This is a genomic window from Kitasatospora sp. NPDC048298, from assembly GCF_043201465.1.
Taxonomy (GTDB): Bacteria; Actinomycetota; Actinomycetes; order Streptomycetales; family Streptomycetaceae; genus Kitasatospora.
Genome location: NZ_JBICYZ010000006.1, coordinates 56,952 through 258,924, shown reverse-complemented (window position 1 = coordinate 258,924; position 201,973 = coordinate 56,952). Strand labels below are relative to the sequence as shown.

General features: G+C 73.7%; 174 protein-coding genes, 3 tRNA genes, 1 other RNA gene and 2 pseudogenes (1 of these 180 running past the window's edge). 87 read left to right on the top strand and 93 right to left on the bottom strand.

The annotated features are described in order from the left end of the window. Positions 1 to 159: 159 nt before the first annotated feature. Both ACGF0D_RS08085 and ACGF0D_RS08080 read right to left on the bottom strand, forming a co-directional pair. Entirely contained in the window at positions 160 to 1,440 is a 1,281-nt protein-coding gene (locus ACGF0D_RS08085) for a GNAT family N-acetyltransferase (RefSeq protein WP_392914351.1), read from the bottom strand. A gap of 41 nt (positions 1,441 to 1,481) precedes the next feature. After that, positions 1,482 to 2,003 (bottom strand): GNAT family N-acetyltransferase, encoded by a 522-nt coding sequence (locus tag ACGF0D_RS08080; RefSeq protein WP_392914350.1) that lies wholly within the window; start codon positions 2,001 to 2,003, stop codon positions 1,482 to 1,484. Positions 2,004 to 2,129: 126 nt separating this feature from the next. Between ACGF0D_RS08080 and ACGF0D_RS08075 the strand changes: the two genes are divergently transcribed. Further along, positions 2,130 to 2,456 carry a hypothetical protein gene (locus ACGF0D_RS08075; RefSeq protein ID WP_392867953.1) on the top strand — a complete coding sequence of 109 codons (327 nt, stop codon included), beginning with the start codon at positions 2,130 to 2,132 and terminating at the stop codon, positions 2,454 to 2,456. 75 nt (positions 2,457 to 2,531) lie between these two features. Here ACGF0D_RS08075 and ACGF0D_RS08070 read toward each other — a convergent pair whose 3' ends face one another. The 6 genes from ACGF0D_RS08070 to ACGF0D_RS08045 form a co-directional block, all read right to left on the bottom strand. Beyond that, on the bottom strand, positions 2,532 to 3,800 hold the full coding sequence (locus ACGF0D_RS08070; protein WP_392914349.1) for a C40 family peptidase: 1,269 nt from the start codon (positions 3,798 to 3,800) through the stop codon (positions 2,532 to 2,534). A gap of 310 nt (positions 3,801 to 4,110) precedes the next feature. After that, positions 4,111 to 5,193, bottom strand: a complete 1,083-nt coding sequence (locus ACGF0D_RS08065; protein ID WP_392914348.1) for a hypothetical protein — start codon at positions 5,191 to 5,193, stop codon at positions 4,111 to 4,113. A gap of 88 nt (positions 5,194 to 5,281) precedes the next feature. Then, positions 5,282 to 7,021, bottom strand: coding sequence for a threonine/serine exporter family protein (locus ACGF0D_RS08060; RefSeq protein ID WP_392867960.1), 1,740 nt, complete (start codon positions 7,019 to 7,021; stop codon positions 5,282 to 5,284). A gap of 206 nt (positions 7,022 to 7,227) precedes the next feature. Beyond that, positions 7,228 to 7,881 carry a DedA family protein gene (locus ACGF0D_RS08055; RefSeq protein ID WP_392867963.1) on the bottom strand — a complete coding sequence of 218 codons (654 nt, stop codon included), beginning with the start codon at positions 7,879 to 7,881 and terminating at the stop codon, positions 7,228 to 7,230. Positions 7,882 to 8,060: 179 nt separating this feature from the next. Then, positions 8,061 to 10,418, bottom strand: coding sequence for a hypothetical protein (locus ACGF0D_RS08050; protein ID WP_392914347.1), 2,358 nt, complete (start codon positions 10,416 to 10,418; stop codon positions 8,061 to 8,063). Between the two features lie 61 nt (positions 10,419 to 10,479). Then, positions 10,480 to 12,435 carry an ATP-binding protein gene (locus ACGF0D_RS08045; protein WP_392914346.1) on the bottom strand — a complete coding sequence of 652 codons (1,956 nt, stop codon included), beginning with the start codon at positions 12,433 to 12,435 and terminating at the stop codon, positions 10,480 to 10,482. Between the two features lie 255 nt (positions 12,436 to 12,690). On the opposite strand from ACGF0D_RS08045, the gene ACGF0D_RS08040 reads away from it, so the two are divergent. Continuing rightward, positions 12,691 to 13,074, top strand: coding sequence for a hypothetical protein (locus ACGF0D_RS08040; protein ID WP_392914345.1), 384 nt, complete (start codon positions 12,691 to 12,693; stop codon positions 13,072 to 13,074). 19 nt (positions 13,075 to 13,093) lie between these two features. Here ACGF0D_RS08040 and ACGF0D_RS08035 read toward each other — a convergent pair whose 3' ends face one another. Continuing rightward, on the bottom strand, positions 13,094 to 14,299 hold the full coding sequence (locus ACGF0D_RS08035; RefSeq protein WP_392914344.1) for a TetR/AcrR family transcriptional regulator: 1,206 nt from the start codon (positions 14,297 to 14,299) through the stop codon (positions 13,094 to 13,096). Positions 14,300 to 14,501: 202 nt separating this feature from the next. Here ACGF0D_RS08035 and ACGF0D_RS08030 point away from each other — a divergent pair, with 202 nt between their 5' ends. Then, on the top strand, positions 14,502 to 15,659 hold the full coding sequence (locus tag ACGF0D_RS08030) for an acyl-CoA dehydrogenase family protein (protein ID WP_392914343.1): 1,158 nt from the start codon (positions 14,502 to 14,504) through the stop codon (positions 15,657 to 15,659). 99 nt (positions 15,660 to 15,758) lie between these two features. On the opposite strand, the gene ACGF0D_RS08025 is transcribed toward ACGF0D_RS08030, so the two are convergent. After that, the gene (locus tag ACGF0D_RS08025; RefSeq protein ID WP_392867977.1) at positions 15,759 to 16,025 is read right to left on the bottom strand and encodes a hypothetical protein; all 267 of its coding nucleotides are present in this window, start codon (positions 16,023 to 16,025) and stop codon (positions 15,759 to 15,761) included. Positions 16,026 to 16,206: 181 nt separating this feature from the next. Here ACGF0D_RS08025 and ACGF0D_RS08020 point away from each other — a divergent pair, with 181 nt between their 5' ends. Next, a complete protein-coding gene (locus ACGF0D_RS08020; protein WP_392914342.1) occupies positions 16,207 to 16,524 on the top strand; it encodes a cupin in 318 nt (105 codons plus the stop codon). Here the strand turns inward: ACGF0D_RS08020 and ACGF0D_RS08015 are convergent. Then, entirely contained in the window at positions 16,514 to 17,119 is a 606-nt protein-coding gene (locus ACGF0D_RS08015; protein WP_392867982.1) for a TetR/AcrR family transcriptional regulator, read from the bottom strand. The two genes, ACGF0D_RS08020 and ACGF0D_RS08015, sit on opposite strands and share 11 nt — an antisense overlap. Positions 17,120 to 17,202: 83 nt before the next feature. Here ACGF0D_RS08015 and ACGF0D_RS08010 point away from each other — a divergent pair, with 83 nt between their 5' ends. Continuing rightward, entirely contained in the window at positions 17,203 to 18,759 is a 1,557-nt protein-coding gene (locus ACGF0D_RS08010; RefSeq protein ID WP_392914341.1) for an MFS transporter, read from the top strand. Positions 18,760 to 18,838: 79 nt separating this feature from the next. Here the strand turns inward: ACGF0D_RS08010 and ACGF0D_RS08005 are convergent, their stop codons facing one another. Both ACGF0D_RS08005 and ACGF0D_RS08000 read right to left on the bottom strand, forming a co-directional pair. Continuing rightward, a complete protein-coding gene (locus ACGF0D_RS08005) occupies positions 18,839 to 19,117 on the bottom strand; it encodes a type II toxin-antitoxin system RelE/ParE family toxin (protein WP_392914340.1) in 279 nt (92 codons plus the stop codon). 5 nt (positions 19,118 to 19,122) lie between these two features. After that, positions 19,123 to 19,404, bottom strand: coding sequence for a type II toxin-antitoxin system Phd/YefM family antitoxin (locus ACGF0D_RS08000; RefSeq protein ID WP_392914339.1), 282 nt, complete (start codon positions 19,402 to 19,404; stop codon positions 19,123 to 19,125). A gap of 167 nt (positions 19,405 to 19,571) precedes the next feature. Between ACGF0D_RS08000 and ACGF0D_RS07995 the strand changes: the two genes are divergently transcribed. The 4 genes from ACGF0D_RS07995 (at position 19,572) to ACGF0D_RS07980 (ending at position 22,835) form a co-directional block, all read left to right on the top strand. Next, entirely contained in the window at positions 19,572 to 20,141 is a 570-nt protein-coding gene (locus ACGF0D_RS07995) for a methyltransferase family protein (protein WP_392867990.1), read from the top strand. A 220-nt stretch (positions 20,142 to 20,361) separates the two neighbouring features. Then, the gene (gene tatA / locus ACGF0D_RS07990) at positions 20,362 to 20,667 is read left to right on the top strand and encodes a Sec-independent protein translocase subunit TatA (RefSeq protein ID WP_392867992.1); all 306 of its coding nucleotides are present in this window, start codon (positions 20,362 to 20,364) and stop codon (positions 20,665 to 20,667) included. 151 nt (positions 20,668 to 20,818) lie between these two features. Further along, positions 20,819 to 22,228 (top strand): hypothetical protein, encoded by a 1,410-nt coding sequence (locus tag ACGF0D_RS07985; RefSeq protein ID WP_392914338.1) that lies wholly within the window; start codon positions 20,819 to 20,821, stop codon positions 22,226 to 22,228. Between the two features lie 85 nt (positions 22,229 to 22,313). After that, the gene (locus tag ACGF0D_RS07980; protein ID WP_392914337.1) at positions 22,314 to 22,835 is read left to right on the top strand and encodes an ion channel; all 522 of its coding nucleotides are present in this window, start codon (positions 22,314 to 22,316) and stop codon (positions 22,833 to 22,835) included. 136 nt (positions 22,836 to 22,971) lie between these two features. Here ACGF0D_RS07980 and ACGF0D_RS07975 read toward each other — a convergent pair whose 3' ends face one another. From ACGF0D_RS07975 to ACGF0D_RS07960, 4 genes are all read right to left on the bottom strand, one after another. After that, a complete protein-coding gene (locus ACGF0D_RS07975) occupies positions 22,972 to 23,145 on the bottom strand; it encodes a hypothetical protein (protein WP_392867999.1) in 174 nt (57 codons plus the stop codon). 20 nt (positions 23,146 to 23,165) lie between these two features. Beyond that, positions 23,166 to 24,725, bottom strand: a complete 1,560-nt coding sequence (locus tag ACGF0D_RS07970) for a protein kinase (protein ID WP_392868002.1) — start codon at positions 24,723 to 24,725, stop codon at positions 23,166 to 23,168. A gap of 423 nt (positions 24,726 to 25,148) precedes the next feature. Then, positions 25,149 to 26,234, bottom strand: coding sequence for a hypothetical protein (locus ACGF0D_RS07965; RefSeq protein ID WP_392914336.1), 1,086 nt, complete (start codon positions 26,232 to 26,234; stop codon positions 25,149 to 25,151). Further along, positions 26,231 to 27,121 (bottom strand): RNA polymerase sigma factor, encoded by an 891-nt coding sequence (locus ACGF0D_RS07960; protein ID WP_392868008.1) that lies wholly within the window; start codon positions 27,119 to 27,121, stop codon positions 26,231 to 26,233. The genes ACGF0D_RS07965 and ACGF0D_RS07960 overlap by 4 nt, the downstream gene beginning before the upstream one ends. 426 nt (positions 27,122 to 27,547) lie before the next feature. On the opposite strand from ACGF0D_RS07960, the gene ACGF0D_RS07955 reads away from it, so the two are divergent. From ACGF0D_RS07955 to ACGF0D_RS07940, 4 genes are all read left to right on the top strand, one after another. Beyond that, positions 27,548 to 28,258 carry a hypothetical protein gene (locus ACGF0D_RS07955; RefSeq protein ID WP_392914335.1) on the top strand — a complete coding sequence of 237 codons (711 nt, stop codon included), beginning with the start codon at positions 27,548 to 27,550 and terminating at the stop codon, positions 28,256 to 28,258. A gap of 194 nt (positions 28,259 to 28,452) precedes the next feature. After that, the gene (locus ACGF0D_RS07950; protein WP_392914334.1) at positions 28,453 to 29,193 is read left to right on the top strand and encodes a VC0807 family protein; all 741 of its coding nucleotides are present in this window, start codon (positions 28,453 to 28,455) and stop codon (positions 29,191 to 29,193) included. 173 nt (positions 29,194 to 29,366) lie between these two features. After that, positions 29,367 to 30,110, top strand: a complete 744-nt coding sequence (locus ACGF0D_RS07945) for a tyrosine-protein phosphatase (RefSeq protein ID WP_392914333.1) — start codon at positions 29,367 to 29,369, stop codon at positions 30,108 to 30,110. 108 nt (positions 30,111 to 30,218) lie between these two features. Then, positions 30,219 to 30,980 (top strand): Clp protease N-terminal domain-containing protein, encoded by a 762-nt coding sequence (locus tag ACGF0D_RS07940; RefSeq protein ID WP_392914332.1) that lies wholly within the window; start codon positions 30,219 to 30,221, stop codon positions 30,978 to 30,980. Positions 30,981 to 31,092: 112 nt separating this feature from the next. Here ACGF0D_RS07940 and ACGF0D_RS07935 read toward each other — a convergent pair whose 3' ends face one another. Continuing rightward, a complete protein-coding gene (locus ACGF0D_RS07935) occupies positions 31,093 to 31,584 on the bottom strand; it encodes an NUDIX domain-containing protein (protein ID WP_392868022.1) in 492 nt (163 codons plus the stop codon). Between the two features lie 89 nt (positions 31,585 to 31,673). On the opposite strand from ACGF0D_RS07935, the pseudogene ACGF0D_RS07930 reads away from it, so the two are divergent. Continuing rightward, positions 31,674 to 31,853 (top strand): annotated as a pseudogene (locus ACGF0D_RS07930) (hypothetical protein); the annotation flags it as partial. A gap of 102 nt (positions 31,854 to 31,955) precedes the next feature. On the opposite strand, the gene ACGF0D_RS07925 reads toward ACGF0D_RS07930, so the two are convergent. From ACGF0D_RS07925 to ACGF0D_RS07915, 3 genes are all read right to left on the bottom strand, one after another. Continuing rightward, the gene (locus ACGF0D_RS07925; protein ID WP_392914331.1) at positions 31,956 to 32,972 is read right to left on the bottom strand and encodes a sigma-70 family RNA polymerase sigma factor; all 1,017 of its coding nucleotides are present in this window, start codon (positions 32,970 to 32,972) and stop codon (positions 31,956 to 31,958) included. Positions 32,973 to 33,192: 220 nt separating this feature from the next. Continuing rightward, the gene (locus tag ACGF0D_RS07920; RefSeq protein ID WP_392914330.1) at positions 33,193 to 33,465 is read right to left on the bottom strand and encodes a hypothetical protein; all 273 of its coding nucleotides are present in this window, start codon (positions 33,463 to 33,465) and stop codon (positions 33,193 to 33,195) included. Positions 33,466 to 33,626: 161 nt separating this feature from the next. Further along, on the bottom strand, positions 33,627 to 33,893 hold the full coding sequence (locus tag ACGF0D_RS07915) for a UBP-type zinc finger domain-containing protein (protein WP_392868030.1): 267 nt from the start codon (positions 33,891 to 33,893) through the stop codon (positions 33,627 to 33,629). Between the two features lie 364 nt (positions 33,894 to 34,257). Here ACGF0D_RS07915 and ACGF0D_RS07910 point away from each other — a divergent pair, with 364 nt between their 5' ends. Next, complete coding sequence (locus tag ACGF0D_RS07910; protein WP_392914329.1) at positions 34,258 to 37,302, top strand: lysylphosphatidylglycerol synthase domain-containing protein; 3,045 nt, start codon at positions 34,258 to 34,260, stop codon at positions 37,300 to 37,302. A gap of 21 nt (positions 37,303 to 37,323) precedes the next feature. Here ACGF0D_RS07910 and ACGF0D_RS07905 read toward each other — a convergent pair whose 3' ends face one another. Further along, positions 37,324 to 37,524 carry a hypothetical protein gene (locus ACGF0D_RS07905; RefSeq protein WP_392914328.1) on the bottom strand — a complete coding sequence of 67 codons (201 nt, stop codon included), beginning with the start codon at positions 37,522 to 37,524 and terminating at the stop codon, positions 37,324 to 37,326. Positions 37,525 to 37,736: 212 nt separating this feature from the next. Here ACGF0D_RS07905 and ACGF0D_RS07900 point away from each other — a divergent pair, with 212 nt between their 5' ends. From ACGF0D_RS07900 to ACGF0D_RS07890, 3 genes are all read left to right on the top strand, one after another. Next, the gene (locus ACGF0D_RS07900; protein WP_392868037.1) at positions 37,737 to 38,231 is read left to right on the top strand and encodes a carboxymuconolactone decarboxylase family protein; all 495 of its coding nucleotides are present in this window, start codon (positions 37,737 to 37,739) and stop codon (positions 38,229 to 38,231) included. 200 nt (positions 38,232 to 38,431) lie between these two features. Continuing rightward, a complete protein-coding gene (locus ACGF0D_RS07895) occupies positions 38,432 to 39,076 on the top strand; it encodes a class I SAM-dependent methyltransferase (RefSeq protein WP_392868040.1) in 645 nt (214 codons plus the stop codon). Then, positions 39,073 to 39,645 carry a TrmH family RNA methyltransferase gene (locus tag ACGF0D_RS07890; RefSeq protein ID WP_392868042.1) on the top strand — a complete coding sequence of 191 codons (573 nt, stop codon included), beginning with the start codon at positions 39,073 to 39,075 and terminating at the stop codon, positions 39,643 to 39,645. Before ACGF0D_RS07895 ends, ACGF0D_RS07890 begins: the two co-directional genes overlap by 4 nt. 104 nt (positions 39,646 to 39,749) lie before the next feature. Here ACGF0D_RS07890 and ACGF0D_RS07885 read toward each other — a convergent pair whose 3' ends face one another. From ACGF0D_RS07885 to ACGF0D_RS07835, 11 genes are all read right to left on the bottom strand, one after another. Then, positions 39,750 to 41,387, bottom strand: coding sequence for a hypothetical protein (locus ACGF0D_RS07885; protein WP_392914327.1), 1,638 nt, complete (start codon positions 41,385 to 41,387; stop codon positions 39,750 to 39,752). Beyond that, the gene (locus ACGF0D_RS07880) at positions 41,384 to 42,298 is read right to left on the bottom strand and encodes an ATP-binding cassette domain-containing protein (RefSeq protein WP_392914326.1); all 915 of its coding nucleotides are present in this window, start codon (positions 42,296 to 42,298) and stop codon (positions 41,384 to 41,386) included. Before ACGF0D_RS07880 ends, ACGF0D_RS07885 begins: the two co-directional genes overlap by 4 nt. A gap of 44 nt (positions 42,299 to 42,342) precedes the next feature. Further along, the gene (locus tag ACGF0D_RS07875; RefSeq protein WP_392868051.1) at positions 42,343 to 42,723 is read right to left on the bottom strand and encodes a hypothetical protein; all 381 of its coding nucleotides are present in this window, start codon (positions 42,721 to 42,723) and stop codon (positions 42,343 to 42,345) included. A gap of 303 nt (positions 42,724 to 43,026) precedes the next feature. After that, a complete protein-coding gene (locus ACGF0D_RS07870) occupies positions 43,027 to 44,328 on the bottom strand; it encodes an MFS transporter (RefSeq protein ID WP_392914325.1) in 1,302 nt (433 codons plus the stop codon). Continuing rightward, positions 44,325 to 46,238: a hypothetical protein gene (locus tag ACGF0D_RS07865; protein ID WP_392914324.1), complete on the bottom strand. Its 1,914-nt coding sequence runs from the start codon at positions 46,236 to 46,238 to the stop codon at positions 44,325 to 44,327. The genes ACGF0D_RS07870 and ACGF0D_RS07865 overlap by 4 nt, the downstream gene beginning before the upstream one ends. Then, positions 46,235 to 47,458 carry an ATP-grasp domain-containing protein gene (locus ACGF0D_RS07860; protein WP_392868058.1) on the bottom strand — a complete coding sequence of 408 codons (1,224 nt, stop codon included), beginning with the start codon at positions 47,456 to 47,458 and terminating at the stop codon, positions 46,235 to 46,237. Before ACGF0D_RS07860 ends, ACGF0D_RS07865 begins: the two co-directional genes overlap by 4 nt. Before the next feature lie 55 nt (positions 47,459 to 47,513). After that, on the bottom strand, positions 47,514 to 48,530 hold the full coding sequence (gntD, locus tag ACGF0D_RS07855) for a guanitoxin biosynthesis L-enduracididine beta-hydroxylase GntD (protein ID WP_392914323.1): 1,017 nt from the start codon (positions 48,528 to 48,530) through the stop codon (positions 47,514 to 47,516). Positions 48,531 to 48,597: 67 nt separating this feature from the next. Continuing rightward, positions 48,598 to 54,189: an amino acid adenylation domain-containing protein gene (locus tag ACGF0D_RS07850; RefSeq protein WP_392914357.1), complete on the bottom strand. Its 5,592-nt coding sequence runs from the start codon at positions 54,187 to 54,189 to the stop codon at positions 48,598 to 48,600. A gap of 490 nt (positions 54,190 to 54,679) precedes the next feature. Next, the gene (locus ACGF0D_RS07845; protein WP_392868065.1) at positions 54,680 to 55,324 is read right to left on the bottom strand and encodes a LuxR C-terminal-related transcriptional regulator; all 645 of its coding nucleotides are present in this window, start codon (positions 55,322 to 55,324) and stop codon (positions 54,680 to 54,682) included. Next, a complete protein-coding gene (locus ACGF0D_RS07840) occupies positions 55,288 to 56,574 on the bottom strand; it encodes a sensor histidine kinase (protein ID WP_392868068.1) in 1,287 nt (428 codons plus the stop codon). Before ACGF0D_RS07840 ends, ACGF0D_RS07845 begins: the two co-directional genes overlap by 37 nt. A gap of 119 nt (positions 56,575 to 56,693) precedes the next feature. Beyond that, on the bottom strand, positions 56,694 to 57,152 hold the full coding sequence (locus ACGF0D_RS07835) for a MaoC family dehydratase (RefSeq protein ID WP_392914322.1): 459 nt from the start codon (positions 57,150 to 57,152) through the stop codon (positions 56,694 to 56,696). 112 nt (positions 57,153 to 57,264) lie between these two features. Between ACGF0D_RS07835 and ACGF0D_RS07830 the strand changes: the two genes are divergently transcribed. The 9 genes from ACGF0D_RS07830 to ACGF0D_RS07790 all read left to right on the top strand — a co-directional run bounded on the left by ACGF0D_RS07830 (position 57,265) and on the right by ACGF0D_RS07790 (position 67,083). Beyond that, positions 57,265 to 58,197 (top strand): 3-oxoacyl-[acyl-carrier-protein] synthase III C-terminal domain-containing protein, encoded by a 933-nt coding sequence (locus ACGF0D_RS07830; protein WP_392914321.1) that lies wholly within the window; start codon positions 57,265 to 57,267, stop codon positions 58,195 to 58,197. A gap of 138 nt (positions 58,198 to 58,335) precedes the next feature. After that, on the top strand, positions 58,336 to 59,733 hold the full coding sequence (locus ACGF0D_RS07825; RefSeq protein WP_392914320.1) for a hypothetical protein: 1,398 nt from the start codon (positions 58,336 to 58,338) through the stop codon (positions 59,731 to 59,733). Next, on the top strand, positions 59,730 to 61,031 hold the full coding sequence (locus ACGF0D_RS07820; protein ID WP_392914319.1) for a type III PLP-dependent enzyme: 1,302 nt from the start codon (positions 59,730 to 59,732) through the stop codon (positions 61,029 to 61,031). The genes ACGF0D_RS07825 and ACGF0D_RS07820 overlap by 4 nt, the downstream gene beginning before the upstream one ends. Beyond that, entirely contained in the window at positions 61,028 to 61,312 is a 285-nt protein-coding gene (locus ACGF0D_RS07815; protein WP_392868078.1) for an acyl carrier protein, read from the top strand. The genes ACGF0D_RS07820 and ACGF0D_RS07815 overlap by 4 nt, the downstream gene beginning before the upstream one ends. Before the next feature lie 2 nt (positions 61,313 to 61,314). After that, a complete protein-coding gene (locus ACGF0D_RS07810) occupies positions 61,315 to 62,202 on the top strand; it encodes a hypothetical protein (RefSeq protein ID WP_392914318.1) in 888 nt (295 codons plus the stop codon). Beyond that, a complete protein-coding gene (locus ACGF0D_RS07805) occupies positions 62,199 to 62,822 on the top strand; it encodes a hypothetical protein (protein ID WP_392868083.1) in 624 nt (207 codons plus the stop codon). The genes ACGF0D_RS07810 and ACGF0D_RS07805 overlap by 4 nt, the downstream gene beginning before the upstream one ends. Next, positions 62,819 to 63,946 carry an acyl-CoA dehydrogenase family protein gene (locus ACGF0D_RS07800; RefSeq protein WP_392868086.1) on the top strand — a complete coding sequence of 376 codons (1,128 nt, stop codon included), beginning with the start codon at positions 62,819 to 62,821 and terminating at the stop codon, positions 63,944 to 63,946. The genes ACGF0D_RS07805 and ACGF0D_RS07800 overlap by 4 nt, the downstream gene beginning before the upstream one ends. Next, complete coding sequence (locus ACGF0D_RS07795) at positions 63,940 to 64,707, top strand: 4'-phosphopantetheinyl transferase family protein (protein WP_392914317.1); 768 nt, start codon at positions 63,940 to 63,942, stop codon at positions 64,705 to 64,707. The genes ACGF0D_RS07800 and ACGF0D_RS07795 overlap by 7 nt, the downstream gene beginning before the upstream one ends. A gap of 159 nt (positions 64,708 to 64,866) precedes the next feature. Further along, positions 64,867 to 67,083, top strand: coding sequence for an MMPL family transporter (locus tag ACGF0D_RS07790; protein ID WP_392914316.1), 2,217 nt, complete (start codon positions 64,867 to 64,869; stop codon positions 67,081 to 67,083). Between the two features lie 247 nt (positions 67,084 to 67,330). Here ACGF0D_RS07790 and ACGF0D_RS07785 read toward each other — a convergent pair whose 3' ends face one another. Continuing rightward, positions 67,331 to 68,038, bottom strand: a complete 708-nt coding sequence (locus ACGF0D_RS07785) for a BTAD domain-containing putative transcriptional regulator (RefSeq protein WP_392868095.1) — start codon at positions 68,036 to 68,038, stop codon at positions 67,331 to 67,333. 530 nt (positions 68,039 to 68,568) lie between these two features. On the opposite strand from ACGF0D_RS07785, the gene ACGF0D_RS07780 reads away from it, so the two are divergent. The 13 genes from ACGF0D_RS07780 to ACGF0D_RS07720 all read left to right on the top strand — a co-directional run bounded on the left by ACGF0D_RS07780 (position 68,569) and on the right by ACGF0D_RS07720 (position 91,359). After that, positions 68,569 to 69,141, top strand: a complete 573-nt coding sequence (locus tag ACGF0D_RS07780) for an LmbU family transcriptional regulator (RefSeq protein ID WP_392914315.1) — start codon at positions 68,569 to 68,571, stop codon at positions 69,139 to 69,141. Between the two features lie 263 nt (positions 69,142 to 69,404). Further along, entirely contained in the window at positions 69,405 to 70,397 is a 993-nt protein-coding gene (sbnA, locus tag ACGF0D_RS07775; protein ID WP_392914314.1) for a 2,3-diaminopropionate biosynthesis protein SbnA, read from the top strand. Between the two features lie 2 nt (positions 70,398 to 70,399). Beyond that, positions 70,400 to 76,867: an amino acid adenylation domain-containing protein gene (locus tag ACGF0D_RS07770; RefSeq protein WP_392914356.1), complete on the top strand. Its 6,468-nt coding sequence runs from the start codon at positions 70,400 to 70,402 to the stop codon at positions 76,865 to 76,867. Next, on the top strand, positions 76,864 to 84,099 hold the full coding sequence (locus ACGF0D_RS07765) for an amino acid adenylation domain-containing protein (protein WP_392914313.1): 7,236 nt from the start codon (positions 76,864 to 76,866) through the stop codon (positions 84,097 to 84,099). The genes ACGF0D_RS07770 and ACGF0D_RS07765 overlap by 4 nt, the downstream gene beginning before the upstream one ends. Beyond that, a complete protein-coding gene (locus ACGF0D_RS07760; protein ID WP_392868104.1) occupies positions 84,096 to 84,299 on the top strand; it encodes an MbtH family protein in 204 nt (67 codons plus the stop codon). Before ACGF0D_RS07765 ends, ACGF0D_RS07760 begins: the two co-directional genes overlap by 4 nt. Positions 84,300 to 84,302: 3 nt before the next feature. Then, positions 84,303 to 85,286 (top strand): ATP-binding cassette domain-containing protein, encoded by a 984-nt coding sequence (locus ACGF0D_RS07755; RefSeq protein WP_392914312.1) that lies wholly within the window; start codon positions 84,303 to 84,305, stop codon positions 85,284 to 85,286. Next, on the top strand, positions 85,283 to 86,086 hold the full coding sequence (locus tag ACGF0D_RS07750; RefSeq protein WP_392914311.1) for an ABC transporter permease: 804 nt from the start codon (positions 85,283 to 85,285) through the stop codon (positions 86,084 to 86,086). The genes ACGF0D_RS07755 and ACGF0D_RS07750 overlap by 4 nt, the downstream gene beginning before the upstream one ends. Positions 86,087 to 86,183: 97 nt before the next feature. After that, positions 86,184 to 86,435, top strand: a complete 252-nt coding sequence (locus tag ACGF0D_RS07745; RefSeq protein ID WP_392868112.1) for an acyl carrier protein — start codon at positions 86,184 to 86,186, stop codon at positions 86,433 to 86,435. Beyond that, positions 86,429 to 87,694 carry a beta-ketoacyl-[acyl-carrier-protein] synthase family protein gene (locus ACGF0D_RS07740; RefSeq protein WP_392868115.1) on the top strand — a complete coding sequence of 422 codons (1,266 nt, stop codon included), beginning with the start codon at positions 86,429 to 86,431 and terminating at the stop codon, positions 87,692 to 87,694. The genes ACGF0D_RS07745 and ACGF0D_RS07740 overlap by 7 nt, the downstream gene beginning before the upstream one ends. Then, on the top strand, positions 87,694 to 88,812 hold the full coding sequence (locus ACGF0D_RS07735) for a beta-ketoacyl synthase N-terminal-like domain-containing protein (protein WP_392914310.1): 1,119 nt from the start codon (positions 87,694 to 87,696) through the stop codon (positions 88,810 to 88,812). The genes ACGF0D_RS07740 and ACGF0D_RS07735 overlap by 1 nt, the downstream gene beginning before the upstream one ends. Next, positions 88,809 to 89,537 carry a 3-oxoacyl-ACP reductase FabG gene (gene fabG / locus ACGF0D_RS07730; protein ID WP_392914309.1) on the top strand — a complete coding sequence of 243 codons (729 nt, stop codon included), beginning with the start codon at positions 88,809 to 88,811 and terminating at the stop codon, positions 89,535 to 89,537. Before ACGF0D_RS07735 ends, fabG begins: the two co-directional genes overlap by 4 nt. A gap of 32 nt (positions 89,538 to 89,569) precedes the next feature. Beyond that, positions 89,570 to 90,634: a 2,3-diaminopropionate biosynthesis protein SbnB gene (gene sbnB / locus ACGF0D_RS07725; protein WP_392914308.1), complete on the top strand. Its 1,065-nt coding sequence runs from the start codon at positions 89,570 to 89,572 to the stop codon at positions 90,632 to 90,634. Next, a complete protein-coding gene (locus tag ACGF0D_RS07720) occupies positions 90,631 to 91,359 on the top strand; it encodes a DUF4097 family beta strand repeat-containing protein (protein ID WP_392914307.1) in 729 nt (242 codons plus the stop codon). The genes sbnB and ACGF0D_RS07720 overlap by 4 nt, the downstream gene beginning before the upstream one ends. 104 nt (positions 91,360 to 91,463) lie before the next feature. On the opposite strand, the gene ACGF0D_RS07715 is transcribed toward ACGF0D_RS07720, so the two are convergent. The 12 genes from ACGF0D_RS07715 to bldG form a co-directional block, all read right to left on the bottom strand. Continuing rightward, positions 91,464 to 91,540, bottom strand: a tRNA-Thr gene (locus tag ACGF0D_RS07715). Positions 91,541 to 91,621: 81 nt separating this feature from the next. Then, positions 91,622 to 92,272 carry a leucine efflux protein LeuE gene (leuE, locus tag ACGF0D_RS07710; protein WP_392868163.1) on the bottom strand — a complete coding sequence of 217 codons (651 nt, stop codon included), beginning with the start codon at positions 92,270 to 92,272 and terminating at the stop codon, positions 91,622 to 91,624. Positions 92,273 to 92,379: 107 nt separating this feature from the next. Next, positions 92,380 to 94,044 (bottom strand): alpha/beta hydrolase, encoded by a 1,665-nt coding sequence (locus ACGF0D_RS07705; protein WP_392914306.1) that lies wholly within the window; start codon positions 94,042 to 94,044, stop codon positions 92,380 to 92,382. A gap of 120 nt (positions 94,045 to 94,164) precedes the next feature. After that, the gene (locus tag ACGF0D_RS07700) at positions 94,165 to 95,322 is read right to left on the bottom strand and encodes a hypothetical protein (protein ID WP_392914305.1); all 1,158 of its coding nucleotides are present in this window, start codon (positions 95,320 to 95,322) and stop codon (positions 94,165 to 94,167) included. A 233-nt stretch (positions 95,323 to 95,555) separates the two neighbouring features. Continuing rightward, complete coding sequence (locus tag ACGF0D_RS07695; RefSeq protein ID WP_392868770.1) at positions 95,556 to 96,767, bottom strand: DNA polymerase III subunit delta'; 1,212 nt, start codon at positions 96,765 to 96,767, stop codon at positions 95,556 to 95,558. A 247-nt stretch (positions 96,768 to 97,014) separates the two neighbouring features. Beyond that, a complete protein-coding gene (gene tmk, locus ACGF0D_RS07690; protein ID WP_392914304.1) occupies positions 97,015 to 100,599 on the bottom strand; it encodes a dTMP kinase in 3,585 nt (1,194 codons plus the stop codon). A 157-nt stretch (positions 100,600 to 100,756) separates the two neighbouring features. Then, a complete protein-coding gene (gene topA, locus ACGF0D_RS07685; RefSeq protein ID WP_392914303.1) occupies positions 100,757 to 103,657 on the bottom strand; it encodes a type I DNA topoisomerase in 2,901 nt (966 codons plus the stop codon). A 435-nt stretch (positions 103,658 to 104,092) separates the two neighbouring features. Continuing rightward, the gene (locus ACGF0D_RS07680; protein ID WP_392868178.1) at positions 104,093 to 104,551 is read right to left on the bottom strand and encodes a DUF3592 domain-containing protein; all 459 of its coding nucleotides are present in this window, start codon (positions 104,549 to 104,551) and stop codon (positions 104,093 to 104,095) included. A gap of 252 nt (positions 104,552 to 104,803) precedes the next feature. Next, entirely contained in the window at positions 104,804 to 106,336 is a 1,533-nt protein-coding gene (locus ACGF0D_RS07675; protein WP_392868181.1) for a methyltransferase, read from the bottom strand. A gap of 793 nt (positions 106,337 to 107,129) precedes the next feature. Next, positions 107,130 to 107,924, bottom strand: a complete 795-nt coding sequence (locus ACGF0D_RS07670) for a hypothetical protein (RefSeq protein WP_392914302.1) — start codon at positions 107,922 to 107,924, stop codon at positions 107,130 to 107,132. Between the two features lie 343 nt (positions 107,925 to 108,267). Further along, positions 108,268 to 108,687 carry an ATP-binding protein gene (locus ACGF0D_RS07665; RefSeq protein ID WP_392868186.1) on the bottom strand — a complete coding sequence of 140 codons (420 nt, stop codon included), beginning with the start codon at positions 108,685 to 108,687 and terminating at the stop codon, positions 108,268 to 108,270. A 159-nt stretch (positions 108,688 to 108,846) separates the two neighbouring features. Beyond that, positions 108,847 to 109,188: an anti-sigma factor antagonist BldG gene (gene bldG, locus ACGF0D_RS07660; RefSeq protein WP_316522720.1), complete on the bottom strand. Its 342-nt coding sequence runs from the start codon at positions 109,186 to 109,188 to the stop codon at positions 108,847 to 108,849. 222 nt (positions 109,189 to 109,410) lie between these two features. Between bldG and ACGF0D_RS07655 the strand changes: the two genes are divergently transcribed. Continuing rightward, complete coding sequence (locus tag ACGF0D_RS07655) at positions 109,411 to 111,837, top strand: DEAD/DEAH box helicase (RefSeq protein ID WP_392914301.1); 2,427 nt, start codon at positions 109,411 to 109,413, stop codon at positions 111,835 to 111,837. On the opposite strand, the gene ACGF0D_RS07650 is transcribed toward ACGF0D_RS07655, so the two are convergent. The 7 genes from ACGF0D_RS07650 to ACGF0D_RS07620 form a co-directional block, all read right to left on the bottom strand. Beyond that, positions 111,832 to 112,344, bottom strand: coding sequence for an Rv3654c family TadE-like protein (locus ACGF0D_RS07650; RefSeq protein ID WP_392914300.1), 513 nt, complete (start codon positions 112,342 to 112,344; stop codon positions 111,832 to 111,834). The genes ACGF0D_RS07655 and ACGF0D_RS07650 overlap by 6 nt on opposite strands. Further along, positions 112,332 to 112,694 (bottom strand): TadE family type IV pilus minor pilin, encoded by a 363-nt coding sequence (locus tag ACGF0D_RS07645; RefSeq protein WP_392868193.1) that lies wholly within the window; start codon positions 112,692 to 112,694, stop codon positions 112,332 to 112,334. The genes ACGF0D_RS07650 and ACGF0D_RS07645 overlap by 13 nt, the downstream gene beginning before the upstream one ends. Positions 112,695 to 112,920: 226 nt before the next feature. Continuing rightward, positions 112,921 to 113,193, bottom strand: a complete 273-nt coding sequence (locus ACGF0D_RS07640; RefSeq protein ID WP_392914299.1) for a DUF4244 domain-containing protein — start codon at positions 113,191 to 113,193, stop codon at positions 112,921 to 112,923. A gap of 81 nt (positions 113,194 to 113,274) precedes the next feature. Continuing rightward, complete coding sequence (locus ACGF0D_RS07635) at positions 113,275 to 113,871, bottom strand: type II secretion system F family protein (RefSeq protein WP_392914298.1); 597 nt, start codon at positions 113,869 to 113,871, stop codon at positions 113,275 to 113,277. A gap of 176 nt (positions 113,872 to 114,047) precedes the next feature. Next, the gene (locus tag ACGF0D_RS07630) at positions 114,048 to 114,893 is read right to left on the bottom strand and encodes a type II secretion system F family protein (protein WP_392914297.1); all 846 of its coding nucleotides are present in this window, start codon (positions 114,891 to 114,893) and stop codon (positions 114,048 to 114,050) included. A 218-nt stretch (positions 114,894 to 115,111) separates the two neighbouring features. Next, entirely contained in the window at positions 115,112 to 115,255 is a 144-nt protein-coding gene (locus ACGF0D_RS07625) for a hypothetical protein (protein WP_392914296.1), read from the bottom strand. Continuing rightward, positions 115,252 to 116,487 (bottom strand): TadA family conjugal transfer-associated ATPase, encoded by a 1,236-nt coding sequence (locus ACGF0D_RS07620; RefSeq protein ID WP_392868772.1) that lies wholly within the window; start codon positions 116,485 to 116,487, stop codon positions 115,252 to 115,254. The genes ACGF0D_RS07625 and ACGF0D_RS07620 overlap by 4 nt, the downstream gene beginning before the upstream one ends. Positions 116,488 to 116,774: 287 nt before the next feature. Here ACGF0D_RS07620 and ACGF0D_RS07615 point away from each other — a divergent pair, with 287 nt between their 5' ends. The 12 genes from ACGF0D_RS07615 (at position 116,775) to ACGF0D_RS07560 (ending at position 124,934) form a co-directional block, all read left to right on the top strand. Beyond that, positions 116,775 to 118,373 carry a recombinase family protein gene (locus tag ACGF0D_RS07615; RefSeq protein ID WP_392914295.1) on the top strand — a complete coding sequence of 533 codons (1,599 nt, stop codon included), beginning with the start codon at positions 116,775 to 116,777 and terminating at the stop codon, positions 118,371 to 118,373. 359 nt (positions 118,374 to 118,732) lie between these two features. After that, on the top strand, positions 118,733 to 118,969 hold the full coding sequence (locus ACGF0D_RS07610) for a hypothetical protein (RefSeq protein ID WP_392914294.1): 237 nt from the start codon (positions 118,733 to 118,735) through the stop codon (positions 118,967 to 118,969). A 1-nt stretch (position 118,970) separates the two neighbouring features. Continuing rightward, the gene (locus ACGF0D_RS07605; RefSeq protein ID WP_392914293.1) at positions 118,971 to 119,468 is read left to right on the top strand and encodes a hypothetical protein; all 498 of its coding nucleotides are present in this window, start codon (positions 118,971 to 118,973) and stop codon (positions 119,466 to 119,468) included. A 422-nt stretch (positions 119,469 to 119,890) separates the two neighbouring features. Beyond that, entirely contained in the window at positions 119,891 to 120,352 is a 462-nt protein-coding gene (locus ACGF0D_RS07600) for a phage terminase small subunit P27 family (protein ID WP_392914292.1), read from the top strand. 165 nt (positions 120,353 to 120,517) lie between these two features. Further along, on the top strand, positions 120,518 to 121,738 hold the full coding sequence (locus tag ACGF0D_RS07595) for a helix-turn-helix domain-containing protein (RefSeq protein WP_392914291.1): 1,221 nt from the start codon (positions 120,518 to 120,520) through the stop codon (positions 121,736 to 121,738). Between the two features lie 127 nt (positions 121,739 to 121,865). Further along, complete coding sequence (locus tag ACGF0D_RS07590; RefSeq protein WP_392914290.1) at positions 121,866 to 122,156, top strand: hypothetical protein; 291 nt, start codon at positions 121,866 to 121,868, stop codon at positions 122,154 to 122,156. Further along, positions 122,153 to 122,407: a hypothetical protein gene (locus tag ACGF0D_RS07585; protein WP_392914289.1), complete on the top strand. Its 255-nt coding sequence runs from the start codon at positions 122,153 to 122,155 to the stop codon at positions 122,405 to 122,407. The genes ACGF0D_RS07590 and ACGF0D_RS07585 overlap by 4 nt, the downstream gene beginning before the upstream one ends. Further along, positions 122,407 to 122,715 carry a hypothetical protein gene (locus ACGF0D_RS07580; RefSeq protein WP_392914288.1) on the top strand — a complete coding sequence of 103 codons (309 nt, stop codon included), beginning with the start codon at positions 122,407 to 122,409 and terminating at the stop codon, positions 122,713 to 122,715. The genes ACGF0D_RS07585 and ACGF0D_RS07580 overlap by 1 nt, the downstream gene beginning before the upstream one ends. 262 nt (positions 122,716 to 122,977) lie before the next feature. Next, positions 122,978 to 123,325, top strand: a complete 348-nt coding sequence (locus ACGF0D_RS07575; RefSeq protein WP_392914287.1) for a hypothetical protein — start codon at positions 122,978 to 122,980, stop codon at positions 123,323 to 123,325. Between the two features lie 149 nt (positions 123,326 to 123,474). Then, positions 123,475 to 123,732, top strand: coding sequence for a hypothetical protein (locus ACGF0D_RS07570; RefSeq protein WP_392914286.1), 258 nt, complete (start codon positions 123,475 to 123,477; stop codon positions 123,730 to 123,732). A 429-nt stretch (positions 123,733 to 124,161) separates the two neighbouring features. Then, entirely contained in the window at positions 124,162 to 124,674 is a 513-nt protein-coding gene (locus tag ACGF0D_RS07565) for a glycine-rich domain-containing protein (protein WP_392914285.1), read from the top strand. Positions 124,675 to 124,706: 32 nt separating this feature from the next. Next, a complete protein-coding gene (locus ACGF0D_RS07560; RefSeq protein ID WP_392914284.1) occupies positions 124,707 to 124,934 on the top strand; it encodes a hypothetical protein in 228 nt (75 codons plus the stop codon). On the opposite strand, the gene ACGF0D_RS07555 is transcribed toward ACGF0D_RS07560, so the two are convergent. Beyond that, a complete protein-coding gene (locus tag ACGF0D_RS07555; RefSeq protein WP_392914283.1) occupies positions 124,935 to 125,249 on the bottom strand; it encodes a GntR family transcriptional regulator in 315 nt (104 codons plus the stop codon). It abuts the gene before it with no gap. A 132-nt stretch (positions 125,250 to 125,381) separates the two neighbouring features. Here ACGF0D_RS07555 and ACGF0D_RS07550 point away from each other — a divergent pair, with 132 nt between their 5' ends. Continuing rightward, positions 125,382 to 125,864, top strand: a complete 483-nt coding sequence (locus tag ACGF0D_RS07550) for a hypothetical protein (RefSeq protein WP_392914282.1) — start codon at positions 125,382 to 125,384, stop codon at positions 125,862 to 125,864. A gap of 364 nt (positions 125,865 to 126,228) precedes the next feature. On the opposite strand, the pseudogene ssd reads toward ACGF0D_RS07550, so the two are convergent. Next, positions 126,229 to 127,320, bottom strand: a pseudogene (gene ssd, locus ACGF0D_RS07545) (septum site-determining protein Ssd); the annotation flags it as partial. A 721-nt stretch (positions 127,321 to 128,041) separates the two neighbouring features. Here ssd and ACGF0D_RS07540 point away from each other — a divergent pair. Continuing rightward, positions 128,042 to 128,956, top strand: coding sequence for an HAD family hydrolase (locus ACGF0D_RS07540; protein WP_392868206.1), 915 nt, complete (start codon positions 128,042 to 128,044; stop codon positions 128,954 to 128,956). A gap of 444 nt (positions 128,957 to 129,400) precedes the next feature. On the opposite strand, the gene ACGF0D_RS07535 is transcribed toward ACGF0D_RS07540, so the two are convergent. Beyond that, the gene (locus tag ACGF0D_RS07535) at positions 129,401 to 130,291 is read right to left on the bottom strand and encodes an oxidoreductase (RefSeq protein ID WP_392914281.1); all 891 of its coding nucleotides are present in this window, start codon (positions 130,289 to 130,291) and stop codon (positions 129,401 to 129,403) included. A 214-nt stretch (positions 130,292 to 130,505) separates the two neighbouring features. On the opposite strand from ACGF0D_RS07535, the gene ACGF0D_RS07530 reads away from it, so the two are divergent. The 7 genes from ACGF0D_RS07530 (at position 130,506) to ACGF0D_RS07500 (ending at position 140,950) form a co-directional block, all read left to right on the top strand. After that, positions 130,506 to 131,513 (top strand): ATP-binding protein, encoded by a 1,008-nt coding sequence (locus tag ACGF0D_RS07530; protein WP_392914280.1) that lies wholly within the window; start codon positions 130,506 to 130,508, stop codon positions 131,511 to 131,513. A gap of 458 nt (positions 131,514 to 131,971) precedes the next feature. Further along, positions 131,972 to 134,404, top strand: coding sequence for a SulP family inorganic anion transporter (locus ACGF0D_RS07525; protein ID WP_392914279.1), 2,433 nt, complete (start codon positions 131,972 to 131,974; stop codon positions 134,402 to 134,404). 242 nt (positions 134,405 to 134,646) lie between these two features. Beyond that, positions 134,647 to 136,605, top strand: coding sequence for an acetate--CoA ligase (gene acs / locus ACGF0D_RS07520; protein WP_392868217.1), 1,959 nt, complete (start codon positions 134,647 to 134,649; stop codon positions 136,603 to 136,605). Positions 136,606 to 137,007: 402 nt separating this feature from the next. Beyond that, the gene (gene nhaA / locus ACGF0D_RS07515; RefSeq protein WP_392914278.1) at positions 137,008 to 138,519 is read left to right on the top strand and encodes a Na+/H+ antiporter NhaA; all 1,512 of its coding nucleotides are present in this window, start codon (positions 137,008 to 137,010) and stop codon (positions 138,517 to 138,519) included. 211 nt (positions 138,520 to 138,730) lie between these two features. Then, on the top strand, positions 138,731 to 139,207 hold the full coding sequence (locus ACGF0D_RS07510) for a phage holin family protein (RefSeq protein WP_392868223.1): 477 nt from the start codon (positions 138,731 to 138,733) through the stop codon (positions 139,205 to 139,207). A gap of 229 nt (positions 139,208 to 139,436) precedes the next feature. Then, on the top strand, positions 139,437 to 140,555 hold the full coding sequence (locus ACGF0D_RS07505) for an alpha/beta fold hydrolase (RefSeq protein WP_392914277.1): 1,119 nt from the start codon (positions 139,437 to 139,439) through the stop codon (positions 140,553 to 140,555). 185 nt (positions 140,556 to 140,740) lie between these two features. Then, a complete protein-coding gene (locus ACGF0D_RS07500) occupies positions 140,741 to 140,950 on the top strand; it encodes a hypothetical protein (RefSeq protein WP_392868227.1) in 210 nt (69 codons plus the stop codon). Between the two features lie 140 nt (positions 140,951 to 141,090). Here ACGF0D_RS07500 and ACGF0D_RS07495 read toward each other — a convergent pair whose 3' ends face one another. The 4 genes from ACGF0D_RS07495 to nth all read right to left on the bottom strand — a co-directional run bounded on the left by ACGF0D_RS07495 (position 141,091) and on the right by nth (position 144,908). Next, the gene (locus ACGF0D_RS07495; protein ID WP_392868230.1) at positions 141,091 to 141,792 is read right to left on the bottom strand and encodes a metal-dependent hydrolase; all 702 of its coding nucleotides are present in this window, start codon (positions 141,790 to 141,792) and stop codon (positions 141,091 to 141,093) included. Positions 141,793 to 142,025: 233 nt separating this feature from the next. Next, a complete protein-coding gene (locus tag ACGF0D_RS07490) occupies positions 142,026 to 143,213 on the bottom strand; it encodes a MarP family serine protease (RefSeq protein ID WP_392914276.1) in 1,188 nt (395 codons plus the stop codon). A 46-nt stretch (positions 143,214 to 143,259) separates the two neighbouring features. Next, positions 143,260 to 144,033 carry an NUDIX hydrolase gene (locus tag ACGF0D_RS07485; RefSeq protein ID WP_392914275.1) on the bottom strand — a complete coding sequence of 258 codons (774 nt, stop codon included), beginning with the start codon at positions 144,031 to 144,033 and terminating at the stop codon, positions 143,260 to 143,262. After that, a complete protein-coding gene (nth, locus tag ACGF0D_RS07480) occupies positions 144,030 to 144,908 on the bottom strand; it encodes an endonuclease III (protein WP_392868237.1) in 879 nt (292 codons plus the stop codon). Before nth ends, ACGF0D_RS07485 begins: the two co-directional genes overlap by 4 nt. 212 nt (positions 144,909 to 145,120) lie before the next feature. On the opposite strand from nth, the gene ACGF0D_RS07475 reads away from it, so the two are divergent. Continuing rightward, positions 145,121 to 145,261 carry a hypothetical protein gene (locus tag ACGF0D_RS07475; RefSeq protein WP_392914274.1) on the top strand — a complete coding sequence of 47 codons (141 nt, stop codon included), beginning with the start codon at positions 145,121 to 145,123 and terminating at the stop codon, positions 145,259 to 145,261. Between the two features lie 22 nt (positions 145,262 to 145,283). Here ACGF0D_RS07475 and ACGF0D_RS07470 read toward each other — a convergent pair whose 3' ends face one another. Together ACGF0D_RS07470 and ACGF0D_RS07465 are read right to left on the bottom strand one after the other, a co-directional pair. After that, complete coding sequence (locus tag ACGF0D_RS07470; protein WP_392914273.1) at positions 145,284 to 145,784, bottom strand: MarR family winged helix-turn-helix transcriptional regulator; 501 nt, start codon at positions 145,782 to 145,784, stop codon at positions 145,284 to 145,286. Between the two features lie 42 nt (positions 145,785 to 145,826). Continuing rightward, on the bottom strand, positions 145,827 to 147,479 hold the full coding sequence (locus tag ACGF0D_RS07465) for an FUSC family protein (protein WP_392914272.1): 1,653 nt from the start codon (positions 147,477 to 147,479) through the stop codon (positions 145,827 to 145,829). A gap of 157 nt (positions 147,480 to 147,636) precedes the next feature. Here ACGF0D_RS07465 and ACGF0D_RS07460 point away from each other — a divergent pair, with 157 nt between their 5' ends. Continuing rightward, positions 147,637 to 148,425, top strand: coding sequence for an alpha/beta fold hydrolase (locus tag ACGF0D_RS07460; protein ID WP_392914271.1), 789 nt, complete (start codon positions 147,637 to 147,639; stop codon positions 148,423 to 148,425). A 242-nt stretch (positions 148,426 to 148,667) separates the two neighbouring features. After that, entirely contained in the window at positions 148,668 to 149,342 is a 675-nt protein-coding gene (locus ACGF0D_RS07455) for a Crp/Fnr family transcriptional regulator (RefSeq protein ID WP_030288117.1), read from the top strand. A gap of 56 nt (positions 149,343 to 149,398) precedes the next feature. Here ACGF0D_RS07455 and ACGF0D_RS07450 read toward each other — a convergent pair whose 3' ends face one another. The 5 genes from ACGF0D_RS07450 to ACGF0D_RS07430 all read right to left on the bottom strand — a co-directional run bounded on the left by ACGF0D_RS07450 (position 149,399) and on the right by ACGF0D_RS07430 (position 152,142). Then, positions 149,399 to 150,232: an MBL fold metallo-hydrolase gene (locus ACGF0D_RS07450; RefSeq protein WP_392914270.1), complete on the bottom strand. Its 834-nt coding sequence runs from the start codon at positions 150,230 to 150,232 to the stop codon at positions 149,399 to 149,401. Continuing rightward, the gene (locus tag ACGF0D_RS07445; RefSeq protein ID WP_392868249.1) at positions 150,229 to 150,402 is read right to left on the bottom strand and encodes a hypothetical protein; all 174 of its coding nucleotides are present in this window, start codon (positions 150,400 to 150,402) and stop codon (positions 150,229 to 150,231) included. Before ACGF0D_RS07445 ends, ACGF0D_RS07450 begins: the two co-directional genes overlap by 4 nt. 134 nt (positions 150,403 to 150,536) lie before the next feature. After that, the gene (locus ACGF0D_RS07440) at positions 150,537 to 151,403 is read right to left on the bottom strand and encodes an NUDIX hydrolase (RefSeq protein ID WP_392914269.1); all 867 of its coding nucleotides are present in this window, start codon (positions 151,401 to 151,403) and stop codon (positions 150,537 to 150,539) included. 116 nt (positions 151,404 to 151,519) lie between these two features. Beyond that, a complete protein-coding gene (locus ACGF0D_RS07435) occupies positions 151,520 to 151,987 on the bottom strand; it encodes a RidA family protein (RefSeq protein ID WP_392868252.1) in 468 nt (155 codons plus the stop codon). Beyond that, a complete protein-coding gene (locus ACGF0D_RS07430) occupies positions 151,984 to 152,142 on the bottom strand; it encodes a DUF4177 domain-containing protein (RefSeq protein ID WP_094743074.1) in 159 nt (52 codons plus the stop codon). The genes ACGF0D_RS07435 and ACGF0D_RS07430 overlap by 4 nt, the downstream gene beginning before the upstream one ends. 212 nt (positions 152,143 to 152,354) lie before the next feature. Between ACGF0D_RS07430 and ACGF0D_RS07425 the strand changes: the two genes are divergently transcribed. Together ACGF0D_RS07425 and ACGF0D_RS07420 are read left to right on the top strand one after the other, a co-directional pair. Then, positions 152,355 to 153,428, top strand: a complete 1,074-nt coding sequence (locus tag ACGF0D_RS07425) for an ArsA-related P-loop ATPase (RefSeq protein ID WP_392914268.1) — start codon at positions 152,355 to 152,357, stop codon at positions 153,426 to 153,428. Further along, positions 153,425 to 154,597 carry an ArsA family ATPase gene (locus ACGF0D_RS07420; protein ID WP_392868258.1) on the top strand — a complete coding sequence of 391 codons (1,173 nt, stop codon included), beginning with the start codon at positions 153,425 to 153,427 and terminating at the stop codon, positions 154,595 to 154,597. The genes ACGF0D_RS07425 and ACGF0D_RS07420 overlap by 4 nt, the downstream gene beginning before the upstream one ends. 140 nt (positions 154,598 to 154,737) lie before the next feature. Here the strand turns inward: ACGF0D_RS07420 and ACGF0D_RS07415 are convergent, their stop codons facing one another. Beyond that, positions 154,738 to 155,061, bottom strand: a complete 324-nt coding sequence (locus ACGF0D_RS07415) for a WhiB family transcriptional regulator (RefSeq protein ID WP_195911063.1) — start codon at positions 155,059 to 155,061, stop codon at positions 154,738 to 154,740. A gap of 502 nt (positions 155,062 to 155,563) precedes the next feature. Between ACGF0D_RS07415 and ACGF0D_RS07410 the strand changes: the two genes are divergently transcribed. Next, positions 155,564 to 157,843 carry a transglycosylase domain-containing protein gene (locus ACGF0D_RS07410; RefSeq protein WP_392914267.1) on the top strand — a complete coding sequence of 760 codons (2,280 nt, stop codon included), beginning with the start codon at positions 155,564 to 155,566 and terminating at the stop codon, positions 157,841 to 157,843. A gap of 176 nt (positions 157,844 to 158,019) precedes the next feature. Here ACGF0D_RS07410 and ACGF0D_RS07405 read toward each other — a convergent pair whose 3' ends face one another. Continuing rightward, positions 158,020 to 158,481 (bottom strand): GatB/YqeY domain-containing protein, encoded by a 462-nt coding sequence (locus tag ACGF0D_RS07405; protein WP_392914266.1) that lies wholly within the window; start codon positions 158,479 to 158,481, stop codon positions 158,020 to 158,022. A gap of 743 nt (positions 158,482 to 159,224) precedes the next feature. Between ACGF0D_RS07405 and ACGF0D_RS07400 the strand changes: the two genes are divergently transcribed. The 3 genes from ACGF0D_RS07400 (at position 159,225) to ACGF0D_RS07390 (ending at position 161,799) form a co-directional block, all read left to right on the top strand. Beyond that, complete coding sequence (locus ACGF0D_RS07400; RefSeq protein ID WP_392914265.1) at positions 159,225 to 160,511, top strand: helix-turn-helix domain-containing protein; 1,287 nt, start codon at positions 159,225 to 159,227, stop codon at positions 160,509 to 160,511. Between the two features lie 169 nt (positions 160,512 to 160,680). Next, on the top strand, positions 160,681 to 161,625 hold the full coding sequence (locus ACGF0D_RS07395; RefSeq protein ID WP_392914264.1) for a metallophosphoesterase: 945 nt from the start codon (positions 160,681 to 160,683) through the stop codon (positions 161,623 to 161,625). A gap of 100 nt (positions 161,626 to 161,725) precedes the next feature. Next, positions 161,726 to 161,799, top strand: a tRNA-Pro gene (locus ACGF0D_RS07390). A gap of 202 nt (positions 161,800 to 162,001) precedes the next feature. On the opposite strand, the gene ACGF0D_RS07385 is transcribed toward ACGF0D_RS07390, so the two are convergent. Next, positions 162,002 to 162,322, bottom strand: a complete 321-nt coding sequence (locus ACGF0D_RS07385; protein ID WP_392914263.1) for a helix-turn-helix transcriptional regulator — start codon at positions 162,320 to 162,322, stop codon at positions 162,002 to 162,004. A 466-nt stretch (positions 162,323 to 162,788) separates the two neighbouring features. Between ACGF0D_RS07385 and ACGF0D_RS07380 the strand changes: the two genes are divergently transcribed. Together ACGF0D_RS07380 and ACGF0D_RS07375 are read left to right on the top strand one after the other, a co-directional pair. Then, positions 162,789 to 164,657 (top strand): S9 family peptidase, encoded by a 1,869-nt coding sequence (locus tag ACGF0D_RS07380; RefSeq protein ID WP_392914355.1) that lies wholly within the window; start codon positions 162,789 to 162,791, stop codon positions 164,655 to 164,657. After that, positions 164,654 to 165,313 carry a hypothetical protein gene (locus tag ACGF0D_RS07375; protein ID WP_392914262.1) on the top strand — a complete coding sequence of 220 codons (660 nt, stop codon included), beginning with the start codon at positions 164,654 to 164,656 and terminating at the stop codon, positions 165,311 to 165,313. Before ACGF0D_RS07380 ends, ACGF0D_RS07375 begins: the two co-directional genes overlap by 4 nt. A 27-nt stretch (positions 165,314 to 165,340) precedes the next feature. Here the strand turns inward: ACGF0D_RS07375 and ACGF0D_RS07370 are convergent, their stop codons facing one another. From ACGF0D_RS07370 to ffs, 10 genes are all read right to left on the bottom strand, one after another. Beyond that, positions 165,341 to 166,120, bottom strand: coding sequence for an SURF1 family protein (locus ACGF0D_RS07370; protein ID WP_392868341.1), 780 nt, complete (start codon positions 166,118 to 166,120; stop codon positions 165,341 to 165,343). 106 nt (positions 166,121 to 166,226) lie between these two features. Then, positions 166,227 to 167,543 carry a hypothetical protein gene (locus ACGF0D_RS07365; protein ID WP_392914261.1) on the bottom strand — a complete coding sequence of 439 codons (1,317 nt, stop codon included), beginning with the start codon at positions 167,541 to 167,543 and terminating at the stop codon, positions 166,227 to 166,229. Then, positions 167,536 to 168,081 (bottom strand): SigE family RNA polymerase sigma factor, encoded by a 546-nt coding sequence (locus tag ACGF0D_RS07360; protein ID WP_392868345.1) that lies wholly within the window; start codon positions 168,079 to 168,081, stop codon positions 167,536 to 167,538. The genes ACGF0D_RS07365 and ACGF0D_RS07360 overlap by 8 nt, the downstream gene beginning before the upstream one ends. Positions 168,082 to 168,352: 271 nt before the next feature. Continuing rightward, positions 168,353 to 169,420, bottom strand: coding sequence for an aspartate-semialdehyde dehydrogenase (locus tag ACGF0D_RS07355; protein ID WP_392914260.1), 1,068 nt, complete (start codon positions 169,418 to 169,420; stop codon positions 168,353 to 168,355). A gap of 60 nt (positions 169,421 to 169,480) precedes the next feature. Continuing rightward, positions 169,481 to 170,761 (bottom strand): aspartate kinase, encoded by a 1,281-nt coding sequence (locus ACGF0D_RS07350; protein ID WP_316522622.1) that lies wholly within the window; start codon positions 170,759 to 170,761, stop codon positions 169,481 to 169,483. A 362-nt stretch (positions 170,762 to 171,123) separates the two neighbouring features. After that, a complete protein-coding gene (locus tag ACGF0D_RS07345) occupies positions 171,124 to 171,879 on the bottom strand; it encodes a DUF5063 domain-containing protein (RefSeq protein WP_392914259.1) in 756 nt (251 codons plus the stop codon). Further along, positions 171,872 to 172,471: a recombination mediator RecR gene (gene recR, locus ACGF0D_RS07340; RefSeq protein ID WP_350575393.1), complete on the bottom strand. Its 600-nt coding sequence runs from the start codon at positions 172,469 to 172,471 to the stop codon at positions 171,872 to 171,874. The genes ACGF0D_RS07345 and recR overlap by 8 nt, the downstream gene beginning before the upstream one ends. 282 nt (positions 172,472 to 172,753) lie before the next feature. Further along, entirely contained in the window at positions 172,754 to 173,092 is a 339-nt protein-coding gene (locus ACGF0D_RS07335; protein WP_392868351.1) for a YbaB/EbfC family nucleoid-associated protein, read from the bottom strand. Between the two features lie 123 nt (positions 173,093 to 173,215). Beyond that, positions 173,216 to 175,423, bottom strand: a complete 2,208-nt coding sequence (locus ACGF0D_RS07330) for a DNA polymerase III subunit gamma and tau (protein ID WP_392914258.1) — start codon at positions 175,421 to 175,423, stop codon at positions 173,216 to 173,218. A 69-nt stretch (positions 175,424 to 175,492) separates the two neighbouring features. Next, an RNA gene (gene ffs / locus ACGF0D_RS07325) (signal recognition particle sRNA small type) lies at positions 175,493 to 175,583 on the bottom strand. Between the two features lie 111 nt (positions 175,584 to 175,694). Between ffs and ACGF0D_RS07320 the strand changes: the two genes are divergently transcribed. The 5 genes from ACGF0D_RS07320 to ACGF0D_RS07300 all read left to right on the top strand — a co-directional run bounded on the left by ACGF0D_RS07320 (position 175,695) and on the right by ACGF0D_RS07300 (position 179,442). Continuing rightward, positions 175,695 to 175,779, top strand: a tRNA-Ser gene (locus tag ACGF0D_RS07320). Positions 175,780 to 176,149: 370 nt separating this feature from the next. Next, on the top strand, positions 176,150 to 176,410 hold the full coding sequence (locus ACGF0D_RS07315; protein ID WP_392914257.1) for a hypothetical protein: 261 nt from the start codon (positions 176,150 to 176,152) through the stop codon (positions 176,408 to 176,410). Between the two features lie 72 nt (positions 176,411 to 176,482). Next, the gene (locus ACGF0D_RS07310; protein WP_392914256.1) at positions 176,483 to 177,298 is read left to right on the top strand and encodes a hypothetical protein; all 816 of its coding nucleotides are present in this window, start codon (positions 176,483 to 176,485) and stop codon (positions 177,296 to 177,298) included. A gap of 271 nt (positions 177,299 to 177,569) precedes the next feature. After that, positions 177,570 to 178,559 carry a hypothetical protein gene (locus tag ACGF0D_RS07305; protein WP_392914255.1) on the top strand — a complete coding sequence of 330 codons (990 nt, stop codon included), beginning with the start codon at positions 177,570 to 177,572 and terminating at the stop codon, positions 178,557 to 178,559. Between the two features lie 211 nt (positions 178,560 to 178,770). Continuing rightward, complete coding sequence (locus tag ACGF0D_RS07300; RefSeq protein ID WP_392914254.1) at positions 178,771 to 179,442, top strand: DUF6009 family protein; 672 nt, start codon at positions 178,771 to 178,773, stop codon at positions 179,440 to 179,442. 292 nt (positions 179,443 to 179,734) lie between these two features. Here ACGF0D_RS07300 and ACGF0D_RS07295 read toward each other — a convergent pair whose 3' ends face one another. Continuing rightward, the gene (locus tag ACGF0D_RS07295; RefSeq protein WP_392914253.1) at positions 179,735 to 181,087 is read right to left on the bottom strand and encodes a Shedu immune nuclease family protein; all 1,353 of its coding nucleotides are present in this window, start codon (positions 181,085 to 181,087) and stop codon (positions 179,735 to 179,737) included. Between the two features lie 205 nt (positions 181,088 to 181,292). Beyond that, positions 181,293 to 182,132, bottom strand: a complete 840-nt coding sequence (locus ACGF0D_RS07290) for a helix-turn-helix domain-containing protein (protein ID WP_392914252.1) — start codon at positions 182,130 to 182,132, stop codon at positions 181,293 to 181,295. Positions 182,133 to 182,275: 143 nt separating this feature from the next. Between ACGF0D_RS07290 and ACGF0D_RS07285 the strand changes: the two genes are divergently transcribed. The 4 genes from ACGF0D_RS07285 (at position 182,276) to ACGF0D_RS07270 (ending at position 185,236) form a co-directional block, all read left to right on the top strand. Further along, on the top strand, positions 182,276 to 182,680 hold the full coding sequence (locus ACGF0D_RS07285; protein WP_392914251.1) for a VOC family protein: 405 nt from the start codon (positions 182,276 to 182,278) through the stop codon (positions 182,678 to 182,680). 26 nt (positions 182,681 to 182,706) lie between these two features. After that, on the top strand, positions 182,707 to 183,126 hold the full coding sequence (locus tag ACGF0D_RS07280; RefSeq protein ID WP_392914250.1) for an SRPBCC family protein: 420 nt from the start codon (positions 182,707 to 182,709) through the stop codon (positions 183,124 to 183,126). A 303-nt stretch (positions 183,127 to 183,429) separates the two neighbouring features. After that, positions 183,430 to 184,635, top strand: coding sequence for a hypothetical protein (locus ACGF0D_RS07275; protein ID WP_392914249.1), 1,206 nt, complete (start codon positions 183,430 to 183,432; stop codon positions 184,633 to 184,635). A gap of 175 nt (positions 184,636 to 184,810) precedes the next feature. Further along, positions 184,811 to 185,236: a VOC family protein gene (locus tag ACGF0D_RS07270; protein WP_392914248.1), complete on the top strand. Its 426-nt coding sequence runs from the start codon at positions 184,811 to 184,813 to the stop codon at positions 185,234 to 185,236. On the opposite strand, the gene ACGF0D_RS07265 is transcribed toward ACGF0D_RS07270, so the two are convergent. Together ACGF0D_RS07265 and ACGF0D_RS07260 are read right to left on the bottom strand one after the other, a co-directional pair. Next, positions 185,233 to 185,973: a helix-turn-helix domain-containing protein gene (locus tag ACGF0D_RS07265; RefSeq protein WP_392914247.1), complete on the bottom strand. Its 741-nt coding sequence runs from the start codon at positions 185,971 to 185,973 to the stop codon at positions 185,233 to 185,235. The two genes, ACGF0D_RS07270 and ACGF0D_RS07265, sit on opposite strands and share 4 nt — an antisense overlap. Positions 185,974 to 186,068: 95 nt before the next feature. Beyond that, on the bottom strand, positions 186,069 to 187,583 hold the full coding sequence (locus ACGF0D_RS07260; RefSeq protein WP_392914246.1) for an MFS transporter: 1,515 nt from the start codon (positions 187,581 to 187,583) through the stop codon (positions 186,069 to 186,071). Positions 187,584 to 187,886: 303 nt separating this feature from the next. Here ACGF0D_RS07260 and ACGF0D_RS07255 point away from each other — a divergent pair, with 303 nt between their 5' ends. Next, the gene (locus tag ACGF0D_RS07255; RefSeq protein ID WP_392868382.1) at positions 187,887 to 188,651 is read left to right on the top strand and encodes a TetR/AcrR family transcriptional regulator C-terminal domain-containing protein; all 765 of its coding nucleotides are present in this window, start codon (positions 187,887 to 187,889) and stop codon (positions 188,649 to 188,651) included. A gap of 80 nt (positions 188,652 to 188,731) precedes the next feature. On the opposite strand, the gene ACGF0D_RS07250 is transcribed toward ACGF0D_RS07255, so the two are convergent. Both ACGF0D_RS07250 and ACGF0D_RS07245 read right to left on the bottom strand, forming a co-directional pair. Further along, positions 188,732 to 189,505, bottom strand: coding sequence for an isocitrate lyase/phosphoenolpyruvate mutase family protein (locus tag ACGF0D_RS07250; protein ID WP_392914245.1), 774 nt, complete (start codon positions 189,503 to 189,505; stop codon positions 188,732 to 188,734). Then, a complete protein-coding gene (locus tag ACGF0D_RS07245; protein WP_392914244.1) occupies positions 189,502 to 190,938 on the bottom strand; it encodes a hypothetical protein in 1,437 nt (478 codons plus the stop codon). Before ACGF0D_RS07245 ends, ACGF0D_RS07250 begins: the two co-directional genes overlap by 4 nt. 253 nt (positions 190,939 to 191,191) lie before the next feature. Here ACGF0D_RS07245 and ACGF0D_RS07240 point away from each other — a divergent pair, with 253 nt between their 5' ends. Continuing rightward, entirely contained in the window at positions 191,192 to 191,887 is a 696-nt protein-coding gene (locus ACGF0D_RS07240) for an ArsR/SmtB family transcription factor (protein WP_392914243.1), read from the top strand. A gap of 67 nt (positions 191,888 to 191,954) precedes the next feature. Here the strand turns inward: ACGF0D_RS07240 and ACGF0D_RS07235 are convergent, their stop codons facing one another. The 4 genes from ACGF0D_RS07235 to ACGF0D_RS07220 all read right to left on the bottom strand — a co-directional run bounded on the left by ACGF0D_RS07235 (position 191,955) and on the right by ACGF0D_RS07220 (position 196,438). Then, entirely contained in the window at positions 191,955 to 192,464 is a 510-nt protein-coding gene (locus ACGF0D_RS07235; RefSeq protein ID WP_392914242.1) for a DinB family protein, read from the bottom strand. A 52-nt stretch (positions 192,465 to 192,516) separates the two neighbouring features. After that, complete coding sequence (locus ACGF0D_RS07230) at positions 192,517 to 193,314, bottom strand: VOC family protein (RefSeq protein ID WP_392914241.1); 798 nt, start codon at positions 193,312 to 193,314, stop codon at positions 192,517 to 192,519. Positions 193,315 to 193,438: 124 nt separating this feature from the next. Then, positions 193,439 to 195,892: a germacradienol/geosmin synthase gene (locus tag ACGF0D_RS07225; protein WP_392914240.1), complete on the bottom strand. Its 2,454-nt coding sequence runs from the start codon at positions 195,890 to 195,892 to the stop codon at positions 193,439 to 193,441. Between the two features lie 198 nt (positions 195,893 to 196,090). Next, positions 196,091 to 196,438, bottom strand: coding sequence for a DoxX family protein (locus tag ACGF0D_RS07220; protein WP_392914239.1), 348 nt, complete (start codon positions 196,436 to 196,438; stop codon positions 196,091 to 196,093). A 264-nt stretch (positions 196,439 to 196,702) separates the two neighbouring features. On the opposite strand from ACGF0D_RS07220, the gene ACGF0D_RS07215 reads away from it, so the two are divergent. Continuing rightward, the gene (locus ACGF0D_RS07215; RefSeq protein ID WP_392868398.1) at positions 196,703 to 197,353 is read left to right on the top strand and encodes an HhH-GPD-type base excision DNA repair protein; all 651 of its coding nucleotides are present in this window, start codon (positions 196,703 to 196,705) and stop codon (positions 197,351 to 197,353) included. 160 nt (positions 197,354 to 197,513) lie between these two features. Here the strand turns inward: ACGF0D_RS07215 and ACGF0D_RS07210 are convergent, their stop codons facing one another. Next, positions 197,514 to 199,040: an MFS transporter gene (locus tag ACGF0D_RS07210; protein WP_392914238.1), complete on the bottom strand. Its 1,527-nt coding sequence runs from the start codon at positions 199,038 to 199,040 to the stop codon at positions 197,514 to 197,516. 132 nt (positions 199,041 to 199,172) lie between these two features. Here ACGF0D_RS07210 and ACGF0D_RS07205 point away from each other — a divergent pair, with 132 nt between their 5' ends. After that, entirely contained in the window at positions 199,173 to 200,150 is a 978-nt protein-coding gene (locus tag ACGF0D_RS07205; protein ID WP_392914354.1) for a helix-turn-helix transcriptional regulator, read from the top strand. Here the strand turns inward: ACGF0D_RS07205 and ACGF0D_RS07200 are convergent. Further along, positions 200,147 to 201,031, bottom strand: coding sequence for a hypothetical protein (locus ACGF0D_RS07200; RefSeq protein WP_392914237.1), 885 nt, complete (start codon positions 201,029 to 201,031; stop codon positions 200,147 to 200,149). The two genes, ACGF0D_RS07205 and ACGF0D_RS07200, sit on opposite strands and share 4 nt — an antisense overlap. Before the next feature lie 9 nt (positions 201,032 to 201,040). Then, positions 201,041 to 201,559 carry a YbhB/YbcL family Raf kinase inhibitor-like protein gene (locus ACGF0D_RS07195; protein WP_392868404.1) on the bottom strand — a complete coding sequence of 173 codons (519 nt, stop codon included), beginning with the start codon at positions 201,557 to 201,559 and terminating at the stop codon, positions 201,041 to 201,043. An 86-nt stretch (positions 201,560 to 201,645) separates the two neighbouring features. Between ACGF0D_RS07195 and ACGF0D_RS07190 the strand changes: the two genes are divergently transcribed. After that, positions 201,646 to 201,973 carry the beginning of a rhomboid family intramembrane serine protease gene (locus tag ACGF0D_RS07190; RefSeq protein ID WP_392914236.1) on the top strand. It continues 344 nt past the right edge of the window, so the window shows 328 of its 672 coding nt (coding positions 1–328); its start codon is at positions 201,646 to 201,648; the stop codon falls past the right edge of the window.

Genomic DNA, 201,973 nt, shown 5'->3' with positions numbered 1-201,973 from the left:
GACCGCACGCGGGCCCCCCCCCCCCGGCCCCCCCCCCCCCCCGGGCCCCCCCCCCGCGCCCCCCCCCCCCCCCCCCCCCCCCCCGCGCACCCCCCCCCCCCCCCCCCCCCCCCCCCCGGCCCGCCCCGGCCCCCCCCCCCCCCCCCGGCCCCCCGGGGCTCAGAACTCGGTCGGCGTCCAAGCCTGGACCGGGGTGCGCAGCAGCAGGTCGACGGCGGCCGCCGCGCCCGGGCGCAGCTCGGTGACCAGGGCGGCCGCGGCCAGCCCGGACGCGGTCTGCCCGCCCAGGTAGAGCGAGCCCAACTCCGAGGCACCGAGCGCCAGATCGGCGTCGTCCGCGCTCCTGGCGCAGCGACCGGTGCCGTCCTCGGCCACCTCCAGGGCCCAACGCCCCGACGCGTAGCCGAGCTTGTCGTCGACCTCCAGCACCACCCGGCCGGAGGTGTTGTACGTCCGGGCGCCGAACGCGGCCTCGACGTCCAGCACCCGCAGCCACACCTCGTCGCCGTTGCCCTCGTACGGGGTGGCCGCCCGCGGCTCCTGGAGCAGCAGCGGCAGCGGGTCGTCCGGGCCGAGCCTGGACACCGTGACCCGGCCCACCCAGTCGACGGACAGCACGAAACGCCACAGCTCGACCGCGGTGGGCAGGTCCAGCGCGATGAACTCGCCCACCTCGAGCGTGCTGTCGGGGTAGGCGCCGTCCCACTTGCTCTCGATCCGGTAGAGCACCAGGCCGGTGACCGTCCCGTCGGCGTCCCGGTGGACGGCGGCGAACGGCTCCTTGAAGTCGACACCCGGCGTCCGGAGCTCGCCGGTGGTGCGCAGCCACCACAGCTCGTCGCGCTCGATCGCGCCCGGCTGGGTGCGCCGCCAGCGCTCGTACAGGTCCGCGCCCAGCTCGCGCAGCTCCGTCATGCCCACGAAGTCGATCCGGCCGCCGGGGACCCCCGGCAGGCCGTCGCGCAGGCCCCGGGTGCGGCGCAGGTTGACGTGCAGGCCCGCGCCCCACGTCGCCGGGCCGAAGCCGAACCGGCCGTAGATGTTGTACTCGGCGGCCATCAGGACGGCGACCGCCCTGCCGCGCTCGGCGGCGGCCGCGAGGTCCCGGCGCATCATCGCGCTGAGCAGGCCGCGGCGGCGGTGGGTGGCACTCACCGTGACGTTGGTGATGGCGTCGGCCTGGACGACGGCCCCACCGGGGACGGTCAGTTCGGTGTCGAAGCTGCGGAAGGTGGCGATCTGGCGGTCGCCGTCGAAACCGGCCAACAGCCGGCCCGGCTGCCACTGCCGGCGGCGGATGTCCGTCGCCGGGGGCAGGTGCGGGCGCAGGAACCCGAAGGCGAGCGCCTTGTCCCAGTCCTCCACCTCGTCCTGCGAGACGGCTCGGACCAGGATCCCGTTCACGGTGTCGACGGCCGCGTGATCGATGCTGTTGCCCATGCGGGCCACCGTACGGCGGCCCTCCCGGGGCGGCATCCGAATTAATCCGTGCCCGATCCCAGGTGCTCACCCGGCACCACCACCCAGTGGTTGGTGCGCAGGACGCGGTCCGCGAAGTCCAGGTCCCGTTCGCCGAGCAGCCGGAAGCCGAGCGCCCGGCAGATCCCGTTGGACGGCCCGTTGCCCGCCCCCGGGTTGGCGTGCACCTCGCCCCAGCGGCCGTCCTCGGCGGCGGCGTCCAGCACCTGGCGCACGGCCGCCTTGGCGAGGCCGCGGCCCTGGTACCCGGGCAGCACCATCCAGCCGATCTCGGAGACCGTCACGCCGTCCTCCTGGTCCGACCAGAGCGTGACCGTGCCCACCGCCTCGTCGTCCGCGGCGCCGTCGGGCACGATCATCCTGATCCAGGAGGCGTCCGCGGCCACCAGGGAGAGGTCCTTGCGCAGCCGCGCCTCCACCCGATCCCGGGGCAGCGGGCCGCCCAGTTCGGCCATCATCACCGGGTCGCAGCGCATCCGGACGTACGCCTCGACGTCCCCCGCCCGAACATCCCGCAACCGCATGACGCCTCCTCAGTGCCGGTCCGAGCGGCCACGCTAGCGCGGCCCACCGACAGTGGCGTCCGGACGGCCCGGGCTGGCATCCTCGTGCCGGTTCAGGCACAGACGATCCGCATCCCGGGGGAATCCATGGAGGACGAGTACTTCCGCAAGCTGAAGGAGTACGAGGGCCGGTCGTCGACCGCGAAGCTCGTCGGCGCGCCGGCCGTCGCCGGCTGGCTCTGGGCGCTCTGGCTGGTCTTCGTCCCCGGCAACGGGCTCTGCGGCTCGCCGGCCTTCTACGAGCCGACCGGCTTCCACATGCAGGAGGCCTGCGACTCCGAGATGATCGGCCGGATCGGCGGCGCGGTCGCCGTCCTGCTGGTGTCGCTCCCGCTCGCCGCCGCCTGGGGCTGGGCCGTCCTGCGGCTGCGCGACAGCCGCAAGGAGCTGGCCGCCGCCCTGAACGACCGCTGACCGTCCCGCGCCGCCGCGGCACCCGACGCCGCGGGGCCCGGCGGCGCCCCGCCGACGCGAGTTCGAAGACAGGCGCTACGGCCTGGCGTAGAAGTTCGGGGTGCCCATGATCCAGAGGCTGGCCTGCTTGATCGGCATGCCGACCCGCGGGGCCTCGATCATCTGGTCGTCGCCGATGTAGAGCCCGACGTGGTGGATGTCGGCGGCGCGCCCGGTGTCGGTCCAGAAGACCAGGTCGCCGGGGCGCAGTTGGCGGTAGCCGATCGGGGTGCTCTGGGCGTACTGGTCGGCGGCGAAGTGGTTGAGCTGCCGGCCGCCCTCGCGCCAGGCCATCATCGTCAGCCCGGAGCAGTCGTAGCCGCCCGGGCCCTCACCGCCCCAGACGTAGGGCAGGCCGATCTTGGACCTGGCGAAGGCGACGGCGGCGGCCGCGCGCTCGGCAGACCACGGACGGGAGGGCGGCGGCACCTGGGCCCTGGTGCCGGCCGGGGCGGCCTCCGCCTCCCGGGCGGCCTGCTCGGCGGCGGCCCGGGAGGCGGCCTCGGCCTCGCGGGCGGCGATCTCCTCCAGGGCCTCGCGGCGTTGGCGCTCCAGCTCGACGGTGGTGTCCCGGGCGGCGGCCAGCTCGACGAGCAGCTGCTCGCGGCGCTGCGCCGCGGCCGTCACCTCGGCCTGCTGGGCCACCAGCCGCTGTTCCGCCCGGACCTTGGCCGCGCCGACCTCCGCGGCGGCCCGCCCGGCGGCCTCGGTGGCGGCCCGGGCGGCGGCGGACGCGCTGCGGGCGGCGGCGGCCGTGGAGGTGGCGGCGTCCAGGATCTGTCGGGTGCGTTCGCTGACCTGGCCGATCGCGGCGGCGCGGTCGCCCGCCTCGCGCGGACCGTGGGAGCCGAGCAGCGCGTTGAGCGCGGAGAGTTCGGCGCCCGCGCCCTGCCGGTAGGTCTCGGCCGCGAGCCGGGCCGCGTCATCGGCGGCGGCCGCCCGCTCGGTCTCGGCGGTGGCGGCGCGCCGCGCGGCGGCCGCCTCCTCGGCGCGGGCCCGGGCGAGCGCGAGCTGGGCGCCGTTGTAGGCCTCGACGGCCTGCTCGGCGGCGCGCCCGGCCCGGTCCAGCTCGGCCCGGGCGGCGGTGAGCGCGGCCTCCAGGGCGGCGGCCGAGGAGGCCTTGCCCTCGGCCTCGGCCCGGGCCCGGTCGATCTCCTCGGTGCTCGGGTACGGGTCCTCGTCCGCGGCCCGGCCGACCGTCGGCGCGGGGGCCGCGGGGACCGCGGGGGCGGCCTGGGCGGCGGGGAGCAGCCCGAGCAGGGCGGTGAGGGACAACAGGAGGGCCGGCAGGATCCTGCGCGCCACGCGGCATCCCTTCTGACGGGTCCGGAGGGGACGGCGTCGGACGGTGCACGGCCCGCGGGCGGACGGCGGCCGGGGCGGCGGGAGGTCCGATGAATCGTCCCATCACGTGACAGAACGGTCACATGACGCTCATGTTCTCAATTCCGGCGGCCTTCACACCTGGAAAATGCTCGGCTGGTCGGGTGACTATCAGATGATCTGACCAACCTCGGCATTGGCTGAGCGAACAGGCCGAGCGCGACAACCGAGCGAACAGCCGAGCACGCCGGGCCGTCGCACCGGCACGCCGGCGCGCGCGGAACGCCGCGGGCTACCTGCCGATCCGTCGGGTGTGCTTCCGCAGCCGGGGCTGCCGCTCGGGCCGGCTCTCCGGCCCGGTCGGCGCGACGACGAAGGCCCGGCTGCGCCCGGCCCGGACGGTACGGCGGCGCTGCTGCGCCTGGCGGGAGCGGGCCGGACCGGCCTCGGCCACCCCGGGCGCCGGGTCCGCCGCACCCGGGCGCCGGTCCCCCGCCCCCGCCGCGGCCGCCGAGCGGCGGTCGGCCAGCCGGGCCTGTCGGCGGGCCAGCGCCCGGGCGGCGTGCGCGTCGAGGTGGGCGGTGGCCCGGGCGGCCATCCGCTCGGCCACCCGGTGCGCGGCCGGGTGGTTGGCCGGCACCTTGTCGGGAGCCCCGGCGATCAGGTCGAAGAGCCAGGTGCGGGCCAGGTCCGCGCGCCGGTGCAGCAGGCGCTCGCGCCGGAGCGCACGCGCCCGTCGGCGGGGGCGCGTGGCGTACCGCCAGCGGGCCCACGGGCTGCTCGGGCGGGCCAGCCGGATCGCCCCAATCCAGGACAGACCGGGGACCATGATCCCGAGCAGGCCGGTCCACACCTTCCCCTTGATCAGGGTGATCACCGAGGCCAGCGCGTTCACCGAGAGGATCGTGACCAGGCCCCACCTGGTCTCCTCGCCGGGCACCACGCCCAGCGGCACGTACCCGACCAGCAGCAGGGAGGTGAACAGGATGCCGAAGATCACCGCGTCCACCGACTTGCGGCCCTGCTCGCTCCAGTACACGTCGTCCAGGTGCAGGATCAGCGCGAACTCGTCCAGCACCAGGCCGCAGCCGATGCCGAAGGCCAGCCCGAACCAGTCGATCCACGGGTGCCCGCCGTAGGTGGCGAACACCCCGATGCCGCCGAGCAGCAGGAAGCCCAGGCCGAACACCATGTGGTGGATGTGCAGGCCGCCCGGGGTCACGTTGCCCGGCCACCAGCTCACCTGGGCGCGGATCATCCGGACGCTGAACCGGATGCAGACGAAGGAGGTGATGAATCCGACCAACAGCAGGAACAGCGGTTGCTTGTGCGCGGCGACGATGTGCTCGCGGTAGCCGTCCAGCAGTGTCGTCATGGGTCTTACCTTCGTTCCTGGTCCTGCGTCCTGCCTGCCGTGACGTGGCCCGGGGCCCAACTCGCCCCCAACACCGGCCGACGTCCGGTCAGAATCCTCGGGTGCGCTTGGCCGCCCGGCGCGGCATGGCCGGGTAGAGCGACGGGAGTTCGGCACCGACCGGCAGCTTCATGAACAGCCGGGCGATCTCCCCGCCCAGGTTCACCCCGACCGCCAGCGCCATCGCGATCGCCGCCGCCCGGAAGACCGACACCAGGCCGGCGCTGGAGTGGCCCTGGGCGAAGGCGAGCATCCCGAGGTAGAGCGCCGAACCGGGCATCAGCGGGCCGATCGCGGCGGTCACGTACGGCAGCGCCGAACCGTTGCGGTAGCGCGCCATCAGCTGGCCGAAGAGGCCGACCAGGCCGGCCGCCACGCCGGTCGCCGCGATCGGGTTGACGCCCGCGTTGTACACCAGCGCGCCGTAGCTGGCCCAGCCGATGCCGCTGTTGACGGTGACCAGGGCCAGGGTGCGACGGTCGGTCTGGAGCAGTGTCGCGAAGGCCAGGGTCAGCACCATCGCCGCGACCATCTGGACCGGCGGGTAGTTGACGCCCACCAGGCTCTCGTCCGGGCGCAGGTTCGCCTCGAAGCCGACGCCCAGGTAGAGGATCACCATCACGCCGATCACGATGCCCGCGACCAGGTAGACCACTTCCAGCAGGCGGGCGGCGGCGGTGATGTAGAAACCGGTCAGGCCGTCCTGCACGGCGGCGACCAGGGCGCGCCCGGGCAGCAGGGCGAACAGGCCGCCGGTGATCACGACCGAGCCGCGCAGGCCCCAGTCGTTGAACGAGAGGATGATCCCGGAGGCGGCGGCCGGCATCGCGGCCGCCACGAACTGGTAGAACTCCGGCAGCCGGCGCTTGGCCAGCGCGGAGGCCAGCCGGTCGCCGAGGACGGCCGCGACGAAGGCGCTCGCGAACACCAGCCAGCCCTTGTCGTCCATCTTCCCGCCGACCAGGAAGGTCGCCGCGCCGGCCAGCAGGCCGGTGGTCAGGGCGAGGAACCAGGCCGGGTACGGGTGCCGGTTGCGGCGGATCACCGCGAGCCGGCGGTAGGCGTCGTTGACCGTCACCTTCTCCGCGGTGATGTCCGCGACCAGCTCGTACACCGCGTCGAGCCGGGTGTAGTCGGAGGTGCGGCGGCGCACCACGCGGTCGGCGGTGACCGGCGGCTCGACCAGCGAGGGCTGGTACGAGATGCCGATCAGGGTGAAGGTGACCTGCGGCTCGCAGCGGTCCAGCCGGTAGGCGTGCGCGATGCCGAGCATGGCCGCCTCGACGTCCTCGGCGGCCTCGCCGCTGGCCAGCAGCAGCTCGCCGATGCGCAGCGTGAGGTCGAGGATGCGCGGGACGTTGCGGGTGACGGCCGAGGAGGGGTGCATCTCGCGGGCGGTGCGCTCGAAGGCGGGCCGCTCGGACATCGGGGTACGCAGCAGGGTGCGCATCCGGTCCGGCCAGGGCGCCTCGCCGGGAGCGCCGGCGGTCAGCTCCGGAATGGGGATGCCGGTGGGCGGGGTGTAGCCGGCCGCCCGCCACTCCTCGGGGGTGAGGGTGTCCTCGGCGACCGAGCGGCGGCGGACCGGGCGCTCGGCCTCGGTCCGTCCGGCCTCGGCCCGCCCGGTCTCGGGGCGGGCCGCCGACGCGGGCACCGACGCGGGCTCGGGGGCCAGCAGTCCCTTGGTCTCCGGGACGGGCGGGGCGAGCGGGACGACGGTGGTGGGCTCGACCGGCGGGGCGGCGTGGCCGAGCAGGCCCTCGGTCGGCGGGGCGTCGGCGGGGTGCACCGGCGTCGGGGGTGCCTGCCGCGCCTGTCGGACCGCCCGGCCTCCCCTCGCCCGCTTGCCCGCTCCCGGTCGGCCCCGCTTAGGCACTTCCGCTCCTCGCCACCCCTGGCGGCCGTCTGCCGCCGCTCGATCTCGGGTTACACCTTGCCTGATCGAACAGCTCGACGCACATGTACGCGGCGTCCCGTGGCCGGAGCGGCGGACGCCTACCCGGCGCGGTGGTGGGCGGCCCGCTCCGCGCCGGAGCGGCGCGCCCGCAGCAGCTCGATCGCCACCGGGATCACCGAGACCAGCACGATGCCGACCAGGATGGCCTCGATGTTGTCCCGGACGAACGGGATCTGGCCGAGGAAGTAGCCGAGCACGGTGACGCCGCCGCCCCACAGCACCCCGCCGAGCACGTTGAACACCACGAAGCTGCGGTAGTTCATCCTGCTCACCCCCGCGACGATCGGGGTGAAGGTACGCACGATCGGCACGAAGCGGGCCAGCACGATCGCCTTGGGTCCGTGCCGGTCGAAGAAGGCCGCGGCCTTCTCGACGTTCTCCTGCTTGAAGACCCGGGAGTCGGGGCGGCGGAAGAGGCTCGGGCCGACCTTGCGGCCGAAGAGGTAGCCGACCTGGTCCCCGGCCACCGCGGCAACCACGACCAGCGCGCAGACCAACCAGAGCGGCTGGTGCAGGTAGGTGCCGCCGGCCACCAGCAGGCCGGTGGTGAACAGCAGCGAGTCACCCGGCAGGAAGAAGCCGATCAGCAGACCGGACTCGGCGAAGACGATGGCCAGGATGCCGATCAGGCCGAAGGTGGAGATCAGGGTGGTCGGATCGAGCCAGGACGGGCCGAGGGCGAGGCTGGTCACGGTGCGGCACTCCGGAAGGGTCGAGTCTTGGCAATGAAACAGTAAAGCATTGACAAAGACTCGGCGCGGGGCCGGATGGTTCCCGGGCCGGGAACGCGGACGGGACGCGGACGGAAAGCGCGCGGCCCCGGCGGGGGCCCGGGAGGGCCGGCCCGCCGGGGCCGCGTGGTCGGGGGCGGTCAGAGCCCGTAGCGCTCGACCGTCTCCTCGTGCCGGGCGAGGTCCGCGCCGGCCGCCTTGGCCAGCACCGGCCAGGCGAGCGGGTGCGCCAGGCCGTCGGTCAGCCGCAGCAGCAGGGCGTCGGCCTCGGCGGCCGAGGCGGTCGGCGGCACGCCGAGGGCCGCGTAGACGCCGGGCAGGGTGTCGCCGCCGTCCGCCGGGTCGGTGATCCGGTACTGGTCCCCGCTGTACACCCAGACCGCGTACCCGGCGTCGTGCAGTTCCTCGCGCAGGGCCGACCACCGCTCGTCCCCGGGCCAGGCGCCGTCGATCCAGTGCGTGGTGTACCCGGCCGGGTCGAGCAGGGTGAGCAGCTCGAACACCGGGCGCCAGTGCCGCCGCTCCTCCTCGGGCGCGTCCTCGGCCGGCGGGCGCTCCAGCAGGGCCGGGGCGAAGACCACCACGTCGCCGTGGTTGAGCGTGAGGTCGTCGCCGAGCACCGGCAGGATGCGGGCGGTGGCCGGGCCCGTCCGGAGCGCGGGCAGGTCGGACGTGGCACCGTTGGTCCGGGTGGCGCGGATGGTGACGAGCTGCCACTCCTCGTCCACCGGGCCCTCGGGCTCGTCGAACTCGATGTCGAGCAGCGCGCCGGTGGAGCGGACCACGGCCCAGTCGCGGTTGGCGGTGGCCGCGGTGATCAGGTGCCACAGGTCCGGCTCCTGGACCTGCCGGTGGCCCTCCTCCTCGGCGGCGCCGTCGGCCGGCGCCGCGCGCTCCAGCAGCTCCAGGTACATCCGCTGCGCGGTGGCGTGGTCCCCCAGCTCGGTGGCGGCGTGGGCGGCGAGGCGGCGGGTGTTGATCACCTCGTCGTCCAGGGCCAGGATCACCAGGCACCGCTCCAGCGCCTCGGCCCAGCGGCCCTCGGTGGCGGCCCAGCGGGCGCGTATCCAGTGCCCGTCGGCGGGGGCGGTGACGGACACCCGGTCGGCGAGGCGGCGGATGCCCTCGGCGTCCCCGGCCTCGATCAGCATCTCGCCGAGCGCACCGGTCAGCTCGCGGTCCGCCGCGTCCTGCTCCACGTACCGCCACAGCAGCTCGGCCGCGGCCCGGGCGTGGCCGAGGCCGCCCAGCACGGTGGCCAGGAGCACCGCCAGTTCGGTGGCGCCGGCCTGCTCACCCCGGTACCGGTCCAGGGCGACGGAGAGCAGGTCGGCGCCGGTCTCGTAGGGCACCCCGGTCTCGGCCAGGTGCGCCGTCAGCTCGCCCGGCGGGACCGGCAGCTCGGGCTCCGGCAGTGCCTCGGCGGCCGCGCGCAGGGCCGCGACCTGCTCCGACACGCCGTCGGTGCGGCGCAACCGGGTGAGCTTACGCTCCCCCGTCGCGGCGAGCGTCAGCGCCACCGTGCGGGCGCCCCGGGCGAGCGCGAGCCGACCCGCCGCCAGCAGCAGGTCCACGCACGGGCGGTGCGCGCCGACGCCGTCCAGGTAGCCGACCCAGCCGGCCAGGACGGCGCCCAGCTCGGCGTCGTTCTCCCGCGCTCCGGCCGCGACCAGCAGCTCGACCGTCTGCGTCCAGGCGGGGCGCAGGTCGGCGTGGCGCTCGGCCTCGGCCCGCTCGGGCAGCAGGGCGAGCGCCTCCTCGGTGCGGCCGAGCGAGGCGAAGGCGCGGGCCCGCAGCAGGGCGCCCCAGCGCTGGTCGCGCTCGTCCAGCCGGCGCCCCCGCGCCTGCTCGGCCCGCTCGGCGGTGTCCAGCAGCTCCAGCACCTCCTCGTGCCGGCCCAGCAGGTGCAGGGTGCCGGCCCGGGCCTGGTGGAAGCGGAGCGAGACCAACTGGCCGGCCGCCCGCATCCGGTTGGCCGCGGAGTCCAGGTGGTCCAGCGCCTCGCCCGCCCGGCCGTCGTCCTCCAGGGCGTCGGAGTACTCGCGGGAGAGGCAGTCGTAGCAGGCCCGGTCGGGCTCGATCCGGCCGAGCGTCTCGCCGACCACGACGAGGCGCTCGGCCACGTACCCCGGTCCGTCGACCCGGGCGTGGCAGATCGCGAAGTCCTGCACCACGCAGACGGACTGCGGGCAGCCCGCCGTCTCCTCCCGGTGCGCGAAGTCCAGCAGGTCGACCGCCTCGGGCAGCACCGCCTCGCCCTGTTGGCGCTTGTTCAGCAGGTTCTGCATCCGCCAGTGCCGCAGGTAGACCTCGACCCAGGGCAGGCCGAGCGCCCGGGCGGCGGCCACCGCCTCCGGGTAGAGCGCGTCCAGCTGCTCGTTGCGCCCCTCGGTGGCGTGCTCGGGCAGCTCGACGATGGCGTCGGCCAGCCGGTGGTGGCCGGCCTCGGCGAGCTGCCGGTGGGTGTCGCGCACCCAGGCCCAGATGTCGGTGGTCATACCCGTTCCCCCTGCGTCGTGCTGATGAGTTGTCTACCGCACCCCACTGACAGTCCGTCCGTCACGGCTCCTCCGAGAGGACGCCGGGGCTGTCCGGGACCTCCGGCAGACCGGCCGGGACGGCGGCGGTCAGGGCGGACACCGCCGTGCCGATGCCGCTCAGCGCGGTGGTGAGGTCGCCCTCGGACGGACCGGACGAGGCCGCGGCCATGATCACCTTGATCGAGCGGAGCAGCCCGGCCGCCGTCGCGCTGCCGGTGTGCCCGGCGCGGTAGGCGGCGAGCAGGTCGTGGACCGCCGGACTGTCCAGGTTGAGGTACAGCCGGGCCCGGACCTGGCCGTCGGTGCGGGCGGTGAAGGCGCGGGCCAGCCGCAGGGCGGCGGACGGGATCCGGGCGTCCGCCTGGTCGTCCTCGATCCTGGCCTTCAGCTCGGCCTCGCGGTCCGGCACCAGCACCAGCGGCAGGCCGGGCGGGTCGAAGCGGGCCGGGACGAGCTGCTCGCCCGGGTCGGCGAGGGCGCCCGCCAGCCAGGCCGCCTCGTGCTGCGGCAGCGGGTGCTCCGGGTCGCGGAACAGCTCGCGGTCGCCCTTCTCGCTGCCCAGCTCGACCACCCGGCAGCCGCGCAGCTCGGCGTAGCGGTGCAGGAACGGCCGGACGGCGTAGCGGTCGCCGCGCGCGATCGGCACCCGCATCGCCCGGTACAGCATCTCCTCGAAGCCGCCGCCGCTGCCGATCGCGAGGTGCACCGCGCCGCCGCCCGCCGCGCGCAGCGCGCCGGCCGTGAGGTCGCCCTGGGAGGTGGGCACCGGGACGTCGTCGGCGAGCAGGGTGAACAGCCGCTCGTCGCAGAGCGCGGCACCGAGCAGGTCGGTGCCGTGCCGGGTGAGGATGCGGCGCCACGCGGCGGGCCGCAGCCGGGCGGTCTCGTAGAGGCCGTCCACGATGGCGTCGGCGAGGACCTTCCGGAGCGCGTGGTAGTGCTCGTCGCGCTGGAGGTCCTCACGGCTGGCGGTGGGGGTGAGCCGGTTGGACTCGACCACGCCGCCGACGAACCCGGCCCAGCGGGGCAGCAGGTCGCGGGCGTCCTCGGCGAGCAGCATGCCGCGCAGGTAGACGGCGAGGTCGCGGTTGTCGCTGGTGCCGTAGCTGCCGCCGTCCTGGACCCAGAGCAGGCCGACCGCGTCGGTCACGCCCTCGACCGGCTGGACCGGGAAGGCGGTGAGCGGCTCGAAGCGGCGGCCGAACGCGGCGGCGAAGCGCATCCGGGCGGTGTACTGGTCGCCGTCGGAGGGGCGGCGCGAAGCGTCTCGGCCGAGGGTGGCGGTGGGCGACGGGAGGGCCTGCTGCCGCCAGGGCACCTCGACGGAGTTGACCGGCCGCTCGTCCGCGCCGACGTACACCGGGATCGACAGCAGCACGCAGTAGCGGCCGAGCACGTCGCGCAGGACGTCCTCGTCGGCGAGGTGGCCGTGCTCGGGCTTGAGCGCCAGCTCGACCACCGTGCCCGGGTGGGGCCGGGCGGGCACCGGCTCGACCTGGTACTGCTCGCCGCCGCGGCTGCGGTAGCGGTGGCCGAGCCACGGTTCGCGGTGCGAGGTGGTGGTGACGGTGACCTCGTCGGCGACCGAGAAGGCGGAGAGGAAGCCCAGGCCGAAGGCGCCGATCAGCTCCTGGTTCCCGGTCAGTTCGCGCAGCATCCGGGTGTAGCCGGTGCCGACGGTGGCCAGGTAGGAGTGGATCTCGGGTTCGGTGAGGCCGGCGCCGGTGTCCTCGATGGCGACGGTGCGCCGGGCGGCGTCGGCACGCACCCGGATCAGCGGGCGGTGGTCGCCGTCCGGGTCCTCCAGGAGCCGGCGGGTGTGCGAGTCGTGGGCGTTCTGGACGAGTTCGCGCAGGGCGACCAGCGGGGTGGAGTAGAGGTGGGTGGCGAGGACGTTCACCAGGCCGCCGAGATCGACCTCGGTCGTCCGCAGCTCCTCGTCGGGGGTGGGCTCGGGCGGGGCACCATCAGACATGGGTCCTCAGTGTGCCAGTGCGACTATCCGTCGACCATTTCTTTCTCCTCGGCTCCTTCCTGGCGGAATGGCGAAATGACGGAATGCGGTCAATTTTGAATTGACCGCCCCGCCACCATCGGGGGATTCGCCACCCGTTCGGTGGAGTTCGTCCACATCACTGGTGAATGCCGAACGGACGACGCCAGGCCACGGCGCCCGGGGCGGCCACTGCGGGCGGCGCCACGATTCGCACTTCTCGCCAGGGAGACCACCGTGTCCCGTATTCGCGCAGCCGCCGCCGTCACCGTCCTCGGCGCCTTCCTCCTCGTCGGATTCGGTGCCGCCACCGCGCACGCCGGCAACGGCGCCGGCCCGGCCGACCACTCCGGCGGCAGCGTGGTGGGCAACGCCGGCTCCGGCAACATCGTCGGCAACGTCCACGGCACCGTGGTCGACACCCAGCAGACGGCCACCGGTTCGGGTGCGGGCAACCAGCACAACGGCCTCGCGGTGACGGGCAACAGCGGGAGCGTCGGCGCCCAGCAGAGCAACGGCGGGACGGCCGGCCCCCGACAGGGCGACGACGGGAACGCGGGCACCGCCCAGTCCGACCGCGGCGTCGACGCGCGGGCCCACTACCCCCGCGTCCTCCACTAGCCCCTGCGCCGCTCGCCCCTCAGGGCGCCCCTTCCCCGGGAACACCCAGCACCGCCCGGCCGAGCCGCAGCAGGCAGTCCCCGAGGTCCGGCCGGGCACTGTGCGGACGGTTCCGCACCCCGTCGTTGACCAGCGCGAACAGCGCGTGCACCCGGATCCGGGCGGTCGCCGCGTCGTACCCGGGGTGCACCTGCCGCAGCAGTCCGACCCAGGTGCGCAGGAAGTCCCGCCGGAAGTCCACCGCGGCCCGACGGTCGGGCGGGGCCAGCCGCTCCGTCTCGCTGAGCATCGCGCCCAGGTAGTCGCCGTTGCGCAGCGCGAAGCCGACGTACGCGCCCAGCCCGGCCTCCAGCGCCGCCCCTGGCCCGGCGGCGGCCACGATCGCGCCGTCCACCTCGTGCCAGAGCCGTTCGCGGCTGCGCACCAGCGAGGCGGCGAGCAGCTCGGCCTTGCTGTCGAAGTGCCGGTAGACGCTCGGGCCGGATATGCCGACGGCGGCGCCGAGTTGGTCGGTACTGACGTTGTCGAAGCCGCGCTGGTGGAACAGCCGCACGGCCGCCGCGAGCAGCTCCTCCCGGCGCGCCCGCGGCCTGGCCTCCGGCGCCGGCCGCGTCACCGGCTGCGTCATCGGTACGCCGACGGACCCCGTGGCCGCACTGCCCAGGGGGACCGCGCCGTCCAGGGGGACCGCGAGGACGGCCGCGACCATCTCGCGCAGCAGCGCCTCGGCCCGCCGGGGCTGCGGCGCCGCCGACTGGTAGGACAGCCCGGCGCAGGCCGAGAGCGCCGACCAGCAGAGCAACTCGGCGTCATCATCGGCCAGTTCGGGCCGTTCCGCGCGCAGCACCGCGGTCATCAGCGCGACGTCGGCGCGCAGTTCACGGCGCAGCGCCGCCCGCCGGGCCGGCGGCAGCAGCCGGGCGTCGCGCTGCACCAGGGTGCCGAGCGGACGGTGGCCGACCGCGACGGCGGCCAGTGCGGTGCCGAGGTCGGCGGTGGTGCGGGCCGCGCGCAGGCCTTCGGCGAGCGCGTCCAGGCCCAGGCGGACGGCCCGGTCGAGCAGTTCGGGCTTGCCGCGGAAGTGCCGGTAGAGCGCCGGCGCGGTGATCCCGACGCCGGCGGCGACCTCGGTCATCGAGACCTGGTGGTAGCCGCTGCGGTGGAAGCGGTCGGCGGCCACGGCCAGGATCTGGGCGCGCCGCCCGGGCGGCCGTCGGACCACCATGGCGGGCCCCCTCTCCTGCGAGCGTCGACGGAAGGCTAGCAAGGATTCACTTCACGCCCCTCCAGGCCGTTCCCCACGGGCTTTTCACCCCCGGCCGACTCTGGACAGCCGAAGCTACCCCCGATTAACTTGTGGGGCCATCACCAGGCACGTTCCGCTCCGGTCGGCAGCCCCGGCCGGTGCCGTCGAAGGGAGCGCCGCCGTGCGCCGCACCGTGTTCAACGAGGACCACGAGGCCTTCCGGGAGACCATCCGGGACTTCATCGCCAACGAGGTCGTCCCGGTCTACGAGAGCTGGGAGGCCGAGGGCCACCCGCCGCGCGACTTCTACCGGCAGCTCGGCGCGCTCGGCGTCTACGGCATCGAGGTGCCGGAGGAGTACGGCGGCGCGGGCGAGAGCGGGTTCAAGTACCAGGCGGTGATCGCCGAGGAGACCGCCCGGGCGGGCGTCAGCTTCGGTTCCTCCGGCGTGCACACCGGCCTGGTGCTGCCCTACCTGCTGGAGTACGCGAACGAGGAGCAGAAGCGGCGCTGGCTGCCCGGCTTCGTCTCCGGCGACATCATGACCGCGATCGCGATGACCGAGCCGGGCGCCGGCTCCGACCTCGCGGGCATCTCCACCACCGCGCGGCTCTCCGAGGACGGCACCCACTACGTCCTGAACGGCGCCAAGACCTTCATCACCGGCGGTGTGCTGGCCGACCTCGTCCTGGTGGTCTGCCGCACCGCCCCGCACGACCCGGAGAACCGCCGGGCCGGACTGTCCATCGTCTGCGTGGACACCGCCTCCGAGGGCTACACCGTCGGCCGCAAGCTCCAGAAGATCGGCCTGCGCACCTCGGACACCGCCGAGTTGGCGTTCGACGACGTCCGGGTTCCGGTGGAGAACCTGCTCGGCGAGGAGGGCCGGGCGTTCTCCTACCTGACGCACAACCTGGTGCAGGAGCGCCTCGCGATCGCCGTCGGCGCGTACGCGGCGGCCGCGGCGGCGGTGCGGTTCGCGGTGCAGTACGTCAAGGACCGCAAGGTGTTCGGCAAGGCGGTCGCCGAGTTCCAGAACACCAAGTTCACCCTGGCCGACTGCGAGGCCCAGGTGGTGGCGCAGCAGTCGATGGTGGACCGGGCGCTGGAGCTGTACCAGAACGGCGAGTTGACCGTCGCGGACGCGGCCGCGGCGAAGCTGTTCTGCACCGAGTCGGCCTCCACCGTGATCGACAAGTGCCTCCAGCTGCACGGCGGTTACGGCTACATCCTGGAGTACCCGATCGCCCGGCTCTACACCGACAACCGGGTGTTCCGGATCTACGGCGGCACCAGCGAGGTCATGCGCAGCATCATCGCCAAGTCGCTCGGCCTGTAGGGCCGTTCAGCCCGTTCAGCCAGTTCGAACGCTGCGGCGGGTCGCCCTCGGGCGGCCCGCCGTACCCGTACCGGCACCCTCACCGGCGGCCGTCCCGGCTCAGTTGGGCGAGCTGTGCTCGGCGCGCCAGGCCTCCCAGCCCGCCGTGGACGCCACCCGCGCCTCGCGCAGGGCCCGTTGGGCCATCGCGGCCGGTCGCGCCTCCAGGCCGCGCACCCACGTGCGCCCCGCGGTGAGCAGGGCTACGCAGACCATCGTCGCCCCGGCCGCGCTGAGCACCGTGCCGATCGCGGTGAGCGCCAGGCCGCCGGCCAGCACCGGACGGTTGACCTGGAAACCGCTGAACATTCTCTGGTTGGTCGCCATGCCTCCACGATGCGGGCAGTCGGCGGGGGCCGCACCTCGGACTGCTCGGGTGGGACGGCCCGGGGCCGGTCTCCTGGATTTCGTCGGATCAGGGCGCGGCGCCTCCGGGTGCGGGCCGCCCGGGCGTCCGCGACCCTGGGCACACGGAGTGCGCCCGGACCCGGAGCGAGGAGGAGGTGCGATGCCCGATCTCGAACAGCTCGCCGTGGAGCACGCCGCCCGGGCGGCCGAGAGTCCGCACGGGCGCAGCGCCCACCTGGTCCTGCACGACGGGATGCTGCGGCAGACCGTGATCGCGCTGACCGCGGGCACCGCGCTGGACGAGCACAACCCGCCCACCGCGGGCAGTGTCCAGGTGCTGCGCGGCCGGGTCTCGCTGACCATCGCCGGCCGGCGGCTGGAACTGCCGGCCGGCCACCTGGAGCCCGTCCCGCAGGAGCGGCACGGGCTGCTGGCGCACGTCGACTCGGTGGTGCTGCTGACCGCCGTCACCGCGTAGCGGGCGGGGGCTCCACGGGGTTGAACACGCTGTCGCTGACCAGCCGCAGTCCGCGCAGGAAGTCCTGCCCGCTGGGCGCGAGTTCGGGCGCGGCCAGCCACTGGGCGCAGTAGCCGGCCAGCAGGGTCTGGTAGAAGGCCCCGCGGGCGACCTCCTCCTCGGTGTCCGGCACCTCGGGCACCCCCTGGAACACGGCGGCCAGCCCGAGCCGCCCCTCCTTCTGCGCCGCCGCGAAGGCCTGCGCCAGGTCGGGGGCGTGCCCGGCCTGGGCGAGCGCCTCGAACTGGGCCGCCCAGAGCCCGCGGTGCTCGACGAAGACGCCCCGCAGGCCGTCCCAGACGGCGGCGAAGCGCACCTCCGGGTCGTCCGACACCTGGTTGGCGGCGATCACCACCGCTCCCATGGCCGCCCCCATCTCCCCGATCGCCTCGACCATCGCCGCGTTGAGCAGCGCCTCCTTCGAGCCGAAGTGGTAGCCGATCGCGGCCAGGCTGACGCCGGAGGCGGTCGCGACGTCACGGGCGGTGGTGCGCCCGTAGCCCTTCTCGTACAGGCAGCGCTTGGCGCCGGCCATCAGGTCTTCGCGGTTTCCCATGCCCTGATCCTACGGAAGCCCTGGACGGATGTCTTGCACATTTGTACTAGACAAGCGTCTGACACATCCGTACCGTCTTCCCCATGACCGCAACCACCGGCCGCGCAGGCCGTCGCGAATGGATCGGCCTGGCCGTTCTCCTGCTCCCGACCCTCGTCCTCACCATGGACATGGGCGTGCTCTTCTTCGCCGTCCCGTACATCTCCACCACGCTGGCGCCGAGCGGCACCCAGCAGCTGTGGATCATGGACATGTACTCGTTCCTGCTGGCCGGGCTGCTCATCACGATGGGTGCCCTGGGCGACCGGATCGGCCGCCGCCGGCTGCTGATGATCGGCGCCGCCGGCTTCGCGGGCGCCTCGCTGCTGGCCGCCTGGTCGCACGACGCCGGCCAGCTGATCGCGGCCCGCGCGGTGCTCGGCGCGGCCGGGGCCACCGTGATGCCCTCGACGCTCGCGCTGATCCGCAACATGTTCCACAACCCCAGGCAGCGGCAGATCGCCCTCGGCGCCTGGGGCGGCGTCCTCACCGCGGGGGCCACCCTCGGCCCGGTCGCCGGCGGCCTGCTGCTGGAGCACTTCTGGTGGGGCTCGGCCTTCCTGCTCGCCGTCCCGGTGATGGCCCTGGTGCTGCTGACCGCGCCCGTCCTGCTCCCCGAGTACCGCTCCCCCGGCCGCACCGGCCGCTTCGACCTGCTCGGCGCCGTACTCTCGCTGGCCGCGATCCTGCCGCTGGTCTACGGCGTCAAGACGGTCGCCGTCGACGGCTGGAGCCCGCTGCCGGGGCTCGCCATCCCCGCCGGGCTGCTGCTGGCCGCCGCCTTCGTCCGGCGCCAGCGCACCGCCGCCGACCCGCTGCTCGACCTGAGCCTGTTCCGGATCCGCACCTTCAGCGGCGCGATCAGCGTCAACAGCATCGCGATGTTCGCGATGATGGGCTTCTCGCTCTTCACCTCGCAGTACCTCCAGCTGGTCAAGGGCATGAGCCCGCTGACCGCCTCGCTCTGGTCGCTGGTGCCGAGCCTGGGCGTCGGCGCGGCGGTCGGGATCAGCTCGGCGCTGGCAGGGAAGGTCCGCCCGGCGGTACTGATGGGCGGCGGGTTCCTGGTCGGTTCGGCGGGCTTCGCGATGATGACCCGGGTCGGGGCGCACTCCCCGCTGGCGCTCATCCTCACCGCGGCGGGCGTGCTGGCCGCCGGGACGGTCGGCACCATGACGATGACCGCCGAGATGGTCGTCTCCGCCGCCCCGGTCGAACGGGCCGGCGCCGCCTCCGCCACCTCCGAGACCGCCGTCGAACTCGGCAGCTCGCTCGGCATCGCCCTGCTCGGCGCGGCCGGCGCCGCGGTCTACCGCCACCGGCTGGACGGTGCCCTCCCGGCCGGCGTCGACGGCGAGGCCGCCCGGGCCGCCCAGGACACCCTCGGCGGCGCGGTCACCGTCGCCGGCCACCTGCCCGGCCGGGTCGGCGCCGACCTGCTGGAGACCGCCCGCACCGCCTTCACCGACGGCCTGCACGTCGCGGCCGTGGTCGGTCTGGTCTTCGCGCTGGGCGCCGCGGCCCTGGCCTACCGCCTGATGCGCCACCTCCCGGCCGCCACCACCGCACCCACCGCCGAGCCCGAGACCACCCCCGTCTGACCCACCCGGCCCGATCCACGCGAGTCATCGAGAGCCCCCGCCCACCCGGCCGGGGGCTCTCCGCCGTGTTCGGCCAGGGCTACAGGTGGCGATAGATGTCCCGACGATTGCCGACCGACATGACCCATACGACCAGGGCCCCGGCCTCGATGGTGTAGAGGACCCGATAGTCCCCCACCCCCAACCGCCAGCGGGCGTGGTGCCCCTGAAGCGCCTTGACATCGAAAGCCGAGGTGTCGCCATCATCCAGAGCGACCCGCAGCTCGGTGAGCCGGTGGAGAATCCCGACCGCATCCAGCCGGGGCACCTTGAGAAGTTCCCGCTGCGCGCGCGGACTGAACCGTGTGACGTACCCCATCGCGGTCAGCCTTGGTGCTCGCGAAGCATGGCAGCCATTTCCTCCAGAGAGACGGAGCCGTCCAGCCCCTCGGCCTCAGCCTCGTCCGCAAGGCGGTTCAGCCACTCGTCCTCGGCCCGCTCCGCGACATCCTTGAGGCGCTGGTACTCGGCGATGTCGATCACCACCGCTTCCTGCCTGCCCCGCCTCGTGATGATCGTCGGGGTCTCGTCGCGCCTCGCCCGGTCGATCACGTCCGCGAGGTGACTCCGCACATCGGCCATCGACTCGATCACTGGCTCACTCATGGCGCAAATGTAGCAGATGTACATCTGTTGCATCGACAGCCCGTGGCGGCGGCGCGGGGACTCCACCCGGAGGTGGAGCGCGGCGGGTCCACCCCCGGGTGGGTGTGCCGGCGGCCCGGTCGGAGGACCGTGGAGGCACACCTCGGATCCGACCGCCGGGAGTCCTGATGCCCCTGCCCTCCCTCCTCTCCCTCCTCGGCCTGCTCTGCTGGATCGCCTACGAGCTGCTGCTGCGCCGGCGCGAGGACGCCTCCGCCGGCACCTGGCACGCCGACCGCCGCGACCGCGGGTCGACCCGGCTGCTGCTCGGCTGCTACGCGGCCTCGGTCCTGGTCGTGGCGCTGTTCGACCGCGCCGGGATCGGCGAACTGCCCGCCTGGGCGCGCTGGTTCGGGGTCGCCATGGTGGCCGCCGGGCTGGCCCTGCGGGCCTGGGGCATGCGCACCCTGGGCCGGTACTACACCCGCACCCTGCGCACCGTGGAGACCCAGCAGCTGGTCCGCGGCGGCCCGTACCGGCTGATCCGGCACCCCGGTTACACCGGCAGCCTGCTGGTCTGGGGCGGCTACGCGGTCGGCACCGGCAGCTGGGTGGCCGCCCTGGTGGTCGCGGCGCTGCTGCCGGCCGCGTACGGCTGGCGGATCTCCGCCGAGGAACGGCTGCTGCTGGACGCCTTCGGGAGCGAGTACGAGGAGTACCGTCGGGTGTCGAAGCGTCTGGTGCCGTTCGTCTATTGAACGCGCCGAACGCACCGGCACGAGCGGCGCATGTGAGCTTCGGCACCTGTAATTCGGCCAGCTGGGCACCGCGGTCCTCGCGATCCGCCTGCACGGCACCTGGTTTTTGGCCAGCGTTTCCCGGCCGGTGTATCCGTTCGCCGTCAGGGCCAGGCATACTGGCCAGCACGGGCGCTAGCGCCCGCCATGACTCTAGACAAGAAGGGACCGGTGGCCAGGGATGCTGCGGAACGGTCTTGAGCCCTGGCACATTCTCGTGGTGCTGGCGGTCGTAGTCCTGCTGTTCGGATCGAAGAAGCTGCCCGAGATGGCCCGTGGTCTGGGCAAGTCCATGCGCATCCTGAAGGCCGAGACCAAGGCCATGCGCGAGGACGACACCCCGGCGGACGCCGCCGGTACCGCGCAGAGCACCGCCGGTACCGCGCAGAGCACCGCCGCTCCCCAGCAGAGCGCCGACCGCCCGGCCGTCACGCCGACCAACGTGACCAAGGCCACCGAGACCAAGCGGCCCGAGACGACCGCCTGATCCTCACTCCTTGACTCCGGAAAGCCCCTGGTGACCCACCAGGGGCTTTCCGCGTTCCGGGGCCGTCCGGGCACCCGGGCCCTCCCGACTGGCCGTCCGATCTGATCCGTTGTCTCCTGGTATGCACCCACCGGAGGAACGGAGTCCCGGCATGCCCACCGACGAGCCCGGCGGCGAGCGCGACGGTAAGCGTGACGGCGAGCCCGGTGCCGGCTCCGGTCCCGGTGACGGTCCCGGCGACGGACTGGCCGAGCTGCGGGCCCGGCTGAGCGCCGTCGAGGCCCAGGAGGCGCGGCTCGCCGAGCAGTTGGCAGCCGGGCCGGCAGCGCGCCCGCCCCGGCACCGGGTGCGCTCCTTCTTCGCCGCCCTGCTGATCGTGCTGGCCTGTGTGCTCACCCCGCTCGGCGCCCTCGCGCTCTGGGCGAGGTCCGAGATCAGCGACACCGACCGCTACCTCGCGACGATGGCCCCGCTGGCCGAGGACCCCCGGATCAAGGCGGCCGTCACCGACCGGGTGACCGCGGAGATCATGAAGAAGCTCCCGCTCGACTCGCTGCTCGACGGCCTCGCACCGGACGACAAGCCCAAGCTCGGCGCGTTGCTGGGCGGCGTCGGCCAGGCCCTGGAGGGCGGGCTCAGCGGCTTCGTCCACACCCAGGTCGAGCGGCTGGTGGACAGCGACGCCTTCGTCACCCTCTGGACGGACGTCAACCGGGACGCGCACGCCGCCGTCGTGCAGATGGTGACCGGGCAGGGCGGCGGCGCCGTCGAGGTGCACGGCAACACCGTGGTGCTCGACCTCGCCCCGGTGATCGCCCGGGTGAAGTCCAAGCTGGTCGACCAGGGGATCCCGCTGGCCTCCCGGATCCCGGAGATCCACACCTCCTACCCGCTGGTGCAGTCCGACGCCCTGCCGGAGATCCGCACCGCCCTGCGGGTCCTGAACCTGGCCGGGTTCTGGGTGCCGGTGCTGGCCGGCGCCTGTGCGCTCGGCGGGGTGCTGCTCGCCGCGCGGCGCCGCCGGGCCGTGGTGGTGGCGTCCCTCGGCATGGCGGGCGGGGCGCTGCTGCTGGGCGTCGGGCTGAGCGTGTTCCGGGCCGTCTACCTGGACCGGCTGCCGGCCGACGTCGACCAGGCGGCCGCCCAGGCGGTGTACGACACCCTGGTGCGGTACCTGCGCTCGGCCGTCCGGGTGGTGGTCACCCTCGGCCTGCTGGTCGCGCTCGGCGCCTGGGTCATCGGCCCGGGGCGCTGGGCGCGCACCGTCCGGGGCGGCTGGCGCGCCGGGCTGGGCGGGGTACGGCGGGCGGCCGGACGGGCCGGCCTGCGGCTCGGGCCAGTCGGCCGGTTCGTCCACCGCTGGAAGGCCCCGCTGGGCTGGCTGGCGGTCGCGCTCACGGCACTGGCCTTCGTGCTGTGGAGCTACCCGACGGTGCTGGTGACGCTCTGTCTGGCGCTCGGGCTGCTCGCCGTCCTGGCGGTGCTGGAGCTGCTGGACGAGCCGGGGGCGGGGCGGGCCGAGCGGGCCGGGCCGGTCGGGCCTTCTCGGCCGGTGGCCTGAGGGGGAGCCCGGGGTCCGGCGGGGGCCGGCCCGATCGGAGCAGGCGGGAGGGCGGGCGGGAGCGGGTGCGGCGAGGCTGGACGGGATGTCCGAGAACCCGCCGCCGCCTACCGACCTGAGGGCCTGGTTCTGGCTGCTGTGCGCGTCGACGCTGCTGATGGTCGGGTACTTCACCCTGCCGTTGGAGTGGCTGGGCGAGCGCCGGCCGCGGCTGAGCTGGCTGGCCTTCGTGGGGGCGCTGGCCGGGATGAGCTGGCTGATGCTGGCCAAGATCGTCGGCGTGATGCGGGGCACCGCCAAGCGGCCGGTGGTCTGGCTGATCTTCCTGATCTTCCTCGCGCTGACCATCTTCGCGGGGACGTACTTCGTGCTGGGCTCGCACAAGGCGGAGTTCGACGGGCTGGAGACCCGGCTGGACGCGCTGTACTTCACGGTCGTGACGATGGCCACCGTGGGGTACGGCGACATCACCCCGGCGGGGCAGACGGCCCGACTCGTGGTGACGCTCCAGATCGGGTACAACTTCGTGTTCCTCGCGGCCGCGGCCGGGACGGCGTCCCGGGCGATCCGGGGGAACGTCGAGCAGAGGATCCGGAAGCAGGAGTGAACCCGCCGGCGTCGGCGCGGGCGGGCCCGTACCAGCGGACGGCGCGGGCGACGACCGCGTCGAACCGCGGGCCGTGGGCCGTGGGCCTGGGCCGAACCCACCGCCTTGTCCACAGGCTGTGGACAAGGCGGTGGACTCAGGAACGGCTGGTGTCGATCACGCAGAAGCGGTTGCCGTCCGGGCAGGCGAGGACCGTCCAGTCGTCCCCGACCAGGCCGCCGCGCGGGACGTAGTCGAGGGCGGCCGTCCGGAAGGCGACGGCGCGGGACATGTCGCAGACGCCGAGGGCGAGGGATCCGATCGTCAGCACGGGCCCGTTCTGGCGGGCCGTCAGTCGTCCTGGAGGTCGGCGGCGGTGTGGAGGGTGGCGAACAGGGCCGAGAGGCGGGTGTTCCAGTTGGCGTACGTCGGGACGTCGACGGCGTGCTTCTTGCCCATGTCCCGGACCACCTTCTGGGCGTTCCTGAGCTCCTGGGCGGCGTCGTCCGGGTTGCCCTCGTTGAGGCGCGCGGCGGTGGCGTCGAGGATCCTCAGCAGCTCCGCCTGCTTGTCCCGTTCCTTGCCGACCTGGGCCTGGGCGACGGCCTGGCGGAAGGACTGGATCTGCAGCGCGGCGGGCTGGTTGCGCGGGACGGCCGAGGTGGGCGTGGAGGGCGCGGTGGTGGTGGGCGCCGCCGAGGTCGGCGTGGAGGCCTTCGGGGCGGGGGTCGTGGCCTGGGTGGTGGGCGTCGCCGCCGGAGCGGTGGCCGCGGCCGGTTTGGCGGCGGCCGCACCATCGGCCGGTCCGTCGAAGGCGGTGAGGGCCAGCGCCGTGACCCCGGCGAGGCCCGCCACGCCCAGCGCCCCGAGCACCAGCGGCTTGCGCCGGCTGCGGGCGGGGGCGGGGACAGGGGCCGGCGCCGGGGCGGGGGCGGGGATCGGCGCCATCACCGAGGTGGCGGCCGGCGGCTGGGGCGGCAGCACGGTGGTGTGCTGCTGGTTCGGCGAGGGGGCGGCGGCAACGGGCGGGAGGAACCGGGTGGCGGCCCCGGCGGTGTTCGCGAGCAGTTCGGCGGTCGGGTCGCCGACCATCAACCCCGGCACGGTGGTGAGGAGTTCGGCCCGCGCGGCGGCCGCGTCGGCCGGGCGGTCGGCCGGGTTCTTGGCCAGCAGCCGCAGCACCGCCGCGTCCAGCGCGGGCGGCAGGCCGGGGCGGCGGACGGACGGCGGCAGGGGCTGCTCGCTGACGTGCTTGAAGGCGATCGCCACCGGGGTCTCCGCGGTGAACGGGGTCGCGCCGGTGAGCATCTCGGTGAGCACGCAGCCGACCGCGTACAGGTCCGTCCGCCCGTCCAGCGCCGAGGCGGTGGCCTGTTCGGGCGAGAGGTAGGCGGCCGTACCGAGCACGCTCGCGGTCTGGGTGAGGTTGCTGGAGGAACCGGCCCGGGCGATGCCGAAGTCGACGACCTTCACCCCGCCGTCGTCGGTGATCATGATGTTCCCGGGCTTGATGTCCCGGTGCACCAGTCCGGCCGCGTGCGCGACCGACAGCGCCTCGCAGACCGCCGCCGCGATGCCGACGGCGCGCTCCACCGGCAGCGCCTGCCGCTCCGCCAGCAGGGCGGCCAGCGAACGGCCGCTGACCAGCTCCATGACGATGAACGGGGTGCCCTGGTCCACGCCGGAGTCGAAGACCATGACGATCCTCGGGTGCGCCAGCATGGCCGCGTGCTGGGCCTCGCGGCTGAAGCGCTCGGCGAAGCGGGGGTCGTCGGCGAGACCGCCGTTGAGCACCTTGACGGCCACCTGACGGCCCAGCACCCGGTCGACGCCGCGCCAGACGGTGGCCATGCCGCCGACGCCGAGCAACTCGACGAGTTCGTAACGCCCGTTCAGCGCCCGTCCGATCACCTGGAGCTCCCCTCACGTGCCCTGCCCGGGGTCCCGGGCCGCCTCGTGCACCTGTGCACGATAGCCGCACCGCCGGTCGGGCCGAACGCCCCGACCAGGGGCGGAGGGTGGCGGTCGGGGGACCGGGCAGCGGTCCCCCGGCCGCCGGCACGGGGGTGCGGCCCGCCCTGACTGCGGGCGGGCGGGCCGCACGTTTCCGGGCCGGCCGGGCCGGCGGCGCGTCCGGGGGGTGCGCCTACCGGTCCGGCCGGGGCCGGCCGGGTGGCCGGTGGGCACGGGGGAGCCGACCGGCCACCCGGGGTCTTCGGGTGGTACTGCTTCCCGCGGGTGGTGCGGGATGGTGCGGGTACTGCGGGTGGTGCTGTTCCGGGTGGGCGGCGAGCCCGGGGGGAGTCGCTCGCCGCCCACCCGGAGTTCTCGGGGTTACCTCTCGGCCGACTGCTGGTTCTCGGACCGGTCGGGCTTGCTCGGGCGGACGTCCTGCGTGCCGGGGACGGTCGGGGCGGGCGGGAGGGTGACGCCGGACTTGCCCGGCCTGGTGCCGGCGCCGCCGGTGTCCTGGCCGTTGCCGTTGCCGCCGCCGTCGGCGTTGCCGTCTCCGGCGCCGCCGCTTCCGTTGCCGTTGCCGCTGCCACCGGTCCGGCCGCCGTCGCTGTTGCCCTTGCCCGCTCCCGCACCGGGCACGGTGCCGGGGCGGCCGGGCCCCCGCGTCGAGGTGGTGGCGCCCTGGTGGTCGCCGTCCTCGTCGCCGATCGCGGCCTTGCAGTAGTCCGTCACCTGGTCCGCGCCGCCGGCCGCCGTGACCAGCGGGCCGTACAGCGGGTCGCCGACCAGCTTGCTCGGGCGCTCGCCCTTGGCCGCTCGGTCGGTGAAGCCGGTGCAGAGACCGAGCAGCGCGGGCGGGGCGGCGGTTCGCAGGCCGCGCCCCTCGGCCGAGGGGGTGCCGGGCGTCGTGGGATCGGACGGGACGACCGCCTGCGGTCCGCCGGACGGACGGGCGGCGCCGGACGTCACGGCACCGAACGGGGCCACGCCCGCGGACGGACCGACGGTCGACGAGCCCGGCACGGGGCCGCCGGCCGCGTCCCCACTCGCGAGCCCGTGCTCCGGCGCGGACGGGCCGCCGCCCAGCGGGGACGGCAGGTTGCCGGTTCCGGCGGCGACGGCGACCCCGCACAGCGCGGTGGTGCCGAGCACGACGGCAGTGGCCTTCGTGCTGAAGGCCCTGGCCAGCGCGGCGGTTGCCATCGATCGTCTCCGGACGGGGGTCACTGTCGGGTCGGGCGCGAGACTCGCCTTCCGGAACGCGGCCAGGGCGGCCTCCTCCCCGGCCAGTTCCTCGACCGTCGCGGGAGCGGCGGCCGCGGCGAGCACCCGGGCGAGCTGCCCGGGACCGCCGTCCGGTCCGGTGAGCGAGGCGTCCTGCCCGGCCGACGGGCCGCCCACGGCACCGCCGAGCAGCTGCTCGGCGGCATCACGGTCGATCCGACGGGATCGGTTGGTGCTCATCTCATGTCCTTCAGCGTCGCGGCCCGGCGTTCTGTCACACCCTGCGGAGAACTTTTTTTCGCGGGTTTCCCCGTGGGTCGCCCGGCGGCCTCGCCCGCGCTCACTCCGGCGGCTGTTCCGGGGGCGGTCCCGGCAGTGGTTCCGGCGGCCGTTCCGGCGGTTTCGGGCCCCGTACCGGCCTCGGCGCGGGCCGCCCGTCCGCCGGCCCGGGCGGCCGGGATGCCGCCCCCGGACGCGAGCGGCTCGACCAGCTTGGCCAGCCGCCGCAACCCCCGGTGGGCGGCCATCCGGACGCTGCCGGCCCGCTTGCCGAGCACCCGGGCGGCGCTCTCCGCGTCCAGCTCCATGACCACTCTCAGCAGCACGGCCTCGGCCTGGTCGCGCGGCAGCCGGGAGATCAGGGCCAGCGCGTCGGCGGTGCCGACCGTGGTCAGCGCGGCCCGCGCGGTGTCGTCCCCCGCCGCCAGCTCGGCCAACTGTTCGACGGGCAGGTCGGCGACCGGACGGCGACGCCGGGCGCGCAGGTGGTCGAGGGCGCGGTGGCGGGCGACGGTGGCGGCCCAGCCGCGGAAGGCGTCCCCGTCCCCGGAGAAGCCGCGCAGGTCCCGGGAGATCTGCAGCCAGGCCTCGGACGCGATGTCCTCGGCGTCCTGCGCGTCCTCCGGCCGACCTCCGACCAGCACCCGCAGGTAGCGCAGCAGGCCCGGCTGCACCGTCCGGAACAGCAGCCGGAACGCCTCCTCGTCCCCGCCCTGCGCGGCCCGGACCGCCTCGGTCAGGTCGGGGCGGGCGGAGGCCGGGCCCGGTGGCGGGCCGTCGGGTGGTACTGGTCCGGACCGGCCGACGGGGCCGTCGGTGCCCGCTCCGGGGCGCTCTGCACTCTGCACCCGCCACATGATGCGCCATTCGGGCGAACACTTCGGCTCCGGCCGAACGACCGGCGCGACCGGGGCCAAGGTCCCGAGGACTGCTGCCGTTCGCCCACGGCCCGGGCGGGCCCGTCCGCCCTACGTTGTCGGTAGGCGAAGCAACCCGGCCGCCGCCGCACCCGGACGCCGGGTCCGACGGCACTCCCGGCCCGCCACCGCGACCCCGCCCCGTTCGAGGGCGCACGCACGACCCGTACCGGCCCCGGTCGCACACCCCTCCCGGGTTTGGGCCGGCCCTCCGGGGACCAGCACCGACGGGGAACTCCCACCGGCGGGCCTCTCCCCCAGCGCAGGGGCCCGTCCCCGGCGGAGAGCACCACCGACGGGGCGCGGCTCCCCGGCGGGGACCGCCACCGGCAGCACGACGAGCAGGGAAAGACCACGATGACGACCGCCCACGAGCTCCACGAGCACCACGGGCTCCACACGAAGGGCCTGCGCGAGCACCTCGCACCCGCCCTGCGCGCCCTGGGCCTCACCGGGTGGCGCCGGACCTTCAGCCTGCCCGACGCGAGCCACTGGCTGCTGCTCGGCCTGGTCGAGCGCCCCGCCGCCGACCGGGTGCCCTTCACCTTCGACCTCTCCGTGGTCCGCCGCACCGACTGGGCCGTCGCGGACCTCCCCGGGCACCGACCCGACCCGCGCACCCGGTACGGCATCGAGACCTGGCGGGCCCGGATCGGCGAGGTGCTGCCGGTCGGCGAGGACGTCTGGTGGGAGGTGCTGCCAGGGCCGCGCTGGCAGCTCCCGCTGGACGACGCCGTCGCCGCCGTCCGCCACTACGGCCTGCCGGAGCTGCGGCGCCGGGCCGAGGCGGACCGCGCCCCTACCGGGGAGGCCTACCTGCTCCCCGCCGAGCTGGAGGCGGTCAACGCCGCGCTGCTGACCGCCTCGGTGGCCCGGGTGCAGCGCGCCGAGCTGGCCGACAAGGCACTGGTGCTGACCGGCGCCTGGACCTCGGGCGACGGCGTCGCCCGGACCGTCCTGGCCGGGGTCGCCCGGGGCTTCCTGTCCGCCGGGGACGAACGCTTCGGCACCGTCCGCTGCCTGGACACCCTGGGCCGCGAGCTGTGGACCTTCCCCGTCGGGGAGTAGCCCCCGGGGGGCACCCCGCTTCCCGGGCGAGGCAGGGGAAGCAGCAGGTCGGAGGCGGTGTCACGGCGCGCACCATGACAACTGTCACGCGGATGACGCAACGGACGGCACTGCTCTGACGGAGGGTCCGGCGGAAAGACTGGAGGCACGACGCGGGCAGTGGCCCGCGGCCACCAGCCGGGGAGGAACCCACCGTGAGCCAGACCGTCAGTGCCGCCGCCGTCACCAGCACCGCCGCCGCTCCCGCCCTGGCCGTCACCGCCGCCCACGCCAAGACTCCCAACCCGCTGGTCTCCGGGCTCCGCCCGCTCGCCCTCGACGTGGCCGCGCCGCTGGCCGGCTACTACCTGCTGCACTCGGCCCTCGGCCTGAGCGAGTTCGCCGCGCTGGCCTGGAGCAGCGCCTTCCCGGCCGCCCGGACCGTCCTCGGCCTGCTGGGCGAGCGCAGGCTGAACCTGTGGGCCGCCCTGATGCTGACCGTCAACCTGGCGGGCCTGGCGCTGACCTTCGTCACCGGCGACGCCCGACTGATGATCGCCAAGGACGGCGGCCTGAGCGGCACCGTGGCGCTGGCGATCCTGGTCTCCGCGCTGATCGGCCGGCCGGTGATGACCCCGATGCTGATGCCCTTCCTCACCAAGGGCCGGACGGAGCGCGCCGCCGCCTGGCAGCGGCTGGTCGAGGGCCGGGCGGCCGGATCGCGGGCGTTCCGCCGCCACGAGCGGCTGTTCTCGGGCATCTGGGGCACCGCGCTGCTGGCCGAGTGCGCGGCCCGGGTGGTCGGCGCCTTCACCCTGCCGGTGTCGACCATGGCCTGGCTGTCCACCGTCCTCCTGATCGGCGCGATCGTGGCCGGTTCGATGCTCGGCCAGATCGCGGTCGAGCCGATGGAGCGGCTGGTCCGCGCCGAGGCCGAGGCCCCGACCGCCGCCTGAGCGCGCCGCACCCTCCCCTCCCCGTCGCTCCCCTCCCCGCGGCTCCCCTCCCCTCCGGCTTCGCTGAACAGCCGGTTCCGAGGACTCGAACAGCGAGGAACCATCCGGATCCCCCGGGAGTCGTTCATAACGAGGGGGTAACGGGACCCCCGACCGAGGAAAACGGGGATCCCATGAACCGGACGACGTACGCGCCGAGCAGCACCGAGGAACGCACCCTCGTCTGGGACGGCTGCCTGAACGTCCGCGACCTGGGCGGGCTGCCCACCGCCGCCGGCCGGCTCACCGCCCGCGGCGCGATGGTCAGGGCGGACAACCTGGACCGCCTCACCGCCGAGGGCTGGGACGCCCTCCTCGACCACGGCGTCCGCACCGTGGTCGACCTGCGCAACACCGAGGAGTACAAGCCGCTCCTCCCGCTCCCCGAGGACGTCGAGCTGGTCCGCGTCCCGCTGGACGAACTGGCCGGCCCCGCCTGGTGGGAGGCCCACGGACGACTGGACGGCACCCCGCTCGCGCTCCGCCCGTACCTGGACCACTGCCCGCACGCCGCCGCCGCGCTGGTCTCCGTGATCGCCGGCGCCCGCCCCGGTGGCGTGGTCGTGCACTGCGGCGCCGGCCGTGACCGCACCGGCCTGGCCACCCTCCTGCTGCTCTCCCTGGCCGGGGTCGACCGGGCCGCGATCACCGAGGACTACCTGATGAGCGGCCCCAACATCCGCCCGCTGTACGGGATGCTGGGCCTGCCCGACCCGTACCGCCGGATCGACGCGGTGCTCGCCGAGGCCGGGACCACCGCCGAGGCCGCCCTGGCCGCCGCGCTCGACGGGTTCGACCCGGTCGGCTACCTGCTCGCGGCCGGTGTCACGCCCGAGCGGATCGCCGCCGTCCGGGAGCGGCTGCTGCCCGCCGCGTAGCGCGGGCCGCCGGAGCCCCTTCGGCGCGTCGGGGCTCGTGAAAAGACCTTCGAAACCATCGTCAACCGATGGTTGACGATCCTCGGATCGACAACCTACGGTTGACGCATGGAGAATCCCGTTGTTCCCAACACCACTCCGCTGCGCCTCGACGACCTGATCGCCGCGATCAAGCAGGTCCACACCGACGCGCTCGACCAGCTCTCCGACGCGGTCATCGCCGCCGACCACCTCGGCGAACTCGCCGACCACCTCATCGGCCACTTCGTCGACCAGGCCCGCCGCTCCGGCGCCTCCTGGACCGACATCGGCCGCAGCATGGGCGTCAGCAAGCAGGCCGCCCAGAAGCGCTTCGTCCCCAAGGACCCGGGCACCCCGAACGACCTCGACCCGAGCCAGGGCTTCAGCCGGTTCACCCCCCGGGCCCGCAAGGTCGTGGTGGCCTCGCAGGAGGAGGCCCGGAAGGCGAGCAACGCCGAGATCACCCCGGTGCACGTGCTGCTCGGCCTGCTCGCCGAGCCCGAGGGCATCGCGATCAAGGCGCTCGCCGCCCAGGGCGTCACCCCGGAAGCCGTCCGCACGGCGGCCACCGCCGCGCTGCCGACCGCCGTCGAGCAGACGGTGCCCGCGCTGATCCCCTACGACGCCCAGGGCAAGAAGGTGATGGAGCTGACCTTCCGCGAGGCGCTCAAGCTCGGGCACAACTACGTCGGCACCGAGCACCTCCTGCTCGCGCTGCTGGAACTGGAGAACGGCCAGGGCGTGCTGGCCGGGCTGAAGGTGGACAAGGCCGAGACGGAGGCCTTCGTCTCCGAGGCGATCGCCGCCATCATCGCCGCCCGGAACCCGGAGTCCGAGTCCCAGGAGTGAGTCGCCACCGATGTCCTGACCCGGGCGCGACGACCGCCCGGGGCAGGGCACTTGCGCTGCGACTTCGGCTGCGGCGTCCGCTTCGGTGTCCCGCGCGCGCTTCCGCGTCCGCTCAGAACCCGGAGACGTTGGTGGTGACGATCCGGACCCGGCCGGCCTCCGCCGCCTCCAGCGCCGCCCGCAGCCGGGCCGAACGGGCCGGCCCGAGCAGGCCCATGGCCTCCTCGGTCGACACCCAGCGGTAGTCGTCCAGCTCACCGGCCGGGACGGTCACGGGGGTGTCGTCCGGGACGGTGCCGAAGTCGAACAGGAAGTGCTGGGCGGGGTGGTCGAGTTCGGCCGAGGCATGGGTCCAGGAGATGGCCAGCAGCTCGCCCGCCTCCTGGACGATGCCGGTCTCCTCCTCCAACTCCCGTACGGCGCACTCGACCGGGCCCTCCCCGAGGTCGATCGTGCCGCCCGGGAACTGCCAGTGCTCGCGGTACCCGGCCTTCACGATCAGGATCCGGCCGGACTCGTCCCGCAGCAGGCAGCCCGCCGCCGCGTAGATCCGGGGCAGGGACGCCAGCCACTCCTCGCGGGACTTCAAGGGCTCGGTCGTCACGGTGCTCCTCCTGGGGCAGAGTGGGTTCGGTCGCCCCCACTCTGCCACCCGACCGATGACTCCCGGCCGCCTCAACGGTCCTATCCGCCATGGACACCATGACGACCGCACCGCGCCGTAGCGCCCTCCTGACCTGCGACCTGGGCGCACTCACCGCCCCCGACCTGGCCGTCGTCGACGCGCTCGCCCGGCTACGGCTGGCCGCCGCCCGACACGGGGTGGCCGTGGTGCTGCGGAACGTCGGCGGCCCGCTGCGCGAACTGCTGGCGTTCAGCGGGCTCTCGGCGCTGCTGCCGGGCCCGGCCGACCTCGCCGACCTGCCGGGCCTGCCGGGCCTCCCGGACCTGCCGGAGCTGCCGGAGCTGCCGGAGCTACCCGGCGGCGGGCTCGGCCGGCACGGCGGGCTCGGCGGGCTCGGCGTCGAGCCGGGGCGGGAGGCCGAAGAGCGGGAAGAGCACGTCGGTGTCCAGGAAGTTGGTGAAGCCGGTGATCTTGTCCCCTGACACCTCCGGCACGATCAGCGCCCACGGTTCGTGCCCGCCCTCCGGGCTCGGCCGGTACTGGCCGAAGGCCGGCCCGCCGTTGGCCGTCACCGGGAGCAGCTGGGAACCGCGGCAGCCGTGCCCGGGGCCCAGCATCCACTCCCGGAGCTCGTCCCGACCACGCAGCCACATCGCGAACGGCGGCATGTTGAGCGTGACGTCCTCGTGCAGCAGCGCGGCGAGGCCGTCCATGTCGTACGCCTCGAAGGCGCGGACGTAGCGGTCCAGCAGCGCGCGGTGCTCCTCGTCCAGCTCCGGGGCCGGCCGGACCGCCGAGCCGTCGGCGGCGAGCGCCGCCCGGGCACGCTGGAGCGCGCTGTTGACCGAGGCCACCGTGACGCCCAGCAGTTCGGCCACCTCCGCGGCCTTCCAGCCGAGCACCTCGCGCAGGATCAGCACCGCCCGCTGCCGGGGCGCGAGGCGCTGGAGCACGGCGACGAAGGCCAGCTTCACCGACTCGCGCTGGGCCGCCACGTCCGCCGGATCCCCCGTCTCGGACAGCACCCGGCCGTCCGGCGCCGGGCCGATCCACGTCACCTCGGGCAGTTGGGTGTCGTACGCGGTGGCCACCGTGACCGGCCCGGCCAGGTCCATCGGCCGGGCCCGGCTGTTGCGGCCGTTCAACGCGTCCAGGCAGACGTTGGTGGCTATTCGGTACAGCCAGGAGCGCAGCGCGGAGCGCCCCTCGAAGCCCCCGTGCCCGCGCCAGGCGCGGACCATCGTCTCCTGCACGGCGTCCTCGGCCTCGAAGACCGAGCCGAGCATGCGGTAGCAGTAGCCGGTCAGCTCGGTGCGGTACCGCTCCAGCTGGAGCTCGACCGGCTCCTCCGTGATCACGTCGGTCATGGTGCGCCCCGCCCCCGTCGTCCTGCCGTGCCGTGTGCCCTGGTGAACGGGAGGAACGTAGCGCACAGCACTGACAACCGCCCCTCCGGCACCACGCGGCCCAGCGGGGGCGAGGGTGGCGGTGGCGGTCCTCCTCGCGGCCCGACCCGGCAAGGCCCCTGACCGCGCGTCAGGGGCGGGCGGCCACGAACCGGCCGCCCGCCCCGCGGTGTGCCGCGACTCAGTGGGCGGAGTGCTTCTCCGCGCCGCGGTGCCGGTGCCCCTTGAGCTCGGCGTGCATCGCCGGGGTCGCGTGCATCGTCGTGCCCGGCGCATCCCTTCCGCCGTGCCGGAAGACCCCGCCGGCGCCGAACCCGGCGGCGGCGTGGGTCATCGCGCCGGCGCTCGGCTCCGGTGCCAGCCGGATGGGCGGGCTCGCCATGCCCCGGCGCTCCAGCAGTTCCTGCGTTCCCTGGCGGAACTTGGCGGTGCTGCCGGGCATTCGCTTGGTCATCGTCGACCTCCCTTCGTCGGCCACCGGCCGGACGGATGCCGGCCGGAGGGGCCACACGGGCGTTATGTCCGGATTTTATCCGGGTTGCGGGGCCACGCCACCGCAGAGAAGCCGTGCGGGGAGGGGAGAGCGCCTCAGTCGCCTCAGTCTCCTCAGCCGCCTCAGCCCATGAGCTCGTGGACGAAGCACCAGCGCCAGTCCTCCCCCGGCTCGTACGAGCGGATCACCGGGTGGGAGGTGTTGTGGAAGTGCGCGGTGGCGTGCCGCTGCGGCGAGAAGTCGCAACAGCCGACATGCCCGCAGTCCAGGCAGATCCGCAGGTGCACCCAGTCCCGACGGCCCTGCGCCAGGCAGTCGGCGCAGCCGTCCGCGGGCGGCCGGGGCTCGATGTTCCGAGGGGCCAGAGCGAGGTCTTCGCAGGCGCTCATGACTGAAGGCTATGCCGCCCCGGTGCGGGGCGCCCGCTCTGGGCGAGGGGCGCGGCGCCGGCCCGGGGCGCCGGCTGGTCGCGACGGCCGATGGCGACGGCCGGTGGCGACGGCACCGGTCGAAATCCGCGCCACCCGGCGGCAGTTCGCCCACCGGGGCGCGCCCGGGCCCGGGTCCGCCGGAGCGGTCCGGCGACGGTCCCGGCAGGGCGTCCCGGGGGCGGTCCCGCCGATCCCCCTGCTCTTCGATGATCCGCGCCTCCCGCACCGCCGACGCCACCGGCCCGACAGGCGTGGCGCCCGTCCCGGGGACAGTGCCGAATCCCCGCTCCGTGCCCACGGACGGCATGGGAGCATGCCATCCGTGGCGATCGTGACGGGGAGAACGAACGGCGACACCGGCGGCGACCCCGGCGGTGCGCCCGCGCGGCAACGCGGCGCGGGGACGCGGGACGGCGACAACAGCGGCGCCGACGTCAGAAGCGGCAGCCGCGACACCGGGGCCCCGGCCGGCGGCAGCGCCGCACGGGCCACCACCCGGATACCCGGGCAGAGCGGCGGCGGCCGGTTCCGGACCCGCCCGCTGCCCGCCACCAGTCGGGTCCGGCAGCCCGTCGCCCTGATCCGGCTGCTCGGCGGCCTGTTCGCCATCGCCCTCACCCTGCTGCTCGCCGACTACGCCCGCGCCACCACCAGCGGCATCGCCGCCGACGTCGCCGAGGCGGCCGCGCTGGTGCCGCGCCCGCTGTCGGGCCTGGCCGCCGGGCTCACCACCGCCGCCGTCCTGCTGCTCCCGGTCGGCCTCGCCGTCCGCCGCCTGCTGGGCCCCGACCGGCGGCGCGCCCTCCAACAGGTCTCCGACGGGCTGCTCGCCGCCGTCCTCGCCTACGGTGCCACCCTCGGCCTCGGCCTGTGGGCCGACGACCTCGCCCCGGTCTCGCTGCTCACTGCGCTCACCCAGCCACCGCCCGGCGGCGGGCTGGGGCACACCGAACCCGTCTACGGCTACCTCGCGCCCGTCCTCGCCTTCATGACCGCCTCCGGCAGCCGGGAACGCCGCCTGTCCTGGACCGTCCTCGTCCTCTCCGGCCTCGCCGGGCTGACCGGCGGGTACGCCACCCCCACCGCGCTCCTGCTCGGGCTGCTGATCGGCTGGACCGGCGCCCACGGCACCCTGTACGCCGTCGGCACCCCCGACCCCTGCCCACTACCCGGCGAGGTCCTGCGCGCCCTACGCGACAGCGGCCTGCGCCCGGTCGAGGCCAAGCCGGCCGGGCCCGACCGCTACCGGGTCCGGCAGGCCGACGGCCTCCCCGAGCTCGACGTCCAGATCCTCGACCGGCAGGCCGTCACCGCGGCCGCCGTCCAGCGCGCCTGGCGCCGACTGCGCCTGCGCACCGCCCCCGACCCGCGCGTCCTGCGCTCCCCGCGCACCGGGCTGGAGCACGAGGCACTCGTCACCTACGCGGCCCTCGCGGCCGGCGTCCGCACCCGCCGCATCGCGGCCACCGCCGGCCTCGGCCAGGACACCGCCCTCATCGCGTACGAGCGGCTGGCCGGACGCACCCTGGACGAACTCGCCGACGAGGAGATCACCGACGATCTGCTCACCGACGCCTGGCGGCAGCTCGCCCTGCTCCAGCGCCGCGAGATCGCCCACCGCGCCCTCGTCCCCTCCTCCCTGCTGATCGACGACTCCGGCGCGGTACACCTGGTCGACTTCGCCGACGGCGACATCGCCGCCACCGAACTCGTCCTCTGCTGCGACCTCGCCCAGCTCCTCACCACCCTCGCCCTGCGCGCCGGCGCCGCCCGCTCCGTCCACACGGCCACCGCCGTCCTCGGCCCCGACCCCGTCGGCGCCGCCCTCCCGCTCCTCCAGCCCATCGCCCTCACCCACACCACCCGCCGCGCCCTCAAGCAGCACGCGAAGCACGCTGCCGCCGGGGCGGCCGGGGGCACGGGTGCGGTGAAGGACGCCCACGCGGCCGGCGGCGCGGCCGCAGGGGCGGCCGGGGGCGCAGGAACCGGCGCGGGCGCGGGCGCGGTGAACGACGCAGGCACGACCGGCGACGTGGCCGGGGGCGTCGGCACGGCCACCCTCGCGCCCCCGCGCGGACACGAGGCAAGCGACACGGGCACAGCCACCGTCACGGCCGGGCACGACAACGCAGCCGACACCGACGCGGCCGACCTCGACGCCCACGCGGCCAGCGACGCGGCCGGGGACACCGGCACAATCACCGTCGCCGCCCCACGCAAACGCGAGGACGCCGACGCAGCGGACCGCGACGCGCGCGCGGCCGGGGGCGCCGTCGCCGCCCCGGCAGGCGACGGGTCCAGTGCCCGCGCCGCCGCCCGCCCGGAGCCCGGCCCGGAGGCCCCCGCCGCCGCGCCCGGTGGCCTGCTCGACGAGATCCGCGCGGAGGTCCTGCGTACCCGCCCGCAGGTGGTGGGCCGGCCGGTGCGGCTGGAGCGGTTGCGGCCGCGGACGCTGCTGGTCGTGGTGGGTGGGGTGATGGCCGGGTGGCTGTTGCTCCCGCAGTTGTTCGCCGCGGAGGACAACCCGGTCTCCGCCCTGGCGGACGCCGATCCCTGGTGGCTGCTGCTGGCGGTGCTGGCGGCCGCGACCAGCCACGTCGCAGCGGCCATGGGCTTCGTCGGTTTCGTTCCGGAGCGGCTGGACTTCCGCAACGCGGTGCTGGCGCAGGTGGCCGGGTCGTTCGTGAAGCTGGTGTCGCCGGGCGGTGTCGGCGGGATCGCGCTGAACACCCGGTTTTTGCAGCGGGCCGGGATCCCGACCGCCCAGGCGCTGTCCAGCGTCGGCGTGGGGAACCTGATCGGGCTGGCGCTGCACCTGTTGCAGCTCGGCGCCTTCGTCTACCTGGTGGACTTCGCGCCGGGCAGCTCCGAACTGGACGCGCTGTCCGCGGTGGTCGGCGGGCTGGCGGGTGCGGTCGCGCTGCTCGCGGTGGTGTCGGCGATCCCGGTGGCGCGGCGGTGGCTGGCGACGCGGCTGCGGCCGCTGACGGCGGAGGTGCTGCCGCGGCTGCTGGACCTGCTGCGCAGCCCTTCCCGGCTGGCGGTGGGGGTGACCGGCCAGCTGCTGGTGTCGCTCTGCCTGATCGCCTGCCTGTACTGCAGTGTCCGGGCGATCGGCCGGGAGCCGTCGTTCGCCGCGGTCGCGGTGGTGTTCCTGGTGGGCAACGCGGTGGGCAGCGCGGCACCGACCCCGGGCGGGGCCGGCGCGGTGGACGGGATGCTGCTCGGGCTGCTCCAGCAGACCGCGTCGATGGAGCGGGGCGGCGAGCTGGCCGCGGTGGCGCTGTACCGACTGCTGACGCTGATCCTGCCGGTGCTGCCGGGGTGGGCGGCCTTCGTCTGGTTGCAACGCCGCCGGGCCCTGTAGCCGCCGGGGGGCACTCGCCCGCTACTCCCGGTACTCCTCCTCGTCGTGCCGCACCGGCCGGGTCTGTTCCACGACGTCGGCGACGTTGGTCGCCGGGTCCGCGCCGAGGGCCCGGCGCTCGGCCACCTCGTCGTAGGTGTCGCCCTCGGATGCCTTCTCGTCGGGCTCGACGGTCTCGGCGGTCTCCTCGATCAGGTATTCCTCGTGCTGTTCCTGCGGCATGGCATCCGTCCTCACTGTTCGGAGGCCTTCACGGGCCCGGCTGGCGGTACTGGCAGTATCCGCCGCCCAGCGCCCGGACGCGACGTGCCGACACTGCTCCGGCGTGTTGCCGGGGCTTGCGGGATTCCCCGGCCGACCGGACGGATTGACCCACGAAACCACCTCCTGAATGACCCAGAGAGGGGGTTCATTCCGCACCTAGGGTCGTAGCCATGACGACGAACGAGAACACCGTGACCGCCCGGGCCGCCGAGATCACCGAGGCCCCCGCCCGCCTCGAGTACGCCCGCACCGTCCCCAAGGTGTTCCGCGCGATGATCGCCTTGGACGCCGCCGCCCGCGAGGGCCTGGACCCCGCCCTGGTCGAGCTCGTCCAGATGCGCACCTCCCAGCTGAACGGCTGCGCGTACTGCCTGGACATGCACGCCAAGGACGCCCGCAAGGCCGGCGAGACCGACGAGCGGATCTACCTGCTGCCGGTCTGGCCGGAGGCCCCGGCCGGGGTGTACACCGAGCGCGAGCGGGCCGCCCTGGCGCTGGCCGAGGAGATCACCCGGATCGGCGGTGGCGTCTCGGACGCGGTGTACGCCCGGGCCGCCGCGCACTTCGGGGAGGCCGAGCTGGCGCAGCTGATCTCGGTCTGCTTCACCATCAACGCCTGGAACCGCATCAACGTGGCCACCCGCAAGACCCCCGGCACCGCCTGACCGCGCCACCCGGCCGCAGCTCCGTCCGGGGCGGCGGCCGGAGCGGCGAGCGGGGTGGCGAGCGGGGCGGCGAGCGGGGCGGCGAGCGGGGCGGCGGCCGGAACGCCGTCCGGGCCACCGGGGGTACGATCGGTGCCGTACAAAGGGCTAACCCACACCCACCCGGTGGCCCCGAGGCCCATACGAACGACGGGGAAATCATGTCCGGCTCGCACTACTTCACCGGTGCACCCGAGGTCGCCAGCGACCGCCGGCCGATCACGGTCTCCCTCCCGGACCTCACCCTGGAACTGACCACCGACACCGGGGTGTTCTCCCGCAGCCGGCTCGACCCGTGCACCCGGATCCTGCTGGAGCACGCCCCGCAGCCGCGGGTGCGCGGCCCAATCCTGGACATCGGCTGCGGCTACGGTCCGATCGCCCTGACCTGGGCGAGCCGCCGCAAGCGCCTCCCGGTCTGGGCGGTGGACGTCAACGAGCGCGCCCTGGAGCTGGTCCGGCTGAACGCCGAGGCGCTGGGGCTCGGCAACGTCCAGGCCTCCCTGCCCGACGACGTCCCGGAGGACGTCCGCTTCGCCACCATCTACTCCAACCCGCCGATCCGGATCGGCAAGGCCGCGCTGCGCCGCCTGCTCACGCACTGGCTCGACCGGCTCACCCCGGACGGCTCGGCGTTCCTGGTGGTGCAGAAGCACCTGGGTTCGGACTCGCTCCAGAAGTGGCTGAACGAGCAGGGCTACCCGACCACCCGGGTCACATCGGTCAACGGGGTGCGGATCCTGGAAGCGCGGCCCCGCCCCGAGGTGGGCGAGGGCTCCGAGAGTGGACGAGGTACGACGACGTGAAGCAGCTGCGCGGGACCGAACTGAAGCGTCTGCACCGCTCGTGGCGGCGCAGCAACGAGTTCCGGCTCGCGATGATCCTGGAGAACCTCCAGTCGCCGTTCAACGTCGGCTCGGTGGTCCGCACCGGCGCGGCGATGGGCGCCGAGAAGCTGTACCTGGTCGGGGACACCCCGTCGGTGCGCTCGTCCGGCGCGCAGAAGGCGGCGATGGGTACCGACAAGTACCTGAAGGTGGAGCACTTCCCGACCGTCGCCGAGGCCGTGGCGGCGGCCAAGGCGGACGGCTACAAGGTCGTCGGCCTGGAGCTGGCGGACGAGGCGGTGCCGATGTTCGCCGCCGAGCTGACCCCGGCGGTGGCCTTCGTGCTCGGGCACGAGGACCGCGGGATCACGCCCGAGGCGCTGGCGCTGTGCGACCAGGTGGTGTTCGTGCCGCAGCTGGGCCGGGTCGGCTCGCTGAACGTCTCGGCGGCCGCGACGGTGGCCTGCTACGAGGCGCGCCGGCAGGGCTACGCGATCAGCGGCACCCCGGACGGCGACCTCGCGGGTGACCTCGGCGACGACGAGTAGCGAGCAGCCGAACAGGCGGGTCGCGCGGCCGGGTGGCCGCCCGAAGCGCGCGTGGAGCCCGGTCCGTCTTCCGACGGGCCGGGCTCCCGGCTTCGGTCGACTCTTCAGCCCTTGACGTTCCGTCGGACGGAACCGACCAGGAACACCACCGCGAGCATCGCCGCGGACAGCGCCCCGACCGGCAGCGGCCCGGGCCCCGCCGGACTGCCGTTCACGCGTATGGCGCCCATGAAGTCGACGGCGGAGACGTTGTTGACGAGCATCCACCAGAGCGGCAGGTAGATCGCCTGGAAGAGCCGGTGGCTCCGGCTCACCACGCCGAGCGCCATGGCCAGCGAGGGGACGAACAGCGCGCCGCCGAGCCAGCAGGCCGCCCCCGCGGCGTCGCCCGCCACCAGGATGCGGATCAGCGGGGCCACGCCCGTCACCGCGGTGAGCACCAGCCCGGACGCCCATTCGGCGAGCAGCCGGCGCCGGGCCGACGGGTAGGCGCCGAGCAGCACCTCCAGACCGTTCTCGACCTGCTGGCTGCCGAGCCGGGACCAGACCAGGACCGGCCACAGCCACGCCAGCGGTAGAAGCAGGCCGGTGACGGCGTTCAGCGGCAGCGCGAACCCGGCCACCGTCAGCCCGGCCGCGACCAGCCACCACCAGCGGGAGACGCCCTGCACCAGGATGCGGAGCTCGCCCGCGAGCAGCCGGCCGAACGCCCCCGCCCGCCGCGGTTCGGTCCGCGGCAGGGCGCCCGGCGCGGCCGCCCAGCGCGCCCCCGCGGGATCCGGCCCGTCGAGCGCGGACGGCCCGCCCGCCGCCTCGGCGCCCGTCGGCACCGCGACCGTACCGGCCGACCCGCGCGCGGGGTCGAACCTGCCGAACCACAGGGCCGGCAGCAGCGCCACCGCGACCGCCGCCAGGAGCAGCGCCAGCCGGGCGAGGACGAATCCGGCGGACGGGTCGAAGCCGCCCCAGTGGAAGGTGCCCAGCGGGGTGTCGACCTTGGTCAGGCCGAGGCTGAACCCGCCCGGGTCGGCCGTCCCGTGCCGGGCCTCCAGTGCCGCGCCCATCGACCGCGCGACCTGGTGTACCCCGAGGCCGTCCAGCGGTGCGGAGGCCGACTGCCCGCCGATCGCGAGCACCATGGCCAGCACGAACCAGACGACGTTCCCGAAGCCGCCCCGCAGCAGCGGCACCGTCTCGAACAGCAGCGCCGCCGCCGCGGTGAGCGCCATCAGGGGCAGCGAGAGCAGCAGGAACGGTTCGAGCAGGCGGATCGGGTCGACCGTGCGGTCCTCGCCGCGGGCGAGTTGCATCAGCAGCGCGGTGACGGCCAGCACGCCGACCATGGAGGCGAGCACCAGGAGGTTGCTCAGGAACTTGGCCAGGAGGTACCGGTCGGTGCGCAGCGGTGTCGCGGCGAGGATCAGGCCGACCCCGGTCGTCCCGTCCCGGGCGATGCCGCTGCGCACCACGTAGAAGCCGCCGAAGGTGAGCCAGAGCGCACCGGCCAGGGCGGTGACGACGCCGACGTAGGCGCTGTTGTAGACGCCCCGGTTGCCGCCCACGTCCATGATCGTCCAGTGGCCGCCGGCGTCCGGTACGGCCAGGTAGCCGAGCCCGACCGCGGCGAGCAGCGTCACGGCGTACACCGGCCGGCGCACCCGGTCGCGGAAGTCGCCGACCGCCATTGCGACGAGCAACGACCCGGGCGCCGCCCTCCCGGGCGCGTTCACCGCCGCGCTCATCGCCGCACCGCCCGCCGACCGGCCGGCCACCCGGCGCCGCCCCGCTCCCCCGCCCCGTGGATGACGCCCAGGTAGGCGTCCTCCAGGTCGGGCGGCACCCGGACCGCGTCGGGCTGCGGCTGCTCGGCGGCGAGCAGCCGCAGCCTCACGCCGTTCCCCGTCCGCACCATCCGGCTGACCACGTGGCGGGCCTGTACCTCCAGGAGGTCCGCGGGGGCGACCACGGCCTCCCAGACCTGACCGTCGATCTCGCGGAGCAGTTCGTCGGGCGCGCCGCGGCGCAGCAGCCGGCCCCGCGCGACCACGGCGATGTCGGAGGCGACGGACTCGACGTCGGAGACGATGTGGGTGGACAGCATCACCACCCGGTCCGCCGCGAGTTCGCTGAGCAGGTTGCGCAAGCGCACCCGCTCCTCCGGATCCAGGCCGGCGGTGGGTTCGTCGACCACGATCACCCTCGGGTCGGCCAGCAGGGCCTGCGCGATGCCGACCCGGCGGAGCATGCCGCCGGAGTACGCGCCGAGCGGACGCTTGACCGCCTCGGTCAGGTTGACCAGTTGGAGCAGCTCGTCGATCCGGGCCCGGGCGGAGCGGGCGCCGATCCCCTTGGCGGCCGCCAGGTAGGACAGGAACTCCCGCGACGTCAGGTTCGGGTAGACGCCGAAGTCCTGTGGGAGGTAGCCGAGTTCCCGGCGCAGCCGGTCCGGTTCGGCCACCGCGTCGGCGCCCAGGTAGCGGACCCGGCCGGCCGTGGGCCGGGTGACCGTCGCCACGATGCGCATGAGCGAGGACTTCCCGGCGCCGTTCGGCCCCAGCAGGCCCAGCATCCCGGGGCCGAGGTGCATGGTGATGCCGTCGACGGCCCGCTTGCCGCCCTTGTAGTCCTTGGTGATGTCGATCAGTTCGAGCATGGTCTCCGTCTTCCCGGCCTTCCCCGCGGAAGGGCTCGTCGGCTTCAGCCCTTGAGGTCCGTCTCGCGCCCGTCCCGCAGGACCGCGACGCCCTTGGGGACCTCGACCCGGTACTTGGTGTCGCAGTTCGCGAGCCCGGAGCAGCCCGCCCGGAGTTCGAGGACGCCGTCCAGCAGTGTCCAGGACTCCTTGGCGGTGCCGAGCTTGCCGCTCGTGTCGAACCAGCGGGTGACCTTGACGTCCTGGCGGTCGGCCGCGACGAGGTCGGCCGGTGCGCCGTGCGCCTTGACGTTCAGGCTGGTGCCGGCGAACGCGAAGGTCTTGTCCTCGGGCGTGGCGTCCGTGGCGTCGGCGCACCCGGCGAGCGGGACGAGGGCGGCCACCGCGAGGGCGAGCAGGACTGGTGCGGACGGGCGTCGATCCACCGGGGCCTCCTTGCGGCCGGGTTCGGTTTCGGGGCGCGCTCCCTGGGCAGGTGAGCACGCTCGCAAGCCTGGCCGATCCGCGGCCTCCTGCCATCTGCCGTTCGGCAGATATCCGGTGGGGGCGAAGGCGGTCCGCTGTGCCGAAAGGGGGAGTTCGGCGCGCCGAGAACAGCGGACGGCCCAGGGGAACAGCGGACGGCCCGGGGGAACAGCAGACGGCCCGGGTCGGATGCCGTCCGACCCGGGCCTCGCCCAACCGCCCGCCCGTGCGGGGAACCGCCCGACCGCGCGGGAACCGCCCCGCTACGCGGCCCCGGCGGGCTGCTCGGCCGGCCGCTCCTCCGCCGCCGCCGAGGCGACGGTGAGCCGCCGCAGGTCGCGGCTGAGCAGCGCCGCCCCGGTGGCCAGCACCACCAGCGCGGCACCCCACAGCAGCGCGGCCCGCACACCGATCCGGCTCGCCACCGGCCCCGCGACCATCTCGCCGATCGGCAGCGCGATGAACGACCCGAGCGCGTCGTAGGAGTACACCCGGGCGAGCCGGTCGGCCGGGATGTTCTCCTGGAGCGACACGTCCCAGGCCACGCCGAACTGCTCCAGCGCCACACCGTTCAGGAACATCGCCACCCCGAGCAGCAGCGCGCCCGGCGCCTCGGCGAGCACGACCAGCGGCGCGGCCTCCAGCACCACCAGGGCCACGCCCAGGAACAGCGCGTGCCGGGCGCGCGAGCGCGCCGCGAGGAAGCCGCCCGCGACGGCGCCCGCCATCTGCGCGGCCAGGACCGCGCCCCACAGGCCGCGCCCGAAGGTGTCGTCGGCGACGCCGAGTCCGAGCACCTGGACGCCGCCGGCCACGACGGCGTTCACCACGGTGAACTGGAGCACCACCGCCACCACCCAGGTGCGGGCGGTGAACTCCCGCCAACCCTCCTTCAGTTCGTGCAGCGGACGGGAGCGTTCGGCGGGCTCGGCGGCGTCGGCGGGCTCACCGGAGTCGGTGCCGCTCGCCGTGATCCGGACGCCGCGGAAGCACAGCGCGGCGAGGAACAGGCAGAGCGCGTTGCCGGCGAGCCCCCACCCCGGACCGATCAGCGCGGCGACCACACCGCCCAGCGAGGCGCCCACGATCATGCCGAGGTTGGTGGCCATCCGCATCAGCGCGTTGGCCGGGCGCAGCACGTCCGCGGGCACGGTCTGCGGGGTCAGTGCCGCCGAGGCCGGCAGCGAGAGCGCGGACAGGGCGCCGTTCGCCACGCTGAGGACGACCAGCAGCGGGATCGAGGTCCAGCCGGCCAGGACGCTCAGCGCGACCACGGCCTGCACCAGGGCGGCGCCGACCGCCGAACCCTGGAGGATCAGGGTCCGGGAGAACCGGTCGGCGACGACGCCGCCGAGGAGCAGCAGCACGACGTTGGCCAGCGAGCGCGCGCCCACGACGAACCCGAGGTCGGTCGTCGACCCGGTGAGGTCGAGGACCGCGAAGCCGAGCACCACGGGTGCCATCGCGTTGGCGAAGTAGATCAGCAGCCGCCCGCCGGCGAGCTGCCGGAACGCCCGGTGCCGGAGCGGTAGGAACGTCTGGCTGCCTGCCGGGGACAGACTCATGCGGTCGGGCTCCCAGGGCTTCGGCCGGTGCCGGCCGGAGCCGGCGGGGAGGACGGGGAGGACGGGGAAACGGTGAAGTGCACGCGCCGGGTGGAGATGCCGAGGTCGTGCACCGCGTACGGGGTGAAGTAGTACGCCTGAGGCGTGGCCTCGGCGGCGATCTCGACCTCGAAGTCGCACCGGGCGCTCTCCCCGGCCCGAACTTCCTTGCGGCTCAAGGCCGGACGCGCACGGGCGTTCAGGTACATGGGCAGCACGATACCCGTGTTGACGGTGCCCGCCCGGTGCGGAGCGACGGTGATCGAGACGCGCAGGGTCGTCCCGGCCTCGACCGTGTCGGGCGCCGACACCCGCAGTTCCGCGCCGTCCACCGGGGAGTTGACCACGTCGCCGCACCGGGCGCAGAGCCCCTGCACCGTGTCGGCGATGACCGGGACCAGCCCCCGCCGGGTGTAACTGCGCAGCGGACGGCCGCAGTTGCACAGCCAGTCGAGGTCGACGGGCTCCTCGGCGAGGCTGCGCTCGCCGAAGTAGGTCGGGAACTGCAGCACGGCGTCGTCGTGGTGCTTGGCGATCCGGTGGGCCAGGGCGAGGTCGAGGGACTTCGTCTCCTCGGCGATCGCGGCCAGCGCGGGCGGGCCGTCCTGGGGCGACAGCGCGACGATGCGCGACGCGTAGCGCAGCACGCCGTCGGAGAGCTGCCGCAGCCGCGGGCGCAGCGGGTAGTCCTCGCCCAGCAGGCCGCTGTCGAGCAGGCCGGACAGCCGGGCCCCGACGGTGTGCAGCGGGAAGTCGGTCGCAGCGGAGACCCCGGCCGAGGCCACCGGGGCCGCCTCGACGCCGGCGGCCGGCTCCGCCCGCTCGGCGACCCCGCCGGACCACAGCCCGATCTGCACGAAGGACGGGTAGGGGTTGATGTCCTTCAGCCGTTCGTTGATCGCCCTGGCCGCGTTCCGCTCGCCGGAGCTCTCGGTGAGCCAGGCGAGGTTCTCCGGGCGCGCGCCGTCGCAGGCCGTCAGGGTGGCGACGACGGTCTGTGCCGGGCCGTCCAGCGCGTCGAGCAGGATCACGTACTTCGGGTCGTACATCGCGTGGTCGGTGAGCGGGCCGCTGAAGCAGTTGGCGAGCACCAGTTCCGCGGCCCTGATCCGCCGGGCGGGGATCAGCTTCTCCTCGGGCTTGGTGCAGCCCAGCCCGTAGGCGCACTTGGGGCCCGCCAGGTTCGGGTCCCGCTCGCCGACCGGGCTCAGCCCGCAGAGGGTGAACTGCCCGAGGTTGAGCTGGTCGTCCTTGCCGTTCCCGTGGAACAGCATCCGGCGCCAGACCCGGTCCAGGGCGATGCCCTGGATGTCCTTGTGCCGGACGTCCTCGGCGCCGAACCAGACGGTACCGGGTGCCGCCGGCAGGGCGTCCAGCTCCGAGATCACGCCGATCCCGCCGTCCGGCGAGGCGTCCGCGTACTGCTTGGCGACGACCCAGCTGACGGTGTGGGCGTCCCGGCCGGTGAGCAGGAACAGGTCCCGGCCCTGGGCGTAGGTCTGCTCGACGACGTCCTGGACGTCGTCCGCGCGCAGGTCGGCGTAGCTGCCGAGGACGAGGACGGAGCCGGTGTCGGGCAGGTCCTCCACCTTCGTGACCCAGGTGCGGGCCAGCGGCCCGGCGAGGCGGCGGACCTCCTCGGGCAGCGAGGCGCCGACCACCACGCCGGTCCCGGCGGGCTCGGGGGTGCGCCGGCCGGCGTAGACGGGCCGGGCCAGCGCGATCCCGTCGAGCAGGTCGCGCCGCGCGCCGGTCCACACCGGGATCGCGGCGGTGCCGGTGCCGTCGGCCAGCCACGCGGTGACGGCCTCGGCGTAGCCCGGCAGGGCCTCGTGGGCGACGAACGGGGATTCCTGTGCCGGCTCGGTCACGCGTCCGCCACCTTGAGCTCGAAGTGGTCGAGCACGGCCTGCATGCGCTGCTCGACCTCGTCGGCGGTGGCGCCCTCGACGTGGACGTAGCCGGTGCTGGCGTGCGAGGCGCGCGGCGGGTCGAGCAGGTCGCCCGGCTGGGCGGTCAGGTGGGCGCCGATGACTCCGGGCAGCCGGAGCAGCTCCTCCTCGGTGCTGATGCTCACCAGGAGGCCGGGCCGGGTGGGCAGCAGCAGGTCGCCGACCGCGCGGTCCAGGGTGTAGTCGGGCACCGGGACCCGGTCGATGTAGGTGTCGAGGATGACGCGCAGGAAGTCGAAGCCGTACGCGAGCCCGTGGTTCATCGGCACCTCGCAGCCGCTGAGGCGGGCCGCGACCTCGCTCATGTGGAACTCGCCCTCCTCGGTGAGGAAGAACTCGCCGTGCAGGTAGCCGTACGGGATGCCCAGCCCGTCGGTCAGCCGCTGGGCCAGCTCCTTGGCGTCGACCGGGAGTTGCTCGCTCGGCGCGTAGGTGATGTTGGCGTTGATCGCCCCGTCCAGGACCTCGATGATCGGGCGGGGGTTCTTGGACAGGTAGGCGTCCACGACCCGGCCGCGGGCGATCACCGCGCAGAGCTGGAACTCCCGGCCGGAGATGTACTGTTCGACCATCCACTCCAGCTGCGGGTCCAGCGGCGGGACGTCCGCGAGCCCGGCCGGCGAGTCGATCCGGTAGGTGCCGATGCAGGAGTCGGAGTCGATCGGCTTGAGGATGACCGGCCAGCCGTGGTCGGCGCCGAAGGCCTCGACGTCCGCCAGGACGGTGACCGGACGGTAGGCCGCGTGCGGGATGCCCAGCTCGGCGTACCGGTCCTTCATGGTCTTCTTGTTCCGCACCCAGGCGACCTGCTCCTCGCTCAGGTGCGGCAGGCCGACGAGGGCGGCGAAGCGCTGGGCGGAGGCCTGGAGGGCCTCGTTCGGGTTGCAGAAGTACTGCGGGCGCTCGCCGACGGTCTCGATCCAGGCCAGGTAGCGGGCGGCCTCCTCCTCGAGCGGGGCGGCGGTCGCCAGGGTGAAGGTCGGCACGTCGGCGGTGCGCTCGACGTACTCCGGGGTGAGCTGGACGGAGTCGAACCGCAGCAGCACGACCGAGACGTCGTCGCGGCTGAGCACGCTGTCGGTGAAGGTCGCTCGACGGCTCTCGACCAGAAGGACGACGGGGCGCTGGGGCGTGGTCATATGGCTTCCTCGCTGGAGCGTTGCTGGGGAGGGGAGTTTGGGGACGGCGGGCCGGTCAGCCGATGACACGGGTCGAGCCGTCCAGGCGCCCGGGGCGGGTGCGCCGCAGGTCGCGGACGACGTTGACGCGCTTGAGCCACCGGTCCTCGCCGTCGTAGTCGGCCCGGAACGCGCGGCGGCCGTGCACCACGTTGCGGTTGTCGACGAAGCAGACGTCGCCGGTGCGGATGAAGACGTCCGTCAGGTTGGCGTCCAGGTGCGCGATCACCCAGTCCAGGGCCCGCGCGGCCTCGGTGTCGTCCGCCCGGGCCCGGAAGAAGTCACGGTCGATGCGCAGCACGGGGGCGTCGGCGTGGCCGCTGAGGATGGCGACCGGGTCCATCGGCGCCTCGTCCTCGGCGAACTCGTGCGAGGAGTCGGGGATCGCGACGAACCTCGGCTGGGCGAGCACCCGCGCCACGTCCGCGGGCATCCGCCGGACGTCGACGTGCGAGACGGTGGTGGCCACCTCGGTGCTGTTGCGCAGCGCGAACAGGCCGACCCAGTCGGCGCGGTGGGGGGAGAAGGCGTCCTCGGTGTGCCAGCCCAGCTCGAGTTCGCTGGAGGCGGAGACCAGGCTCTGCTCGTAGCCGCGGCTGGGCAGCACGTCGGTGACCAGCCGGCCGGACTGCTGGGTGGCCCAGCCGATGATGTCGCCGAGCAGGGCGGAGTACAGCACCAGCAGGGCGCCGTAGACGTGGCTCGGCTCGGTGTCGGCCTCGCTCCAGTGGGCGGGGGTGTGGCCCAGTGCGCGCTGGTCGACGATGTTGCCGCTGATCACGGTCGCGTGCGTCCGCTCGTCCCGGCGCGCGGCGTTGAGGTGGCGGCGCACCGCGAGCGGCAGCTCCTGGGCGAGCACCGGGGCCTCGTCCAGGAAGCGCAGGTCGTTGGTGGCCTTGAAGGTCCTGACGCAGTCCGCGGCCAGCTCGTGGGCCGCGCGGGCGTCCTGCTCGGTCAGTTCGAGGATGTGGTGGAACCGGCCCTGGGTGTCGGCCTGTCCGTCAGCTGCAGGGATGTGTGCCATCGCAGTCATGGATGAACCTTGTGTTCGTGAGGGGTTTGGAGCGCGGGAGGCGGGAGGCGGGAGGTGTGAGGCGGGATCAACCGCCGGGCCGGAGGCCGGCCGCCGCGTGCTCGTTGAGGAAGTCAAGACACAGGTCGCGCAGGTCCTCGGGGTGAACCACCCGCCAACCGGTCGGCACCGGAACGGAGTTGGGCCACAGGGCCGGAAGGTCACGGTCGTCGGCGAGGACGACGAAGGTCCCGTACTCGTCCTCGAAGGGGTCCTCGGACCACGGCTCGTCGAGGATCTCCAGGCTCCCGTCCGAGCCGTGCCGGGCGGCGCGGGCGGCGCGCCACATGCGCTCGCCGGAGACCTCGAAGGGGTCGGGGACGAAGCGGTCGCCGGTCGCGTCGGGCCGGCCGGCGTACCCGAGCGCGAGGCTCGCGCCCGCCAGGTACAGCGCGCCCGTCCCGCCCGGGGGCACCGGGCGCAGCTGGGCGTCGAGCACGTGGACCCGGTGGTTCCAGGCCGGACGCGCGACGGCGCCGGACCGGTGGACGACCACCGTACGGGCCTCGGGGCGGCCGGCCCGGACGGTCAGCGTGAGGCCGTGGGCGTCGGCGAGGGCGTGCGTCCCGGGGCTCGCGCCGTCCCGGTCGGTGGACACCGTGAGGAAGGCCGGCGAGCCGGCGGCGCGGCCGGATTCGGCGTACGCGTCGACCAGTGCGGCCGGCAGCGGGTCCGTGGACACGACGTGGTCGGCGCCGCCGTCCCGCAGCCAGTCGGCCAGTCCGGACGGGTCGTCGTACCGCTTCGCGTCCGGCACCAGCACCGTGGCTCCGGCGGCGAGCGCCTCCAGCAGGTCGTGCGCGGCGGCGAGGCCGGGGTAGCCCGGGTGCAGCCAGGCGCTGCGCGTGCCCGGCTGCTCGGCCGCGCGCCAGGCGGCGGCGGTGGCGATGCCCTCGGCGCCGATCAGCACCTCGCCGACCTGCGGGGTGCCCGTGGCGATCAGCAGCACCGGGCGCTGCGGGGCCGGCTCCCCGACCGGCGTCCCGACCGGCTCGGCGGCCTGGTCCGGGCGGCCGTCGTCGAGGGTGTCGCCGAGCACCAGTCGGACGGCCGGGGCGCCCTGCTCCGGCACGGCCCGCTCGGCGTCGGCGTCGAGGAGGAGCACCCCGGCCCGCTCCGCGAGCGCCGCCGGGAGCGCCGCCGGGTCGACGGGCCAGCAGACGGCGCCCGCCTTCGCGACCGCCAGCACCGCCGTCGCGAACCCGAGCGGGGAGGCGATCGCGGTGGCCACCACCGTGCCCGGCCCGGCCCGGTGCCCGGCGAGCGTGCGGGCGAGCCGGTCGGAGCGGCGGTCCAGTTCCGCGTACGTCAGCACCCGGGAGCCGTCGTCGAGGGCGACGGCGTCGGCCTGCTCCCGGACCCGGTCCGCGAACAGCTCGGGCACCGTACGGAGCGGGACGGATCGGCGTTCCCCGGCCCAGGAGGGCCGGGATCGCTCCAGGGCCTGGTCCGAGAGCAGCCGCAGCGCTCCGATGCCCTGCTCGGGGTGGTCGAGGGCCGAACCGAGCAGCGTCACCAGGCCGTCGAGCAGCGCCGAGACCGCCCCGGCACCGATCACGTCGGAGCGGTACGAGGCCTCGACCTCGATCCCCAGCGGCTCGCCGGTCGCGCTCTGCCGCTCGGTCAGCACCAGCGCCAGCTCGGCGTCCGGGTGCGGCCGGCGGGGCTGTTCGGCCCGGACCACCAGGCCCGCGGTCTCGAAGGTCGCACCGGCCTGCGGGGCGACGGAGAGGACCACCCCGCCGGGACGGGCCGGGACGGGCTCCTGACGGAACGCCGCCAGCTGGGCCGCGTGGACCCGCTGGAGCAGTGCGCCGAACGACGGGTCGCCCGAGGTGTCCGTCCGCAGCGGCACGGTACGGGTGTACTGGCCGACGGCGTGCCGCAGGTCGTCGTCGCCGCGCACCGGGACGGGGGTGGCCAGCACCAGGTCGGTGCCCGCGTCGAGCCGGGTGAGCAGGGCCGCCAGGGCGGCGTGCGCCACCATCAGGGCGGTGGCGCCCCGCTCGGCCGTGAAGAGGTCCAGCCTGCGGTGCAGTTCGGCGTCGATGACGGCCGCCGCCCGGCCGACCGGGGCGTGGTCGACGACATCCCGCGTCGCGTCCGCCGACGCGGCACCCGCCTGCGCGGCGCCGAGCGCGGCCGTCGGCAGCGGGGTCGGCTCGGGGGCGTCCGCCGTCGGCTCGGGCCTCACGGCGCCACCGGGGAGGACGGCGGTCGGCCAGCGCGGCGCCTCGTCCACCGAGCGGGCCTCGTACGCCCGGACCAGGTCCGCGGCGAGCGGCAGGTACGAGGAGGCGTCGACCAGTTCGGGGCGGAGCGTGAGCAGCAGCAGGTGGTCGTCCGGCGCGAACGCGAACAGCCGTGCGGTGACCGGGAGTTCGTCGCCGAGCGGGCGCCGGGCGGCGTCCGCCACCAGCTCGTCCTGGCCGGTCTTCCCCGGCGGCTCGGCCGTCAGCGCGTCGACCCGCAGGCCGGCCAGCGGCCGGTGCCGGTGGGCCAGGTCCTTCAGCGCGGCTTCCAGCGCCCTGACGTCCAGGGCCCGCTCGAAGCGCACGGGCAGCACGAGGTTACCGGTCCCGCCCCTGGCCCCGACCGGTCCTCCGGAACGGTCCGGGTCGCCGGCCAGGGCGGCCAGCCCCCGTACCGTGGGCGCCTCGTAGAGCGCCCGGGTGCCGGGGTCGACCTTGAGGGTGGCCCGCAGGCGGGCGACCAGCCGCGCGGCGATCAGCGAGTGCCCGCCGAGGGCGAAGAAGTCGGAGTCCGCGTACACCGCGCGCTTCGGCAGCCCGAGGACCTCCGCGAACAGGTCGCGGACGATCTCCTCGATCGGCGTCCCCGGCAGGGTGCCGGGCATGGCGGCCGCGAGGGTCGGGGCCGGCAGGGCGCGCCGGTCGACCTTGCCGTTCGGGGTGAGCGGCAGGGCCTCGACCGTCATCAGCGCGGCCGGGACCATGTAGTCCGGCAGTTGCCGCTGGAGGTAGCCGCGCAGGGTCACCGCCAGGTCGACGGTGCTGTCGAAGGCGGTGGGAGTGTTGGCGCAGTCGCCGACCGCGGGGGTCGCGGCGGCGTCCGGGGCGTAGCCGTCCGCCAGCGGGCCGGCCTCGGTGCCGGGGGCGAGCAGGAGGACGTCGACGGCCTCGGCCGTGTCGGCCGACCAGGTCGCGAACGCCCGGTACCCGGCGCGCTCGCCGAGGGTGCACAGCTCCTCCGGATCGGGCCCGGTGTCCGTCCGCGTCGCCCGCTCGACGGCCTCGGCGAGGCCGAGGCCGGAGTCGAGGCCCCGCATCACGGTCCACTCCCGGTGGATCCGGGCGTTGGGCACCCCGGCGATCCGCAGGGCGGCGGGCGCCTCGGCCCGCAGGTGCGCCTCGAGCTCGGCGGTGGAGCGCAGGTCCGTGCCCCAGTCGAGCCGCGGCGCGTCCCGGAGGTCCGCGGCCGGCTCGCCGGTGCTCAGCACGGCCTCGTAGCGGTAGCGGCTGAGCTCGTTGTGGTGGGTGCCGCGCTTGATCCGGACGTCGACCGCGCGGATCGCCGGCAGCTCGCGGGCCAGCGCGGTGAACAGCGAGGGGGAGAGCAGGAGTTCGGTCTCCAGTTCGATCCGCTGGCCGATCGACCGGCGGGTGCTCTCGACGTCCCGGTCGTGCCCGGCGGCGCCGGAGCGGGCCAGCTCGACGCCGGTCTGCATGCAGCGCAGCAGGTCCAGGTTCCGCAGGTCGCCGAGGAAGAACGAGCCGCCGGGGGCGAGCAGCGGCAGCACCCGCTCGACGACGGTCCGCAGGTACTCGACGTTGGGGAAGTACTGGACGACCGAGTTGATCACGACCGTGTCGAAGTGGCCGGCGGGCAGCTCGTCCACGACGTCCGCGGCCCGGCAGAACAGCTTGACCCGGCCGCGCAGGCGGGGGTCCGCCCCGGTCTGGGCGCGCAGCGCCTCGATCGCCGCCGGGGAGAAGTCGCTGCCCCAGTACTCCTCGCAGTCCGGGGCGAGTTCGGACATCAGCAGGCCGCTGCCCACGCCGATCTCCAGCACCCGGCGCGGCCGGAGCTCGCGGATGCGGTCCACCGTCGCCGCGCGCCACTCCCGCATCTGGTCGAGCGGGATCGGCAGGTCGTCGTAACTGCTGTTCCAGCCCACGAAGTTCTCGCCGAGGTCGGTGGACCCGGCGTCGTCGTAGAGGGTCTCGTAGATCTCCCGCCACTCGGTGACCTGGCTGTCCGACTCCGCGGCGGCGGCGGCCGCCGGCACCACGTGGGCGACCAGCCGCCGGTCGTCCTCGGCCTGCTGGTACACCGAGACCACGGCCTCGGAGACGGCGGGGTGCGCGGTGAGCACCGCCTCGATCTCGCCCAGCTCGATCCGGAATCCGCGCAGCTTGACCTGGTTGTCGACCCGGTCGAGGAACTCGATCGCGCCGTCCTCGCGCAGCAGGACGTGGTCACCGGTACGGTAGAGTCGGCCCGTACCGGGCTCGACCGGGTTGTCGACGAAGCGCTCGGCGGTGAGCTCGGAGCGGTTGAGGTAGCCGAGGGCGACGCAGGGCCCGCCCAGGTACAGCTCGCCGGAGCCGCCGGGGGCCACCGGCCGGAGGTCCTCGCCGAGGACCAGGGCGACGGTGGCGCCGATCGGCCGACCGATCGGGATCGTCCTGGTGTCCTCCGCGACCTCGGTGATCTCGTACCAGGTGGCGAAGGTCGTGGTCTCGGTGGGCCCGTACACGTGCAGCAGGTGCTCCGGCGGCTCGGCCGCCAGCACCTGGCGCACCCGCCGGGGGTTGCTCGCCTCGCCGCCGAACAGCAGCACCCGCAGCGGCCCGAAGGCCCACGGCCGGTCCCGGGCGATCTGGTTGAACAGCGCGGTGGTCAGGAACAGCACGGTCAGCCCGTGCTCCTTGACGGCCAGCTCGAACGCGGCCGGGTCCACCACCGCCTCCTTCGGCAGCCCGACCAGCCGGGCGCCGGCGGTGAGGGCGCCCCAGATCTCGAAGGTGACCGCGTCGAAGGCGGGGTTGGCGGCCTGGGCCATGACGTCCCGCGAGGTCAGCTGCACGTAGTCGGTGGAGCGCAGCAGGTCCAGTACGGCGCGGTGCGGAACGACGACTCCCTTGGGAGTGCCGGTGGTTCCGGAGGTGTAGCAGACGTAGGCGGCGTCCTCGGGGCCGGGCGTCACGTCCGGCAGGTCGGCCGGCAGCGCGGCGATCTCCCCGGCGAGGGCGTCCACCGCGACCACGTCCGCGCCCAGGCCCTCGCAGTCCGCCGCGTAGTCGTCCCGGGTCACCACGGCCCGCGCGGCGCAGTCCGCCAGGATCAGCCGCCGGCGCTCCACCGGGTGCGACGGGTCCAGCGGCACGTAGGCGGCGCCGGCCCGGACGATCGCGAGCAGGGCGACCACCAGCTCGGGGCCGGCCGGCAGACAGGTGACCACGTGGTCGCCGATCCCCACGCCCCGCGAGCCCAGGTACGCCGCCAACCGGTTCGCCCGACGGCTCAACTCGCCGTAGCTCAGGACGATTCCGGTGTCCGGATAATCCACGGCCGGCGCCTCGGGGTCGTGGACCGCATGCCACTCGACGAGGCCTGAAAGAGAGTCGGCGACAGAGCCATTCCCAGCAATTCGCATACCAACTGCCAAGCCAGTCATACCCGTATCCCCCATGGCAAAAGAATTGCACCCGAACGTACGCGGACTCCCGCGGTTCGATGACGCCCCCCAGCCGCTGCGTGAGTAGTCGCCGCCGGAGGCCCAGTGCCCGATTTCGGTGCTGCCTCGTCAGGCTATGCGCTGAGGTGGACATGGTCAATGGTCAAAAATCTTGCTCTCGAAGGCGCCGAACCACCCCGCCCGCGACGCGCCCACCCGGCCTGGATAGCCGCCAAAACCCGCCCCCGAAAGGCGAGTTGGAGCCAACTCCCCGGCATCCCCGGCAGTCGACACCCCCGTCGCCCCCACGCCCCCGCACCCCGGGGCACCCGATCCCCATGACCACGGGCCCGCCCCCGCCCGCACGGAAAGACCCCTCTCCCCGAGGCTCCCCCCCCCCGGTGGTCTACTCCCGGATCCCGACGAGCCGAAGAGGGCCACCCGGGAAATCGGTCCGGTGGATCCGGGCTCAGTGGTCGAGGTAGGCGAGGACGGCCAGGACCCGGCGGTTGTCGGTCTCCGAGGGCGGCAGGCCGAGCTTGGTGAAGATGTTGCCGATGTGCTTGGCCACCGCCTTCTCGGAGATGTAGAGCTCCTCCGCCGTCCCGGCGTTCGAGCGGCCCTGCGCCAGGCACTCCAGCACCTCCCGCTCGCGCGCGGAGAGCGCGGTCAGGCGCTCGTCGCGCACCTTGCGGGTGAGCAGTTGCTGGATGACCTCCGGGTCCATCGCCGTGCCGCCCGCGGCCACCCGCTCGACGGCGTCGATGAACTGGTCGCCGTTGGTGACCCGGCTCTTGAGCAGGTACCCGACGCCCGAGGAGCCGGTGGCCAGCAGCTCGTGGGCGTAGAGCGGTTCGACGTACTGCGACAGCAGCAGCACCGGCAGGTCGGGGATCCGGGTGCGGGCCTCCACCGCCGCGCGCAGCCCCTCGTCGCTGAGGCCCGGCGGCAGCCGGACGTCCACCACCGCGACGTCCGGACGCTTCTCGGTGAGCGCGCGCAACAGCATGGGGCCGTTGTCGACCGCCTCGACCACCTCGTGACCGTAGGCGGTGAGCAGTTGCACCAACCCGTTCCTCAGGAGGAAGTGGTCTTCGGCCAGGACAATTCGCACGGCAGCTCCATGGTGATCAGGGTGGGTCCTTCCGGCGGGCTGCTGACGGCCAGGATGCCGTCGAAGGCCGCCAGCCGACGTTCGATCCCACGCAGTCCGGTCCCCCCGGCCGGGTCGGCACCGCCGCGCCCGTCATCGGTGATGTCGATGCGGAGCATGCCGCCCTCGTGCCGGACGTCGATCCAGGCGCGCTCGGCACCGGAGTGCTTGGCGGCGTTGGTGAGGATCTCCGAGACGGCGAAGTAGGCGGCGGACTCGACGGGAGGCTCCGGCCGGCCGTCCAGGTCGATGCTGACCTCCGTGGACAGCGGGCAGAGCAGGGCGAGGGAGCGGATCGCGTCGCCCAGGCCGCGGTCGGCCAGCACCGGCGGGTGGATGCCCCGGACCAGGTCCCGCAGTTCGTCCAGCGCCTTGGTCGAGGACTCGCGGGCCTCGGCGAGCAGGGCCGCCACCGCGTCCGGGTTGGTCTTGAGCAGTCGTTCGGCCGCGTTGAGGGTCATGCCCATCGCGACCAGGCGGGCCTGGGCGCCGTCGTGCAGATCGCGCTCGATGCGGCGGATCTCGGCCATCTGGGTGTCCATCGCGTCGGAGCGCGTGGTGGTCAGGTGCTCGATGCGCTCGGCCATCGCCTCGTCCGCCCCCGGCGCCAGCATCCGGAACACGTACCGGGCGTGGCGCGACGCGGTACGCGGCGCGTCCCACAGCGCGAACAGCGCGACCACGACGGCCAGCAGTCCGGCGAGCACCGCGGTGACGGGGCCGTCGACCGGGATGAACAGGTACCAGATGCTGCCCAGGTCGTGCGACAGCCGGGTGCCGAACACCGCGGTCGTCAGCCCCCACAGGCTGCTGAGCAGAAGTGCCGCCGGAACGAACGCGATCACGCCGCCGAGCAGCGGGTCGATGACGACGAACCGCCAGTCCCGCCACACCTGGTTGTCCCGCGCGACGAGGAGGGCGTGGAGCGCCTGGCCCTGCCGGCTGTCCGGGAGCGGCGGATAGCGCGCGGGCACCGACACCCCGGACCACTGCGCCGCCAACTCCCGCTGCCGGTCGACCAGTCGGCGGACGGCGCGCTGGGTGCCCGGCAGCAGCGACACGCCCAGGCCGACGGGCAGGAAGACGTACAGGCTCGACAGCCACAGGCCGAGCACCAGCCCCCGCATGGAGAGGCCGAACAACACGAGGGAGCGCCGCAGGCCGGTGACCGAACCGCCCGGCGATGGGGGTGCCGGCGTGTGTGCGGTCATCGATGCGCCCTGCTGCCTGGTGTTCATCCGGTGCCCCCTGGGGTTCCGCATCCCTGATTGATGCGCCGCCCTCCATTATTGGAACGGCGACCGCCCGCCACAGGGGAGGAATATCCACTTTATGGCCAAGGGACGGCCAGCGAACGGGTTTCGGCCACACAGGCCACACCGGACTCATCCTCCACCTCGACCTCCATGCGGAGCCCGAACAGGCAGCCGGACGGAAGCCGTCTCGCGGTCAGCAGGGTGGCGTCCGCCCTGATCCGCCGCCCGACCCGCACCGGCCGGTGGAAGCGCACGGAGTCCAGGCCCACGTTGAGGATGTGCCGGGTCCCGCCGATGGACAGGACGCTGTCCGTCATGGCGGTCAGCAGGCTGAGCGTCAGGTAGCCGTGGGCGACCGTCCCCCCGAAGGGGCCCTCGGCGGCGCGCTCGGGGTCGGTGTGGATCCACTGCTCGTCGCCGACGACGGAGGCGTACCGGTCGACCAGGTCCTGGGTGATCGGGATCCAGTCGCTCCGGCCCAGGTGCCGGCCGGCGGCGGCGGCGAACGCTTCGACATTCGGGAAGGCTGTCACGGCGCACATCCTCATGGGCCGTCCCGGGCGGGGCAAGCGTCCGCGGCGGGCGGTCAGCGCGGGATCAGCGCGGGGTCAGCGCGGTGTCAGCAGGCCGGTGGAACGTGTTCCCATGACGGCGATATCGGCGGTTGCCAGCCACCGCCCCACCACGGTGCCGCTCGCCCGGCTGCAGCGGGACGTCGGCATGTCCGACGGCCAACTGCGCCAGTACGAGCGGTACTACGGCCTTGCGGAGATCTGCCGCGAGCCCGGCGAGGGCGAGACGCGACTGCTGCGACGGGCCGTGGCGGCACTCGCGGAGCTGCGCGGGCGGGAGTCCGACGTCCGCTACGTGCTGCAGGCGCGGACGATGCCGTCCCCGATGCCCTACCCGCACACCTCGACGGCCCCGCTGCTGGAGGAGCTGGGCCTGCGGCACGCCACCGGTTTCGTGGTCTCGCAGCACGCCTGCGCATCCGGCCTGCTCGCCCTCGACATGGCCGGGACACTGCTGACGGCGGACGGCGACCCGGACGCCCTCGCCCTGGTCCTGGCCGGCGAGAAGGTCGGGTCCAGGCAGTCGCAGTCCATCCCGGGGGTCACGGTGATGGGCGAGGCCACCGCCGCGGTGCTGCTGAGTGCGAGCGGAACCGGTGACCGCCTGCTCGGTTACGCGGCCCACACCCACAGCCGGTTCCACGACCAGTTCCTGATGGAGGACCCGGAGGCCGCGAAGGAGTTCCAGGCGCTGTACGCACCGGCGCTCTGCGAGGTGGTGCGCGCCGCCATCGACCAGGCCGGGTGCACGCTGGACGAGGTGGCACTGGTGCTGCCGCACAACGTCAACCGGCTCTCGTGGGTGGCGGTGTGCCGGATGCTCGGCATCCCGATGACCCGGGTGTACCTCGACCTGGTCGCCCGAACCGGGCACTGCTTCTGCGCGGACCCCTTCGTCAACCTGCAACAGGCCACCCGGGACGGCCGGTTGGCGGCCGGGGACCGCTACGTGATGACCAGCGTGGGCCTGGGGGCGACCTTCGCGGCCATGGTCCTCGAACACTGAGAGCGCTCCGGCACCGCCCTCTCAGGCACCCCCTCCGACGCCACCCTCTCCGACACCGCCCCCTCCGACACCGATCCCTCCGGCACCGACAGTCCTCCTGACAGCCGTCCACCCACGCAAGAAAGGCAAGGTCGAGCCTTGGACGAGACCGACAGCGGCTTCCGCTCCCGACTCGGGCGGGCGGTCACCGGCTCCGCGGACACCCCACTGCTGTTCCTCGGCAACTTCGAGGTCGAGAACAACTGGGCCGAGGGCGAGCCCGCACTGCCCCGGGTCGCCTCCCACGCCGGGAGCGCGGTGGTGAACCGGATGGACGAGTTCGCCCTGCTGCTGGGCGGCGAGCAGGACCACGTCGTGCTGAAGGCGGCACCCGATCCGGACTACCTCGACCAGTTGCGCGGGCTCGGCATCGGCACGCCCACCGTGCACGTTCCGGCCCGGCAGGACCCGCTGCGCGCGGTCACCGAGGACGTACTCGCCGACGACGCCCTGCTGGACGCGCTGCGGCAGCGGCTGGCACCGCTCGGCGTCCAGGTCGTCGCACACGGCGTGTCCGAGGCCGAGGAGCGGCTCGCCGCGCGCACCGCACTGCGGCTCGCCGCGCCGCCCGCCGCCCTGTGCAAGCGCGTGAACAGCAAGGTGTACAGCCGGAAGCTGGCCGACGAGCTGGGGCTCCGCCAGGCCCCCGGCCGTACCTGTGAGACGACGGCGGAGCTGGCGGAGGCGGTGGAGTGGGCCGGCGGACGGCTGGCCGAGGGCCGCCGGATCGCGGTCAAGGACGCCTACGGGGTGTCCGGCAAGGGCATCGTGGTGCTCGACGACCCGCGGCGGCTGGAGCGGCTGCAGCGGATGGCCGCGGGGCAGGCCGCGCGGGCCGGCGGCGACCGGCTCGCCCTGGTGCTGGAGGAGTGGGTCGCCAAGACCGCCGACCTCAACTACCAGTTCACCGTGAGCCGCGACGGCTCGGTGCGGTTCGACTTCGTCAAGGAGGCGCTGACCGAGCGCGGCGTGCACAAGGGCCACCGGATGCCGGCCAGGCTCACCGCCGCGCAGGACGGCGAAGTGCGGGAGGCGGCGGCGCGGCTGGGCGGGAAGCTGGCCGCCGACGGCTGGTTCGGTGTCGTCGGCATCGACGCCATGGTCGACCCGGACGGCGGCCTCTACCCCGTGGTCGAGATCAACGCGCGCCACAACATGTCGACCTACCAGGCCGTGCTGACCGAGGGACTGATGGCACCGGACGGCATCGCCGTCGCCCGCCAGTACCCGCTGCGCATCGCCCGGCCGTTGTCGTTCGCCGAGCTGCGGGACGCGCTCGACGGGCTGCTGCTGACGGAGCGCGGCGGCACCGGGCTGTTCGTCAACAACTTCGCCACGGTCAACGCCGCCGCCGCGGCGGGCGGCGAGGGGCCGTTCGAGGGGCGCCTGTACGGCGTGGTGGTCGCCGGCGACGACGACGCGGCCGCGGCCCTCGACGAGGAAGTGTCCCGCCGGCTGGCGGGGCTGCTGCACACCGTGGAAGGGAGTCCGGCATGAGCCGGGAGTTCACTGTGCAGGGCGTGGGGATCACCGCCCTGGCCGAGGAGTTCGGCACCCCGCTGTACCTCTACGACGGCGACGGGATCGCGGACCGGTTCCGGGAGCTCAAGTCGCTGCTCCATCCGGCGCTGGAGATCTTCTACTCGCTCAAGGCCAACCCGAACATCTCCGTCTGCGGGCTGCTGCACTCCGCCGGCGCCCGCGCGGAGGTCTCCTCGCTGACCGAGCTGGTCACCGCGCTCCGGGCCGGCGTCCCGCCGCACGACATCCTCTTCCTCGGCCCGGGCAAGAGCCGGGCGGAGCTCGCCGCCTGCCTGGACGAGGGTGTCGCCGCCGTCGTCTGCGAGTCCCTGGACGAGCTGGAGCTGATCGACGAACTCGCCCGGGAGCGCGGTGTCCTGGCCCCCGTGGTGCTACGGGTCAATCCGGAGTTCACCGTCAAGGGCTCGGGCCTGACCATGGGCGGCAAGCCCCGGCAGTTCGGCATCGACGAGGGGCAGCTGCTCTCCGCGCAGGAGGTGCTGGACCGCTGCGGCGCGGTCCGGGTGCACGGCGTGCAGGTCTACCTCGGCACCCGCATCCTGGACCCGGCCGTCGTCGCGGACAACGCCCGCCGCATCTTCGAACTGGCCGAGCTGCTGTCCGCCAAGCTGGGCTTCCCGCTGGAACTGGTGGACATCGGCGGGGGCCTGGGGGTGGCCTACTTCGACAACGAGCAGGACCCCGACCCGGCGGTGCTGGCCGAACTGCTCAACCCGCTGGTCGCGGACTTCGCCGACCGGCACCCCGGCGCCCGGCTGATCATGGAGCTGGGCCGCTACCTCGTCGCGGTGCACGGAACCTACGTGGTGCGGGTCCGCTACACCAAGAGCTCCATGGGCGAGCGCTTCGCGGTCGCCGACGGCGGCACCAACCACCACATGGCGGCGGTCGGCATCGGCTCGTTCGTCAAGCGCAACTTCCCCATCACGGCGCTCCAGAAGCTCGACGAACCGGACGGCGGCCCGTGGAACATCACCGGCCCGCTGTGCACGCCCAACGACCTGCTGGGCAAGAAGGTGTCGCTGCCCGAACTGCGCCCCGGCGACCTGCTGGGCGTGGAACGGTCCGGCGCGTACGGCCCGACCGCCTCCCCCGTGCACTTCCTCAGCCACGGCTATCCGGCCGAGGTGCTGATGCTCGGAGGGCGGCCGCACCTGGTCCGGGAACGCGACGACACCGAGTCGATGCTCGCGCGCCAGCACCTCCACCTGCCCGCGGACGCCGCGGGATCGACCCCGGAGAGGAACCAATGACCAACGACATCGCAGCCGTGTCCGCCCCGGAGAAGCGGGCGGCCTGCCTCGCCGCCGTGCGCGAGGCCCTGGCACAGGTACTCAACCAGGACACCGCGGAGATCGGTGAGGAGGCCAGGATCTTCGACGACCTCGGCCTGGACTCCAGCAGCGCCCTGGAGATGCTCATCGTCATCGAGGACGAACTCGGCCTGCAGTTCGACGTGGAGAGCCTGGACATGGGCGACTTCGCGACGGTGGGCACCCTGGTGGACTTCGTCGTGAACGAGGCGGGCTCGTAGCCATGTTCCGCGCCACCGCGCCGCTTTCCCGAACCGTGCCCGCCACCGCCGACGCGGTCGCGGGCACGGTCCCACGCCTGCTGCGGGCGGGCTGGTACCGGCCCACCGACCAGGGGGGACTCCGCGGCGCGCCACGTCCCGCGGTCCAGGAGGTGCACCGGCGGACGGCCGAGCTGTACGGGACGCGGGTACTGCGCGAGGGGTTCACGGACTCCCCGCTGCGGCCGATGCCCCGGCTGGCCGCAGGAGCCCTCGACGCGCTCGGCCCACTCACGCCGGCCGAGGCACCGCAGGTGGCCGTACTCGCCTACACGACACCGGACTTCGAGCACACCACGCTCACCGCGTCGCTGCTGCAGCACCGGCTGCCCGGGGAGCCGCTCTGCTTCGCGGTCTCCGACCAGGGGGTGCTGGCCCCGTTCACGGCGCTGCGGATCGCCGTCGAGTACGCCCGCCGCTCGCACTGGAGCCGGCTGCTGCTGGTCGTCGTCGACCAGAGCTCGCAGCCGTACCCCGGGCCCGCGTCCGGCCAGTACGCCGCCGAGCACGACTCGGCGGTGGCACTGCTGCTCGCCTGGGACGGCGGGGCCGCGCCCGTCGCCGGAATGGGACAGGGCCGCGCCGACCAGGCGCTGCCCGGGCTGCGCTCGGACCTCTCCAAGGCCGCCCTGCTCGCGGCGGGCACCGGGCTGGCCGCCGGCCCCGGGCTCGCGCCGTCCCCCGGCACCCGGCGCCGCGACGCGGAGCCGGGGCTGCCGTGCACCGGGGTCTGGGCGGCACTGCGGGAGGCGCCGGGCGGGCGGGCGGTGATCGCCGACCACGACCACGAACTGGACCGCCTGGCCCACTGCACCCTGGAGCTGCCGGCCGGAGAGGGCGGAGTCCGATGACGGCGCCGGTCGACGTCAACCGCTGCTGGCGGGAGTGCCGCGCCCGTGCCCGCCGCGACGGCATCGTCGAGGCCGTGCGCGGACTGAACACGGCGCTGTCCCCGCACGCCCCGCCCCGGGGCCCCGGCGGCCACGCCCTCGTCCCGGCCGACGCCGTGCCGCTGCCGGGGGGCCAGGACGGTCCTGGCCTCGGCGCCGCGGCCGCCGAACCCGCGGCCGCCGCCGGAGCCAGGGCCTCGGTGGAGTGGCAGGCCGGACTGGTGTGGGTGCGGCTCGGCACGTCGGAGGGCCTCCGGGACGCGGTCGTCGCCAGGCTCGCGAAGCGCACCACCGACGGCACCCCCCTCCTGATGAAGCAGCTGGTCCAGGGCGCCCTGGCCGACGTGCTGATGGAGCAGTTGGAGGCGGAGTGCGTGCTCTCCGAGTCCGACGTCCCGCCGGACGCCGCCGCGATGGGGCGCCTGCACGACCGGATCACCCTGGCCGACCGGGCGCTGCTGCGTCTTCTCGGCGCGCACGGCTTCACCGTCCCCGGCCCCGGATGGGACGCCCACCTCTCGGAACTCCTCGCCGACGTGCACCGGGAACCCCGCTCCACCACGCCCCCGGAGGAATCATGACCCGGCTCCCCGCGCACCTGGAGGAGCTGCGCCACCTCGCGCGCGGCTGGGCCGGGGACCTGCGTGCGGCGGCCCTGGGGCTGGACCGCGACCCGGAGGCCGTCCACGACCTGCTCCACCTGCCGGCCGTGCGCCACCTGGCCGCCCGGGTCCGGTCGGCGGACTCCGGCGACACCCTGGAACGGGCGGTGCTGGTCGAGGAGCTCGCCCGCGGCGACGCCGCCCTGATGCTGGCGTCACCCGGTCCATCGATGACCGGTGTGCTGGTGGACGTGCTGGGCAGTCCGGAGCAGCAGGACTGGTTCCGCGACCGGCTCACCCAGGGGCCGACCTGGACCTGCTTCGCCCTCACCGAGCCCGAACGCGGCTCGGCCATCGGCGAGATGAGCACCTCGCTCACCCCCCTGGGCGACGGGTCCTTCCGGCTCGACGGCGCCAAGCGCTACGTCGGCAACGCCACCCGGGCGTCGGTCGCGGCGGTCTTCGCCCGGGTCGCCGGCGCCGACCGGCTCGGGGTGAGCGCCGTCCTGGTGGACACCGCCGACCCCGGTTGGACGGCCGAACCGCTGCCGACCCTCGGCCTGCGCGGCGTCCGGCTGGGGGCGATCGCGCTGGACGGCGTTCGCGTCCCGGCGGACCGGGTGCTGGGACGCCATCTGCCGCCGACCCGCCGCGGCATGTGGGGCGTACTCGCGGTCTTCAACCGGCTCCGGCCCAGTGTGGCCGCCATCGCCCTCGGGATCGCGGGTGCCGCACACGACTACGTGGCCGAGCACCGACGGGAGTTGCGGGGCACGGAGCTGGCGCTGTTCGAGGAGCTGGGCCGGCGGATCCACGCGACCCGGCTGCTCACCCACCGCGCCGCCGTCGCCGTGGACCGGCGCCCGGCGGACGGCCACCTCGCCTCGGCCGCGAAGGCCCGGGCCTGCGAACTCGCGGAGGACGCCACCCTGTCGGCGCTCTCCTTCTTCGGCCCGGCGGCCCGCCTGGAGCATCCGCTGCTGGACAAGTACGCCCGCGACGCCCGGGGCGTGGAGTTCATGGAGGGCACCGGCACCATGCAGCGGCTCAACCTGTTCCAGGGCCTGCACACCGGCCGGGTGGGACGAGCCGAAGCGTGCTGACGCCGCCCGTCCCCGAGGACGTGGAGGTGTGGACCGTGCCCCTGGGCGCGGCACCGGGCCCCGTCCCGTCCGCTCTCGGCGCGCTCCTCGACGACGAGGAGCGCGCCCGCGCCTGTCGGCTGCCGGACCCGCTCCGCAGGTCCCGCTTCGTCACCGCGCACGCGGCGCTGCGCACCGTCGTGGGCGCGCGGGTCGGCCGCCCGCCGGAAGCCGTACGGTTCACCAGGGGGCCGAACGGGAAGCCCGAACTCGCCCACGGCAACGGACTGTTCGTCAGTCTGTCGCACTCGCACGGGATCGCGCTGGTGGCGCTGGCGGAGCGGCCCGTCGGAGTGGACGTGGAACGGCTGGCCGACGCGTCCGCCGCCACCCGGATCGCCGAACGCTGCTTCCCGCCGGGCGAGTTCAGGTCGGTGGCGGCCGCTCCGGCGGGCCGCGGGCCGGACGGCCGGGCGGCGGTCTTCGCCCGCCTGTGGACGCGCAAGGAGGCCTGCGTCAAGGCGGAGGGCGGTCGGCTCGGCCAGGGCCTCGGCCTGTGGGTGCGCGGCCTTGGCCCGCTGACGGTCCACGGCCGCGGCGCGGCCCTGGCCGGCCCCTGGCGCGTCGCGGATCTGACCCCGGCGCCGGGTTACGCCGGCGCCGTGGCCCTGTCCGGACCAGGGCCGTTCCGGGTCGCGTCCCGATGCTGGCAGCCGCCGGCCGGCGACGGTGGGGGAGAAAAGTCCACCAGCATCAGGGAACTTTCCCCCGCGATCACATGACGGTCCGTCGATAGCTTGGTGACACGAAGGCGGAAGCCGGGACACCGAACGGCCGGCACGTGAAGCACCTGGTCCCGTTCTGCTTCTCCACCGCCTGGGTGCGGATCACTTCTGGATGCAGATCTCTTCGCGGGAGTCCGCGAGAATGAGGAGAGGGACGTGGGAAACCGAAATGTGCTGACGAGGTCGGCGCGGTGGAGTGCGACCCACCCGTGGTGGGCGCTGGTGATCTGGGTCGTCTTCGTGGTGGTCGCGCTGGCCGTCGGCGGCAGCACCGGAACGAAGGTCGCCACCAACACGGACCTCTCGATCGGGCAGTCCGCGCAGGCCACCACGATCGCCAAGAGCGGTGGTCTGGCGCAGCCTCCGACCGAGGCGCTGCTGGTGACCGCCCTCCACGGCGAGCTCGACCGGCAGGCCGCCGACCGTGCCGCCACGGACGCGGCGAGCCGGCTCAAGGGCCTGCCCGACGTGGCCTCGACGGGTGAGCAGGTGCCGGCCTCGAACGGGCAGGCGCTGCTGGTGCCGGTGGTCATGACCGGCGACCAGGACACCGCTCCGGACCGGGTGCAGCCGCTGGTCGACGCGGTGCAGGCCGCGCAGCGCGACAATCCCGCGGTGCGGGTCGAACTGGTCGGCCCCGACACCGTCCGGGCCGCCCTCAACACGATGCTGGGCGAGCAGGTGCAGCAGGCGACCGTGCTGAGCCTGCCGATCACCCTGCTGGTGATGATGTTCGTCTGCGGCGCCATCGTCGCGGCCGGCGTCCCCGTGGTGCTCGGCCTGTCCGCGGTGCTGGCCGGCCTCGGCCTGTGGGGCGCCGCCTCCCAACTCGTCCCGGACCCCGGTGCGGTGAGCGAGCTCATCGTGCTGATGGGCATGGCCGTGGGCGTGGACTACTCGCTGTTCTACCTCAAGCGCTTCCGTGAGGAGCGTGCGCGGGGCCTGGGCAAGGTCGACTCCGTGGAGCTGGCCGCCGCCACCTCCGGCCACTCCGTGGTGGTCTCCGGCACCGTCGTGATGCTCTCCATGGCGGCGCTCTACCTGGGCGGGAACCTGGCCTTCACGGCGATGGCGACCGGCAGCATCCTGGTGGTGGCCATCGCGATGTCCGCCTCGCTCACCGTGCTGCCGGCCCTGCTGGTGCTGTTCGGCCGGGCTCTGGAGCGGCCGCGGGTGCCGCTGATCTGGCGGCTGCAGGGCCGCGGGGACCGCGGCAGGGTGTGGTCGGCGCTGCTCCGGCCGGCGCTGCGGCACCCGCTGATCAGCCTGCTGCTGTCCGCCGTGGCGCTGCTGGCGCTGGCGGCTCCCGCCCTCAACCTGAAGCTGAAGGCGACGGGCGTGGACGACCTGCCCCGGAGCATGCCCGCCATGCAGGCCGAGGCGCGGCTGACGCAGTTCTTCCCGATCCAGTCCGACACCCAGCTGGTGGTGGCCCAGGTGCCGGAGGCCGGCGTCGGGCAGCTCCGCACCGCGCTCGAGACCCTGGTGCAACGCACCGGCCAGGACCCGCTGTTCACCTCCACCCCCGCCCCCGAGATCATCACCTCGCACGGCGGCCAGTACGCCTCCGTCGGCATCGGCACCCGCCTCAGCAGCGGTTCCGCGGAGGCCAGGGAGTCGCTCAGCCGGCTGCGGAACGACCTCGTGCCCGCCACGGTGGGACAGGTGCCCGGCGTGAAGTGGGCGGTCGGCGGCAGCGACGTGGCCTACGACGTGGACTACCGGGCCCAGGTGGTGGACAAGATGCCGTGGGTCCTGGGCTTCGCCCTGGCCCTGACCTTCGTGGTCACGGCGCTGGCGTTCCGGTCGATCGTGCTGGCCGTGGTGACGGTCGTGCTCAACGTGCTCTCCGCGGCGGCCTCGTTCGGCGTGCTGGAGCTGGTCTTCCAGCACACCTGGGCCGACGGGCTGCTGCACTTCCAGTCCACGGGCAAGGTGGTGGCCTGGCTGCCGCTCACCCTGTTCGTCATCCTGCTCGGGCTGTCGATGGACTACCACGTGTTCGTCGTCGGCCGGATCCGTGAGGCGGCCGCCTCCGGGCTGTCCGTCCGGGCGGCCGTCGAGCAGGGCATCACCCGCTCCGCCGGCGTGGTCACCGGCGCCGCCCTGGTGATGATCTCGGTGTTCGCCCTGTTCGCCTCGCTGACCTTCATCGAGATGAAGCAGCTGGGCGTGGGCATGGCCTGCGCCGTGCTGCTGGACGCGACGCTGATCCGGATCGTGGTGCTGCCCTCGGTGATCGCCCTGCTGGGCCGGTGGGTCTGGTGGCCGGCCCGGCTGGGGCAGCGGCCCGAGGCCCCGGCCGGCCCGGTCGCGGGAGACGGCGAGCCGGTCGGCACCTCCGCCCTGGCAACCGCAGGGGAATCGGTGTGAAACCTCGCGTGGGGGGGGGGGGGGGGGGGGGGGGGGGGGCCCCCCCCCCCCCCGCCCCCCCCCCCCCAACCCCCCCCCCCCCCCCCCCCGGGGGCCCCCCCCCCCCCCCCCCCCGGGCCGGCCCCCCGCGGCGGGGGGGGGGCGGCGGGGGGGCCCCCCCCCCCGCCGCCCCCCCGGGGGGGGGGGGGGGGCCCCCCGGGGGGGGGGGGGGCCCGGGGCGGGGCCCGGCCCCCCCCCCCACGCGAGGTCAGCGCGACAGCGACGCGTCCTGACTGATGATCGCCTGGTAGAGCCGCTGCAGTTGACGGCTGGGCAACAGCCCCATCTCGTCGTCGAGTTGCTTGCGCGTGCGGTGGAAGGTGGCGATCGCCTCGGACTGCCGGCCGGTCCGGTACAGCGCGAGCATCAGCTGCTCGCTGAACCGCTCCCGCTCGGGGTGTTCGGCGTGCAACTGCTTCAGCTCCGGTACGACCGCCCCGGCCTCGCCGGCCTCCAGCTGGGCGGAGATCAGATCCTCCTGGACGAGCCTGCGCTGTTCGTCGAGGCGCAGTGCGGCGGCACGGCAGCGCTGACCGTCGCCGACGTCGACCAGCGCCGGTCCGTACCACATGGCGAGCGCGCCGCGGAGCAGTTCGGCGGCCTTCTGCGGCGACCGTCCGATCAGGCCGCGGCCCTCCGCGGCCTGCCGCAGGAAGCGGTCGGCGTCGAGCCGGTCCGCGGGCATGTCCAGCACGTAGCCGTTGCCGACGGTGCGGACGGCGCCCTGGTCGGTCGGGTCCAGTTCGATGCGTCCGAGCGATCTTCTCATCCGGGCCACAATGCCCTGGAGTGAGTTTCTCGTGTTCTTGAGCGGGGCCTCCCCCCACAGTTCGTCGATGAGTTCGTCGAAACTGACCACCTGGCCCGCGCGCAGGGCCAGCACGGCCAGCGCTATGCGGACCTTCTTGGCATCCAAAGCGGCAGATCCGGTTCCGCTTGCGGCGCGCAGCGGTCCCAGCATTGTGATGTACATGAAATTCCCCCGCGTCCCAGTGGCACCCCTGGAGGGGCCGAATCAATGGGCGACCTGACGGCGAACATTACAGCCGAAATCAGATGGGACGCCAAGGCACCTGTGCGATTTCCATGGCGCACGGAAGCAGCGCAGGGGGCGCCCTGTCCCGCCGGCGGGACAGGGCGGGGCGGCGGCCGCCACGACAGCGAAGGGCGTATAGGACCGTATGGCCGCTTTTAGGCACGCCTACTGGCGAGTATTCACGGCGGCGGGCGACTTCGCCCGCCGCCGATCGAGCGCGATTGGCGGATCGGGCGGAATACCACGGCCATTCCAAGATCGTGGATCTTGGAATGCGGGCATTCACCCTGCCAATCGGTGAACGGGAACGTGCGGTAGCGGAAACTGCCTGGTGGAGAGCCGGGCTTACGAGGGGCGGGGAAGCGAAATTGACTGCAATCGAGAAATGGAACGCAGGCTCTCGGATCCTGATGACGAAGGTGGGACTGCGGGTTCCCGGGGCGGTGTCGTTCGAGGACTGGGAGCGGGCCGGCGTCGGCCTCGCGCGCATGGCCGACTCCTCCGCCTGGTGCCTCGGCGACTGGGTGCTCTTCGGCCGGAACCGTTTCCCCGATCGCTACCGGCGGGCCATGGAGGCGGCGGGGCTGGACTACCAGACCATCCGCAACTACGTCTGGGTGGCGAGGCGGTTCGAGCCGCCGCGGCGCCGGGAAGGACTCAGCTTCGGGCACCACGCCGAGGTGGCCGCCCTCCCCGACTACGAGCAGGACCTCTGGATGGCCCTCGCCGAGTACCACCAGTGGTCGAGGAACCGGCTGCGTTCGGAGATCAAGGGCGGTCGCCGGGCCGTCCCCGAACCGCGCGAGACGGCCTCGCTCCCCCGGATGGTGGTGGACCGCGACCGCCTGGGCCAGTGGCAGCGGGCGGCCGAGCGCTCCCAGGTGACGCTGGGGGAATGGGTGGCCCGCCAACTCGACTCGGCCGCGGCGGAGTTGCTGGGACGGACAGACGCCGGGGCGGACGGCCCCCCCGGCCCCTCATAGTGGTCCGAGCGTCGATGACCGAACGCCCGAAGCGGAGGCGGTTCCCGTCACCCGTGCCGGTGTGAGCCTCCGAGGAACACGCCACGCACCCGGTGGGGGCGCCGCCTCCGGGCGCGCGGACGGTGGACGTCCGGGCCGCTCGGCAGGCCCCGGCGACGTCACGTCAGCATCGTGTCAGCGCCCGGTCAGAGCCCGGTCAGAGCCCGGATGGAAGCTCGAGGCTGTCGACGTCACGACGTACCGCCGACGGCCGGGAGCTTGCCATGCCTGTCATATCTGCGCCGCACGAATTCGACGTCAGCGATCTGTTCGTCGATCTGCATCCGATCTTCGCCCGACAGCTCTACCTCAAGGTGGAGGGGTTCAACTTCGCCGGATCGATCAAGCTGAAGGCCGCCCGCGAGATCGTGGCCCAGGCCGAGGCGGCAGGGGTCCTCGGCCCCGGCTCGACCCTGGTCGAGTCCTCCTCGGGGAACATGGGCGTCGCCCTCAGCATGCTCGCCGCCGACCGCGGCTACCGCTTCGTGTGCGTGACGGACTCCCGCTGCAACGCGGCCACCCGCCGCACCATGAAGGCGTTCGGCGCCGACGTCCACGTCATCACCGAGGCGCACCCCACCGAGGGCTACCTCGGCGCCCGGATCCGCTACGTCCGGGAGATGTGCGCCGCCGACGAGAAGGTGGTGTGGCTCAACCAGTACGAGGCGCCGGGCAACTGGATGGCCCACTACCGCACCACCGCGCCCGCCATCGCCGACCGCTTCCCCGCACTCGACGTCCTGGTGATCGGCGCCGGCACCACCGGCACCCTGATGGGCTGTGCCCGCTACTTCCACGAGCACCGGCCCGGCGTGCGGGTGGTCGCCGTCGACTCGGTCGGCTCCGTCACCTTCGGCGGGGCCCCGGGCCCGCGGCACATCCCCGGTCTCGGCACCAGCATCCGGCCGGCGCTCCTGGACGAGTCCTTCGTCGACTCCGTCGTCCACGTCGACGAGGAGGAGACGGTGCGGATCTGCCGCCGGCTGGCCGCGCACGGCTACCACTTCGGCGGATCGACCGGGACCGCGGTCGGCGGCGCACTCGCCTGGCTGCGGGAGAACGGCGCCGACCGCCGCACCACGGCCGTCACCATCGCCCCCGACCTGGGCGAGCGCTACCTCGACACCCTCTACGACGACAACTGGGTCCGCGGCACCTTCGGCGACGCGGCGCTGGCCGGCGGCGAGGACCGGAACGAAGGGCGGGCAGCGCGTTGACCGTGTCCCCTGGCGGCAACCTGCCGCTCACCGCCGCGCAGTCCGAGATCTGGTACGACGAGCAGTTCACGACCGGGCCGCTCGGCTACGCCATGGGCGACTACGTCGACCTGCGCGGCCCCCTCGACCCGGCACTGCTGGAACGCGCCCTGCGACGGCTGTCGGTGGAGGCCGAGGGCCTGCGGGTGCGCTTCACCGAGCACGACGGGGTGGTCGGCCAGTCCGTCGCGCCGCCGGCGGACGGCTCCCTCACGCTGGTCGACCTCGGCGCCGAACCGGACCCGGTGGCCGCCTCCGAGGCGTGGATGCTCCGCGACCTCGACCTGCCGATGAAGGCCGCCGAACCGCCGCTGCTGCGCACCGCGCTGCTCCGCCTCGGCCCCGAGCACCACCGGCTCTACCTGTGCATGCACCACATCCTGTCCGACGGGTACAGCCGCAACCTGGTCCACCCGCGCCTCGCGGCGATCTACGGCCACCTCGCGGCCGGCGGCGACGAGGCGGGTCTCGCCCCGTCGGCGCCGCCGCCGTTCCGGCTGCTGCTGGACGCGGAGACCGCCTACCGGGAGTCGCCGCGCCTCGCCAAGGACCGCGCCTACTGGACCACCCGGCTCACCACCGGCTCGCCCGAGCCGTCCTCGCTCTCCACCCGCGAACCCGCCCCCGGCCTCGTCGCCCTGCGCCGCACCGAGGTGCTGGACGCCGCCGACGCGGACCGGCTGCGCGCCGCCGCCACCGGGGCCGGGGCCACCCCGGCCGTCCTGGTGGCCGCGGCGATGGCCGCCTACGTGCAGCGGATGACCGGCCTGGAGGAGCCGCTGCTCACCCTGCCGGTCACCGCCCGGGTCGGTGCGGCCGCCCGCGGCGTCCCCGGGATGGTCGCCAACTACCTTCCGCTGGCCGTACCGGTGCGCCACGGCGCGACCCGCGACGAACTGCTGCGCGCCGCCTGGGTCGAGATCGCCAACGCGCTGCGGCACCAGCGCTACCGGGGCGAGCGGATCCGCCGCGACCTCGGCCTGCGCACGGACGACCGGCGCCCCTTCGGGCCGTTCGTCAACGTCCTGGACCAGGAGCCGGTGCTGGAGTTCGGCCCGTGCCGCGGCCAGGTGGTGAACCTGTCCACCGGCATCGTCAACGACCTGATCCTGACCGTCCTCAACACCGGCGACGGCTCCCTGGAACTGCACCTGGACGGCAACAGCGAGCTGTACGACGGCGACGAACTGGCCGCGCACGCCGCCCGGTTCGGGGCCTTCCTGCGCGCCTTCGCGAGCTGCCCGCCGGACACGGTCGTCGACCGCCTGGACGTGGTGCTTCCCGGGGAGCCGGGCGGGCTGCTCACCGGCCCCGCCGCCGGGGCCACCCGGGAGGACACGATCGCGCTGGTGCGGGCCGCCGCCGCCCGTACGCCCGACGCCGTCGCCGTGGTCGACGGCGCCCGCCGGCTGACCCACGCCGAACTGCAGCGCCGCGTCGAGGGCGTGGCCGCCCGGCTGCGCGCCGCGGGCTGCGGCCCGGACACCGTGGTCGCCCTGCTGACCCGGCCCGGCGCGGGCTACCTCGCCGCGATCCTCGCCTGTCAGACGGTGGGGGCGGCCTGGCTGCCGCTGGAGGTCGCCGCGCCCGCCGCCCGCACCGCCTCGCTGCTGGGCGACGCCGGGGTCACGGTGCTGCTCACCGGCGACGGCTTCGACGAGCAGGGCCGGGAGGCCGCCGAACTGGCCGGAGCCGTCCCGGTCCTGCCGCTGGAACCGGCCTCGGACGGCCGGGCGGCGCATGGCCGGGCCGTGCCCCCGGTCGGATCGGGCCAGGACCTCGCCTACGTGATGTTCACCTCGGGCTCCACCGGCCGCCCCAAGGGCGCGATGGTGCACCGGGACGGCATGCTGAACCACCTGCGGGCCAAGGTGGACGACCTGGCGCTGCGCCCCGGCGAGGGGGTCGTCGCCAACGCCCCGCTCACCTTCGACGTGCACGTCTGGCAGCTGCTGTCGCCGCTGCTGGTCGGCGGCTGCACCGTGGTCGCCGACCCGGAGACGGCCGCCGACCCCGACGCCCTGTTCGCCCTGGCCGTCGACGAGGACGTCGCCGTGCTGGAGGTGGTGCCCTCCCTGCTGCGCGCCGCGCTCGACCTGTGGGACGCCCGCGGGGAGGCCCCCCGGCTTCCGGGCCTGCGCCGGCTGATGGTCACCGGGGAGGCCCTGCCGGCCGACCTGTGCTCCCGCTGGTACGCCCGCTTCCCGGGGATCGGCATGGTCAACGCCTACGGGCCGACGGAGTGCTCCGACGACGTGACGCACGCCTTCGTCACCCCGCAGGACGCGGCCGCCGGGCGGGTGCCGATCGGGCGCCCGGTGCGCGGCACCCGGCTGTACGTGCTCGGGGACGGGCTGCGCCCGATGCCCGTCGGCGTGCCCGGGGAGCTCTGGGTGGGCGGTGTCGGGGTGGGCCGCGGCTACGTGGGCGACCCGGTCCGCACGGCCTCCGTCTTCCCGGCCGACCCGTTCGCCGGCGGCGGCACCCGGATGTACCGCACCGGCGACCGCGTGGTGCTGCGTCCGGACGGACAGCTGGAGTTCGTCGAACGGCGCGACTTCCAGGTGAAGGTCCGCGGCCGGCGCGTCGAGCTGGGCGAGATCGAGGCGGCCGTGCGCGCGGTACCGGGTGTCCTGGACGCCGTCGTGGTCGCGCACGGCTCCGGACTGGCCGGCTACGTGGCCGCCCCGAGTGGCGTCGACGCGGCCCTGCTGCGGGACCGGGTCGGCGCGGTCCTGCCGGCCTGGATGGTGCCGGGCTGGTGGGTCGTCCTGGACGCGCTTCCGCTGACCGCGAACGGCAAGGTCGACCGCAAGGCGCTGCCCGCGCCAGGCGGAAACGTTTCGGCACCGAGCGGCCCGGCCGTGGGCGACGCCATGAACGCCACCCCCGCCGACCCGGCGCACGGGCCGCGCAACGGTGCCGAGCAGACCCTGGGCGCGGTGTTCGCCCAGGTCCTCGGCCTGCCCGGGGTCGGCGCGGACGACGACTTCTTCGCCCTCGGCGGCGACAGCATCCGCGCCATCGAGGTGGTCGGCGCGGCCCGCCGCGCGGGCCTGGTGCTCAGCACCCGCGACGTCTTCACCGGGCGCACCGCCCGCGTCCTCGCCCGGATCGCCCGACCGGCCACCGGCGCCGGGCATGACGGCGGGCAGGTGGAGCCGGCGGGCGTCCTCGACCTCACCCCCATCGCCGCCCGCCTCCAGGAGGACACCGGCTCGACGACCGGCCCCGCCGCCGCCTTCAGCCAGCACATCGCCGTCCGGGTGCCCGCCGGGCTGGGCGCCGACCGGCTGACCGCCGCGCTGCGGTCCCTGATCGACCACCACGACGCCCTCAGGACGCGGCTCACCGAGCCGGCCCCCGGCCTGTGGCAGACGGAGGTGCTCCCGCGCGGCGCGGTCCCCGCCGACGACGGCCTGGTCCTCACCCTGCCGGACGAGCGGCCGCCCGCGGACCGGTCGGCGCTGCTCCGGCTGATCGACCGGCAGGCCGCGGCCGCCCGCAGCCGGCTCGACCCCGCGACGGCCCGGATGGTCCGCGCCGTCCTGATCCCCGGCCCCGCGGCGGCGCCGGACGAGCAGGTCCTGCTCCTGGTCGGGCACCACCTGGCCGTCGACGGAGTGTCCTGGCGCATCCTGCTGACCGACCTGTCGGCCGCCTGCGCCGCCCTCGCCGAGGGCCGCCGGCCCGAGCCCCAGGCGGTCGGCACGTCCTTCCGGGCCTGGAGCAGGCTGCTGACCGACCGGGCCCGCACCGAGCTGCGCGGCGCCGAACTGGCCGTGTGGCAGCGCGTCCTGACCGGCCCCGACCCACTGCTCGGCCCCCGCCGGCTGGACCCGGCGCGGGACGTCAGGGCCACCGCCGGCACCCTGCGCACCGAGCTCCCGCCCGAGGTCACCGGGCTGCTGCTGAGCACCGTCCCCGCGGCCCTGCGGGCCGAGGTCAACGACGTCCTGCTGACCGCCCTGGCGGTCGCCGTCGCCGACTGGCGGCTGCGGCGCCGCGGCGACGGCACGAGCGCCACGCTGATCGAACTGGAGGGCCACGGCCGCGAGGAGATCGCGGACGGCCTGGACCTGTCCCGCACCGTCGGCTGGTTCACCAGCATCCACCCGGTCCGGCTCGACCCGGGCCCCCGGCCCCACCAGGCACTCGGCCGGGCGGTCAAGCTGGTCAAGGAGCAGCTGCGGGAGGTGCCCGAGCACGGGATCGGCCACGGCCTGCTGCGCCACCTCAACCCGCAGGCCGCGCGGCTGCTCTCCCGGTACCCCCGGCCGCAGATCGGCTTCAACTACATGGGCCGCTTCGACGCCCGGGAGGACGTGCTCTGGTCGCCGGTCACCGGGGACGGCATCGTCGGCACCGGCACCCAGCCGGCCATGCCGCTGGAGCACGTCCTCGCGCTCACCCCGGCCACCGAGGACCGCGCCGACGGCCCGCACCTGGTCGCCAACTGGACCTTCGCCGACGGCATCCTCGACCGGGAGTCCGTCGGGGAACTGGCCGACGCCTGGTTCCGGGCGCTGCGCGCCCTGGCCGAGTACGCCGCGTCGCCGGACGCCGGCGGCGCCACCCCGGCCGACTTCCCGCTGGTCGCCCTCGACCAGGAGGAGATCGAACGGTACGAGGCCGAGCTGGCCGGGGCGAGCCCCGCGCTCACCCCGGGGCAGGCGCTCTCGGACGTGCTGCCGCTCACCCCGCTGCAGCGCGGGCTGCTGTTCCACCACGAGGCCGAGCAGGACGGGGTGGACGTCTACACCCTGCAGATCGCCGCCGACCTGGAGGGCGAGCTCGATCCCGCGGCACTGCGGGCCGCGGGCCGGACGCTGCTGCGGCGCCACCCGGCGCTGCGGGCCGCCTTCCTCCACCGCGCCTCCGGGGACCCCGTCCAGCTGATCCCCTCGGACGCCGAACTCACCTGGGAAGACGTCGACCTGACGCACCTTCCGGAGTCGGAGCGGGCGGCCGAGACGGAGCGCCTGACCGACGAGGAGCGCACCCGCCGGTTCGACCTGGCGGCCCCGCCGCTGCTGCGCTTCACCCTGCTCAGGACCGGGCCGCAGCGGTACCGGTTCCTGTGGACCAGCCACCACCTGCTGGTCGACGGCTGGTCGATGCCGATCCTGGTCGAGGAACTGCTCGCCCTGCTCGCCGAGTACAGCGAGGGCGGCGAGTACGGCGGCGGCGGCGCGGGCGGCGAGGGCGCCACCGTCACCGAGAAGGCCGAGCTGCCGGGGCCCGCCCCGCACCGCCGGTACCACGCCTGGCTCGCCGCCCGCGACCGCGAGGCGGCGCGCGAGGCCTGGCGGCGCTCGCTCGCCGAGCTCCCCGGCCCGACCCTGGTCGCCCCGGCCGCGGACGCGGCGGCGCTCTCCCTCCCGGAGTCGCTGCACCTCGATCTCGACCCGGAGCTCACCGCCCGGCTCCTCGCCACCTCCCGCACCGCCGGCCTGACCGTCAACACCGTGGTGCAGGGCTGCTGGGCCCTGCTGCTCGGCGAACTGACCGGCTCCCAGGACGTGGTGTTCGGCGCGATCACGGCCGGCCGGCCCGCGGAGGTCCCCGGGATCGAGTCGATGGTGGGCATGTTCCTCACCACCGTCCCCGTACGGGTCCGGCTGCACCCCGACGCCACGCTCGGCGGCCTGCTGCGCACCCTGCAGGACGAGCGCGCCGAGCTCCTGCCGCACGAGCACCTCGGGCTGGCCGAGATCCACCGGGCCGCCGGGCTCGTCGGCGAGGCCTTCGACACCGTGCTGCTGTTCGAGAACTTCCCGATCGGCTCCGGTGCGGCCTCGGGCGGCGCCGGAACGGACCGGGTGCGGGTGCTGCGCGCCGAGGCCCGCGACGCCCGGCACCACCCGCTGAGCATGGCGGTGCTGCCGGACGGCGACCGGCTGCGGCTGCGGCTGGACTACCTGCCCACCGCCTTCCGGCCCGAGCGGGTGGCCGCGGTCGCCGAGCGGTTCACCGCGCTGCTGCACCTCGCCGCCACCGCCCCCGGCACCACGCTGGCCCGCACGGGCTCGCCGCTGCGGCCGCGGGCCGGTGCGGCGGCCGCCCCGGCGCCGGCCGCCGCACCGGGCGGCCCCGCCGCCGCGCCGCGCGCGCCCCGGACCGCCCGCGAGGAGGCCCTGTGCGCCGTCTTCGCGCAGGTGCTGGGCGTCGAACGGGTGGGCGCGAACGACGACTTCTTCACCCTCGGCGGCGACAGCATCCGGGCGATCCAGGTGGTCAGCCGGGCGCACCTCGAAGGCCTGGTGTTCGCCGTGCGGGACGTGTTCGCCGGCCGGACGGTCGCGGCCCTGGCCGAGGTCGCCGAGGCGCACCGGCCCGCGCCGCCCGCCGCGCCGGAGGAGCCCCTGCTGGCCCTCGACGACGACGAACTGGCCCTGATGGAGAACGACTTGAACGAGGACATGCTGTGACGGGCAAGCCGAGGATCGTCGAAGCACTGCCGCTCTCCCCGCTCCAGCAGGGGCTGCACTACCTCGCCGCCGAGGGAAGCGGACCCGACCCGTACGTCCTCCAGCTGTCGGTGCGGGTCGAGGGCGAGCTGCCCGTCGACCGCCTCCGGGAGGCGGCGGCGGCGCTGCTGGGCCGCCACCCGCACCTGCGGAGCTGCTTCCGGCCCCGCCGCAACGGCGAGATCGTCCAGGTGGTCCTGGACGAGGGCTCGGTCCACGTCCCCTGGCGGGAGGTGGACCTGGCGGGCCTCCCGTACCGCAGGCGCCGTGCCGAGTCCGACCGGATCGCCGACCAGGACCGGCTGGAGCGCTTCGACCCGGCCCGGCCGCCGCTGATGCGGTTCACCGCGATCCGGCTCGGCCGGCGCCGCTACCGGCTGCTGTGGTCGGTGCACCACCTGCTGCTGGACGGCTGGTCGATGCCGCTCGCCGCGCGGGAGCTGCTCGCCCTGGCGGGCCTCGCCGGGGCCGAGCCGCTGCCCGAGCCCGCCCCGTACCGGACGTACCTGCGCTGGCTGGCGGGGCAGGACCGGGAGGCCGCCCGCGCCGCCTGGGCCGAGACCCTGGCCGGCCTCGACGGCCCGCTGCGCCTCGCGCCGCACTCCGTCGGACAGGACGCCGGGGCGCTGCCCGCGGTCCGCTCGGCCGCCCTCTCCCCCGCGCTGACCCGGGCGCTCTCCTCCTGGTGCGCGGCCGAGGGCGTCACCCTCAACTCGGCCGTGCAGGCCTGCTGGGCGGTGGCGATCGGCTACCTGTCCGGCCGCCAGGACGTGGTCTTCGGCACCGTCACCTCCGGCCGTCCGGCCGAGCTGCCGGGCGTCGAGACGATGATCGGGCTGTTCGCCAACACGGTGCCGGTGCGCGCCGAGCTGCGTCCCGACCGGACCGTCGCCGAGCTGGTCCGCGCCCTGGCCCGGCAGCAGGTGCACCTGCTGCCGCACACCCACCTGCCGCTCGCCGAGGTCCAGGCCGCGGCCGGCCTGCGCGGCGAACTGTTCGACACCGCGGTCGCCTTCCAGAGCTACCCCATGGCACGGACGGCGCCCTCCGACGACCGCGCCCTGGTGCTCGACGACATCAGGGTGCGCACCGCCACCCACTTCGCGGTGGGCCTGACCGTGACCCCGGGCGACGGGCTCGACTTCTCCCTCGCCCACGCGCCCGGCGCGTTCGACGGCGACGGCGCCCGCACGGCCGCCCGCGCGCTCGACCTGTTCGTCGACGCCCTGGAGCGGACGGCCGCGGCCCCCGACACCCCGCTGGCCCGGATCGTCGGCGGCGGCGAGGCCCCCGAGGGGCCGGGCGCCGGCCTCGACCTGCGCGACGACCGCACCCGCGGCGCCACCCTGCACGAGCTGTTCCGGGGGCACGCGGAGCGGAACCCCGGGGCACCCGCCCTGATCGTCCCGGACGAGGACCGGCCGGACGACCCGGCCGCGGCGCGCACCCTGGACTACGGGCAGCTCGACACCGCCTCGGACCGGCTGGCCGAGCGGCTGGCGGCGTCCGGCGCGCGCCCCGGCACCTTCGTGGCCCTGGCCCTGCCGCGCGGCGCCGACATGATCGTCGCACTGCTCGCGGTGCTCAAGGCCGGGGCCGCGTACCTGCCGGTCGACCTGGCCTATCCGCCCGAGCGGATCGACTACATGCTCACCGACGCGGCCCCCACGCTGGTGGTCACCACCTCGGCGACCCGGCTGCCGGACGGCTGCGCCGCGCCGCGCGTCGACCTCGACCTGCCGGACTCCCGGCCGGCGCCGGACCCGGGGGCCCCGGTGCGCCCGGCCGCCGCCGCACCGGGCAGCCCCGCCTACGTCGTCTACACCTCCGGGTCGACCGGCCGCCCCAAGGGCGTCGTGGTCCCGCACGAGGGTGCCGTCAACCTGGCCGCCCACCACGCCGCCCGGCTGGGCGCGGGGCCGGGGGCCAGGGCCCTGCAGTTCGCGTCGTTCAGCTTCGACGCCACGGTGTGGGAGCTGTGCGCCTCGCTCTACACCGGCGGCGCCCTGGTGCTGGCCACGGCGGAGAGCCGGATGTCCGGGGAGGCGCTGGCCCGCCTGTTCCTCGCGCACCGGATCAACCACGCGGTGCTGCCGCCGACCGTCCTGGCAGGCCTGCCCGGGGACGCCGAACTGCCCTCCGACCTACGCCTGTTCACCGCCGGTGAGGCGCTGCCCGCGGCCCTGGCCGAACACTGGTCGGCCCGGGTCGAGCTGCGCAACGCCTACGGGCCGAGCGAGACCTCGGTCTGCGCGAGCGTCAGCGAACCGCTGCACGGCGCGGGCAGGCCGCCGATCGGCACACCGGTCTCGGCCTTCCGGCTGTTCGTCCTCGACTCGGCCCTGCGGCCGGTGCCGGCCGGTGTGGCCGGCGAGTTGTACGTGGCCGGCCCCGGGCTGGCCGGCGGCTACCACGACCGTCCCGGCCTGACCGCCGCCCGGTTCCCCGCCTGCCCGTTCGGGCCGCCCGGCGCCCGGATGTACCGCACCGGCGACGTGGTGCGCCGGCTGGAGGACGGCGCGCTGGACTACGTCGGCCGCGCCGACCAGCAGGTCAAGCTGCGCGGCTTCCGCATCGAGCCGGGCGAGATCGAGGCCGTGCTCGGGGGCCACCCGTCCGTCGCCCAGGTCGCGGTGACGGTCCGGGAGGACCGGCCCGGGGACCGCCGCCTGGTCGGCTACGCGGTGCCCTCCGGCCGCGCCGGGCTGGACGTGGAGGAGCTGCGGGCGCACGCCGCCGCGGCCCTCCCGGCCCACATGGTGCCCGCCGCCCTGGTCGTGCTCGCGGCGCTGCCGGTCACCCCGAACGGCAAGGTGGACGTCCGGGCACTGCCCGCCCCCGAACACACCGCCGCCGGCCGGCTGCCCGAGACCGCCGAGGAGCGGGAGCTGTGCGCGATCCTCGGCGAGGTGCTCGCCCTCGACCCGGTCGGCGCGGACGACGACTTCTTCGCCCTCGGCGGGCACTCGCTGCTGGCCGCGCGGGTGGCCAACCTGGTGCGGGCCAGGCTCGGCAGCCCGCTGTCGGTGCGGGAGGTGTTCGAGGCCCCCAGCGCCGCCGCCCTGGCCGCCCTGCTGGCCGCCCGCCCGGAGCGCTCCGACGCGGACGGCGCGGAGCCCCGCGCGCTCCCCGAACTCGTCGCCGGGGAGCGGCCGGCGTCCGTCCCGCTCTCCCACGCGCAGGAGCGGCTGTGGTTCCTGCAGCGGCTCGGGGTGCCCGACGGGCTGTACGCCGTCCCCTTCGCGGTGCGGATGCGCGGGGCGCTGGACGCCGACGCGCTGCGGGCGGCGCTGCGCGACCTGGTCACCCGCCACGAGTCGCTGCGGACCGTCTTCCCCGCCGTCGGCGGCGACGGCACCGGCGCCGAGCAGCGCGTGCTCGCCCCGGAGGCCGTCGACCTGCCGCTGCCCCTGGTGGACTGCACCGAGGAGGAGCTGCCGCGGGCGCTCGCCGCCGAGGCCGCCCGCGGCTTCGACCTCGCCGTCCGCCCCCCGCTGCGGGCCACGCTGTTCGCGCTGGCACCCGACGACCACGTGTTCGCGCTGGTGCTGCACCACATCGCGGCCGACGGCTGGTCCCTGGGTCCGCTGGCGAACGACCTGGCCGAGGCCTACCGGTCCCGGCTCGCCGGACGGGCCCCCGCATTCGCCCAACTTCCCGTACAGTACGCCGACTTCACGCTGTGGCAGCGGCAGCTGCTCGGCTCGGAGCAGGACCCGCACAGCGAGCTGTCCCGGCAACTCGCCCACTGGAGCCGGGCACTGGACGGACTGCCGGTCGAGATCGGGCTGCCCTTCGACCGCCCCCGGCAGGCCCTCGCCACCCACCGGGGCGGCGCGGTGCACCTGCCCCTGCCCGCCGAACTCGTCCGCGCGCTGAGGGCGTTCGCCCGCGACTCCGGCACCAGCCTGTTCATGGTGGCGCAGGCCGGGCTCGCGGCCCTGCTCACCCGCTACGGCGCCGGCACCGACATCCCCCTCGGCAGCCCGGTCGCGGGGCGCGGCGACGCCCGACTGCACGGCCTGGTCGGCATGTTCGTCAACACCCTGGTGCTGCGCACCGACACCTCGGGCGATCCTTCGTTCTCCGAACTCCTTTCCAGGGTCCGGGAGTTCGACCTGGCCGCCTACGAGAACCAGGACCTGCCGTTCGAGCGCCTGGTGGAGGCGCTCAATCCGGAGCGGTCGCTGTCCCGCAATCCGCTGTTCCAGGTCATCCTGGACTGCCGGGACGCCGATCCCGTCCCCGACACCGGCCCGGACCTCACGATGGAGCCGGTACCGACCGCGGGCAGCACCGCCAAGTGGGACCTGTTCGTCCAGCTGACCGCGGGCCCCGAGACCGACCGGATGGACCTGGCGGTCGAGTACGCGAGCGACCTGTTCGAGGAGCGCACCGTGCGGCGCCTCGCCGCCGCGCTGCTGCGGCTGCTGGCCTCGGCCACCGACGCGCCCACCCGCCCGCTCTCCCACCTGGAGGTCCTCACCCCCGAGGCGCGCGGCGACCTGCGCGCGCTGGGAGAGGGGCCGGTGGACACGCCCCGCACCACGGTCACCGCCCTGTTCGACGCCCACCTGGCCACCGCGCCCGAGGCGACCGCGCTGCTGTTCGCCACCGGCGCCGGGACCGGCCTCGACGGCGCCATGACGTACCGCCGACTCGACGCCGCCGCCAACCGGACCGCCCGCCATCTGGCGTCCCGCGGCGTCGGCCGGGGCGACATCGTGGCGCTGTGCCTGGAACGCGGGCCGGACGCGGTCGTCGCCATGCTGGCGGCGGCAAGGCTCGGTGCCGCCTACCTGCCGCTCGACCCGGCCTACCCGGCCGCCCGGCTGCGCCACATGGTCACCGACAGCGGCGCCCGGGTGCTGCTCACCCAGCGGTCCCTGGCCGCCGAGGCGGCGAGCGCCGACCCGGAGGGCGGCTGCGCGGCCGTCTGCCTGGACGACCCGCGCACCCGCCGGGAGATCGACGCCCTCCCCGAGACCGCCTCGGCGGGCGGGCCCGACCCGGACGACCTGCTCTACGTCATCTACACCTCCGGCTCGACCGGCACCCCCAAGGGCGTCGGCGTCTCCCACCGGGCCACCGCCCGGCTGGTGCACGGCATGCCCGCGCTGGGCTTCGCCCGCGCGGACACCTTCCTGTGGAACGCCTCGCCGGCCTTCGACGCCTCGGTGTTCGAGGTGTGGACGGCCCTGGCGCACGGCGCCCGGCTGGCGGTGAACCCGCCGGGGCCGACCGACCCCGGACGGCTCGGCGCGCTGCTGCGGGAGAGCGCCGTCACCGTCTCCCTGCTCACCCCCCGGCTGGTCAACGTCATCGCCGACCTCGACCCGGCCTGCCTCGCCCCGCTGCGGCTGCTGCTCACCGGCGGCGAGGCCGTCTCGGCGGAGCACGTGCGCAAGCTGCGCCAGGCCCTGCCCGGCACCGAGGTGGTGGACGCCTACGGGCCGACCGAGGCCGCCGTCATCGCCACCGTCCACCAGGTGCGCGAGCTGGCGCCCGAGGCCTCCTCCGTCCCCATCGGCCTGCCGATCGGCGACACCTCGGTGTACGTCCTGGACGAGGCCCTGCGCCCCGTCCCGTACGGCGCCGTCGGCGAGCTGTACGTGGCCGGCCCCGGACTGGCCCGCGGCTACCTCGGCCGCCCCGGGCTGACCGCCGGGCACTTCGTCGCGAACCCCTTCGGCCCGCCCGGCACCCGGATGTACCGCACGGGCGACCTGGTCCGCTGGGACGTGGACGGCCGCCTGGACTTCACGGGCCGCAGCGACCACCAGGTGAAGGTCCGCGGCTACCGCATCGAGACCGGTGAGGTCGAACGGGCCCTGGCCGCGCACCCGTCGGTCGCCCGGGCCGCCGTCACCGTCCGGGACGACGGCTCCGGGGACCGCCTGCTGGTCGCCTACCTGGTGCCCGCGTCGAACGGCCCCGACCCCGAACCGGCGGACCTCCGGCGGGACCTGGGCCGGACCCTGCCCGCCCACGCCGTCCCCGGCGCGTTCGTGCTGCTCCCGGAGCTGCCGCTGACGCCCAACGGAAAGCTGGACACCGCGGCGCTGCCCGCCCCGGCGCCGGTGGACACGGCCCCCGCCCTGCCCCGCACACCGGCCGAGCGGGTGATCTGCGAGGCGGCGGCCGAGGTGCTGGGGCGGGCGGCGGTCGGCCCCGACGACGGGTTCTTCGCGCTCGGCGGCGACAGCCTCAAGGCCATCCGCCTGGTGAACGCCGCCGGACGGGCCGGGCTGCGGCTGGACCTGGCCGCCGTCTTCCAGTACCGCACCCTGGCGGAACTGGCCGTGGCGGGCCGCCCCGACGAGTCCGGCCGGCCGGCCGCCGCCGCCGACCCGGTCGACCTGCTCGCCCCGCTGCTGCCGATCCGCTCCGGCGGATCCCGGGCACCGCTGTTCTGCGTGCACGGCGGCCTGGGCTTCGGCCTGCCCTTCGCCGAACTCGCCCGTCACCTCGACCCGGAGCAGCCGGTCCACGCCCTCCAGGCGCCCGGCCTCGCCCGCGAGCAGACCCCGCCGGGCGACCTCGCCGCCGTCGCCGAGGACTACGTCGCCCTGATCCGGACCGTCCGGCCCAGCGGCCCCTACCACCTGCTCGGCTGGTCCTACGGAGGCATCGTGGCGCAGGCGATGGCCGTGCGGCTGCGCGCCGAGGGCGAGGAGGTCGCCTTCCTCGCCAACCTCGACGCCTACCCGGACTCCGCCCCCGAGTCGCAGCCCACGGACGAGGAGTTCCTCACGGACTTCCTCACCGAGGCGGGCCTCGGCGCCGACGTGCTGCCCCGGCCCACCGTCGAGGCCGTCGCGGCCCTGCTCGCCCGGACCGGCGGCCCGCTCGCGGCCTTCGACGAAGCCGCCCTGGCCCGGCTGCTCACGGTCATGCGCGCCAACGTCGACCTGTTCCGCGGCCACACCCCGGAGACCTTCGACGGCGGGATGACCCTGCTGGTCGCCACCGGGTCCCTGGACGGGCAGGACGTACGGATCCGCGCCAAGACCTGGGAGCGGTACGTGACCGGTGGGGTCGACGTCCACCCGGTGCCCTGCGCCCACGCCGACATGCTGGGCCCGGGCCCGGCCGCCGCGATCGGCCGGTTGGTCGAACACCGGCTGGCCGCCCTGCACTCCCCCGCCGCCACCCACCGCACGACCTCCGACGACCTGGGAGACAACTCATGAGCAACCCCTTCGACAACCCCGAGGGCCGCTTCCTCGTGCTGGTCAACGAGGAGGACCAGCACTCGCTGTGGCCGTCCTTCGCGGACCTGCCGGACGGTTGGACCGTCGCGCTCGCCGAGACCGACCGCGCCGGCGCCGTCGAGCACATTGAGCGGCACTGGACCGACATGCGACCGCTGAGCCTGCGGAACCGGGGCTAGCCGGTGTCCACCGACAAGGCGATCCTCGCCGAGGGGCTGAGCAAGCGCTACGCCACCCACACCGCCCTGCACGGCATCGACCTGGCCGTACCGACCGGGACGGTGCTGGGCGTGCTCGGCCCGAACGGCGCCGGCAAGACCACCACCGTCCGGATCCTCGCCACCCTCCTGCAACCGGACGGCGGCCGTGCCGTGGTGGCCGGACACGACGTCGCCCGCGACCCCCGCGCGGTGCGCCGCCGCATCGGCCTGGCCGGGCAGTACGCCGCCGTGGACGCGCTGCTGACCGGCCGGGAGAACCTGGTGCTGCTGGGCCGGCTCCTGCGGCTCGGGCGGCGCGGCGCGGCGGCGCGCGCCCAGGAACTGCTCGACCGCTTCGGGCTGCTGGACGCCGCGGAGCGGACGGTCGGCACCTACTCCGGCGGGATGCGCCGCCGGCTCGACCTGGCCGCCTGCGTCGTCGGAGAGCCCGAGGTGCTGTTCCTCGACGAGCCGACCACCGGCCTCGACCCGGTCAGCCGGAACGTGCTGTGGAACGAGGTGCGCGGCCTGGTCGCCGGCGGCGTCACCGTCCTGCTGACCACCCAGTACCTGGAGGAGGCGGACGAGCTGGCCGACCGCGTCGTGGTCATCGACACCGGCCGGGTCGTCGCCGAGGGCAGCCCCGACGAGCTGAAGCGCAAGGTCGGCACGGACAGCCTGGAGGTGACCGTGGCCCAGCCCGGACAGCTGCGGGCGGCGGCCGCCGCCCTCGCCGCGCTCGGCGGCCGCGCCCCCACCGTCCACGAGGACGGCTGCCGGGTCACCGTCCCGCTCGAACACGGGCTGGACGACGTCGCGTTGGCCGCCTCCGAACTGCGCGGCCGCGGCATCACCGCCGCGGACTTCCAGGTCCGCAGGCCCTCGCTCGACGACGTGTTCTTCGCCCTCACCGGGGCCGCCGCCCCGACCGGCGCCCCCTCCTCGGAAGGAACCGATCAGCCATGACGGCGCTGGCCGCCTATCTGGCCGACACCGCAGTCCTGACCGGCCGCCACCTGCGCCATCTGCGCCGGTCGCCGGGCAGGCTGCTGCTGGTCACCATGACCCCCGCCGTCATGCTGATCGCCATCGGCTACCTGTTCCGCGACTCGATCGCCATCCCCGGCGTGGCCTCCTACGAGGACTACATCATGGCCGGGATCGCCGCCCAGGTCGCCCTGGCCGGGGTGGGGCCGACCGCCCTGGGCGTGGCCGTCGACCTGCGCGACGGACTGGTCGACCGCTACCGCTCGCTGCCGATATCGGCCAGCAGCGTGCTCGTCGGCCGCGCCCTGTCGGACATGCTCACCGCGGCGGCCGGGCTGGCGGCCGTCTCCGGTCTCGGCCTCCTGCTCGGCTGGCGCCCGCACGGAGGGCCGGGGCGGATCGCGGCCGGCTTCGCGGTGCTGCTCGCGTTCTCCTTCGTCATGCTGTGGGTCGGCATCCTGCTCGGCACCACCATGCGGAACGTGGAGGCGATCGACGGCACCGGGGCGCTGATCCTGGTCGTGCTCTCCTTCCTGTCCAACGCCTACGTCTCGGTGAGCGGGCTGCCGGGCTGGCTCCGCCCGGCGGCCGAGTGGAACCCGGTCAGTTCCGTCATCACCGTCTGCCGCCACCTGTGGGGCAACGAGCCGACCGGGCCGGCAGCCGCCGGGTTCCCGGCGACCCACCCCGGGGTCGTCGTCGCCTGCTCGCTCGGAGTCGTGCTGCTGGCCGTCGTACCCGCCGCGCTGCGCGGATTCCGGCGCGCCGTCGGGCGGTGATCCAACGTCAGCGGGATGTCAGTTGCCAATCATCGGAGCCTCCTAGGTTGGCGTCCGGAACCACCGGGGCCTGAAGCGTCGAGCTCAAAGGAGAACCATGTCCACCGTCACCCCTGAGCACTACACCCGGATCAAGGAGATCGTCGCGAAGCAGATCGGCGTCGAGTTCTCCGCCCTCGGCGACTCGACGCACCTGGTCGACGAGTTGGGCGTGGACTCGCTGAAGCTCATCGACGTCCTCAGCGCGATCGAGATGGAGTTCACCATCGTCATCGACATGGAGGAACTGCCCGAGATGGTCAACGTCGAGGCGATCCACCGGGTCACCGCGCGCGCGGCGGGATGGTAGGGAGTCCCTTGTCCACTGCTTCCCGGCCGGCGGCCCGCAGCCGCCGCACCGTCGTTGTCACCGGCATCGGCGTCATCAGCAGCATAGGCACGGGTGCCGACGAGTACGCCGTGGCACTGCGGGAGGGCCGTTCCGGAGCCCGCCCGCTCACCCGGATCGACACCACCGGATTCCTGCGGAAGAACGCCGCCGAGGTCGAGGACTTCGAGCCGGCCCGCTGGATCCGCAACATCCCGCTCGACTACACCGGTCGCGCCGGGCACTTCGCCGTCGCCGCGGCCCGTCAGGCCGTCGAGAACGCCGGGCTGACGGACGAGGAGCTCGCGGCCCGGCACGTGCTGATCAGCATCGGCACGACCGACGGCGAGTCCCACGACCTCGGCACCCTGGTCGAGCAGGAGCTGGGGGACGGCGGCCCCGACGCGTTGGACCCGGTGCTGGCCCGGCGCCTGGGCTCGGGCCGGCTGTCCACCGCGGTCGCCCGCGAACTGCGGCTGCGCGACGCGGAGGCGGTCACCCTCACCACGGCCTGCGCGGCCGGCAACTACTCCATCGGCTACGGCCTGGACGTCATCCGCTCCGGTGAGGCCGACATCGCGCTGTGCGGCGGCGCCGACGCCGTGTGCCGCAAGACCTTCGCCACCTTCCAGCGGCTCGGCGCCATCACCCCCGACGTGGTGCGGCCGTTCGACGTGCACCGCAAGGGCATCCTCACCGGCGAGGGCGGCGGCGTCCTGGTGCTGGAGTCCCTGGAGTCCGCCCTCGCCCGCGGTGCCCGCATCTACGCCGAGGTCCTGGGCTACGGGCTCTCCTGCGACGCGCAGCACCCCACCGCGCCCAGCCGGGACGGCGTCGCCCGGGCCATGGAACTCGCCCTGGCCGACGCGGGAGTCAAGAAGGACCAGGTGGACTACATCTCGGCGCACGCCACCGGCACCCGCGCCAACGACGCCGCCGAGGCCGGCGCCATCGTCGACGTCTACGGCGAACACCCGCCCCGCACCATCGGGTTGAAGTCGATGCTGGGCCACTCGATGGGCGCGGCCAGCGCCCTGGCCGCCGCCGCCTGCGCGCTGTCGATCCACAACGGGTTCATCCCGCCGACGATCAACCACCAGGAGACCGACCCGCAGTGCCCGGTGGACTGCGTCCCCAACCACGCGGTCACGGCTGACGTGCGGATCGTCCAGAACAACTCCAGCGCCTTCGGCGGCAACAACGCCGTCCTGATCCTCGGTTCCCTCAAGGAGCGTGTCTGATGTCCGCGCCCGCGGAAGCAGTCCCCGTGCCGGCCGACGGTCTCGTCATCACCGGCTGGTCGGCGGTCTCGGCGCACGGCCTCTCCCGGCGGGACTTCGCCGACGGGGTGCGCTCGGGCCTGGCCGCGGCCCGCACCGAGCCCGACGGCCCGCGACTGCCCCGCCCCGACGCCTGCCTGGTACCCGACCTCGACCGTCCCGGTCTGCTCGGCCAGGACTACAGCTACACCCTCGACCGGCTGGCCGTCATGGCCCTGCTCGCCACGGACCAGCTGCTGGCCGACCCGGAGGGCGGGCCCGTACCGCGCACCGACGAACGCACCGGCCTGGTCATGGGGACCACCATGGGCGGCAAGGAGACCATGGCCGCGGTCATCCGGGGCTCGCTGACCAACGCGCGGCCCTTCTACGTCGACGTCGGCCTGATCCCGGGCTGCGTGATGAACCACTCCGCCGGGGCCGCCGCGATCCGGCACGACCTGCGCGGCCCCAACGCCACGGTCGGCGGCGGCCGGGTGAGCGGCCTGCTCGCCCTCAACTACGCGCGCCGCCTGCTCGACCAGGGCCGCGCCGACAACTGCCTGGTCGGTTCCGCGGAGGAGTTCGCCCCCACCCAGGCCTGGCTGGAGCAGGCCGCCGGCACCCCCGGGGAGCCCGCCCCGCTGCTCGGCGAGGGCTGTGGGCTGCTGCTGCTGGAACCGGCCTCCGCCGGCCAACTGCCGCCGCTTGCCGTGGTGTTGGACGTCTCCACCGGCATCGACGTGGACGACGACCCGCAGGCGGCCGTCGCCTCCTGCGCGCGCCGCGCCCTCGACCGGGCGGGCGTCACGCCGGAGGAGGTGTGGGCCGCCGTCCCCACGGCCGCGCCGACCCCGGAGGGCGCGGCCGAGCACGCCGCGCTGGCCGGGCTGGTGCCGCCGGAGGCACTGGACCGGATCCCGTCGATGGCACTGCTCGGCGACACCGGCGCCGCGTCCGCGACGCTGCAGATCGCGGCGGTGCTCGTGATCGCCGGGGCCGACCCGACGGCCGCCGGCCGCGTGGCGCTGGTCTCGGCGGTGGACCGGGACGGCACCGTCGCCGTCGCCGTACTGCGACTCCTCGAGGTGACGTCATGACCGCGCTGGTGACCGGAGGTTCGCGGGGCATCGGACGGGCGGTCGTGCTGCGGCTCGCCCGGGACGGCCACGACGTGGCCTTCTGCTACCGGTCCGACGAGGCCGCCGCCGAGTCGCTGCTGAAGGAGACGGCGGAGCTGGGCACCCGGGTCGTCGCGGCCCGCTGCGACACCTCGGACGGTACCGCCGTACGGGCCTGGGTGCGCGAGGCGGAGCGCGAACTGGGGCCGGTGGACACCGTGGTGGCGTCGGCCGGCATCACCCGGGACCGTCCGCTGGTGCTGATGGGCGACGAGGACTGGCGGCAGGTGCTGAACGTCAACCTGGACGGGGTCTACCACCTGTGCCGGGCGGCGGTGCCCGGCATGGCCAAGCGCGGCCGCGGGTGCGTGGTCAACCTCTCCTCGGTCTCCGGGATCTCCGGCAACGCGGGGCAGGCCAACTACGCCGCCTCCAAGGCCGGGATCATCGCCTTCACCAAGAGCCTGGCGAAGGAACTCGGTCCGCGCGGCGTGCGGGCCAACGCCGTCGCGCCGGGTCTGATCGACACCGACATGGTGGGCGGTGCCTCCGAGGCCGCGATCGGGCGGATCCTGCAGAACGTGCCGCTGCGTCGGCTGGGCCGTCCCGAGGAGGTCGCCGAACTGGTCGGCTTCCTCGCCTCCGACCGTGCGGCCTACGTGACCGGATCGGTGTTCGAGGTGCACGGCGGCCTCACCCTCTGACCCACCCACCCCTAGCCCGTGGAGAAGTGACCATGTCCCGGATTCCCAGTTTCGCCGTGATCTCCGGCGCCCAAGTGCACCACGCCACGGCCGGCCAGGAGCAGGCCGTCATCACGGCGGTCGAGAAGGCGTACCGGCTGCACGGCGCCGGTGAGACCGTCAACCCCGACTCCTACTTCCTGCGCTTCCCCGACCGGCCCTCGTCCCGGATCATCGCCCTGCCCGCCTCGGTGGGCGGGGAGGTGGGCGTGCACGGCATGAAGTGGATCTCCAGTTTCCCGGAGAACGTGGCCGCCGGCATCCCGCGCGCCTCCGCGGTGCTGGTGCTGAACGACGCCGAGACCGGTTACCCGTTCGCCCTGCTGGAGAGTTCGATCATCAGCGCGGCCAGGACCGCCGCGTCGGCCGCCCTGGCCGCCCGCGCCCTCGGCGAGGCACGCGGCACCAAGCCGCGCCGCCTCGGCTTCGTCGGGGCCGGGCTCATCGCCCGCTATGTGCACACCTACCTCGCGGCGGCCGGGTTCGGCTTCGACGAGATCGGCGTGCACGACCTGTCCGCCGAGCACGCCGCGGGCCTCTCCGACCACCTGCGCGGGGCGCAGCCCTCGGACGTCACCGTGCACGACACGGCCGAGGACCTGATCCGGTCCAGCGACCTGGTGGTCTTCGCCACCGTCGCGGGCGAGCCGCACGTCCACGACCCGGCCTGGTTCGACCACGCTCCGCTGGTGCTGCACCTGTCGCTGCGCGACCTGTCGACCGAGGTGATCCTCTCGGCCTGGAACGCGGTGGACGACGTCGAGCACTGCCTCAAGGCCGGCACCTCCCCGCACCTGACCGAACAGGCCGTCGGCAACCGCGAGTTCATCGCGGGAACACTCGACGACGTGCTCGCCGGGCGGATCGCGCCGCCCGCGGACCGGCCCGTGGTGTTCTCCCCGTTCGGCCTCGGCGTGCTCGACCTGGTGGTCGCCAAGCACGTCTACGACGCGGTCGACGCCGCCGGAGAACTCCGGACCGTCCCCGACTTCTTCCACGACACCGACCGCTACGGCCGGACACTCGCGGATCCGGCGCCCACGGAAGGCCGACAGTGACCGTGCCGCGGCGCGTCCGGCGCACCGCCGTCGCCTCCGCCGTCGCGGTCATCGCCGTCGTCGGGCCGGCCGGCTGCGACGCCGGCGACGTGACCGGCGTCGGCGACGGACCCGCCCACGTGGCGGAGTTCGAGTTCACCGAGCAGGTCACCGAACTGGTGGTGACCACCAACCACGGGAACATCGCCACCCGTCCCGCCGGCGGCAGCACCACCAAGGTCACCGAGACGGTGCGCTACCGGTCGACGAAGCCGACCACCACCCGCACCCAGAACGGCGGCACCCTCACCCTGTCGGCCGGCGGCTGCGGCTCCGTCCTGGGCGCGAACGCGACCTGCTCGGTGGACTACACCGTCGAGGTGCCCAAGGGGGCCAAGGTCAACCTCCGCGGCTCGGCCGGCGACGTCACCCTGACGGGAACGACCGGCGGCGGCGAACTCCACAGCGAGGCGGGCGACATCAAGGCCGACGGCGTGTCGGGCGCGCTGACGGCGAGCACCGACGGCGGCGACATCAAGCTGACCTTCGCCGCGGCGCCGGGCAACGTGAAGGCCACCAGCTCCGCGGGCGACGTCACCCTCCGCGTCCCGAACGGCCACTACGCCGTGGAAGCCTCGACGGACGTCGGCGACCGCACCGTACGGGTCACCAACGACCCGTCCGCGGCCACCCGACTGAACCTGCACTCCGACGTCGGCAACGTCTCCGTCCTCGCCACCCCCTGACACCCGGCGGCCCCGCCCGCCCAGCCCGCGGGCCCGGGCCCGGCCCGGCCCGGCCCCCGGAACGAGAAAACCCCAGGTCAGAGATCTGACCTGGGGTTTCACCATGGAGCCGCCTGCGGGATTCGAACCCGCGACCTACGCATTACGAGTGCGTTGCTCTGGCCAACTGAGCTAAGGCGGCGCCGCTGCCGTGTGTGGCGGCAACGCGGGCCAGTCTACACAGGTTCGCGGGTGATCCGTACCCGGGTTTCCCGGGGCGGGGTCAGGCGGAGGAGACGGCGAGCTTGGCGGCGAAGCCGGCGAAGAGGACGGCGACGCCGCTGGTGAGGGTGGCGGAGAGGCGCTTGCGGCGGCGGAAGGCGGCGGCGAGGTTGGTGCCCGCGAAGATCAGCAGCGAGAGGTAGAGGAAGCTGAAGGTCTGGATGATGCCGCCGAGGAGGGCGAAGGAGAGGGCGGGCCGGCCGTAGGAGGGGTCGACGAACTGGGTGAAGAACGAGAGCAGGAAGATGATCGCCTTCGGGTTGAGGAGGCTGATCACCAGGGCCCGGCGGAACGGGTTCTCGGTGCTCTCGGGGGCCGCTTCGCCGGTGGGGTCGGCCTCGGCCCGGCGTTCGCGCCAGAGCTGGCGGGCGGCGCGGAGCATGCCGTAGCCGATCCAGAGCAGGTAGGCGGCGCCGCCGAACTTGACCACCGCGAAGACGGCCGGGTTGGCCTTGAGCAGGGAGGCCGCGCCCAGCGAGGTGAGGCTGATCAGGGTGAGGTCGCCGAGGAAGACGCCGGCCGCGGCCCGGTAGCCGGTGCGGATGCCCTTGCGGGCCGCGACGGACAGGACGTACAGGGAGTTGGGGCCGGGCAGCAGGATGATGACGAGGGCGCCGAGAACGTACGTCGCCAGGTCGTTGACTCCGAGCACGATGAGCTCCGGTGCAGGAGAGGGTGGCAGGGGGCGCTCATCGTAACGTCGTACCGGTGATCGGTTGAAGTGGCAACCACCTGTCGGACGGCCGGCCCCGGCCCGCCCTACCGCTCGCAGCGCTTGCCCTGCTCGGGGGCCTCCCCGGCCAGCAGGAAGCGGTTCACCGCGCCGTCCACGCAGGCGCTGTGCCGCCCGTACGCGGTGTGGCCGTCCCCGTCGAAGGTGAGCAGGCGGCCGGACTCCAGCTGGCCGGCCAGCGACTGCGCCCAGGCGTACGGGGTGGCCGGGTCGCGGGTGGTGCCGATGACGACGATCGGGGCGGCGCCGGCGGCCCGGATGGTGTGCGCCGCGCCGGTGGCCCGGACCGGCCAGTAGGCGCAGGTCAGCGCCATCCAGGCCATGTCGCGCCCGAAGTGCGGCGAGACCCGCTCGAACTCCGGCACCGCCCGCTGGACGTCCTCCGGCCCGCCGAACGGGGCGGGCAGGTCCAGGCAGTTCACCGCGGTGTTGGCGAACATCAGATTGGGGTACGAGCCGTCGGCCTCGCGCCCGTAGTAGTCGTCGGAGAGCCTCAGCAGCCCGGTGCCGTCGCCGGCCTCGGCGTCGGCGAGCGCGGTGCGCAGCTCGGGCCAGAGGAAGTCGGCGTACATGGCCTGGATGACGCCGGTGGTCGCCTGGGACTCGGTCAGCGGGCGGCCGCCGCCGGTGGTGGGCAGCGGGGCGGCGCGGACGCCCGCGAGCAGGGCGGTGAGCCGCTCGCCGACCTGCTGCTCGGTACGGCCGAGCGGGCAGCCCTCGCGCCTGGCGCAGTCCTGGGCGAAGGCGGCCCAGGCGGTCTCAAAGCCGCCCGCCTGGGTGCGGTTGCCGGTGACGGAGTCGAGCGCCGGGTCCATCGCGCCGTCCAGCACCAGCCGCCCGACCCGGCTCGGGAACAGCCCGGCGTAGGTGGCCCCGAGGAAGGTGCCGTAGGACTTGCCGACGTAGTTCAGCTTCTCGTCGCCGAGCAGGGCGCGCAGCACGTCCATGTCGCGGGCGGCCTCCACGGTGCTGAGGTGGCCGAGCGCCGCTCCGGCCTGCTTCCGGCAGCCCTCGGCGAACTCCCGGTCGGCCGCGATCAGCGCGTCGATCCCGGGCTGGTCGCCGGGGGTCAGGCCGACGGCGGTGTAGGCGTCCATCCGGTCGCCGCTCAGGCAGCTGACGGGGTTGCTGCGGCCCACCCCGCGCGGGTCGAGGCCGACCAGGTCGTACTGGGCCCGCACGCCGCGGTCGTACGTCCGGGCGGCGGTCTCCAGGTACTCGATCGCCGAGCCACCCGGCCCGCCCGGGTTGAGCAGCAGGGAGCCGAGCCGCGTGCCACCCGGGGAGGCCGACGGGGCGGGAGAAGCGGAGGCGGAGCCCGACGGTTCCGCCGCCGCGCGGGCGGCCGCGAGCGTGAGGTCGCCCTCGCCCGGGCGGTCGTAGTCCAACGGCACCCGGAACGTCGTGCACTCGAACCCGCTGTCGCAGGGCTGCCAGGCCGGGCGCTGCGCGTAGTACGGCGCGAGCGCGGCCGGGACGGCGGCGGGCAGCGGCTCCAGCGGGGTCGCCGCGCCCGCGACGGCCGCCCGGTCCGCCGGGGCCGCCGAGCCCGAGGCGGACGCCGTCGGCGCCCCGGACGGGTCCGGGCTGCACCCGCCCGCCAGCAGCCCGGCGACGACCAGCGCCGCGGCCGATCCCCGCGCCCGCGCTCGCGCCCGTCCCGGTACCCGGGCCCGCTCGAAGGTCCTCATCCGCCACCTCTCCGCCATCGACCAGCACGTGGAACAACCGGGGAAGCCCCCCGGAGGAAACGCCGCCGCCCGGCACCCCGCCCCGGGGTACCGGGCAGCGTAGCGCCGCCGAACCCGCCCTCAGGACGCCTTGGCCAGCGCCTCGGCCAGGAACTGCGCCGCCTGCCGGACCAGCCGCAGCCGCTCCCGGTCGGGGGTGAAGTCCTGCACGTTGTCCGAGATCCGCACCTCCGCCTTGGCCGCCGCTCCGGGACCGGCCTTCAGCGCGGCCTGGAGCTTGCGCGCGGCGTCCAGCCCGGCCGAGTCGCCCTTGGCGGCGGCCAGCAGCAGCTTGGCCGCGCTGCCGGCCGGGGCCTCGGCGCCGGTCTGGGCGAGCGCGAGGGCGTCATAGCGGCCGGAGACCGCCGCGGCCACGCCGTACAGGTCGGGCCGGGACAGTCCGGCGGCGGCCGCGCAGGGCGCGCCGCCCTCGACGCCGAGGACGCCCCAGGAGGCCGGGCCGGGCGGCAGGGCGCGGAAGGAGGTCGCGACGGTGGTGCGCAGCATCGCGTCGTCGGCGACGGCGGCCGGGGCGGCGGCGACCAGCTCGCAGGGGTGCGCGGTGCCGTTCGGCGCCTCGGGGGCGACCAGGATGAACGGGTGGGTCTTGCCGCTCTGGAGGGCCGAACCGACGCCCTCGAAGACGTCCGGGACCTCGGAGTCGGCGGTCTTCTGGGGCGTGGCCGCGTGCATCACGACGACCGGGAAGCGGGCGTTCGGTTCCTTGGCGTACTGCGGCGGGAGCCAGACCCGGATGTTGCGGGGCTGGCCGTCCGGGCCGAGCACGGCGGACTGGAGCAGCTCGCCGCCGCCGGGGTGGCCGACGCTGTCGAAGCGGCTGGCGGCAACGGGGGCCGGGGCGGCCCCACCGGCGGCCGCGGCGGCGGCGGGCTCGGCGGCCGCAGGCGGCGCCGCCTGCTGCTGCCGGACGGCCGCCCCCGCACCGGAGCCGGAGCCGGAGCCCGCGGTGTCCATGAACGGCTCCGCCCGGTTCGGCTGCTGGGTGCTCCGGCCGAGGCCGCCGAAGGCGCCGAGCGCGGTGAGCACCGTCAGAGCGGTGACGCACACCCCGCAGACCATCGCCCCGGCCGCCCGCACCAGCATCGGCCAGCGGTCACCGGCCAGTTCGTAGGTCTGGGCGGCGCGTAGGTCGCGCCAGCGCAGTTGGGCGCCCCTGGCCAGCCAGATTCCGCCGAGGGCGGCGGCCAGCAGGGGGATGACGAGGAGCGAACGAACCACGGGACGCACCGCCTCTGGAGGGGCCGCGCCGAACCGGAACCGGCGCGTAGGGGAGACGACCGCCCCGGCAGCGGGCGCAGTCGGCCCCCAGCGTGCACAACGGGCCGACGGTCACACGACGGTGTTCCCGGCGAGTGTCGCTCGTTCACTCGAAGGTGGGACGGCGCACCGCCTCCGGGAGGCGTACGGGCGCCAGGCCCGCGGCCTGCGCTCGGCCCGGGCTCGGACCGGGCTCAGCCCGCGCGCAGCGCCACCGTCATCGCCTCGACCGCGAGCAGCGGGTCCACGTTGCGGTCCAGCGCCTGACGGCAGGCCAGCACCGCCTCGATCCGCCGCAGCGTGCTCTCCGCCGGCCCGGCCTGGGCCACCCGGTTCAGCGCCTGCCGCTGGTCCTCGTTGGCGAGCGCGCCGGTGGAGCCGAGCTGGATGGCGAGCACGTCCCGGTAGAAGCCGAGCAGGTCGAGCAGGGCGACGCCGAGGGTCTCCCGGCGGGTACGGGTGGCCCGGCTCTTCTGCCGCTTCTCCAGCTCCTTGACCGCGCCGGCCATGCCGCGCGGCGCCTTGCTGCCCTCGGCGGCGCCGTAGGCGGCCTTGAGGTCGTCCGTCTCCTTGGCGTCCTGGGTCTCGGCGAGCGCCTCGGCATCGGCCTTGGCGGTGTCGACCAGGCGCTGGGCGGCAGCCAGGCAGCCGCCGATGTCGCCGACCTCCAGCGGGATGCGCAGCACCTCCGCCCGACGCGTCCGGGCCTGCTCGTCGACGGCGAGGCGGCGCGAGCGCTCGATGTCGCCCTGCCCGGCGAGCGCGGCGAGGCGGGCGGTCTCCGGGTCGACGCCGTCCCGGCGGACGAGGGTGTCGGCGACCGCCTCGGCCGCGGGGGTGCGCAGCACCAGCAGGCGGCAGCGCGAGCGGATGGTCGGCAGCACGTCCTGGACGGAGGGGGCGCAGAGCAGCCAGACGGTGCGCGGGGAGGGCTCCTCCACGCCCTTGAGCAGCGCGTTCGCGGCGGCCTCGGTGAGCCGGTGGGCGGCGTCCACCAGGATCACCGACCAGCGGCCGCCGGTCGGGTAGCTGGAGGCGCGCATCACCAGGTCACGCATGTCGCCGACGCCGATGGAGAGGCCGTCCGTCCGGACGTACTTCACGTCGGCGTGGCTGCCGGCCAGCACGGTGTGGCAGCCGTCGCAGAACCCGCAGCCGGGCGTGCCGCCGAGCGCGAGGTCGGGGCTGGTGCACTGGAGGGCGGCGGCGAAGGCACGCGCGGCGGTGACCTGCCCGGCGCCGGGCGGGCCGGTGAACAGCCAGGCATGCGTCATCAGGGAGGCGTTCGTACCCTCGGCCGGGGCGGCTCCGCGACCGGCCTCGACCGTCGCCCCGGCCGCCCGGGCGGCGGCGGTCAGCTGCTCGACCACCCGCTCCTGGCCCACCAGGTCGTCCCAGACGGCCACTGCTGCTCCCAAGCTCCGTACGGCAGCGCTCGTGGCGCCTCTTCCCCGCCGTCGAGCATACGTCTCCGCTCCGACACCCACTGCTCCGTCCGGGTCACGGCGGGCGGGGGGACCGGCTCAAGGACGCCAGGCCGGCGCCCGACGGAACGCGGCCCCACCGGAAGGCGGTCCGCCCGGAACACGCCCGCCCGGAACGCGGCGGCGCCGCCGGGAACCGGTCCCGACGGCGCCGCCCACGTGTGTCCGGTCAGCCCCGGCGGCCCCAGCGACGGCCCTTGCCCTTGCCGTCGCCCTTGTCCGTGGCGTCGTCACGGCCCTCGGGCCGCTCCGCGCCGCCCTGCGGGCCGCCGTACGGAGCGCCCTGGCCCGGGCCGCCGCGCTCCCAGCGCGTCCACTCGTCGTGCGAGCCGAGCAGGGTGTCGGTGAGGCTCGGCAGGTCGTCCAGCGGCGTCTCCTCGGCCCACTCCGGCCGCGGCCGATCGGCACCCGGCTGCCGCTGCGACCGCGGCTCGGCAGCCGGCTCCGCGCCGACCACCGGCAGCTCGCGGGTGCTGTCCACCGGCTCCGCGCGCCGCGGCCCCTGCGCCGGCCGGCCCTCGGTACGGCCTTCGGTACGACCATCGGTACGACCATCGGTACGGCCCTCAGTGCGGCCCTCGGTACGGCCCGGCTCGATCCGCGGCAGCACCTCGGTGCGGTCGGCCTCCGCCGGGACCTTCGGCAGCACGGCCGTCTCGTCCACCGCCGAGGCCGGCACCACCGGCAGCTTGGCGGTCTCGGCGACCGCACCGGCACTCGCACCGGCGCTCGCGCCGGCGTCCGCGACCCGGCGCGCCTCAGCAGCCTTGCGCGCCTCGACGGCCTCCGCCGCCCGGACGGCCGCCTGCCGGTCCCGCGACGACAGCTCGCGCGTCGCCTCGTCCCCGAGCCCGCCACCCGACGGAGCCTGAGCCTGAGCCGACGGATCAGCCGAGTCCTTCGGGACGTCCCGGACCGCCCGCAGCTCCGTGGTCGTCTCCCCGGCCGCCGATCCCAGACCCGAGCCCGAGCCCGAACCGTCAGCCGGCCCCGAACCCGATTCCGACCCCGCGGCCGGCCCCGACCCCGGCCGCCCCTCGGCCCGGCCCTCCGCCGACTCCGCCGCCGCGGCCGCGGCCGCCAGCGCGGCGGCCTGCGCCAGCCGCGCCTCCTCGGCCCGCTGGAGCGCCTCCTCCGCCCGGCGGCGCTGCTCCTCGCGGGCGAGCTCGCGCTGCCGCTGGAGCTCGGCCTGGGCGGCCGCCTCGTCGGCGATCCGCTTGCGCTCGGCGGCCTCCGCGGCCAGTCGGGCCTCCTCGGCCTTGCGGCGCTCGGTCTCCTCGGCGGCGCGGCGCTCGGCCTCCTCCTCCGCCCGGCGGCGTGCCTCCTCCTCGGCCTTGCGCCGGGCCTCGGCGGCGGCCCGCTCGGCCTCCTCCTTGGCCAGCCGCTCCTGCTCCGCCTGCTCGGCCCGCAGCTGCGCCAGCACCTCCTGCCGCTTGCGCTCGGCGGCCTCCTCCTCGGCCTTCCTGCGGGCCTCCTCGGCGGCGCGGCGCTCGGCCTCCTCCTTGGCCAGCCGCTCCCGCTCGGCGCGGGCGGCCTTCTCCTGCTCGGAGAGCGGCAGCTCGCGGTCGAGCCGGTGGCGGATGGCGGTGGTGACGAAGTCGGGGGCCTGGCTGCCGTCCACGACCAGGTAGCGCGCCGGGTCGGCGGCGGCGAGGGCGAGGAAGCCGGCCCGGACCCGCTGGTGGAACTCGGTGGGTTCGGACTCCAGGCGGTCCAGCGCCTCGGTGAAGCGCTCGCGGGCCCGGGTCGGGTCGACGTCCAGGACGACGGTCAGGTCGGGCAGCAGCCCGCCGGTGGCCCAGCGGGAGATCCGGGCGACCTCGGTCGCGGCCAGGTCGCGGCCGGCGCCCTGGTAGGCGATGGAGGAGTCCATGTACCGGTCGGTGATCACCACGGCGCCGCGGGCGAGGGCCGGCCGGATGACGTTCTCGACGTGCTCGGCGCGGTCGGCGGCGTAGATCAGCGCCTCCGCGCGGTGCGACAGGCCGGTGTTGCCGACGTCCAGGACGAGGCCGCGCAGCCGCTGGCCGACCGGGCTGCCGCCGGGCTCGCGGGTGAGCACGACCTCGTGCCCCTTGCCGCGGATCCACTCGGCGAGCGCCTGGGCCTGGGTGGACTTGCCGGCGCCGTCGCCGCCCTCCAGCGCGATGAAGAAGCCGGTGCCCGTACCCCGGTGCGGCACCGGGCCGCCCGGTCCGCGCACCGAGTCCACCAGGTCCCGGACGAACGGCGCGGTGCCGCGGCGGTCGTCGGTGCGCAGCAGCACGACCGCGGCGAGCACCAGGGTGAGCAGCCCCGCGGTGGCGACGGCCAGGGCCGCACCGCCGTGGATGAAGGTGAAGGAGCCGGGCTCGACGGTGCCGTACTCGACGTCCCCGTAGGCGGCGGCGATCAGCGGCACGGCGACCAGCGCGGCGGCGACCACGGCCCGGAGCACCGCGAACAGGTGCTCGGTGACCTTCGGCAGCCGGGCCTCCTCGACCTCCTGGGCGAGCAGGGTGCGCCCGGCCGAGACCACGATCCCGGTGGCCAGACCGGCCAGCACGGTGAGCAGCAGGACCAGCACGAAGTCGAGCACCAGCCCGGCCAGGATCAGCGCGACGCCCTGGGTGAGCAGCGCCAGCGCGAGCAGTCGGCGGCGGGACAGCGAGGGCAGCGTGGCCCGGGTGAGCCGGGCGCCCAGGGCGGGCGTCCCGCTGGCGGCGAGCACCAGCAGGCCGTAGCCGATCGGACCGGCGCGGTGCTCGGCGGCGGTGAGCAGGGCGAGCGCGGCGACGCCCGCCATCGAGGCGTAGCCGGCCGCGACGGCGAAGGTGAAGTACGGGGCGCTGCCGGTGCGGCCCTTGCTCAGCGCGGGGCCTGGGGCCGCGTCGGTCGGGGCGCGCAGGCCCTGCAGCGGGGAGACCGGCGCGACGGACACGGGGCCGCCGGGCAGCTGCTGGAGGTGGCCGCGGACCGCCGCGGCGGCGAACAGCCCGGCCGCGCCGAGCGCCGCGAAGGTGAGCTGGTGGGCCCGGAGCCAGTCGGAGCCGAGCGCCGCGCCGATGTTGTTGAGCAGGGTGAAGGCCACCAGGCCGACGGCGCCGAGCGGCACCGTCACCCAGCCGGTGAAGCGGTCGATGCTCCGGACGCTCTCCAGGTTGGCGGCGGAGGGGCGCTGCTCGGCGACCGGGAGGTGGGGGTCGGCGGACGGCAGCAGGCCCGGGACGACGGCGGACCTGGCGATCCCCCGGACCCGCTCGGCGGCACCGGTCACGAACACGGTGGCGAGCAGGACGTAGGCGGCGGCCCCGGAGGGCTTGGCGGCGGATCCCAGCCAGACGCTCCACCAGGGCGCGAGGCCGATCAGCAGGGCGCACAGCACGTCGGCGCCGAACATCGTCCAGCGCCGGTCCAGCCGGCCCGCGACCAGCCGGTGCACCGGGCCGAGCAGCGCGACGCCGACCAGCCCGGTGGTCAGCACCCGGACGGCGAGGACCGCGGCGAGAGCGAAGGCGAGGCTGCGCGGCAGGCTGCCGAACTGGCCGCCCTGGGCGGCGGCGATCACGGTGAGCGCGAGCAGCACCAGCAGACCGAGCCGGTCGGCGGAGCCGCCGACCAGCTGGGTGGTCCACAGGCGCCGGTAGGCACGTGTCCGCAGCAGCGCCCGGGCACGGTCCACCGGAGTCCCGGCGGGCGCGACCTCGGGCAGGTCGGTCGCCCGGGCTCTGGCGGCCGGGGCGGCGCTGGGGGTGGGCTGCTCCTCGCTCGTCATACGGTCAGCGTAGCGGGCGGGGCCTGGCCTGAATGAGACGAACGGGCTTCCGGAACCCGCTCATCACCGGGTTGTGACGTACCCCGCACGGACCCGGACGACCCCGGGCCCGCACCCCCGGGATCGGGGGCACGGGCCCGGCTGCCGTGACCTGGGCTCAGCCCTCGTCGGTGGCCGTGGTCTCGCTCGCGGCCGTCTTGGCCGCCGCCGTCTTGGTGGCGGCGGTCTTCTTGGCCGCCGTCTTCTTCGCCGCCGCCGTCTTGGTGGCGGTGGTCTTCTTCGCGGCGGTCTTCTTCGCCGCCGCGGTCTTGGTCGCCGCGGTCTTGGCCGTGGTCGTCTTCTTGGCCGCGGCCTTCTTCGCCGGGGCCTTCTTCGCGGCCTTCTTCACCGGTCCGCGCGCCCGCTTCTCGGCGAGCAGCTCGTACCCGCGCTCGGGCGTGATGGTCTCGACGTCGTCGTCCTTGCGGAGCGTCGCGTTGGTCTCGCCGTCGGTCACGTACGGGCCGAAGCGGCCGTCCTTGACCACCACCGGGCGCTCGCTGACCGGGTCGTTGCCCAGCTCCTTGAGCGGCGGGGCGGCGGCGGCCCGGCCGCGCTGCTTGGGCTGGGCGTAGATCGCCAGCGCCTCGTCGAGGGTGATCGTGAAGAGCTGGTCCTCACTGGTGAGCGACCGGGAGTCGGTGCCGCGCTTGAGGTACGGGCCGTAGCGGCCGTTCTGCGCGGTGATCTCCGCGCCCTCGGCGTCGGTGCCGACCACCCGCGGCAGCGAGAGCAGCCGCAGCGCGTCCTCCAGCGTGACGGTGTCCAGGGACATCGTCTTGAACAGCGAGGCGGTGCGCGGCTTGACCGCGTTCTTGCCGGTCTTCGGCGTGCCCTCGGGCAGGATCTCGGTCACGTACGGGCCGTAGCGGCCGTCCTTGGCGACCAGCATGTTGCCGCCGACCGGGTCCGGGCCGAGCTCGAAGTCGCCGCTGGGCTTGGCCAGCAGCTCCTCGGCCAGCTCGACGGTGAGCTCGTCCGGCGGCAGCTCGTCCGGGATGTCGGCGCGCTGGCCGGGCTCGCCCTCGACGGCCGAGGCGCGCTCGACGTACGGGCCGTAGCGGCCGACCCGCAGGGTGATGTCGTCGCTGACCCGGAACGAGCTGATCTCCCGGGCGTCGATCGCGCCGAGGTCGGTGACCAGTTCCTTCAGGCCGCCCAGGTGGTCGCCGTCGCCGTTGCCGGCCTCGGCGGCCCCGCCCGCGGCGTGGCCCTCGCCCTCGCCGAAGTAGAAGCGCTTCAGCCACGGCACGGACTGCGCCTCACCGGCGGCGATCCGGTCGAGGTCGTCCTCCATCTTGGCGGTGAAGTCGTAGTCGACCAGTCGGCCGAAGTGCTTCTCCAGCAGGTTGACCACGGCGAAGGAGAGGAAGGACGGGACGAGCGCCGTCCCCTTCTTGAAGACGTACCGGCGCTGGATGATCGTGTCGATGATCGACGCGTAGGTGGAGGGGCGACCGATCTCCCGGTCCTCCAGCTCCTTGACCAGCGAGGCCTCGGTGTAGCGGGCCGGCGGCTTGGTGGCGTGGCCCTCCGGGGTGATCCGCTCGGCGGCCAGCGGGTCGCCCTGGGCGACCTGCGGCAGCCGGCGCTCGCGGTCGTCGAGCTCGGCGTTCGGGTCGTCGGCGCCCTCGACGTAGGCCTTGAGGAAACCGTGGAAGGTGATGATCTTGCCGGAGGCGGAGAACTCGACGTCCCGGCCGTCGGCCGAGGCGCCGCCGACCCGGACGGTGACGGACTGGCCGACCGCGTCCTTCATCTGGGAGGCGACGGTGCGCATCCAGATCAGCTCGTACAGCCTGAAGTCGTCACCGGTCAGACCGGTCTCGGCGGGGGTGCGGAAGCGGTCGCCGGACGGGCGGACGGCCTCGTGCGCCTCCTGCGCGTTCTTGACCTTGCTGGCGTAGGTGCGCGGGGCGTCCGGCAGGTAGTCGGCGCCGTACAGCTGGGTGACCTGGGCCCGGGCGGCGGTGATCGCGGTGTCCGACAGCGTGGTGGAGTCGGTACGCATATAGGTGATGAAGCCGTTCTCGTACAGCTTCTGGGCCACCTGCATGGTCCGCTTGGCGCCGAAGCCCAGCTTGCGGCTGGCCTCCTGCTGGAGCGTCGTGGTGCGGAACGGCGCGTACGGCGAGCGGCGGTACGGCTTGGACTCGACGCTGCGGACGGCGAACGCCGTCTGCTCCAGGGCGGCGGCCAGCTGACGGACCGCCTGCTCGTCCAGGTGCAGGGTGTTCGCGCTGGCGGCCTTCAGCCGGCCGTCCTGGCCGAAGTCGCGGCCGCTGGCGATCCGCTTGCCGTCGACGGCGGCCAGCCGGGCGCCGAAGGTCTCCGGGTTGGCGGAGTCGACCGGGGTGCGGCCGGTGCCGAAGGTGCCGACCAGGTCCCAGTACGAGGCGGTGCGGAAGGCCATCCGCTCGCGCTCGCGCTCGACCACCAGACGGGTGGCGACGGACTGCACACGGCCCGCCGACAGCTTCGGCATGACCTTCTTCCACAGCACCGGCGAGACCTCGAAGCCGTACAGCCGGTCGAGGATGCGGCGGGTCTCCTGGGCGTCGACCAGGCGCTGGTTGAGCTCGCGCGGGTTGGCCACGGCCTCCTGGATCGCCGACTTGGTGATCTCGTGGAACACCATGCGGTGCACCGGCACCTTGGGCTTCAGCACCTGCTGGAGGTGCCACGCGATGGCCTCGCCCTCGCGGTCCTCATCGGTGGCGAGGAAGAGCTCGTCGGACTCCGCGAGCAGCGACTTCAACTTGCTGACCTGGGACTTCTTGTCCGCGTTGACCACGTAGATGGGCGCGAAGTCGTGGTCGACGTCCACCCCGAGGCGGCGCACCTCGCCGGTGTACTTGTCCGGCACCTCGGCCGCGGTGCTGGGGAGGTCGCGGATGTGCCCGACGCTCGCCTCGACGATGTAGCCGGGGCCCAGGTAGCCCTTGATCGTCTTCGCCTTGGCCGGCGACTCGACAATGACGAGTCGCTGTCCGTGCGCGGTCTCGCTGCTCGGGGACACCTTCGCTCTTCTCTCCCGGTCCTTATGTGACTGGTCGGCGCGGCAGCACGGGCTGCGCTCCGCCCGACCCCCTCACCGTCCCGGGGCTGCCGCGGCACGACACCCCCACCAGCGGAGTGTGACCGTACCCCGGCCACCCTTGTCAAACGGACGGATCCCGCTTTTTCACTTGCCGGGCTCACCGACGCCACTCGAACGGTAACCCGATGACGGAGGTTCGCGCCCCGCGGAGGGGGGCCTTCGGCAGGTTCCGGAGGATGGAATGACGGATTTCAAGATCTGTCAACGGAAAAATCGACGGGCGGGCACGGGCACTCGCCCTCGAACCGCTCGCGGGTACCCGGGGGTGGCGCTCCGGGGGTGGCGCTCCGGGATCACAGGGGCCGGGTGTGCGTCTGGGGTGTGAACAGGGGTGTGCTCAGGGACCGCTGGGGCTCAGCCGCCGGCCGCGACCAGGAGTCCGGCGCCCGCCGCCAGGCAACCCACGCCCAGGACGCTCCACAGCAGGTCGACGACGACCGCCCGGCCGACCTCCTCCGCCGCCAGTACCACCCGGCTCGGGCGCCGCGGGTCGTAACAGATCCGCACCGAGGCGCCGGGCGCGAAACGGTCCGGACGGCGCAGCGGGGTGTGACCGCGCGGACGGGCGATCACGAGCCCCGCGATCCCGAACTCGCCGGGCTCCCCGACCGAGGGCGGCACCGAGTAGGAGAGCAGCGGCGCGCTGTCCAGCCGGCCGTGCACGTCGTCCTCGGCCACCACGGTGGCCACCGCCGGCGTCCCCCGGCGGCGCACCCGCAGGCGCAGGCTCACTTCGGCGGCGCACCAGAGCAGCAGCACGCCACCGAAGAGGGCGAGCACCGACCCGCCCACCATCGCCGTCGTCGTGTCCATCCCTGGCCCCCGGCTCCCCAGCTCTGTCCACAGCCTGTGGACAGAGCTTCACAGCGGAGAGCCAACGGGAGACAGCCGCTCGGCGGCGACCGGACGAACCAGGGGGTACGGGCGGGTGAACCGGCCTGGCAACGGCAGGGCCGGTCCCGGCGAGGGCTCACCTCGACGGGACCGGCCTCGACGCGTCCGGACTCGACGTGCCCGGGTTCGACGTGCCCGGACTCGGCGTGCCCGGGTTCGACGTGCCCGGGTTCAGCGGACCGGGTCGATGAACCCCTGCTCGGTCAGCAGGCGCAGCGACTCCGGCACCCGGTCCCGCAGGACCACCCGGTCCTCGCCGAGCAGCTGCGCGATGGCGTCCACGATCTCGCCCGCCGACAGCGTCCCGTCGCAGACCCCGACGAAGCCGGCACCCACGGTGTCCACCTTGGTGGCCCGCCGCATGCCGCGGTTGTGACGCAGGATCACGTGCTCCGGGTCCTCCGCGCCCGGCGCGCCGACCTGCTCCTGGACCACCTCGTCGGCCAGCACGTAGCGGGCCGCGAGCAGGCCCGCGTCGTCGTGCGAGCGGAGGAAGTCCTGCCGGTCGAACCAGGCCTCGATGTGCGGGCCGAGCGGCTGCTCCACCGGGTGCGGCCACTCCTCGACCCGTACGGTCGGACGCTCGGCGCCACTCGCCCGCAGGGTGATCCAGCCCATGCCGATGCCCTCGACCCGGCCCGCCTCGAAAGCGTCCAGCCACTCGCCGTACCGGGCCTGGTAGTCGCCGCCGGGGCCGCGGTGGTCCCCGCCGTCGCGCAGCCACAACTCGGCGTACTGGGCCACGTCCTGGACCTCGCGCTGGACGATCCAGGCGTCCAGGCCGGTGCCCGCGACCCAGCCGGCCAGCCGCTCGTGCCAGTCCTCGCCCTTGACGTGCTGCCAGTTGGCGAGCAGCTGGCAGTAGCCGCCGGGCTCCAGGTGCTCGGCGGCCGAGCGGACCAGGTTGCGGCACAGGTCGTCGCCGGCCATGCCGCCGTCGCGGTAGGTGAACCGGCCGGCCGGCGAGATGACGAACGGCGGGTTGGAGACGATCAGGTCGAACTTCCGCTCCCCGACCGGCTCGAAGAGGCTCCCGGCGGACGCCTCGGTGTTGTCGAAGCCGGACAGCGCCAGGGTCAGCTCGGTGAAGCGCAGCGCACGCGGGTTGAGGTCCGTCGCGGTGACGGTCCCGGCGTGCCGGGCCGCGTGCAGCGCCTGCACGCCGGAGCCCGAACCGAGGTCCAGCGCGGCCCGGACGGGGCGACGCACGGTGATGTTGGCCAACGTGGTGGAGGCACCGCCGACGCCCAGCACCAGGTCCTTGCGGGCCACCCCGTGCGCGGTCTCGCCGGAGCCGATGCCGCCGGCGCCGCCCACCGCGCAGCCGAGGTCGGAAACCACCCAGGCGTCCGAACTGGGCATCCCGGCCACCTCGTTGGCGTACGGTCGGACGTCGACGGTGGCGCGCACCAGATCGCCGTCGGAGCGCAGCCAGCCGTCCGCCAGGCAGTCCTCCACCGGCAGCGCGGCGGCGGCCGCCCGGTACGGGACCGGCTGCTGGAGCAGGAACAGCCGCACCAGCGTCTCCAGCGGGCTGCCCCCACGGGTCGCCCGCAGCGCCGGGACCGCCTCGCTGCGGGCCAACGCCGAATAGCCGGTGGGCCCGAGCAGGTCCAGGCACCCGTCGGCGGTGAACGAGGCGGCGAGCAGCGCCTCACGGAACTTGGCGAGGCGGGTCGGGTCGAGAACGGGGCTACTGATCACCCCGCCATTGTCCCCCGCCGCCCACCCCCCGGCCGCCCCTGCGCCCCGCGCCCACCCAACAGAAGCCCACACCACCCCGCGCGCCCCCAGAAGCCCCCACGCGCCGCCCTTGGGCGCACACCAAGTCGTTCCGCGGCCGCCCTGGGCCTGCCGACTCTCGGGGACCGCCCCTCCGATGGCACCGGCCCGCGGGAAAACGGCGGTTCCGGGCCGGCGGCCCCTCACGGACACCACCTCCGCCAGCCCACGCCACCCAGCACCCGACGTGGCCCCGGCACCGGAACGGACACGTCGGATCGTCCGGCCCACCCGGGCTCGGCTCGCACTGGGCGCGCGGTTCGCCGCAACGGCAGGCGACCCCGCAGGAGCGGTGGTCGCCCCGGACGCCTGGGCCCGCGGAAAGCGGCGGCTCCGGGCTGGCAGCCCTCGCGCACCACCTCCGCAAGGGCCCGCAAGCCCGCGCCGCCCGGTACCGGCCCTGACCGGTACCGGGACGGACACGGCGGATCATCCGGCCCGCCGGGGCTGAGCTCGCACTGGGTGCGGAGTTCGCCGCAGTGGCAGACGGCATCGCAGGAGCGGTGGTCGCCCCGGGCGCGGCCGGGGCGACCACCATCAATCACACCCGGCGCCGGGGCCCGCGAAGAAACGACGGTTCCACGGCGGTGGCCCACCGCGAACATCACCTCCGCGAAGGCCCCCCGCCCACACCACCCACCGTCGCCGCCGCGTTGCCCGTCCCGGTACCGGTACTGGGACGGGCAGCGCGGCGGATCGTCCGGCCCGCCCGGACTCAGCTCGCGCTGGGCGCGGGGTTCGCCCCGGTGGCGGGCGGCGCCGCGGGCGCGGTGGTCGCACCGGGCGCGGCCGGGCTCGCACCGTCAGTCGCACCGGGCACCGGGGTGGCAGCCGGGGCCGCAGGAGTGTCGGTGGCACCGGGGGTACCGGGGGCCGCCGGGGTCGTGGCCGCGCCGCCCGGCGCCGGGGTGCCACTCGCGCCGGCACCCGCGCCACTGGTGGCACCCGCGGTCGGGGCGGTCGTCGAGGACGGCTTGCAGCCCTCCTGCTTGGCCATCGCCGCGCCGAGGTCGCCGCGCTGGAGCTTGCTCTGCGCCTGGGTGGAGAGCGAGGCCAGCTGCTGCACCTGGTCGGCCACGCTGCGCAGCCCGTCGGCGAACTTGGCCTGGTCGGTGTTGGGCAGCGCGTCCAGCTTCTTCTGGACCTCCACGTAGCCGTCGGCCGCCTTCTTCAGCTCGTCGACGGTGTCCTTCTGGAGGGCCGCACCGTCCTGCACCTTGGGCGCCCCGGCCGCGTCGATGGCGGCGGCTATGTCCTGGTTGGTCTTGGCCAACCGTCCGATGTCCGTGGAGAGCCGCTTCTGGAGGTCGGCCGGGGCCTCGCCGGTCTTCACCTGGCCGGTGTCGGCGAGCGCGGCCTGTGCCTGGGCGATCGGGTCCTTGGCCGCGCCGCAGACGGTCGACGCCCAGGACTCCAGCTGCTTGCTGTTGTTGTCGTCGCCGCCGCAGCCGACGGCACCGAACGCGAGCAGCACGCCGAGGGCGGGTACGGCCAGCAGTCGCTTGTTCACCGGGAGAGGCCTTTCGGTTTCGGTCGTCATCGGTCGTCGAACCTACACGGCCGGTGTCCGTCCCCCGGTTCCCTGCCCTGCTGCCCGCCCGTCGGCCGAGCCCCGACCGAGCCGCGTCCGCGGCGGCACCCGGGCATCCTCGTCCAGCGCGCCGGAGGTGGCCACGGGCGTGGGCGGTGCATCGGGCCCGGACGTGCCAGAAGCGGTGAATCGCCGGGATCACCGAGTTGTCACCGCATGCCCGGGGAGCGGGCTCCGGCCCCCGGCATCGCGAGGAAACGAGGGAGCGCGGAAACAACGAGGGAGCGCGGAAACGCGGAACGCCGAATTCGGGAAAGGCGCCTCAGACAGCGACGGAAGCGACCGAAACCGGCCAGCTCATCCGGATCAGGCCACCGTCCGTGCCGTTGGTGACCTCCAGGTCCTCGACCAGGCCGGTGATCACCGCGATGCCCAGGGTGTCCTCGTCCGGCTCGCCGCCCTCGGCGTCGCCGGAGGCCGGGACGGCGGCAGGGCCGGCCTCGTCCTCGACCTCGATGAGGAAACGCTTCTCCTGGTCGATCAGCGCGACCCTGACCGCGCCGCCGATGCCTCCGCGCTGGTGCAGCCCGACCGCACGGGAGCAGGCCTCACCGACCGCGAGCCGCACCTCGTCGAGCACCGACTCGTCGACCCCGGCCCGTCTGGCGACGGCCGCGGCGACCAGCCTGGCCGTCCGCACGTGCTCGGGAAGCGCGCTGAATCGAAGTTCGACGGTTGCCATCTCTCCCCCTCGGGGTGCTCCGACCGGGACCGGAGGTCCGGCCCCTGCGGGCCGGCGGAACCGGCCCAGGGGCGCCCGGGGGACGCCGGGCCACACGGGCCCGGACACCCGGACGCGAGGTAACGAGCTGGGCCGGCCGCACGGACCGGCCCGGCCGCGTCAGTCGGTCGCCTGGACCGCGTCGTCCACCGACGTGTGGATCGGGAAGACCTTGGTCAGGCCGGTGATGCGGAAGATCTTCAGGATGCGCTCCTGGTTGCAGACGAGGCGCAGCGAGCCCTCGTGAGCGCGCACCCGCTTCAGACCGCCCACCAGCACACCGAGGCCGGTCGAGTCGAGGAAGTCAACGCCCTCCATGTCGACGACGAGGTGGTACTTGCCGTCGTTGACGAGCTCGACCAGCTGCTCCCGCAGCTTCGGGGCGGTGTACACATCGATCTCGCCGCCAACCTCGACGACAGTACGATCGCCGACTGAACGGGTCGACAGGGACAGGTCCACGGAACCTCCAGCACCTTGCCTTGCTACGTCATGTGCGATCCTCGGCCGGACGGCCGCCACCGCATGGTCGCGAGCCCGGGCGCGCCCAGCCAACGCGTGGCAAGCCTCAGCGCTGCGACCCACGGCCATACGGCCGTCACGGCCACATTCAACCACCTGCGACCATGCCCGCACGATGGCTTACGACGATTCTCCGTCACGCCGGTGACACACTGGGTCCTCATGCCGCCCCGACACAGCCCGCCCGAGGCACTGCTCACGACCCTGGCCACCAGCCGGGGGCGGTCCGACCGGCTCACCCATACGGAGCACCTTCCCGCTCGGCCCGCACGTTATTCACCGTGGCCCGACTCGATCCGTCCGGAGGTGGTGGCCGCGGCGCGCGCCGTCGGGGTGGAACAGCCGTGGGCGCACCAGGCAGAAGCGATGAACCTGGCCAAAAGCGGCCAGACTGTGGTGATCGCCACAGGCACCGCCTCGGGCAAGTCGCTGGGTTACCTGGCCCCGTTGCTCAGCGACCTGCTGGACGGCACCGAGGCCCGCAACGGCCGCGGCGCCACCGCGCTCTACCTGGCCCCGACCAAGGCGCTCGCCGCCGACCAGCGCCGCCGGGCCGCCGAACTCGCCCCGCCGAGGGTCCGCGCCGCCCTGTACGACGGCGACACCCCGCCCGAGGAGCGCGAGTGGGTCCGCCAGTACGCCTCCTACGTGCTCACCAACCCGGACATGCTGCACCGGGGCATCCTGCCCGGCCACGCCCGCTGGTCCTCCTTCCTCAAGGCGTTGCGCTACGTGGTCGTCGACGAGTGCCACAGCTACCGGGGCGTGTTCGGCTCGCACGTCGCCCAGGTGCTGCGGCGGCTGCGCCGCATCTGCGCCCGTTACGGTTCGTCACCCACCTTCCTGCTGGCCTCCGCCACCACCGCCGACCCGGCCGCGACCGCCCGGCGGCTGACCGGCCTGCCCGCCGTGGCCGTCACCGAGGACGCCTCGCCTCGCGGGCCGATGGTCTTCGGCCTCTGGGAACCGCCGCTGACCGAGAACGTCGGCGAGCACGGCGCGCCCGTGCGCCGCACCGCGACCGCCGAAGCCGCGCACCTGCTGACCGACCTGGTCGAGCGGGAGACCCGCACCGTCGTCTTCGTGCGCTCCCGACGGGCCGCCGAGCTCGTCGCACTCCAGGCCCAGGACCAGCTCGGCCGTCCGCTCGCCGGACGGGTGGCCGCCTACCGCGGCGGCTACCTCGCCGACGAACGCCGGGCCCTGGAGCGCGACTTGCACACCGGCCGACTGCTCGGCCTCGCCTCCACCTCCGCTCTCGAACTCGGCGTCGACATCTCCGGTCTCGACGCCGTCCTGATGGCCGGCTACCCCGGCACCAGGGCCTCGCTCTGGCAGCAGGCGGGCCGGGCGGGCCGGGAGGCCCAGGGCGCGCTCGCCGTCCTGATCGCCCGGGACGACCCGCTGGACACCTACCTGGTGCACCACCCGGAGGCGCTGTTCGCGGCCCCCGTCGAGGCCACCGTGCTCGACCCCGACAACCCGCACGTGCTCGCCCCGCACCTGTGCGCGGCCGCCGCCGAACTCCCGCTCGCCGAGGCCGACCTGGAGCTCTTCGGGCCTTCCACCGAGCCGCTGCTGCCGGTTCTGGAACGGCGCGGCCTGCTGCGCCGGCGCGGCGACGGCTCCTGGTACTGGACCCGCCGCGAGCGCGCGGCCGACGCGGTGGACCTGCGCGGCAGTGGCGGCAGCCCGGTGCAGATCGTCGAGGCCGACACCGGCCGGCTGCTCGGCACGGTGGACGCCGCGGCCGCCCACACCACCGTCCACACCGGGGCCGTCCACCTGCACCAGGGCCGCACATACCTGGTCAGGGAGTTCGACCTGGAGAACTCCGTGGCGCTGGTCGAACCGGCCGACCCTCCGTACACCACGGCCGCCCGCGACATCACCTCCATCTCCGTCCTCGACACCGACACCACCGTGGACTGGGGCGAGGGCCGGCTCTGTTTCGGCTCGGTGGAGGTGGTCAACCAGGTGGTCGGCTACCTCCGCAAGCGGATCTCCACCGGGGAGATCATGGGCGAGACCAAGCTCGACCTGCCGCCCCGCACGCTGCGCACCCGCGCGGTCTGGTGGACCGTCACCGAGGACCAACTGCTCGACGCGGACATCCCGCCCGACCAGCTGCCCGGCGCCGCCCACGCCGCCGAACACGCCTCGATCGGCCTGCTGCCACTGTTCGCCACCTGTGACCGGTGGGACATCGGCGGCGTGTCCGTCCCGCTGCACCCGGACACCGGGCTGCCGACCGTGTTCGTCTACGACGGCCACCCGGGCGGGGCCGGCTTCGCCGAACGCGGCTTCCAGCGGGCCGTCGAGTGGCTGACGGCCACCCGGACGGCGATCGCCTCCTGCGAGTGCGAGCGCGGCTGCCCGTCCTGCGTCCAGTCACCCAAGTGCGGCAACGGGAACGACCCGCTGGACAAGGCCGCCGCCGTCCGGCTCCTGGACATCCTGCTGGCCGGAGCACCCGGCGCCGCCGAGGCACCGGACGACGGACCGCAGCCGGACGGCGGGCGGAAGCCCGCGACGGACGAGCCGGAGGCGCCCTCGGGACCGGACGGTGGAGCGCCGACCGGTTCATGAGGCCGCCGCCGCTGCGCTCGGATCCCCGGCCGGCCCGCCGCCCGGGGCGTCCTCGGGGCCGGTGACCGGAGCCCGTACCGGCCCGGCTCGGGCGCTCGCCCGGGCCGGGCCGATCGGCACTCGGGCCGGGAGCCCGCGGACCTCCGCCTCGGCCACCACCTCGACGGCGTCCGCCGACCGGTCGACCGCGCAGGACACCAGCCCGGCGCCCTGTGCGGCGGCAATCCCGGCGGCCCGGCCGCAGCCGCCGTCCTGGTCCAGCAGCAGCCGGTCCGCGGCGGCGAGGGCCGCGAGGTCGGCCGCCGACTCAGCCCGGTGCCGAGCGGCGACCACCGAGCCGACCGCGAGTGTCCCGGCGAACACCGCCGTGCCCGACATCGCCAGGGCGAGCAGCCAGACCGTCGCCGAGCCGGCGTCCGACCCTCGTCCGCCCAGCGCCGCCGCTCGGGCCGCACGAGTGCGCAGCACCCGCTCCGCCGTCTCCCGCAGCCCGGTCAGGACGGCCATGGGCCACCACCGCCCTCCGTGGCCGCCACCAGGACGTCCTCCCGCGCCGCCACGGCCGCCGCACCGAGCCGGACGGCCAACAACTCGCCGAGTCTGCCCGGCCCCGCGCACGGCGCCTCCACGTCGACCCGGACCGTGTCGGCCGCCACGGCCACCCGGACCTGTGCGCCCGGCGGGGCCGCCGCGCGGGCGAGTTCGGCGGCATTCACCTCCCCGCGCGCGGCCGCCCTGGCGCCGACCCGGGCGGCGTCCACGCAGCGGATCTGTGCGGCCGCCGCGAGCACGCCCCAGATCAGCATCGCCGCGAGCAGGACGAGTGCCGGCAGCGCCACCGCCGTCTCCGCCGTCACGAAGCCCGCGTCGCCGCGCCGCCCCGGGCGCAGCGACCAAGCCCGGCGGGCGCCGCCCTCCCCCGCGCGGCCCCGGCCTGTGTACGGGCCCCCACCACCCGCCCGGAGCGCGGGCGGGGCGGGGTCGGGGTGTCCGCCTCGCATGGCGGGGGCGGGGCCACCCATCGCCCGCCGGGCCAACAGAAGTCGGCGGCCGACACCATCCGCGCCCCAAGGCTTCCCGGCTCTAGGCCGCATGGAGCGCCCGCACCAGCATGTCGGTCAGCGCAGTCGTGATGGCATCGCCGGTCACCACCTTGTACAGCACGGCCGCGAGGGCGCACGCGGCCAGCGTCCCGACGGCGTACTCGGCCGTGGTCATCCCGGCGTCCGAGCGGCCCCGGAGCCGGGCCACCCTGCGCACCCGGCAGGCCGCCCGGCGGCTCCTCCGCCGCCACGTGCCGGCCGACGGGCGGAGCGGACGCCCGGCACCGGGCCCGATCGCGATCACTGCGGTCATGAAACTCTCCTGTCGCTCGATGTCCATCGCTGTCTGTTGCTGCCGGTCGTCGTCTGCTGCTGTCCCGCGCCCGGCCCTTGTTCACATCGCCTGGGCGAAGCGGCTGGTGAGGCCGACGACCACCGGCACCACGCCGATCAGGACGAAGGCCGGGAGGAAGCAGAGCCCCAGCGGCGCGGTGGCAAGCACCGCGGCCCGGCGGACCCGGGCGTGGGCCGCCCGGGCGGCCGCCGTGCGCTGCCCCTGGGCCAGCCCGATCAGTGGGCCGGCGGCGGGGACACCGCCGAGGCTGCTGCGCTCCAGGCAACGGGCCAGCGGCGCCAGCGACGGGTGCTGCTCTCCCAGTCGGTGCCAGCACAGCTCCGGCGGGGCGCCCAGGGCCAGTTCGGCCCCGATCGCCACCAGCCGGGGCCCCAGTGGCGCCCCCACGCTCCGGCCCACCGCCGACACGGCTTCCGAGGGCAGCGCCGCCGAGCCGAGGCAGGCGGCCAACAGCTCCGCACCCAGGGGGAGTTGCCTCGTCAGAAGCTCCTCCTCGCGGACCGCCTTGCGATCGCCCGTCGGCGACGCCCGGGCCGACCACCGGTGGACGCCCACCGCCAGCAGCGCCCCGACGGCCAGCCCGGTGCCGCCACCGAGCAGTGCCGTCGCCGCGAGCCCGACGACGACCGCCGCCACCGCCTGCCGCCGACGCCCAACCCCCAAGACCGTCAGCCCGGTTCGATTCCGAGCCTCCTGCCGCTCGCGGGCCCGGGCGAACACCCCTCGGCGCCTCACCCGGCCGCGCACCCACGCCCGCCCCAGGACAGCCACACCCGCCGGGAGGACGGCCGCCGCCCACTCGATGCCCCGGATCACCCCGCCCCCGCCCCGAGCACTCGTGCGCGCACCCGAGACAGCCCGCAGTGCCGCTCGCCCGCCCGCGGAGCCGGTGCGACACGGTCGGCGAGTCGACGCCGCCCGCCCCACCCCGGGGGCTCCTCCAGCGCCCCTCGGGCCGCAGCCCGGACGATGCGCGCCGTCCAGAGCACACCCAGCCCCTCCAGGACCGCCCCCGCCACGAGGCAGCCCAGCCCGGACGGGGTGTGCAACAGGACCTCCAGCGGACGCGCCCCGAGCGCGGCACCGAGGAACAGTCCGACGCCCGGCAAGGCGGCCAGAACGGCGATCGTCGCGCGCGGCCCGGCCAGTTCCCCGGCGATCTCCTCCGCGAGTGCCCGCTCGCCACGCAACGCCTCCGCGACCCGGTCCAGGGCGGCGGCCAGCCCCGACCCGCTGTCCGCGGCCACCCGCCAGCAGGCCGCGATGGCCGCGGCCCCACGACCGCCCGGCAGTTCGGCCAGCAGGTGCAGCGCGGCGGGCACGTCTCCGCCGTACCGGCCCGTCGCCAATCGGGCCACCGGCTCCTCGCCGAGCCTGCGCAGCGCCTCCGGGGCGGCGGCGAGCCGCTCGGTGACCAGGTGCAGCGCCTGTTCCGGCGTCGCCCCGCCACGCAACTCCCCTGCCAGGCCCGCACAGAGGTCCACCACGGCCGCGGCCCGGTGCCCGGCCTCCGCCGCCAGGCGTCGCCGCAGCCGCCAGCTGCGCAGTGGCAGGACGGCCAGGACTGCCGCGAGCGCCGGCACCGCCGAGGCGGTGGCCTGCCCGGCAGCCAACCCCAGCGGCAGGACCAGGAGTTCGGGCGCCAGGAACTCCGGCAACCGCCCCCGGCCCCGACCCCGAACAATCCGCCTCTGCCCTTGGCCCCGCTCCACGCCCTCCGGGCCCGACCACCGCACCGGAGGCCCATTGCCCGCCAACACCAGCCTGGAGCGTCGCCCACCCGGCAACTGCTCCTGCACCGCCCGCCACGCGGCGGCGGCCACCAGACACAGCACCACCGTCCAGCACAGCGCGATCTGACCTTGCGTCACGTCGATCACCTCCGTTGCCTCCAGTCCTTCTGGCCCCGACCGCCGAGCAGCACCAGGGCGCCCACGGCGCACCCGCCCAGCAGCAGGGCGAAGGCGAGTTCCACCACCCGCACGTCCGCGCCGACCGCCCTCGCCGCCGCCGCGATCACGACCGCCCCGGCCCGAGCGACACCCCGCGCGCCGCCAGCAGTCCGACCAGCCGCGCCCAACCCGCACCGGGACGCATGCCGCCGGCCGCGGGGAAGGCCACGGCGGGTGTGGTCACGGCCGAGCCGTCCCCCGCCCCGGCCAACGTGTGGACCTCCGCCACCCGGCGCCGCCCCGAACCCGGATCGCGGACCAGGTGCACCACCACGTCGAGTGCGGCCCGCAGTTGGCTGTGCAGCGCCGCGCGGTCGAGACCGGCGAGCGCGCCCAGGGCCTCCAGCCGGACCGGCACGTCCGCCGCCGTGTTGGCGTGGACCGTGCCGCAGCCGCCCTCGTGCCCGGTGTTCAGCGCGGCCAGCAGGTCCGACACCTCGGGCCCGCGGACCTCGCCGATCACCAGCCGGTCCGGGCGCATCCGCAGCGCCTGGCGGACGAGGTCGCGCAGGGTGAACTCGCCCAGCCCCTCCTGGTTGGGCGGCCGGCCCTGGAGCCGGACCACGTGCGGATGGGCCGGTCGCAGCTCGGCGGAATCCTCGGCGACCACGATCCGCTCGTCCGGCCCGACCAGGCCGAGCAGGGCTGACAGGAGCGTGGTCTTCCCCGAGCCCGTCCCACCGGACACCAGCAGGGACAGCCGGGCCCGCACGATGCCCGCGAGCAACTCCGCACCCTCCGGTGGAAGCGACCCTCCCGCCACCAACTCGTCGAGCGTGAACGGCCGGGAGCGGCAGACCCGCAGCGAGATGTGCGTGCAGCCGGCCGCGATCGGCGGCAGCACCGCGTGCAGCCTGGTGCCGTCCGGCAGCCGGGCGTCCACCCAGGGGCGGGCGTCGTCCAACCGCCGGCCGGCCGCGGTGGCCAGCCGGTGGGCCAGCCGCCGCACCGCCTCGGCGTCGGCGAAGCGGACACCGGTGGCTCGCTGCAGGCCGCCGCCACGGTCGACCCATACCTCCTCCGGACCGTTCACCAGGACGTCCGTGACGTCGGGCGCCGCCAACAGCCGCTCCAGCGGGCCCGCACCCACCAGTTCGGCGCGCAGCGAGCGCACGGTGTCCAGGACTTCGTCCCCGCCGAGCGGCGGGCGGGTGGCCCGCAGCGCGGCCGCGACCGAGCCCGCCGTCGGGGCGGCCCCCGACTCGGCCAGTCGCAGCCGGACCGCGTCCACCAGGGCCGCCGTCCGCTGCTCGCGGGCCGTCCGGCCGTACGGGCAGGGCCCGTGCCCGGGCTCCGGCATCACGCCGGGCAGCGGCACGCTCCGCAGCGGCCGGTGCTCCCGCGCACCGCCGTCCTGGCCGGGCGGGCCACCCCGGAGGACCGTTCCACGCAGACGGACCATCAGTAGACACCTCCCCCGACCGCAGTAGGACCAACACCCGGGGTTCTACTCGGCAGCGGACCGTTTCCGCAGGTCGCAAGGGGTCCACCATGACAACCGCAGCGCTCGCCCGCCCCACTCGGCAACCTCTGCTCCCCCAAAAGGGCATGAGCCAGCCAAGGAACCTCCCGCCTTTCACAGGAGGTATGAATCTCACCCCGGGAACCGTCTGCCCCTGCCATGGACGCCCGCAGGTAGACCTGTTGCTGCGTAAGTCCAAGGTGGTCCGCGAGGGCGAAAGGGCCCTCAGCATTCGGGATCAGGAGAGCCGGGGTCGGGCGTGGGCCGCCGAGAACGGCTACTGCGTCCGCAAGGTGTGGCGCGAGAACTTGAGTGCCTGGTCGGACGTGAAGCGCCCCAAGTACGACGCAGCCATGTCCGCGGTGCTCGACGGCGAGGTGCCCGCCCTCTGGTGCTACGCGCTCGACCGCTTCAGCCGCAAGGGTGCGGAAGCCGTGGTGCCCATCCTCGGTAAGGCTCGCGTGATCTTCGATTACGAGCGGCTGGACAGCTCGGACGAGCGGGACCGCCGTTGGATCATCGACCGGGCCGAGAACGCCCGCGAGTACTCGCAGCGCCTGAGCTACAACGTGCGCTCGACCAAAGCTCAGCAGCGCAACGAGGGGCGTTGGCTCGCCAAGGCTCCGTTCGGTCTAGTGGTCGATCCCGCAACCCGTCGGCTCCGGCCGGACACCGCGCCGTACATGTGCCTGGTCGAGGGGCGCCGGGAAGTCACCCCATGGGAGGTGATCAGGCGGGTAATTACCGAGGTTGCAAACGGGGTGTCGGGGCGGGCTCTGGCAATGAAGATGAACAAGGAAGGCTTGCGGACCGTAACCGGCGCCCAATGGCGCATTACGCAGATCCGTACGATAGTGCGGCACCCCGTATACGAGGGATGGCTGACCGTGTCCAAGCGCCCGTCCATGGATCAAGTTCTATTCTTGAATGCCGAGGGAAACAAGGTGCGCTGTGTGGACCGCTCCGTCTATCCCGAGATGATTCCCGCGGTGTTGGCCGAGAAGGCTCGCCGGATTCTGTCCGGCAACCAGATCATCCCCGAAGCTCCGCGCCCGGGACGGGCAGCTAAACCCCTTACGGGCCGGGTTATTTGCTCCGGATGCATGAGGCTGATGGCATCCGAAGGACGCTCCTACATCTGTGCGACTAAAAAGTACGGAGCGATTTGCCCTGCTCCGGCCAGCGCGATGGCTGGGCCGCTGGAGAAGTACGTCGTAGGAGAGTGGTCGGATCAGCTCCACCACGCGGACGACGAAGACGAAATCATGATCGCCGTTGCCGAGCGGTGGCAGGCGCTCAACCGCCCCGACGACAACCAGGCATTGCAGGATGCCCGCGCGGAACTCAAGCAGGCACAGGCCGCCTTGGACAAGTTCCACCAGGACGACCGGGAAGGGTTCTACACGGGCCGTTCCGCTCGGTACCGCATCCCCACGAAGAACGCGGCGGAAGCGCGCGTGGACGCTGCCGAGGCCCGCGTCCAAGAGCTGTCCGAGGATGGGCCCGTGGACGTGACGTTCCTGTTCGAGGGGGAAGCAGCGAAGCACTGGGAGAACGCGGCGCCGGAACTCCGCCGGGACCTGCTCGGCCTGGCCATAGACACCGTGGTCGTCTGCAAGGCGCCCGGCGGGCGGGGCACCCGGTTCAAGGGCGCCGAGCGCGTGACGTTCCAGTGGGCCAAGCCTGCCGAGCCTGACGCAGAAGACTTCAAGCAAGCCGCGTAACAGCCCCGTACGGCCCCGCACAGCCCCGGTTGGTCCCCGTGACCGGCCGGGGCGTTTTACTGCCCGCAGACGGGCGCCTGTGCCCTCGGGCTCGCCGGCTCCGGTCCGGCCGACAGCGGGCCGGGATGGTGGCGGGGTGGTGGTTCTTCTCATTTTTTAGAAACACATAGAAAAAATAAGAGAAAACAAGAAAGGGACCACTCTCGCCACCCCACCACCAGAGCAGAAGCACCCGCCTCCCCTGCTGGGAGAGCGGCCGGAAACCCTTGCTCCCTACAGAAGCCGAGAGAGCGGGCGAGGGCCACCCCTACTTATACGGGGAAGCTCCGCCGTGAATCAGATGAGTTGGAGAGAACACCATGGGAAACACCCTGCACCAGGTTCCGTATCTGGACGGGCCCCGGGACAAGGACCGGGACCGCGCTGCCGCGTGGCGGCGAGACGAGCACATGGAGCGCCTGGCCGCGCTGCGGGACTCGAACCCCGAGATGTTCGACCGGATGGGCACCACCGCCCGCATCAGCCTCGGCTACTACGAGAACGACAAGCAGGCGGCGGCCCGCCACGGACGCGATACCAGCAAGGGCGGTAACTGATATGAACAATGAGATCGAGAAGGCCTCTGAGCGGGTCGCCAAGCTGCGCGCACAGCGCGACAGGGTCTCTGCCCCGCTGGCCGACGCGGAGGCCGCTCTAGAGGCCGCAGAGCAGGCCGAGCGGGCCCGCCGCGATGAGCGCGGCGCCGAGTACGACCGGGCGTTCCTCAAGACATGGATGGAGCAGGCGGCCGAGCGGACCGACCGGGGCAGCGAGCTGCATGACGATTTCCTTGAACTGCTGTCCGCTGAACCGTGGTTTCAGGCGTACGCTGCCGGTCGTGCCGAGCGATTCAAGCGGGAGAAGATTCTGACGGCCGCGCAGAATGCACAGGCCCGTCTAGGGGAGGAACGGACTGTTCCGGAACAGCGCTGGCACGACCTGCCCATCATCGACGACATGGCCAGGGCCGTTGATGCGGCTGCCGGGCAAATCGCTTCCGCCTTTGCCGAACAGCTCGATGCCAAGCGTCAGGCATACATCGAAGCTACTGACTGACCATGGCCGTTGACGCGCTCGACCCCGGCCCAGACGGGACCTATCCTCATTTCCCCCGGGACGCACAGGGTAGGCCCGTGTGGTCGGACGCCCCAACTGGGCTGCCAGTAGCCGACGGTGAGGCCCCGATGCCGCGGGGCGTCCAGCGGATGCGTGACCCAAGATCCGGTCGCGTGCTGGTTGTGGATGTGACTCCGAGGCGGCCGGACGGCGAACCGATCAACCCGCCAGTCATGCCGCCGAGGACGCAGGGAATGGCGTAGCACGACCAGGCCCCGACTCCCCTTCCTGCCCGACTTTGATCGGCAGGGAGCGCGTTTTTTCGCGCCGGAGCTGTGGCCGTTCTTGGCTGCCCGGCGAACCCGTCGCAGCGATGAAAGGAGGGGTCTTTGGCTGACCGATATCGACCGAGGCCGGCGGCCATGCGGGCCCGGGAGGGAAACCCGTCCAAGGCGGAAATCAAAGAGGGCGTGATTGTCCCGCGCGCGGTTCTCGCCGAACCCGATTGGCGGGACGTTTTCAAGGACTCGCCGACCGTCGCGCTCCAAGCGGCGAACGTCCGGTGCCGGGAAGTCGCGTCCGCCGAGTGGCGGCGCGTCGTGCCGATTCTCGAAGTGGCTGCCGGGCTGGGCGAAGTGGACCACTCGACCGTCAAGGATCTGTGTGTCTGCGTGGCCCGCATCGACCAGGCCGAGCGGGACCTGTCCGAACGCGGGCTCATGGTCACTGCCGAGCGGGGCACCGTGAAGAACGGGGCCGCCACCATCGCCGCACAGTACCGCTCCCAACTAGCACGCTACATCAGGGAGTTGGGACTGTCGCCGAGTGCCCGCGTGGCCATCGCGCCGCCGGAGTCAGCAGACGACTCCGATATCTGGGACTGACCGGTTCCACCTTCCGCGAACGCCCCCGTCCCTTCCTCCCTCATCGGGTGGCTGGGGCGGGGGCCTTCTTGCGTTCCCGCTTGCTGCCCTGCCGTCACTCGCCCCTTCCCGCGTGCTCGGTTCGAGCCGGTGTTAGCCCGGCAGCGCTGGTCCTACTCTTACCCCATGGCTATGGCTGTCGATCCGGCGCTGTCTGTTGGTCAGCGCATCAAGCTTTTCAGGGAGCGCGCGGGCAAGTCCCGTGCCGTGCTGGCCGGGCTGGTAGGCCGCTCAGAGGGCTGGTTGAAGGCAGTTGAGAACGGCCGCCTCCTGCCGCCGAGGCTGCCCATGCTCGTCAAGATCGCAGAACACTTGGGCATCGAAGACCTGTCGGCTCTGACGGGGGACGTGTCGATGCCCCGAGCGTTGTTCTCCGGGGCGGAGCATCCGGCGCTGTCGGTGGTCCGGCGGGCCGTTGACTCGGCGCCGCTGGGCCTGGCGGATGGCCCGGTCCCGAGCGTCAATCACGTTGCGGCTCAGGTGGCTGCGGCTTGGCAAGCTCGGGACTCCCGGGGCGACCACCGTACGGCGCTTGGGGACCTGCTCCCGGCGCTGGTATCGGCTGCCTCGGCCGCCGCATCGCACCCTGACTGCCCGGATCGTCGGCGCGCTGAGGTGCTGTATGCCTCGGCTCTGAATCTTGTCCAGATGTTCGCCGCCTACCAGGGGGATGGAAACCTGGTCTGGCGCGTGGCTGAGCGCTCCTTGGCGACCGCCCGAGCGTCCGGTGATGCCGTCGCCGTTGCGCAGGCTTGTTGGTTCCTGGTGGAGGCGTTCCGGAAGTCTGGGCAATGGGACAGCGCCCAGACGCTCACAGAGGAGGCTCTGCGGCTGCTGGGACCGGCCCGGGGTGATTCTCCGTCACTTGCTGCGGCATGGGCAGATATGGCGTTCCACGCGGCCATTACGCACGCTCGCGCGGGAGAGTCGGGCGAGGCTTGGGGCTGGTTCGATCGAGCCGAGGAGGTCGCCAGGACCCTGCCGGCTGACTTCTGGCACTCGCCAACCTCCGCATCTGCACGGGTAGTCCCGGTGCACGCTGTGACAGTCGCTGTCGAGCTGCGACAGGTCGGTACCGCCTTGCGGTGGGCTGACCGGCTGGCACCGGCAGAACTTCCTGCACGGCCGAGGCGGGCACGGCACCTGATCGAGGTCGCACGGGCATACGCCCTGCGGGGCGAACCGGATTGGGTGGCGTCGCTGCTCACCGACGCAGTGGAGGCAGCGCCCGACACTGCCCGGTGGAACCACGAAACCCATGACTTGGTACGGGGCCTGCTGGACGGCCCGCCATCTGTTCGACCCGCCGCCCGTGACCTTGCAACCGCTACCGGGCTTGCCGCCTGACTGATAGTTAGAGGCACAAACTGTGCCTCTCGGCCGCCTTGAGTGCCCGTACCGTCCATGGGACGTGACGGGCATTCAGCGTTTTGGAGGCCGAATGGGCAGCTTGCCGACCGGGGAACTCCCCTCGGTGCTGACACACACGGACCGCCAGGAGACGAACCGGATCGTTACGCGGTTCGGGGGCTGGAAGTTGCGCCCGGACGACCCTCGGGCCGCTCCGGCGCGCTACGTCCTGTCCTGCGTGTCCGAGGACGAGGACGGCACCATGTGCGGCGAGGCGTCCCGGCCGAGTGCGGACGTGGGGGCCGTGGCGGAGTGGGCGCGCACTCACACGTGGCTCAACCAGGACCACCGGTCGTACAGCCTGGACGCTGCCTCGGTCCCGATGGTGCTGGTGCCCGAGGACGAACCGGCGTGAGCCGCAAGGCCCCTGCTGCCTGCGCCCTGGCGGTCGTCGTCGCTCTCAGCCCGGCCGCCCTGGTGGTCGCCGTCGGCGGACTCGACCCGAACGACCACGGGGGCATATGGCTGTTCCTCGGCCTGGCGGTCGCCATGCTCGGGGTCGTCTACGGCGGTGACTGGGAAGCGTGCGTGCGACGGTGGCGAGCCGGTCGACGCTCCCGGCTGCGAATCAAGGTCCGCCACGTCCGGTCCGGGGACCCGCCGTGATGCTCACGGCCGAGGCGGGTTCCGCTCTGGTTGGCATCGGCGCGGCAGCGCTGCCCGATCCTCCTGTCGAGGGTGACGGCAACGAGTGGGGCACCGGCGACTGCTGGCTGTACTGCGAACGCGAGTCCGTTCCGGTGCTCTGGCTCGGGGTCGTCACCGCCGCCGGCGGGGTCCGGGCCGGGTTGGCCGCCTGCGCGGAGTGCATCGCCGTGCTTCACGGCAAGGCGGTGGCCGAGATGCTCGGCCGGGACCGCTCGCCGATCCCCCAGCCCCGCCGGGCCCGCCACGCCCGTCCCCGGTCTGCCTGATCTCCCGGAGCACTCACCTACCCCCGCGGTGCTCCGGGCTTACCCGCCGGTCCCCCGGCGGAAGGGTGCGCGAGGGGCGCGCGCACCGGTCGCCTCGGTCCGGCTCCCCGGTTAGGGCCGAGGCGACCCCAAGACCCCCGGCGGGTACCTGAGTTGCCGCCGGAGGATGCACAACCCCGCCCCCCGGTGACGTGACGAATGTGGACGGCGCGGACGACCGGGGGCGGGGCCCGCACGACGACAAACCCTCGGGAGGGGCCGCATGGTGAAAAAGGTGCTGCGGGGAATCTGGCTGGCCGAGCACAAGGCTCGCAAGCGCAGGGCACAGGCGGGCGAGCCCCCGATGACGGGTGACGCGCTGATCCACGGTCCGTCGCCGGGCTCCGTGGCGCTCGACACCCGAGCCGGCGGGCGGCTGGGGATCGTACGCGCCGTGGACGCGGGGGTGGTCTACCTGCGCGAAGTTGGATCGGCCCACAAGGTGTGGGACTGCCCCGTCCCCGCCGTGAAGAAGCCGGAGCCCGCGGACGCCGAGCTTGCGCAACTGCTCGACCAGGGCGTCATCCTCGAACCCGAGGACGCGGACGCCGACGCCGAGGAACCCGCTTAACCCAAGACTCCCGGCAACCCTGCCGGGTTGCGTTCCGGATGCTCCTGTCCGGGCGCACGCCGGTCCCCCGCCGGATGTTTCTGACAATTCGTACGGTCGGGGGCCGGTTTCAACGACTCCCGCTCTATCAACCCGCAACGAGGAACACGATGGTCCTGCTGCCCATCCTGAGTGTGCCGAAGCCGCGCCAGGATGACCGCCCCGAAGTGACGCCGGAGAAGCTGGACGAACTCGCCCGCCGCTATCTCGCGAACGAATCGGTGTACCGGCTCGCCCGCGAGATCAACCGCACGGACGAGTGGCTGCGGCTGCGGTTCCGACGGCGGAACATCCCCATCCGGGGCTACGCGGAAGCCCGGCGGATTCGGAAGGATCGGGAAAGGGCAGCGAAGCGAGTCGCCGCATGAACGCGCAGTGCCCCGAGGGTCCCGGACACAAGGTCGTCCGGTACGACGGACCCGGCGCGATGCAGAGCGGCCCGCAGGGGCCCGTGTGGGAGTGCACGACGTGCGGGCGGTGGGGCGGGGTCATGTCCGACGACTGGGCCGCCATGTTCCCCGGCGAGCCGGTTCTGTTCCCGCTCGGATGGAAGCGCACCGATCAGCCGGCGCCGCTGCGCAACACCCGCCCCTAGTTGGGGCAGTTGAACTCCCGTCCTGGTGGGCGGTTGGGGAATCAACGCCTGCCAGGGCGGGGCACCACTGCACATGCACCCCGAGAACCCCCGTCCCGGCTGCTGCTCTTTGCCAGGAACGCAGCCGGGACGGGTCAGCACCGCCAGCGAGACCCGCCGTCCCACTCGGGGCAGCGGCCACTCAACGGAACCAGGGAGCATCATGCACGACGCACGCGCCCTACTCACCCCCGAAGCATTCGGGGGCGTCACCGCAACGGTGATCGACAACAACCCCGGGATGGCGGCCGACACGGCCGAGCGCATCGTTACCGAAGCGCTGAAGTTCGTTGCCACCGCACGCCGGTTCCCCGCGGTGCGGATCACCCCGTCCAACGTGGTGGACGAGGGGTGGCACGCGCTCATCCTGCACACCCGCCCCTACGCCGAACTGTGCGGCAAGTTGGGCGGGTTCGTCCATCACTACCCCGAGCGTCCCGACCCGGAGCGCCACGACGAAGCGGCCCTGGTCCGGACCGTCGCCCTCATCGAGGAGGCCGGATACACCCCCGACCACGAACTGTGGACGGGACCGACCCGCGCCCTGGTGGCCGTAGCCGCGAACTGCTCCCACACCCCCGTGCCCGGCGGGTGCGGACCGATCAACCCCGGCGGATGCGCCTCCCACTGCAACGGCGGTGGCGGAGGCGGGGGCGGTGGAGGCGAAGCCCACTAGCCTGGGCGCACCAACACGGAAGGGCAAGGCGCGTGGATGAGAACGAAGCCCAGCAAGTGGCCAACGCCCTTAGGGAGCTAGGAATTCGGGGAATCGTCTCCCCCGAAGACCTCGACAATCCGAACGGGCGTTGGAGGGTGTACGACAGCGCCGACCCCAACACCCGGCGGGACATCACCGACGAAGCTCTCACGGTCGTGGAGGGGCGGTCCCGGCAGTCCGGTCCGGCGCGAGGATTCGTCGTCCCGAAGTCCCGCTAGTCAGCCCTCGAAACGGCCCCGTCCGGGTTCGCCTGGGCGGGGCTCCGCCATGTCCGAAGCCGGGCGGTTCTCCGGCGGGACCACAGCCGACCCCTTGCCCCAACGGGTGGTGATCAGCCCCCACTCCTCCCGCAGCACTTCGAGCGCCCGCCGAACAGTCATGATCGCGACGCCGAATCGCTTACTCAATGCTGACTCTGACGGAAAGGGCTCCCCGGAGTCGTACCGGCCCGCGCGGATCTCAGCCGCCAGTTCAGCGGCAACGAGCCGGTATGGCGGGATGCGCGGTGGACGCTTCGAAGGGCTATCGGACATGGGAGAAGGGTACGGAGCCCCGGCGTGGGCTTCCACTTATAGGAGTGCATGGGTAGACGACTTAGATGAGTGGAGATATCGTCGTGCCACAACAACAAAGATCCCCGGCGACCGCGCCAACGGTCCCGGGGCATGACCGAAGCCCGTGGAGGCTCCGACATGACTCAGCTTATCGTTCTCGCGTTCCTCTGGGCGCTTCGCCTGCTATTGCCGGCTCGCGGAACACACCGCCGCGCCCTGGTGATCTGCGGCCCGGTCGAACCGTTCCGGCTCACGGTGCCGAAGCGGGTCATCTGCGCCCCGGCCCGACCCATTTCGGTGCTCGACCTGCGCGAGACCGTACATAGCAACCCGGGCCCCCTGGTCCGCCCCCACGTGATCGCGTGGGAACGCATGACCCCCGCGCAACAGGAAGTGATCCGGCAGCACAACGCGGAAGAGACACAGCGGAAGTGGGCCGCCATCATCGCGGCAGAGCTGGCACGGGACGCGGACGACCACCGGCGACGCCGAGCCGCACTGTTCGCCGCCGCGCTCGATCTCCCGGACCCCGAACACTGGCTCGACAGCATCACGACCGGTGTCCCTCACACCCTCGGTGGGGCGGTGGCGTGATGAACGCGGCGACCACCATGAAGCCGACGTGCGGAGCCCCCCGCCCCGGACAGACCGACGGCGCCCCGTGCAACCGCGACCCGTTCCACAGGGACGACCACGCGAACACCCTCGGGGAGATATGGCCCCGCCTCGCTCCGGTGCGCTGCGCCCGGTGCAAGGGCCCGGCCCCCACCCCGGTCCCGATCGGCCACCAAGAGGCCCCTAGCGGCCCCGGGCACACCGTGTGGGCGTGCTCGCTGAGCTGCCCCGAGTAAGACCCCCACACCGCCCTGCCCGGAACCTCTCCGGGCGGGGCATTTTTGCTGATGGGAGGGGGTGTCCTTTCGAGATGTAGGGGTGTACCGTCCACCGCCGGCACCGGCGGCAGCACCTCGTTCAGGAAGCTCGCGCAGAAGCGCGCGAGCGGGCCGCTCTCCCGGATTCCGGGCGGGACGCCCTTCACGACGTCCTGGGCCAGGCCCGGTTCCGGCTCCAGCTCCCCCGCCAGCGGCAACCGCAGCCCTCGGACGATCTGCCGGGCCGGCAGCCCGCCGGCCCGCACCGGCCGCACCACGGCCCGGACGTCCCCGAGCCGCATCCGGGCCGCCGCGGCGACGCGGTCGGCAGCGGCCACCGCGCGCAACTCGGCCGACACCACCAGGAGCGCCAGGTCGGACTGCTCCAGCGCCTGCCCCGCGGCCGCGTCGAGGTGTCGGGGCACGTCGACCACCACCAGCCCGCCGCGCCGCCTGGAGGCGGCCAGCACGCTGCGCATGGCCTCCGGCGGCACCGTCAGGGTGTCGCCGCGGTCCCAGGAGAGGCAGGACAGCGCGGAGAGCCGCTTGAGCACCGGCAGCGCCCGGGCCAGCTCGGCCCCGCTGACCCGCCCGCGGGAGCCCGCCAGATCGGGCCAGCGCAGCCCGCTGACCCGCTCGCCGCCGAGCAGGATGTCGAGGCCCCCGCCCAGCGGATCGCCGTCCAGCAGCATCGTCCGCCGGCCCGCCCGCGCGGCCGTGACCGCCAGCGCGCACGCCAGGGTCGAGGCCCCGGCCCCGCCCGAGCCGCCGAGCACCGCGACGGTGACCGCCGGGCAGCCGACGCCTTCGGCAGCGTCGGCGATCCGATCGAGCAGCCAGGCCTCGGCGTCGGGCAGGAACAGCACGTGTTCGGCCCCGAGTTGGACGGCTCTGACCCACACCCCGGGGTCGTCCAGGTCCAGCCCGAGCAGCAGCACCCCGCCGCGCCGCCCCAGCGCGGAGCAGCGGACGGCCTGGTCGTCCCCGACCAGGACCAGCGAGGCCCCTTCCCAGAGGGCCCGCGTCGGCGGGGCGCCCCGGACCAGCCTCGGCTCGGTGCCCGCCGCCGCGCAGACCCGCAGCAGGTGCTCGGCCAGGCCCTCGTCCTCGGTGACGATGAGCGGCCCGGCGACCGCGGGGCCCTCGGCGGTGATGTGGTCGGCGATCGGCGTCGACATGGATGCTCCCCTCCGCGCCGCCTGCCACCAGGCCGGCGACGCACGTCGGACGATTCCGGCGGGCGGCCGCCCGACAGGCCTCTGGGGGAGGAAGGGGTGAGGCCCTGCCCGGCGACCGCCGCCGGTCATCACGGTGGGGGGAGATCCGGATTCCGTCATCCGGCATTCGATTGCCTGTGGATAACTCGTGGGCTGTGGATGAAAACGTTCACTCGGGCGGGGGGCTAATCGGCGAAGAATTGACGAAAAGGGGTCACCGAGATGAACCGGCGGCCGTCGCACCCCGTTCGACCGATCTCTCCGACCCCCGCCCGCCGCCTCCCGGACACCGCCTCCGGGCGGGCTCGCGACACCGATCGGAACCAGCCGTTCGATCCCCGACGGACATGAGCGAATGGCAACGCAGAGTGACGGAAGTCGATCGGCAGGCCGAGGTGTCGACACCCCCTGTAGGCCGCCGAGGCCACGACGGCGGATCCGCCGCGAGAGGCGTTCAGGCCCTGAAAATGGCCCCGGACGTGCGACGACCCCCGCCGGGGGGGAGAGCGGGGGTCGTCTATCCACAGCCCGGCTCGGGGGGGAGGAGCCGGACCGGGTTAGCACGGTCGCGAACGATCCGTGACTTCCATGGTGTACCCGAGCGGCCAGAAACACAAACCCGCACGCCCGCGAGTACGCCGAATGGCGGGGTGTTTTGCGGCTCCCTCTATCCTCGGTTCCCGTGGACACCACCGAGAACGCCGACGACCACGCCGACGAGTCCCAGGGCGACACCACCGGCCCCGAAGAGCTCCGCCCGCAAGAGCTCCGCCCGCCCGTTCGCCCGAGGCCCGGCGGGCCGCGCACGGCGGCCTTCTTCGACCTCGACAAGACCATCATCGCCAAGTCGAGCGCGCTGGCCTTCAGCCGCCCCTTCTACCAGGGCGGTCTGATCAACCGTCGGGCCGTACTGCGCAGCGCGTACGCCCAGTTCGTCTTCCTGGTCGGCGGCGCCGACCACGACCAGATGGAGAAGATGCGCGAGTACCTCTCCGCACTCACCCGGGGCTGGAACGTCCAGCAGGTCCGCGAGATCGTCGCCGAGACCCTGCACAACCTGATCGACCCGATCATCTACGACGAGGCGGCCTCGCTGATCGAGCAGCACCACGCGGCCGGCCGGGACGTGGTGATCGTCAGCAGCTCCGGCTCCGAGGTGGTCGAGCCGATCGGCCGGCTGCTCGGCGCGGACCACGTGATCGCCACCCGGTTGAAGGTCGAGGACGGCTGCTACACCGGCGAGATCGAGTACTACGCCTACGCCGAGAACAAGGCCGCGGCCATCCGGGAGTTGGCCGCGACCGAGGGCTACGACCTGGCCGCCTCGTACGCGTACAGCGACTCCTCCACCGACCTGCCGCTGCTGGAGGCGGTCGGCCACCCGTCGGCGGTCAACCCCGACCGCGCGCTGCGGAAGGAGGCGCAGGCCCGGGAGTGGCCGGTGCTGGTCTTCGACAAGCCGGTGGAACTGCGGCGGCGGCTACCCGAGTTCTCCGCTCCGAGCGGCTCGGTGCTGACCGCCGTGGCGGTCGGGACGGCCGCGGTGACCGCCGGGGTGATCTGGTACCTGGCCCACCGGCGGCGCCCGCTCGCCTGAGGCTCCGAGGCCCACACCTCCGGAATCCTTGGCCAAAACGGGCAATCGGGACAGACTTCTCGTTTCGGGTTCCCCTTTCGCCCGAAACGCGATACAAATGAAGCACGGCCCGCGAGACCCGGTCAGGACCTAAGAGGTCAAACCGACAACGCAGTTCAGGCCCCACGGACCGCACGTACAGATATCCGGGCACCCACATGCAGCCGACCCGCTGTCGGGCCGCCGGACCAGACGAACGGGCAGGATCCCCGTCTGATCGGCACTTCCGGTGCATGCATGGTCACCCGGTATCTGCACCAGCGGCGGCACCCGGCAGGATCAGGTGCCGCCGCATCTTCGTCTCCGCGCGCCTCCGCGGTCCCCGCACGCCCCCACGGTTCCCGCGCGCTTCCCGACGTCCGCACGCCCCTCGCGGGGCGTGCGCGCCGCTCCACGTCCGGCCGCTCAGACCATCCCGCGCTGCATCGCCTCGCAGACCGCCGTGCTCTCCCGCACGCCGAGCCGCAGCGCCCGGCCGCAGTGGGCGATCCAGGCCGCCATCCCGTCCGGGGTGCCCGCCAGGTAGCCGGCCAGGGCCCGGCGGTAGGCGGCGGTGCCGAGCTCCGCCAGGCCGACCTCGGCCGGGCAGATCGACTTCGGGTCGAGCCCCTCGGCGATCAGCACGATCCGCTGGGCGGCCCGCGCGATCACCCCGTTGTGGGTGCCGAACGGCCGCAGCGCGAGCAGTTCGCCGTGCACCACCGAGGCCACGACGAGGGCCGGCGTGCCCACGCCCTGGCCCTCCGCGCGCGCCACCAGCAGCCGGGAGAGCTGGTCGAGCCGGGCCGCGACCTCCTCCGCACCGGGCGCCGGCGGCAGCGCGGGCAACGGCCCGTCCGCGGCGTCGACCTCGACGCTCTCCACCGGCTCCAGTCCCAGCGGGAACAGCTCCTCGGCGCCCTCCCCGGCCCGCCGCGGACGACCGGCGGCCGGATCGCCGTCACCGACCGCGAGCAGGTGCAGCCGGGCCAGCACCTGGAGCGGCGAGTGCCGCCAGATGCTGAGCAGCTGGCCGGCCTCGGCGGCGATCCGCAGGGCCGCGCCGACCGTCCGGGCTTCGGGGTCCGCGCCGAAGTCGCTGCGGCGGCGGACCTCCTCCAGCGGCCAGTCGGCCCCGGCCAGGGCCGCCGACGCGCGGGCTCCGCGCAGCGCGGACTCGGAGGTGACCTCGGCCGCGCGGCGGCGCATCACCCGGTGGCCGTAGAGCCGGTCGACGGCCTTGCGCACCTCGGCGACCGCGTCGGGCACCCCGGGGAGCTGGGCCAGCGGGGCGAGGGGATCAGTTCCAGTGCTCACCTACCCGAGAGTAATGAACGGGCCACCCCTCCCGGAACAGCAACCCCGCATCACCCGTTAGAGGCAATCCTCACTTCCCGCCCCCGGCGAAACCCAAACCCCGGCTAGCATGACCACTATCGGAGACGATAACGATTTCCAACTGGGGAACGCGTCGCGCGCCCTGGGCAGGCGGCCCACCCCGAGGGCCCTGAGCGAGAGCCGGAGTCCCCAGATGAAGATCGCCTTCGTCGGCAAGGGCGGCAGCGGGAAGACCACGCTGTCCGCACTGTTCATCCGCCACCTGGCGGCCATGGGCCGACCGGTCATCGCCGTGGACGCCGACATCAACCAGCACCTGGGCCCGGCCCTCGGCCTGACGGACGACCAGGCCGCAGAACTGCCCTCGCTGGGCAGCCGCCTGCCGGAGATCAAGGAGTACCTGCGCGGCAGCAACCCGCTGATCCGCTCCTCCGACGAGATGATCAAAACCACGCCGCCCGGCCGCGGTTCGCGACTGCTGCGGATCGTCGAGGAGAATCCGGTCTACGCCTCCTGCGCCCGCCCGATCGCGCTGGACGAGGGCTCGGTCCGGCTGCTGGCCACCGGCGCGTTCACCGAGGAGGACCTCGGGGTGGCCTGCTACCACTCCAAGGTCGGCGCGGTTGAGCTGCTGCTCAACCACCTGCTGGACGGCCCGGGCGAGTACCTGGTGACCGACATGACGGCGGGCTCGGACTCCTTCGCCTCGGGCCTGTTCACCCGCTTCGACCTGACCTTCCTGGTGGCCGAGCCGACTCGCAAGGGCGTCTCCGTCTACCGCCAGTACAGGGACTACGCCCGCGACTTCGGCGTGCGACTGAAGGTCATCGGCAACAAGGTGCAGGGCCCGGACGACCTGGCCTTCCTGCGCCGCGAGGTCGGCGACGACCTGCTCACCACCTTCGGGCAGTCGGACTGGGTGCGCCGCCTGGAGCAGGGCATCGAACCGCCGCTGAAGTCCCTGGAGCCGGCCAACCGGACGGTGCTGGAGGAGCTGCGAATCGAGGCCGACGCGGCGTACGGACGGCGGGACGCCCACCGCTACACCGAGCAGGCGGTGCTCTTCCACCGCCGCAACGCGGAGAGTTGGGCCAACTCCAAGGTCGGCATCGACCTCGCGACCCAGGTGGACGAGGACTTCGTCCTGGGCGGGCTCGCGGACGACGGCGAGCGCACGGCCCCGGCGGGCGCCCACGTCTGACCGGCACCGCCGCAGCCGAACGGGCCGCGGCCTCCCCACCCCGGGGAGGCCGCGGCCCGTCCCTTGTGCCCGGGCGCGTCCACACGCCGCCACGCTCCCGAGGCCGGCCGACCCACCGCCACCAGCAGATTCCCGACCGTTCGGCCACCACCCATTGGAGTGAACCAGGGGGTTTTCCACTTCCCTCCCGGAACCACGCTGTGCAAAGCTTTCATTACCCTCGGTTTACCGAGTCTTGATGGTTCGTCCGGCGGCCCCGGTGAGACGTCCCGCACCTCGCCCGGAGTCCTGGCGGGCCTGATGGTCAACGCCGGCCGGTGGCGCCCGCACTCCCCCGCCGCGCCCACGCCATCCCGCCACACCGTCGCGCCCACGACAGCCGATCCGCCCCGGAGCCCCACCCCCGGACTCACCGCCGGACCTGACTGCGTTCGCTCCCCCGGACAGACGGGAAGACAATGACCCTCGACATCTCCAGTGCCCCCATCGCCTCCGACACCACCGACCACGCACCGCCGGGCCCCGGCCCCCGGATCCGCTGGGCCCAGGACCTCTCCGCCTCCCTCGTGGTCTTCCTCATCGCCGTGCCGTTCTCCCTCGGCATCGCGCTCGCCACCGGCGCCCCGCTCACCGCCGGGCTGGCCGCCGCGGCCGTGGGCGGGATCGTCGCCGGGCTGTTCGGCGGCACACCGCTCCAGGTCAGCGGTCCCTCCGCGGCGCTGACGGTGATCACCGCCGGGCTGATCGCCCAGTACGGCTGGCAGGCCACCTGCGCCGTCACCGTCGCCGTCGGCCTGCTCCAACTCCTACTCGGCGCACGCCGGGTGGCCCGGACGGCGCTCGCCGTCTCGCCCGCGATCGTGCACGGCATGCTGGCCGGCGTCGGGATCACCATCGCCGTCGCGCAGCTGCACGTCGTCCTCGGCGGCTCGCCGCAGAGCTCCACGATCGCCAACCTCCTGGCCCTTCCCGGGCAGTTGGCCGGCCCGCACCCGCCGGCGCTGCTGGCCGGCGCGGTGACGGTGGCCGTCCTGCTCGGCTGGCCCCGGCTCGGCCGACTGCCGGGCCGCGCGGGCGAGTTCGGTGCCCGGCTGGCCAAGGTGCCCGGTCCGCTGGCCGGGGTCGCGCTGGCCACCGCGCTCGTGTTCACCCTGGACCTGCGGCTCGCCCGGATCGAACTGCCCGCCTGGCGGCCGCAGGCGTTCCTGCCCGCGCTGCCGCACGGCCCGGTGCTCGGGCTGCTCGCCGCCGTCCTCACCGTCACCGCGGTCGCCAGCGTGGAGTCGCTGCTGTCCGCCGTCGCGATCGACCGGATGTCCCGCCGCACCGGCGACCTCGACCGCGAACTGCGCGGCCAGGGCCTCGCGAACCTGGCGAGCGGCCTGGTCGGCGGACTGCCGGTCGCCGGCGGCGCGGTACGCGGCACCGCCAACGTACGGGCCGGCGGCCAGACCAGGTGGGCCTCGGTACTGCACGGCGTCTGGGTGCTGGCCGCCGCACTGGCGCTGACCGGCGGGCTGCGCCGGATCCCGCTGGCCGCGCTCGCCGCGCTGGTGCTGGCGGTCGGGCTGCAGATGGTGAACTTCGCGCACATCCGCAAGGTGCACCGGCACCGCGAGTTCCCCGTCTACCTGATCACCGTGCTCGGCGTGGTGATCGCCGGCGTGCTGTGGGGCGTCGCGATCGGCTCCGGCACCGCCATACTGCTCGCCCTCTACCGGCTGACCCGCGCCCACGTGGACGTGGAGACCGGCCCCGGCGGCACGGTCACCGTCCACACCCACGGCCCGCTCACCTTCACCACCGTGCCCAGGCTCAGCCGGGCGCTGGCCGGCATCCCGGCCGGAGCCGAGGTCACCGTGGTCCACGACGGCTCCTTCCTGGACCACGCCGCGTACGAGACGCTGCACACCTGGCGGGCCGGGCACCAGAACACGGGCGGCCGGGTCTCACTGGTGACGCGCCGCCAGGACGACGAGGTGCTCGACCCGGACGGCACCGTGCGCGCGGGCAGTTCACCGGGCCCGCACCGCTGCCGGGCCTGGACGCCCTGGGTCGGCCACCACTGCATCGAGCAGCAGGAGGACCCGCACGGCCGACTGCTGGACGGCGTCCGGGTGTTCCAGCTGCACACCGCCCCGCTGATCCGGCCGGAACTCGCCCGGCTGGCGCGCGAGGGGCAGACGCCCTCCCAGCTCTTCCTGACCTGCGCGGACTCCCGGATGGTCACCAGCATGATCACCAACAGCGGTCCGGGCGACCTGTTCACCGTGCGCAACGTGGGCAACCTGGTGCCGGCCCCGCACGAACCCGGCGCGGCGGACGACTCGGTGGCCGCCGCGGTGCAGTACGCGGTCGAGGTACTGGAGGTGCGGTCGATCACGGTCTGCGGCCACTCCGGCTGCGGTGCGATGCAGGCCCTGTTGGACGGCGTGCACGAGCGCCCCGGGCCGCCCACCCCGCTGGCCCGCTGGCTGCGCAACGGCCGCGGCTCGCTGGACCGGCTCCGACGCGTCCCGGCGGAGTTCGCCTCCCGGCCCGTGGTGGACGTCGTGGAGCAGCTCTGCATCACCAACGTGGTCCAGCAGTTGGACCAGTTGATGGCGAACCCGGCGGTCGAGCGCCGGGTCGAGGAGGGCACCCTGCGGCTGGTCGGGATGTACTTCGACTTCGCGACGGCCCAGGCCTACGTCCTGGACCGGGCCGCCGGGACGTTCAGCCCGGTCGAGGCCCACCCCGGGAAGCACCCGAACACCATCGAACGCCATGCCGAGGCCCCGATCGGAACCGACCCCGGCGTCCGACCGAACGCGGCATCGGCCGAACGGGTGAATGAGGACGATCGGGTTCCGGTCGAGGGCAGTGAGGAGGACCCCCGGCTGGCTGCCTGAGAGCCGGGCCCGTGTCCCCGCCGGGCGGGCCGGGGCACGGGCCCACCCGCCCCCGCGCGGTCGTCCGGTCCTCCCCGGCGGACCGCACCGGCGGCCGGTCGACCGCCGATCAAAGGTCTACACCAATTCCCAGGAGCCTCTTGTCAACTGCCCCGTTCGCCTGGTGAGCTGTGCGCTGGGACACACGGGACAATCCCCACGCACGGGATCGCCCCCGATCATGACTCGATGAGGAGTGCGCGTTGAGCAACGAGAGCCTGGCCAACCTGCTCAAGGAGGAGCGGCGCTTCGCCCCGCCGGCAGAGCTCGCCGCAGCCGCCAACGTCACCGCGGCCGCGTACGCGCAGGCCTCCGAGGACCGTCTGGGCTTCTGGGCCGAGCAGGCCCGCCGCCTCACCTGGGCCGTCGAGCCGACCGAGACCCTCGACTGGTCCAACCCGCCCTTCGCCAAGTGGTTCGCCGACGGCAAGCTCAACGTCGCGTACAACTGCGTCGACCGCCACGTGGAGAACGGCCTGGGCGACCGGGTCGCCATCCACTTCGAGGGCGAGCCCGGCGACGGCCGTTCGATCACCTACGCCCAGCTCAAGGACGAGGTCTCGCAGGCGGCCAACGCGCTGCTGGAGCTCGGCGTCCGCAAGGGCGACCGGGTCGCCGTCTACCTGCCGATGATCGCCGAGGCGGTCATCGCGATGCTCGCCTGTGCCCGGATCGGCGCCACCCACTCGGTGGTCTTCGGCGGCTTCTCCTCCGACGCCGTCGCCTCCCGCATCCAGGACGCCCAGGCCAAGCTCGTCATCACCGCCGACGGCGGCTACCGCCGCGGCAAGCCCTCAGCCCTCAAGCCGGCCATCGACGAGGCACTCACCAAGGCCGACGGCGTCGAGCACGTCCTGGTGGTCCGCCGCACCGGGCAGGACATCCCGTGGACCGAGGGCCGCGACGTCTGGTGGCACGAGATCACCGCGCGCCAGTCCACCGAGCACACCCCCGAGGCGCACGACGCCGAGCACCCGCTGTTCATCCTCTACACCTCGGGCACCACCGGTAAGCCCAAGGGCATCCTGCACACCTCGGGCGGCTACCTCACCCAGGCCAGCTACACCCACCACGCGGTCTTCGACCTCAAGCCGGAGACCGACGTCTACTGGTGCACCGCCGACATCGGCTGGGTCACCGGCCACTCGTACATCGTCTACGGCCCGCTCTCCAACGGCGCCACCCAGGTCATCTACGAGGGCACCCCGGACACCCCGCACCAGGGCCGGTTCTGGGAGATCGTCCAGAAGTACGGCGTGACCATCCTCTACACCGCGCCGACCGCGATCCGCACCTTCATGAAGTGGGGCGACGACATCCCCGCGAAGTTCGACCTGTCCTCGCTGCGCGTGCTGGGCAGCGTCGGCGAGCCGATCAACCCGGAGGCGTGGGTCTGGTACCGCGAGCACATCGGCGGCGGCCGGTGCCCGATCGTGGACACCTGGTGGCAGACCGAGACCGGCGCCATCATGATCAGCCCGCTGCCGGGCGTCACCGAGACCAAGCCGGGCTCGGCCCAGCGCGCCCTGCCGGGCATCGCGGCCACCGTGGTGGACGACAACGCCGTCGAGGTGCCGAACGGCTCCGGCGGCTACCTCGTGCTCACCGAGCCGTGGCCGTCCATGCTCCGCACCATCTGGGGCGACGACCAGCGCTACATCGACACCTACTGGTCGCGCTTCGAGGGCCGCTACTTCGCCGGCGACGGTGCCAAGAAGGACGAGGACGGGGACATCTGGCTGCTGGGCCGGGTGGACGACGTCATGCTCGTCTCGGGCCACAACATCTCCACCACCGAGGTCGAGTCGGCCCTGGTCGGCCACCCGTCCGTGGCCGAGTCCGCCGTGGTCGGCGCGACCGACGCGACCACCGGTCAGGCCATCGTCGCCTTCGTGATCCTGCGCGGCAGCGTCGCCGACAGCCCCGAGCTGGTCGAGGAGCTGCGGGCGCACGTCGGCCGCACGCTCGGACCGATCGCCAAGCCGAAGCAGATCAAGGTGGTCGGCGAGCTGCCGAAGACCCGCTCCGGCAAGATCATGCGCCGCCTGCTGCGCGACATCGCCGAGGGCCGCGAGGTCGGTGACACCACCACCCTGGCCGACAGCACGGTGATGAGCCAGATCCAGGCCCAGCTGCCGTCCTCGGACAACGGCAACGGCTGAACCCACCCGGCCGGTGACGGCCGAGCCCCTTGAGACAACGGCTGTGCCCCGGGCGGCGACCACCGCCCGGGGCACAGCCGTTTCCCGCAGCCGTTTCCGCAGCTGTCTCCCGCAACCGTTACCGCAGCCGTTTCCCACAGCCGGATCCGACAGCCGCTACGTCAGCACCCCCGCGACCGCTGCACCCCCGTGACCCCTGCGCCCCCGGGGTGCAGAACCAGTCCACAGGGTTTAAGTCCTTTGGTAGGACAATCCGGATGTCACCCAAACCCCCGCTAGACTATTAAGGACGCATCAAGATCCTTGACAGGAGTCGCGGGCGTCACAGGGCGCGCCGGGAAGTCTGGTCGGCAACTGCACCACCCGTGCATCCGTTGCCGCTCCCAGCCCCAGGAGGTCCCCGTGACCGATCAGCCGCCCGTCCACGAGCCGACGACCCGCCGCCGGCAGTTCCTCGGTCGGCTGTCACTACCCGAGCGCACCTTCATCACCGACGCCCTGCGCACCGAGACGGTCGGCGGCATGCTGCTGCTGGGCGCCGCCGTCGTCGCGCTGATCTGGGCCAACGCCTGGCCGCAGGCCTACCAGAGCGTGCTCGACTACACCGTCGGCCCCTCCACCCCGCTCCACCTCGACCTCTCCCTGGCCACCTGGGCCAAGGACGGCCTGCTGACGATCTTCTTCTTCGTCGCCGGGATCGAGCTCAAGCGCGAGTTCGTCGCGGGTGAGCTGCGCACACCCAGTGCCGCGCTGCTGCCCGTCGTCGCCGCCGTCTGCGGGGTGGCGCTGCCCGCGATCCTCTACGTCCTGGTGAACTCCGGCAGCGGTGGGCACCCCGGTGGCTGGGCGATCCCGACCGCCACCGACATCGCCTTCGCGCTCGGGGTGCTGGCCGTGGTCGGCAGCCACCTGCCCTCCCCGCTGCGCGCCTTTCTGCTCACCCTGGCGGTGGTCGACGACCTGATCGCGATCCTGATCATCGCGATCTTCTACAGCCACGGCATCAAGTTCTGGGCGCTCGGCCTCGCCGTCGCCGGCCTGGTGCTGTTCTGGTTCCTGCACCGGCGCGGCGTCCACGGCTGGTACCTCTTCGTACCGCTGGCCTTCGTGACCTGGGCGCTGATGCACGAGAGCGGCATCCACGCCACGGTGGCGGGCGTCGCGATGGGCCTGATGCTGCGCTGCCACCGGGAGGGCGACGAGCAGCACTCCCCCGGCGAGCACATCGAGCACCTGGTCCGCCCGCTCTCGGCCGGCCTGGCCGTCCCGGTGTTCGCGCTGTTCTCGGCCGGGGTGGCCGTCTCCGGCCCGAAGCTGCGCGAGGTGTTCACCCAGGCCGCCCCGCTCGGCATCGTGATCGGCCTGCTGGTCGGCAAGTCGATAGGCGTGTTCGGCGGCGCCTGGCTGACCGCCCGGTTCACCAGGGCCGAGCTGAACCCGCAGCTCAAGTGGGCCGACATGGTCGCGGTCTCGGTGCTCGCGGGCATAGGTTTCACCGTCTCGCTGCTGATCAGCGAGCTGGCCTTCCCGGACGACCCGGCGCTCGCCGCCCGGGCGAAGACGGCCGTGCTGGTCGGCTCGGTGCTCGCCGCGGTGGTCGCCACGGTGCTGCTGAAGCTGCGCAACCGGCACTACCGCGCACTGTGCGAGGAGGAGGACCGCGACCTGGACGGGGACGGCATCCCGGACATCTACCAGGAGGACGACCCGGCCTGGCGGGCGCGGGTCGGCGAGTTCGCCCACCGGGCCGGCGAGAAAAACGGCCCCGACCCGAGCCCCGACCCGAGCCCCGACTCCGGCCACGCCTCCGACCCGGGCTCCGGCTCCGACTCCGGCTCCGACCCGGGCACCGCCTCCGACCCGAACTCCGGCTCCGGCTCCGGTTACCGGGGCCGCCCCGGACAGCCCGACTGAGGCGCCCGCAGGCCCCCGGCGAAGGCGCCCGGAAGCCTCCCGCCGCCGGGACACGTCCCTCCCGCGGGGCCCCGGAGTGGTGTCCGACTGACCGGTAGGGGCATGATTCTGAGCTGTCGACAACCCACAGACGCCTCCGGGACCCCCCACCGGCCCCGGAACCGCTACCCGCGGCGGCGTCACGCCGCACAGCCGCAGAGGAGAACAGCTGATGCCCACAGGAGCCGCAGACCCGTCCAGCAACGGCCGGGCGCCCTACGAGGGCGAGCGTTCGGTGGGGCAGCTGTTCGCGGCGGCCACCGCCGACCTGTCCGCGCTGGTCCACGACGAGATCGCGCTCGCCAAGGCCGAGATCCGGGCGGACGTCAAGCGCGGCGTCTCCGGCGGCGTCTCGCTGATCGTCGCCGGCGTGGTGGCACTGTTCTCCATCCCGATGCTGAGCGCCGCGGCGGCCTTCGGCATCCACGCGCTGGGCCTGTCGCTGGGCTGGTCGTTCCTGGTCGTGGCGGGCGCCTACCTGCTGCTCGCGGTGCTGCTCGGGATGCTGGCCTGGCGCTCGTTCAAGAAGATCGAGAAGCCGGTCCGCACCATCGAGGGCGCCCAGAAGACCGCCGACGTGCTGAAGAACGCCCGGCCGCGCCCGGCCACCCAGGAGGAGATCGACCGGGCCTTCGGCCGCATCCCGTAACCGGCCCGGCCTACCGACACACCAGGCCCACCGACGCACCGGTACAGCGCGCACCGGCACACCGGACGCCCCGGACGCCCCGGGCCCGCCGAGGCGGCCGGGGGCCCCGGCGGCCCCGACGGCCCCAGTGGCCCCAGCGGCCCCGCATCAACAAGCACCGAAGGCGCCGAACCCGCCGACAGCGAGTGCCGGGCACGTGTCGGGCCCGCGGATGTGACACGCTCTCGGTATGCCGCTTGACCAGAAGCCCGTGCCCGCGCAGCCGTCCGCCGACTCCGGCCCCGACTCCGGCGCCGGACTCACCCCCGGGGGCTCCGTCGGCCCCGACGAGCCCGGCGCCGCCCCCGAGGGCACCGGCCCCGAGGGCACCGGCCTGGCACCCGCGCGGGAGCCCGACCGGGAGCCCCGCGCGGCGGCATCCGCCGGGTCCCCGGCGAACGACGCCGAGGCCTGGAGCATCCGGCAGCCCGGCCCGTGGACGCACCGCGACCTCGCGGCCAACGGCGCCCGCTTCCACATCGCCGAGCTGGGCTCCGGCCCGCTGGTGCTGCTGGTGCACGGCTGGCCCGAGTACTGGTGGGCCTGGCGGCACCAGCTGACCGCGCTCGCCGAGGCCGGCTACCGCGCGGTGGCGCTCGACCTGCGCGGCATCGGCGGCAGCGACCGCACCCCGCGCGGGTACGACCCGGGCAACCTCGCCCTGGACATCACCGGGGTGATCCGCTCGCTCGGCGAGCGCCGGGCCCACCTGGTCGGGCACGCGGCCGGCGGCACCCTGGCCTGGGTGGCGGCGGTGATGCGACCGTCCGTCATCCAGAGCCTCACCGTGGTCTCCGCCGCGCACCCGAGGGACCTGCGCCGGGCACTGCTGACCGACCGCCGACAGTTCGCCGCCTTCGAGCACGTGCTGGGCTTCCAGCGGCCGTGGATACCCGAACGCCGTCTGGTGGCCGACGACGCCGAGCTGGTCGGCCGCTACCTGACGTCCTGGACCGGCCCGAACGGCCTGGACGAGGCCGCGGTGCACGCGTACCGGCAGGCGATCCAGATTCCCAGCACCGCGCACTGCTCGATCGAGCCGTACCGCTGGCTGCTGCGCTCGATGGCCCGGCCGGACGGCATCCAGTTCGCCCGGCGGATGAAGAAGCCGATCACCGCGCCGACCCTGCACGTCCAGGGCGCGGCGGACCCGGTGCTGCTGTCGCACACCGCGCTCGGCGGCGGCGAGTACGTCGCGGCGCCGTACCGCTGGCGGCTGCTGCCGGGGGTCGGGCACTTCCCGCACGAGGAGGCGCCGGAGGAGTTCACCGCCGAGCTGCTGGACTGGGTCGGCCGCCACAAGGAGTGACCCGCGCGGGCCCGGCACGGGGCCCGGCGCAACGCCCGGCACGGGGACCGACACGTACGTACGGTCGGGCGGAAGGGCCATTGGCCCCAACTCCCTTATCTTGTCGCTCATATGACAACCGCATAGGCCAATTTCGGCGAAGCCCGGGCGGTTACCTCCACCGACCCAGGGGCATCCATTCCGGTATGAGTTGGATGCCCGAAAGCGGCGGCGCCCCGCGCGGCCGACGTCACAACAGCCCCCAGCGCTCCGCCCACCGCCCCGATCGGGCGGACGACCTCGGCTTCGACGGCCCCGACGGCCGTCAGCGCTCGGAGCGGCGGCAGCTCGGCATCCCCCGCATCCTCGGCCGGCGCGCCCGCTGGGTGGGCGCACGACTGCGGCGCGAGACCTGAGGCCTCGCGCCGCATCCGTCCACCGGCCGAACGCACCGGCCACCTGCACCGGCCGAACGCACCGGCCACAAACGCCGGGCCGCCCACACCGGGCCACACACCGGCCGCCCACAGGCCGAGCGCCCCGCCCGGCACCCCGTTCAGTTGACGATCGTCGGCGACAGCGCGGTGAACCAGAGCAGGACGAAGGTCGCCACCGACATGATCGGCACCAGCACCTTGGTCTCGACGCTGTTGCCGCTGCGCTTGATCAGCACGACCTCGTAGCGCTCCTTGTGCGGCCAGAGCAGCGGCGCGCCCTTCTTGGTCAGGCAGTCGCCGAGCAGGTGCGCCAGCGTGCCCAGTGCCACCGCGTACGGCAGCCAGCCGGGCGAGTTGGGCATCCAGGTGTTCATCCCGAAGGTGCCGAGCGCGGCCAGACCGATGACGGTGATCCACGCCTCCGGGCCGTCGCCCGGCGGGCAGAGCCGCAGGGCCCGGATCGCGAGCGCCAGCAGGAAGAAGGTCATCCCGAGGGTGAAGTTGCGGCCCAGGTAGGTGACCCCGGCCCAGGTGCCGCCGCCCATCAGCCCGACGAACAGCAGCGAGTGGGTGGCGTGCCGGTGGCCGCCGGAGATCCAGGCCACGAAGCGGCAGAGCACCTTGGAGACCGGCCCGAGGAAGTTGGCGATCGAGCCGTCGTGGTGGTCGAGGTCGGGCAGCAGGGCCGCGCCCGCGCACAGCACCGTACCCATCAGTATGTCCGCCGGCTGCAGCGTGGTGTGCAGCAGCAGCGGGGGCAGGAAAGGGGCCGAGGCGGCGTACAGCATCGCCCCGCTCACCGCGTGCGAATGACCCATCATCGGACTGCCGGTCCCTCCCGTCGGCCCACACCGGGACGGCGCCCGGTTGAGCCGAACGGGTGAGCGCGGCCGACGCTACCAGGGCCACCTGACGGAGCGACGGATATCGGACGGTCCGGCCCGGCGCGCCCGCCGGCTGCTCCCGCACCCTCCCCGACCGCTCCCGGAGCCGGGCCCGCACCTTCCCCGACCGCTCCCGGAGCCGCTCCCGCGCCCTCCCGGCCCCCGCCCGGTCAGAGCGCGCAGCCCTGGGTGTCCACCCGGGCGGTCGCGGCGCCGCCCTGCTCGACGTCCTCGCGCACCTCGGACGCGGTCAGCACGTAGCCGGTGTCCGCGCTGTCCAGGGACTTGGCGAAGACCACGCCGTACACCTCGCCGTCCGGGGTGAGCAGCGGGCCGCCGCTGTTGCCCTGCCGGACCACCGAGCGCACCGAGTAGACGTCGCGGACCACCTGCCCGCGGTGGTAGATGTCCGGGCCGTTGGCCTGGATCCGGCCGCGGATGCGGGCCGGCTGGACGTTGAAGGCGCCGTTCTCCGGGAAGCCCGCCACGATCGCGCTGTCGTTGGTCTTCGCCTCGCCCGCGAAGGCCAGCGCGGGCGCGTTCAGCTTGGGCACGTCCAGGACGGCGATGTCGCGCTGCCAGTCGTAGCGGACCACCGTCGCGTCGTACAGCTGCCCGACGCCGCCGATCTGCACGGTCGGCTCGTTGACCCCGCCGACCACGTGGGCGTTGGTCATCACCCGGTGCGGGGCGAAGACGAAGCCGCTGCCCTCGAGGGTCTTGCCGCAGGAGGTCGCGGTGCCGACCACCTTGACCAGGCTCTGCCGGGCCCGCGCCACCGCCGGGCTGGCGGCCAGCGCGGGGTCGGGGCTGTCGACCTGGGTGATCGGCTCGTGCTCGAAGGGGTTGAAGACCTGCGGGAAGCCGTTGCGGGCGAGCACCTTGGAGAAGTCCGAGAACCAGTTCGGCGCGTCGTCGGGCAGCGCGTTCTGCACCCCGCCGAGGACCGCCGAGGAGCGGACCTGCCGGGAGACCGTCGGGAGGGACGCCCCGGCCAGCGCCGAGCCGATCAGCCAGGCCACCAGCAGCATCGAGACGACGTTCACGACCGCGCCGCCGCTCGCGTCCAGCACCCTGGCCGGGCGCCGCCCGATGTGCCCGCGCAGCTTCCAGCCGTAGTGCGCGGTGATCGCCTGGCCGATCGCGGCGAGGACGATCACCACCACGACCGCCACCACCGAGGCCGTCGTGCCGGGGCCGATGTGGTCGAGCACCAGCAGCGGCAGCAGCTCGACGGCGAGCAGGCCGCCGCCGAGGAAGCCGACCAGCGAGAGCACGCCGACCACGAAGCCCTGCCGGTAGCCCGACACGGCGAATGCCACGGCCGCGGCGATCAGCAGCACATCCAGGACGTTCACTCGGACACCCTCCCACGGTCCGCGCGCCGGACGCGCCGACGGCCGGTCACGAAGCGTCGGCGTCGCCGCCCGGCAGCACCCGGGAGTGTTCGAGGTCGCCCCGGACCAGCGCCAGCGCGTCGTCCGGGAGGTCGACGATCCGGGACGGGTCCCAGGGCAGCTCCAGGCCGCTGTGGTGCAGCACCCGGTCGATCACCCCGGCGGTGAAGCCCCAGACCAGCCGCCCGGCGACCGAGAAGGCCGGGCCGAGGTGCCCGGACGGCTGGCGCAGCCGCACCCGGTTCGCCGGGTCGGCCAGCTCCGTGATGGGGACCCGGAACACCGCGCCGGTCTCGGCCGTGTCCACCGGGCGCACCGGCGTCTCCTCGCGCCACCAGCCGAGCACCGGGGTCACCACGAAGCTGCTCACCGGGATGTACAGCCGGGGCAGCTCCGCGAACACCTGCACCCCGGCCGGGTCCAGGCCGGTCTCCTCCCAGGCCTCGCGCAGCGCCGCCGCGATCGGGCCCGGGCCGTTCGGATCGCCGTCCTCCGGGTCCAGCACACCGCCCGGGAAGGACGGCTGCCCGGCGTGCGAGCGCAGCGAACGGGCCCGCTCGATCAACAGCAGGTCCGGCCCCTGGGGCCCCTCGCCGAACAGCATCAGCACGGCCGCCGGACGGCCGCCCTCGGCCGGCGGCAGGAAGCGGCTCAGCTGCTCCGGCAGCACCCGCTCGGCCGCCACCCGGACCGGCTCCAGCCAGGCCGGCAGCCCGTCCGGCTCGATGCCCCGCGCGACTCCCCCGGCTTCCGGCCCGGGGTGCCCGCACCGCCCGCTCACGCGTCCACCGCCAGGTCCGCGACCCGTCCCTGGTGGACGGCGGCGTCCGCGCGGGCGGCCGCCTCACCGGGGAAGTCGGCCGGCGGCCGCAGCCGCTGCCCGGGCTGGCCGCCCATCTCGTACTTCAACAGTTTGCGTGCCTTCTCCGGGTCGGTCTCCCCCTCGCCGTACGAGGGGCAGAGCGGCGCGATCGGGCACGCGCCGCAGGCGGGCTTCTGGGAGTGGCAGATCCGGCGGCCGTGGAAGACCACCCGGTGCGAGAGCATCGTCCACTCCGACTTCGGGAAGATCTCGGCGACGGCCGCCTCGACCTTCACCGGGTCCTCCTCGGTGGTCCAGCCGAACCGTCGGGCCAGCCGCCCGAAGTGGGTGTCCACGGTGATGCCGGGAACACCGAAGGCGTTGCCGAGGACGACGTTGGCGGTCTTGCGGCCGACGCCCGGCAGGGTCACCAGGTCGGCCAGGCGGCCCGGGACCTCGCCGCCGAACTCGTCGCGCAGCGCTATCGAGAGGCCCAGCAGCGACTTCGCCTTGTTCCTGAAGAAGCCGGTCGGGCGGATGATCTCCTCCAGCTCCTCCGGGTTCGCCGCCGCCATGTCCTCCGGCGTCGGGTACTTCGCGAACAGCGCCGGGGTGGTCTGGTTCACCCGCAGGTCGGTGGTCTGCGCCGACAGCACGGTGGCCACCAGCAGCTGGAAGGGGTTCTCGAAGTCCAGCTCCGGATGCGCGTACGGGTACAGCTCCGCCAGTTCGCGGTTGATCCTCCGGGCCCGACGCACCATCGCCAGGTGCGATTCCGGCTTCCTCGGCTTCACCGCCGCCTTCTTCGCCACCGGCTTCTTCGCCGCGGCCTTCCGGACCTTGCTCTCTGCCATGCACGAAGGCTACGCCGACCGGCGGACCGCTCGTGGCCGATCAAGCACGGAAACCGGCCCTGGCAAGGCCTGTTGTCCGATGAACTCCGCCCGCGGCCGTCACCTGTGAGGGGGAGGGCGCGGAGGATCAGGGCCCTGCCGCCGGAGGGCCCGGGCACGGTGCGCGGCGCGTTGACGGCCCTCCTACGGCCCTCCTCGCGTACGAGGAGGACGTGGAGCTCGTCGCCGTCCCGGAGGCCGGTCACACCGGACTGGTGCGCCGCGCCCGCCTGCGCGCCGCGTTCGCCGCCCGCGCGCTCGGTCTCCCCGGCAAGGACGCCCGGGCACCGCCGGCGCCGGGGCAGCGGCGCTGACGCCTCGTCACCCCCCGGCGGCTCAGCCCAGGGTGCGGCCGATCGTCCCCTCGAGGCTGTTCAGCAGCCCGCTGAGGGCCTCGGCGAGCCGGTCCTGCTCGGCAGGGGTGAGGCCGGCCAGCAGGGCGCGGTCGTAGGCGACGAGTTCCTGGATCAGTCCGTCCACCAGCGTCCGGCCCTGCTCGGTGAGCGCGAGGTGGGCGACCCTGCGGTCCCGGTCGTCGGTGCGGCGGCTGACCAGGCCACGCTCCTCCAGCAGCCGCAGCCGCTTGGTGACGGCGGCGCCGGAGGCGAAGCTCTCCCGGGCCAGCTGGGTGGGGGTCAGCTCGCGGTCGAGGCGGAGCAGGGCGCCGAGGATGTCGAACTCGGCGCGGGTGAGGCCGGCCCGGGTGAGCGGGTCGGGGGTCTGCTGGAGCAGCGCGGCGCAGCGGTTGATCCGGCCGAGGACGGCGATCGGGCCGGTGTCCAGCCCCGGGTAGGCCCGTTCCCACTGGCGCAGCACACCTGCGACGACGTCCTCCACGCGTGCTGCTCCCGTTCTGCGGCCTGCCGATCGGCTTCGATCCTAGGCCGTGTCCGGCAGGGGCCCGGCCGGGTCCGGAAGGCGGCCGCGGCCGCGGCGTTCCAGCAGGGCGGCCAGCAGGTGGTGGGCCCGCTGCTCGGTGGCGGTGGCGCGCTGGTGCGGGAGGTCGGGGCGGCGCCACTCACCGGCGGCGGTGTCGGTGGCCTCGCGCAGTTCCAGCAGGGCGGTGGCGAGGCCGGTACGGGCGACGCGCTCCTCCGGGGCGCTCGCGGCCTGGTCGGCTCGGACGGCGGCCAGCGCCCGCTGTCCGGCGGCCTCGGCTCCGGCCAGGGCGCGGGCCAGTCGGGCGGCGGTGCGGCGGTTGGTGACCAGCAGGCAGGCCGCGAGGCCGGTGAGCGCGCCGACGCAGGTGTCCAGCCAGCGGTCGGCGACCAGCGCCCCGGCCGGCTGCGGGCCCGCGAACTCCGTCATCAGCAGCGCCAGCGGGGTCACGAAGACCGTCGCCAGCCAGTAGCTGCGGGCGATCGTCGCCTCCGCGCCGAACTGGCAGACCAGCCCGAGCCCGATCAGCGCCGCCGGGCCCGAGTGCGCGAGGGGCAGCGCGGCGGTGAACAGCAGCAGGCCGAGCAGGTTGCCCAGCACCCGCTGCAGGGCGCGCTGCCAGGACAGCGTGCTGTTGGCCTGGAACACCGAGGCCGCGGTGACCACCGCCCAGTACGGCCGGCCGACGCCGAGCGCCAGCGAGAGCCACCCGGCGGCGGCGCAGCCGACCGCGACGCGCAGCGCGATCGGCAGCAGCGCCGACCCGGGCCGCAGCGCCCGCCGGAGCGGTGGCCGGGGGCCGGGGCGGCGGGCGGCCGGCTCGGCGGCCTCCGCCTCGGTGAGGTCCGGCGAGGGCAGCGGGCGGCCGCGCCGCAGGTCGCGGGCCCAGCCGAGGTACCGCGCGGCGTCCTCGGGCCGGGCCGGTCCGGCCAGTGCGGCCTCCGCGCGCACCAGCAGCCGCTCGGGCGCGTCGCCGAGGGCGCGCCGCCGGGCCGGGGCGGAGAGCGCGAGGCTCCGCCAGGCCGCCTCGACCGCGCCGACCAGGGCGGTACGGGCGGCGGCGTCCGGCGCGCCGGGCCCGGTCCGCAGCAGCCGGGCGGCGGCCTCCAGCGCGCGGGCGGTGGTGATCCGCTCCGGCCCGTACGGGCGCACCAGGGCCAGGGCCATGCAGACCAGCCAGGCCAGGGCGGCGCCGAGCACGGTGAGTGCCAGGTGCGGCGGGACTTCGGCGAGCCGCTGCGGGACGAAGGCGCAGCTGGCGGAGGTGAAGGTGATGATCAGGCTGCCGGGCGGGCCGACCCTGGCGGCGTCGCAGAGCAGCTTGTGCAGGGCGGCGAGCGCCGCCGCCACCGCGACCAGGACGGCGGCGTCCCGGGTCAGCGCGGCGGCGGTGAGGGCGGCGGCGGTGCTGAGCACGGTGCCGAGCAGCACGCCGGCCAGCGTCCGGGCCCGGGCCCGGTAGGGCAGGCCATGCCCGTAGAGCGCGCCCAGGCCGCCGGCCGAGGTGTAGAGGGCGAGGTCGAGCCGGCCGAGGCCGAACAGGGTGAGGTTGAGCGCGCCCAGGGTGACCACGGCGCTGAGCGCGGGCTTGTGCCAGCCGTCTCCGGCCGGACCGACCCGAACTGCCTGACGAAACTGGGCGGTTGTGACCATACAAAAAGATTAGCAGGTAATTTACCTGTAAAACATATCCTCTCGGACTCCCCGCGCGCACCCGGCCCCGGACAGTAGATTGCCGCCGGACCGATGAGTCGCGCGGCGAACCCCGGTCCGTCCCCATGACCGACTCGCACGACCGAAGGAACACCCGATGAGCACCGTGGTCTCCACCGACGGCACCGTCCTCGCCTGCTCCGTGACCGGCTCCGGCCCGGCCGTCGTCCTGGTCGACGGCGCGCTGTGCCACCGCGGCGTGGGGCCGAGCGCCGCGATCGCCGAGCAGCTGGCGGCGCACCACACCGTGTGGACCTACGACCGGCGCGGGCGCGGCGACAGCGGGGACAACGGGTCCTTCGCGGTGGAGCGCGAGATCGAGGACCTGGCCGCCGTCATCACGGCGGCGGGCGGCTCGGCCCGCGTCTTCGCCCACTCCGCCGGCGCCGCGCTCGCCCTGCGGGCCGCCGCCACGGACATCGGCATCGCCCGGCTCGCCGTCTACGAGCCGCCGTTCAGTACCGAGGAGGCACAGAGCGAGCGCTTCCGCGAGTACGTCGCCGAGCTGACGGCGGCGCTCGCCGAGGGGCGCCGCGGGGACGCCGTCGCGGCCCTCATGGTCTACGCCGGGGCGCCGGCGGAGGCGGTGGAGGGGATGCGCGGCGCGCCCGGGTGGTCGCTGTTCGAGGCGGTCGCACCGACCCTGGCCTACGACGCGGCGGCACTCGGCGACCGGACCGACTCGGCCGTCCCGGTCGACCTGCTGGCCACCGTCGCCGTACCGACCCTGTCCCTGGACGGCGGCGACAGCCCGGAGATGCTGCGGGCCCCGGCCCGCGCGGTGGCGGCGGCCGTGCCCGGCGCCGAGCACCGGACGCTGGACGGCCAGACCCACGAGGTGGTGGCCGAGGTGCTGGCGCCGGAACTGGTGGCGTTCTACGCCTGACGCACGGCCGGTGCCGCGGGGCGACCGCCCGTTCGGTCAAATCGCACAGGGATTCGAACACAGGCTCCCGGCACCGGCTCCGCCCGGTAACCGGCCGGTACGAATGGCCCCGCACCGCACACCTCGGCACACCCCCTCCTCATATGATCGGAGCGACATGCGCCATGCTTGGTGACGCAGAACACTGAACGGAACTTGCGCCGGACGGCCCACCCGCCGTACGGCCGAGAAGGAGGAAGCACGTGGACGACGTTCTGCGGCGCGCCGCACTCTTCGCGGCACTCGACGACGAACAGGCCGGCGAGCTGCGCGCTTCCATGACCGAGGTCACCCTCGCCCGTGGGGAATCGCTGTTCCACGAGGGCGACCCGGGCGACCGGCTGTACGTCGTGGCGGAGGGCAAGGTCAAGCTGCACCGCGCCTCGCCGGACGGCCGCGAGAACATGCTGGCCGTGCTCGGCCCCAGCGAGATGATCGGCGAACTGTCGCTGTTCGACCCGGGCCCGCGCACCGCGACGGCCAGCGCGCTGACCGAGGTCAAGCTGCTGGGCCTCGGCCACGGCGACCTCCAGCCCTGGCTGCACGCCCGCCCCGAGGTCTCCATCGCGCTGCTGCGGGCCATCGCCCGCCGACTGCGCCGCACCAACGACGTGATGTCCGACCTGGTCTTCTCCGACGTGCCCGGCCGCGTCGCCAAGGCCCTGCTGGACCTCTCCCGCCGGTTCGGCGTGCAGTCCGAGGAGGGCATCCACGTCGCCCACGACCTCACCCAGGAGGAGCTGGCCCAGCTGGTCGGCGCCTCCCGCGAGACGGTCAACAAGGCGCTCGCCGACTTCGCCGGCCGCGGCTGGCTGAAGCTGGAGGCCCGCGCGGTGGTCCTGCTGGACGTCGAGCGGCTGTCGCGCCGCTCGCGCTGACGCCCGCGAACGCGGAAGGGCCCGTCCGATCCGGACGGGCCCTTCCGCGTTCGCGGTCAGTCGAGCTCGGGGATCAGCCCGTGCTCCTCCAGGTATTCCAGCTGGGCCCGCACCGACAGCTCGGCGGCCGGCCAGAGCGCCCGGTCCACGTCGGCGTAGACCCTGGCCACCACCTCGGGCGCGGTCCGGCAGCCCGTCTCGACCGCCGTCTCCACCTGAGCGAGCCGGGCCGCCCGGTGGGCCAGGTAGTAGTCGACGGCGCCGAGCGCGTCCGCGAGCACCGGGCCGTGGCCCGGCAGCACGGTCCGCACGCCGTGGTGCGAGGCCATGGTGTGCAGCCGGCGCAGCGAGTCCAGGTAGTCGCCGAGCCGGCCGTCGGGGTGCGCGACCATCGTGGTGCCGCGGCCGAGCACGGTGTCACCGGTGAGCACCGCGCCGTCGTCCGGCAGGTGGAAGGTCAGCGAGTCCGAGGTGTGCCCCGGGGTGCCCACCACCCGCAGGTCCAGGCCGCCGACGTCCAGGCGCTGGCCGCCCACCAGGCCCTCCGAGCCCAGCCGGTGCGCCGGGTCCAGGGCCCGCACCTCGGTGCCGGTCAGCTCGGCGAAGCGGGCCGCGCCCTCGGAGTGGTCGGGGTGGCCGTGGGTGAGCAGGGTCAGCACGACCCGCTTGCCCCGCTCCTCCGCGAGGTCGATCACCCGGCGCAGGTGGCCCTCGTGCAACGGGCCCGGGTCGATCACCACCGCGAGGTCCGAGCCGGGCTCGGAGAGCAGCCAGGTGTTGGTGCCGTCCAGCGTCATCGGCGACGGGTTCGGTGCCAGCACGCACAGCGCCCGGGGGGTGGCCTCGCCGCCGACGACGGCGGCGGGGTCGCCCGGCAGGAGTCCGCTCACCGGCCGCCTCCGCCGTCTCGCTGCAGGGCCCGCAGCGGCAGCGCCCGGGCGAGGGCGCGCTGCGCCACCTCGACGAACGGGACCTGGCTGTCACAGGCGGGGGTACGGGGAGTCAGGCGGCGGGCGGGCATCTCTGGCGCCGTCCGGCGAGCCACGTCGTTGTGGGTCATCGGGCGTCGGTCCTTTCTCTGCGTCGGTACGGGTCGGTCACGTCGTGCGGGAACACGGGCTCGCGCGGTCGTACGGGCCTCGCGGCCCCCACGGGTCCTGCGGGTCGTACGGATGGTCCCGGTGGGTGGAACGGTCAGGAGCCCTCCGGGAACTCCCCGTCGATGGTCAACTCCTCGTGACCGGGCCAGCGGACCGTCAGCCGGTCGCCGCGGACCTCGGCCCGGCCCAGGACCGGCGCCAGCGGACGGTCGGCCGACGCGGCCAGCGCCTCGGCCGCGGTCCGCGCCGAGGACAGCTCGCGCAGCACCGTCACGGTCGGCGGCAGCATGCCGAACCGGCCCTCCCGGTAGCCCCGCACCGCTTCGGCCGGGGTCAGCCAGGCGACCCGGTCGGCCTCGCCGACCTCCAGGGCCGCGCGCTGGCCGGCCGGCAGCGCGGCGACGAAGAACCAGGTGTCGTAACGCCGTTCCTCGAACTCCGGGGTGATCCAGCGGGCCCAGCCGCCCAGCAGGTCGCTGCGCAGCACCAGGCCGTGGTCACGGAGGAACTCGGCGAAGGACAGCTCGTGCGCTTCCAGCGCGGCCCGCTCGGCGGACCAGTCGCGCGGTGCGGCGATGCTGTCGGAGTCGGGGCCGGCCAGCAGCACGCCGGCTTCCTCGAAGGTCTCGCGGACCGCCGCGCAGACCACCGCCCGCGCCGTCCGGGCGTCCAGCCCGAGCCGCCGGGCCCACTCCTCGGGAGCCGGTCCGGCCCAGCCCGGCTCGACCTCGGCGTCCCGCGGGTCCACCCCGCCGCCCGGGTAGGCGTACATCCCGGCCGCGAAGGCCATCGAGGTGCGCCTGCGCAGCAGGTAGGCCTCGGGCCCGTCGGCGGCGTCGCGCAGCAGCACGACCGTCGCGGCGGCCTTGGGCACCGGCGGGGTCACCGCGCCGGATTCGACCGCCCGGATCCGGGCGGGCCAGCCGGGCGGCATCGGGAGCGTCGTCGCTCGATGGTCCATGCCCGGATGCTAGGGCGTGTCCGACGATTCCCGCCAGGCTCACCGATCGATCGGACACCCTCCGGTCACACGGAGGCGGGGCCGGAAGGTGTCCGGCCCCGCCTCCGCGATCAGGCTCAGGCGGCCTTGACGCGCACCACGAGTTCGACCTCGACCGGGGCGTCCAGCGGCAGCACCGCGACGCCGACGGCGCTGCGGGCGTGCACGCCGGCGTCGCCCAGCACCTGGCCGAGCAGCTCGCTGGCACCGTTGACGACGGCCGGGACGGCGATGAAGTCGGGGGCGGCGGCGACGAAGCCGACGACCTTGACGACCCGCTCGATCCGGTCGAGGTCGCCGATCACCGACTTCACGGCGGCCAGGGCGTTCAGCGCGCAGATCTGCGCGAGCTCCTTGGCCTCCTCCGGGGAGACCTCGGCGCCGACCTTGCCCGTGGTCGGCAGCTTGCCGCCGACGACCGGGAGCTGGCCGGAGGTGAACACGAGCTCGCCGGACTCCACGGCCGGCACGTAGGCGGCGACCGGGGCGGCCACCGGAGGCAGGGTCAGGCCCAGCCCGGCGAGCTTCTCCTCGACCTTGCTCATGCGTTCTTCTCCCGCTTGAAGTAGGCCACCAGCTGCTCCGGGTTCGGGCCGGGCACGACCTGGACGAGCTCCCAGCCGTCCTCGCCGAAGTTGTCCAGGATCTGCTTGGTGGCGTGCACCAGCAGGGGCGCCGTCATGTATTCCCACTTGGTCATGGCCAGACTCTAGACGAGCCGTCGCGGCGAACCGCGCCGCCCGCCCCCGGGCGTGTGAGGTGGGGCACAAAGAGGGCATGATCGGGCCTGACGGCCCAGGTGCTCCGGGCATCCGGTGCGCTCCCTGGTTACCCTCGCGGGAGGGCACCCTGGTGAGGGGCACCCTCGTCAGGAGGGGACGCCCGTAGGACGGAGACGGACGGAGACGGAGCGTGGCACGCACCCCCGACCAGGAGGCCCGGCGCGACCCCGACTGGGAGGGCGTCCGGCTGCACGTGGTCAGCGGCAAGGGCGGCACCGGGAAGACCACGCTGGCCGCGGCGCTGGCCCTGGCGCTCGCCGCGGACGGCGGACGGGTGCTGCTGATCGAGGTCGAGGGCCGGCAGGGCGTCGCCGAGCTGTTCGGGATCGCCGCACTCCCGTACGAGGAGCGCCGGATCGCCTCGGTCTCCCGCCCCCAACTGGGGCTCCCGGCCGGGGAGGGCGGGCCCGGCGAGGTCTTCGCGCTGGCGATCGACACCGAGCTGGCGCTGCTGGAGTACCTGGAGATGTTCTACAAGCTCGGCCGGGCCGGGAAGGCGCTCCAGAAGGTCGGCTTCGTCGACTTCGCCACCACCATCGCGCCCGGCGTGCGGGACGTCCTGCTCACCGGCAAGGCCTGCGAGGCGACCAGGCGCAAGGACCAGGACGGCCGGCGGCGCTACGACGCGGTGGTGATGGACGCCCCGCCGACCGGGCGGCTGACCCGGTTCCTGAACGTCAACTCCGAGGTCGCCGGGCTGGCCAGGATCGGCCCGATACACACCCAGGCGCAGGCCGTGATGCGGGTGCTGAAGTCGCCGGAGACCGCGGTGCACCTGGTCACCCTGCTGGAGGAGATGCCGGTGCAGGAGACGGTCGACGGCATCGCGGAGCTGCGCGAGGCGAAGCTCCCGGTGGGCGGGGTGATGGTCAACATGGTCCGGCCCCCGGTGCTGGACGCGGCGGCGGTGGCCGCGGTGGACGGGGACCACCGCGAGGAGGTCGCCCTGGCGCTCGGGGAGGCCGGGCTCGGCGGCCGTACGCGCACCGCGGAGAAGGTCAGGGCGGCGGTGGAGCCGCTGCTCGACCCGCTGCTGGACCAGGCCAGGGAGCACGCCGAGCGGGTCGAGCTGGAACGCGCGCAGCGCGCCGACATCCAGCAGCTGCGGCTCCCCACGTACGAACTTCCGCTGCTGGGCGAGGGCGTGGACCTCGGCGGGCTGTACCGGCTGGCGGGCGAACTGAAGCGACAGGGGGCGGCATGACCTCGAACAGCGGGGTGCGGAGCACCGGTCGGCGGCTCGCGGTGGACGAGCTGATCGACAACCCGAAGACCAGGATCATCGTCTGCTGCGGCTCCGGCGGCGTCGGCAAGACCACCACCGCCGCGGCGCTCGGCCTGCGGGCCGCCGAACGCGGCCGCAAGGTCGTGGTGCTGACCATCGACCCGGCCCGCCGGCTCGCCCAGTCGATGGGCCTCACCGAGCTCGACAACACCCCCAGGGTGGTCAAGGGCGTCAGCGGTGAGGGCGAACTCCAGGCCATGATGCTGGACATGAAGCGGACCTTCGACGAGGTCGTGCTGGCCCACGCCGAGCCCGAACGGGCCCGGGCGATCATGGAGAACCCCTTCTACCAGTCCCTGTCGGCCGGCTTCGCGGGCACGCAGGAGTACATGGCGATGGAGAAGCTCGGGCAGCTGCGCGCCGCCGAGGAGTGGGACCTGATCGTCGTGGACACCCCGCCGTCCCGCTCGGCGCTGGACTTCCTGGACGCGCCCAACCGGCTCGGGTCCTTCCTGGACGGCCGGGTGATCCGGATCCTGACCGCCCCGGCCAAGGTCGGCGGGCGCAGCGCGATGCGCTTCCTGAACGCCGGGATGGGCCTGCTCACCGGCGCCCTCGGCAAGATCTTCGGCGCCCAACTGCTCACCGACGTGCAGACCTTCGTCAGCGCGATGGACTCGATGTTCGGCGGCTTCCGGGAGCGCGCGGACCGCACGTACCAGCTGCTCAAGGCGCCGGGCACGGCGTTCCTGGTGGTGGCCGCGCCGGAGCGGGACGCGCTGCGCGAGGCCGCGTACTTCGTGGACCGGCTGGCCGCGGACCGGATGCCGCTGGCCGGGCTGGTGCTCAACCGGGTGCACGACACCGGGGCACCGCAGCTCACCGCGGAACGGGCGCTGGCGGCCGCCGAGACACTGGAGGAGAACGGCTCGGAGCACGCCTCGCCGGAGGCCGAGCTGCTCGCGGCCGGGCTGCTGCGGCTGCACGCCGAGCGGATGCAGATCATGGGGCGCGAACGCCGCACCCGCGACCGCTTCGTCTCGGTGTACCCGGACGTGCCGATCGTGGAGGTGCCGGCGCTGCCGGGGGACGTGCACGACCTGGACGGCCTGCGGGCCATCGGGGAGCGGCTCAACGGCGCCGAGTAGCCGACGGTGTGGCGTGACCTCTCGCCGGAGGCGCGATCTCGCCGGAGCCACGGCCCGGCTGACGGCGCGGGGGTGACCACCGGCGTGCGGTGGCCCGCGCCCGAGGGCCGACCGGCCCGGACCGCGCGGTGCGGCCGGGCTCAGCCCGCCTGGGCGTAGTCCGTCAGTATCACCCCGGTCGCGAGGGACTCCTCGTACTCGGTGCGCGCCGTCTCCAGCAGCTTCCGCCATGAGATGACGGTCGGGCGGCGGCGCAGCAGCGCCCGGCGCTCCCGCTCCGTCATCCCGCCCCACACCCCGAACTCCACCCGGTTGTCCAGGGCGTCCGCGAGGCACTCCGTCCGGACGGGGCAGCCACTGCACACCGCCTTCGCGCGGTTCTGTGCCGCCCCCTGGACGAACAGTTCGTCCGGATCACTCGTGCGACAGGCGGCCTGCGCACTCCAGTCGTCAACCCAGCCCATGCCGGCGCCGTCCTCTCCCGTATTCGAGGCTCCCCCACGGCGGCAACGGCATATTCACCGTTGCCAGTTGAGGACGTTACGGAAGAACGACAGCTTGCAACAGCCCCTTCGGGCTCAATCTCGAATGACCCAATCGGACTATGGGTGGCGATCAGCTCACTCGTTGGAGTGATCGCAGGTCGCACACCTTGCCAAGAGCGGCGTCCCCACGCTCGCCACAGGAGTCGTCACGGAGCGCAACCGGCCACACGGGCACAACAGGCCACAGTCGCCTCAGAACCCGGTCATCATCGGGCAATCCGGGCAACTCTCCTCGCCCACAAGAGTGAATGATGTTGACGCACCGAAGCTGTCGCAAGCTTGTGACAAGCCTAGGCGAACACCTGCCCCGGTGTGCGGGAATCCGCAACGTAGGGTTCTCCCCATGGCACCGAAGCGCCCTCAGGCATCCCAGCCCCCAGGCAACACCGGAGCTCCGCGCGGCAAGGCCGACGGATCCCCGATGGAGCACGTCGGCAACGGCGTGAAGTTCCTGGGCGTCAGCGTGCTCTCCGGAGTCCTGCTGGCAGGCCTCGCCCTGCCCGCCGTCGGCGCCATCGGGCTGACCGCCAAGGACACGGCGGAGAGCTTCTCCAACATCTCCGACGACTTCAAGACGCCGCCGCTGACCCAGGCGACCCAGGTCTTCGACGCCAAGGGCGGCCTGATCGCCAAGGTCTACGAGCGCGACCGCACCGTCATCACCGCCGACCAGATGTCACCGTTCATGCGGCACGCCCAGGTGGACATCGAGGACGCCCGCTTCTACGAGCACGGCGCCGTCGACCTCAAGGGCGTGCTCCGCGCGATCAGCAAGAACGCGGAGAGCGGCACCACCGCGCAGGGCGCTTCGACGCTGACCCAGCAGTACGTGAAGAACGTCAACGTGGAGAAGGCCGGCGACGACCAGGCGGCCGTCCTGGAGGCCCAGCGCAAGACCCTGGGCCGCAAGATCCAGGAGCTCAAGGTCGCCATCAAGCTGGAGGAGGACCTGTCCAAGGACCAGATCCTCACCAACTACCTCAACATCACCTTCTACGGCCACCAGGCCTACGGGGTCGAGGCCGCCTCCCAGCGCTACTTCAGCAAGAGCAACAAGGACCTGACCATCGCCGAGGCCGCCACCCTGGCCGGCATGGTGCAGAACCCGTCGTCCTACGACCCGGTGCGCTACCCCGAGAACACGGTCAAGCGCCGCAACGTCGTGATCGACAAGATGCTGGAGAACAAGCACATCACCGCCGACCAGGCGAAGGAGGCGAAGGCCGCCCCGCTGGGCCTGAAGTACAAGGACCCGCAGAACGGCTGCATCACCGCCCAGGCCGGCATGGGCTTCTTCTGCGACTACGTCCGTCACGTGGTCAAGCAGGACCCGGCCTTCGGCAAGAGCGCCGACGAGCGCAAGAAGGTGTGGAACACCGGGGGCCTGAACATCTACACCACGCTGGACCCGGACAAGCAGGCCGCCGCCCAGAACGCCGTCACCAAGAAGGTCTACGTGACCGACACGGTGTCGGCCGCCGCGACCATGATGGAGCCGGGCACCGGCAAGATCCTCGCGATGGCCCAGACCCGCCCGTACGGCCTGGACTCCAACAAGAACCAGACCGTCGTCAACCTCAACGTGGACGCCGCGATGGGCGGCGGCAACGGGTTCCAGACCGGTTCGACCTTCAAGCCGATCCTGGCCGCGGCCGCGCTGGAGTCGGGCATGTCGAACACCCAGGCGTTCCCGTCCGAGAACAAGATCGAGTACCCGCAGATGTCCACCTGCTCGGGCACCTGGAAGAACACCGTCAAGCCCAAGGAGACGGTGAAGAACGAGCAGGACAGCGAGGTCGGGCCGTACCAGCTGAAGGAGGCGATGGCCCGCTCGGTCAACACCTACTTCGTGCAGATGGAGCAGCAGGTCGGCCTCTGCGCGATGAAGCAGATGGCCAACAAGCTGGGCATCACCCAGTCCGCCAAGGGCGACGCCTTCCAGGAGGTGCCCTCGATGGTCCTCGGCACCCTGGAGCTCTCGCCGCTGACCATGGCGAACGTCTACGCGACCTTCGCCGCCCGCGGCAAGTACTGCACCCCGGTCGCGATCAACAAGATCACCACGGTGGACGGCAAGGACATCCCGGTCCCGCAGTCCCAGTGCAGCCAGGCCTTCTCCGAGCAGACCGCCGACTCGCTCAACGCCGTCCTGCTGAACGTGACCGAGAAGGGCACCGCGGCCGCCCTGACTATGGACGACGGCCGCAAGATCGCCGGCAAGACCGGTACCACCGACGAGAAGAAGGCCGCCTGGTTCAGCGGCTACACCCCGTCGCTGGCCACCGCGGTCTGGCTCGGCGGCCCGGCCGGCGGCGTCAAGATGAAGAACATCACCATCGGCGGCAAGCCCTTCACCGAGGTGTTCGGCGCCGACGGCCCCGGCCCGATCTGGGCGATGGCGATGAACCAGGCGCTCAAGGGCACCCCGCTGGAGCCGATCCAGACCGCCAACATCCCGGACCCGCAGCCGGCCGCTCCCGCGCCGGGCACCCCCGCGGCCGGTGCCACCCCGCCAGCCGCCGACCCGAACGCCCCGCAGCCCGGCGGCAACCCCCCGCCGCCGCAGCAGGGCGGCAACCCCGGCCAGGCCGGTGGCCAGCCCGGCGGGCTGCCGGGCGGCTTCCCGGGCGGGTTCACCTTCCCGCCCCTCCCCGGGGGCGGGAACGGCGGCCGGCACGGCGGCGGCAACGGGAACGGCTGACCCGGTGGCCGGGTGACCGGCCCCCCGGAACACGCCGAAGGGGCGCCCTCCAGTGCGGAGGGCGCCCCTTCGGCATGTTCCGGGGCGTGTTCCCGGGCGTGCTCGCGGGGGCGGCATGCTCCCGGGACGGCGGGCGCGACCGGGCCCCCTGCGCGGGAGCGGCCGGGCGCGCCGGTTCAGGCCAGGGCGGCCTTCACCGCGGCGGCGACCCGGCCGCCCTCGGCCAGGCCGTCGACCTTGGGCTTCACCAGCTTCATGACGGCGCCCATCGCCTGCGGGCCGCTCGTGCCGCCCTCGGCCACGGTGGCCACGGCGGCCACGACGATCGCGGCCAGCTCCTCGTCGGAGAGCTGCTTGGGCAGGTAGACCGCCAGCACCTCACGCTCGGACCGCTCGCGGGCCGCCTGGTCCGTCCGGCCGGCGGTGTCGAAGGCCTCGGCCGCCTCCCGACGCTTCTTCGCCTCGCGAGCGATCACCTTCAGCACGTCGTCGTCGGACAGCTCGCGCTTCTGCTCGCCCGCCACCTCCTCGCTGGTGACGGCGGTCAGAGTGAGCCGGATGGTGGACGCGCGAAGCTCGTCCCGGTCCTTGATGGCAGCCGTGAGGTCCGCTTGCAGCTGCTCCTTGAGCGTTGTCATTTCCTCTTCTTATCCTTCGGCCGTGGGTGGGCTCAACCAGGTTTCCGCTGGGCATCCACCGGGATTTCCGCAGTTGAACGAGTATCCCCGACCGTCCCGGCCGGTCGTCGCCCGACAGCGCACGGCTCGCGGGCGGTTCCGCTCGGAAGCGGGGCGGCGATCCGGGTCGGGAACGCGCGGCGGTCGAATCCGTGAACAGTCGACGTCCGGGACCGGGAGCGGACGAATGGATCCGGCCAAGATGGCCGATAATGCTCGTGCAATTTCGGCCGCAATGCCGAAAATTGCCGCGGTCCACGTGAAGTTGCCGGTCTCAAGGGGGCAAATCGAACGTTGTGACCACTTCGCCGAAAAAAGTCCGCGTAGTACACTCGTTCGCGCGTCGCTCGAGTAGCCCGATGGCGGCGATCAACTCACCGTCGAATCAACACCGAATCACCGCCGAAGGCCGCCACGAACAGCTGCGACAAACCGTTACCACGTCCCCGATTCATTATTCCACAGCACTGACACACTGCTGCCCGAGCACCGTGCGACCCTGACACCTTGTGTCCGGGCGCCCTGCGGCCCAGGCCGACACGAGCGTTCACGCCTGCGCTCCGCCCGGCTGTCCGACCGCCCGGCCGGCAGTGATCGTTTTTCGGAGTGATTGGCGCCGCCAAAACGGCGCATCGAGTTCTGACTTTTATTCTGCTCACGACGGCAGGAAGCGCGGGGGAATGGACAACAATCAGCTTCGATCGATGCTGGTAACCCAACGGAAGATGATCGGATGGAGCCAGGAGCAATTAGCCGAACACTCCACCGTCAGTGTCCGCACCATCCGTAACCTGGAAACCGGCGCCATCAAGAATCCGCGGCGCAGTTCCGTGGAACTCCTGGTGGGCGCGCTGTTCTCCGCGGCGACCGACCGGAACGACACCCTGCTCTCCCGGGCCGTCCAGGCGGGCGCTCCGGCCGAGCTGCTGTCCGCCCGGCCGGAGGCCGGATGGCCGACCCACGTCGCCGAACTCCCGGACAACGCGCGCTGGCGGGGCCTGCGCCCCAAGACGGACATCACCGTCGGCCGCCGGGCCGACCTGCTGCACGTCGTGACCGCCCTGCGCCCGGGCCGGCCGCTGGTGCTCACCGGCCCCGCCGGGGTCGGCAAGACCCGGCTGGCGCTGGACTCGGCCGCCCACCTGCTGGACCGCTTCCGGGACGGCGTCGTGGTCCTGGAGCTCGGCTCGGTGAGCCCCGAGGGCGTCGACCCGGCCGCCGCCGCGGCGCAGGCCCAGCGCGCGCTCGACACGCTCTTCCGGAGCTTCGACCGCGACCCGCGGACCACGCCCGAGCCACAGCTGCTGCTGGTCATCGACAACGCCGAGCACGTCATCGACACGGTGGCCCGACAGGTCAGGGCGCTGCTGGCGCGCCACCCTGCGCTCCACATCATGATCACCTCGCTGCGGGCGCCCGCCGGGGTCCCCGCCGACCTGTGGGAGGTCTCACCGCTGCCGGTCGACCATCCGGACGGCCCCTACGGCTGCCCGCCCGCCGCCGAACTGTTCTGCCGCCGGGTGCACTCGGTCGTCCCCACCCTCGACCTCCGCGACCAGATGCCGCAGGTGGTCGAGCTCTGCCGGCGCCTCGGCGGCCTGGCGCTCGCGATCGAGAACGCGGCCGTCCGGATGCGCTCGGTGCCCCTGCACGTCCTGGTGGAGGAGTGCCGGGTGCTGCCGATCCTCGGCCAGGAGGAGGTCGGCGGGCTCTCCCACCACCGCTCGCTGCACCGCAGCCTCGCCTGGGCGTACGGGCTGCTCGACGAACGGCAGCGCCGGGCGCTCAGACGGCTCTCCCGGTTCCCCGAGGAGTTCTCCATCGACGACGTCCGCCGGGAGCCGGTCGACGGCGGCCGGGAGCCCGCCCGCAACCTCGACGTCCTGGCCGAGCTGGTCGACTTCTCCGTCGTCCAGGTCAAGCGAGGGCACCAGTACGCGTACCGGGTCCCCCGGATGATGCGCGAGTACGTCAACGCCATCCCGGCCTGAGGACCGGCCCGCACCGCCGTACCCGCCGTACCCTCCGCACCCGCCGTGCCAGGAGTGCCGGCCGTGCCCGGAATGCCGCTCCGGGCACGGCCGGTGGGCCGACGGCCGCCGCTCTCACCGCCGACGCCGGGCGTGCGCCGGCTGATCGACCGTCTGAGAGCATGGCCTGATGCGACCGCTGCACTCCGTTCCCCTCGGCATCGCCGTCACCGGCGCCGCCTGTCTCGCCTACTCCGTCGGGTACGAGGTCCGGGCCTTCCGCCTCCGCCGGATCGAGGTCCCCGTCCTCCCGCGCGGCGCCCGGCCGATCCGGATCCTCCAGGTGTCCGACATCCACATGGTGAGCGGGCAGGGCAAGAAGCAGCGCTGGCTGAAGAGCCTGGCCGGCCTGCGCCCCGACCTGGTGGTCAACACCGGCGACAACCTCTCCGACCCGCTCGGCGTCCCGGCCACCCTCGACGCGCTCGGGCCGCTCATGGAGTTCCCGGGCGTCTACGTCTTCGGCTCCAACGACTACTACGGACCGGCCCGCAAGAACCCGGCCCGCTACCTCCAGGCCATGCGCAGCGGCGCCCACGGCCTGAACAACCCCGACGGCACCGCCCGCCGCGGCATCACCGGCGCCGTCCACAACCCGTGGGAGAAGCTCCGCGACGGCTTCGACGGGGCCGGCTGGCTCGACCTCACCAACACCCGCGGCCGCCTCACCGTGAACGGCCTCGACCTGGAGTTCACCGGCCTCGACGACCCGCACATCCGCCGAGACCGCTACAGCGAGGTCGCCGGCGGCCCCTCCGCCGACGCCGACCTCTCCCTCGCCGTCGTCCACGCGCCCTACCTGCGCGTCCTCGACGCCTTCACCGCCGACCGCTACCCGCTGATCCTGGCCGGGCACACCCACGGCGGCCAGCTCTGCATCCCCTTCTACGGCGCCCTGGTCACCAACTGCGACATCGACACCCGGCGGGTCAAGGGCCTCTCCACCCACACCGCCGGCGGCCACCGCTCGTACCTCCACGTCTCGGCCGGTTGCGGCACCAACCGCTACACCCCCGTCCGCTTCGCCTGCCCTCCCGAGGCCACCCTCCTCACCCTCACCCCGGCCCCCCGCTGACCCCCGCCGGACGCCCGCCCGGAACCGGATTTCGTGTCTAGGCGAGCGTCCGGTAGAGTTCTACTCGTCGCGAAGGAGACGGAGCGACAAACAGAAAGACCGGGGTGTGGCGCAGCTTGGTAGCGCGCTTCGTTCGGGACGAAGAGGCCGTGGGTTCAAATCCCGCCACCCCGACCCACTGCAGAGGCCCTGCCGGAGAAATCCGGCAGGGCCTCTGTCGTTGTGCCCGGCCCACCGGGTGACCGTGCCTCAGCCGACCCGGCGACGGGGATCCGTCCGAGCACCTTCCTCCTTCCGTGCCCCGCGCACGTCCTTCCGTGGCGTTCCGCCGATCCGGGCCCGCGCGTGGTTCACCCACGTCGTGGTCGGGGTCCGGTCAGAGGACGGTGGTGAGTTCGGTGCGGGAGGTGATGTCGAGCTTCGGGTAGGCCCTGTAGTGGTGGTGGGCGACCGTACGGGGGCCGAGGAAGAGCCGGTCGGCGATGTCGCGGTTGGTGAGGCCCTGGGCGGCGAGGCGGGCGATCTGGAGTTCCCGGGGGGTGAGGGGGGGACTGCGGGGTGCCGGCCGGGGTGCCGCCGGCCCCGGACGCGGACACCCCGCCGGTGCGGGCGGCGGGCAGCAGGACGCCCCCCCCCCCCCCTCGGCCTGGAACCGACGGGCGGCCGGCAGCAGCGCGTCCAGTGAGGCCCGGTCCATCCACTGGTTGTCGCCCAGGACCCACAACAGCGGCTGGCCGGCGGCGAGTTCGGTGAGCAGTCCGAGTGCGGCGAGGCCGGTCGGCAGCCGGTCGGCGCGCGCCCCGCCGCCCGCCGGGCCGTCACCGGCCGCGCTGCCACCGGTCTCGCTGCCTCCGGCTCCCCCGTCGGAGAGCCCGAACGCCACCTCCAGCGCCACCGGTCAAGGCGCCACCGCCGGCACCCCGCCGGTCGACACCCGGCTGTTCCGCAGCCGTCCCTTCAGCGCCGGTCTGCTCGCCCAACTCGCCTTCTGGCTCGGCCAGGGCTCCTTCTTCCTGGTGCTCGCCCTGCACCTCCGGTTCGGCCGTGGTCCGGACGCCCTCGGCGCCTGGCTGGTCTTCACCACGCCCGCCGACGCCCGGGTGGGCGGGCCGAAGCCCGCCCGCCCGTTCCCTTCCCTCCCCCCGATCGGGTTGGATGGTCGGATGAGCGAGGAGAAGAGCGCCGTCCCGGCGTGGGAGCAGAGGTTCAGGGCGGCCCGGGTGTCGCTGCCCGACTGGGCCGAGGACGCCCCGGACCGGGCGCTGTACGTGTCCAACGCGACCGGCACCTACGAGGTCTACGCCTGGGACCGCGCCACCGGCGCCCACCGCCAGGTCACCGACCGTCCGAACGGCACCACCGACGCCGAGCTGTCCCCCGACGGCGACTGGGTCTGGTGGTTCGACGACCACGACGGCGACGAGTTCGGCGTCTGGCGCCGCCAGCCGTTCGCGGGAGGCCCCGACGAGGAGGCCGTGCCCGGCCTCGCCGCCTCCTACTCGGCCGGCCTGGTGCTCGGCCGCGACGGCACCGTGGTCGTCGGCCGCTCCACCGACGAGGACGGCACCACCCTGCACCTGCACCGCCCCGGCAGCGCCGAGCCGGTCGAGATCTACCGGCACGAGGAGTACGGCGGCGTCGGCGACCTCAGCCACGACAGCACGCTGCTCGCCATCGACCACACCGAGCACGGCGACGCGATGCACGCCGCGATCCGGGTCGTCCGGATCACCGGGGAGGGCGGCGTCGAGACCGTCGCCGAGCTGGACGAGGTCACCGGCCGGGACGAGCCGCGCGGCGTCGCCTGCCTGGGCTTCGCCCCGGTCGAGGGCGACACCCGCCTGCTGGTCGCCCACCAGCGCACCGGCCGCTGGGAGCCGATGATCTGGGACGTCGCCACCGGCGTCGAGACCGCCCTCCCGCTGCGCGACGAGCAGGGCCGCGAACTGCCCGGCGACGTCTCCGCGCAGTGGCGCCCCGGCGCCGGGGAACTGCTGGTGGAGCACGAGTACGAGGCGCGCAGCGAGCTGTTCTCGTACGGACTCGCCGACGGCCTGCTGACCCGCCTGGACACCCCGCGCGGCACCGTCGGCGGCGCCACCGCCCGCCCGGACGGCACCGTCGAGTACCTGTGGTCCTCCGCCGCCGAGCCCTCCGCCGTCCGCTCCACCGCCGGGACGGTCGTGCTGCGGGCGCCCGGCGCGGTGCCGCCCGGTTCGGTGCCGGTCGAGGACGTCTGGGTGGACGGCCCCGGCGGGCGGGTGCACGCCCTGGTGCAGCGGCCGACGACGCCCGCGCAGGGCCCGTACCCGACCGTGTTCGAGATCCACGGCGGCCCGACCCACCACGACAGCGACTCCTTCGCCGCCGGCCCGGCCGCCTGGCTGGACCACGGCTTCGCGGTGGTCCGGGTCAACTACCGCGGCTCGACCGGCTACGGCCAGGCCTGGACGGACGCGCTGCACGAGCGGGTCGGCCTGATCGAGCTGGAGGACATCGCGGCGGTCCGCGCCTGGGCCGTCGACAGCGGGCTCGCCGACCCGGCCCGGCTGGTGCTCACCGGCGGCAGCTGGGGCGGCTACCTGACCCTGCTCGGCCTCGGCGTCCAGCCCGACAGCTGGGCCCTCGGCGTGGCCGCCGTGCCGGTCGCGGACTACCACACGGCGTACGCCGACGAGATGGAGGCGCTCAAGTCGCTGGACCGCACGCTCTTCGGCGGCACCCCGGAGGAGGTCCCGGAGCGCTTCACCGCCTCCTCGCCGCTGACCTACGTCGAGCAGGTGCGGGTGCCGGTGTACATCAGCGCCGGGGTCAACGACCCGCGCTGCCCGATCCGGCAGATCGACAACTACGTCGAGCGGCTGGAGCGGCTCGGCAAGCCGCACGAGGTGTACCGCTTCGACGCGGGGCACGGGTCGCTGGTGGTGGAGGAGCGGATCAAGCAGCTGCGGCTGGAGATCGACTTCGTCCGGCGGCACCTGGGCGCGGCGCCGGCGGAGGCCGACGCGAGCGGCGCCGGAGGGGAGGCGTGAGACGCCTGCTGATGCTCGCGGGGGCGGCGGTCGCCGGGGCCCTGGTGCTCACCGGCTGCTCGGGCTCGCAGCAGAACGACGCCTCCTGCCCGCCCCCGGCGGGCCCGGTGGTGCCGAGCCCCTCGGCGGTCGTGCCCACGAGCTCGGCCGCCACGCCGCCCGCCGCACCCACTGCCACACCGCCCGCCGCACCGCCCGCAGCACCGCCCGCCACCGCGACCAAGGCGAGCGCACCGGGCGTGGGGAGCACGGGGAGCACGGTCGGTGGCGGGGCCGCGGGCACGTCCGTGCTGCTGACGGCGTACGAGCCGACCGACCCGGACGGCACCGTCGAACTCGCCAAGGGATCGAAGGGGTCCAGCGGCTCCAAGGGTTCCTCGGGCTCCTCGGGCTCGAAGGGCTCCAAGGGGTCGAAGAGCGGTCGCACCGTGCACCACCACATCGACCACTACGACTCCGACGACGACCACGGCGGCAGCGGTAACGGCAGCGGCAACGGCCACTGCCACAGCGACCCAACGCCGCTTCCCAGCGGCTCGTCCTCGCCGACCCAGTCGCTGCTCCCGACCCAGCCGGCCCTCCCGACGCCCACTCCGACGCCGCCCCCGCCGGCGGTCAAGCCGACGCCGGCGCCGGCCCTGCCGACCAAGCGCTGAGCCGGGGGCGGAGCGGGACTCCGCCGGTCAGTCCAGGACCGGGTCCAGTCCGAGGGCCCGGTCCTGCTCCGCCTCCGCCTCGCGGCGCACCAGGCGGAACCACATGAAGACGACGAACCCGGCGAAGACGAACCACTCCAGGGTGTAGCCCAGGTTCTGGAACGCGCGCAGGGTGAGCCCGTCCCCGCCCTGCGGCTGCACGCTCGGTACGGAGGCCAGCCCGGCGGGCACGTCGTCGGCGGCCACCCAGCCGTCGTACCAGCCGTCGTACTCCAGCACGTTCAGCAGCGACGCCCGGTTGATCATGCCGAGCTGCCCGGCGGGCAGGCCGCCCGCCACCGCGCCGTTGCTGCCCACGGCCTCGTTGGCCTGCAGGCGCCCGGTCACCGTCACCTCTCCGCCCGGCGGCGGCCCGGCGACGGCCGGGGCCCCGGCCGCCCAGCCGCGCACCACGGCGACGGCGTGTCCGTCGGGGGTGCGCAGCGGGGTGAGCACGTAGTAGCCCTGCTTGCCGTCCACCACGCGGTTGGGGACGAGCAGTTGGTGTTCGGTGTCGTAGCTGCCGGTCACCGTGACGGTCCTGCCGACGGTCTCGGTGGTCACCTGCGGGGTCGCCTGGTTGAGCAGCGCGTCGAGCGGCCGGGCATCACTCGAAGCGGTGATCGCCTGCTTGGTCTCCTGGTGCGTGGACACCCGGTCCTCGAACCGGCCGAGCTGCCAGGAGCCCAGGAACAGGCAGACCGCCACGGCCGCCACGGCCACGACGGTGCCGCCGAGCCAGCGCGGAGTCAGGAGGAACCGGTACACACCCCCACGGTATCCACTCCTCACACCCGGCCCGCCCCCCGGGCCCCGAACCCGGCGGCCTCCGGCCCGCTACGACCCGCCAAGCACCGCCGGCACCGCCGGGCGGTCACCCCGCCGTCGGTGAGCCCGACGGCTGCGGCGCCGGGCCGCCCAGGCCCTGGACGCCGCCGCGGTAGACGGTGCCGCCGCACGACACGGGCAGGGTCGCCGTGGCGACCGCCGGGCTGCCGGGGGCGGGGGTGTGGGCGATGGTCACGGTGGGCGCCGCGGTGGGCGGGTTCCCGGTCGGGCTGGCGCTCGGGCTGGGGGCCGTGGTGGGTTCCGCCGACGGGGACGAGGAGGCCGGCGGGTTGGCGCTGGGCGCGTCGCTGGTGACGGAGGCCGGGGCACCGGACTCGACGGCCGGGACGTCCGAGCGCAGGGCCACCTGGTTGACGCCGTTCGACGCCGGGGTGGTCAGGGGACCGGAGCCGGTGCAGGTCCGTTCGGGGACCCAGGCGAACGGCACCCGGTACCCGGCCCGCGGCGCGAGCACCGGCGGCTCCCCGTCCATCGCGGGCAGGTCGGCGGCCGGGTCGCCCGGGGCGTGGTCGGCGGAGTGGACGCGGCCGCGGTCGCCGCCGCTGACGGCGGTGACCGCCACCGAGCCCGGCCCACCGAGCCGGCAGCTGTGCCCGGAGACGTTGTAGACCGTGAAGGAGCCGTAGATCCGCCCGGTACCGTCGGCCGCGCCGACCTGCGAGACGCCCTCGCCGAGGTCCGTGCGGGTGCAGAGCGGGACGATGCCGCCGCCGTCGGCGCCACCGGTGCCGGAGGGCGCGACGCCGCCGTCGGTGTGCGTCAGCCCGCCGCCGGGGGTGTGCGGGGCCGTGGCCGAACCGGACGGCGACGTGGCCCCGCCGGTGCCGCTCGGGTCCCCGTGCGAGGCCCCGCCGGTGCCGCCGGCGCTTCCGGTGACGCCGCTGGAGGAGGTGGCGGCCGGGCTCTTGGCGTCCGCCGATCCGGGGCCGACGGAGAGCCCGAGGTGCTCCCCCTCGTGCAGGACGGGCAGGCCGATCGCGACGACGAAGGCGAGCGCGGCCACCCCGGTCCAGGCACCGCGCCGGGCGGCCTGGCGGCGGGGCACCGCCCGGCGGATCCGCGGCAGCGCCTCGGACGCGGGCTGGATGCCGGAGACGGCGCCGTGCAGCAGTTCGCGCAGTGCCCGTTCCTCGGTGGACAGGTCCGGCAGCTCCGGGGTCAGGGAGTCGGACTCGGACGACGACGCGTTCGCGGCGCCGGGCGCGTTCGCGGCGCCGGGCGCGTTCGCGGCGCCGGGCGCGTTCGGGGCGGGCACGTTCGGGGCGGGCACGTTCGCGGCGGGCACGTTCGGGATGGAGGCGTCAGGCCCGTTCGGGTCGGAGGCGCCGTCCGCCTCAGCCATGTCCGGCCTCCATCTGGACGCGGAGGGCGGCGAGTCCACGCGAGCCGTAGGCCTTCACCGAGCCGAGCGAGATGCCCAGGGTCTCGGCGACCTGCGCCTCCGTCATGTCCACGAAGTAACGCAGCACCAGAACCTCCCGCTGACGGCGTTGCAGACCACGTAGCGCGGCCTTCAACTGGTCGCGCTCCAGGGCATCGTAGGCACCTTCTTCTGCACTGGCCATGTCAGGCATGGGCTTCGGCAGCAGTCGCAGCCCGAGGATGCGGCGGCGCAGCGTGGAGCGGGACAGGTTGACGACCGTCTGCCTGAGGTAGGCCAGGGTCTTCTCGGGCTCGCGCACCCGGCGCCGGGCGGCGTGCACCCGGATGAACGCCTCCTGGACGACGTCCTCGCAGGTCGAGAGGTCGTCGAGGAGCAGCGCGGCGAGCCGCAGCAGCGAGCGGTAGTGCGCCTGGTAGGTCGCGGTGAGCAGGTCCTCGCTGGTACCCGCGTCGGTACCCGCGCCGGAGTCCGCCGCACCGGGTGCGGCCGCCGTCATCTGGTCTTCTTCCGGCCTACTCGCAGGCCACGGGGCGCGCGACGGGAAGGACACCGCGGCTCTCGCCGGGATGCCCGCCCTTGCCCCCACCATCACGTTCGCCACGCACGTTGGACACTCGATCCCCTGTCATGGTTGCCCGGCCCGGGGCCCATTCTTCCGCATCGGCGGAAGCGGGCTCCAGGGGATTCCCACGGGATTCCGGACAGATTGTGTCGAGGAGCGGACACAGGTATGGACAGGTGGGGACACAGGTGGGGAAACCCGGCGCCTACTCGGTCGGTTGGCCCGCCGTCAGCTCCGCCGCCACCAGCTCGGCCAGCTGCACCAGGTTGAGCGCCGCGCCCTTGCGCAGGTTGTCCCCGCACAGGAAGAGGTCCAGCGCGTCCGGTTCGTCCAGCGCCCGCCGGACCCGCCCGACCCAGACCGGGTCCGTTCCGACCACGTCGTTCGGCGTCGGGAACTCGCCCGCCGCCGGGTCGTCGTAGAGGACCACGCCGGGCGCGTCCCGCAGGATGTCCTGCGCGTGCTCCTGGGTGACCTCCCGTTCGAACCGGGCGTGCACCGCCAGCGCGTGGGTGCGGACGACCGGGATGTGGACACAGGTCGCCGAGACCTTCAGGGCGGGCAGGCCGAGGACCTTGCGGGACTCGTCGCGGATGCCCATCTCCTCGGCGGACCAGCCGCCCTCGCGCAACCCGCCGGTCCAGGGCACCGCGTTGAACGCGAGCGGGGCGGCGAACGGACCCTGATCGGCGATCAGCGCGCGCAGGTCACCGGTCTGCCGGCCGACCTCGGCGCCCGCCACCAGAGCGGTCTGCGCGCGCAGCGCCGCCTCGCCGGCGCGGCCCTCGCCGTCGGCGGCCTGGTAGGAGGCGACCACCAGCTGCGCCAGCCCGTACTCGGCGTGCAGCGCGCCGAGTACGGCGATCATCGCGAGGGTGGTGCCGGCCGGACTGGAGACGATCCCGCGCGGGCGGATCCGCAGCGCGGCCGCGTTGACCTCGGGGACGACCAGCGGCACGTCCTCGGCGGTGCGGAAGACGGCCGAGTCGTCGATCACCACGACGCCCTTGGCCGCCGCGATCGGCGCCCACTGGGCGGAGACCTGGTCGGGGACGGCGAACACCGCCACGTCGACCCCCTCGAAGGCCTCCTCGGCCAGCGGGACGACCCGGACGGACTCCCCGCGCACCACCGCCGTACGGCCGGCCGAGCGCGGGGAGGCGACGAGGCGGATGTCGCCCCAGACGTCCTGGCGGAGGGAGAGCAGCCCGAGCAGCACCTCGCCGACCGCGCCGGTGGCGCCGACGACGGCGAGGTTCGGACGCCAGGTCATCGTCCGGCGTCCCGGCCCGGTGCCCGGGTCATCGCCCGGCGCTCCCGCTCCGCTCCCGGGTCATCGCCCGGTGCCGCCGTAGACGACGGCCTCGTCGCTCTCGCTGTCCAGGCCGAAGGCGCTGTGCACGGCCCGGACGGCCTCCGGGACGTCATCCGCGCGGGTGACCACCGAGATGCGGATCTCCGAGGTGGAGATCAGCTCGATGTTGACGCCCGCGGCGGACAGCGCCTCGAAGAAGGTCGCCGTGACCCCGGGGTTGGAGCGCATGCCGGCGCCGACCAGCGAGATCTTGCCGATCGCGTCGTCGTAGCGCAGCGACTCGTAGCCGATGCCCTCCTTGACCCGGCCCAGTGCGTCGATGGCCTTCTGGCCCTCGGTCTTGGGCAGGGTGAAGGAGATGTCGGTCAGGCCGGTCGACGCGGCGGAGACGTTCTGCACCACCATGTCGATGTTGACCTCGGCGTCGGCGATGGCGCGGAAGATGCGCGCCGCCTCGCCCGGCTTGTCGGGCACGCCGACGACCGTGACCTTGGCCTCGGAGGTGTCGTGGGCGACTCCGGAGATGATGGCCTGCTCCATCTCGCCCCCTTCGGGCTGGTTCGGGTTGTCGTTGCTGACGATCGTCCCGGGAAGACCCGAGAAGGACGAGCGTACGTGAATCGGGATGTTGTAGCGACGGGCGTACTCGACACACCGATCGAGCAGGACCTTGGAGCCCGACGAGGCCAGCTCCAGCATGTCCTCGTAGGCGATCCAGTCGATCTTGCGGGCCTTCTTCACCACGCGCGGGTCGGCGGTGAACACGCCGTCCACGTCGGTGTAGATCTCGCAGACCTCGGCCTTGAGCGCGGCGGCGAGCGCCACGGCGGTGGTGTCCGAGCCGCCCCGGCCCAGCGTGGTGATGTCCTTGCTGGTCTGGGAGACGCCCTGGAAACCGGCCACGATCGCGATGTTGCCCTGGTCCAGGGCGGTGCGGATGCGGCCCGGCGTCACGTCGATGATGCGCGCCTTGTTGTGGACGGAGTCGGTGATGACACCGGCCTGGCTGCCCGTGAAGGACTGCGCCTCGTGCCCCAGGGATTTGATCGCCATGGCCAGCAGCGCCATGGAGATGCGCTCTCCAGCGGTCAGCAGCATGTCGAACTCACGGCCGGCAGGCAGCGGTGACACCTGCTCGGCGAGTTCGATGAGCTCGTCCGTCGTGTCGCCCATCGCGGACACCACGACGACGACCTCATGGCCGGCCTTCTTGGCGTCAACGATTCGGCGGGCCACGCGCTTGATGCCTTCGGCATCCGCAACGGATGAGCCGCCGTACTTCTGCACGACAAGGCCCACGTGCGCTCCTCGACTCGAAGTCTTTTCCGGGGGCTACGGGCCCCCGTACCCCCCTGGGGAGAGGGGGGTGCGGTCGTCGTCAGTCTACCGAGCAGGGGTGCTCCGACTGGCGCTTTCCATATGGTGAGACGGTAGTTTCAGCACGTGAGCGGCCGTGTGGGTGGCTCCGCCGCCAGGTCTGCGGGCGATTCGGCGCGGTTCCGAAGAATCGGCGGATCGGGGGGCGGCGATCCGGCCGGATTTCCTTTTCCGGCCGGGCCGCTGAGGCATCCGTCACAATCCGGGCCGGCCATTGCGGAATTCCGGCTGCCGCCTGTCGCCTGTCGCCTGCAGACGTTCCTCTACCGGCTGCGACCTACTGCCTAGCGGCCCAGACCGAGCTCGGCCGCCATCAGGTCGCCCGCCTGCTGCTCCAGCTGCTCGTCGGTGAGCCCGTCGTCGTCGGTGTCCGCGCCGTCCGGCACCGCGCCGATCGGGCTGTCCAGCCGGACGTGGGCGATCAGCGACTGCAGGGCCCGCAGCACCGCCGTACAGGTCGTGCCCCAGTTGGAGAGGTACGAGAACTGCCACCACCACAGCGCCTCGCTGACCCGGCCCTCGCGGTAGTGGGTCAGGCCGTGCTGGAGCTCGCTGACCACGCCGGCCAGGTCGTCCGAGATCCGGAAGGCGTTGGGCTTCTCCGGCGGACCGTACGGGTCGAAGACCTCGTGGTAGACGTCGATCGGCGCGAGCAGCTCGGCGAGGCGCTCGCGCAGCTGCTCGCCGTCCGGCTCGGGGCCCGCGTCGGGCTCGAAGCGGTCCTCCGGGAGGACGTCCTCGATCGCGCCCAGTCGGCCGCCCGCCAGCAGCAGCTGCGAGACCTCCAGGAGCAGTAGCGAGACCGCGCTGCCGGGCTCGTCGCCCTTGGCGACCTCGGTGACGGCGAGCACGAAGCTCTCCACCGAGTCGGCGATCTGCACGGCGAAGTCGTCCGGCTCCGAACCGTGGCCGTGGGTGTGCGGGGCGTGGACGTCCGCGTGCGGGGCGTGGGCCCCTGCGTGCGGGGCGTGGGCCCCGGGTTCCCCGTGGGACTGCTGGCGGGGGGTGTGGGGCTGCTGGTTGATCGTCCGGTCAGACATCGAGCAGTCGTCTCCCTTCGAAGGCGCGGCCGAGGGTGACCTCGTCCGCGTACTCCAGATCCCCGCCGACGGGCAGGCCGCTCGCCAGACGGGTCACCTTCAGGCCCATCGGCTTGCAGAGCCGGGCCAGGTAGGTGGCGGTCGCCTCCCCCTCCAGGTTGGGGTCGGTGGCCAGGATCAGCTCGGTGACCGTGCCGTCCGCGAGGCGCGACAGCAGCTCGCGGATGCGCAGGTCGTCCGGGCCGACGCCCTCGATGGGGCTGATCGCGCCGCCCAGCACGTGGTAGCGGCCGCGGAACTCACGGGTGCGCTCGATGGCGACGACGTCCTTGGGCTCCTCGACCACGCAGATGACGGCGAGGTCGCGGCGGGGGTCCAGGCAGACCCGGCACTGCTCGGCCTCCGCGACGTTGCCGCAGACCACGCAGAAGCGGACCTTGTCCTTGACCTCCAGCAGGGCGTGCGCCAGCCGGCGCACGTCGGTCGGGTCGGCCTGCAACACGTGGAAGGCGATCCGCTGGGCGCTCTTGGGCCCGACGCCGGGCAGCCTGCCCAGCTCGTCGATCAGGTCCTGAACCACGCCCTCGTACAACGTCGCGCCTTCCCTCGGATGGTCGGTGGTGCCGGTCGTCCGGCGGTACCGGTTGGTCGGTGGTGCCGGACGGCCGTGATGCCGGTTGGTCGGTGGTGCCGGACGGCCGTGGTGCCGGACGGCCGGCGTACCGGCTCGCCGATGGCACCGGATGGCCGGTGGTGCTCCGGTGCCATCATCCAACGAATCGGGCGTCGGACACAGCGCCCGACGCCCGACTCCCACATAAATCACATGGGTCTGTCGTCTGAACTTCAGACCTTCTGGAACTCGAAGCCGAGGTTAGAACGGCAGACCGGGGATGCCGCCGCCCAGGCCCTGGGTCAGCGGGCCCATGCGCTCGGCCTGCATCTTCTGCGCGGTCTGGCTGGCGTCCCGGACGGCCGCCAGGATCAGGTCGGCCAGGGTCTCGGTGTCCTCCGGGTCCACGGCCGCCGGGGCGATGGTCAGCGCCACCAGCTCACCGGCGCCGGTCACCGTCGCCTCGACCAGGCCGCCGCCCGCCGTACCGTTCACCTTCGTCTCGGCCAGCTCCTGCTGGGCCTTCGCGAGATCCTGCTGCATCTTCTGCGCCTGCTTCAGCAGCTGCTGCATGTTGGGCTGGCCACCACCGGGGAACACGGCTGTCTCCTTGCTGTCACGGCTGTCTTGCGGTGCTTCGTGCGTCACCGCCGAGCCTACGTGCTGCCCGCTGCTCCGGGCCCCGGAAAGGGGCCCGGTTCAGGGTCCGCTCAGGGGCTCCGCTCAGGAGCCCTGGTGGTGGATCTCCTCCAGCACCGTCGCCCCCAGCTCGCGGATGATCAGCTCCTGGCCGGAGAACACGTCCTCCTTGAGGTCCGGGTCGTCCGCCTCCGGGATGTCGTCCTCCGGGGCCACCGACTGCACCGGACGGGCCGGCGCCGCGGGCGGCGGGGCCTGCACCGGCGCGGGCTGCACGGGCTGCACCCGGACGGGCGCCGGCGCGGCCTGGACCGGCGGAGCCTGCACGGGCGCCGGCGCGGGGGCGGGCATCGACGGCGCGGCGGCCGCCGGACGGGCCGGGGCTCCCCAGCCACCGCCGCCCTGGGCGCCACCACCCGACACACCGCCACCCGGGCCTCCGGCGCCGCCGGACGGGTCCACGATGCACTCGATCCGCCAGTCCACGCCCAGCGCGTCGGCCAGCGCGGAACGCAGCACGTCGTCGCTGTTGCTGCCGACGAAGCTGTCCCGGGCGCCGGCGTTGATGAAGGACACCTGGAGCACGCTGCCGTCGAACCCGGCCACCTGGCCGTTCTGGCTGAGCAGGATCCAGGTGAAGCGCCGGCGGTTCTTCACCGCCTCCAGGATCTGCGGCCACAGCTGCCGGACCTGCGCGGCCCCCTGCTGCGCGGAGGCCGAAGGCTGCCCACCCGGAGCCGCCGGGGCGGGGGCCGGAGCGGGCACGGGAGCGGGAGCCGGCGCCTGGGCCGGGGCCGGGGCCGGGGCCGGGACGGCCTGCGGCTGCGCCACGGGCGGCGCCGCGGGAACCGCGGCGGGGGCACCGCCGGCGGGGGCACCGCCGGCGGGCGGGAAGCTGCGCGGGATCGGCCAGGCACCCGGCGCAGGCCCGGCGGGCGCGGCGGGCTGCGGAGCCGGTGCGGGCTGCGGAGCGGGTACGGGCTGTGCGGCCGGCATCGGGGCGGGAGCCGCCGGAACCTCGGCCACCGGCGCGACCGCCATCGGGGCCGCCGCCGGGGATGCCATCGGAGCCGCCATCGGAGCCGCCGTCGGCATGCCCACCGGAGCCGCCAGCGGCGCGGCGAACCCGCCCGCCGCGGCCCGCCGCTCCAGCTTGTCCAGCCGCGCCTGCAGCGACAGCTCGTCGCTGTACGCGCCGGGCAGCATCACCCGGGCGCAGATCAGCTCCAGCTGCAGCCGGGGCGCCGCGTTGCCGCGCATCTCGGTCAGCCCGGTGTTGACGAGGTCGGCGGCCCGGCTCAGCTCGGCCGCGCCGAACGCGTCCGCCTGCGCCTGCATCACCGCGACCCGGTCGGCCGGGGCGTCGATCAGCCCCTTCTCCCCGGCGTCCGGCACGGTGGCCAGGATCACCAGGTCGCGCAGCCGCTCCAGCAGGTCGGTGACGAAGCGGCGCGGGTCGTGCCCGCCCTCGACCACCCGGTCGATCACCTGGAACACCGTCGCCCCGTCGTGCGCGGCGAAGGCGTCCACCACCTCGTCCAGCAGCGCGGAGTCGGTGTACCCGAGCAGCGCCGTGGCCATCTGGTACGTGACGCCGCTCTCCGCGGCCCCGGCCAGCAGCTGGTCCATGACCGACATCGAGTCGCGCACCGACCCGGCGCCCGCCCGCACCACCAGCGGGAACACGGAGTCCTCGACCTGGATCCCCTCCCGGCCGCACACCTCCGCCAGGTAGTCGCGCAGCGTGCCGGGCGGAACCAGCCGGAACGGATAGTGGTGCGTCCGGGACCGGATCGTCCCGATCACCTTCTCCGGCTCGGTGGTCGCGAAGATGAACTTGAGGTGCTCCGGCGGCTCCTCGACCACCTTCAGCAGCGCGTTGAAGCCGGCCGAGGTCACCATGTGCGCCTCGTCCAGGATGAAGATCTTGTACCGGCTGTGCACCGGCGCGAAGAACGCCCGCTCGCGCAGCTCGCGCGCGTCGTCCACACCACCGTGCGAGGCGGCGTCGATCTCGATCACGTCGATCGACCCGGGCCCGCCGGTCGCGAGGTCCCGGCAGGACTGGCACTCCCCGCAGGGCGTCGGCGTCGGCCCCTGCTCACAGTTGAGGCAACGGGCCAGGATGCGCGCGCTCGTCGTCTTGCCACAGCCGCGCGGCCCGCTGAACAGGTACGCGTGGTTGACCCTGTTGTTGCGCAGGGCCTGCTGAAGCGGGGCGGTCACGTGCTCCTGCCCGATGACCTCCGCGAAGGTCTCGGGGCGGTAGCGGCGGTACAGGGCTAGGGACACACCACCGACGATATCGGGACGGGCCGACAAACGCGTCGCCCCTCACCCCCTACCGGGCCCCGGGAACGCAAAGACCCCCCGTGCACCCGCCAGAGCCCTCCTACCCTTGCTGCCTTCCGGCCCTGGGGGGGTTCAGAGAGATAACGCCACACGAGGGGCTGACCCCCACACTACCGGATCCACGCCCCGACGATCCACAGGCCACCCCCACCCTCCCGCCTGCGGGATAGGTGGTCGCGAGCACCCCGAAACATGTACTAAGCTCTCCCTCGGAGGATTCGCCTAGAGGCCTAGGGCGCACGCTTGGAAAGCGTGTTGGGGGCAACCCCTCACGAGTTCGAATCTCGTATCCTCCGCCGGCAGAAGGCCCGGACCGCATCACGCGGCCCGGGCCTTCGTCGTTTCCCGGCTCCGGGCAACAGCATCGGAGACACAGGGCAAAATCACGAGGCCAACAGCCGTCCCGGGCCCAGACGACGCGGACGTGAAACATCGGGGAGACATCATGCCGAAGATCCCAAAGGGCCGGCGCGTGGGCCAGGCCGCCGTGAGCACGGTGCGCGCGCTCCTTGAGGAGCACGATCACATCGGTTGACGTACGGCTCCACGTAGAACACACCCATCCCCGGGCAGGGCCCGTCACCTGAGCGAGGAGACGCCCGTTGTAGAGGCGTGAACCCCTACGCCGTGACGCGTCCCTTCCCGGCTCACCAGGAGCCGACGGGCATGCCACTCCTGTGTTCCGGCTACCGAATCCAGACGGCGCTCCTGCACCGACTGGGCACCGACCAGTGGGACGCCCGTGTACCGGCCAGCCAACTCGTCGGTCTCGCCAAAGCACTCGACTCGGCAGATCGGCTGGGAACCAGGCGCGAGTTCCTCGTGGGTTCGGCCCAGAGCCGGGAAATGGAGAAGGTCCTGCGCGAACGGCCGGAGGCCTTCGGTGTCACGGGCCGGATGGTCCTCGGAGCCGACAACGTCTTCTGAATTCCGGACGGGACCCGTAGCAGCGGGACCCTCGACCTTCTCGGGCCGGAGTGCATCGACGGATACCAGCGGATGGCTCTGGTCTCCCGTCTCGCCGCAGAGCTGTCCGTCGAGCACCTGGACCGGGCGGTGCTGGACGTCCGTATCGTCACCGGGTCGACCCGTGAACTAGCCCGGAGCGAGTACGACCGTGCCCACCTCTACTGCAGCCCGGTCGAACCGCAGGACCTCCTCGTCCGTCACCCCGTCATGCTCAGGCTCGTCAAGCAGTTCAGTGACGACCAGTGCAATTTCAGGCTCCGCCGCGGCGAGCAGCGCGGCCCGCGCCGGGAGGGGTGCTCCATTGGCGAAGCTACGACGGCACTCGCGCTGTTCTCGCACGAAGCCAACCCCGACCTCGCCCACCGCACGCTTGAGGACGAGGGACGGCAGGAGATCTGGCGGAACCCGTCCAGCCACGCCTTCCTCACGCTGTTCAACGACCGCACCCAGGCGACCGGTGTCCGCATCGCCATCACGTTCCGACGGTCGATCCTCGGTGTCCTGGAACAGATACTCCGGGTCCGCTCGGCCCATCACTGGCACCTGCTGGAGGACGCCCCCGACCTGGTGGTCTGGGCGGTCGCCCGCCAGCTGCCGTTCGACCGGCTGCACTGCGATCAGAACGACCCCGCGGCACCGGCGTGGGAGGAGATCCTCGACACCGAGGTGCCCGCACTGACGCGGCGAACCACCGAGCGGCTCGTCCGCGCGTACGAGAAGCTGCGGTCGAACGGCGTCTACAAGAAGGCCGAAGTGCGCGAACTCCCCTACTGGCACAAGCTGCTCGAAGCTGCGGGCATGAGCCACCGGCGCGAAAGCTCCCCACCGGCTCCGGGGAACCCCTGATCTCCGTGGAGGATGCGGCCTGGTTGCGGAGGGCACGTTGACCTGGCACAAGCTCCCGCCCGCCACAGTCTACCGAGGTCAGACGACGCACCGTCAGTCCGATTGCAGTCTCGGCACGTTCAAGGTCTTCACCGGCCGCAAGGGACGAAGCACCCTCAAGCAACCATGCAGGGTTCACTCGATCGGGTCATATCTGAGCGACGAGAATCAAACGAGCGAACGTCACCCTCATGATCTCCCTGAGACCTGGTCCGACTCGAGAGGGAGCGCCATGCCCGATGCCTTCACTGTCATTACTGATCAAATTCTTCTCAGGTGCGGCGGAGCGCCCATATGTGCACACGTGGGCGATGTTCGATTTTGCCCAATAAAGAAACATCCAACTTACCAGGAACTGCGCAGTCAGGTTCGCCTGGGGCGCTCAAAATCAACAGCAAGTCTGCGCCTCTGGGAATCAGTGGTGACCCTGGCCAGGGATGGGGAACAGCAGCATCGAGAGAAATGGCTGATGATCGCACTGGATCTACTGACCCCATACTTCAATGGATGGTCAAAGGAACTGGCCCGAAATTGGAATTATGAAGTTTCCGACATCAGGTCTGCAATGATAGAAGGACTCCTGGCGGCATGGACATCCGCAGATGATGGAATACCACCCAAGAAACTGCAAGAAATCATGATGCGCAATGCCTTTGCAAGCGCGCGAAGCCTAGTAAATTCTGGCTCATCGGAAACATGCGCAGAAAGTGTGGATATTTTCATTCCAGAGGGCGGCCCTGAGAGCGTGCCCACACTGCGACCGTCCTCAATTATCGATGTCGGCACAGTAAGGGATCCGGATGCCGACGAGAGGATTCGCGGCGAGCGCATCGGGTCCCTCTTGCAACGAATGGGGGCAATGGACCACGCAACTTGCCTCCACAGTAGTCTCCGGGATGGACGCCGCGACGGAACGCCCATCCCAGTTATCACCCCGACGCAGGTTGGGCGATCCTGGGTCGACGGGAGGAATCTTTACTATCGGATTTCCAATCTTCTGCCGCCGCACATAGGCTTCACCCAAGCGGCCAGCGTGCTCGGCCTCTCGGAAGCGCAGGCATCAAGGAAAGCCAGGGATGGATCCCTATCCTTTCGGATCCTCTGGGCCGGCAACACCAGAGTGGTTTCGGTAAATTCACTCATGCACGCGGCGGGAATCCAGGACTCTATTGTCCACCCGGACGACGTAGAGAATGGGGCTTCTCACATTCGCGGCAGATAGAAATTCAACACACCCACCATCGCCTGATTTCGATGCCCGTTGAGATCGCACTCGAGCGCCTGTGCAAGTGATCCATTCTAGCGCCTGGCCCTGTCTCGTCGAATCTCTCGATCCGAGCACAGTCGACTTGGAGACGAGACAGGCAGTCTGGACGGTTCATGCCCGCAGGCTGAGGGCAGGCTCTGCCACGGTCCAATCGGGAGGAGAGTGCGTGAACAGGAACCCAGATCTCATCCGTCACGAGGACGGCATTGTCTGGACCGAGAGCATCAGCAAATTCGACTACGTGCGCGAGTATCTGGAGGTGGCGGCTGGCACCCGTCGCGGCCCTGTTCGTTGGAACGGGCATGGCCGGCGGGTGGGGTACTCGATGCTCAAACCGGACGCGCCGGCAGGCGAAGCCCCTTTTCGGTTCGCCCGTCGCGTCTTCTGGATCAAGGAGCATGACCGCTCAGAGCAGCCAGATGGCGTGTACAAGGACTGCGCCCCATCCGAAGGCGTAGATCCCCGCACCGTCGCCGCCGGAGTGTGGGGTGAACTCACCGAGCGCGCTTGGGGAGGACCGCTGCCCACCGCCAGCACGCGATCGGCCGCCACCTCCAAGTCCGGACCTCAACAGAACTTGATCAAGGTCGGCGAGTCACTGGCGAGCGGCACTGCGTTCATCGCGGTGGCGCCCACCAGACGAGGTCTCGTCGACATCTACATCGACTGCGCAAGCGGGAGCCAGCTCGGCGACGGCAGCCATGTGATCTCGGAGCTACTCCCGCCCGACCAGGCACACGAGCTCCTCACCACGATCATCAAAACGACCCCCTGGCTCCAGGAAGCCCTTGCACTCTCAGTAGTGGAAGGGTGGCTCGCGGGAGACCTTCCGAAGTAGGCCCCTCGGCCACCTGTAGGCTGCCCCAGCCGGTCGCCTAGTCTCAGTTTTGGTCTCATTCACCACCGTCTAGCCGGGTTCAGCCGCCGCCCAGCGGATCGCTCCACCCCAGGTCAGGATGGGTGTGAACCCCGGCGGATACCGTTCGGGAGAATTGGAAAGCGTGTTGGGGGCAACCCCTCACGAGTTCGAATCTCGTATCCTCCGCCTTCGCCCGCCAGGGCAAACGAGGGCCCCGACCGCCGAGCGGTCGGGGCCCTCTGTCATCTACCGTCCTCCACCGGTGCAGCCACTATGTCCCGGAGGGATCCCCGAGGGAGCGTCCGGCGTTGTCGATGAGCTCCTTGTACGTGATGACCTCAACACGATTCACGTGCGTGTTGAACGTCCGAAGCGCTTCGTTGATCTCCCGCTCCAGAACGCTCGGCTGGACGGCTGGATGGCCGATCAGGACGATGGCGCTTGCTCGGCGTGTCTCGATGCCGAATTCTTCGAAGATCTGTTGACGGTTCTCATCCAGCCCGACAAGGTAGTTGACCGCTTGCCCGACGGCATCGTGCACCTCAGCAGTAGGCACCCAGGCTCCGCGATGTCGCTTCACCAGAGGACCCTTCATGCTCATGGCCCGCTTCAACTCGACGATGTGAAGGCTTCCATCGCCGCGGATTAGAGGAATGTCGACCTCGTCACCGGACACCAACCTGCGCTGGGCAGCTTCCCCAACGAAACGCCCACCGAAGATCCAGTACTGCCCTTCCAGCGCCCGTTGTAGGTCCAGCTCCGTGGCTGTTCTGTCCTCCGCCACTTTGCGCAGGCTAGCCAGACGGGCCGAGCGCTGCTGAAGCTGGGCCGCCCGGAGGATCATCTGGCCATCTGGGTCAGCGGCCAGGAGAGCCCATGCCTCTGGTGACGCGGCAATACGCTGAGCAGCTTCACTCGGGTCTTCGATATCGATCCGTTCCTGGAGCACACGTTCCAGCCACACCATCTTCTCCGCCCGGCCGCGGAGGAGCGAGTAGCGCCCTGGCCGGCCTTCCGGCGCTACGAGGTACCGCGCGTCATGGCTAAGTGAGTCGATATGGGCCAGCAGATCATCCACACCTGCACCGGGATGTTGCTCCAGGAACTCGCGCCCCGTCTCGGCGACGTACTTGAAGTTGATCTCAAGCGTGCCCGCCACAAACCGCCGCAGCCGCTGGTTGCGGATGCCGTCTTGAAAGAGTCGGTATCTCTCGTCGAACTCCGGCTGCAGGATCCGTTCCTCGGCGTAATCGAGGGAGTCCTGCAGCAGCCGCACAACCTCCCACTCACCAACCGAGGCTGCGTGCCCGCGCGCCTCCACCAAGAGTTGCACGAGCGCCTTCCCGCCTCTGCGGTGGCCACCTCGTCCAGTTCTCATGTGCTGGAGCACAGAGGTGAGCGCTCGCTTCACCTCGTCGTTCGCCGCCTGCTCGTGAACGTACTTGAGCTGCAGGTCCAGTGAGAAGTCTGATCTGACACCCATGGGCTGAAGTGTGACCGGCAGGTGTGACAGTGCCTCGCGAGTCAACCCATCATCGTGGAACACGCTCGTGCTGTCGCGTTTGAGGAGCTTCCTGGTCTCGGTTTTGGTCTCGTTCGTCCCCATCCAGCCGGGTTCGGCCACCGTCCATCGGTTTGCTCATCTGCTGGTCAGGACGGGTGTGAACCCCGGCGGACGCCGTTCGAGAGAATTGGAAAGCGTGTTGGGGGCAACCCCTCACGAGTTCGAATCTCGTATCCTCCGCCTTCACGAAGGCCCGGACCGCATCACGCGGCCCGGGCCTTCGTCGTTCCGTGGTCCCGGTTTTGTTCGATCCCGCTGCGGCCCGTCATCCGACCGTCAGCCGATCCTCGTCCCGTTCGCCGGGTGCCAGCAGGCGGCGCAGGGCGGTCGGGGTGTGGCCGAGGTGGCGGCGGAGGGTGCGGGTGAGGTGGGCCTGGTCGGCGTAGCCGAGGTCGGCGGCGAGGACGCTGAGGCTGGTCTCGCCGGCCTCCAGGCGGTCGAGGGCGCGGCCGATGCGCACGCGGTGGCGGTAGTGGGTCACCGAGACGCCGAGTTCTCGCGGGAAGGCACGGCTCAGGCGGTAGGGGGAGGCACCGAGCAGGTCGGCGAGGGACATGAGGCTGACGGAGGCGGGGTGCTCGTCGGCGATCGCCTCGCGGGCGGCGGTGACGAGCGCCCGGTCGCGGGCCGAGGACCCCGCCGTGGGCGTCGGCCCGGGCACCGTGCGGGTGACAGCGGTCGCGAGCAGGGTCAGCAGTTCCTCGGTGACGGCGTAGTCGACGTCCCCGGAGCGGGCGGCCGCGAGCATACGCCGGTGGGCGAGGTCGAGCGGGGGATCGACGTAGACCGTCCCCGCCGAAGGCCCGTTCCCGTCCCCGGCCAGGGAGCGCCAGAGCGCCGGCGTCACGCTGATCGACGTGCAGTGGTCGCCGCCCGCGGGATGGGCGAAGCTCTCCTCCTCCCCCGGGGTGCCGACGTAGGCGAGGCTCGTGTCGAGGTCGACGGCCGCCCCGGCGGCCTGGCGGCGGAAGCGGCCGCGCCGTACCAGCACCACACGGTGGTAGCCGCGGACCTCGGGAGGTGACCAGCGGGTGTGGTCGCTGCGGCAGGCGACCGCGCTGATGTCGAAGCCTGGCCGGGTGGCGACGGGTTGGACGGAGAGCACGGTCCGTACGGTACGGGGCGGGTCCGACAACCCCACCCCCGCAAGGATGTTCAAGACCCGGGCGGGGCGGCCGGGCGAGGCTCTTCCCCGAAGCCCGTGGGGCTTCCGGTCGTTCACGATCTCGCGATGTCAGGAGTCCGCTCATGCCCGCTCTCGAACAGCTCACCACCGTGGTCGTCGACTGCGCCGACCCGGTCGCGCTCGCCGACTTCTACCGGAAGGCCACCGGCTGGGAACTCACCCACAGCGACCAGGATTTCTGCTCCCTCAGCGCGGGCAGTGCGGGGCCGGGACTGGCTTTCGTCCGCGTCGAGGGCTACCGGACGCCGGGGTGGCCCGAGGGGAGCGCCCACCTGCATCTCGACTTCACCGTCCCCGACCTGGACCGCGCGGTCGGGGAACTGCTCGCCCTCGGGGCCTCCCGGCCCGCCTTCCAGCCGGGCGAGGGTCAGTGGGTCGTCCTCACCGACCCCGAGGGCGGCCCCTTCTGCCTGATCCCCGCCACGACCGCCACGACCCCCACGGCCCCCACGACCGCCGCCAACTGACCGTCCGAGACGAACGGAGAATCCCCGTGGCAACCATTCACCGAGCTGTCCCGATCGACGCCACCCCCGAAGAGATCTGGGCAGCGATCCGCGACTGGGGTGAGGTCCACCGCAGACTCGCCCCCGGCTTCGTCACCGACACCCACGTCGAAGGCGACGTCCGACGGGTGACCTTCGAGGACGGCACGGTGGTGCGCGAGCTCATCGTCTCGCTGGACGACGACGCCCGGCGCATCGCCTACGCGGTGGTGGACGGCTCCCTGAACGTCTTCCACCACCACGCCTCCATGCAGGTGTTCGCCGACGCCGGCGGCCGCAGCCGCTTCGTCTGGATCACCGACGTGCAGCCGCACGGCCTGGCGGAGCCCATCGCCGCGATGGTCGACCAGGGAGTCCGGACGATCCGCAAGACGCTGGAGGCCACTGCCGCCCCCGCTTCCCGATGACGTCGGGGGCCGATGTCCGGGCGCCGATCCGCGGCTTCGCCTCCGTGGCAGACTGACGGGCTCCTCCGAGCCGCGCGCCCGAGAAGCCTCGGTCTCGGTTCGGCTCTCGTGTCCTCCGCCTCCACGAAGGCCCGGACCGCACCACGCGGCCCGGGCCTTCGTCGTCGCCCGCCACGCGTTCCGGACGTTCCGGCAAGCGGAGCGCGGGGCCGCCCCGGCCTCCTCGGGGTGTTGCGGACATGCTCAAAGCGCCCCTAGCGTGAGTGGCCCCGTTGATCCACTCACACGGAGAGGCAAGCCTTGATGATCCGTCACGTCAGAACCGCGGCACGAGCGGTGCTAGCAGCCGGCCTGCTCGTCACCGGCGCGCTCGCCGGTGCGCCTCCGGCGGCGGCCGCCACGGCGCCGACGGCCCTGACCGCGTCCGACTACACCCTCACCGCGGACTACCACCGGTTCGACACGCTCAACTCGGCCCTCGTCACGACGTTGGGCACCTCCGCCGTGCACACGGTGATGGAGAACGCGAACCACACCCGGCAGGCGCTCCCCTCGTCCTTCTCCGTCGCCGGCCTGTCCACCGGCTTCCGGTTCGACGACGGCGACAACTCCGACTGCCAGAGTGTCCCGCAGGGCATCACGACGAGCCGGGACGCCGTGGGGACGGCGAACAGCGGCAACTACGACGGCCACCAGCTCGTGCTGGTGAGCTGGTACACCAAGGACGGCTGCGACGGCGCCCAGCAGCGCAGCCGGATCACCCTGGCCGACTGGGACGCCACCTACCCCAACACCTACCGCAAGATCCTCCTCGTGGAGCCGACCGGCACCGCGGAGGCGCCGGACTTCAAGGACATCCCGATCCACGCCGGCGGCGTCTCCTGGTACGGCGACTACCTCTACGTCGCCGACACCGGACGCGGGATGCGCGTCTTCGACATGCGCAAGATCCTGAACACCGACACCAGTGGCACCGCCGACCAGATCGGCCGCCAGTCCGGCACCACCTACTACGCCCACAACTACGCCTACGTGCTGCCCCAGGTCGGCACGATCACGGCGCAGACCACCGCCGCCGACAAGCTGGTGTGGTCCTCGGTCTCCCTCGACCGGGTCAGCAAGTCGATCGTGATGGCGGAGTACACCTGCCAGTCGGGCTGCACCGACTACCCCAACCGCCCGCCGAGGGCCGTCCGCTTCCCGTTCGCGACCGGGGCGACGACGTTCGCCGCGACGACGACCGCCAGCCAGGCCCTCCAGCTGCCCTGGTACAGGCTCAACGGCGTGGCCTCCCACAACGGCCGGTGGTGGTTCAACTCCTCGGGCCAGAAGCAGCTCTACTACTGGACCCCGACCGCGGGCCCCTCGACCTTCGCCTGGGTGAGCGGCGGCGAGAGCCTCTCCTACTGGGAGGACGCCACCAACCCCGACCTGCTGTGGTCGCTGCAGGAGACCACGGGCGGACGCAACGTCTTCGCCGTGACCCAGAGCACCTACGGCGGCGGCTGAGCCCCGGGCGCGTGACGAGGGCCGGTCGGGCCCGAAACGGCAGAGACCGCCCCGCCCGACCTCCCGTGCGCCCGCCCCGGCACCCGGCACACCGCCGGGGGCCGGGGCGGCGGTCGGTGGTGGGTGTCCGATTCGTTCAAGACCGGGTGGGTGACGGATGCCTAGCGTGGCGGGCATGGACAGTACACGTGTACCACGGTTCGCCTTCGTCGGGTTGGCCGTTTCGGATGTGGCCGCGTCGGTTGCCTTCTACCGGCGGTTGGGGGTGGGGTTTCCCGAGGGGGCGGAGGGGGAGCCGCACGTCGAGGGCGAGTTGCCGGGCGGGCCGCTCCTGGTGCTCGATGCCGAGGCCACCATTCGGTCGTTCCATCCCGGTTGGCGGCCGCCGAGCGGCGGCACCCGGACGGCGCTGGCGTTCCACTGCGGGAGTCCCGCGGGGGTGGACGCGTTGTACGGGGAGTTGACCGGCGCCGGGTACCACGGGGAGTTGGCGCCGTGGGACGCCTTCTGGGGGCAGCGGTACGCCGTGGTGCACGATCCGGACGGCAACGGGGTGGATCTGCTCGCTCCCCTGCAGGGGAGCCAGGGCGACACCCCCTAGCAGCGCAGCAGCGCGGTCACCGGCAGGCCCGCCAACTGCCGTACGTCGCGGGCCAGGTGGGCCTGGTCCGCGTAGCCGGTGCGGGCCGCCGTGTCGGCCAGCGGGACGCCGCCGCGGGCGAGTGCCAGGGCGCGCTGCATGCGCAGGATCCGGGCGAGGGTCTTGGGACCGTAGCCGAAGGCGGCCAGTGAGCGGCGGTGGAGTTGTCGCGCTCCGAGGCCGACCGTCTCGGCCGTCGCGGCGACGGAGCGTCCGGCGGCGAGCGAGGCGGCCACGGCGCGGACCAGTGGGTCCTCGGGCCGGGCCTCGGCCGCCAGCCGCAGGGCCAGGGCCTCCAGTGCGGCGGCCGGGTCGGGCGCGGCGTCGATGCGTTCGGTGAGGCACCGGACCTCGGAGGAGGGCCGCAGGTCGGCCAACTCGACGCGACGGTCGAGAAGTTCGTGGGCGGGGACGCCGAGCAGCGCGGGGGCGGCGCCGGGGCGGAAGCGTACGCCCGCCCACGGGCCGCGCAGTGCGGGGTCGGGGTGGAAGGCGTGGGTGTCCGGTCCGGCGACCAGCAGCCGGCCCTCCGTCCACAACAGGTCCATGCAGCCGTCGGGCAGGACGGGTAGGGCGGGCAGGACGGCTGTCGGAACGGGCGCCCGGGCCGCACCCGTACGCCCGACGGCGCGCTTCGTCCACACGACCGCGCCGGGCAGCCGGGACGCGCGCTCCTGGTACGCCGAGGACGAGTGCACGGCGTGAGGCTACGCGCCGCGGGCCGGGGACGCGCGCACGCCGATGGCCCCGGCCGCGTTGGGGCGGCCGGGGCCATCGGCCCGGAGGGGGGAGGTCAGCCGACCGGCGAGGACGCGGGCTCCGCCGGCTCCTCGGCCCCCGCGTCGGGGCCCTTCCGCCCGTCGCGCATCAGCACCAGGGTGAGTGCCGCGGCCGCGACGACCGCGAGACCGCCCACCGTGAAGGTGGTGGAGGTGGCGGTGTTGAACGCCTCCCGGGCGGCCGCGACCAGCCCGCCGTCCCCGGTGGAGCCGGCCACCGCGAGCGCCCCGGTGATGTCGTAGCGGGCGGCGTCGGGGGCGGCGTCGGGCATCGCGCCGGTGTAGGTGCTGGAGAGCACGGTGCCGAGGATGGCCACGCCGAGCGCCGCGCCGGACTGCTGGATGGTGTCGTTGAGCGCGGAGCCGACGCCGGCGTGCTCGCTGGGGATGGCGCCCATCAGCGCGTTGGCGGCGGCCGGCATGCCGAGGCCGGAGCCGATGCCGAGCACCAGCATGGCCAGGGCGACCTTGGTGAAGCCGTCGCCGACCGAGAGGGTGGCCAGCAGCCCGAAGCCGCCCGCGATGATCAGCATGCCGATCGAGGTGAGCACCCGCGCCGGGACCTTCTTGCCGAGCACCGCGCCCAGCGCGTTGAACACCAGCGAGGCGATGGCCAGCGGGATGAAGGCGAGGCCGGTGTCGGTGGGCGAGAACTCCAGCACGAACTGGAGGTACTGGGTGAGGACCAGCATCAGTCCGCCGGTGGCGAAGGTCAGCAGGACGAGCGAGAAGCTGGCGCCGGTGAAGACCCGGTTGCGGAACAGCTTCAGCGGCACCATCGGCGAGTCGGTGCGGACCTGCCGGACGGCGAAGCCGACCAGCGCGGCCACGGCGAGGAGGAGCGCGCCGAGGGTGCTCGGGCTGGTGAAGCCGTCCCGGGGCACCACGATGATCGACCAGACCAGGGCCGCCATGCCGACCATCGACAGCACCATGCCCAACAAATCGGGACGGCGCCACGGCCCCTTGGACTCCGGCATCAGCAGCATCGCGGCGAGGATGGCGACCGCCGCGATCGGCACGTTGAGCAGGAAGACCGCGCCCCACCAGAAGTGCGCGATCAGCGCGCCGCCCAGCACCGGACCGCCGACCAGGCCGATCATGGCCACCGCGGTCCAGGCGGCGATCGCCTTCGGGCGCTCCTCGTCGTCGAAGACGGTGATCAGGATGGAGAGCGTGCTCGGCATGACCAGCGCACCGCCGACGCCCATCAGGACGCGCCCGGCGATCAGCTCACCGGGGCTTCCGGCGTACGCCGCGACCAGTGAGGCGGCGCCGAACAGCACGAGGCCGACGATCATCACCTTCCGGCGTCCGAAGCGGTCGGAGAGGCTGCCCGAGGTGAGCAGCAGGCCGGCGAAGACCAGGATGTACGAGTCGATGATCCACTGGATGTCCTGCGCCCCGGCCTTGAGGTCCTCCGCGATCGGCGGGATGGACACCGTGAGCACCATGTTGTCGATCACCAGCACCAGGCTGCTCAGGCAGAGCACGACCAGGATGAGCCAGCGCTGTGGATGACGTTCCACGGCGTTTCCCCCTTTGGACTGCGGATGAACTCCGGATCGGGCGCGGGCCGCTGGCCGCGCGGAAGTCGTCGCGGGCACACCGACCTCCGTCCCCAGGGGTACGGTGTGCGCCGCTCCGAACACTGTACGGACACCGCACACTGTTCGCAACGGCGCACGCCGTTCGATCTCCGCACAATGTTCGGAGTTCCGCACATCGTTCGGTCTCCGCACACCGTTCGCACCGCCGTACACTGTTCGCAGCAGCCGGTGCGGGCTGCGCCGGACCGGACCGGGTCCGGACGACTGGTGAGGAGGGCCCACATGGCGGCCAAATCAGAGGACGGTACGACCCCGGGCATCCCCCTGCCGTGGAGCCGGCCCCAGCGACGGAGGGAGCAGCCCACCCTCAGCCGCGAGCAGATCGTCGCCGAGGCCTTCGCGCTGCTGGACTCCGACGGCATCGAGGCGCTGAGCATGCGCAAGCTCGCCGCCCGACTGAACGCCGGCGCGACCTCGCTCTACACCCACGTCGCCAACAAGGACGAGCTGCTCGCCCTGGTCGTCGACCAGGTCTTCGGCACCCTCCCGCAGCCCCGGGCCGAGGGCTCCGAGGACCCGAAGGCCTGGCGCGCGACGGTCATGGAAAGCGCCGAGAGCATGCGCGCGGCCATCATGCGCCACCCGTGGATGGTCTCGGTGATCGGCGACGTCGGGATGATCTACCTCGGCCCCAACTGGATGCGGCTCTCCGACGCCCTGCTGGCCGTGCTGGAGACGGCCGGCTTCGAGGTCGGCCAGGCGAACGACGCGATGAACGCGGTCATGGGCTACACCATCGGGACCGCCGCCGTGGAGGCCTCCTGGGTGAACGCGCTGGCCCGCAGCGGCCAGGACGAACAGGAGTGGATGAACCAGCTGCTGCCCGCCGTCATCGAGGCCACCAGGGACTTCCCGCGGCTGCACCGGCTGTACACCACCGAGGTTCCGGACGAGGTCGCCGCGGGCCGGGACAGCGGCTTCGCCCGCGGCGTCAACGTCATCCTGGACGGGGTCGAGACGGCTCTGGCCGCCAGCCGCCAGGCCTGAGCACGCCCCCCGGGGGGGGCTCGACTCCCCTCGGGGGATCGACTCCCCTCGGGGGGCAGGCATCTTCGCCCTGGGGGTGCTCAACTCCCGCTGAGCGCCTGCACCTCCGCGTACCCCGGCACCGGACCGACCGGCTCGCCCGCCGCGACGGCCGCCGCCGTGGCCACCGCCGCCGCCAGTGCCGCGCGGTACAGCAGCGAGCCGAGGCTGACCCGGGCCACCCCGAGCGCGGCCAGCTCGGCGAGGCCCGGGACGGCCGGCGTCCAGAGGATGTTGAGCGGGACGGCGAGCGCGCCGACCAGCCGGCCGATGGCCGCCGGATCGGACAGCCCGGGGACGAACACGCCGTCCGCGCCCGCCTGCTGGTAGACGTCCAGGCGCCGGAGCGCCTCCGTCTCGGGGGCGCCCTGCCCGCACCAGTAGGTGTCGGTGCGGGCGTTGACGAACAGCTCCGGCACGGCCGCCTTCACCGCCGCGATCTTCGCGGCATGGCGGGCGGACGGGGTCAGCGAGCCGTCCGCCCGACCGTCCTCCAGGTTGATGCCGACCACCCCGGCCGTCGCCAACTCAACGGCCAGATCGGCGACTTCGTCCGGGTCGTCACTGAAACCGGCCTCCACGTCGACGCTGAGCAGGAAGTCGGCGCAGCCGAGCCGACGCGCCAGCCGTACGGTCTCCGCGCGGGTGGCGGCAGCGCCGTCGGGCAGGCCGGCGACGGCCGCCACGCCCAGGCTGGTGGTGCCGATCGCGGGGTGGCCCTGGGCGGCGAGGGCGAGGGCCGAGGCGTGGTCCCAGGCGTTGGGGAGCAGCAGCGGGCGGCCGGGGCGGTGGTGCAGGGCGGCGAAGGGGGTCATCGGGTCGTCTCCATCTGGTCGTTCGTACGGTCTCCGGCGACGCCGGCCGGGTCGGCGGTAGCGTCCGTTGGGCCGGCGATTGCGTCCGTTGGGCCGGCGGCAGTGTCCGCCGGGTCGGCGGTTGCGCCCGTTGGGCCGGCGGTCGCGCAGGACGTGCTCCCGACCGATTCCGCGTAGTAGTACCCCGCCTCGGCGACGTGCCGGACGAGCTCCCGGAAGCTCCAGCCCGTCCCCGGCGAGTCGTCCAGCCGTTCGTCCGGCAGCACGGCGATCCGCTGCGACCAGATCGCGGCCAGCCGGGTCAGCCGACTGCGGGCCTCGTCCAGGTCGGCGATGGTGAACGGGGCGAGGTCGGCGGGGGTGGTGACGCCGGAGGCGTGCCAGTGGTCGGGCTCGGTCGGCCGGCCGGCCAGTCGGGCCTCCAACTCGGCCAGGTGGTCCAGGAGATGGTCGGCGATGCGGCGAACCGCCTTGTGCGGGGCGTAGGCCCGCCCGTCGGCGTTGACGATCGGGCGACCGTCCCAGACCGTCCAGTCCGCCGCCAGCGCGAGCACGTGATCGACCATCGTCGGTACCAGCGCGGCGAGTTCGCCCTTTCCGAGGTCCCGTACGGACGGCTGCGCAGCAGCGGGCGCATCGGTGTCCGCCGGATCGGAGGCGCCGTACAGGGTGCCCTCGGCGATGACCAGGGCCTGCGAGCGGCCCGGGCAACTCCTGGGCGGCGCACCGAAGGTGAGCGCGACACCCTCGGGCGCGCCGGACTGGGCGGCCGGGATGTCGAGCAGGACGAGCGTCCCGGCCGGTACCGCGACCCCGCCGAGCCCGGTCGCCCGGACGGCGAGCCGACGCATCGTCCGGATCGGCGGGTCCGCGCGCAGCACGCCGGCCAGACCGTCCTCGTGCCGGCGGGCACCCTCGACCAGTGCGGCGGTGGCGTCGCAGGCCTGGACGAGCAGGCCGATCCGGTTCGCGGCGGTCTCCTCGGCCCCGTCCCCCATCGCGGGCAGCAGCCGGGTGACCGCCGCGTCCTGCGCCGGGGAATGCGGACCGTCGGCGAAGTACGCCCGGGAGACGGTCGCGACGTCCCGCGCCACCGCCTCCGGGTCGGCCAGGCCGAGCTCCGCCGCGAGCACCCGGACCACCCGCAGCCGGACGTCGGGCTCGAAGCCGGCGGCCGCGGCCACCCGCAGCCGGTCCGGGTCGAGCCGCTCCAGGTCGGCCAGCACCAGCGCCCGGCGCCGGTCGTGCGGCGCACCCGAGCTGAACCGGGCGACGGTGGAGCGCAGCCAGGCCACCGTGCCGGGGGCGCCGCCGGGCGCCGCGGGTTCGGCGGGCGGCGGGACCAGCGCAGGGTCGGCCAGCGCCGCCGTGACGTCGTCGTAGCGGGAGAAGGTCACGGTCGCGGGGCCGGCGACCGCCGTGGTTTCGCTCATGCCGCCATCGTGGCCCCGGGTCGTTTCGGCGCCGGCCGAACCGTGCCGGGGCGATCCTGGAGGCATGTCCCCGGCTCCGCTCCCCCACGCGGCCCCGCCCCGGCGACCGCCCCGGCCCCCGCACCCGGCCGCGCCCGAACCCCCGCACCCGGCCGCGCCCGAACCTCCGCACCCGGCCGCGTCAGACCTTCCGCACCCGGCCCCACCCGCGATCAGTCCCTCGAACACACCCCCGTGCCCCGACCATGGAGGCATGACGCTAGCCGCCTTCGCCGCCCTGCTCGCCGACCCCACCCGCGCCGCCATCTGCACCGCGCTGCTCGACGGCCGCGCGTGGACCGCCGGCGAGCTGGCCCGGCACGCGCGCGTCGCGCCGTCCACGGCCAGCGAGCACCTGTCCCGGCTGATCGCGGGCGGCCTGCTGGCCGAGGAACGGCAGGGCCGGCACCGGTACGTCCGGCTGGCCACGCCCGCGGTGGCCACGCTGATCGAGGACCTCACCGTCTTCGCCGAGTCCGGCCCCGGCCGCGCGACCGCGCCCCGGACCCTCGGCGAGGCCACCCGGCTGAGCGCCGAGGCCCGCGCCCGTACCTGCTACGACCACCTGGCCGGCCGCCTCGGCGTCGCCGTGTCGGACGCGCTGCTCGCTCGCGGCCTGGTCACCGAGGAGGGCGGGCTGGCCGTCACCGAGCGCGGCCGGGACTGGCTGGCCACGCAGGCGATCGAGCTGCCGCCGCGCTCGGGCCGCCCGGGCGGGCGCCCGGTGGTGCGCGGCTGCCTGGACTGGACGGAGCGCCGCCCGCACCTGGGCGGGGCGCTGGGTGCGGCGCTCTGCCGGGCCGCCCTGGACCGTGCCTGGGTGGAGCGGATCGGCTCCGGCCGGGCGCTTCGGGTCACTCCGGACGGCGGTCGGGCGCTGCGCGAGCTCCTCGGCGTCGAGTTGCCCTGAAGCGTCGAGTGCCTGGTGGCGGGGCATCCACCCGCCACCACCCGCCACACGACCGCCCCCGTCCCGCTCAGCCCATCGTCTTCGCCCCGTCCAGCGACTCCCGGATGATGTCCGCGTGCCCGGCGTGCTGCGAGGTCTCGGCGATCAGGTGCAGCACCACCCGCCGGGCCGACCAGGCCGTCCCCGGCGGGAACCAGGGCGTGACCGGCAGCTCATGGGCGAGGCCGAGGTCGGGCAGGGTCCGGATCAGCTCGTCCGTCTCGTGCGCCACCCGCTCGTACTCGGTGAGCAGTCCGGCGAGCGTGTCGCCCTCCGCCATCCGGAACTGGGCCGCCCAGGCCTCCGCGTCGCCGGGGCCGTGCTCCCCCTCCCTGCCCCGCATCGCCTCCGCTCCGCCGGTGACGAACCGCGCCCAGCGCGCCTCGACCGCCGCCACGTGCTTGATCAGTCCGCCGAGGCTCAGCTCGCTGACCGTGGCGCGTTCGGCCGCCTGCGCGTCGGTGAGGTCCCGGACGGTGCGCCGCAGCAGGCCGCGGTGCTTGTTCAGCGTCTCGACGAGCTCCTCGCGCTCACCCATCGGCAACTCCCCTCGGTCGCACCGTCGTTCAGCACGCTACCCGCCCGCCCCGTCAGGCCTCCACCGTCTTCGGCTGATCGCCGACCGTCCGTCCGAGGTCGATCAGCCCGAAGGCCGCGCCCTGCTGGTCGCCGACCGCCGCGAACCGGCCGAACGGGCTGTCCATCGGCCCGAAGTACACCTTGCCTCCGCGCTCCGTCAGCCGTCCGATCGCGGCGTCGGTGTCGTCCACCGCGAAGTAGACGCTGACGTACGAGGGCGCCTCGGGCGGCAGGAAGTCCCCTTCCGCGCCCATCCGGCCCAGCACCGGCCGGTCGCCGACCTGGAACAGCCGGTAGTCGAAGTCCCCGCCCTCCATCTTCCGCACGCCGTACGGGAACACGGCCGGGAAGAAGGCGTCCGCCTTCGCGGGCTCGCGGGTCACCAGCTCGGCCCAGCTGTAGGCGCCGGGCTCACCCTGTTTCTCGAAGCCCTCGTGCCGCCCGGCCTGCCAGACCCCGAACACCACGCCCGCCGGGTCCTTGGCGATCACCATCGTGCCGAAGTCGCCGACCTGCAGCGGCCCCATGGCCACCTCCCCGCCGTTGGCGCGGATCCGCGCCGCAGTAGCTCCGGCGTCCGGCGAGGCCAGGTACAGGCACCAGGCGGACTTGGCCTCCGCGCCGGGCATCGGCGGCACGATCGCGGCGACCGCCTTGCCGCCCGAGTACGCCTGGGTGTAGTTGCCGAACTCCGACGAGCTCTCGCCGAAGGTCCAGCCCAGCACGTGGCCGTAGAAGGCCTTCGCGCCCTCCAGGTCGGTGAACATCGCGTCGGCCCAGCAGGGCGTGCCCTCAGGTAGCGCGGCCATCTCTCTGCCCTCGTGTGTGGCGAAGTGCGCGCGCCGGGAGGGCGCGTGCCGCCCCCGGTTCGCCAGCCTAGCCACGACGCGGCGCACCCGCACGGGATGGCCCGCGCGGGTGCGCCGTGCGACGTCAGCCGTTCGCCGACAGGCGCAGCGAGGCCGTCCCCAGGCCGGTCGGGCCGAGCGGCACCGGGGGCATCGCCGAGGCCGTGGGCACCGAGGGCGCCACCGGCACCGCCGGCCCCGTAGGCGCCTCGGCGGCCGCCGCCGTGGCCGCCCGCCGGGCCCGCGAGGCCTCCGCCAGGTCCCGTCCCGCGCCGAAGTGCCGCTCCAGGTCGGCCGTCCCGTACCGCCGGCAGCCCTCGTGCCAACTCAGGATGCCCGCGAGCCAGTTCTGCAGTTCGCCCACGTATCCGTCGAGCAGCTCCCGGGCCGCCTGCTCCAGCCCGAAGTCCGCGTACATGACCGGGAGTTCCTTCTGCGCGACGTGCTGGAACTGGTCCAGCCGCGAGTGCATCAGGTCGTCGACGATCCGGACCGCCGATTCGTAGTCGCAGTTGAAGAAGTTCTGCACCACCAGGACGGTGTTGTGCAGCTCGCCCTCGTACTCGACTTCCTTCTGGTACGAGAAGAGGTCGTTCATCATGCACGCGTAGTCCATCGCGGAGCTCTCCAGCGCGCGCATCGAGCCGTGGTCGTACACCTCCGGCGGCACGGACTCCCCGTGGCCGAGGCGGGAGAGGCTCGTGGTGAGCTCGGAGCCGAAGGTGGAGCGGCGCATCTCCAGGTAGTCCACCGGGTCCGGGATCCGGTTCTGGATCTGGTTGGCCAGCTCCCAGATCCAGCTGTCCAGCATCGCCTCGACCGCCGTCCGGAACCGGCCCCTGGCCTCGACGGTCATCGGGCCGGCGGTGCGCTCCCAGATGTCGGCGAGGCCGCGCTCCAGCGCGTTGGCGGGCTCCGGCGCGGGGGTGCCGTCCACCGGCATGAACAGCGACAGCCGCGCGTTGGCGGCCTTGGCGCCGCCCAGGTCACGGGTGTGCCCGAAGGCCCGGGGGTAGTAGTCGTCGGCCCAGGTGCCCCAGGCCAACCAGGCCGAGGCGATGTCGAGTTGGTCGGCCGTGGCGTCCGGGTGGATGCCGGCCGCGCAGAGCGGGAGGTCGTAGTCGCGCATCGACGCGGCGTCCCAGATGCCGGACGCGGGGGCGCCCGGCTCCGCCGAGAGCAGTCCCATCCGCTCCGCCCACTCGACCACGCGCTCCCGGGCGCCGTCCAGGTGGGGGCTCAGCCGGAGTTCGTACGGCAGCCTGAACTCGGGCAACCTGGAGGGCCCGACAGCCCGGTACGGCACGTGGCCGTACGACCGCGCCCGCCGCCCCTCCGGGCCCGCCGCGCCCCTGGCCACCGCCGTCGCGCGCTTCCCCACCGAGGCCGCCGCGACTGCCGGGTCTGCCGGGGCCGTCATGGCGGTGCTGCGCAGGATGTCCAGTGCCGAGGTGCCGATGCCCCCGATCGCGTACTGGTCCCACCAGTTGCCGCCCCCGGACCCGCCCGATCCGGGCGCCACCTCACCGCCCGAACCCCCGGCCGCCCCACCACCGTTCATGTACCGGCTGGAGCGCAGGTGCCACTCGTGCCCACCGGACTGCCAGTCCTGGAGGCCCTTGACGTACGCCATCACCCGGGCGCGGCCCGCCGGGTCGAGCCCGGTCTCCGCGAACAGCACCGGCAGTTCGGTGAACACGGTGTTCTCGAACTGCTGGAGCCGTGAGGTGAGCAGGTCGTTGACCGCCTCGGCTGCCTCCTGGGTGGAGCACTCCAGGAACCGCTCCAGCACCAGGACGCCGTTGCTCAGCTCGCCCTCGTCCTCAACCTCCCGCTGGTACGAGAAGATGTCGTTGCGCAGGTGCACGCTGTCGGAGAAGGCGTCCATCAGCACCCGCAGCGCCCGCGAGCCCGACACCTCCTGCGGCACCTCGGCGTCGGCCGCGTACTCGACCAGTTGCGCGGACCAGGGCGCGCCGCCGACCTTGCGGCGCATCTCGATGTACTCGACCGGGTTCGCCACCCGGCCCTCGCCGATGTTGGCGAGCTCCCACAGCGACTCGTTCAGCAGGTTCCGGGTGCTCGCGGCGAACCGGATCCGCCAGTCCTCGCCCATCGCCGGCACGGTGCGCCGCCACAGGTCGGCCAGCCCCGCCTCGACCGGGTTCTCCGGCTCGGGCAGCTCGGCGCCCGGGTCGGCCGGCATGAACAGCGGCAGCCGGTCGAGGTGGGCCTTACCCGCCTCGCGGTCGTTGGTGCGCTTGAACATGTCGAGGAAGTAGTCGTCGAAGAAGAAGACCCACACGTACCAGTCGGTGACCAGCGACAGCGCCTCGGCCGACGCGTCGGGGTGGGTGTACGCGCAGAGCAGGCCGTAGTCGTGGGCGTCCAGGTCGGCCTGATCCCAGATTCCTGATCCCTCCAGCATCCCCATCTTCCGGGCCCAGGCGGTGGAGTGGGCCCGCGCCTCGTCCAGATGGGGGTTGAGGCGTGCCGGGTGCGGCACGTAGAAGGACGGCAGTTCGAACGGCTGGGTCACGGCGGGCGGGCCTTTCTGGACGCGTCGGGTGGACCAAGAATGACCCGCCGTCAGGTCACCGCATCGGCACAACCAAAATAGTCATATGAAATGACTCGCCATGCCCACCCGAATCCACCCACCCGGCCGAGCGCCCTCCCCGCCCCGCACGCCCCGACAACCGCCCCCACACGCAAGGCCCGTAGGGGCGGCCCCGATTCAGGACGCGAGGCCGAGGGCGATGGAGGCCGCGGCGGGCGCCAGGTAGAGGAGGGGGAAGGGGACGTGGGCATAGGCGCGGGCACGCAGGACGGTGAGCACGGCGCCGAGGAAGTAGAGGACCACTCCGACCGCGGCCGCGTAGCCGACGGCCGGGACGGCGAGGCCGGCCAGCAGGCCGAGGGCTCCGGCCGCCTTGGCGAAGCCGAGCCAGGGCCACCAGGCGCGCGGGACGCCGTAGTCGGCGAGGGGCTTCACGACGTACTCGGCGCCGGCGAAGACGGAGTAGGCCGAGAAGCCGACCATGAGGGCGCCGAGGACGGTGACGACGGTGTGGGCGACGGACATTGGAGTGCTCCTCATTCGACGGCTGTTCGGTTCGACACTCCCCTGACCCGCGACACCCGACGGATGTGACGGACGCGGGCAAAAAATATTCCGCGCCACTCCGCCGTTGTCCTCGACAACCGCTCCGCCAACGAACTATGCAGCTCCGGCAAGGCCTTGAAGAGACAAGACTTCCCCGGTCACGGGCGTGTTGACTGCGTACGGCAACGCCGCTTCCACCAGACTGGGCGCCGACCCGACGTCAACTCCGAGGAGGGCAAGCCCATGGACGTCACCGTTCGGCTCGCACAGCAGCCCGAGGCCGACGAACTGCTCGGACGCAGCGCGCTCGCCGCGCTCGTCGGCATGCTGCTGGACCAGCAGGTCCCGATGGAGTGGGCGTTCACCGGCCCACTGACCATCGCCCAGCGCCTCGGCCACGACGACCTGGACGCCCACGAGATCGCCACCTACAACCCGGAGGAGTTCGTCGCGCTCCTCTCCGCGAAGCCCGCGGTCCACCGCTACCCGGCCGCGATGGCCAAGCGGGTGCAGCAGCTCTGCCAGTTCCTCGTCGCACAGTACGACGGCGACGCCGCCGCGCTCTGGAAGAACGTCCGCACCGGCAAGGAGCTGCTCAGCCGCCTCAACGCCCTGCCCGGCTTCGGCAAGCAGAAGTCGCAGATCTTCCTGGCCCTGCTCGGCAAGCAGTACGGGGTACGGCCGGAGGGCTGGCGCGAGGCGGCCGGGGTGTACGGCGAGGAGGGCGCGCACCGCTCGGTGGCCGACATCACCGGGCCCGAATCCCTCACCCTGGTACGGGAGTTCAAGCAGGAGGTGAAGCGCGCGGCGAAGGAGGCCAAGGCCGCCGCCAAGCCGCGCACCACCACCCGCGCGTCCGTCGCCCCCACCGCCGCCCCGACCGGTGCGCGCTGATCACCGACCGACCGAACCGACTGGCCAGACCGATCAGACCGGCCGGACCGACCCACCCGACCGCCCACCCCGCCGGCCGTACGCCGACCGGGCCCTCCCAGAGCGCGACGCGGGCCCCGGCCGCGCCGCGCGACCGGGGCCCGCGCACGGGAGCACTCCGTCAGAGCAGGACCGGCTCCTGCTCCTCCGCGGTGGAACCGGCCGAGCCGTCGGCACCGACCGATCCGGCCGCCGACCCGGCCACCGCAACGGCTGACCCGGCCGCCTTGCGCCGCCGCGGCAGCGCGAACATCAGCAGGAACACCACGAGCAGCACCCCGGCGACCCACCACATCGCGTGCACGAAGGCCCCGCCGAACGCCGTCCCGAGCGCCTCCGGCGCGACCACGTCGTCCATCGCCCCGAAGAAGGCCACCGAGACCAGGCCGAGCCCGAGCGCGTTGCCCACCTGCTGCACGGTGTTGATCAGCCCGGACGCCGAACCGGCGTGCTCGCGCGGCACCTCCGCCAGCACCGCGTCGGTGATCGGCGCGACGATCAGCCCCATGCCGAGGCCCATCACCACCAGCGGCAGCGCCATCTGCCAGGCCGTGATCGCCGTCCCGTACCGGTCCGCCTCCCAGATGTAGACGAGCACGCCCGCCGCCATCACCAGCGCGCCGGTCTGCAGCACCTTCCGCCCGAACCGCGGCACCAGCTTCTGCACCGACAGCCCGGCCGCCGTGGAGACCGCGATCGAGAACGGGATGCCGGTCGCACCGGCCTTGAGCGGGCTCCAGCCCAGCCCCACCTGCATGTAGAGGGTCCAGACCAGGAAGTAGATGCCGAGCGCCACGCCGAAGGCCAGCTGCACGCAGATCCCGGCCGCGAAGGACTTCACCCTGAACAGCGCCAGCTCCACCAGCGGCGAACCGTCCCGCCGCGTCTTGACCCGCTCGTACACCACGAACAGCGCGAACACCGGCAGGCTGCCGGCCATCGACAGGTAGCCCCACAGCGGCCAGCCGGCCTCCCGGCCGTGCGTCAGCGGGTAGATCAGCATCAGCAGGCCGAGGCTGGCCAGCGCCACGCCCACCAGGTCCAGCTTCAGCGCCTGGTCGGCCTTCGACTCGTCGATGAAGCGGCGGCCGAGCAGCAGCCCGGCGATTCCGACCGGCAGGTTGATCAGGAAGATCGGGCGCCAGGCCAGGCCGAACAGGTCCCACTCGGTGAGCAGCGCGCCGATCAGCGGGCCGGAGACCGCGCCCAGGCCGACCACGGCGCCGAACAGGCCGAACACCTTGCCGCGCTCCTCCGCCGGGAAGGTCGCGTGGATGATCGACAGCACCTGCGGCACCATCAGCGCCGCCGTCCCGCCCTGGAGCAGTCGGGTCGCGACCAGCATCTCCGGGCCGGAGGCCAGCCCGCACAGCGCCGAGGCCAGCGTGAAGCCGCCGATCCCGATCAGGAACACCCGCTTGCGGCCGTGGATGTCGCCCAGCCGGCCGCCGGTGATCAGGCCGATCGCGAAGGCCAGCGCGTAGCCGCCGGTGACCCACTGGATGGCGCTGAAGGAGGCGCCGGTGTCCTGCTGGATGCTCGGGATCGCGATGTTGACGATGGTCACGTCCACCAGGTCCATGAAGGAGGCGACCATCACGATCGTCAGCGCGATCCACCTCCGCCGGTCCGCTGCCGCGGTGCTCATTCGGTTGTCCTCTTTCTTACGCACGTCCGGGACGCTCTTCTCCACGCCCATGACAGTACGGGGCATGTAGGTCAGAAGCTGTCCCAGTTGGCAGCCGCCACCGCCGCTCTCCGGGACGGCATGCTGGACGGCATGACCGACACCCCGGCCCGGCTGCTGAGCCTCCTGTCCCTGCTCCAGACGCCGCGCGAGTGGCCCGGCAGCGAGCTCGCCGAACGTCTCGGCGTCAGCCCCCGCACCATCCGGCGCGACATCGACCGGCTGCGCGAGCTCGGCTACCCGGTGCGGGCCAGCATGGGCGCGGACGGCGGCTACCGGCTGGTCGCGGGCACGGCGATGCCCCCGCTGCTGCTGGACGACGAGGAGGCGGTGGCCATCGCGGTCGGGCTCCGCGCGGCGGCCGGGCACGCCGTGGTCGGCATCGAGGAGGCCTCGGTACGGGCACTCGGCAAGCTGCTCCAGGTGCTGCCGGGCCGGCTGCGGCACCGGGTCGGGACGCTCAACTCCGCGACCGTGCCGCTGCTCACCGGGGACGGCCCGACCGTCGACCCGGAGGACCTCACCGTGCTCGCCCGCGCCGTCACCGCCCGGGAACGGCTGCGCTTCGGCTACCGGGCGTACGACGGCGCCGAGACCAACCGACAGGTCGAGCCCGAGCGGCTGGTCTCGGTCGGCCGCCGCTGGTACCTGGTCGGCTACGACCTGGACCGCTCGGACTGGCGGCTCTTCCGGGTCGACCGGGTGAGCGGCCCGGCCACCACCGGCGTGCGCTTCACCCCGCGCCCGCTGCCCGCCGAGGACGCCGCCGCGTACGTGGCGGGCAAGCTGCGCCGCCCGTCACCGAGCGGCACCGTGGTCGCCACCGTGCACGCCCCCGCCGAGCGGGTCCGCCACAGCCTGCGGCCGGGCGACGCGGAGGTCGAGCCGATCGACGCGCACAGCTGCCGGCTCCGCTCCCGCTCGGACTCGCTGGAGTGGACGGCGATGCGGCTGCTGTCGCTGGACTGCGCCTTCGAGGTGCACGAGCCGCCGGCGCTGCGCGAGCACCTGCGCCGGCTCGCCGCCCGCGCCCAGCACGCGGCGGGGGATCAGGCCCAGGCCCAGGCCTAGACCCCGACCCGGTACCAGCCGTTGCCGGAGCGGAACCAGAGCACGCCGTCCCGGCCGTACGCGCGCTCCCGGTCGAGCTCCCCGAGGCCGCCCACCCGCTCACGGCGCACCTCCCGCCAGCCCTTCCGGCTCTCCCGCTCGCAGCGCAGCAGCTCGCCGCCGGGCTGGAGGAACACGGCGCGGTCCCCGGCGATCGCGAAGCCCACCGGTTGCCGGGCCGGGAGCCGCATGACGACGGGCTCGCCCTCGGCGGGGTCGATCCCGGTGAGGTGGCTGCGCTCCCCGTACCAGGCCAGCCAGGTCCGCCGTCCCTCGGTGGCGGCGGCGAGACCCTCCAGCGGTTCGTCGCCCAGCTCCCTGAAGTCCGGCCGCCAGACGATCCGCCCGGCGGTGTCCAGCCCGAGCAGGCCGCACCGGGCCAGCGGGTTGTCGCCGTAGTTGCCCTCGTCCCCGAAGGCCAGCCAGATCCGGCCGTCCCGGTCGGTGGTCAACGCCTGGACGTCGTCGCCGAGTTGCAGCTCCCGGGCCGGACTGCCGTCCGGCCCGAACACCAGGCCGTTGCGCTCCCAGCCGTCCGCCGACTCCTCGGCCCGACGCCCGGCCAGCAGCACCCGCCCGCCCGGCAGCAGCGCCAGGAGGTCGGGCGGGACCCCGACCCCGGCCAGCGGCACCCGCCACTCGCCCTGCGGGCCGCGCACCACCACCTCGCCGTCGAACGGCAGCCGGGCGTACGGCCACGATCCGGCCGGCGCCGCGTACTGCTCCGGCACCACCAGGACGGCCAGTTCCCCGCCCGGCCCGACCGTCCAGGTCAGGGCCCGGCGGCCGGCCCGGACGTCCTCCTCGGGCAGCCGCCAGACCTCGACCGGACGATCGGACACGGCCAAGGCTCAGACCCCGTACTCGGCGGTCAGCAGCGCCCGGCCCAGGGTGTGGAAGGTGAGGTTGAAGCCCACCTGGGCCGGCGGGGTGTCGGCGGCGACGTCCAGCTTCTCGACGTCCAACGCGTGCACCGCGAAGACGTAGCGGTGCGGGGCGCCGGGCGGCGGGGCGGCGCCGTCGTACCGGTTGGACGGGAAGTCGTTGCGGCCGTGGAAGGAGGCCCCGCCGGGCAGGTCGGCGTCCGAGGACCCGGCGCCGCGCGGCAGCTCGGCGGTGTCGGCGGGCAGGCCGAGGGCGAGCCAGTGCCACCAGCCGGAGCCGGTCGGCGCGTCCGGGTCGTAGCAGGTGACCGCGATGCTCCGGGTGCCCTCCGGCAGGCCCGACCAGGACAGCTGCGGCGAGAGGTTGCCGCCGGCGTGGATGAACTCCTGCCCCAACGTGCCGCCTTCGGTGATGTCCTGGCTGCTCAGCCGGAACGACGGCACCTTCGGCAGGAACTCGTACGGCAGCGGCGGGCGATTGCTCATGGGGTGTGCCACCTCTCACGGTCGGAATGACAGAGGTCACTGTAATGGGGTGCACGCACGCTCCCGGCGCCCCTAGAGTCGGTGGCATGGCCGCCAAATTCGCCCAGTTGTTCGCAGACTCCCGCCGCGCGCTGTTCACGATGCTCGGCGTCCAGGCCGTCATCTGGTCGGTGCAGGTGGCCAACTGGCTGGGCGACTACGGGCTGTCGCGGGAGTTCGGCCTCCGCTCGGAGCAGGTCGGCGACCTGCCGGAGATGTTCACCTCGCCGTTCCTGCACTTCAGTTGGAGCCACATCGAGGCCAACTCCTGGCCGCTGTTCGTGCTCGGCTTCCTGTCCGCCTACCGGGGCATGCGGAAGTTCCTGCTGGCCAGCCTGGTGATCGCGGTGTCCGGCGGCCTGCTGGTCTGGCTGC

What these genes read in the sequence shown, in the direction of transcription:
- ACGF0D_RS08085 (WP_392914351.1), bottom strand. Translation starts at nt 1,440, where the DNA reads ATGGGCAACAGCATCGATCACGCGGCCGTCGACACCGTGAACGGGATC.
- ACGF0D_RS08080 (WP_392914350.1), bottom strand. Translation starts at nt 2,003, where the DNA reads ATGCGGTTGCGGGATGTTCGGGCGGGGGACGTCGAGGCGTACGTCCGG.
- ACGF0D_RS08075 (WP_392867953.1), top strand. Translation starts at nt 2,130, where the DNA reads ATGGAGGACGAGTACTTCCGCAAGCTGAAGGAGTACGAGGGCCGGTCG.
- ACGF0D_RS08065 (WP_392914348.1), bottom strand. Translation starts at nt 5,193, where the DNA reads ATGACGACACTGCTGGACGGCTACCGCGAGCACATCGTCGCCGCGCAC.
- ACGF0D_RS08050 (WP_392914347.1), bottom strand. Translation starts at nt 10,418, where the DNA reads ATGACCACCGACATCTGGGCCTGGGTGCGCGACACCCACCGGCAGCTC.
- ACGF0D_RS08045 (WP_392914346.1), bottom strand. Translation starts at nt 12,435, where the DNA reads ATGTCTGATGGTGCCCCGCCCGAGCCCACCCCCGACGAGGAGCTGCGG.
- ACGF0D_RS08035 (WP_392914344.1), bottom strand. Translation starts at nt 14,299, where the DNA reads ATGGTGGTCCGACGGCCGCCCGGGCGGCGCGCCCAGATCCTGGCCGTG.
- ACGF0D_RS08025 (WP_392867977.1), bottom strand. Translation starts at nt 16,025, where the DNA reads ATGGCGACCAACCAGAGAATGTTCAGCGGTTTCCAGGTCAACCGTCCG.
- ACGF0D_RS08020 (WP_392914342.1), top strand. Translation starts at nt 16,207, where the DNA reads ATGCCCGATCTCGAACAGCTCGCCGTGGAGCACGCCGCCCGGGCGGCC.
- ACGF0D_RS08015 (WP_392867982.1), bottom strand. Translation starts at nt 17,119, where the DNA reads ATGGGAAACCGCGAAGACCTGATGGCCGGCGCCAAGCGCTGCCTGTAC.
- ACGF0D_RS08010 (WP_392914341.1), top strand. Translation starts at nt 17,203, where the DNA reads ATGACCGCAACCACCGGCCGCGCAGGCCGTCGCGAATGGATCGGCCTG.
- ACGF0D_RS08005 (WP_392914340.1), bottom strand. Translation starts at nt 19,117, where the DNA reads ATGGGGTACGTCACACGGTTCAGTCCGCGCGCGCAGCGGGAACTTCTC.
- ACGF0D_RS08000 (WP_392914339.1), bottom strand. Translation starts at nt 19,404, where the DNA reads ATGAGTGAGCCAGTGATCGAGTCGATGGCCGATGTGCGGAGTCACCTC.
- ACGF0D_RS07995 (WP_392867990.1), top strand. Translation starts at nt 19,572, where the DNA reads ATGCCCCTGCCCTCCCTCCTCTCCCTCCTCGGCCTGCTCTGCTGGATC.
- tatA (WP_392867992.1), top strand. Translation starts at nt 20,362, where the DNA reads ATGCTGCGGAACGGTCTTGAGCCCTGGCACATTCTCGTGGTGCTGGCG.
- ACGF0D_RS07985 (WP_392914338.1), top strand. Translation starts at nt 20,819, where the DNA reads ATGCCCACCGACGAGCCCGGCGGCGAGCGCGACGGTAAGCGTGACGGC.
- ACGF0D_RS07980 (WP_392914337.1), top strand. Translation starts at nt 22,314, where the DNA reads ATGTCCGAGAACCCGCCGCCGCCTACCGACCTGAGGGCCTGGTTCTGG.
- ACGF0D_RS07965 (WP_392914336.1), bottom strand. Translation starts at nt 26,234, where the DNA reads ATGAGCACCAACCGATCCCGTCGGATCGACCGTGATGCCGCCGAGCAG.
- ACGF0D_RS07955 (WP_392914335.1), top strand. Translation starts at nt 27,548, where the DNA reads ATGACGACCGCCCACGAGCTCCACGAGCACCACGGGCTCCACACGAAG.
- ACGF0D_RS07945 (WP_392914333.1), top strand. Translation starts at nt 29,367, where the DNA reads ATGAACCGGACGACGTACGCGCCGAGCAGCACCGAGGAACGCACCCTC.
- ACGF0D_RS07940 (WP_392914332.1), top strand. Translation starts at nt 30,219, where the DNA reads ATGGAGAATCCCGTTGTTCCCAACACCACTCCGCTGCGCCTCGACGAC.
- ACGF0D_RS07925 (WP_392914331.1), bottom strand. Translation starts at nt 32,972, where the DNA reads ATGACCGACGTGATCACGGAGGAGCCGGTCGAGCTCCAGCTGGAGCGG.
- ACGF0D_RS07920 (WP_392914330.1), bottom strand. Translation starts at nt 33,465, where the DNA reads ATGACCAAGCGAATGCCCGGCAGCACCGCCAAGTTCCGCCAGGGAACG.
- ACGF0D_RS07915 (WP_392868030.1), bottom strand. Translation starts at nt 33,893, where the DNA reads ATGAGCGCCTGCGAAGACCTCGCTCTGGCCCCTCGGAACATCGAGCCC.
- ACGF0D_RS07905 (WP_392914328.1), bottom strand. Translation starts at nt 37,524, where the DNA reads ATGCCGCAGGAACAGCACGAGGAATACCTGATCGAGGAGACCGCCGAG.
- ACGF0D_RS07900 (WP_392868037.1), top strand. Translation starts at nt 37,737, where the DNA reads ATGACGACGAACGAGAACACCGTGACCGCCCGGGCCGCCGAGATCACC.
- ACGF0D_RS07895 (WP_392868040.1), top strand. Translation starts at nt 38,432, where the DNA reads ATGTCCGGCTCGCACTACTTCACCGGTGCACCCGAGGTCGCCAGCGAC.
- ACGF0D_RS07885 (WP_392914327.1), bottom strand. Translation starts at nt 41,387, where the DNA reads ATGAGCGCGGCGGTGAACGCGCCCGGGAGGGCGGCGCCCGGGTCGTTG.
- ACGF0D_RS07880 (WP_392914326.1), bottom strand. Translation starts at nt 42,298, where the DNA reads ATGCTCGAACTGATCGACATCACCAAGGACTACAAGGGCGGCAAGCGG.
- ACGF0D_RS07870 (WP_392914325.1), bottom strand. Translation starts at nt 44,328, where the DNA reads ATGAGTCTGTCCCCGGCAGGCAGCCAGACGTTCCTACCGCTCCGGCAC.
- ACGF0D_RS07860 (WP_392868058.1), bottom strand. Translation starts at nt 47,458, where the DNA reads ATGACCACGCCCCAGCGCCCCGTCGTCCTTCTGGTCGAGAGCCGTCGA.
- gntD (WP_392914323.1), bottom strand. Translation starts at nt 48,530, where the DNA reads ATGACTGCGATGGCACACATCCCTGCAGCTGACGGACAGGCCGACACC.
- ACGF0D_RS07850 (WP_392914357.1), bottom strand. Translation starts at nt 54,189, where the DNA reads ATGCGAATTGCTGGGAATGGCTCTGTCGCCGACTCTCTTTCAGGCCTC.
- ACGF0D_RS07840 (WP_392868068.1), bottom strand. Translation starts at nt 56,574, where the DNA reads ATGACCGCACACACGCCGGCACCCCCATCGCCGGGCGGTTCGGTCACC.
- ACGF0D_RS07830 (WP_392914321.1), top strand. Translation starts at nt 57,265, where the DNA reads ATGACGGCGATATCGGCGGTTGCCAGCCACCGCCCCACCACGGTGCCG.
- ACGF0D_RS07820 (WP_392914319.1), top strand. Translation starts at nt 59,730, where the DNA reads ATGAGCCGGGAGTTCACTGTGCAGGGCGTGGGGATCACCGCCCTGGCC.
- ACGF0D_RS07815 (WP_392868078.1), top strand. Translation starts at nt 61,028, where the DNA reads ATGACCAACGACATCGCAGCCGTGTCCGCCCCGGAGAAGCGGGCGGCC.
- ACGF0D_RS07810 (WP_392914318.1), top strand. Translation starts at nt 61,315, where the DNA reads ATGTTCCGCGCCACCGCGCCGCTTTCCCGAACCGTGCCCGCCACCGCC.
- ACGF0D_RS07805 (WP_392868083.1), top strand. Translation starts at nt 62,199, where the DNA reads ATGACGGCGCCGGTCGACGTCAACCGCTGCTGGCGGGAGTGCCGCGCC.
- ACGF0D_RS07800 (WP_392868086.1), top strand. Translation starts at nt 62,819, where the DNA reads ATGACCCGGCTCCCCGCGCACCTGGAGGAGCTGCGCCACCTCGCGCGC.
- ACGF0D_RS07780 (WP_392914315.1), top strand. Translation starts at nt 68,569, where the DNA reads ATGACGAAGGTGGGACTGCGGGTTCCCGGGGCGGTGTCGTTCGAGGAC.
- sbnA (WP_392914314.1), top strand. Translation starts at nt 69,405, where the DNA reads ATGCCTGTCATATCTGCGCCGCACGAATTCGACGTCAGCGATCTGTTC.
- ACGF0D_RS07760 (WP_392868104.1), top strand. Translation starts at nt 84,096, where the DNA reads ATGAGCAACCCCTTCGACAACCCCGAGGGCCGCTTCCTCGTGCTGGTC.
- ACGF0D_RS07750 (WP_392914311.1), top strand. Translation starts at nt 85,283, where the DNA reads ATGACGGCGCTGGCCGCCTATCTGGCCGACACCGCAGTCCTGACCGGC.
- ACGF0D_RS07745 (WP_392868112.1), top strand. Translation starts at nt 86,184, where the DNA reads ATGTCCACCGTCACCCCTGAGCACTACACCCGGATCAAGGAGATCGTC.
- ACGF0D_RS07740 (WP_392868115.1), top strand. Translation starts at nt 86,429, where the DNA reads ATGGTAGGGAGTCCCTTGTCCACTGCTTCCCGGCCGGCGGCCCGCAGC.
- ACGF0D_RS07735 (WP_392914310.1), top strand. Translation starts at nt 87,694, where the DNA reads ATGTCCGCGCCCGCGGAAGCAGTCCCCGTGCCGGCCGACGGTCTCGTC.
- fabG (WP_392914309.1), top strand. Translation starts at nt 88,809, where the DNA reads ATGACCGCGCTGGTGACCGGAGGTTCGCGGGGCATCGGACGGGCGGTC.
- sbnB (WP_392914308.1), top strand. Translation starts at nt 89,570, where the DNA reads ATGTCCCGGATTCCCAGTTTCGCCGTGATCTCCGGCGCCCAAGTGCAC.
- ACGF0D_RS07705 (WP_392914306.1), bottom strand. Translation starts at nt 94,044, where the DNA reads ATGAGGACCTTCGAGCGGGCCCGGGTACCGGGACGGGCGCGAGCGCGG.
- tmk (WP_392914304.1), bottom strand. Translation starts at nt 100,599, where the DNA reads ATGACGAGCGAGGAGCAGCCCACCCCCAGCGCCGCCCCGGCCGCCAGA.
- ACGF0D_RS07680 (WP_392868178.1), bottom strand. Translation starts at nt 104,551, where the DNA reads ATGGACACGACGACGGCGATGGTGGGCGGGTCGGTGCTCGCCCTCTTC.
- ACGF0D_RS07665 (WP_392868186.1), bottom strand. Translation starts at nt 108,687, where the DNA reads ATGGCAACCGTCGAACTTCGATTCAGCGCGCTTCCCGAGCACGTGCGG.
- ACGF0D_RS07655 (WP_392914301.1), top strand. Translation starts at nt 109,411, where the DNA reads ATGCCGCCCCGACACAGCCCGCCCGAGGCACTGCTCACGACCCTGGCC.
- ACGF0D_RS07650 (WP_392914300.1), bottom strand. Translation starts at nt 112,344, where the DNA reads ATGGCCGTCCTGACCGGGCTGCGGGAGACGGCGGAGCGGGTGCTGCGC.
- ACGF0D_RS07640 (WP_392914299.1), bottom strand. Translation starts at nt 113,193, where the DNA reads ATGACCGCAGTGATCGCGATCGGGCCCGGTGCCGGGCGTCCGCTCCGC.
- ACGF0D_RS07620 (WP_392868772.1), bottom strand. Translation starts at nt 116,487, where the DNA reads ATGCCGGAGCCCGGGCACGGGCCCTGCCCGTACGGCCGGACGGCCCGC.
- ACGF0D_RS07615 (WP_392914295.1), top strand. Translation starts at nt 116,775, where the DNA reads ATGAATCTCACCCCGGGAACCGTCTGCCCCTGCCATGGACGCCCGCAG.
- ACGF0D_RS07610 (WP_392914294.1), top strand. Translation starts at nt 118,733, where the DNA reads ATGGGAAACACCCTGCACCAGGTTCCGTATCTGGACGGGCCCCGGGAC.
- ACGF0D_RS07605 (WP_392914293.1), top strand. Translation starts at nt 118,971, where the DNA reads ATGAACAATGAGATCGAGAAGGCCTCTGAGCGGGTCGCCAAGCTGCGC.
- ACGF0D_RS07600 (WP_392914292.1), top strand. Translation starts at nt 119,891, where the DNA reads ATGCGGGCCCGGGAGGGAAACCCGTCCAAGGCGGAAATCAAAGAGGGC.
- ACGF0D_RS07595 (WP_392914291.1), top strand. Translation starts at nt 120,518, where the DNA reads ATGGCTATGGCTGTCGATCCGGCGCTGTCTGTTGGTCAGCGCATCAAG.
- ACGF0D_RS07580 (WP_392914288.1), top strand. Translation starts at nt 122,407, where the DNA reads ATGCTCACGGCCGAGGCGGGTTCCGCTCTGGTTGGCATCGGCGCGGCA.
- ACGF0D_RS07575 (WP_392914287.1), top strand. Translation starts at nt 122,978, where the DNA reads ATGGTGAAAAAGGTGCTGCGGGGAATCTGGCTGGCCGAGCACAAGGCT.
- ACGF0D_RS07570 (WP_392914286.1), top strand. Translation starts at nt 123,475, where the DNA reads ATGGTCCTGCTGCCCATCCTGAGTGTGCCGAAGCCGCGCCAGGATGAC.
- ACGF0D_RS07565 (WP_392914285.1), top strand. Translation starts at nt 124,162, where the DNA reads ATGCACGACGCACGCGCCCTACTCACCCCCGAAGCATTCGGGGGCGTC.
- ACGF0D_RS07555 (WP_392914283.1), bottom strand. Translation starts at nt 125,249, where the DNA reads ATGTCCGATAGCCCTTCGAAGCGTCCACCGCGCATCCCGCCATACCGG.
- ACGF0D_RS07550 (WP_392914282.1), top strand. Translation starts at nt 125,382, where the DNA reads ATGACCGAAGCCCGTGGAGGCTCCGACATGACTCAGCTTATCGTTCTC.
- ACGF0D_RS07530 (WP_392914280.1), top strand. Translation starts at nt 130,506, where the DNA reads ATGAAGATCGCCTTCGTCGGCAAGGGCGGCAGCGGGAAGACCACGCTG.
- ACGF0D_RS07525 (WP_392914279.1), top strand. Translation starts at nt 131,972, where the DNA reads ATGACCCTCGACATCTCCAGTGCCCCCATCGCCTCCGACACCACCGAC.
- ACGF0D_RS07510 (WP_392868223.1), top strand. Translation starts at nt 138,731, where the DNA reads ATGCCCACAGGAGCCGCAGACCCGTCCAGCAACGGCCGGGCGCCCTAC.
- ACGF0D_RS07505 (WP_392914277.1), top strand. Translation starts at nt 139,437, where the DNA reads ATGCCGCTTGACCAGAAGCCCGTGCCCGCGCAGCCGTCCGCCGACTCC.
- ACGF0D_RS07500 (WP_392868227.1), top strand. Translation starts at nt 140,741, where the DNA reads ATGAGTTGGATGCCCGAAAGCGGCGGCGCCCCGCGCGGCCGACGTCAC.
- ACGF0D_RS07495 (WP_392868230.1), bottom strand. Translation starts at nt 141,792, where the DNA reads ATGATGGGTCATTCGCACGCGGTGAGCGGGGCGATGCTGTACGCCGCC.
- nth (WP_392868237.1), bottom strand. Translation starts at nt 144,908, where the DNA reads ATGGCAGAGAGCAAGGTCCGGAAGGCCGCGGCGAAGAAGCCGGTGGCG.
- ACGF0D_RS07465 (WP_392914272.1), bottom strand. Translation starts at nt 147,479, where the DNA reads ATGGTCACAACCGCCCAGTTTCGTCAGGCAGTTCGGGTCGGTCCGGCC.
- ACGF0D_RS07460 (WP_392914271.1), top strand. Translation starts at nt 147,637, where the DNA reads ATGAGCACCGTGGTCTCCACCGACGGCACCGTCCTCGCCTGCTCCGTG.
- ACGF0D_RS07445 (WP_392868249.1), bottom strand. Translation starts at nt 150,402, where the DNA reads ATGACCCACAACGACGTGGCTCGCCGGACGGCGCCAGAGATGCCCGCC.
- ACGF0D_RS07440 (WP_392914269.1), bottom strand. Translation starts at nt 151,403, where the DNA reads ATGGACCATCGAGCGACGACGCTCCCGATGCCGCCCGGCTGGCCCGCC.
- ACGF0D_RS07435 (WP_392868252.1), bottom strand. Translation starts at nt 151,987, where the DNA reads ATGAGCAAGGTCGAGGAGAAGCTCGCCGGGCTGGGCCTGACCCTGCCT.
- ACGF0D_RS07430 (WP_094743074.1), bottom strand. Translation starts at nt 152,142, where the DNA reads ATGACCAAGTGGGAATACATGACGGCGCCCCTGCTGGTGCACGCCACC.
- ACGF0D_RS07420 (WP_392868258.1), top strand. Translation starts at nt 153,425, where the DNA reads ATGACCTCGAACAGCGGGGTGCGGAGCACCGGTCGGCGGCTCGCGGTG.
- ACGF0D_RS07415 (WP_195911063.1), bottom strand. Translation starts at nt 155,061, where the DNA reads ATGGGCTGGGTTGACGACTGGAGTGCGCAGGCCGCCTGTCGCACGAGT.
- ACGF0D_RS07410 (WP_392914267.1), top strand. Translation starts at nt 155,564, where the DNA reads ATGGAGCACGTCGGCAACGGCGTGAAGTTCCTGGGCGTCAGCGTGCTC.
- ACGF0D_RS07405 (WP_392914266.1), bottom strand. Translation starts at nt 158,481, where the DNA reads ATGACAACGCTCAAGGAGCAGCTGCAAGCGGACCTCACGGCTGCCATC.
- ACGF0D_RS07400 (WP_392914265.1), top strand. Translation starts at nt 159,225, where the DNA reads ATGCTGGTAACCCAACGGAAGATGATCGGATGGAGCCAGGAGCAATTA.
- ACGF0D_RS07395 (WP_392914264.1), top strand. Translation starts at nt 160,681, where the DNA reads ATGCGACCGCTGCACTCCGTTCCCCTCGGCATCGCCGTCACCGGCGCC.
- ACGF0D_RS07385 (WP_392914263.1), bottom strand. Translation starts at nt 162,322, where the DNA reads ATGGACCGGGCCTCACTGGACGCGCTGCTGCCGGCCGCCCGTCGGTTC.
- ACGF0D_RS07380 (WP_392914355.1), top strand. Translation starts at nt 162,789, where the DNA reads ATGAGCGAGGAGAAGAGCGCCGTCCCGGCGTGGGAGCAGAGGTTCAGG.
- ACGF0D_RS07365 (WP_392914261.1), bottom strand. Translation starts at nt 167,543, where the DNA reads ATGGCTGAGGCGGACGGCGCCTCCGACCCGAACGGGCCTGACGCCTCC.
- ACGF0D_RS07360 (WP_392868345.1), bottom strand. Translation starts at nt 168,081, where the DNA reads ATGACGGCGGCCGCACCCGGTGCGGCGGACTCCGGCGCGGGTACCGAC.
- ACGF0D_RS07355 (WP_392914260.1), bottom strand. Translation starts at nt 169,420, where the DNA reads ATGACCTGGCGTCCGAACCTCGCCGTCGTCGGCGCCACCGGCGCGGTC.
- ACGF0D_RS07345 (WP_392914259.1), bottom strand. Translation starts at nt 171,879, where the DNA reads ATGTCTGACCGGACGATCAACCAGCAGCCCCACACCCCCCGCCAGCAG.
- ACGF0D_RS07315 (WP_392914257.1), top strand. Translation starts at nt 176,150, where the DNA reads ATGCCACTCCTGTGTTCCGGCTACCGAATCCAGACGGCGCTCCTGCAC.
- ACGF0D_RS07310 (WP_392914256.1), top strand. Translation starts at nt 176,483, where the DNA reads ATGGCTCTGGTCTCCCGTCTCGCCGCAGAGCTGTCCGTCGAGCACCTG.
- ACGF0D_RS07305 (WP_392914255.1), top strand. Translation starts at nt 177,570, where the DNA reads ATGCCCGATGCCTTCACTGTCATTACTGATCAAATTCTTCTCAGGTGC.
- ACGF0D_RS07285 (WP_392914251.1), top strand. Translation starts at nt 182,276, where the DNA reads ATGCCCGCTCTCGAACAGCTCACCACCGTGGTCGTCGACTGCGCCGAC.
- ACGF0D_RS07275 (WP_392914249.1), top strand. Translation starts at nt 183,430, where the DNA reads ATGATCCGTCACGTCAGAACCGCGGCACGAGCGGTGCTAGCAGCCGGC.
- ACGF0D_RS07270 (WP_392914248.1), top strand. Translation starts at nt 184,811, where the DNA reads ATGGACAGTACACGTGTACCACGGTTCGCCTTCGTCGGGTTGGCCGTT.
- ACGF0D_RS07255 (WP_392868382.1), top strand. Translation starts at nt 187,887, where the DNA reads ATGGCGGCCAAATCAGAGGACGGTACGACCCCGGGCATCCCCCTGCCG.
- ACGF0D_RS07250 (WP_392914245.1), bottom strand. Translation starts at nt 189,505, where the DNA reads ATGACCCCCTTCGCCGCCCTGCACCACCGCCCCGGCCGCCCGCTGCTG.
- ACGF0D_RS07245 (WP_392914244.1), bottom strand. Translation starts at nt 190,938, where the DNA reads ATGAGCGAAACCACGGCGGTCGCCGGCCCCGCGACCGTGACCTTCTCC.
- ACGF0D_RS07240 (WP_392914243.1), top strand. Translation starts at nt 191,192, where the DNA reads ATGACGCTAGCCGCCTTCGCCGCCCTGCTCGCCGACCCCACCCGCGCC.
- ACGF0D_RS07235 (WP_392914242.1), bottom strand. Translation starts at nt 192,464, where the DNA reads ATGGGTGAGCGCGAGGAGCTCGTCGAGACGCTGAACAAGCACCGCGGC.
- ACGF0D_RS07230 (WP_392914241.1), bottom strand. Translation starts at nt 193,314, where the DNA reads ATGGCCGCGCTACCTGAGGGCACGCCCTGCTGGGCCGACGCGATGTTC.
- ACGF0D_RS07220 (WP_392914239.1), bottom strand. Translation starts at nt 196,438, where the DNA reads ATGTCCGTCGCCCACACCGTCGTCACCGTCCTCGGCGCCCTCATGGTC.
- ACGF0D_RS07215 (WP_392868398.1), top strand. Translation starts at nt 196,703, where the DNA reads ATGGACGTCACCGTTCGGCTCGCACAGCAGCCCGAGGCCGACGAACTG.
- ACGF0D_RS07210 (WP_392914238.1), bottom strand. Translation starts at nt 199,040, where the DNA reads ATGAGCACCGCGGCAGCGGACCGGCGGAGGTGGATCGCGCTGACGATC.
- ACGF0D_RS07205 (WP_392914354.1), top strand. Translation starts at nt 199,173, where the DNA reads ATGACCGACACCCCGGCCCGGCTGCTGAGCCTCCTGTCCCTGCTCCAG.
- ACGF0D_RS07195 (WP_392868404.1), bottom strand. Translation starts at nt 201,559, where the DNA reads ATGAGCAATCGCCCGCCGCTGCCGTACGAGTTCCTGCCGAAGGTGCCG.